Consider the following 167416-nt stretch of genomic DNA (forward strand, 5'->3'; position numbering starts at 1 on the left):
GGGGTACCCCTCCCAAGTACATCTAAATAAAAAAACATAAATGAATTAACTGAAATACACTTGACTAATCGTAAGAAATAGACGGAGAGATTCCGCCTATTGACTAGAAAAATGCCAAAAATGGGGGATTTTTCTTTGAATAAGCGGAAAGACTCCGCTTATTTACCCCGAAATGATCTCCCTTTTTGATTTAACCGGAAACTCTCCGCTTATTTTACTTTCGCTGGTTACTTAATAAAAGATAGGAATTCAATTTAAATGGAAGTGACGTTTTTTAAGTTAGCGGGTCCCAATTTTCACCGCCAAAGTCAAAAAAGCCCACGAGAACCGTCCCCACGGTTCTTCCAATTAACCCTCAGCCCATGGCTGCCTAACAGTCTTTACAACTTCCCCAGTACAGATAGCCTTTTCCATCATAAAAGATAGATACTGATCCTGAGAGGCCTCAGCAAGGCTATAAAAACTCGGACCACCCGCTATATAGGCTTTCATTTTCTGTAAGCAGGAAGCGATCGCGATTTCATCATCATAGAGTCTTCCTGGAATAAAAGGATTCCGATACACCCAGTGTTCTCCTGCCATGATTCCTTCAAGGTAGTGCCCTTCTTGGTTTTCCTCTTCTCCTTTGTTTATCCGCTTTAAATCTAAATAAACAGGTGTTGAATAATCCCCCAATACGGTCAATCGGTTATCGAAGATTTCTCCTTTGTCACCACGAACGATGCTGGTCTTTTGTAAAATCATAGATTCCTAACCTACCGTCAAAATCCAACCATGCCAAGTCCCGTTCAGCCAAAATGGTTTTTTCCTCTTTTGGAGGGCCGCTGCGATCTGGGCCAGCCACTATCGGTGCTTCAAATCTCATTCCTCTAATGCTGGCATCCTCGAAACCAATTCCGAGCATTTTCCTCATTAAGCTTACACCATGGTAAAAATGGGAAATCGAAACCATGGCTTGTGTGACATTTCCTAATCTTCCGGAATCTATCAATGATAGTCTTGCTTGCTGGATGGGATGTAGATGATATTGTTCGGCAACTTGTACTTTGGCTCCTCTACACGTAAGTTTCTCATGAAGGGTTACCAAGTCTGCTAGTGATTGAGCGGGAGGAGTTTCTGCTAGTACGGGTATACCGAGTTCGCCCAATTGAAGTAAATAGTCAGGGATGGCGGATCCGCTGACGGAAACTACCACAAAGTCAGGGTTTTCATTTTCCAAGAGTTGAGCCATATTCCGGTATGTAGACACATTCCACTTTTTTTCTAAAAGGTTCCCCTTGTCTTCATCCCTGACCACCATTCCGCATACACGGAATTGTTCGGGAAGAGCCTGGGCAATTCTTAGATAATATTGCGCTCGAAAACTGGCGCCGCCAATAATACTGAATGAAATCATCGTAAATTTCCTCCAAACCTTTTTTGTCAGCCAAATAGTATTGCTTGAAAATTGAAAACGTTTTACCTATACTTAGTTTATATAATGCACAAACAAAGTTCAATGCAAAATGCTCTTTTAGGAATGTATTGTTCTATCATGAGTAGATGGAGGATTGGAAATGAAGAAGAAGGTCGTTGTAACAGGTGGAAGTGGCCTGCTTGGTCGAGAGGTCATCAAAGAGTTTTTGGAACATGGATATGATGTCGTAAATGCGGATATTAAGCATCCGAAAGAAGCACTTTGCAGAACGGTCATCACCGACTTAACGAATCTGGGTGAGGTATATGGGTTATTAGCAGGTGCAGATGCTGTTGTCCATCTAGCAGCGATACCGGTTGCATACTCCCATCCAAACGAAGTGACCTTTGAAAATAATGTTATGTCTACTTATAACATTTTAGAAGCTGCAGGGAATTTAGGGATTAAAAAGGCTGTCATCTCTTCAAGTGAGTCGTCATATGGTATTTGTTTTTCAAAAAAAAATTTAAAACCACAATATGTTCCAATAGATGAGGACCACCCGCAATTACCGGAAGAAAGCTATGGTTTATCCAAGATTGTCAATGAAAAAACAGCTGATATGATCCACCGCAGAACGGGAATGCAGGTCGTATCATTCAGATTAGGAAATGTCATTTCTCCTGAAATGTATCAAAATTTCCCTGGATTCATCCATAATCCTGAACAGCGAAAGACCATTTTGTGGAGTTATATTGATACACGGGATGCGGCGACTGCATATCGATTAGCCATTGAGACAGACGGACTTGGGTATGTTGCCCTTAATATTGGCGCAGATGAAACAAGTATGGATATTGAGAGCAAACAGCTGATGAAAATTTGCTACCCAGACGTAAAAGACTTTAGAAAAGATCTATCAGGCTTTGCGCCGCTGTTAAACAATGAAAAGGCTAAGAAACTTCTAAATTGGAAGCCTATTCATATGTGGCGAAATTATGTAAACCTATAATTCTATCTATTAAATTTTTATATAAGGAGTGACAAAACAATGTTGAATAGTATACAAAGTACAACCACCTTACATAACGGTGTAAAAATGCCATGGCTGGGCTTAGGTGTCTTTAAAGTCGAAGACGGAGCGGAAGTTGTGAATTCAGTAAAAACTGCTCTTGAAGTTGGTTACAGAAGCATTGATACTGCCGCTATTTACGGAAATGAAGAAGGAGTCGGCAAAGCGATTGCTGAATCAACTGTACCTAGAGAAGAACTATTTATAACTACAAAAGTTTGGAACTCCAATCATGGCTATGAAGCTGCGCTTGCAGCTTTTGATGTGAGTTTGGAGAAACTGGGATTAGACTATTTAGACCTTTATTTAATTCACTGGCCACTTCCTTCTCAAGGCAAATTTGTAGAAACATGGAAAGCGCTCGAGAAGCTTTATAAGGATGGACGTGTTCGTGCTATTGGTGTAAGTAACTTTAAAGTTCATCACCTTGAAGAGATCATCGCAAGCTGTGAAATTATACCGATGGTCAATCAGGTAGAATATCATCCAAGATTCAATCAACGAGAATTACACGATTTTTGTAAACGGCACGGCATCCAGCTTGAAGCATGGTCTCCATTAATGCAAGGAGGTCTGCTTGAGGAACCAGCTTTGGTGGAAATGGCAAAAAAATATAATAAATCAACAGCTCAAATCATTATCCGCTGGGATTTACAAACGGGAGTAGTGACAATTCCAAAGTCAGTAAAGCCTCACCGTATTGCTGAAAATGCTGATGTCTTTGATTTTGAACTCTCACAAGAGGATATGGATAAAATCAATGCCCTTAACCAGGACCAACGCATGTTTGCTGATCCTGATGATTTTAATCGAGTATAAAACATGGCGACCGAGGGCGTGACCGTGGGGACGGTTCTCGAGGTCTTTTAGACTTTTGCGGAAAAGATTGGTTCGATTACCGTTCGATTGTCTTTAACATAATAATCCCGAAAGAGATTGGAGTTATCTAGTAAATCGAGAAGTCAGATTTTGACTTCTTTTTCTTATTATATGGGTCAGGAATCTTATATTAAAAGGAATTAAGCGATATTTAATCAATCGATTGTGTAAAAGGGGAAATTGAAGGTATTTGACAAAGAATGCAAAATTAAGGGGAAATGGCTCACTTTTAGGAATTTGGCATATTTTTAAAAAATTAGTCTATCTCCCCTTTCAAAATCACGAAAGAAGGATTCGGAGGAGAGAATCGTATAAAAAAAGAAAAATGGGGATAAAACCTTCCCATTTTTTCATCCCTTATTTAGTAAAGGGCGTTCCTGCAAGTATAGAGCTAAGTCTGGGCAGCCCCTTCAACAATCTCCTTTACAATAATCTTCGATAGCATTTGGCTGTAAACCGTCCCATTATCACCAAAGGCAAAGAGGAAATAGCTATTAGGATATTCTTCGTATCTGCCGATAATTGGAATCCCATCTACCGCCACGGAGCTCCCACCCCCAATGATTAATACATCACAAGATAGGTCTTCTTTCAATGCTGGATATGTTGGAGTATCAGGAAAAGTAGTTGGCCAGTAATAGGTTCCAGACTGTAGATTCATTTATATCGCCCAGTTAATAGTATAATGTTAATATATCGTAAGTGCGAAAAAAAACCTATTGGTTTTCCTAATGGATTTCTATTTTATACCCCTATAATAGTTTAGGTCCTTCCGTATTCTATTAATATGATGATAAAAAACACGAGGGGAATTATATGAATACAATGACCAAGGGAGCCATTGCGATGGTATTAGCGGGTTCTATTACGTTTTCTGTCGCCCACACCTTGTTAGGCGATCAGTCTTCTATCCGATTAGCAGAAGAAAATGCTGGAACTATATCTGGAGACCCAAAAAAAGCGGATATAATTAACCATGCAGAAAAAGAGGTGAAAAATCAAACGCCAGCATCGAAGGGGAAAGACCAAGAAAGGGCTGCTCTAAACGTGGCTTCAAATAATAGTGAAATCAATGTAGCGACCATTCAACAGAATTCGAGCAGCAAGAATAATACAACAACTCCTTCTGATAGGAATATGATAATAACTGCAACTTCTGCTGAGACAACTATAACTTCGACAAGTGTAAAAGGACCGACAACTACAACGACTACACCTACGACGTCGGGATCGGATGCAACAAGTGTATCCACAAAGCCTGAAACAACAAAACCTGCTTCAACACCAACGACAACGGCTCCACCCACAAAGACGGAAACGAACGCAACAAGTACTTCCTCAACGGATACCAACCGTGGCCAACAGGTTTCTCAAGTTGCTAAAGAAAAGGCTGAGAACCGCAGCGATTTAAAAGAAAACAACGGAAAGAATATGTAATTCTTTCAAAAAGGGTCACCAGAAGATGATGATCCTTTTTCTCATAGAAAAGGTCTTCCCCAAATGGGAAGACCTATGTGAGATTCTATTATGCGGATTCTTTAACCTTCGCAATGGAGGTTTCTTGAGCTACATTTCCATTTCGTTTTAGTTTATTCCAACCCACGGTTACCCCCTTTATGGCTGAGAGGATGGATTTTATCACCACATATGTCATTAGCTGTTTGTACAAAATACGTTGCAGAAACAATGAACTTAGTGGTTTTGGACTTTCTTTTTCTAAGCGAAACGCATATAGAGCAGTAAAGAAGTCCAATAAGTAAAAAAGAATAAATCCAATCGCTGCTTTTTCAGGATTTGGACTAAAAAGGGCGATAATGAACAATATATCTGCAATAGGCGAGATGGTTTGATAAAAATATTGGAAAAGCCACATGTTTGGAAGGCCAATAAAGCCTAATGTTTTGTGTTTTTTATTGAATAGAGCCCTACGATGCTTCCATAAGCATTGTAACGTACCATAAACCCACCGGTAGCGCTGCTTTGCCAGACTATTAATATCCTCCGGTGCTTCCGTATAGGCATAGGCCTTTTCTTCAAATTCAATCTTTTTCCCATTACGTAAAAGGGTAAGGGTGATATCGGTATCCTCTGCCAGTGTATCCTCTTGAAAGTATCCTGCTTCTTCTACCGCTGTCTTTTTCCATGCACCGATTGCTCCAGGTACAACCGTGATACAATTGAGTGTGGCAAAGGCCCTTCTCTCTAGATTAAAGCCTGTCACATATTCAATATGCTGCCAGTTCGTAAGGAGATTCCCCTTATTGCCGACCTTTACATTACCTGAAACAGCCGCAACATTTTCATCTTTAAAGTGGCTAACGAGCAATGAGATGGCATTTTCAGCGATGAGTGTATCAGCATCAAGAGCCACCACGATTTCCCCGTTTGCCTCTTTAAAACCAAGGTTAACAGCGGATGATTTACCCCCGTTAGGTTTTTTTATTAATCTGATGAGAGGCTGGTTTTCATACGTTTCTTGAACCACAATAGCCGTATCATCCTTTGATCCATCGTCAATAATCAGTATCTCAAAAGCTGGGTAATCGCTCGATAAAATTGAATCAATTGTTTTGCAAATGACTTTTTCCTCGTTATAAGCCGCAATCACAACACTGACAAAAGGGGTAAATCCAGGATCTACCTTGGTTTCTTTATACCTTTTTACCTGCTTTCTTGAAAGGCATATTAAGATAACCAGCCGCAAGATTCCGATAAGGATAGCGGAGTAGAACAGGAAGCTTAATCCTTCGCGCCAGCCCTGCATGACCATGAACACAGCCTTGTCATAGACCAAATAAGGGTTGTCCTGATCAGTTGCGGGCATGATTTGACTATTACTTTTTCCAATGAGCTCAGCAACGGTGGTAAAAGTATAGCCACGTTTTTTCAGTTCTTTGATAAGAAAAGGAAGGGCTTTTACAGTATTTGAGCGGTCACCGCCGGAATCATGCAGCAAAATGACATTTCCTTCCGGCAGTTGGTCAAGTACCTGATTCACAATCTCCTGACTAGAATGACCTTGCCAGTCCTCAGAATCTATTAATTCTCCGACCATGGTATAACCTAATTTCTGAGCTTGTAACATAGGCAGCAGTTCGCCGCTCGATTTCGGTTCGGCATTGGCCGTATATGGCGGACGGAACAGGGTCGTCGAATGGCCTGTAATACCTTGAAATAAACGCTGATTAGCATTTAGTTCCAAAGTCGTTTGGAATGGTGTGATGGATTCAATATCTGGATGGGTAAAGGTATGGTTGCCAATTTCATGGCCTTCTTTATGCATCCTTTTAACAAGTTCTGGATGCAGCACTGCATTCTCTCCAACGATAAAAAAGGTCCCTTTTATGTGATTCTTGTTCAAAATGTCCAATATTTGTGGTGTATAGGCTGGGTCCGGACCATCATCAAAGGTAAGGACGACTTCCTTATGTTTCGATTTACCATACCGAGCAACCACAAAAGGTTTTGGTAATTTGCTATAGGTTTCGTTTTGAATCAATTCATGTGCATCTAATTGAATGGTCCGTTTTCCATTTTCTGATTGAGAAACTATTTTTAAAATCTCTCCAGCCCCTGTATAATGCACAGTCTCAGGACTGACGATGGTTTTAAGGGCATCGGATGGGTTGTCCATTTCCTTTGGTTTACTAATGAATTTCCAGATAGAAGGGTCTTCGGAACCGAGACGCCAAACTGCAATTCCGCTTGAACCCCTCTCTTTTCCTAACTGCATTTGATTGTAAAATGTCGCAGCATCTAAAAACCATACAGTATGGTTTTTATCGTTTCGTTTGTAGCGTATATAAGGGTTGCCTGCTTGTTTATTCCAATAGATTTGGAGGTTCGTCCCATTTCCCAATTCCATGATATCTTCGAACGGCATTGAATTTGCAGGCTGATTGGAGTCGTCCTCCCAGTCGTAACCGTAGTTTCCCAAACCTAGTATCAATTTTTCGGAAGGAATATGGATCTGGTTTAAACTTTCTATTACCCAATCAGTAGCTGCTACAGGTCCAGGTTTACTCATGGAGTTGTGCTGGTCATATAGCATGACAATCATACGATCTACATTCGTTGCCAGAGAAGCATAGTCATAACTATTGTCATTTGGCGGGACATCCATTGTCACTATGAGACCTTGTTGATGAAATGCTTCATACACCTTATCCATAAAATCAGTGAAATTCGCTGTATCGTTTGGATGAATTTCTTCAAAGTCTATGTTGATACCGTCAAAGTCATTGGTTTTCACATAATCCAACATATTTTGAATAAAAAGATCTTCTGCGCCTTGAGTAGTAAATAACCGGTGTAGAGTCTCGCCATCCCATTTATTATTAATATAGTTATTCACTAATGGAAGAATCTTTATATCATTTGCTTTTGCCTCTGAAATGATAGACTTTTCCGTGCTGGCTTTAAGGGTAAGGTCAGTTGTTAACTGCAGCCACTCCGGAACTAATGTTGTAATAGAATCGCTATTTGTTTTGAAAGAAGTTTTGCTGTTTTCATCCCAATTGACGTAAAAACCATAGACTTCTTGTTTGTTCGCCTTTTGTGTTTTTACTGCATCCGCATTTTCCTGTATAACAGGCGAAGGATTCGTTTTTTGAATCTGGGAAGCAAGCTCTTCTTCAGTGAAACTTGTATTAATCGGCTCGATTGCGCTTTCTGCTGTGCTCTCGTTCAATTGCAACTCAGGAAATACTGGTTTTGTATTTAGGCTTTCAATAAATATGGTCGATACCAACACAATTAAAATCGTAAAGCCTGCGCTCATTCGTTTAATGATGGACCAGCGTCTATTGGCAGGATCAAGAAAAACATGTTCCTGATTCCGTTCCCTTTTTTTTAGACCTAAATTGTAGAACCAGTGGAAGAAAAAATAGCAGACAAGACCAATTAAGCCTCCAAATGCCCCTGATGCAATGACTTGTGAAGATTGTATTTTACTTTTTAAGGTAGAAAATAACCAATAATCTTCTAAAATACTTAAATCCAGGATCGGTAAATGACGAAGGTTGGGAATAAATATCGTCATCAACGTGCCAAGGAATAAGGCGATGATATTAAGTCGAAAGACAAGTGAAAAAGCTAGCAATAATGGAATTCTTAGACTTTCTAAAGGTAAAAAGGCCAGAAAAAAACCAAGTGTACTTGCAACTGCTCCAGCCGTCCCCGTAACAGGTGCAAACAATGATTTAACAATCCACCTAAAAATTCGATCCATTTTAAACGCCCCCCTCTAGATGTAATGGTGAAGAATATTTTAATAGATAAATTAAAAACTATAGGAACGTTAACTGGAAGTTATCCTAGGTGTAGTACATTTTTCGACAAAAAGTGACTAACATAAAAAACTTAGGTAATTGTTTTAAGGTTTTGGGGGTGGATTAAAAAAATTTTAAAATTTTTTTTTGGAAATTTAGGTAAATGGGAGGGAAAATAAAATCCTCATTTATATACTGTACGGTAAACCGTATCATACGTAACACAAATTTACTTTTAGTGAAAGTTTTAAAGAACAATTCACTGTTCTTGACACTTCTTTCAATTGAACAAAACCTTGTATATTTTCGACTTGATGCTAAAGTACCTGTTTATCATTCACATCTGTACTTGAACTTAGGCTCTGTCTGAATATAAAAAGCATTTTTTACTTGAGCACTCCAATTTGCAAAGGCTGATCTCCATTCAGAAGTGTTAATGGGGATGCCATTTATGCCTCTTCGCTTAACTTGCCATACAATCAGAGCAATTCGGATATACCTCGTATGACGACGGAACAGGTTGATGCTTGGCTTGAGTAAAGTGCGAATTATAAAAAGATTATTGCTGAATGGATGGACCAGTACGATGTCGATGCCGTGGTTTATCCAGGCTTTATCAGTGATATGTACAACAATGGAGGTTCTGCAGCTCAATCAAGCTCTGACCGAGGAACCGGGGTATTAACTTCTAATGTCGGTCTACCTACCGTTGTTGTACCAGTTGGGACCAATCCGAATGGATATTCCATTTCTATGCAGCTTGTGGGCCGTGCGTGGACGGATGCTGAGATTCTTGGAATGGGGTACGCGCTTGAGCAGCAGGCAAAAGGGCAACAGTTTACTGCCTTTGCACCTGTACTAAAGTACAGCCCAATCCAACGCCCAAGCCACTCCTATGAAAAAGGACGTCCAAGTCACTCCTACCAAAACGGCAGTTCGAGCAACAGTGTGAAAACTGAGCGCCGTTCTGCGGAGCAGCTGGATCAGTAGGATAATAGGTAATAAAGTCGCTTCCTTTTGGAGGCGGTTTTTACCTGTCTAAGTGGATGTTTTCCGCTTTTAAGTCATCCAGCAATACAATTAGGTTTTGAGGTAGTGAACCGGGTGCCAGGCACCATCCAGAGAATTTCTAGTCGGTTTAAAGGGAATTTATTATCGACAAGATACTTACTAGAAAACTGGTAAAGGTTCTTTTTTTAGATGGGTTTTAGGTACTTTTAATCAAACGTCTAGGTGGTATTTAAAATAGTAGAATTTTATCTGTTTGGGTATTTTACTAGTTTCTATTGTCAGTTCGAAGGAGCAATCAAAAATATTATCACTTTTTTTTCGACAAATTCCACTCCTGAAAACAAGCAAAAACTCTTATAACAAAGGGTTCATTCGCTATTTAATCAAGCGTTTGATTAGTAGAATTCGAGTTAACTAATCGTTTGATTGATTTTCATTACGTGCTGTTAATACTGCGTTTGCATCTTTTTAGCAGGAAGAAAATTGTCGAGAAGATGATTTAGTAGAAACAGGTCATTTTGACTACTATATAGATACAATTGAATGTTTAAAGAACTAAATAACCATGGTAACCATGGGGACGGTTCTGATGGATTTTTTGAATGTATTACCAATTATGAAACTGAGAAAACCGTCCCCGTTGCACAAAAACCCGACTAGTTCCTATCCGCTAGTCGGGCTATTTTCATGCGCAAAACTTCCGATTGTCCCCTTAAGAACCTCCCCGTGATTACTGTTTAGACCGAGAGAACCGTCCCCGTGGAAAGGTTCACGATTTCTTCACATTATACCTAGTTTTTTTGCAAAGAAAGCGTTATAATAAAAATATGAAACATAGTTCCACAATACGGAACGAATTAACAGCCACATAAAAGGAGATGTACACTTTGGATATCAGGTATTCGACACACCCAGATCATGCCAAAACATTTACGACGGAAGACATTCGGAAACATTATTTAATAGAAGAGCTATTTGTACCAGGAGAAACGAAGCTGGTTTATACGATGGAAGAACGTGCGATTGTTGGTGGTATCACTCCGATTGAAGAAAGCATTTCTTTAAAGGGTAATGATCAGATGAAGGCTGAATATTTCCTTGAGAGACGAGAAGTTGGGATTTTCAATGTTGGCGGTGCTGGAAGTATCACGGTTGATGGCGAAACGTATGCGATGGAAAATAAAGATTGTTTGTATATCGGCTTAGGTAAAAGAGAGTTGCTTTTCTCAAGTGAATCAGCAGCAAGCCCTGCGAAATTTTACTTGTACTCTGCTCCAGCTCACAAAGAATATCCGACCCAACACGTGGCATTTAAAGATATTGAAGGTGATCGATTAGGCGCATTAGAAACGGCAAATGATCGTGTAATTCGCAGAATGATTCACAAAGAAGGAATTCAGAGCTGTCAGGTTGTTATGGGGATGACTCAATTAAGTACGGGAAGTGTGTGGAATTCAATGCCAACACATACACATGACCGTAGAAGTGAAGTTTACCTTTACATTGACTTAGATGAAAATGCAAGAATGTTCCATATGATGGGCGAGCCAACACAAACGCGTCATATTGTCATGAAAAATGAGGAAGCGGTGATTTCTCCTCCATGGTCCATTCATTGTGGAGCTGCTACTAGTAATTATACGTTTATCTGGGCGATGGCAGGCGATAATAAAACCTACAACGACATGGATCAAGTAACAATGGACGAATTGAGATAATTTGCATTAACCAGACTACTAAAATAGAAAAATAGAGGTGCTAGATAATGAGTTTACGAGATTTTTCATTAGACTTTTTTAATTTAACAGGTAAGGTTGCAATCGTGACAGGAGGAAATACTGGTCTTGGCCAAGGGTATGCTGTTGCATTAGCAAAAGCAGGTGCAGATCTATTTGTTGTTTCTTACGACACGAACTGGGATGAAACAAGAGAGCTTATCGAAGAAACAGGAAGAAAAGTATATTTCCATCAAGCAGATTTAACAGCTAGAGAAACTTTACAGCAAGTTGTTGATACTTGCCTAAGTGTATATGGAAGAATTGATGTTCTTGTCAATAATGCAGGGACAATCAGACGTAGTCCGTTACTTGAATACAAAGAAGAAGATTGGGATGCGGTTATGGAAATTAACCTAAACTCTGTTTATCTTTTAAGCCAAGCGGTTGCGAAAGTAATGGTCGAGCAAAGAAGCGGAAAAATCATTAATATTTGTTCGATGCTTTCATTCCAAGGTGGTAAATTTGTTCCGCCATATACAGCTAGTAAACATGCGGTTGCGGGTATTACCAAGTCATTTGCGAATGAGTTAGCACAATACAATGTTCAAATCAATGCGATTGCACCGGGCTACGTGGCAACAGCGAATACAGCTCCAATTCGTGCAGATGAAGAGCGTAGTGCAGATATTCTTTCTCGTATTCCAGCTGGCCGTTGGGCTACTCCGGCAGACTACATGGGAGTCGTTGTATTCCTAGCTAGTCAAGCATCTGATTATATGAACGGACATGTTCTTGCAGTTGACGGCGGTTGGTTAGTCCGCTAACACTCAGGTACCACATCGGAAGGGCTGATAACGTTGCTAAAAGGTAAATTAAATGATTTAGTAGAAAGCCAGATTCTTTCTGAAAAAATACAATCTACTTTACTTCTATTAAAAGAACATGACTTTTCAGCATATCCTGCTGGACGTCATGAGCTGGGTGAGGATTTGTTCTTCTTTTTGAACGAATATGAAACGAAAGAAGTAGAAGCTTGCTTTTGGGAAGCTCACCAAGTTTATCTAGACTTTCATTACATTCTAGAAGGTAATGAGAACATCGCAGTCGATCATATCGAACGTCAGCTTGTAAAAGAAGACTACAATGAAGAGAAGGATGCCACCTTTTTTGAAGGGGATGTCCATTCAATTATTACCATGAATCCGGGAGACGTTATGATCTGTCTCCCAGAGGATTCCCATATGGCGGGAATTATCGCTGGCGAGAAACAAAGGGTAAGAAAAGTAGTTCTTAAAGTGAAATTGTAAGCGACAACATACCGAATAATAGATAAAATGAAAACGGTTTTAAGCAAAACATTGTTGTATTCCAGTAAATTAAATATCCTTATGTAGACTTGAGAGGTAGGTATTCAACATGAATATTCTAAAGACAATTAAAAAAATCCCAGGTGGATTAATGTTAGTCCCATTAATTTTAGGAGCACTTGTCCATACGTTTACTCCTGGAGCAGGAGAGTATTTTGGAGGATTTACGAATGGATTGATATCAGGTACAGTTCCAATTTTAGCAGTTTGGTTCTTCTGTATGGGTGCAAGTATCAATATTAAAGCATCAGGTAAGGTTTTACTTAAATCAGGAACACTTGTCGTAACAAAGATAGCGGTTGCATGGGTTGTTGCTGTTATTGTCATGCAATTCCTGCCAGTCGATGGAATACAAACAGGTATATTTGCTGGGTTCTCCGTTCTAGCGCTAGTAGCTGCAATGGATATGACAAATGGTGGTCTTTATGCTTCTATTATGCAACAATATGGTTCAAAAGAAGATGCAGGTGCATTCGTGCTAATGTCGCTTGAATCAGGTCCGTTAGTAACGATGTTGATTTTAGGTAGTACAGGTGTAGCAGTTTTTGAACCACAAGCATTCGTTGGTGCAGTATTACCGTTCCTAATTGGTTTCACTCTTGGTAACCTTGATAAAGATTTACGTGAATTCTTCAGCAGAGCAACAGAAACAATGATTCCATTCTTTGGTTTTGCTTTAGGTAACACAATTGACTTAGCGGTAATTGGAAAGACAGGTCTTAGTGGAATTTTACTAGGTGTTTTGGTTATCATCATTACAGGTGTTCCATTGATGCTAGCTGATAAATTTATTGGAAAAGGTAATGGTACAGCAGGACTTGCTGCTTCTAGTACAGCTGGAGCTGCAGTAGCTAACCCAATGCTTATTGCTGAAATGAAACCGGAATTTCTGACTGCAGCACAATCTGCTACTGCAATGGTGGCAACGGCAGTTATTGTTACTTCCATCGTAGTACCGATTTTGACAGCTTATTATTCTAAATATATGAAAAAGAAAAACGGTGAGTTAGGTAGTACAAAGGGGAAAAAGCTTACGGCTTAACAAACTAGGGGAGACATATCTATGTCTCTCTTTAAATTCAGGGAGGAATTCACATGAGTCGAATTATTACTGTAGGGGAACCGATGGCACTTTTTGTTGCAGAGCAAGAGGGTCCATTAGAAAATGTTAATCGTTTTGATCGTTATGTTGCAGGTGCGGAGGTCAACTTCTCTATCGGGATGTCTCGTTTAGGACATCGGGTTACGTATATTACCAAATTGGGAAGCGATCCATTTGGGAGAAACATTGAAAAATTTCTTCAAAGTAACGAAATTGATACGAGTTATGTAACCTATGATTCTAGTTATTTAACGGGGATGCAGTGGAAGCAAAAGGTGTCAAGCGGTGACCCGGAAGTGTTCTCCGCGCGTAAGAATTCCGCGGCGTCACATATGGATCTTGACACAATCAAAAACCTAAACTGGGATGGCTTCGACCATATTCATTTAACAGGTATCCCACCAGCATTGTCCGCTGGGTGTCGAGAGATGGTCTACGAATTGATGAAAGAGGCACGCGCAAAGGGTGTGCAAATTTCGTATGATCCTAACCTGCGTCCGGGTCTCTGGTCTGATAAACAAGAAATGGCCCGAGTTATTAATGACCTAGCTTGTCATGCCGACATCGTTCTTCCTGGTATTGAAGAAGGGAAGCTGTTAACAGGCAGCGAAGATGTTCATGAGATTGCGGCTCACTATCATGCTGCAGGTGTAAAAACCGTTGTCATTAAGCTTGGGGCAAAAGGTGCATTTACCAGCTCTGAAGGAGAACAATTTTATACGGAGGGTTTCCCTGTAGAGAAGGTTGTCGACACGGTAGGAGCAGGTGATGGCTTCGCTGTTGGTGTAGTTAGCGCCATACTGGAAGGTCTTCCTATCCAGGAGGCTGTTAAACGCGGTGCCGCCATTGGAGCTCTTGCTGTCATGTCACCTGGAGATAATGACGGATTACCTGATCGAGAGAGTTTAGAAGGTTATATGAAAGACTCGAAAGTAGAGCTTTAGTTTCATTGCAAAAGTAAAGGAAACCATTTTTTGTTTTCTTTGCTTTTAGTGTTCTTGTATAAAGGCGTTATTATTTATTGTTGATTTTCGTGTAGGTATGATAGGCGGAGAATTTCCGGCTAATGTATATAGAGGGAGCTAAAGAAGCAGATATAGGCGGAGATATTCCGGTTAACTGCTCTAAATAAGACAAAATCCAAGGATATGGACAATATAAGCGGAAAAACTCCCCTTATTATTAGGGAAATATGGGTATTTCCCGATTTAACCGGAATTTTTCCGTTTATTTTTCAAATCAACATTCAGTTATAGTAGAGCCTTTATAAAAAAAGGTATTCTCGGAAGGGAGAATACCACTTGTCATTAGGAACCAGAGTACCCTAGGTTCCTTGAAATTGCTAGACTATACTGTTTCATTTTTTCAATTAATGAAGTGTTGATCAATTCCATCGTTACACGATTACTTGGGCCTGAAATACTAAAGCTTGCAATGATTTTTCCTTTATGATCATAGATTGGTGCAGCAATACACCTTAAAACTTCTTCATTCTCGGAATTATCTAATGCATAACCTTGTTGCTTAACCAATTCAATTTCTTTTAAAAAGGCTTCTTTTGAGGTGATCGTGTACGGGGTCTTTGGAATAAACTCCGTTTTTGAAATCACTTGATCAACATGCTCTGGAGTAGCGCCTGAAAGTAATACTTTTCCAACACCTGTACAATACATGGGAGCTCTGCTTCCAATGCGGGAATACATTCGGATGGTCTGATTGCTTTCAATTTTATCAATATAAATCACTTCTCCGTGATCTTCTATGCATAAGTGAACGGTTTCGTTGACTTCTTGTGATAGTTTCTCGAGATAAGGTTTTGCTATCGTCACAATACTTGAGTTATTTAATAGATTCCTTGAAAGAAAGAGGACCTGTAATCCGAGTTTATATTTGTCTGTTTCTTCATCTTTTACAACATAATTCATACTTACTAACGTAGCTAACAGACGATGAATTGTACTTTTTGTTAGACTAACCTGCTCTGTCAGACGTGCAATTTGAATGCCATCTGGGTACTCAGAAAGCTTGTTTAATATGGTTAGGGCACGTTCAATTGATTGGACATTAGACATGACAATCTACCTCTTTTATTGGGGATAATTAAATGATATTCTTTTAATATGTTCTTTATTATGGAACATCATTCTACTATATGATACGTTAATTATAGGCTATTTGTAAAATTGATAATTTATTAATGTAAATTTTTTTTGAGGAAAAGAAGGGGTGGACATGATGAAAAAATTAACTAATTTATCGAAACTGACAGAATGTGGAGTTGTCGCTGTTGTAAGGGCAGATTCAAAGGAAGAGGCCGTTAAGATTTCTGAAGCCTGCGTAGAAGGCGGTATTAAAGGAATTGAGGTTACCTTTACTGTGCAGGGAGCTGATGAAGTAATTAAAGAATTAGCTTCTGTATATAAGGATAATGGGGATGTTGTAATTGGGGCAGGAACAGTTCTTGATGCCACAACAGCCAGAATTGCGATTCTAGCAGGAGCGGAGTTCGTTGTTAGTCCTGCCTTTGATGAGGAAACCGCAAAGCTATGTAACCTCTATCAAGTGCCATATATGCCAGGCTGCATGACAATTACGGAAATCAAACAAGCACTAGAAGCTGGAGTTGATATCGTTAAATTGTTCCCTGGCAATGCATTTGGTCCAGACTTTGTAAAATCCCTTAAAGCACCACTTCCACAAGTGAACATCATGCCAACCGGTGGAGTAGACTTAAACAACGTAGAACAATGGATCAAAAACGGATGTGTCGCAGTAGGAGTAGGCGGCAACCTAATAGCACCAGCCAAAACAGGAGAATACAACAAAATCACCGAATATGCAAAACAGTATATTGCTAAGGTCCAGGCTGCTAGAGAGGCTTAAAGAAAAGGGGGACGGTTCTCGCGGTCCACTTTTGGTGGTCAGTGGGGACGTTCTCGTGGATTAAATTTAGTAATAAGTAACGAGGAGGAACTAATATGATGCCAACGAGTTTAAAGGACACTGTTACCTTACATAATGGAGTGAAAATGCCGTGGATGGGATTAGGCGTTTTTAAAGTAACCGACGGGGAAGAGGTTATCGAGTCTGTAAAGGCTGCAATAAGAAATGGATACATTAGTATCGACACCGCCTCTTTTTATAAGAACGAAGAAGGTGTTGGACAAGCCATTAGAGAATCTGGTGTTCCCCGTGAAGAATTGTTTATTACTACAAAGGTTTGGAATGCCGATCAAGGTTATGAATCAACCTTACAAGCCTTCGAAACAAGTCTCGATAAACTTGGGCTTGATTACTTGGATCTTTATTTAATTCACTGGCCAGGGAAAGATAAGTACAAAGAGACATGGAAGGCCTTTGAAGAGCTTTATAAACAGGGGCGTGTGCGTGCCATTGGCGTCTGCAACTTCCAGGTTCACCACTTAGAGGATTTAATCGCTTCTGCCGAAATTAAACCGATGGTCAACCAGGTAGAGTTCCACCCGCATTTAACACAAAAAGAGCTTCTAACCTATTGTAAAGCTGAAGGGATTCAACTTGAAGCATGGTCACCATTGAAACAAGGTCAACTTCTAAATCATCCTGTTCTTGAAGATATTGCTCAAAAATACAATAAATCTGTTGCACAAGTTATCTTGCGCTGGGATCTTCAACATGGGGTTGTTACGATTCCAAAGTCTGTTAAAGAACAACGAATTATTGATAACGCAAATGTTTTTGATTTTGAATTATCCGCAGAAGATATGGAAAAAATTGATGGACTAAATGAAGACAGTCGTGCTGGATCACATCCGGATACAATGAGCGTTGGTTTTTAATGAAAAGAAGCACGGGGACCGTTGTAGCGGTTCTCGTGCTTCTTTTTTTATGTACTAGAATTGATTGGCCCTGTTGTCTTATTGATTCAGAATAAACTGTTCCAAAGCATAGGAGACCCCATTTTCAGAATTGGAAAGTGTTACTGCTTTGCAAAGTTGTTTCACTGCTGGGTCTGCATTCCCCATGGCGATTGATAGTCCAGCTGCTTGAAGCATGGGGATGTCATTAAAGCTGTCTCCCATTGCCACGGTATCTTCCATAGCAATACCGTAATATTCTGCCATGATTTTCAGTGCGTTTCCTTTATTTCCATCCTTGTCCATCACTTCGATGTTCATTGCACCTGAAGAAGTGGCGGCAGCTCCGGAAACATTGCTAAGGTAAGCAGCCAACTCTGACTTTTTCTGTTGATTTAAAGTAAGGATAAAGAATTTTTGAACTTTCAAGTCTTCTCTGCCAAACAATTCGTTATAATCATGAAAATACTTAATTAAATCAGACTGCTGTGGCTGTTCTGTAATCCTTCTAAAGATTTCATCTGAGAGGCCTTCCACTTTTATGGTATCCCCTTGTAGGTCAGTGTGCACTCGCTCCGACCAGTCATCAGGTACAAAGATTCCCTGATTGGTATAGATACGATAGGGAGCCCTCACGTCATCTAATTTTTTTGCGATTTGCATGATATTATTCCGACTCATAGAAACGCTACCTAATAATTTTCCTTCAGCTTGAACAACCGTTCCGTTGCTTCCTGCCAAGGGGCAAGAAAGCTGATATTTGTTAAGGATTTCTTGAATATCTTCAGGGGCACGTCCAGAGCATATCATTACGATATGTCCCTGACTTTGTGCCTTTCGTATAGCCTGCACATTTTCCTGAGTAATGTAAGTATGTTGGGATAGTAGAGTACCGTCCAAATCAATCGCAATTAGTTTCATATCTGTCACTCCTCATTGAAAAGTCCTTCACGACCACTACTTGGAATGGTCTTGATTCACTATGTATCGTACCCGAGGTATACAGTAGTATATTGTTTTTATTGGTTCTCGGTAAAGAAGTAATGCTTGACCACTTAAAAGCAGTCAAGCATTACTATAGCATATAATCGACTTGTTTATTTGTATTGATAATGAATATGATTGCAGTTGGATAACATCTATTGGTTGCAACTCTTAAATAGTAGCTCCAATAATTAGCTGATTTTCTTTAAAGCACTTACATTTTGTGATTCGCTAGTTCCTGTTTTTTTTACAAGAATATACGTAATGGCGAACGAAGTACCGATTGCAATCGCAATTCCAATTAATGCATATGGGAAGTATGGTCCAACATAAGCCACTAAACTCACAATACTTGAAAGGATATAACCATAAATTCTAACTCCCATTGTAGCAAAGAATGTGGAAGCTACTGCACTACCAATTGTACATGCGATAAACGCTTTCTTATTTTTAATTAGTACACCGAATAAAGCTGGTTCTGTAATCCCTAGAAGAGCAGAAACACTTGCTGAAAGAGCAATCGTTTTTTCTGTTTTGCTTTTCGCTTTGAAAAACATCGCAAAGGTTGCACCTGCAATGGCCATGTTTGTCATAAACATCATAGGCATTAGCATATCAAAGCCTTTATCGGCGAAGTTTTGAAGCGCAATTGGAGTGATCGCGTGGTGCACACCGAATACAATTTCAATTGGTCTTGTTGCACCCATCACAACTCCCGCTAAGATAGGAGAAATATTAAACAATCCTTCAACCATAGCCGCGATTCCTTTTCCTACATAACTTCCTAGTGGTCCAGAAACGATTAACGCAAAAGGAATAGCAATAAATAAAGTTAATGTAGGGGTAAATACAGTTCTCAACACGTTAGGCATATATTTATCTACCCATTTGTGAATATAGCTTAATGCCCAAACAGACAAAATGACAGGAATAACATTACCGGCATAATTTATGACTGGTACCGGTAAACCAAGAAAATGAAATTGACTAATTTCGCCCAATTTTGCCGCATCATTTAAGGTTGGATACATAAAGCCGGCTGCAATCGCAATGGCAAGATATTGATTGGTTTTAAAAATTTTCCCTGCGGAAGCCGCTAGGAAGAATGGTAAGAAATAAAAGACGCTGCTGGCTACCAAGTCTAAGATTTTTACAGTTTCAGTGTCCGCTGATAATACTTTTAATGCAATCAGACCAGCGATAAGCCCTTTAAGCATCCCGGCACCAGCAATCGCAGGAACGATTGGTCCGAATGTACCTGACACAACATCAAATAGTCTTCCGAAGAATCCTTTTTTCTTATCACTTTCTTGCTCGTTTTCTTGCTCTCCGTCGATCCCTAGTTCATCGGTTAAAACGGTATAATACTTTTGTACATTTGTACCAACGATGATTTGATATTGATCGCTTTGAAGTTGCTCTCCGATAACTCCCTGCAATTGTTTCACTTTATCGTGTTCGATTAAAGATTGATCATATAAATCAAAACGCAGCCTGGTCATACAATGCCAAGCTTTTTTAATGTTGTCTCTACCACCGACATAATCGATGATTTTTAGTACCGTATCTTTTTCTTTCACGTTCATTCATCCCCTTATATACATTATTTATAAACTTCCCTAAATAATCGATACTAAATTGCAATTCGAATTGACACGCCAATAATAGCATAATAAAAAACACTTTGAAAACGGTTTAAAAAAACCAAAAAATAAGAAAAACCTTGTCATACCAAGGTTTCTCCGCTATGATTTTTAAAAATTGGTACGGAAAATTGCTTGAATAAAACGACTTGCCATACCAAATTGACGCTGGTGTTTTTACTGTGTTTTAATTTAGATAATAAATTGCTTCGATTTGACATAGTGCAATTTACAAAGAGAGGAAGAATCACAGTTGGAACCGACAATTATAACAGATATAAAATCATTTGTGACTAATCCGCATAGACATAATCTTATTGTAGTTAAAATAGAAACGAATAAAGGTATTTATGGATATGGTTGTGCAACTTTTCAGCAACGTCCTTTAGCTGTACAAACCATTATAGATGAATATTTAAAACCTCTATTACTTAATCGTGATGCGAACAATATTGAAGACATATGGCAAGTCATGATGGTTAATTCTTATTGGAGAAATGGCCCGGTGTTGAATAACGCTATTGCTGGTGTGGACATGGCTTTATGGGATATCAAAGCCAAATTGGCAGATATGCCTCTTTATCAATTACTTGGAGGAAAGTCCAAAAACGCAATCGCAGCTTATACGCATGCCGATGGATTAACACTCGAAGAACTTTTTGCTAATGTGGATAAGTTGATCAAGAGGGGATTCCGCCATATTCGATGTCAATTAGGTTTGTATGGCGGCAAAAATCACAATATGCACTTAACAAAAGGTTTAAGTGAGGGAGAATACTTTGACCAAGACATCTATATGAGAGATGTCGTGGCGATGTTTAAGGCATTACGTGAAAGATACGGCTATGAAATTCATTTTCTTCATGATGTTCATGAAAGACTGTTTCCTAACCAAGCACTTCAATTGGCCAAAGATCTTGAACCCTATAAGCTTTTCTTTTTAGAAGATATTTTACCTCCTGATCAGAATGAGTGGTTATCTCAATTACGAGCACAATGTACGACACCTATCGCGACAGGGGAATTATTTAATAATCCAACTGAGTGGAGAAATCTGATTGTCAATCGTCAAATCGATTTCATTCGGTGCCATGTTTCACAAATCGGAGGAATTACACCTGCACTTAAACTAGCTGCACTTTGTGAGAATTTTGGTGTTCGAATTGCTTGGCATGGTCCATCTGATATGACTCCAATAGGGGTCGCTGTCAATACGCACTTAAATATTCATCTTCATAATGCAGCCATTCAAGAGATTCAAGAACCAGATGAAAATACGAAGAAAATGTTCCCTAGCTCTGTTGAGGTAGTGGATGGATATATTTATCCTATTGAAAGAGTGGGTATCGGCGTGGAATTTAATGAAGACATGGCCAAAGAATATCCGGTTATTTATCGTAAACATGAATGGACCCAATCACGTATTCCAAATGGCACTATCCACACACCCTAAGATATAGATTTTATCAAATACCTCTAGAGCATATACGCTTTAGGGGTATTTTAATTGTAATGTGATAAAATAAATTAATTCTTTTATTTGAGGTAACTATTATGAACAAACGTGATTTCATTGCTGATGATATCCTAAGCAAGATTTATCAAAATAAATACAAAACTGGTGAAAAAATGCCTACAGAAAGGGATCTAGCTACACAATACGAGGTATCGCGTTATACCATTCGAGAGGCATTAAAAAAACTTGTTAATATTGGATGTATCAAAATTGTTCAAGGATCAGGAATTTTCGTAAATGAAACAAGATATAAAAGTCCATTAATTTATAATTCATTAACCGAAAATAAATTTAAAGATATTCAATCTGAAATTATCTATTTAAAAAAGATTGTACCCGATAAAAACTTAGAAAAGATTTTTGATATAAACGGACATCACGCAAAATTATGGGAATATAAACGGGTTCGGATTGTTAACTACCACAAAATGCAAATTGAAACCACAAGATTACCTTATTCTTATTTTCCAGATCTAAATGAAGAAGAAATAAAAAAATCTGTGCATGATTATGTGCAGCAATGTGATTATCAAATCTCTCACTTCATCACAACCTATACTCCTGTAAATGTTACGAAAGAGGATGCGGCACTTCTTAACTGTAAAAAAGGGGTGGCTGCAATGAAAATAATAAATAGAGGAATTCTTCAAAACGGTAAAGTGTTCGAATATAGCGAAATGATCAATTTGGATTATTCGGTTTCTTACTTTACACCTTTTAACCCTTATAGTCATAAATATAGAAAAAAATAAAAAACCGATGCCTGTAATCGACAAGATTTTTTCTGGAAAACAGGTAAAGGTTCTTTTTTATCGGTATTAAGGCGTTTTTAATCAAACGTTTGATTAGTAGAATTCGAGTTAATTAATCGTTTGATTAGAATTACATTACGTGCTTGATAATACTGCGTTTGCTTATCTTTTGCAGGAAGAAAATTGTTGAGAAGACGATGTAGTGAAAACAGTCATTTTATATAAAGGAAGGGGTATCTTGCACCATGGTGTAAGATACCCCTTTTTTAAGAAAGATGTTTCCTATCCAATATAAAAAATGATTCACCGTATACAAAAAGATGGCTGAAATCCTCCATATTTCCTTTTGTTTACTTTAGTATTCTCCTTTAATAACAAAAAACGAGCCCCGAATGGTTCCAGCTAGTTTAGACTTCTGCCTAGCAAACTTAAACTTCCCTTCTAACTCCTTTGGTACATCCATCCCCTCAGAAAGCTTAAAACCAACGGCCCGTTTCGGCTTAGGGCCATCAAGTGTATACAGGACGTTGACTGCAAGACCATCTTCATAAAAAACGAAAGCCCAATTGATATTTTCCACTTGAAAACGCGACGTTTCTAAAGGTTTAGCCGCAAACTCAATATCACGTTCTTTTTTCAAAATTTGGTTCACATAATCAAGGGTCTCCTGGCTTTCGCTAGCTGGTACAACCGTAAATTCATGCTTGTATTTGTTCATAAAGTAACGAGCTTCATTCGCGCGTAAACCAGCGAGCGCATCTGCTACAGGTGAAGACTCTAAACCGACCGTAGATACATTTTTAAAATCAACGATATAGGACATTTCCAACTCTCCTTATATCTTACTATTTCCTAACAACCGGAATCCACATTTCACCAAAAACTAAACCATTACGCTGCCCCATCTCAACCGATGCATTAGGCCCGCCAACATAGGCGACATCCTTTACTTCTGGCAGGACTTGACCGAAGGCAATACCAGTTAGCATATTACTTAACTCTTCAGACGTTTCCGCTTCCCCTTTTACAACGATGTATTCCCCTTTTGGAAATTGGATTATTCTTGTTGCCTCTGGTAGTGATTTCTCTGTCATGACGCCAGCATAATGCATCATCTTGTTATTCACCGCTTCGTTCACGACAAAAATGTAGTCATTAGTGGCTACGGCTTTTAAGGTTTCAAGCGTTCCATCTTGTTTGACAGCCGTCCAAAAGTCTGACTTTTCCTTCATAATGCCAGCATAATCTGTATAATCGCTCTTAAGCTCGGTTCCAAAACCTAATACGGTAAAGCTATCTTTTTCTTCTAAAGTATAATTTGTCATATTCAAAACCTTCCTTTTTTTTTTAAAATGAATCAAATGATTTGTGTTTCCACTTGATGAGTTTATAATAGCTTTAAATCATGTCAAAAAGTGATACTATTTAGGAGGTGCGTAGCAGAATGAAAAAAGTTGAACGAATTAATATCATTATGCGGTATATCAACAATCGCGCCCACTTTACGATTTCTGAAATCATGCGGGAATTTGACATCTCTCGTTCGACAGCTATTAGAGATATCAAAGAAATTGAAGCAATGGGTATGCCGCTTGTCGCTGAAGTTGGAAGGGATGGGGGTTATTTTGTCATGAACAACTCTGTCCTGCCCACTGTACGCTTTACCGATAATGAAATTAAAGCTCTTTTTATTGCCTTCATGGCCACAAGAAATCAACAACTCCCCTATCTAAAGAGTCGTCAGTCGTTAGCTGAAAAATTACTTGGACTCATCTCAGAAAATCAGCAGGATGACCTTGTCCTTTTAAATCAAATCTTGCTTTTTGAGGGAACTAACCCGAATAATCCCGACCTACTCGAGCTTTCAGACCTTCCCCATCCCATTTTAGAAAAACTCATTCAGTTCCTTCTTATGGATCGGTATTTATTGATTACTATGACAGAAGAGAATGGAATAAAGCCTTACCCCATTTATCTCTTGAACCTTTTTCGTGAAAAAAGCATGTGGCTAATTGAAGCTTTTGACTTAAAGGAAGAAAAGAAGCAGATTTTTAATGTCGACAATCTCACCAATGTTGAGCCCTACCCAACGAAAAAAAGATTAAGTAAGAAAAAGATAGTAGAAAAACTAAGTAAGCAGGAAGAAGTGATTAATCTTGTTCTTGAACTAGGACCAAAAGCGATAGCTCAGTTTAAAAAATACCATCCTTTAAAAGTATCACTTTCCTATACGAATCCCTATCAAGCCACAGCTATTCTAAAGACATTCATCAACGTTACTAATCCCGAAGAATTGTACGAAATGACAAGTTGGCTGCTTTTCTTAGGTGAGGATGTCAAGGTAAGGGAAGTGCCGGAAGAAGTCTTAGAAGGTTTACAAGAGAGATTATGTTTATTTTGCTCATAAGCAGTGCTAATTAAACCTTATTTAGATACAGTACGTTGACCTTATCATTATATTTTAAATGTATATATTATGGTAAAATATACCTGAACTGAAAATCTGGGAGGTTCTATATGGATGTTATTGAATATCTTCAGATCAGACATGAACGATATACCGACCAAAGACCGATAAATGAAAAGCCGGCTGGACAATACTATAACCGATTAATAAATTTACAGAAGAAGATTTATAACGGGAAAAAGTAATAGATGAATAAATGATTAAAAGGATAAAAAGTCATTATAAAGATACAACGAATCATTATCCTAGGACAATCAATTATTATATTGAATATTTGAATTACCTAGAACAAGTTATATCGAAAAGGACTGATAATGGAGATGGATAAACGAGATCTTGTTCAATATTTTGTTGTAAATCAAGACTTAAAAATGTCGACAGGTAAAACAGCTGCACAAGTGGCTCATGCTGCAACTGTAAGTACGATTAACCTAATGTCCTCGCAATCTCCATTTCATGAAAAGCATGATGATTTCGTGGAATGGGTACAGAGTGGAATGAAGAAAATTATATTAAAGGGTAAACAAACCGAGCTTGAAAAGTTAGAAAAAAGAGGATTTTTCAGTATTCGTGATAGTGGCTTAACCGAGGTTAAATCGGGTTCTTTAACTGTTATTGCACTTCCACCGATGGTAAAGTCAGAAGCGAAGGAAATCATCGGGCACTTAACTCTACTTAAAAACTAGAACATTGGGGACGGTTCTTGCGGCATTTTTTTAATATTTCCAATGAACCATGAGAACCGTCCCTGTGGTATATGTGTGAGATTATTACAAAAGGGGTTTGTATGAAGGAGATTACGAATAGTTTAAATAAAAAAATATATTATATTGTGGCGTGGACTGTAATCGCTATTATGATATCTGGTTTGTTGATTGATAACCCGCGTTTTGGTGAATTTGGGGTTGTTTACATATCCCACAGTATACTGGTGGTTATTTTGTCTGTGTGTTTACTGCTTTATCCTACTAATGGTAGTGCTATTCTAAGATTGACCATCATAATCGTTGCATCGATTTATTTTTACATACTTTTTCTTTTTTACCCAGAAACTTCTTCTACCTTTGTTTTTCTATGTTTTATTCCAGCACTTTCTATATTATATTTTGATTCAAAGCTATTTTATTTTTCCTTGTTATTAAACTTTATATCAATAATGATTATATATGGATATATCCTGTTGGTTGATGGACTGCAATATCCCTTTATTGAAGAGGATCCAATTGGAAATTTCTTAAACTTTGTTGCGAGTCAGATTATTGTCTATTTTATTTTTTATTTAACGAATGGAAGAATTAAAAAACAACAACTATATTATGAACAAATCCAACATTCTGAGCGTTTGAAGACAACGGGTCAGCTTGCAGCTGCTGTTGCACATGAAATTAGAAATCCATTGACGGTTGTGAAAGGTTTTTTGCAACTATTTGAGAATGATTCTTCCTATTGCGTTGACCGGCAAGAGCAGTTTACTTTAATGATTGATGAGTTAAATACGGCTGAACAAGTTATTTCACAATTTTTATCGGTTGCTAAACCAGATAAAGAGAATGTAACTGAAAAGGTTAATGTAAAAGTGGTTCTCCAGAGTGTAACGGATTTGCTTCATTCCTATGGACTTTTACATGATAATCGGATTGAACTAAAAGTAACGGAAGATTGTACCATCTCAGCTAACACTATTGAATTTAAACAATTACTCATAAATATTATTAAAAACGCAATCGAGGCTTCCAATATTGGTGATCAAGTTCTTGTGACAGCTGGAAGGGAAAAAGACTTCGTTGTCATTCAAGTAATTGATCAAGGACAAGGAATGTCAGAAGAGCAAGTTGCATCATTAGGTACTCCTTTTTATTCATTAAAAAGTAAAGGAACTGGATTAGGGATGATGATTTGCTTTAACATTGTGGAAAAATTTAATGGCACGATTAACTTTCAATCCTCAATAGGTCATGGAACTGCAGTCACGATACGTTTTCCCACTTCCAAACCTTCCTAGTAATCTTTGTTACTAGTTATCACAGGAGAACCGAGGTCGTTTTTTTGTATATAAATATCCGAAATGTTATTCATGTATTAAGTTAAAATAGAATTATACATAATATTATAATTATGAGGCTAATGGAGCAGAAAAAAGGGGTTATAGTTTGGATAAGATTGCTGTTATTGCAGATATTCATGGTAATATTCCTGCATTATAATCAGTCCTTCAAGATATTAGAACCAGAGGAATTAAGAGGATTATTTGTCTAGGGGATTTAGTTGGGAAGGGACCACAATCGAGTCAAGCAGTGGATATGATAAAACAGTATTGCGAAATCACGGTCAAAGGTAATTGGGATGATTTCATCACAAGGCCAAATGTATCAGAGACAATCCAATGGCATCAAAGTAATTGACGTCTGAGCAAAACCATTATTTAGAATCACTTCCATTTTCATATGAATTTATTATGAGTGGAAGATTGATCAGAATGTTTCACGCTTCGCCAAGAAGCTTAAATGAAAGGATTCATCCTTGGGACCCATTAGAGTCCAGATTAAGATTATTTGAGAACACGCTACATACCCAGAATATAATAGGGATTAGGGAACCAGATGTTATTTGATATGGAGATATACACAATGCATATATTCAGAATTTGGAAGGGAGAACTTTATGTAATGTAGGGAATCCCCTTAAGATTCCACAAGCTTCCTATGCTATTTTGGAAGGGAACTATGGGGAGGAATAATTGAGGATTTTCTCAATCCAACTTGTTCGAGTTCCTTATAATATTGAATTGGCTATTAACCTTGCAAAAGAAGTAAGGATGCCGGAACTTGAACCCTATATCAAGGAACTAACGACTGCTAAATATCGTGGCTTATAACACCATGGGGACGGTTCTTGGTGTCACTTCTTGAGTTTTTCCACGATAAAGATTGATTTAGAGGGAAAATATTCGATTTAATTAATCATTTAATTAAATTTATTACTGGAAACTAGATAGCAGGAAAGCAAAATCGCTATATGGTTTAAACCACTAGTGATTTGTTTTTTTTATAAAATAGGATATTTTGACGAATTATTTCCCTGAAAATGATGAATATTGGAGTATCCTGTAGTGAGATCAATTGAATTCACTTATAATATAATAAGAAATGAACCAAGTGAAGATATACTCATGATACAGTTTAGTGATTTACAAGATAAGCACCAAATATAGAAGATAAACAAAGACAAGCCAGTGATCGTTTCGATCGCTGGCTTATCTTTGTTCCATGATAATAACGGTAAAAACGCTTGCTTTTCTTCAGAAATTTTGAAGAATTATTCCTTCGATTAGAGGGTTCACGTAATGGAGCAAATAAGGTACTATCTTTGTGAGTAGGTGAAGAGATTGAAGGTTTGGCTTTAAAGAATGATTTTGAGGGGAACTGACCATTTATCGTTTAAACCAACATTCTTGAATTTATGCCCATATAGCTACCAAAACATCAGCTTTACAGGAAAATTTCACTATAAAACTGATTATTGCTGCTGGAGATATTTTAACCATACAGAATGCTTCAGTATCAGGTATGGGGTATCTAAGGCCATAAAAAGTACCTATTCAAATTTTTATCTATTTGTTATAACAACTTAAAAGGCCGAGGGGGTTACGTATTGAAGAGAGTTGAAATGGAAGAGCTGGGAATAGAAAATGTTCGAGTTTTAAGAAGCTCTGGTTTTGACGGATTTGAAATAGAGTTTTCGGTCAGCGGGCAGACCTTTGTTTTTATGGTAGGAAATTCTAGGAATCCCTATCCACTGAGTGTTAAGCACCAATTTAGTAAGCAAGAAAATTGCAGTTTATGTGGAAAAATTATTTATCCAGCACCCATTGGGCACCAATTGTGTATGTATTTCCAAAATAATAGACAGCAGCTGCTCGAGTATTTTAGTCGGTATATTCCAACTGAGCGGTAAAAAGGAAAAGGTATAATTCCACGAACATTTGGGGAATTATACCTTTTTTAGCGAAATATTTACTTATTCGTAATTTCTTTCGATTACAAAATGGGCCAAATCACCACGAAAGATTGTTTTCGAATATTCTATGATTGTCCCGTCATTCAAATAGGCAAGGGTATCGAGAGAAAAACAGGGATCACCTATATGGATATGGAGCTTTTCTACTGATGCTTCATCAGCGATAAAAAGCTCCAAGGTTTCAACGGTCTTACTGATTTTTAAATTAAATTGGGAAGCCAAAAGCTGATAGAGTGAATTTTGACAAGCTTGTTTATTTAAACCTGGTGTTTTATACCAGGGCAAATAGGCGGTTTCATATTGAATAGGCTCTTCATTTACAAATCGAACCCTTTCAAGCATATTAACAGGTTGACCTACCTCTATTTTTAGAAGGTCGCTAAGATATTCGTCCGCTGGAATAACTTCCAGTTCGAGAACTTTTATAGACGGGGTTTTACCCTGCATCGTTATTTGTTCAGCGAATTTTTCAACCGTTGTTGTTAATTTTTGTTTAACTTTATTTGCTGAAACAAAGGTCCCGCTTCCCCGTTTACGGTATACATACCCTTCCGCACTAAGCTGCTGTAATGCAGTGCGTACTGTTGTCCTGCTTACTCCATACTTGTCACAAAATTCAGCTTCAGTTGGCAGCTGGGTATGAGGTTTATATTCTCCACTGTTGATTAATTGAATGATTGCATCCTTCACCTGCTGATGAAGAGCACCACTATCCTTTAATTCTTCCATCATATCGATCCTCCCTAGTAACTATAGATTATCAGAAAAGCCGTAAGAATTGTATCTATAAGTTCAATTTAAAATAATTTGTCATAACATTTAAAAAAATGTATTGAATTTATTCTTAATTGTTATTACAATGAGATTACAGTAATTTATGGTAAGCGTTTACATCTAGGGAGGTGGGGCAACCTTCAGCTCTAATCAGGTTGTGTACTAGTGATGAATTGGATTACTATTTAATGCCATTATCTTATTTTGAAACCATTTTCTATTTTAGGGGGTATTTTAAATGAAAATCTTATTGTGTTGTTCTGCTGGAATGTCTACAAGTCTTTTAGTTTCTAAAATGGAAAAAAGTGCGCAAGCGGAAGGGCTGGATTGTACCATCTGGGCTGTTGGTTCGACAGAGGTTCAGGAGCAAATCGAAAAAGCGGAAGCGGATGTATTGCTGCTAGGTCCACAAGTTCGTTTTATGCTATCACAACTTAAAGCGGCTGGAGAAAAGAAGGGTATTCCAGTTGATTCCATTAACCCTATGCACTATGGCCTTTGCAATGGAGAAGAGGTATTGAAGCAAGCTATTAAGCTTATAAAAGGGGAATAGGGATATGATGAATTTTATAGATAAATATATTATGCCGTTGGCTAATAAACTAGGTAACAATAGGCATCTGCTTGCCATTCGTGACGCATTAGTGGGAATGATTGCGATCACGATGATTGGGTCATTAGCCGTTTTATTAAATAACCTAGGTTCAGTACCTGGTATCGGGAAACCCTATCAAAATTTAATGATTAGCATTTTTGGAGAAACATGGACGACACTTGGAGGAGATATTTGGTGGGGAACACTAGCATTTATGACAATCTTTGCTGTGTTCGGAATCTCTCATAAACTTGCTAAATCCTACGGGGATGATGGTTTTGAAGCAATGCTTGTTGCTGCCGCATCTTTCTTTGTGTTAATACCTCAGGTTGGAAATGTAACCATTACTCCGGAGGGTGGTGAAGCCGTTACAGGTGGAGCATGGGGCTTTATCAGCTGGAACTATTTCAGTGCAACGGCATTATTCACAGGGATTGTTGTGGCAATCGTAGCAACTGAAATTTTTGTTCGTTTAGCAAGAGTAAAGAAACTCGAAATTAAATTGCCTGATGGAGTACCGCCGGCAGTTGCCCGCTCGTTTGCAAAGCTTCTTCCGGGAATGGCTACCATCTTCATCATCGGATTGTTTGGTTTAATTTTGCGTAAGTTCATCAGCAACGGTGCTTACTTAAATGATTGGTTAAATACCGTTCTAGTAACCCCGCTAACGGGTGCAGTTGATTCCCTGCCGTTTGCTATTTTAATTGTAGGGCTTGTGCACGGCTTCTGGATGATTGGTCTTCATGGTCCGAATATTCTTGGCGGAATTACCACTCCTTTAATGACAAAGCTTGGCCAAGAAAACTTGAACTTGTATGCACAAGGAGTTAAAGATCTAAGTGAATATAATATACTTTCAGGTGCCTTTTTAGATGCATTCGTTTATCTAGGCGGATCAGGTGCAACGTTGGGTTTAATCGTTGCTATGTTTATTGCTGGCAGAAAACGCAATAAGCAATTATTGGCTCTAGGCACGCCTCCTGGAATATTCCAAATTAACGAACCAATCCTTTTCGGTTTGCCAATTGTTTTAAACCCAATCTGGTTTATTCCGTTTATTCTTGGTCCAATTTTAATGACAGTGACATCCTATTTATCTATTAGTCTTGGACTTGTACACCCAGTAGTTGCTGATATACCTTGGGTAACGCCAGCGATTATTGGAGGCTTACTTGCAACAGGAGGACATATTTCAGGTGCCGTATTAGCAGCGGTTAACTTAGCGATTTCATTCGTTGTTTATCTTCCGTTTGTCATTGCTCAAGGAAAAATGGATGCGAAAAAAATAAAGGCTGCAGAGAATAAATCTGATACGTTAAACATGTAATCGATTAAAACTATATTTCTAAAAAACTGCTGCCCTGACATTTTGACTTTATAAGTGCTCAGGGCTTTATTTTTAAAGGTTTCAAAAATTCAGGGAAACAATTCCATAATTAGAGGTGTGCAGACTTATGACAACAGGATTGAAAATTGTAACAATCGGTGGTGGTTCTAGTTATACACCAGAATTGATTGAAGGATTCATTAAGTACCATAGTGACCTTCCAGTTCGTGAAATTTGGCTAGTAGATGTGGAAACAGGGAAGGAAAAACTTGAGATTGTCGGAAACCTTGCAAAAAGAATGGTAAAAGAGGCACGGGTTCCGATTGAGATTCACTTAACATTAGACCGAAAAGAAGCATTAAAAAATGCAGACTTTGTTACCACTCAATTTCGAGTAGGTATGCTTGCGGCACGTGGAAAAGATGAGAGTATTCCTTTAAAGCATGGGGTTCTTGGCCAGGAGACAAACGGGCCCGGAGGATTGTTAAAAGCTCTCCGTACAATCCCTGTAATCCTCGATATTTGCCGTGAAATGGAAGAGTTATGTCCTGATGCCTGGCTTATTAACTTTACAAATCCGGCAGGAATGGTTACAGAAGCCGTACTTCGTTACAGCAATATTAAAAAAGTAGTTGGATTGTGCAACGTGCCTATTGGAATGGAAATGGGCGTTGCAAAATTATTAAATGTTGACCATAGCCGTGTCAGAATTGATTTTGCAGGATTGAACCATATGGTATACGGCTTAGATGTTTATGTCGATGGAGTATCCGTTAAGGATGAAGTTATTTCTTTAATAACAGACCCGGAGAAAAGTATTACAATGCAAAATATTCATTCTATGGGCTGGGAGCCTGAATTCTTGCAGGCGTTGAACGTTTTCCCATGTCCATACCATAACTATTATTATAAGTCTGGCGACATGCTTGAAAAAGAGTTGAAGAATTTTAAAGAGGGCGGCACACGTGCCGAGGTCGTTAAAAAGCTTGAAGACGAACTGTTTGAATTATATAAAGATCCTAATTTAGCTATCAAGCCGCCGCAGTTAGAACAACGCGGAGGAGCTTATTATAGTGATGCAGCCGTAAGACTCATTCATTCCATGTATACGGATAAACGAGATATCCAGCCAGTAAATACAATTAACAGAGGGGCAATCGCAGGTTTGCCTTATGAGTCGGCAGTAGAAGTAAGCTGCGTTATTACGAAGGATGGTCCAAAACCAATCACGATGGGTGAACTTCCTGTTGCAATCAGAGGTCTTGTCCAATCAATCAAGTCATTTGAGCAAGTTGCGATTGAGGCAGCTGTTACGGGTGATTATGGGACGGCTTTGCTTGCCATGACGATTAATCCCCTTGTACCTAGTGACCGTGTAGCGAAAATCATTTTAGATGAAATGCTTGAAGCACACAAAGCATATCTGCCGCAGTTTAGTTATTCTATGGTTTGATTATTTAGCTTGCAGGCAGTTCCTTAATTGGAACTCCTGTAAGCCAAATTTATCTTAAAGAAATGGAAGTTTATTTTGGGAGGAAAGAATAGTGGAGAACTTAGAAACGGTTATTTTTCAGATCATCTTACATGGCGGTAATGGAAAGAGTTCAGCTATGGAGGCGATTCAGGAAGCAAAAAAGGGCAATTTTGCAGGAGCGGAAGAAAAATTAAAGGAGTCATCTGCAGCATTAAACGAGGCTCATCACATCCAGACCTCTCTCATTCAGGGAGAAATTAGGGGAGAAAAGACGGAGATTTCTCTGTTAATGGTTCATGCCCAGGACCACTTAATGAATGCCATCACAATGAGGGATTTGGCTTCGGAAATGGTTGATTTATATCGTGCTATTCATTTACCTGGAACATTAAACTAAAAGGGGTTTATTATGATTACTTTAATCGTTAATGCAGATGATTTCGGGCTTAGCCGCGGAGTAAACAACGGAATCGTCGACAGCTATTTATACGGAATTGTAAACTCCGCAACGATGATGATGAATATGCCGGGGACAGAACATGCGATTGAATTGGTAAAAAAACACCCAGGTTTGCGCGTCGGGATTCACCTTGTTCTGACGTGTGGAAAACCATTATTAAGGGATGCACCTTCATTAGTGGATGAAAATGGGGACTTTAAGAAATTATCCTACTTAACGAGGACAAAGGACCTTTCGCTGGAGGAACTGGAAAGAGAATGGACAGCCCAAATAGAAAGATTTTTAGCTGCGGGTCTCAAGCCGACGCATTTTGACAGTCATCATCATGTACATACGATGGAAGAATTGCAGCCAGTGGTACAACGATTAGCAAAAAAATATAACTTAGCTGTAAGAACAAATGGAAGCACGAAGATTGCAGAGGTAGAAGCATTCTCAGACCTATGTCTTTTTGATTTTTATGGAGAAGGTGTAACAGCGGAATATTTTCTAAGTCTGGCGGATCGCCTAGAAGATGGAAAAATGGTTGAAATTATGTGCCATCCCGCATACTTGGACAATACCCTTTTAAACGTTTCATCCTACACCCATACCCGATTAATGGAGCTTGATATATTGACGACTGTCAAATTGTCTGACAACCTAGCCCTATTGTAACATTGGATTAACCATTTGATCGCGTAAAACAGCAGTTGTTCACAGTTTCCAATAAAAATCAAAGATCCTTTTTCTTTCATTAATAAAGAGGAAATTCTATCTTTAATGCGGGAAATACGGAAATACACCACATATTGTTTTTAAACAAATTCAACAAAAATTATAGATAAGCTATAAAAGATATTGTATTAGGTTGCGAAGAATAAAACTATCAAAAAAACCGCCAATTAAGGCGGTTTCAGACTGTCCACAAATCTGAATATAATGGATAAAAGTTAATTAAAGTTATTTAATTCAAATTGCGGTATTACAATTTGAAACTGAGTTCCTGAGGGTGTACTATCAATAATTTGGATATCGCCTTTATGTTCAAGAATAATTTTTTTTACAAAAGGTAAACCAAGCCCCATTCCTCCAGTTTTTGAAGAAATAAAAGGATCAAAAATACTTTCCCAATTTTGAGGAGGAATCCCTTTTCCGTTATCATACATATTAATTATGATATTACCGCCAACCAAATCAGTTTCTAGTTCTATTATTCTAGACTCGAGGTTATCAGGGAACGCTTCTGTACTATTGATAATTAAATTAATAAACACTTGTTGAAGATAAGTTTTATTAACAAATGCCCTCAATGTCCTGTATTTTTTATGAAATTTCACTTCCACTCCATTTTTCTTTAATATTTCATTTGATAACGAAATAGAGGATAAAATAATGGCATTAATATCCTCCATCTTAAGTTCCATTTTTGAGTATTTCATATAGTCTTGATAATTATTAGTCAAATTTTCCAATTGATCGGTGGCATTTTGGATCATTGCTAATGAATTAACTGCATAATCGCTACCAGAAAAATTTTGGTTGAGGAGCGCTGCAAATCCTTTTATTACTTGTGTTGAATTTTTAATCTCATGAATTAGGCTACCTGCTAAATTTCCAGTGTAGTCTAACTTTTTTTGCCTTTCTAGTAGGTTATTATAATCCATTATGATTAAAGTGTTGAGTTTTATAAATGATAACATAATGATTACTGAAAAAATTATGACGCCGATACTGCTTACTATAACCCCGGTACTAGGAAGAAAATTGATAAAGCCTGTAAAGAACAATGAAAGTGAACAAATTGAAAAAGTCTTTAAAAAGTTCTTCATATATTGATTTAATATTTTTTGAGACACAATAAAAATAAATAATAAAAATACGATAAAACTACTCATATGGAGTACAAATATCCACGATAAATTTCCATACTCCGGAAAATAAAATGTAATAGAGGAATGGAAGGTTTGTCTGACTACTAATTTCTTTATGCCAAATGAAGTCCAATTAACTACATAGACGACCGTACTCCAAATTAATAGAACTACAAACGCTTTTCTTGAAAAGATCACTCTTAAAATAAAATTAAAAAAGTTTCTATCCTTAAAGGTTGTAGTGTGTTTATTGATAATAATATATGTGATATAAAAAACGACTGGAATTGAAAAGATAGTGGAGATTCTTAGTAGCCGGAAAATAAATAATATAGTATCTTCACTTAGTACATCTTTAAAATAAAGAATGCTAACATCTAGTTGCCAGACGCTAACTATTCCCATATATATTAAAAGCCAATAGGATAATTCAGAGCCTTTATATAGATTTCTTATACCGATTGCTAGAACAATTGGTATCATTGCGATAGCACAAATTAATAATCCTATTATCATATAGGTTCTCCTTGTTGTAACTTTCTATTTTAACAAAAAATACTATTTTATTAATACTATTTTACTGGGTTTGTCCCGAAAAAAAAATGTACTTAGCTTGATTAATGCATAAAGTTCGTTTTTTTTTTTTTAAGATTTTTCGGCAAGTGGATAGTGTGCTACGGCTTTCTCAAAGTCTGGTTTAATCATTGTCCTTCTTGTAGTATAGTAATAGGCATAACTCACAACCAAGTTTTAGGAGGACAAGCTTTGTATAAATTAGTTGCAATAGACATCGATGGAACGCTGATGAATGATCGAAAAGAAATAACAAAAGAAGTAAATGATGCCATCCAAGCTGCGAAAGCAAAAGGAGTGAAGGTGGTAATATGTACTGGTAGGCCAATCGTCGGTGTCCAATCGATTATTGAGGAATTGAAATTAAATGATGAGGATGACTATGTAATTACCTTTAATGGTGCCCTTGTGCAAAATACTCACTCCAAAGAGGTAGAATCCCAAATCACTTTAACCTATGAAAACTTAAAAGAAATATACGAATTAAGTCAAAAGATCGATTCACCACTCCATTTTTTTGATACAGAAAATCTTTATACACCGAATCGAGACATAAGCCCTTATACGATTCATGAAGCCCATATCAATGGAATTTCTCTCCATTACCGGACAATTGAAGAAGTACCAAAGGATATGCTTATACCCAAAGTGATGTTTATCGATGAACCGGACCGTTTGAATCAAAACATGGCAAACATACCTGAATCATTCTGGGAAAAATATACCTTCGTGAAAAGCACTCCGTTCTTTTTAGAAATCCTTGACCCACGAGTCAGCAAGGGAAATGCAGTCAAACAACTGGCTGAAAAACTTTCAATTAAACAGGAAGAGGTCATCTGCATTGGGGATGGCGAGAATGATCTAAGTATGATTGAGTATGCTGGCTGTGGAGTGGCAATGGCTAATGCAGTATCAGTCGTAAAAGAAGTAGCTCAGTTCCATACATTATCTAACAATGAACATGGAGTTGCCTATGCAATTGAAAAATTAATATTGGAAACGAAATAGTAATAACATAATAAACCCATTTTTTTTATCTAGACGGGCTCCATTTTTCCCTTCCTTGTATATGATATCGTGTATTGGCATCTAGGTCTCAGTGCAAATGAAAGGAAGTGTTACAATGGATAATATGATTCCGTCACATACTATGGGGGCGAATGTACTTCCCCAGCCTCAAATGCATTACGGCTATGCGGCTCCTTGTTTTCAAACACGTGGATGCGACAGTTTTATCATTATAATCGTGTTGTTTATTTTATTAATCATTATTGGTGCTTTTGTTTTCTGCGATTAATGCGGAACCATTTACGGTTTTTCTTAAATAAGCTTATTCAGGATACGAATGAAGGGGAGACGAATGCAATCGTCTCCCTTCAATTATTTTGTCTGATATTGAATTACATACTTAAATTAATGGACCACTATGTGGTCCGTTGCTGCTTATTAATGAACAGCCACAAATCGTTTTCGATTCTTAAATTGATAGAAAATAGCAACTGCCCATAATCCGATAATGAGAGAGTAAGCCAGCGTCGCTAAAGAAACTGGTAATCCAACTGTTTTAATAATGGTCATTGAATTGGTAAGGATAATAAATCCGCCCACTAACACTCCTAACAGATACGAAGGAACGATTCTTACAAGCCAAGCGGCTATAGGTGCCGCAATCACTCCGCCGATCATAAAAGCGATGACCCATTGCCATTGGTACTGATCCACCCCTAGGAACAAGATGAAGCCTAGTGTTGCTGATACGGCAATGGCAAATTCACTTGTATCTACTGTGCCAATGACTTTTTTAGGGGAAATCCCATTTTTTGCAATCAAAACGGGAGCAGTGATAGGTCCCCATCCTCCGCCTCCAACGGCATCAAAGAAGCCGCCAACCATACCAAGTGGTGTTAAAAATTTACTTGAAAAGGGTGAACCTTGACTTTTAGAAGAATGATTGAAAAATAGAAATCGGATGAGAATGTACAATCCTAAAACGATTAAAAATACGGAGATAAACGGTTTGAGCTTATCCCCAGGCAGACTGCTTAGAAAAGCTGCCCCTATAAATGCACTAATTGCACCAGGGATGGTTAGTCTCCATAGAATTCTTTTATCAACATTTTTAAACCATAAATGTGATGCCCCTGATGCCGCAGTGGTGGCGATTTCAGCCATATGAATGGAAGCGGAGGCAGCAGCTGGTGCGATTCCGAACATTAATAGTAATGAGGAGGATGTTGCCCCAAATCCCATTCCCAAAGACCCATCAACTAGTTGGGCCAAAAACCCAATTACAGAAAAAATAATTAATTTATTCATCCTCAACCTCCTCAAAACCAAGTAATCTTATATGGATTATAAGTTATGGTTGAAATTTTGTAAATATTTATTTTTTGAACATTTTTATAAGTTATATTATGTAGATTTGAAAGGAGAAACAGACGGGAAAAGCTACTGTTTCAACTTTTGAATACAGTGGCCTCTTTTTGTAATTAGAATCTATTAAAATGTAATGGATTACATTTTAATAGATTCTAAATGATTCGAGTGAATCAGCCGGCTTATTTTATTGAAAATTATGTATTGACAGATTATTTGGAAAACATTACTATAAAAATGTAATCGATTTCATTATAAAACCTTTCATGAAATCAAAGAAAGAAGGACAGGAAGATGGCAAACATCCAGCAGGTAGCGAAACAAGCAGGAGTTTCTGTTGCAACCGTATCGAGAGTACTAAACGGGCAAAATACCGTATCTGCAAAAACAAAAATGAGAGTCGAAGAGGCTATTAAAAAATTAAACTATGAACCAAGTCTTCTTGGGAGAAACTTAAGAACTTCAGAAAGCCGGCTTCTCTTAATCTTAATTCCGACCATCTCTAATCCATTTTATTTAGAAATTATTAAAGGAATTGAACAGGTTGCCATTAGTCAAAATTATAACATTCTCCTTTGTGAAACCGATTCTAACCCTCAAAAGGAGAATATATACTTCGACCTAGTCCGAAAGAAGATGGCAGATGGAATTATTACGATGGATCCGGCAGTTAATGTTGAAACACTGAAAAAGTTAGCAGAAAATTATGCAGTTATACAATGCAGCGAATATGAAGAATGCACGGGTATCCCGTATGTAACCATTGATAACGAGGAAGCTTCTTACCGGGCAGTCAAGCATCTAATTCAAATCGGACACCACAAAATTGCGCTTATGAATGCCGATGAAAAATATTTATTTGCCCGCCTGCGAAAAATGGGTTACAAACGTGCATTAGAAGAGAATGGAATCACCTTGAAAAACGAATATATCATCTCTACCTCAAATTTAGGATTTGAAAATGGACAGTATGCTATGAAAAAAATCTTGAATTTACAAGACCGGCCAACAGCTGTGTTCGCCGTCTCCGATTTATTAGCCATTGGGGCGCTCAAAGAAATCAATATTGCTGGTTTGCATGTACCCAATGATATTGCCGTCGTAGGCTTTGATAAGATTGATTTTTCAAATATGACAAACCCGACTCTTACCACCATCGCTCAACCGATGCGCAAAATGGGAAACGTTGCAGCGAGAATGTTGATTGAAAAAATAAAAGGCGAAGAAGTGGAAAGTATCATATTGGATCACGAATTAGTCATACGAGAGTCTACATCAAGATAAATGCGCTAAGATTAGCGCTCTGCTATTAATACTTTAATAGTAGACCGCTGACCTTAGATGTGAATGTAATCGGTTACAGTACATATCGGGAGAGCCTTTTAAAAAAACAAAGGGGTGAAGGGTTTGAAGAAATTATTAGTATTCATGTTGTCTTTGGTAACAATGTTTGGTTTGGTAGCATGTAACAGCGAAACAGGAGGTTCCGAGGGTGGTAAAGAGGATGACACACTAAAAATCGGAATTTCTTTACCATCTGCCACACATGGTTGGATGGGAGCATTAATTGATAGTGCTGAAAAGCAAGCAAAGGCACTGAAAGAAAGTGACGGCATTGAGTATGTGATGACAAATGCGGCGGATCCAAATAAACAAGCAAATGACGTGGATGATTTAATCGCTCAAGATGTAGATGTTATCGTCATGCTTCCAATTGAGTCTGCAGCACTTTCTCCAGTAGGGCAAAAAATTAAAGATGCAGGGATTCCTTTAGTCATTGTAGACCGTGAGCTTGAAAATGACGCAGCTACTGTGGTTGTAAAAGGGGACAACGAAGGAATCGGTGTAAATGCTGGTAAATACTTTGTTGAAAAGCTAAATGGAAAAGGAAAAGTAGTTGAAATCACTGGTCCGCCAAGTTCCGTTACTGAACAACGTGGAGCGGGCTTTAAAGAAGCAATGGAAAACTCCGATATTGAGATTATCGCTTCACAAAGTGGTGATTTTTCAACGGAAAAATCATTAGAAGTTATGCAAAATATCCTGCAAGCGCACCCTGAAATCGACGCGGTGTTCACACAGGATGATGGAATGGCTCTTGGTGTACTCCAAGCGATTAAAGAAGCTGGACGTAAGGATATTCAATTCGTTACAGGTGCTGGCGGAGGTAAGGCTGTATTTGAAGACATGAAAAAGGACGGCTTAATTACAGCAACTTTCTTATACTCACCAACAATGGTTGAGGACGCGGTTAAAATCGCAGCAGACATTGCGAAAGGTAATAAACCAGCAGAATCAATGGTCGTGAAAGAAGCAACTCAGGTGACGAAAGATAACGTCGATGAGTTCTATGATCCAGAGTCAAAATTCTAAATAAGTGGTGGAGATACAGGCAGTGTATCTCCACTTTTCCTAAAAAGGTGGGATGAAGAGCATGACTACAAGTCCTTTTTTGATAATGAATAACATTGAAAAAGCGTTTAACGGTGTACCTGTATTGAAAAAAGTATCGCTTACCGTCGTGGAGGGTGAGATTCATGCTTTGTTAGGCGAAAATGGTGCCGGAAAATCTACGCTGATGAACATTTTAGGTGGTGTTCATCAACCCGATCATGGATCCATTCAGATTAATGGTCTGGATGTAAGAATGTCTAATCCAAGAGTATCTCAGGATCAGGGAATCAGCTTCATCCATCAAGAACTTAATGTGGTAGCTGACCTCAGAGTCTATGAAAATATGTTTTTAGGTTCAGAGCTTCGGAGTAAACTTGGTTTTTTAAAAGTAGAAGAGATGTGCCGGCAAACGAGTGAAATTTTAGCCAAGCTTGGTGTGGATATCAATCCGAAGGAATATGTTAGAAATCTAGAAACCTCTTATAAACAATTAATCGAAATTTCAAAGGCGCTGCTACATAAATCGAAACTGATCATAATGGACGAACCGACAACCTCGTTAGCGGAACATGAAGTCAAACGTTTATTCGAGTTAATGAGGAACCTAAAGAAATCAGGCGTGTCCATCATTTATATTTCTCATAAGTTAAAGGAAATCAAGGAAATTTGCGACACGTATACGGTGTTACGTGACGGAGAACTAGTGGGGACTGGCAGTATTGAAAATGAAAATTTAGATACGATTACAAAACTTATGGTGGGTAAATCGATTTCTCAAGAGCGTTTAGTTCAAAAGCATTCGTTTGGACCTGTCGTTTTAGAAGTGAATGACTTAAGTAGTCAAGGATTATATAAAAATATTACCTTCACCCTCAGAAAAGGTGAAATATTAGGCTTTACTGGCTTAGCTGGTGATGGCCGAACAGAGCTTTTTGAAAGCTTATTTGGATACCGGAAAAAATACACTGGTCAAATTAAGATTAATAACCAGCTGGTAAAAATAGATCACCCACGAAAAGCGTTAGAAGCAGGACTGGCACTTGTTCCGAAGGACCGGAAAGAAAATGCAATTATAAAGGATTTAAGCGTTATTCATAATATGAGTTTATCGTCTATCGGGCATTTTGAAAAAGCTGGTTTTATCCAAGAGAAGAAAGAGAAGGACAGATTCCACTACTATAAGGAAAGGCTTAACATTAAAGTTCATAATCCCCGGATTACCATCGATAAGTTAAGCGGTGGTAACCAACAAAAAGTCATTATTGCTAAATGGCTAGAGGTAGATACAGATATTATTATTTTCGATAATCCAACACAAGGGATTGACGTTGGGGCGAAGCACGAGATATATCAGCAAATTGTGTCACTTGCCGAACAAGGAAAAGCCGTGATTATCTTATCCTCAGAGGCACCGGAAGTACAAAAGGTTTGTCATCACATCTATGTCATGTACCAAGGGGAAATCACAGCACGGCTTAAGGGAGAACAAGCAACAGAAGATGAAATTATGAGTTATGCAACAGGTTCTAAAAGGGAGGCCGAAAAAATTGGCTAATGTTAATACAATCAAACAACCAAATCCGCAAACCTCATCAACAAAAAGTCGCCTCACTTGGCTATGGTCCGAGTATAGCGTCATTATTGCCTTCTTAGTTATTTTTATGGCAGCAGCGGTAATGAATCCTAGATTCCTAGATATTAATAATCAATTGAATATCTTAATGCAAGTTTCCATCATTGGCATTGTGGCTTTAGGTATGACGGTTGTAATGCTTTCTGGCGGGATTGACTTATCGGTGGGATCGGTGCTGGTATTCGTCGGTGTCATTTCCGTTTTAGCAATGAATGCTACAGGTAGTATTTTCGTTGCTATCTTAACGGCTTTAGTAGTAGGTTCCTTCGCAGGATTTTTAAATGGATTAATGGTGGCTAAAGGTAGAATTGCTTCGTTTATAGCGACATTAGGGATGATGGCTGCAGCAAGATCGATCGCCTTATATATTGCAGAAGGTGGCAGTATTTCAGGAGAGGTTTCAGGTTTCACAGTCATTGCGAATAGTAACCTCTGGATTTTTGATTTTCCAGTTATTATTTTCTTTGTTATGACAGCACTTGTTTATGTATTAATGCATAAAACTCGATTCGGGCGATATGTCTATGCCCTTGGCAGTAATGAGAAAGCGGCACTTCTTTCAGGTATCCGAGTTGATCGGGTGAAAATTGGTATCTATAGCTTGGTAGGATTACTTGTGAGTGTAGCGGCTATCATTGAAACGTCTCGATTAAACTCGATTTCTTCTTCAAGTTCAGGCGTTCAATATGAACTTGATGCGATTGCTGCCGTTATCATTGGCGGTACAAGAATGACAGGTGGTCGTGGTAAGATCATGGGTACCTTTTTTGGGGTACTAATCTTAGGTATTCTGAACAACATGATGAACTTAATGAACGTTTCTCCACACCTCCAAGGATTTGTTAAGGGATTAATCATCATCATTGCCGTAGTATTCCAAAAGAGAGAGTAGGAGGGAATTCATTGGGTATTAAAGTAGGAATTATTGGTTGTGGTACGATTACTAAAGTACGCCATGCCCCCGAATACAAAGCAAATCCCTATGTGGATGAAATCATTTTTTTTGATCGGAATTTAGAACGTGCAACTGCACTTGCGAACGAGTTCGGTGGACGTGTAGCTCAAACAGTTGAAGAATTACTGACCGATCCAACGGTAGAAGTCATCAGTGATTGCTCTTCTAACGAATTTCATCATGTTTTTTCAACCAAGGCATTACTCAGTGGAAAGCATGTTTTATGTGAAAAACCTATTTCTTTAACGGTTGAGCATGCAAATGAAATTGTCGAAGCTCAAATGAAATCTGGGAAAAAATTAATGGTGGATCATAATCAGCGATTTACGCGTACCCATCAAAAGGCGAAAGAAATCATTAAAAATGAAGAGCTCGGGAAAGTCCTTACCTTTCGAACCACATTTGGACACTCTGGACCAGAACAATGGAGTGTCAATAAATCAAACTCTACCTGGTTTTTTAAAAAGGAACGTTCCAGTCTTGGTGTGGCGGGAGATTTAGGAGTTCATAAGGTTGATCTGCTGCATTATTTATTAGATGATGAAATCGAGAAAGTTAGTGCCTTTCAAGGTGCTCTCGATAAAATTAATGAACATGGTGAACCCATTGAAGTATGCGACAACATCGTATGTAGTTTAAAGACGAAAAAAGGTCGTCTTGGTACTGCTTCCTTTTCTTGGACCTATTATGGAGAAGAGGATAATAGTACCATCATTTATTGTGAAGAAGGTATTTTAAAAATTTATCATAGTAATCAATACCAATTAGAAGTCATCCAAAAAAATGGCGAGAGGGTTTATTACAAACTAGAAAGCATCCAAACGAACGATAATCAAACCAATAGTGGTGTTATCGATGCTTTTATTGATTGTATTCGTCTTGAGCAGGAACCCATTGTGACCGGAAATGATGCCCTTTCCTCACTAAAAGTGATTCTAGGGATTATGGAAGCAGCTGAAAAAGGTAGTGTTATTACGATTTAACTAAATAACTGACGAGAAAAAGCCACTGTTTCAGCATCTGAACACAGTGGCTTTTTTGCGAGCAAGAGAGCAATGGGACGGTTTTTGTTGCCGCCTGAGAACCGTCCGTCTGGTTTCAGAACGAGCCCCAGTGATTTCTTAGTTGAAAATAATTCTCAATTAGCTATTGACATAATTTATCTGAAAATATAACATATTTTTGTGATAATGATAATCATTTTCAGTTAAACAACACTAAGGGGAGCTGATAATAAGAGTTAACTGGCGATGTTTCAAATATGCTAGACGTTCCACTGTACATATTTTTTATAAAAGGAGACAAAAAGGATGCAAAAGTTACGTTTAATTTCTATTATGTTCACATTGATTTTCTTATTAGCTGCGTGTGGAAGCGCGGAGGAAACGAGCAAATCTTCAGGCACTGAAGGAGAAAAAACAGAAGAAGTAGCAAAAGAAGTTAAAATCAAACACGAATATGGAGAAGTTACGATTGAAAAGAACCCTGAGAAAGTAGTTGTATTCGATTTTGGTGTGCTTGATGCATTAGATACATTAGGTGTAGACATAACGGGTCTTCCACAAGCAATCGTTCCTAAGACGTTAGAGAGAAATATGCAGGTTCTGAATATACCAACGTTGGAAGCTTAAAAGAACCTGACTTTGAAGCGCTGCATGAATTACAGCCAGATGTTATTTTTATTTCAGCAAGACAAGCGGAGTTATATGATCAATTTGCAGAAATAGCTCCAACAGTTTTTGTAGAAGTAGATTATGCTAACTACATGGCCTCGCTCGAAGAGAATTTCAAACTCTTAGCTGAAATCTTTGAAAAAGAAGACGTACTTGATGCAAAAATGAAAGAGCTAAAAGCAAGCATTGATGAATTAAACAAAGAAGCCTCCGCCTCTGACAGCAAAGCATTAATTTTATTAGCGAACGAAGGAAAAGTAAGTGCATTTGGTCCTGCATCACGTTACGGATTTGTACATGATGTATTTGGTTTCAAAGCAGTAGACGAAAACCTTGAAGTTTCACAGCACGGTCAAAGTGTCTCGTTTGAATATATTTTAGAAAAAAATCCTGATGTTTTATTTGTTATCGACCGTTCAGCCGCTATTGGTGGAGAAGTAGGAGCGAAAGATACCATTGAAAATGAATTAGTACAGAAAACAAATGCATATAAAAATGGAAAGATTGTCTACCTAGACGCAGTAAACTGGTACATTGCAGGGAATGGGATTGCTTCAACACAATCCATGGTCGAAGAAGTGAATGCGGCTTTAGAATAGGTAGAACTTACCGGTTGGGGGATCAGGTCAAGCAACAGAGATGATGAATAGACGGAGAAATTCCGCTTAATTTGAAAATATTATCAAAAAAAGCTCAAATAGACGGAGAGATTCCGCCTATTGACTTGAAAAATTCAAAAAGGGGAGATTTTGCTTTGAATAAGCGGAAAAACTCCCCTTATATACCCCGAAACGATCTCCATTCTGTATTTAACCGGAAAATCTCCGCTTATACTACTTTTGCTGGTTACTCGATTAAGGACAAGACATCTTATTTAAAAAGGAGTGAGTTTAATCTTTTTATCATTGATATAACATCCAACGGCCAGGCACCATCTAGGTAATGTCCAAAACGATTTAGCACGTAAAAAGGAAACTCGGCACTTAAAATTAAAATTTGGAACGTAAGTCCTGATACCGTATTGAGTATTAGGACTTCTTCATTAATTTCATTCCAAATGTTAAGATTTCAAAATTATTTTTAAGAATAAATCCATAATTTTTTTTATGGTCAATGATAATATCTTCCGCTAAATGGCTAATCACCAATGGGTCGATTAGGATTGTAATGGCTCCGGCTTTAAAAATTTCCTCATTATTTACCTGCTCAACCTGAGCAAGTTCGTACATGTACGTGGCACCTCAACCAGTTGTTCGGATTTCATTAATCTTAATGGTAGGCTCTTCACCCAGTACATTTATCAGCTGTTGCTTTGCGTCGATCGTAATAGTAACTTCCATTTTTTCACCTCAAAGTAATTTTACCCTATCCTTAGCAAGTTAAACTAGAAATATTTATCCTAATTTTTCGAAGATTGATAGTTTCTATATATGTAGAGGAAGGATTCGATGTTGTTATTAGTGAAAGTTCATAAAAATGAAATAATATGAAAATTACTGGAAATAACGAGTAAATTTCAATTTTATTTACAAAAAATCGACGTTTAATAGTATTATAAATAAAATATTTTGAAAGAAACTGAAAAAATATGAAAAAAATCATTGAATATTTGGAATCGTGCTGTTAAAGTATTAATCAGAAAGCGTTTTCTAAATTCAATTTTTGGAGTGGTTATCAATGAAGTTAGCAACAAGGATAAATTCGGTTCTCCCAACTGTTAATAATGATATTTTACAGGCAATTGATTTGGTTTCGAAAGTTGATGGTATCACTTCTGTTGACCTTAATTTTCCGGAACACTTTGAACAGTATACGGTCACTGAAGTTTCTAGAAAGTTGCAAGATACTGGGTTAGAAGTTAATGGACTAGCTTTAAGATTTCGCAAACATTTTATAAATGGAGAATTGGGAAATAGCAATATCGAAATTGCAGAGGACGCATTAAAGTTATGTTATCAAGCAGTAGATGCTTGTCGAGACCTTAATGGTAAGGTCATCACACTTTGGTTAGGATTTGATGGGTTTGATTATCCATTTCAAATGGACTACCCAAAAGTATGGAGTCAAGTGAAAGAGTATATAAGAAAAGTTGCAGATTATGCTCCTGATTTACAGATTAGTATCGAATACAAGCCTTATCAAGAAAGATCTTATGCATTCATTGATAGTATCGGTCTTACCATGTTAATGGTTAATGAGATTGATAGAGAAAATGTTGGTGTAACGGTTGATTATTGTCACATGTTGATGAAAAGAGAAAATCCGGCATATGGTTTAAGCATTGCGACAGAGAGAAATAAGTTATTTGGCGTACATATTAATGATGGATATGGTCAGCATGATGATGGCCTAATGGTTGGAACGGTTTCATTCATGCAAACATTAGAATTTATGTATTACCTTAAGAAGGCTAATTATGATAGCGCTATTTATTTCGATACCTTTCCGGTAAGAGAAGAACCTTTAGCAGAGATTCAACAAAATGTACAAATGATTCAAGAAATTAATAGATTGATAGATTCAGTGGGGATGAGTTATATAGAGAATGTAATTAGTAAGAATAGCGCGATTGAAGCAAGACAGCTATTTTTTCAATTTTTACAAAGTACGAACCCAACTGTAACAGCAAAATAATAATAGAAGGTAAATAGGAGGGTTAATCTATTATGAATAAAAAGATGATTCTTGCATTATTGACATCAGCCACTTTAATTTTGGGTGCGTGCAGTGCTAACAGCAGCAGTAATGGAGCAAATGGGGATGGGGCAAAAGAAAACACAGGTTTTAACCCTGATAAAGAAGATGGGACACTCTATTCGGAAATAAACGGTGAGCTAGGTGCAGTACCAAAAATTACGGATGAAGTGAACCTTGGAGCTGTAGCTAAAGCTTTTGAAAATGAATACTGGAGAACACTAAAGGAAGGCATGGAAATCGGTGCTGATAAATTCAATAGCAACGGTTACAATATCGTGGCTGATGTTAAATCTCCACAAGGGGAAGCAGACGAAGAAGGGCAATTGTCTATCGTTAGGGATATGATTAATAAAAAATATTCAGGATTATTGTTATCACCAATATCTGATAGTAATCTCGTTCCTGGGGTAGAAGAGGCAGTAGAAGATGATATTCCGGTTATTAATGTAAATGATGGAATTATTGCTGAAGCACCTCATTTTGTTGGGCCGAAAGCTGTAGAAAATGGTGAAAAAGTGGCAGAATGGGTTTCCGAAAAATTGAATGGAAAAGGAAAGGTTGCCATTGTTGTAGGTATGCCTAAAGCCTTTGCTGCACGACAACGTACGCTAGGTTTTGAATCTTGGATTAAAGACAACGCACCAGGAATTGAAATTGTTGAAAAACAAAATGCCGACTGGGATCGCGAAAAGGCAAAAAATACAGCAGAAACTTGGATCAAAAAACATCCTGATTTAAAAGCTATTTTTGCTAACAATGACACCATGGCATTAGGGGTACAAGAAGCTGTTAATGCCTCTGGAAAAGATATTCTTGTTATGGGTGTAGATGGAATTGGTGAAGCCTATGATTCTATTCGTAAGGGTGAGCTTGACGCGACAATCGATTCTTTCCCTAAATTTAAAGGACAAATTGCAGTAGAAATGATGATTAGAAAGATCGGTGGTCAAGAATTACCTAGAGTTATTTGGACACCACAAGCGTTAATAGATTCGACGAATGTCGATACACCAGCCGAAGAAATTATTGGCTGGACTGAACCGGAACTAGCTCAATAAATTTGATTAAAAAGCTATAGTCGAATCTACTAAAGATTCGACTATAGTAATAAAAAGGGGAATTTTATAGTGAAAGACCAAGTGGAAAAAATCATAAAATTTCATAATGTTTCTAAGGTTTTCCCAGGTGTAAAGGCATTAAACAGTGTGAGGTTTGATATAGAAAAAGGAGAAATTCATGCGCTTTTAGGAGAAAATGGGGCTGGTAAATCAACCTTGTTAAATATCCTTCATGGTGTATATACAGAATATGATGGGGAAGTACATTTAAATAATCAGGCTGTGAAATTTAAAAATGCAAATGACGCAATACATCACGGAATTTCTAAAGTACATCAAGAAGTAAGTTTAATACCAGAACTTACGGTTGGTCAAAATATCGTATTGGGGTACGAACCCAAAAAAGGTATGTTAATAGACAATAAACTGATTCATGAACAGGCAAATGAAATTCTATCTAAACTAAGATGTAATTTTAAAAGCGAAGATAAGGCAGGTTCATTAAGTACAGGGGAAATGCAAATGGTTGCGATTGCAAAGGCGCTCTACCACAAGGCTGAGGTAATCTCTTTTGATGAACCTACTGCTTCTTTGTCAAAATCTGAAACGGACTCCTTGTTTGAAATCATAAATGAATTAAAACAAAATGGGATTACGATTTTATATGTCAGTCATCGATTAGAAGAGATTTTTGAAATTTGTGATCGAGCAACTGTACTTCGTGATGGGACATTTATTGAATCCTTTTATGTAAAAGATGTAAGTAAAGAGCAATTAATCAGGAAAATGGTCGGCCGGGACGTTTCCTCCTTTGCTGTAAGAAATAAAAAAGGAATGATCGGCGAAGAGACGGTGTTAGAGGTTAAAGGTTTAACGATTAATAACGTGTATGAAGACATTTCTTTTCATTTGAAAAAAGGAGAGATACTAGGCTTTTTTGGACTAGTAGGCTCGAAAAGAACCGATGTTATTCGCACTATTTTTGGTGCAGAAAAGAAAACAAATGGTGCCATCCTGCTGAATGGCAAAGAGGTTGATATCAAGTCTTCAGAGCAGGCTGTAAAGTTAGGTCTCGGCCTTGTTCCAGAAAATCGAAAAACACAAGGATTTCTTAAATTCTTCAACAATGCTGATAATATTGCTTTAACGAAACTTGAGAAATTCACCAAATTTGGTTTGGTTAGCCATAAGAAAAAAACAGAAAATTGCGAGACCTATATAAATGAAATCAATTTACGGCCTGCAAATCCTCACTATTTAACACATGAACTAAGTGGAGGTAATCAGCAAAAAGTAGTTATTTCTAAATGGTTATCTTCTGATGCAAGCATTTTATTTTTAGATGAGCCAACTAAGGGTGTCGATGTAGGAGCGAAAGCGGAAATCTATCGTGTAATGGAAGGGCTATTGGAAAAAGGTAAATCGATTATCATCGTTTCTTCTGAATTACCTGAAGTACTTGGCATGTCGGACCGAATTATTGTTATGAGGGAAGGACATAAAGTAATAGAGTTAAAGAATAATGGACTAAAAGAAGAAGATGTACTTCAATATGCAATGGGGGTAACTAAAAATGAAAGCCAAGTTATTTAGTCGTGAAGCTAGTCTAATTTTTGCCATTATCATGATGGTCATTATTTTCTCAGCCATAGAACCTATTTATTTAAGTGGTGGTAATTTACTTGATATATTTGATCAAACCGTCATTAATGGTTTATTAGCTATAGGTATTACGTATGCGATTATTACTGGAGGAATTGATTTATCGATTGGTTCGATTTTTGCAGTGGTCATTGTTATTACTGGGGACTTATTGGTAAGAGGAATGAATCCTGTGTTGGCGATTACAATAGGTATGGCTCTAGGGTTTGTACTAGGTGTAGTAAATGGACTTTTAATCACTAAGTTGAAATTACAGCCATTCATTGCCACATTAGGTACCATGAGTGCCTATAGAGGTATTGCTTATATCTATACTGGTGGTTGGCCAGTATTGGACATTCCTGATAATTTTAGATCCATGCTAGCAGGAGATGTTGTGAAAGATGTCCCAGTTTCTGTAATTATTTTGATTGCGTTTACAATAGTAAGTCACATTGTTTTAAAGTATACTAAATTAGGTACGTATATCTTTGCTATTGGTGGAAATGAAGAGGCAACAAAACTTTCAGGTGTTAATGTTGACCGAACAAAGATTTTAACTTATGCATTATGTGGTGTTGGAGCTGCTTTAGCTGGGATGATCTTGTTAGCACGTCTAGGTTCTGGTGAACCTGCTACTGGACAAGGTTATGAATTAAATGCGATTGCCGCTGCAGCAATTGGCGGGGCTAGTTTGGCAGGTGGTAAAGGAAACATGATTGCCACCTTACTTGGTGCTATTCTATTGTCAGCATTAAAAGTTGGTTTAGTCGTAGTAGGAGTTGACTCATTCTGGCAGTATATTGCAACCGGTGCCATTATAGTCGTTGCAGCTTATTCTGAAGTCATCCAAGATAAATTCAAAAAACTTCGTTTAGTTAAAAATAAAAATAATAATAAAAATACAAACTATCCAAAAAGTGTAGGGATGTAGGCTCTATGGAAAATAACAAAGTAGCTGTAATTGGCAGCCTTAATTATGACATCGTATTAAAACAGGAAAGATTAGCGGAAATTGGTGAAACGATTACGGTGGATGGGGTTTCATTTTGTGGCGGCGGAAAAGGGGCAAACCAAGCAGTTCAATGTGCAAAATTGGGCCTTGAGACATACATGGTAGGTAGAGTAGGTAATGATCATTTTGGGACTATATTAATTGATTCATTGAAGAAATATAATGTGAAAACGGATTATATCGGTTTAGCTGATACGCATACTGGGCTTGGAATTGTAAACTCTTTTCCTGATGGGAGACTCCTTTCTACGATCTCAACCGGTGCCAATTATTCTCTAACCGTTGAGGATATTGACCGGGCAGAGTCGATTATAAAGAAAAGTCAAATTGTTATTTTACAATTGGAAATTCCAAGGGATGTAGTCGAGTATTCAATAAAATTAGCAAAGAAGCATAATTGCTATGTGATCGTAAATGCAGCACCAAGTTATAATCTCTCAGAAGATGTCATGGAGTTAATTGATTGTTTGGTTGTAAATGAGTCCGAAGCAAGTTTCTATGCGGGGCGAGAGATTTGTACCGTTGAGGACGCATTACAATGCTGTGATTCATTATTTAAACAGATTGGAGAACTCCTAATTATCACATTAGGTGAAAAAGGCAGTCTCTTATATGAAGGAACCAATACTTTTTGCATTTCACCAGAAAAGGTAAATGTAGTTGAAACCACTGGGGCTGGAGATTCGTATATAGGTGCAATCACATATGGTTTAATTAATGGTTTAAGTAAAGAGGAAATGGGAAAATTTGCATCGAAAGTTAGCTCAAAAACCGTTACGAAAATTGGCGGCCAGGACGCTATGCCTCATTTAGAGGAAGTTTTAGCTAGTTTTGATGTATAGATTGATGTTAGTTAGGTAGGTATTGAATATGATTCCTTATGTAAGACGAGAAAAAATAATGGAAGAACTAGAAAAAAAGGATTTAATGTATATTGAAGATTTTGTAAGTATCTTTGAAGATGTATCAGAATCAACGATTCGAAGAGATTTAAAAAATCTTGAAGAAGAAAATCAGATTACAGTCCTTAGAGGAGGAGCTGTTAAACGCAAGGTTAATACATTTGAATTGCCAGTTGGCACAAAAAAATTCCTGAATATGGATGAAAAAGAACGAATTGCCAAATTTGCGGCTTCTTTAGTTAAGGATGAAGAGGTCATTTATATTGACTCAGGGACAACCTGTGCGGCAATTGTAAAATATATAAAAGCTAGAGATGTTCGTATTGTTACTTCAAACATTTTAGTTTTAAATGAGTTAGATAACCCTAATATTTCAAGCTGCATCATAATTGGTGGAGACGTTAATAAGGATTTAGATTCTATAAGTGGTCCTTTATCCGACAATACTTTAAAAAATCTTTATTTCGATCGTTCTTTTCTAGGCGCAAATGGATTTGGTAATGAAATGGGGGTTAATACACCTGACATCAGAGAAGCGAGTAAAAAAACAATCGTCAATACCAATTCCAAGAAGTGCTATGTATTGGCAGATAGCTCTAAGTATAATAAAAGTACCTTATGTAAGGCATTTGAATTAAATCAATGCATTTTAGTAACGGATAAAAAAATTAATGGGCTGGAAGGAAAAATACAGTATTACATTGCGGATTAGAAGTCGTTAATCGATCGGACTACTAAGAATACCCCCTTATCTCGAGTAGATAAGGGGGTATTTGTGATTCTAAGATAAACTTATGAAACTTGAAAAATGCTCAAAATATGGTTTTTTTCCATAATCGAGTTAAAAATTCAGTCAAATAGGACTAACCAGAACTTGGTACAAGTCCCGGTTGGCAAGGTGAGTGAAAAACTTGGAATATTGTAGTTTCATTTTATGTAAATGTGGGTAATTAAGAATTAATAAGGAACTTCTTTATCACTTGCATCTTAAATTCTAGTATTTAAAAAGTAGTCGTTTTGGAGTGGGTTGATTTCCTAAGATTGTAACCAATGAACTATTTGTTAGAAAATATGGAACATTTCCAATTCTAAAACGTTTTAATAAGTATAATAAGAATAGGAAAACTTTGGGAGGTAATGAAAAAATGAAGCAGGGTTTAATTTTGATACCTTTTTTGATGTTAATGACTGCATGTTCTTCTGAGGATGTTACCCAGAGGAAGGTATATACTACCAGTGAATTATCTCCGCAAACGATCACCTTGGAACAAACCGAAACGATAACGGAAGACGAAATGGTTGCGAGCAATCAAGCTAATCAACTGGTAAATATCGAAAATAATGATAGCGTTGACACACAGAGTTCCCTTATCATTCCTTCTCAGACAGGAGAGGAAAATAAAAATGAAATTACTACCCTAGCACAGGAAACGACAGACCTCTTAGTAGATAAAGTGGAAGAAATACCTGCCGAGGATTCTATTATAATCGGAGATTCGGAATATATTAATTTGATGCATGAAGCAAAATTTCAGGATTGGATAAATGTTGCTGTGAAATACGGTGCTGCTCTTTATGCCATCCCGTATTCTGATGTTTTTGCGATTGTGAAAGATGGAGAGGTGCTCGTCGGTATGAGTACGGGGGTTGCGAGTGCTGCGCCCAACCATACAGATATCCTATGTGATTTGATGGCAGATAAAGGAGAGTCATCAGAAGAAATTATCGAAGGAGTCAACCAAGTGGCAGAAACGGGAGAGAGCGTTCAATTGGTAGGTCCACAGGAATTTGATGATGATTTTTCCATTGAAAAGCAGGATGAGTGGATTGTTGTTTCGTGGTAATCATGGGAACGGTTCTTGTGGCCTATACTATCATATTAAAACCACAAGAACCGTCCCTATTCAGTTTTATGGATTCGTTGACCATAACCCGGCTGTTTTTAGGACAACTCTTGGATGAAGCTTTAAACCTGATACGATCAGGTCTGCTAGATCTTCCGGCTGCATTACATTTTCGGGATTTCCAGTAATTAGATTGGTATCAAAGGCTAAGTCCGTTGCGACTGTGCTTGGTGTTAATGCTGTTACACGGATATTATGCTTTCTTACTTCTAGCATAAGCGATTCTGTCAGCCCGAGGACAGCGAATTTAGAGGCACTATAGGCACTTGTAGCGGGGGCTCCTTTTTGTCCTGCAGAAGAAGATATGTTGACGATATCTCCGGATTTCCGTTCGATCATTCCAGGCAAGACCGCTCTTGTAACATTGTAGACACCCATCACGTTTACGCGGATAATGTTCTCCCACTCTTCAGGGGTTAAATCTAAAAAGCCGCCAAATTTAGCAGTACCTGCGTTGTTGATTAAAATATCAATAGACGTTAGATCTGATTGTATATGCTCTACCGCTTGTTGAACGGAGGTTATATCTGCAACATCCGCTGCAGCAGCAGAAACGTTGACATCATAAGAAGCTAACTCAGCTGCTACTTTTTCCAGATTAGACATGTTTAAGCCGATTAATCCAAGATTCACACCTTCTTTGGCTAAGGCAATGGCTGTTGCTCGGCCAATTCCTCTTCCTGCTCCTGTTATAATTGCATTTTTTCCTTTTAAAGAGATCATATGTACACTCCTATTTTTATATTGATAAAGTCATTCAATCTAACACATGTATTCTCTCCAAATTAGTTAAAAATCATTTAACGATTAAGAGATGATGAATAGAAATCCTAGAAATAGCACATAAATTAACAGGTATGATAATCTATGAGGGTAAATACATATCGATAGTAAAAGGAGAATGTAGCATGAATTTTGTAACGTTAAATAACGGTTTAAAAATGCCGCAGCTGGGCTTTGGTGTTTGGCAAGTTCCAGACGACCAAGCGACTGAGGCAGTTGAAATTGCACTAAAAGTTGGATATACATCGATAGATACGGCAATGATCTATAAAAACGAAAAGGGCGTGGGAAGGGCGATTGCTGAATCTTCCGTTCCTCGTGAAGAGTTATTTATTACAACCAAGGTTTGGAATTCTGACCAAGGCTATGAAAAAACCTTACGTGCATTTGATGAAAGCCTGGATAGATTAGGACTTGATTATATTGATTTATATTTGATTCATTGGCCAACACCTAACTTTGACCAGTATGTTGATACTTATAAGGCTTTAGAAAAGCTTTATCATGATGGCCGAGTGAAGGCAATCGGGGTTTGTAACTTTGAAATTGAGCACTTAGAGCGCATTTTAAAAGAATGTGAAGTCGTGCCGGTATTGAATCAAGTTGAGTGTCACCCATACCTTGCTCAAAATGAGTTAAAAGAGTTTTGCGCAAAACACAATATCTTTGTAGAAGCTTGGAGCCCTCTTGAACAGGGCGGTGAGGTGCTGCAGGACGAAGTGGTTCAAAAGATTGCTGCTTCACACAGTAAATCTCCAGCTCAAGTGGTGCTGCGCTGGCATTTACAAAACAACACCATCGTCATTCCAAAATCAGTGACACCATCAAGAATCGAAGAAAACTTTAATGTATTTGATTTCGAACTTAGCACAGATGAAATGAACGAAATTAATAAACTTAACCGAAATCGACGCAAAGGTCCTAATCCAAACGATATGCATGTACGGTAACGGACAATGCAACAATGGGGACGGTTCTCTTGGCTTAATTTTGAATTTTTATAAGTCATTTGCTTTTTACTAGGGGCATTGCCGGAATACGCAATGCCTTTTTGTGCTGTGGTGAAGGTTCATCTGGTGCACGCTTTATTCTGATTTTTATAAACATGTATTTACTATAGGAGTATTCCGGAAGCAATTGTAATGCCTAATAGGTATAAGCACACCATATTTAGCTGTTTGCATAAATTAATTTGTAGCTAAATATATAGATGAAGGTAGGAAATTATTATGGTTACGAACTTGGATTATTCCTCATCCTCAGCACAATTCACCTTTGATGTAAACACGAGTCCAGTAATGAAAAAGGATAATCAAAACTACATTAATGTTCTTGGGATAAACCAACTAAATACACTCGAAAATGTGTCATTACTTGATATTTTTCTAAGTACCAATAACGTGATAGAACCACATTATCACCAGAATGCTGCAGAACTCGTTTACTGCATTTCTGGCGCTGCTGTTGTGTCTATCTTGAATCCATATACCAAGCAAATTCAAAACTATCCGATTACACCTGGTCAAGTAGCAAACGTTCCACATGGTTGGTGGCATTATGAAGTGGCGACAGTTGATCACACACACCTTTTAGCTATCTTTAATGCACCAACTCCGGAAGTTATTCTTGGATCAGACATCTTAAAGCTGACACCTTCACATATCATGGCCCACACCTATTGCCTTGATGAAAATCAGTGGAAAGAAGTTATTAAACCCGTTCAACCTTCCACCTTTATTGGTCCACCTAAATCTTGCGAAAGAAGCAATGGAAGGGTAGAGGAATATTATTTAAACCACTACCATAACACAGGGTATTCTGCTCCAACGCATTATCAACCCTTTTATCAAAATTCCTCTTGGGGAACATATTATTATTAAGGGAAAATAAAGGCTGTTCTGGTCTTAAAAACTAGTAAATTTGAGTTTGCGGGAGTCCGCGCAACTTAGTCAAAGAACATAGAAACGACTAATCCTTCTTAGATTAGTCGTTCATTGATTCACATTGCTTCATTGTAAAAGGCGTATTCTCTAAAAAAAACCGGTAAGTCAAGAAGTGATGTTAATTCAGCAAATGTACCCTTTTGCTCGATTTCTAAATCCACAATATTATAGCTCCATTCCATTTCTGATGGAATATGAATCGCATTTAGACCTAATTCTATTGCGGGCATTATATCTGTTTTGAGTGAATTGCCAATCATCCAAATCGAGTTCTTGTTAGCAGGGATCTTATTGATTACCTTTTGTAAGGCTTTACTATTTTTATGCTGAGAAATATACACTCTTTCTTGAAAATAGGGTTCTAGTGCTAATTGTCTAATTTTTCGAGTTTGATTTTTTACATCCCCGCCAGTGAATAAATAGAGTTGATGACCGTCCTGTTGTAATTGATTCAGAACATCATACATATAAGGAAGAGGCTCCACTTCTGTTTCAAAAACTCTCCGGCCAATCGTTCGAACTTGTTCTACTTCATTTGCCTTTATGCCCTTACGATATTTCTGACAAAAATAAAAATAGGTTGCAATAAGTGTTTCTGGAAATTTTTCTGAAAGTAAGCCGTGTATCTCAACGCTTTTTAAATCGATTTCTAATTGCTTTTGCTTGATCTCTTCATCGGATGGTGTTTTAATCCATTCTTTTATTTTCTTAACAAATTCGTTTTTAGCCTGCTCAAAGTATTTATTACAGTGGATTAAAGTATCATCCAGGTCCAATATTAAGGTTTGTTGATTCATAACCAATTCCCCCTTAAATAGTGGTGTAAACTAATTATATGGGTAAACATTATGGCAATGATAAAAACAGCATTTCCCACTTTAAAAATAGTTATTATGTATGAACGAAACGGTATTACAACGTTTTTTTGGATTAATTCATTTCGGGTATTATATCCTAGTAGCTACGACAATTATGCTTGAGGAACAATAACATTTACAGAGATGAAGCCCCTTCAAAGATTGAGAAGGGGCAGTTTATTTTAGTAATCCAATCCTAATTTCTTTTTTAGTCATACAGTAAATTCTAAGATTGTTGAACTAAACGGACAAGCATATGGGCCAGTTTATGCTGTTCTTCCTCAGTGCCCACGTTCCATAGTTCCTGCAGTAATCGCTCTTCAGAATTCTTAGGTGGCTCCTTATGAGCGAGGTAATCGGCTACTTTCTGAGCCGAGTTGGCTAACTGCTCTTCATCCATACCTAATTTTTTTCCTAAATTAACTTTTCCCCTAAGATATTCCCTAAAATCATCAAAACTTGTTAACGCGTCACCATTTTTGTAAACCTGGTTTTCTATTCGATTCTCATCTAACTGTTCCATACCTATCACTCCTTTAGTTGTCGATCATTGTTTCATGTGCTGGTTCTGTATATTCCCTGTGCCTATCTAAATCAAACCTTATTATGTTGAAAGTAAAGAGTCGCAATCGAAAAAGACCAACCCCGAAGAATTGGTATCTTATCTTTTCTTTTTTATTCAGTAATGACTTTTTCCTAAAAAATGTTATTAGTAAAGTCTAGTAAATTTGTATTTTCTCAAAGAAATAAATAGGAAAATCCCAAGAGAAACAGTGGTCCAGATCAGTGAGATTGCCGGATCCATATTTTTGACCACAAATAAGGATGGGATGTCACCAAAGGCAGATTCATCCATCGTGATGAACCACCCCAACAACATATTATTTGCTGCGTGGGCTCCAATTGACAATTCGGCACTGTTCGTTTTTACCGTGATATAAGACCAAATGAACCCAGTTAACAAATAATTTGCTCCCATCAAAATGGGAGAATACCCCATCTCAGGATTGGTGAAATGAAGTGCGCCAAAAATGGTGCCTGCTATAAGCGATAATAGAAAAGGAATACGAATCCATTTTCCGAAGAATTGTAGGAGATATCCTCTAAAAAATAATTCCTCACAGGTTGTTTGAATGGGAGTTAATACCAGTACGAGAACGAATAAAAACAAAAAATCAGCAACAGTGACATCGTTCAATACGTAATCCCCAGGGTTTAAAAGGGAATCAATGATCGAAGTCAGACCCAGAATGACAAAGAAGGTACTAAAACCAAAGCCTAATCGCTTCCAATCTATTTTTCTATTAGGCGTAATGAGCGATGTAAATTTGCGTTTATGAATGAAACGAATCGTGACCAAAAGGCCCAAAAGCCAAAATATAAATTGTGAATTTAACAAGACAAAATAAAGCAACGGGTTAATTCCCACATAATCCTCTTTTTCAAAATCAAAATAGGTATTGGGGTTATCGTCCGTATTAACAATCCATTCACTAATGATGAGATAAGGCAGCGACCCAACAAAGATAAACAGTAGAATAACAATAAAGGAAGATAAATACCGCTTCCAGCTATTCTTGCCTTCTTTAACTTTAATAAAATCCAATTTTAGGAACACCAACATTCTAATAGTTTTTTGAAAAATACACGTTGACTTTTATCGCTTAATGGAGAAGATTAATTCATCTTCAACAGCTTTTATTACTTTGCCGGTATCTTTAAAACCTACTGATAGGTATAGTTGTTTTGCAATTTCATTTTCGGGCACAAAGGTTATAAATATTTCTTCAGATTTAAATTGGTTTACCATTTCTTTTATGACTAGTAGTAATGCTTTTTTACCAAACCCATTTCCTTGAAACTTGTAATCAATCATTATTCTACAAATCTCATAGCCAGCGAGTTCGTCTGAATAGCCATACATAGTAAAGCCTATGGGCATATCATTTTGATAAATGGCTTTCACTGTCCAATTCTCTTCTATACTGGCTTGTGCTAAGGATAAACAGTTTGAGGCAATTGTTTTTTCAAATACTTTGTTTTTTTGGTCTTCTGCACTACAAAGTCTTATAATGTCGAACCAGTTTTGTTTCGTCACGTCTTTTAATGTAATCATGTCATTTCCCTCTAATCAAATTTTAATCTCGATTAATAAATTCTCTGTTTGGCGAATATAACCTTTTTTAGGGTGGTAAAAATTCAATTTTATGTGGTGACCATCCAAATGTTATCAGTGAAAAATCGTATATCCCTAAAAATACTATTGGCCCCTCTCAAAACGAATAATGAAGATAAAGCAGTAACGCTCTGATGAATGAGAGTATACATAAAATAACTTTATTTCATTGTTTTGGAGTGATATAGTCTTAAGTGAATTCGCCAAATATGGGGTCAAGGTACCAAAGTCTCTAACGAATATAAAGCGAAGAGTAATGGATGTTTTGCGGAAAAGTAAAGTAGAACTCTTAATGGAGACTTGTGAGTCTATTTTAATTTATGAGGAGGTTTAACATGAAAAGTTTTGAAGACAAATTGGAGCATTATGCTGAACTCGTGGTTAAGGTAGGTCTAAACGTTCAAAAAGGACAAAGATTACTAATCAATTCTCCTATTGAAGCGGCTGATTTCACACGGAGAATCACAAAATATGCTTATGAGCACGGATGTAGTCGTGTATTTGTAGACTGGGTTGATACAGGTTTGAATCGAATCCATTATTTAAACGCGTCGGATGACGTTTTAAAGAATTTCATCGAACAGTGGGAAGTTGATAAATTCAATAGCCTGGCAGAGCATAAGGACTGTATGCTATTTATTGCAGGAACGGATCCGAGTGCATACGCAAATATTCCACCTGAACGTATTATGTACGTTCAAAAAAACGGGGCTGAAAAACTGCAATCAATTGCTCAAAAAAGACTACGGGGTGACGTGCCTTGGGCCATCATCGGTGTACCAACTGAAGCTTGGGCAGAGAGCATTTATCCAGAGTTGAAAAAAGATGAAGCCGTAGCAGCTTTATGGGAAGCGATTTTTAAAACAGTTAGAGTTGATCAACCAGATCCAATCGCTGCGTGGCAGGAACATTCAGCAACCCTTACAAAAAAAGTGGATTATCTAAACGAACAAAAGTTTAAGACTCTCCATTATAAATCCGAAGGAACAAATCTATCCATCGATCTACATCCAGATCACAAATGGGTAGGTGGCGGTCATCCATCTACATTTGGAACGACTTATATTCCAAACCTTCCAACAGAAGAAGTGTTTACGACGCCTCATAAATATGGAGTAAACGGAACCGTCGCTAGTAAAAAACCTTTATCAGCCTTAGGAAACTTAATCGAGAACTTTACACTCACGTTCAAAGAAGGAAAAGTGGTCGATTTTACAGCAGAAAAAGGATACGAGACTCTAAAACAGCTTCTTAGTATGGATGAAGGGATGTTATACCTTGGTGAGGTAGCGTTAGTACCACATGATTCACCAATCTCGAACTCAGGAATTATCTTTAATAATACCCTGTTTGATGAGAATGCTTCTTGCCACCTGGCATTAGGAAACGCAATTTCCATGGCACTTCATGACGCAAAGAACATTAACATCGAGGATTATGAGAAAAAAGGCATTAATCATAGCACTGGACACACGGACTTTATGATTGGTTCAGCCGATCTTGAGATTGTAGCTGAATATTATGATGGGAGAAAAGTTCCGCTGTTTAAAAATGGAAATTGGGCTTAAATGACAGGGGGACGGTTCTGGCGGCTTTTTTGAGCCACCAGAACCGTCCCCGCGGTGTTCATCTTACTTTTCTGCTGAGATTATTAAGAACATAGGTCTACGGAGTTCATCTTTCATTTCAGCAATGCTCTTTAACATTTCTTCAGAGGGAATTGGTTCCTTGACTGTCCTTACAATAAAACCAGCATTAATTAAGTCATTGATATAAGTTGAAAATGTACGATGATATTTTATTACGTTTTCAGTTAGGAATGTTGTTTCACGCAACCCTTCCGATTGGTAATTGTCAACTGCCCAATGTAGACGATTCCCTTTGTCATCATAATACCAATCTTGCTCGTTCCGTGAAGTGAAAATAGGATGTTCAACTGAAAAAACAAAAGAACCTCCAGGCTTCAGACAATCATAAACCTTTTTACAGATTGCTTCAAAGGACTTAATATAGTGAAAAGCTAATGAACTAATGACAACATCAAATTGAGAGTCTGAAAAATTAATGTCTTCAATTGGCATGTTAACGTAAGAAATTAAAGAATCATTCGTCATTTCACGAGCTTTTTGAAGCATTTTTTCAGATATATCTACTCCAATAACAGACCTTGCTTGCTGTTCACGAGCATAACGGCAATGCCAGCCAAAACCACATCCCAAGTCAAGTACACTTTTATATCGAAGTTCTGGTAAAAGTTCTTTTAATACGTGCCATTCTCCCGCACCTTCAAGTCCTTTGACTGAACGTGGCATTTTTTCATATGCCAAAAAGAAATTTACATCATCATACTTGTTTTGCTTCATAATTTATACAACTCCTAAATATTAAGTTAGCCTCCTAAAACAACATCAATTCTTTCATAAAGTCGGCGGATAAAAATGCTTCAACGAAAAATCGATATAATCTTACTTTGGTAACTCATTACTTATTCTATAAATTGTTAAATAACCCCTTCTTCCATTAAACTCTCCCCTTAAGCGAAGAAAATAGAACCAGTCCATTAAATTCTTTGTAATGATTGTAGTGAAAACTTAAAACAAAGAGTACAAGCATTGGAGCATAGATATAAATCAACTTTTAATTGAAGGAGGATTTTATGATGGGTATTTTAGCGAAAATCAGCTGTAAATTAAAAGGTCACGTTTATGAAGAAACAAATCAGAAACCCGATGGATGGGGATATATTGCAACTTGGTTTTTATGTAACCGATGTGGTCATGAAAAATTAGTCACGAAGCGTGAGGATGAAGCTTAATGTTGGGCATCAAGTAACGGTGCCTGTGTATTGCCCGTATTTTAGATAACAAATGCTCTCTCCTAACAATCAGACATAACAACATTATTTCACAGCGCTTTAGTAAAAATGAGTGTCAAATTCTTATCAATTTGGCACTCTTTTTATGCTCACAGCAACACGAAATATGGCCGAGTTAATCCCGGCGCTACATATTTACAGTGTTTTATACATAATTGGTTATTATAACTGGATTCGAAATTCTCCAGTTCAAATCGATGGCGATTCACAGCAATTATTTAATTGACGGTAAAATAAACTATATAGTCTATTTTAGCAACCAAGAATTTATTTGAAAGGGTGAAATTATCGGGGGGAGTATTTATGATGAAAAGGGTAAGGGGTTAATCATGAATTCCATCCAGCACATAACAGACCAACATGTCGATATTCATTAGTTTTAATGAAAAAAACCCGGATTAATCTTTCCGAGTTTCATTTTGTTGGACACTTTCTATTAGTTCTATTTCGCCCCAGTCCATAAGATTGTTTCTTTTCACTTCTTCATAAATTTTTGAATGAAGTACCTGATCCTTTTGTTCTTCATTAGCTGTTCCTTTTTCCATTCTATATCACCTCAAGATATAGTATGTTTTATAAACGATAAATTACACATTATCAGCCTTCATGCTATACGCGCATGAAGGCTGATTTTTTGCAACATTAATCTGAATGCTTCATTTTATAAATAACATATCCGGTATAGAGTTGAAATAAATCTGTGAACTTTTTCGGATTTTTGCTTGTTAATATTTCAATTCTTTGTAAGCGATAGGCCAAACTGTTCCGATGGATATGAAGTTCCTTCGAAATCGCATTCATATCACCACTGTTTTTTATATAGCAAAGAAGTGTTTCAATGAGCTCTTGTCCTTTAGGTGTAGCCTCAAACTCCTGAAAAAAATGGCCGATTTCACTAAATGGTAAATCTTTATTTGTTAAATAATCAATAAACTTTAGCTCTTGATAATAACAAAAAGTGGAAGGCAGTGTTAGTTTTTCAGCGATATCAATTGCCCGTTCTGCTTCATGCACTGATTTTGATACAAGTGTAGTGCTGCCGCCAATTCCAATTTTCGTACGAGGATGGGTATTCATCTGTTCCAATCTTTTTAAGATATCACTATCCGTCGGCACAATGAAAAGTAACGCAGAATGATTTAGTTTGAATGAAAATTCTTGGTCTTTTAAATAGGCTTCTTTAATGGTTTCACCCTTAACGATAATGGCCATTCTTTCCATCGTAACATTAATCCCCATTGCTTCGCCGTTATTCTTAAACACAGCATCATATTGATCTTGACGAAAAACCCATTGATATAAAAACTCCTCCTTCATTTGCTCCTGTATTCTACGTTCTTTAAATAGATATTCCTGGTTAATTAATAATTCTGCAGTTACGCGGACTAATTCAGCAAAAGGTTCAACAATGGCTGGTTCTCCGCTTATTCCAATCACGCCGATAATTTTATTTCTGAAATGGATCGGGATATTTACACCTGGCATGGAGGGACCTTCTGAATCATAGATGCAAACAATGGTATTTTGTTCGACTGCTGCTATCGCCCCTTGATGCATTTTACCTTTTCTATTTGCGTCCCCACTTCCAATAATCATCCCTGTTTCATCCATAATATTTACATTGTAGGGTATAACGGTCATTACTTTATCGGCAATCTCTTGGGCTAGTACTTTATTAATTTTCATCTGCCAATCCCCTTGAATTATACAATTATTTGAAAAATTTGTTTATTTGCCTAAAAAATTAAACAGTTTCTTAGTAATTTGAACGATTGTTTTATTTGTAAGACAATTATACAATAAAACATGTAAGCGGTTACTGAGAATTGCGAAAAAAACTAAAATATGTTCGATTTATTGTAATAAAACGAACATATGAAAAATTTTCGCCATATTAGATTCTAATAAAGTCATAAACCACTTGTTCATTTGCCTAAAATACACATTCTACGAATCTGACAAAATTTTTGGAGTTTCAGTAATTTAACTAATGAGAGAACGAGAGGAGTTAAAACAATGTTTAAACCAAATGGGGTCATTCCTGCATTAGTCACACCTTTAGATAGAAATGGAAACTTGATGGAAGAGGCTTTACGAAAGGTAATCGATTACACAATCGCAGGTGGGGTTCATGGATTATTTGTTTTAGGAAGCAGCGGTGAAATTTACGGGCTAACGCCAGAGCAGAAGCGCCGGGTTGTGGAGGTAACAGTTGATCACACCGCTGGAAGAGTTCCCATTTATTGCGGGGCTAGTGAAATCACTACGAAAGACTGTATTCAAACCGCACAAATGGTAGAAGAGATTGGCGGTGTTGCAGCGATATCTGTCTTAACTCCGTATTTTATGTCACCAACGCAAACAGAGTTGGCCGAGCACTTTAAGACAATCGCCAAGTCTACAAAACTGCCAATTATTCTTTATGGGAATGAAGCTCGTACACAGGTGAAAATTGATGTGAAGACTTGCGAAGAGCTTAGTAAGGTTGATAACATTATCGGAATTAAAGATAGCAGCGGAGATATGACGAAAACGGCTGAGTACTTACGAGTCACCCCTCGCGAATCATTTTCCGTTTTACTTGGACGCGACACACTCATTTATGCAGGTTTATGTCATGGTGCCACTGGAGCGATCGCGAGCACAGGTAATATTGCACCTAAATTGGTCGCAGATATTTACAATACGTTCGTTGCAGGCGACTATCAAAAATCACTAGAATTGCAGTTTAAACTTGCTCCACTACGTTTAGCCGTGGATAAAGCAACATTCCCTGTTGTGTTAAAAGAAGGTTTACGAATGGTAGGAATTGATGTGGGTTATGCATTCGCTCCTGCAGCAGAAATGAATCCTGAAAGCAAGCAAATATTAGCCAATGTATTAAAGGACTTAGAGCTTTACCAAACCAACTAATTTCTCGACAGAGAGGAAGAATGACTATGCCATTAGTTTATGTTGCATTAGCTGTTACTCTTATTTTGGTTTTGATGATCCCGTTAAAAATAAATGGTTTTATTGCTTTAATTATTGCTGCTTTATTTGTGGGCTTTCTTCAAGGGATGCCAGGCGATTCATTACTCGAGTCTATTTACGGAGGTATCGGGGGGCAGCTTGATGAATTGATTTTGATTTTAGGATTTGGAGCCATGATCGGAACGGTTATGGCTGATGCTGGAGCAGCTCAACGGATTGCCACCACCCTAATCGACAAAATGGGAATTAAACGGGTTCAATTCGCGATGTTGATTGCCGCTTATATCCTTGGGATTACGATGTTCTTCGAAGTTGCCTTTGTCTTATTAATTCCATTAGTTTTCACGATTGCACGTCAAACAAAGTTAAATTTACTTTGGGTAGCAATCCCGACATCGGTTGGATTATCGACTACACATAGCTTCCTGCCTCCGCACCCAGGACCAGCAGCGGTTGTAGACGCATTCGGTGCAAGCATGGGTTTAACATTGGTGTATGGCTTGATTATTGCCATTCCTGTAGGTGTTTTCATCGCTTTAACGTGGCCAAGACTGCCATTTGTAAAAAAAATCAATCCTTCTATTCCTGCTGGGATTGGCAGTACGAAAATTTTTAAAGAGGAAGAAATGCCTAGCTTCTTATCCAGTATCACAGTTGCACTTGTCCCCGTGGTGCTCATTGGAATATCTGCCGCTTGTGAAGTTGCTTTACCAGAAACGAATAGCTTTAGACATGCTATGGAATTCTTTGGTTCCGCTACGATTGCCTTAATGCTTACTCTATTGCTCTCCTTCTATTTGCTTGGAACAAGGGTTGGCCGTTCCTTAAAGGACGTAATGTCATCGTGTTCTAGCAGTGTAAAGCCGATGGCCATGATCATCCTGGTAATTGGTGCCGGTGGGGCATTCAAACAGGTATTAGTAGACAGTGGTATTGCTGATTATATCAAGGAGTTAACAAACGGGTGGGATATTTCTCCCATTGTCCTTGCTTGGTTAATTGCAGCTATCTTGCGTATTGCTCTTGGGTCTGCCACTGTTGCGGTTATGACAGCAGCTGGTGTGGTTCTTCCAATCGCTCAAGCTTCTGGTATTAGCTTGGAATTAATGACTCTGGCTGTAACTTGTGGAAGTATTGCTTTCTCCCACGTAACAGACCCTGGCTTCTGGATGTTCAAAGAATATCTCAACCTATCAGTTGGCCAAGCGATTAAGATTAGAACTACTTATACAACGGCACTTGGTATCCTTGGATTGTGCGGTGTACTAATTCTCAATATGTTTATTGGATAAATGAATTTTAGGAGTGAAGGAATAATGAAGAAAATTGGATTTATTGGACTAGGAATTATGGGTAAGCCTATGAGCAAAAACTTGCTCAAAGCGGGATATCAAGTGATTGTTAGTGATTTTAATAAAGAGGCAAGTAAAGAACTGGAACAATTAGGAGCGGAAGTAGAATCAACACCAAAGGCTATCGCTGAAAAATCAGATATCGTCATCACCATGTTACCAAACTCTCCAAACGTAAAGGATGTTGCTTTAGGAGAAAACGGAATTATTGAAGGTACCCATGAAGGATTAATTTATGTGGACATGAGCTCTATAGCACCAGCTGCTTCTCAAGAAGTATATCGAGCATTAATCGAAAAGGGCGTTGAAATGTTAGATGCTCCTGTCAGCGGCGGGGAGCCAAAAGCAATTGATGGCACCATTTCTGTTATGGTGGGCGGCAAAAAGGAAGTATTTGAAGAAGTGAAGGATGTATTAGCAGCCATGGCTGGATCGGTTGTGCACGTGGGCGAAATTGGTGCAGGTAACGTGACGAAGCTTGCAAACCAAATCATTGTGGCATTAAACATTGCAGCGGTATCGGAAGCATTTGTCTTAGCGCAAAAAGCTGGTGTGAACCCAGAAGCTGTGTACCAAGCCATCCGCGGCGGTTTAGCAGGAAGCACGGTATTAGATGCAAAAGCACCGATGATGTTAGACCGTAACTTCAACCCTGGTTTCCGTATAAACCTGCACATGAAAGATTTAACAAATGCGCTAGAAACCAGCCATGAGTTCGGTGCTCCAGCTCCATTAACGGCAGCTGTTCTAGAAATGATGTATGCCTTGAAAGTAGATGGTTATGAATTTGAGGACCATAGCAGTCTAGTAAAATACTATGAAAAATTAGCGAATACAGAGGTTTCCCGTTAAGTTATTGAAAAAACTTCATAGAGAACGTGGCCATGCGTTCTCTCTATTATAAAATGGATTGGAGAAATTGCCATGAATACAGTTGAGAAAGTGATTAACGCTACTCCAGTTGTTACGGAAATGGAAGTATATCCGGTTGCCGGCTGTGACAGTATGTTATTAAATCTTAGCGGTGCACACGGTGCCTATTTTACTAGAAACATTGTGATCTTAAAGGACAGCAATGGTAATGTGGGTGTAGGTGAAGTACCCGGCGGCGAAGGAATCCGTAAAACACTTGAAGATGCTAGAGGGATCGTAGTTGGTTCATCCATTGGTCATTATAACAATATCTTAAATAAGGTTCGAAAAGAATTTGCCGGCCGTGATTCAGCAGGCCGCGGTTTACAAACATTTGATTTACGGATTACCATTCATGCGGTTACTGCCCTTGAAGCAGCATTACTAGATCTATTAGGGAAGCACTTAAATGTTCCGGTTGCAGCTCTTCTTGGTGAAGGCCAGCTGAGGGATAAAGTTAAGACTCTTGGTTACCTGTTCTATATTGGTGACCGTAATCGGACAGAACTTCCGTATTATAGTAATCGTGATTCTGATGTGGAATGGTATCGTGTCCGCCATGAAGAGGCGTTAACACCGGAAGCAATTGTACGTCTCGCTGAAGCATCACAAGAACTTTACGGCTTTAAAGACTTTAAGCTAAAAGGCGGCGTTTTAGAGGGGAAAGAAGAAATCAAAGCCATTAAGGCATTAAAAGAAAGGTTCCCTGATGCAAGAATTACCCTTGATCCAAACGGTGCTTGGTCATTAGCGGAAGCGGTTGAGCTTTGCAAAGATATGCACGGAATTCTAACCTATGCAGAGGATCCATGTGGTGCAGAAAATGGGTACTCCGGCCGTGAAGTGATGGCTGAGTTCAGGAGACAAACAGGTCTTCCAACGGCAACGAATATGATTGCTACGGACTGGCGTCAAATGGGTCATACCATTTCGCTGCAATCAGTGGATATCCCGCTTGCCGACCCACATTTTTGGACGATGCAAGGTTCTGTCCGTGTAGCGCAAATGTGTAATGAATGGGGACTAACGTGGGGATCTCACTCGAATAACCACTTTGATATTTCACTTGCCATGTTTACCCATGTTGCCGCGGCTGCTCCGGGTGAAATTACGGCGATTGATACACACTGGATTTGGCAGGAAGGTATTGAACGTTTAACGAAGGATCCATTCCAAATTGTTGGTGGACACTTGCCGATCCCAGATAAGCCAGGTTTAGGTGTAGAAGTAGATATGGAGCAAATCCTAAAGGCACATGAAGTATATAAAAATTTGGGACTTAACTCTCGTGACGACTCAGTCGGTATGCAGTTCTACATCCCTGGCTGGAAATTTGATAACAAGAAACCATGTCTTGTTCGCTAAACAATATTGGGGTGGCTGTGAGGGTCACTCTTCTTTTAAAACTGAATGTTGTGTTTGGAAAATAAGCGGAGAATTTCCGTCTAAATTGGGAAATACCTATATTTCCTTAAAAATAAGCGGAGTTTTTCCGCTTATTGTATCCAAATCCTTGGATTTTGTCTTATTTAAAGCAGTTAACCGGAATATCTCCGCTTATATCTGCTTCATAAGCCTCCTCTATATACAATAGCCGGAAATTCTCCGCCTATGAAATCTCAACCTGCACGAAAATCAACAATGAATTAACCATTAAACTTATTAAATGTAAAGGACAGATTATGATGAAGTTTGTACTAGCACCCGATTCATTTAAGGAAAGTATGACGGCGAAGAAGGCTGCCCTTGCAATGGAAAAAGGTGTAAAAGCCGTTTTTCCTGATGCAGAATGTGTCATTGTCCCCATGGCGGACGGCGGGGAAGGCACCGTTGAATCTCTCGTCAGCATGACAAATGGCGAGATGATTAAGACAGAGGTGCTCGGACCACTAGGAGAAAGTGTCAATGCAGAATACGGTCTCTTGGGGGAGGGGCAAACCGCAGTTATTGAGATGGCAAGTGCAAGTGGATTAGAATTAATTAAGCCTGAAGACCGCAATCCCTTATTGACCACTTCTTATGGAACCGGACAATTAATTAAACATGCATTAGACAAAGGGGTGAGCCGGTTTTTAATCGGAATTGGCGGCAGTGCAACAAATGATGGAGGGGCAGGGATGCTCCAAGCACTTGGTGTTTCTTTTAAAGATGAAAATGGCAACGAGCTCTCGTTTGGCGGCGGCGCATTGGGTCGTTTGCATACGATTGATGTAAGCGGGTTGGATGAAAGAATTAAACATGCAAAGTTTGATGTAGCTTGTGATGTCACCAATCCACTAATCGGTGAAAATGGAGCGTCAGCTATTTTTGGCCCCCAAAAAGGAGCAACAGCTGAAATGGTACACGTTCTGGACCAAAACTTATCTTATTTTGCTGATGTTATGAAAGAGCAAATAGGCCAGGATATTGCCCATCTAGATGGTGCTGGCGCTGCGGGCGGTCTTGGTGCGGGGTTAATGGCCTTCTTAAATGCCGAGTTAAAAAAAGGAATTGACTTTGTTATTGAGTATACTCGGCTGGAGGAACAAGTCAAGGGAGCAGACTATGTTTTTACGGGAGAAGGCAGCATTGATGCCCAGACATTGTTCGGCAAAACTCCTTACGGGGTGGCGAGTGTAGCTAAAAAACACTCTGTCCCTGTAATTGCTTTTGCTGGCAGAGTTGGCACTGGAGTGGAATCGTTATACGATAACGGATTTAATGCCATTATTGGAATTTTAAAAGGTGTGACAACATTAGAGGAAGCATTTAATTCCGGAGAAGAGAATTTAGCATTTGCGGCCGAAAATATTTGCCGAGTATTGAAGATATAGTGATAGTAGAACGCTGCTGGCATTTCGCAGCGTTTTTTCCGCTGGTGAAGTAGGACAGAAATATAATATAATGGGCTTACAAAAATGTGAAAACAAGGAGCCCAAAAATGGACGAAACTCCAAGAAAAATCATAGTTGAGTCAGTAAATCGTACTACTTTATCCAAGCAGGTGGTCGAAAGTATTATTCAACTATTGATTAGTGGTCAGATGAAACCTGGAGATAAACTGCCTACGGAAATGGAACTAATGGAAATACTTAACGTCAGCCGTCCCGTGTTACGTGAAGCACTCAGCTCTCTTGAATCGTTGGGGGTTATTAACCGAAAAACACGAGAAGGTACTTTTTTTAATAATAAAATTAGCAGCCATCCCTTTTCTATTATGTTATCCCTTGCACATGATAATCTGCAAGCAATGGTTGAAGCGAGAATGGCATTGGAATTAGGTTTAATTACCATTGCGGCTGAGAAAATTAGTGACGAAGATCTCAAAAGATTAAAACAAACGATTGAAATCATTGAAAACAGTAAAGATCAAAACTATGGCGAAGCCGATATTGAATTTCATCGGATCATCGCCTTAAGTGCCAATAACCAGATTGTAGAGGGAATGGTAGATTCATTAATTGTCACTCTTGTCAAAATCAACAGTGAAATAAAAGTTCGAGAACCAGAACGAACCATCGAGCATCATATGGCGATTTATAAAGCATTGGAAAAAAGGGATCCGTTTGAGGCGTTTCATCAAATGTATTTACACCTTGATTACGTCCGACACAAAGTTTTAAAAAATCTTCACGGGAAAAAAGATTAATTTTTTGCTCAAACAAAGGTGGAATTAACAGGGTTAGTCTTGCGACTAGCCTTTTTGTTTGTGCATGTAGAGGCTTGGCACGTAAACAGGGTTTTATAAGATTAATCAGGAATGCAAACACCACTTAAAAATTGTTTTTTTCTTGGCTTTCTTTAATGCTAAGAAAATCTTAAGATTTACATAAAGTGTTTGTTAAGATTTCATGGGTATCATGATCCTAGAAGCAAAAAAAGGGCGATATGATATCAAATACATAGATAGGGGCGGGTTTCATGAACATATTGGTCTGTGATGATGATAAGGCAATTGTGGATGCGATAGGAATTTACTTAGAAAATGAAGGCTATCAAATATTCAAGGCTTTTGACGGGATAGAAGCTATCGAAATCATCGATCATCAGGAGATCCATCTCATTATCATGGATATTATGATGCCTAGGATGGATGGGATAAGAGCTACCATGAAGATTAGAGAAGATAATAAAATACCATTGATCATGCTTTCGGCCAAATCTGAGGATTACGACAAAATATTGGGATTGAATATAGGAGCGGATGACTATATCACCAAACCTTTTAATCCATTAGAGCTCATCGCAAGAGTGAAATCACAACTGAGAAGATATACATCTTTTGGAGGACTTGAAACCAAAAGTAATGTCTATCGAACCGGCGGACTAATTGTCGATGATGAAAGTAAGACAATCACCGTCGATGGAGAGAGCGTCCACCTTACACCGGTACAATATAAGATTGTAAAGCTTCTGACTGCAAACGCCGGAAGGGTTTTCTCCATTGAGGAGATCTATGAGAAGGTATGGAATGAAGCGGCCTTTAGTCCGGAGAACACGGTTACCGTTCATATAAGAAAAATCAGAGAGAAAATAGAAATCAATCCGAAAGAGCCAAAATATTTGAAGGTGGTGTGGGGAGTTGGATATAAAGTTGAAAAAATATAGCCATTTACTTACGACAAAAATTGTTATTTTTATCGTGATGATTCTCTTTTTTACAGATATCATCAAAGCATTTGTAGATGTAGAATTCGTCAATGATGGAGATTTTGGGATCGTTTTTGAAGAAGACTACTTTCACAGCAGTGATTACGTGCGGGAAAGCGACGCGATTATCGGTCAGCTAACCAGACTGTTAACGGAATTTAAGAGTGAGGAACATATCGTAAACGGCAGGTCAATTAGTGAGGATGAAGTAAGAAGTGAAGAAGAAACCTTGTATTCGGATTTCCAGGTTAATTCCAAAAATTTTAATCCTAATTTAAGTGAAAAGGAAAACTACGATAAATTTAAAGAAGAGTACGCCGATAAGATCTCTCTGGCAAGGGATAGGCTGATCAAGAACGATTTAAGAGAATTCCATTCCATTGTGCAAAATCTAGAAGAGATTGAACACCCTTTGTATTATGGCAGTGACGGTGTAAATGTCTATACCAACCGTACTCAGGTTGAAAAAGAACAGTATAAAACCTATCCTTCTTATCTCGTGTTTGATGGTTATAAAAGAGAGATTTATCCAAAGGAAATAGAAGAGAATGAGCACTTCTATCAAATTAACGAAAGAATAGAAGAATTGGATCCAGAAAACCAAGTTGTCTATGTTGCTTTTACGAAGGAATTTTTAACCTCTAAAATGGATAAATGGAAAGATCAAAAAGAAGTTATCACAACAAGTTTTTATCAATTTTTAGCCTTTTTAACAGGATTTATCCTTACCTTTTTATATTTAGTCCTCGTGATTGGGAGAAAGTCTTTTACAGACAAAGAAGTAAAACTTAATCCAATCGATAAATTATATATTGATGTAAATCTGGTACTACTCATGTGCCTAATGGCTCTTTGGGTTGGCTTAGTAGACAGCGTTAATATCAAAAATATGGATGTGTTGGTCTTTCCGATTACAATCCCGATTGCAGCCGCTGGGTTCGCGCTTGTTCTATCACTGGTAAGGCATATCAAGAATAAAACGTTCTTTACACATACCTTAATCTATAGGCTGATCTATCTGATGGTTTCATTTGTGAGAAATGTCTATGATAGTGGAAATGTTGGGGTAAAGACGGTATTACTGGTCATCGGATATCCACTATTGGTTGCGGCAACGTTTTTCATGTTTCCGGTAACCCTGGGAATTGCAGCCTGGTTTGCCTATAAGCGTGTTAAGTCGTTCACGGCGATACAAGAAGGGGTAGCACGAATAAAGGATGGAGATATCCAGCATAGCATCGATGTGGGGGGGAAGGGAGAGTTTGCAAAACTTGCCTCCAATATAAACAGCATCACGGATGGTTTGCAAAAAGCAGTTAGCAGTGAACTCAAAAGTGAGCGCTTAAAAACCGAACTGATCACCAATGTGTCTCATGACATTCGAACACCTTTGACTTCTATTATTACCTATGTAGATCTATTGAAAAAAGAAAACGACCCATCGAAGATTGAACAATATATTGAGGTACTGGATCAAAAGTCGAAACGGTTAAAAGTGCTTACAGATGATTTATTTGACGCAGCAAAAGCCTCCAGCGGCAATATCCCCGTTCAGTTTGAGCGAATTGATATTATCTCTTTAATCACCCAGGGGCTTGGGGAAGTGAATGATAAAATTGAAGATTTAGATTTAGCATTTAAGTTCAGTCATCCTAAGGATAAGGTGTATATACAAGCTGATGGAAAATTACTATGGAGGTCCATCGAGAACGTATTATCCAATATATTTAAATATACGCTTAAGGGGTCAAGAGTCTACATCGATATCGAAGATGCAGGAAACGAAGTTCTTCTCACCTTCAAGAACATTTCTGCCTATGAGTTAAATATTTCAGCAGACGAATTAATGGAGCGTTTTAAAAGAGGAGATGAATCCAGATCGAGTAATGGAAGCGGGTTAGGGCTATCCATTGCGAAAAGCCTAATTGAAATCCAAAAAGGTAAATTTACGATCCAAGTAGATGGAGATTTGTTTAAGTCGATGATCTATTTACCTAAATATAAAAATAGCAATGATTGATACTGCATGGGAATAGGATATCGTTGAGATGTTCTATTCCTTTTTGTTGTCATGATAGATTTAACTCCTTTGGAAACTTGGCTTTCATGGGGGATTGGTCACAATATGCATATAGGTTGAATTAATAAGTCTTTCATTCTAAAATGTATTATCTCCATCTTTTCCAATTCATTAGGTGAATGAAAAAACCTTATAGAAAGGACAGAAATAGTGAATAAATTAACAGGTACCAAACGATTACAACTTGCTTTACTTTTAGGGTCTCTTTCATTATTAGGTCCTTTTACCATTGATACGTATTTACCTTCCTTTCCTACTATAGTAAAGGAATACAACACTACTGCTTCTCTAGTACAGATTAGTTTGACCACCTGCTTATTAGGATTGGGATTAGGTCAATTGATTATTGGACCCATGAGTGATGTTCAAGGTCGGAAGAAGCCGCTGCGATTTTTCCTCATTATGTATTTACTCACTTCGGTGGTATGTGCATTTGCCCCTTCTATTTATATCTTTATCGGGGCGCGTTTCTTGCAAGGCTTTGCAGCTGCAGGCGGACTCGTTATTTCGCGAGCCATTGTTCGCGATGTCTATAGTGGAAGGGAACTTACCAAGTTCTTCGCGTTATTGATGTTAGTGGGGAACCTCGGGCCGATTGTAGCACCGATTGCAGGTGGGATTATACTGGCATTTACCGATTGGTCAGGTGTTTTTCTTGTTTTAGCCTGTATAGGGATTGTATTGTTCTTAATCGTTTTATGGAAACTGGAAGAAACATTACCACAAGAAAACCGTGTCCCTAGTGATATCTCACAAATTGTGAAGAATTTTGGCTCCTTGTTAAAAGATCGCCAGTTCACTGGTTATGCTCTTACGCAAGGCTTCATGGTTGCTGGAATTTTCGCATATGTTTCGGGAATTTCTTTTGTCTATCAGAATATTTATGGTGTGACTCCCCAAGTGTTCAGTCTATTGTTCGGAGTCAATGGAATTGCGCTCATTATTGGAACTCAGATGGTTGGCCGCTATGCAGGTGTTTTCTCGGAGAGGACTTTTTTAAAGATTGGGTTATTGATTGCGAACTTAGCAGGTTTGGCTTTATTGGTCGCTCTTCTAGTTAAGGCACCCCTGATTGCCGTTGCGATTCCAATTTTCTTTTTTGTCTCATCAATTGGAATCACTGGTACCACTTCGTTTGCATTAGCAATGGAGACACAAGGGCATATTGCGGGGAGTGCTTCTGCGTTATTAGGACTCCTTCCATTTGTACTCGGATCATTAACCGCGCCCCTCGTAGGAATTGCAGGGGAATATACGGCGATTCCAATGGCGGTTATTATGTTTTCAGCCAGCTTACTGGCATTCTTATCTTATTATGGATTAGTTGGAAAGGGTTCTTTACGGGTTCAGGCTATAAAATAATGAACTGCGTTACTCTTTAATGTTCGATAAAAATGTCCTTTAACGATGGATTCTTACCCATTCTAGCTTTCAACTGGAATGGGTTTTTTTTGATACATAATAATAAATGATTGTACCAAAATAATAGGGTTAGGATTAGGGGGTGGCTTATGGAATACAGCGAGTTTTGGGAGCAAATATTTAAGAAGAATACAGAGGTAAATGGTTTCTATTCTGATTACTGGAAAGACTATTCAGATTTTGGAAATTGGCAATTTTGGGTCGTTTTAGCGTTATTGATTATTCCTCTGTTTGTTTTGTGTTTTACAATTGACCGAAAAAGGATTTTTGAGTTGTTTTTCTTTGGTTATACCGTACATATTCTTTGGACGTATATTGATATCGCACTTGGAAGAAACGGTTACTTTGTTCACAAATATTTTTTAACACCCATACTGCCAAACGCAGCCAATATGACAGCTTCTGTGTTACCGGTAGGTTTCTTGCTTGTGTATCAATACTGTACTAATAAACAAAAAAACTTCTATTTATATACAATAATCTTAAGTGCCTGCTTTGCTTTCGTTTTCGCTTCTATTGAGCAATTTATGGGATTTGTGGAATTTAGAAAAGGAATGAATCAATTTTACCTTTTCCTTATAGATTTAGGGATCGTGTTTATTTCTTATTGGTTTACGAAATTTATCCTAAAAATTAAAAAAGGGGCAAAATCCTAATCGCACAAAATAGATCACTGGTTAAGCAAAGGGAGAGGAAATATTATACCTCTCCCTTTGTGAAAAACCAAACACAAAATTCACGTGCTATATATAATGCAACACCTATTGTAATTAAAGAGGTATACCAATCCCAATGTATGTAATTGATGAGGCTGGTGTATTTTTCGATAATTACTTCAGCAATGGTCAAAACAGAACTAAATCCAACATAATATCCTACTTGAATTAGGTTACTTCGATGATTAGGATACCAAACATTAAAGGCGGCACATATGACTGGAAAGGCATAATACTCAAACGTGAAGCTCGTCCGATTAACAGTAGGAAATAATCGAACAGGATATTCAAGCAGTCCAAACTCTACGACCACTAATCCTATAAGAAAAGTAATAATCTGCTGGAACAAAAATGCGACAACCGCAAGACGAATTTTATTTTTAGGTATGAAAAAAAGAATTCCTGTTGCCACTACCCACACGGATAATAAGAGCCACCATTCAATTCTCATTCATTTCCCACCGCTCCGCCTGAAACAAGGCCTTGTCCTTAAAGAACCAATTACAGCAGACTTGACTCACATAAAAGAGAAATACAATGTACATCCACATCCCATACCACTTTAAAAATTCATATTCTAATAAATCTGTATATCTCTCAATGACAATATCAAACAAGGAGATCACTGAGACCCATACAAAAAAGTATGTAATCCTTGACCATAGATTACCCTTTGATCTCCTATGGACGTAATAGATGGCAAACAATACGGGATAAAAAAAATAATCGATTGTAAGGGGAAGATCAGTGGCTTTTGGCAGCTCTCTTACAGGCGCTCTTAATAGATCATATTTAAAAGCAGGTATATCGCAAAGCCATATGACGGCTTGGAACATTAAGAAAGCCAAAAATCCCTTGCGCCGATCTTTTCGTGGAATAAACAGAAACAAGCCAACAAAGCCGAACAGCCACATTGCTACCAAAATCAAACGCTCCATCAGCATGTTTAGAAACTCCCTCCGGTTGAGTGGGTTTTTACTATTTATTTGCATTTTTCCTTTGGTAAATTCATGTTATACAATAAAAAACGCATAAAAGTTTAAATAATGCCTTTCATTAACCTATTTTTTTATCGTGCCTTCCATTTCGTCAATCCTCGCACTCATTTTTCGATGAAAACCTGTTATGATAAAAGGTTTCGCTCCAAACTAATCAAACGTTTGATACACTTTTTAATGTCATATCCAGTATGCAATTGTATGAATTTGGCCATTTATCAATGATTCTGTAACGCAACCAATCCTAACTAATCTAATCCTCGACAAAATATTTTCTCGGAAATAACTAATAGTTCGTTTTTTTAAAGGGATAAATCCACATTTAATCAAACGATTGATTGGAAATTTCACTAGCTAACTTTGTCAATTCTCGTAAGTTTCACAGCCATATATTACAGATAACAGAGATGAAGCCCCTTCAAGATTGAGAAGGGGCAATTTACTTCAGTTCGCTCTGCTAAATGATATTTTTTTATCTAAACTTTAAATTCTAGTAAGTCTAAGATTGTTGCACTAAACGGACAAGCATATGAGCCAGTTTATGCTGCTCTTCCTCGGTCCCCACGTTCCAAAGTTCCTGTAATAAACGCTCCTCGGAATTCTTAGGCGGCTCCTTATGCGCGAGGTAATCGGCTACTTTCTCAGCCGAGTTGGCTAACTGCTCTTCGTCCATACCAAGTTTTTTTCCTAAACTAACTTTTCCACTAAGATATTCCCTGAAATCATCAAAACTTGTTAACGCATCTCCGTTTTTGTATACCTGGTTTTCTATCTCTTTCTCATCTAACTGTTTGTCCATGAATGTCACTCCTTTAGTTGTACATCATTGTTTCATGTGCTAGTCCTATACATTCCCTGAATCATAGCTCAGAACTTCTCCACCTGGAAGCACTATTCGAAAGACCATGCTGTCAGATCGATTTTCAGCAAGCTTCTCTAAATAGAATTCTTTCAGTTTATTGGTTAAGATTCCGTAAAAAAAAGCAATTGGTTTAGCTACCTGTTTTGTCGATTTTAGTTTACGAATCAACTGCTTGAACGACTTAATGGCGATAGCAAGTACGTCTTCTGTACGTTGGTCACATTCCAAACGGAAGGCAGCGATTTGGACCATATGCCAGTATTCTTCAATCATTTTTGCATCGGAGAAAAAGTATTTTACGAGCTGGACAAATGCATGTGGAACTTTATCACTAACAAAAGTGTGATCAAGTTCAATCGGCGCTTCGGTACGTTTACTATTCTTTTGTTTATCAGTTTTTAAAGGAATACTAGTTTCTTTAGGACGGTTCAATTTTTTCGCTTTGGGTGGTTTACTTTGAGGGAAACGATTAAAGCTATAAAAATTGCTAGACTGCAAACCGACAAGTTCCCCCTTCGAGAACTCCTGCTTCTTCACCGCTAACCACATCTCTATATAAGTATTAAATTCCTTCACATTATTAAACTAGAATACCCTTCAAACCCAAGCTATAAATGTAAAAAAGTAATCGAGGGGTGGAAAAGTTGAAGTTTCAGGAATCGCTTAAACGCCCTGTAAAGCTTGTACAAGAGTACTAGATTGATCATCTAATATATCTAATAGATTTTTATTAATAACATCCTGAATATCCATAGATTCTATTTGCGTCATTTTATTAATGTAGAAAATCGTCTTACCCTGACAATTAAAAAATGTTTTTATTAATGCAAAATTATTTTGCGTTATTTTAAGAGACAGCTTCGGAGCGTTTTCCCAACGATTTAAATACACAATTACAAATAAAGAACTACTCAAATTAGATTGTGATATTCTTGTTCCAGACATTCTTGCAAGCGCAGGTGGTGTAACCGTTTCGTATTTTGAATGGGTACAGAATAATCCAGGTTATTATTAGAAAAGCTTAAGAAGAAAATGATTAGTGCGTTTCCAAAATATTTATAAATTCGCTCATACACATCAAAGGGTTAATTCTAAACCTGCATTTGTAGCCATCCTAGATGATCGAAAAAAAAATTGTATCCAAAATAAAGACTCTTTCTATTTTATTAGAATGATTTTTTTGCATGTTAAGTGCAAAAAAATTAAGGGTAGTGCAAAGATATTTTGCATATTAGTTTCACGAAAAGTTCACAAATAGTGGTTTTTACTTTTGGCACGGTAATTGCATGTTAATAAGTTAAAATAGTGATAATTTCGAATTATTTGGCTGTTGTAAATTTTTCTATTTAGCCTAATGATTAAAATTTGTCAGGAATTTGATGAGTTATTTTTTGCAAATTTTATCGCTATTATTGAAAGCGCATGCATTTTTAAGGGGATGAAAGGGGGAATTTTATGCATTTGCAAGAAAACCAAACAAATGAATTGAAAAGAACGATGAAAACTCGGCATTTATTTATGATCTCTCTCGGAGGGGTTATCGGATCAGGTCTATTCCTTGGTTCAGGGTATACGATTCAACAAGCAGGACCATCAGGTGCAATTCTCTCATATATTGTTGGCGGTTTGATTATGTTTATGACAATGCTTTGCCTAGGTGAATTGTCTGTAGCAATGCCAGTTTCTGGGTCCTTCCAAACATATACCACGAAATTTATTGGTCCAGGAACAGGGTTTGCACTTGGATGGCTATATTGGTTAGGCTGGTCGGTTACTGTTGCATTAGAGTTCCTTGCAGCTGGGCAGCTGATGCAAAGATGGTTTCCTGATACTCCGATTTGGATTTGGAGTGCGATTTTTGCAGTGATTCTATTTTTACTGAATTCTCTTTCCGCAAAAGCGTTTGGTGAAGCTGAATTTTGGTTTTCAAGTATAAAAATAGTAGCTATTATTCTTTTCATTGTATTGGGCGGCGCTGCTATGTTTGGGTTCATCGATATGAACAGTGGACAAGAGGCACCATTCCTATCTAATTTTACTGGACATGGTCTTTTACCAAATGGATTTTCTGCATTAATTATTACGATGATTGCAGTCAATTTCTCTTTCCAAGGGACGGAATTGATTGGGATTGCTGCAGGGGAAAGTGAAGAACCTGAAAAAACGATTCCAAAATCGATTAAACAAACCGTCTGGCGTACATTATTCTTCTTTGTATTAGCCATCTTTGTCTTATCAAGTTTAATTCCGATGGAAAAAGCAGGTGTTGTTGAAAGTCCATTTGTAGTCGTATTTGATAGTCTCGGAATTCCTTATGCAGCAGATATTATGAATTTTGTTATTCTTACCGCATTGCTTTCAGTTGGAAACTCAGGTCTTTATGCAGCAACACGGATGTTGTATGCGATGTCAAAGGAAAAAATGGCTAGTCCGGTTCTTGCTAAAGTAAATAAACGAGGGGTTCCTTTTAATGCTCTTCTTCTAACTATGGGAATTTCATTATTATCACTACTATCCGGATTTTTCGCTGCTGAAACGGTCTTTGTTTGGCTGCTGTCAGTGGCTGGATTAGGTGCTCAGGTAGGTTGGATTTCAATCACAGCTTCGCAAATTGCCTTCCGGAGAAAATTTATTCGTGAAGGTGGAAGAGTAGAGGATCTTAAATTTAAAACACCTCTATACCCTGCTCTGCCGATCATCGCACTAACGTTAAACTGCGTTGTACTTGCAAGTTTAGCATTTGACTCAGAACAACGTCTCGCCCTGTATCTTGGAGCTCCTTTCGTAATAGCTTGTTACTTAATCTATCATTTCAGAATTAAAAAGAATCGGGAACAGGACGGTAGAGGCGAACAAGAACTACAGCTGCAGAAAGATAAAAAAATGATTATATAAGATCTTTAAAAAGGCTTAGAAGCAAGCGTTTTAGTTTTAAAATAATTCCTATTGAATTAGATGTGATTTCCTTATAAAAGGTATAGATACTTTCATAAAATTATCAAAGGGGGCTTAACATGAAAACAGGTACGGATCGTGTAAAAAGAGGTATGGCTGAAATGCAAAAGGGCGGCGTCATTATGGACGTTGTGAATGCTGAGCAGGCAAAAATAGCAGAGGAAGCAGGAGCGGTAGCTGTAATGGCATTAGAGCGCGTTCCTTCTGATATCCGTGCAGCTGGCGGAGTAGCAAGAATGGCAGATCCGCGAATTACCGAAGAAGTCATGAATGCGGTTTCCATTCCAGTTATGGCAAAAGCGCGTATCGGGCACATCGTAGAAGCCCGAGTTCTTGAAGCAATGGGCGTTGATTATATTGATGAGAGTGAAGTTTTAACACCAGCAGATGAAGAATATCATCTAAATAAAAAAGCTTACACGGTTCCATTTGTTTGTGGCTGCCGTGATCTTGGCGAAGCAGCGCGCCGTATTGGTGAAGGTGCATCCATGCTTCGTACAAAAGGAGAGCCGGGAACTGGTAATATCGTAGAAGCTGTGCGTCATATCCGAAAGGTCAATGCACAAGTACGTAAAGTCGTTTCGATGAGTGAAGATGAATTGATGACAGAGGCTAAGCTGCTTGGGGCTCCATATGAACTTCTTCTTGAGATTAAACATCTTGGACGCCTGCCTGTAGTCAACTTTGCAGCTGGTGGAGTAGCAACGCCTGCAGATGCTGCACTTATGATGCAGTTAGGTGCTGATGGAGTATTTGTTGGTTCTGGAATCTTTAAATCTGATAATCCAGCAAAATTCGCTAGAGCGATCGTGGAAGCAACAACCCACTACCAGGACTATAAACTAATTGCAGAGATTTCAAAAAATCTTGGGATTGCAATGAAAGGTATTGAAATATCAAGTCTTTCTCCTGAAGCACGTATGCAGGATCGTGGATGGTAAAGTGTTTTTCCAATGCCTTAAGGTTGGAGTACAGTGTGCTTAATTGTTGTTAGACTATTTGGATATTTCGAAAAATTAAAAATACCCAGTTGACATTGTATTTTCTGGCACATATACTCGAGTTAGAAAATAATAATGAATAGTTGGTTTTGAAAGGAGTTTTGGGGCATGCAAACATTGGATACAGTGATTGCTACAGGATATGCTAAAGCTCCACAGGGAACTTCGATGTATGAAATGTATAAGCATGCGGGAATTGTCCTCGAAGTGGATCTGAAAGAGCATATCATTATCGGCGCCGAATTCACATTTGTAGCTGAACTAACAAAAAATTATTTTCAAAAACTGCTGATAGGCTACTGTCTTCAAGACGGGGTTGAGCCGCTGATTAAACGAATTCAAAGCTTTTATTTTGCTCCATCCCAGCAAGCGATCATTGTGGCTCTCCAAGCTGCAGTTCAACGTTACTGGGATAACGTGAAGCAAATGAATACATAACGTTTGGTTATAATAAAGTGGGAAGATGACCTCTTCCCATGGTCTTATTAAAACCGGGCAGACATGGACACTGTGTAAGGAATGTTCGTTAGAACAACATTCTTTATAGAGGATTCATGTTTTGCTCGGTTTTTTATATTTCCGAACTGTTAAAAACAACAATAGCCGATGGAGAGGAAGGGAAAAAAGATGAGCAAGCTGATTACATGCGAAGACGCGGTAAAAAAGGTTAAAAGCGGCTCACGGATTATGGTGGGGGGGTTTGGACTTGTAGGAAGTCCGCTGAGTTTAATAGACGCTTTGGCTCAGACGGAAGTGAAAGACTTAGAGATTATTAGTAATAACCTTGGAGAACCAGGGAGAGGTCTTGGAGTTTTAGTACGGCAAAAACAAGTAAAAAAAGCGATAGGTTCATATTTTACATCCAACCCAGAGGTAGTTAAAGCCTTTCTGAATAAAGAATTGGAAGTTGAGCTGCTCCCGCAAGGAACGATGTCGGAAGCGATTCGAGCGGGCGGTGCGGGACTGGGAGGGTTTTATACGCCGGTCGCCGTAGGAACGAAAATTGCCGAAGCCAAAGAAGAGCGTACTCTTAACGGTAAAAAATATGTGTTCCAAGAACCTCTTAAAGCTAATGTTGCTTTAATTAAAGCGAAAAAAGCAGATCAATTAGGAAATCTCATATACAACAAATCGGCTAGAAACTTCAATCCGATGATGGCGACAGCTGCGGATGTGGTTATTGCAGAGGTAGACGAGATTGTGGAGGCAGGCCAAATTTCTCCTGAAGAAATTGTGACCCCGCATTTATATGTTGATTATATCGTTTTGAAGGGCGGGAACTAGCTTGAATATGAAACAATACATTGCTGCAAGAGCGGCGAAGGAATTAAAGCATGGTGATATCGTCAATTTGGGGATCGGGATTCCAACGCTTGTCGCTGATTATATACCATCCGATGTTAAAGTTTTCTTACACTCGGAAAACGGAATTCTTGGAGTAGGACCTACCCCTGACTTAGAGAACATTGACCAAAATCTTGTCAATGCAGGGAAACTGCCCGTCACAGTATTGGAAGGTTCATCCTTTTTTGATAGTGCCTCCTCTTTTGCGATGATTCGTGGAGGACATGTAAGTGTTTCAATTCTTGGGGTGCTGCAAATTGACGCGATTGGGCAGATCGCCAACTGGGCCGTACCAGGAAAAAGTGTTCTTGGTGTAGGCGGGGCAATGGATTTATTGGAAGGCTCCAATAAGGTGATCGTAACAACGCTGCATACGAATAACCAAGGGGAGTCAAAAATCGTCAAGGAATTAACCTATCCAATCACCTCTGAACGCAAAGTCGATTTAGTTATTACTGATTTGGCGGTTTTCACTGTAAAGGAGGATGGACTTTATCTTATTGAGCTGTCCCCTGGAGTTTCTCTTGAGGAAGTTCAACAGAAAACGGACGCTCCTTTCCACATTGCAGAAGCTTTTTATATAGGCAAAGAGGTGAGGGCGTAATGGTAGTAATCGTAAATGCATTTCGGACTGCTATCGGAACCTTCGGCGGGTCACTGGCGGATACATCTCCAGAAGAGCTGGTATCCCTTGTTATGAAAAATAATCTTTCGGCTTCCGGTTATGGTGCCAATATTGTCGATGAAGTCATCGTGGGACAAACAAAGCAAAGTGCGCATGCTCCAAATATTGCTAGGGTAGCTGCCTTGCATGCCCAATTTCCTGAATCGATTCCTGCTTATACTGTTCATCGTCAGTGTGGTTCGGGGATGCAGGCCGTCATTAACGGAGCGATGTCCATTTTGACTGGTCAGGCAGAGGTTATTTTAGCAGGAGGTGTAGAAAGTATGTCTCAAGCTCCCCATTATACGGTCGGTTCGCGATTCGGCCTTAAGATGGGAGATTTGACACTGTTTGATTCAAATACGGAAAGTCAGCCAAAATCCCAGCCTGAAGAGATATATGGTCGATTTACGATGGGGCAAACAGCCGAATGGCTTGCTGAAAAATATAACATAAGCCGCCGTGAACAAGATGAATTTGCCTTCACGAGTCAGCAGAAAACGAAACGTGCGATTGAAATGGGCCGGTTTGAAGAAGAAATCATTCCTGTTCCGGTAAAGGAAGGAAAAAGGGGAATTAGACACTTTGCGACAGATGAGCACCCAAGATTGACGAACATCGAAAAGTTAGGAACTCTACTTCCTGTGTTTCAAAAGGATGGTACGGTAACTGCAGGAAACTCATCAGGCAGAAATGATGGAGCCTCCATGCTGCTGTTAATGTCGGAAGAAAAAGCAGAACAGCTTGGAGTAGTTCCTATGGCAAGGATCCGTTCCTTTGCTGCAACAGGTGTATCACCAAAAGAAATGGGAATCGGTCCGATTCCTGCCTCCCAAATCGCGTTGAAAAAAGCGGGTCTTTGTTTGGAAGATATCGATTTGATTGAATTAAATGAAGCGTTCGCAGCCCAAAGTCTTGCTTGTTTAAGAGAATGGGGCATTAAAGGTGACAACGTAAATGTAAATGGAGGCGCGATTGCACTAGGCCATCCACTGGGGTGTTCCGGTGCAAGAATCGTCACTACATTATGCCATGAGCTTGAAAAGCAAAAACGGCAATATGGCCTTGCAACGATTTGTGTAGCAGGGGGATTAGGAATGGCAATGGTGGTGGAAAGATGGATGGAATAAAAAAAGACTATGTGTTTCATCGAGATTTAAAAAAGGAGTACCCAATTATTACCCACGGTGAAGGGGTCTATCTCATAGATGAAAACGGGAAAAAATATTTGGATGCTTGCTCGGGGGCGGTTGCAGCCAACTTGGGTCATGGGATTTCTTCTATTGGAGAGGCGATGGCAGAACAAGCAAAAAAAGCGGCTTTTGTCCATACAATGCGTTTTGAGACAAAAGCGTTGCATGCACTAGCTGAAACAATCGGAAAAATGGCACCAAACCATTTAAATAAAGTGTATTTTACAACCGGAGGCTCAGAAGCAAATGAAAGCGCTTTGAAGCTGGCGAGGCAATTTCATAAGGATGCCGGCAGACCCCAAAAACACATTGTGATCGGGCGCTGGCAATCATATCACGGTAACACCATCGGTTCTTTATCAGCAGGAGGAGACGTTAAAAGAAGACATGCATACACTCCTAATCTTTTAAACTATGCCCATGTCTATTCTCCGTACTGCCACCGATGTCCATACGATCGTCAAAAAGATGATTGTCTCTCCAAACAAAACTGGACGTGTGTAACGGATATTGAAAGAACCATTTTAGAGCTTGGTCCTGAGAACGTGTCGGTATTTATCGCCGAACCGATTGTCGGAAGCCAGCAAGGTGCTGTTCCACCGCCGCCGGGGTATTTTGAGAAAGTTAGAGAGTTGTGTGACCGTTACGAAATCGTCTTAATTATCGATGAAGTGATGACTGGATTCGGCCGTACTGGTACCAACTTTGCGACAGAACAGATTGGAATCGAACCTGATATTATCACGTTTGGAAAAGGGGTTTCGGCAGGATATGCTCCGCTGGCCGGGATGATTGTTCATGAACGGTTGATAGATGGGCTTATTCAAAACAGCGATGGAAAATTTATTCACGGCTATACCTATAGCGGGCATCCTGTGGCAGTGGCAGCCGGCCTTGCTGCCCTAGATGTATATAAGCGTGACAGGGTGCTGGAAAATGTGAAAGAGCAGAGTTCTTACCTTTTCGATAGGCTTTTAGAACTTAAGCAAAAACATACCTGTATATCCGATGTCCGGGGCAGGGGGCTTTTAATTGGAATGGAGCTTATCAAGGATTGTGAGCGTGATTTACTGTTCAATCCATCTGAAAAGGCAGCTGAAACATTGAATAGTATTGCGATGGAACTTGGTGCGGTTTTTTATCCGGGTACCGGTTCAATTGACGGTACAAATGGGGAACATCTAATTATCAGCCCCCCTTTAAATGTCATGAAAAAAGAGATTGATGAGATTGTGAGAATATTAGATGAATCATTATCAATATTCGAAGGTCAATTAAGAAAGGATGAGGCATATGAAATTGCAAAGTAAAACAAAAGAAATTCAAGAGAAAGCACGAAAGCATCTATCTCCTGTCATGACAAGGGTCACCGAACTAGTCATTGAAAAAGCGCATGGCGCAAAATTTTGGACGACAGACGGAAAAGAATATATCGATTTCGTCTCAGGAGTGGCCGTCAATGCAGTGGGACATACGAACAAAAAAATGGTGGAAGCCATTCAGAAGCAAGCTGAAGCCTTGATACATCTTGGGTTGAACTATGGTTATTATGAAACGGCGGCAAATTTGGCAGAAAAGCTTGCTCATATCACTCCCGGAAATTTAGACACTGTTTTTTTCTCCAATTCGGGAGCTGAAGCCATTGACGGTGCGCTTAAACTGGCAAAAGCGGCAACAGGCAGACCGGCCATTATTGCTTTTGAAGGATCGTTTCATGGCCGTACATTAGGAGCAACAGCCATTACGGCATCAAGCTCTAAATACCGTCGTTATTATGAACCAATTTTAGGTGAGGTGTACCACGTTCCATATCCGTACCCAGCCCAGCTGAGAAACATTAAAGAAGAAGACGCAGAAGAGTACTGCTTGAATCAGCTTCAAAAATTGTTCGATTTACGTGTGGATCCTTCACGTGTAGCGGCCATCGTCATTGAACCGGTAATGGGTGAGGGCGGCTATTATCCGGCACCGCCAAGCTTTTTGCAGGAATTAAGAAAGATTACAGATGAACACGGCATTTTGCTTATTTTTGACGAAGTACAAACAGGATTTGGCCGTACAGGTAAAATGTTCGCGGCGGAGCATGCGAATGTGACTCCTGATATTTTGGTTCTGGCAAAAGCCCTATCTGGCGGCATGCCTCTTGGTGCCATTGTAGCAAGTCGTGAGCTTCATGAAAAATGGCCGACGGCTGGTCATGGTTCGACATTTGGAGGAAATCCAGTTTCTTGTGCTGCGGCATTGGCAAACATTGAGGTCATTGAGGAAGAGAAGTTAGTAGAACGCAGTGCTACACTCGGTGCCAAGATTGTCGGCCGACTTCATAACTCGGTAGGACATTTACCTGGCATCGTTGAAGTCCGAGGAGTCGGCATGATGATCGGTATTGAATTCGATTCGCATTCTGCTGCTTTATTTGTACCGAAAATTAAATCGAAAGCACTGGAAAGTGGCTTGCTCATTATGAACTGCGGTGTAAGCGGGCAAACGATCCGATTAATGCTTCCTCTTAATATTCAAGAAGATGTGCTTGATAAAGGATTAACCATTTTAGAAGATGTGATAACAGAAACAATTTCATGAAACTAATTTTCGATTCTTCGGGAATACCACGAAAAAGGAGGTCAAGTTTATGTTTAGTCAAATCAAAACAGATATCCTTCAGGGAGATCTTTATATAAATGGAAAATGGGTTAGTGCCCCCGATCAGTCCTATTTTGAAAGCGTAAATCCGGCAACGGGGGAACTTGTCGGTATATGTGCAGCCGCGACAACGGAGCAAGTGAATGAGGCCGTCGCAACTGCGAATGAAGCTTATTCACAATGGAAGAACATCCCCATTCCAGAACGAGCGGCTTATTTAACGAAAGCAGCCCAATTGTTTGAAATACGAAAAGAGGAACTTGCTCGTGTCATGACAATGGAAATGGGCAAAGTGCTGCCTGAGTCTTTAGGCGAAGTTGGAGTGGTCATCGCGACTGCTCAATATATGGCAGGCGAGGGACGACGCCTCTTTGGAGAAACGGTCCCTGCAGGGTTCCCAGATCGAAACGTAAGAATGGTTCGTGAACCTCTTGGAGTTGTGGCGTGCATTACCCCCTGGAACTTCCCTGTTGCACTTGGTTCCTACAAAATCTTTTCAGCTCTGATTGCTGGTAATACCGTCGTATGGAAACCGGCTTCAGAGGTAGCGCTATCAGCAAAGATTTTCGTAGAAGTGTTAGATGAAGCAGGATTCCCAGCAGGGGTTGTCAATTTAATTACAGGTTCAGGTAGAACAGTCGGGCAAACACTCACAGAGCATTTGGATGTTAAAGTCATTTCGTTTACGGGCTCAACTGAAGTCGGACAAAAGCTGGCGGAAATGAGCAGTAAAACGTTAAAACGTATTTCATTGGAACTGGGTGGAAAAAATGCAGTGATCGTCTTGAAGGATGCGGACTTGGACAAGGCGGCAGACGGAATCGTAAAATCGGCGTTTACGACAACTGGACAACGCTGTACAGCGGCAAGCCGAGTAATCGTCGAGCGACCAGTAAAGGATTTACTTGTCCAAAAAGTAGTTGACTTAACAAAGTCTATGAAAATAGGAAATGGACTTGAAGAAGGGAAACAATTGGGCCCTCTCGTAAATGAAGACCAGCTTCATACAGTCGAAAAATATGTAAAAAAAGCGATTGAAGAAGGTGGAAAAACTGTAACAGGCGGCCAGCGTGTCAAAGAATTGGGCGGCTATTATTATGAGCCGACAATCATTGAGAATGTGAAACCGAATGATACCATTGCACAGGAAGAAATATTTGGTCCTGTTCTTGCCATCATTGAAGTAGATTCATATGAGGCAGCAATGGAGGTAAATAACGGGACAATTTATGGGTTATCGACTTCCATTTATACAGAGAGCCTTCATTATGCGAACCGGGCGGCAAAGGAAGCGGTAAGCGGACTTGTCTATATTAATAACGGAACGTCTAATGCCGAAATGGGTGTGGCATTTGGAGGCATGAAAATGTCCGGAAATGGACACCGTGAAGTTTCCCATCATGCATTCGATGTCATGACAGAGTGGAAGTCGATTTATACAAACTATTAATAAACGGGCCATATCTAGTAGAAGGTGGGAGAATATGAGAAAACACCGTATTGGAATTGCATTCTTTTACCATGAATCCCACAGTTTTAGTCCGATGAAAACCGAAATCGAACAGTTTCGAAATGAAGGCTACTATATCGGCGAGGAAATTTATGATGCCTATTCAGGAACGAAAACTGAGGTGGGCGGGTTTCTGGATGTATTGATACAGGAGGATGTAGAAATTGTGCCGCTGCTTTGTGCGGCAGCGGTCCCATCAGGCGTAGTGTCAACTGAAGCATATTCAATCATCGAAGAGCAAATGCTCCAGTCAATCCGGGAGGCTGGAAGGCTCGATGGTTTATTGCTGGCACTGCATGGAGCAATGGTCGTGGAGGACCTCTTCGATCCGGAAGAGCATTTACTGGGAAAAATTCGTGAGCTGATCGGCCCGATTGTCCCGATCGCGACAACACTGGATATGCACGCCAATTTAAGTGAAAAAATGATTGATTACACACCGCTTCATTTTGGATTTAAAACATATCCACATGTTGATATGTATGAACAAGGCGTGCATGCTTCAATTGCTTTATTGAAGCAATTAAAGGAAGGTGTGCATTATTATGCTTCTTTTGAAAAATTGCCAATGATGCCTCCCTCTATCAATATGAGAACTGCAGAAGGACCAATGTACAAAATGATAGAGTGGGCGAAACAAGCCGAAGAGGAAGAAGGAATTTATAATGTGTCCGTATTTGGCGGCTTTCCTTACTCGGATATTCCGATGGTCGGTGCAAGTGTACTTGTTGTTTCGTTCGATCCGCAAAAAGGAAAAGAGACTGCCCAAAAGATGGCCTCCTTGTTCTGGAGTGTAAGAGAAGAATTTATCATGGATTTGCCCGGTGTAAAAGAAGGACTCAATTTGGCGATGTCGATTGAAGATGACAAACCGGTCGTGCTGGCGGACATCTCGGATAATCCTCTAAGCTGCGGGAGCGGGGATACAACAGAGCTGCTTCGGGAGATGTTGAAGATGAACATTCCTGACACGCTGTTTGGAGGACTCTACGATCCAGAATCCATTGAGGCCTGTCGCAAGAAGGGAACCGGAAATAAGGTATTGTTGTCCCTTGGAGGGAAAGTATCGCCTGAATTTGGGGAGTCCGTACAAGTGGAAGCAACGGTAGTAGCCTTATCAGATGGTGTATTTCACAATTCTGGACCGTTCAATCAGCATTTAAGAGTCGATTTAAAGGGTGCGGCCCACATACGTGTGGGCAATATGGATATCCTCCTCATTGGAAGGCCGATGTCAGCAAATGATCCAGAAATGTTTCGTCATATTGGTCTTGAGCCGCAGGCAAAGAGAATTCTTGGGTTAAAGGCAAAGAATCATTTTCGGGCAGCGTTTGAGCCGATTGTGGGCCGTATCATTTATGTGGATGCACCTGGTGTTGCATCCAATCGTTTAACAACTTTTATGTATCGTTACATTCCTAAGCCAATATGGCCGCTGGATGATATCGAATATGAAGTAGAACGAAGGAGGACAGAAAAATGGAAACATTGAACAAAACCTATTATGTCGAAGTACCAGCTTCATTGAATCCTGAACAGCAAAAAATGATGATGGAGCTTGAGCAAGATGCGTTTCCGGGAATAGGAGCAGTAGATGAACAAACCCTTGTCCCACTTACACGCTACGGGAAACTCATTCAATACCGGCAGCAAAATGATCCAAGGCCGATTGCAATTTGCGAAGTGATGAGAGCTTACAATGATATTCATAAAGCCTACATTTTTGGGTTTTATGTCCGCTCCGACCAGCAAGGGAAAGGAATCGGGAAATTATTTTTACAGGAAATTTATCCGATTCTAAAGCAAGATGGTTTTCGTAAGGTTTGCTTAACGGTCAGTACTAAAAACAAGACAGCCGTCAAGTTATATGAAAAATTAGGGTTTGTCATAAAAGAGACAAGATTAGATGAATTTGGTGAAGGGGAAAATCGCTATTATATGGAATACCTCATTTCTTAATATCGTAATGATCGAAGGAGAAATCATTAAAAATGATCGATAAAAAATAGGCTAATTATAGGAGGAGTTTATGATGAGAAACACTTTATTCAAACCAAAAAGACATTGGAAAGAAATCGAGCTTTGGAAGGATGTTACAGAGGAGCAATGGAACGATTGGGTTTGGCAATTAACGAATACGATCAAAAATTTAGAAGACTTAAAGAAAGTAGTTAACTTAACACCAGAAGAAGAGGAAGGGGTTTTAATCTCAACAAAAACAATCCCATTAAACATCACGCCATATTATGCATCGCTTATGGACCCAGATGATTCAAGATGTCCGGTGCGAATGCAGTCTGTTCCAATTTCTGCGGAATTGCATAAAACAAGATATGATTTAGAAGATCCCCTTCACGAAGATGAAGATTCACCAGTACCTGGGTTAACACATCGTTATCCGGATCGCGTATTGTTCCTAGTAACAAACCAATGCTCCATGTACTGCCGTTACTGCACAAGAAGACGCTTCTCCGGACAAATCGGAATGGGTGTACCAAAGAAACAGTTAGACACAGCCATTAATTATATCGCATCTAACTCACAGATTCGAGATGTGTTAATTTCCGGAGGAGACGGGCTTCTTATTAATGACAATATTTTAGAATATATTTTAAAGAATTTACGTGAGATTCCGCATGTAGAAATTATTCGTATCGGTACAAGAGCACCTGTCGTATTCCCACAGCGTATTACCGAAAATCTTTGTAATATCTTGAAAAAGTATCATCCAGTTTGGTTGAATACACATTTCAATACATCTATTGAAATTACGGAAGAATCGAAGCGTGCATGTGAAATGCTTTCAAATGTTGGTGTACCTGTTGGGAATCAGTCTGTTATTTTGGCAGGTATTAACGACAGTGTACCGATCATGAAACAGCTTATGCATGACCTTGTTAAAATCCGCGTTCGTCCATATTATATTTACCAATGTGATTTATCAGAAGGGATTGGCCATTTCCGTGCACCAATTAGCAAAGGATTGGAAATTATGGAAGGACTTCGTGGTCATACATCGGGTTATGCCGTTCCGACATTCATTGTTGATGCCCCGGGTGGAGGAGGCAAAATTCCATTGCAGCCGAACTATATCATTTCTCAAAGTTCTAATAAGGTCGTATTACGTAACTTTGAAGGTGTCATTACATCTTATCCGGAACCAACAAATTATCAGTCAGGCAGTGCAGAGGATTACTACAAAAAGGTATATCCTGAAGTGTTTGAAAAGTTTGAAAGTAATGGTGTTCTATCCATTATTGATGATACGAAATTTAACCTCACACCTGAAGGCTTAAAACGGTTAGATCGCCGCAAAACGTATAAGGAAAATACTGAGCATAGTTCATTAAAAGATAAACGTGACAAACGTGACGAGTTAAAAGAGAAAAAATTCCAATCACAAATGAAGAAATATGAAACAGTGGGAGCAAAGGAGGAATAATTTTGATTTGTCAATGGTGCGAATCTGACACAGCGCGTGAAACGAGCAACACAGTGTATTGGGAACTTCCAGATGGAACAAATGCGATCGAAATTAAGGACACACCATCCATTCATTGCTTGGAATGCGGTATGACCTATCAAACAGATAATACGGTGAAAGAAATTGAGGATCATCTATTTTTAATCGATTGCTCAAAGCTAGAAAAAAGTATGAAGTATGATACACTTATGGCCGCTCCACGTTTATTGAAGCGAAACTACTTTGATTTTTCCAAATAATTAGCAAGCCGTCTCTCGTTTTTTCGATATTAAGCGAGAGATGAATTTTATTCTTATGGACAATTTATCCCCATCATCCTGGAAGAAGGGATAAATTGCCCATTAGAAATAGAAAGTTTAGCAAACAATCAGTAGGGATAACATAATTCAACTGATTGAGGTTTATTTATTATGATTATTTGCATGCGTTTTCTTGTCAGCTAAGTACCTACATCGAAAAAGCAGATGGATAATGCTCTCTAAAAAGTTAGATAGATGCTTATCGTACCAAAATGAAGGAGGACAAGAATGGAAGCACTCAAAAGCGATAAAAACGACCAAAATAGTCAGAAGGTTCAGAATAGCGGAGGGAACAAAGGGCATGTTAAACGCAATCTAAAGGCACGTCACATGACGATGATTGCTATTGGAGGGTCAATCGGGACAGGGTTATTTTTAGCGACAGGGTCGTCCATTCAAACTGCAGGACCTGGTGGAGCGCTAATAGCTTATGGCGTTATCGGCATCATGGTCTACTTTTTGATGACAAGTCTCGGAGAAATGGCTACCTTAATGCCGGTTTCGGGATCCTTTTCAACATATGGCAGCCGTTTTGTCGATCCGGCATTTGGTTTTGCACTCGGTTGGAACTATTGGTTCAACTGGGCTGTTACACTTGCGGTTGAAATAGTTGCATCAGCTATTATTATGAAGTTCTGGTTTCCGGATGTACCGAGCATCGTGTGGAGTACACTGTTTTTAGGTCTAATCTTTTTATTGAATGCATTATCGGTTAAAAGCTACGGAGAATCCGAGTATTGGTTCTCCTTAATAAAAGTAGTGACAATCATCGTTTTTATTGGAGTCGGTTTGCTCACCATTTTCGGCATACTGGGAGGACCGTTTATCGGGTTTAAAAACTTCACAGTAGGACATGCTCCTGTGAATGGCGGCCTTTTGTCCGTTTTAAGTATTTTTTTAATCGCAGGTTTTTCATTTCAAGGAACGGAGCTCGTGGGGATTGCTGCAGGTGAAAGTGAAGAACCGGAGAAAAACGTACCAAAGGCGATTCGACAAGTATTTTGGCGAATTCTACTATTTTATATCGTCGCCATTGCTGTCATTGGTCTAATTATTCCTTATACAAGTCCTGACCTGTTAGGCAGGGATGTCGACAACATCGCTGTCAGCCCTTTTACTCTTGTATTTGAGAAAGTGGGCATTGCATTTGCGGCATCTGTGATGAATGCGGTCATTTTGACTTCGGTTCTATCGGCAGGTACTTCTGGTTTATATGCATCGACACGCATGCTTTGGTCCATGGCAAAGGATGGTCAGGCACCTAAATTTTTACAAAATGTAAATGATCGCGGGATTCCGATGAATGCCCTTGTCGTCACAACGATTATTGGAGGATTAGCCTTTTTAACGTCCATTTTTGGTGATCAAGTATATACATGGTTATTAAATGCGTCAGGCTTAACTGGATTTATTGCATGGCTTGGAATTGCAGTCAGCCACTACCGTTTTAGAAAAGCTTATATGGCCCAGGGCAGGGACATGAATGATTTGAAATTTAAAGCGAAATGGTTCCCGCTCGGTCCGATTCTCGCTTTTGCGATGTGTATCTTTGTCATTTTCGGCCAAAATTATCAAGCTTTTTTAACTAGTGAGATTGATTGGTATGGAGTAGCCGTGTCCTATATTGGTTTACCAATCTTTTTGGGATTATGGCTCGGGTATAAACTTGTTCATAAAACGAAGGTCGTTCCACTAATGGAATGTTCTTTTGATGAGATGTCATCTAAATAGAGATACCGTGATTCGTTTTGCTCCGCCACTCATGATTGCCAAGTGAGATTTTTATACAAATTCACAAATTATGGCGAAATCTTGCATGTATAATGCAAGGTTTTTTTGTGATTTTTCTAGTCCATGGGGACGGTTCTTGTGGCCGATACTAACTATATAAAACCATACAGAAATGGTTACGAAATTGTGTACATGAAAAGTTAACAAACTATTATAACCGGATGTGCCTCGATGTTAATGAATACTTTCAACCCATGAATAATAAAGCTACTCGTATTGACGAGTGGCAAGGGCTTATGGAGGCAAGATAAAACAAATAACAACCAAAAGGCCTTTGTCTTAGCCTACTAACGAAGCAGGTTACAAAATACACATCTAAATGTACTTTAACTTATAAGTTTATCTACTTGTAATTCCAAGGTAGACAAATATATTATCTTCTAGGTCTAAAGTACTATTTGTGGCAAGGATATCCAATTATTGAAGTTATTAAAGGTGGTAAACAAACTAACAAATACGCAAGTAGTAAACTAGGTCGGTTGATTTAAACCACATACCAAATAGATACAAAAAAGTGGGAGTAATGAAACTGTTAGACAAAAAAAGGGAAATCCTACTTAATTTGAGGATTTCCCTTGATTATTTTTCATTCTCGAGCAGTAATCATGATAAGCCTGTATTAACCGATCAATGATCGGATTCCATAACCATCCTGTCATCTTTACTACTATGCTGGTTACACTTCCTAGTAACGAACTACCTAAAATATCCAAAGGGTAATGTTGTCCCATCCAAATCCGAGAGAGTCCTGTTAGGATAGCGGAAAGGTACATTATACTGCCTAAGAAACGCTTATAAAACATGACAGAAGTTGCTGCTGCAAATGCTAGAGCGGTATGTTTACTTGGAAATGAAGAGTTCTTTTTTGATGGAAATGGGGATAATAAATGGATCCCGAGATTCAAGAAAGGGCGAGGTTTAAAATAAAACAGTTTAATGATTTTATTTAAAACCATCGATACCCCAGCCGAAATGATTGCATATAAAGTGATTTTCTTATGTGAGATATCTCGAAACCACATGAAGATTAAAATAAATAGAAATAAATAACGAACTTTTTGAGAAAAGATAATCACCATCATATCCAAAAGCCGATAACGACCAGCAAATTGGTTAATCGCTCTAAATATCCTGTAGTCCATATACATATCTCCTTTGTCCCTAGTCTACTAACAAGTCTAGTTTTCCGGTTTAAAAAGTTAATATGTATTGAATAGAATCTCTAAAGCCCAACAAAAAGGATTCGGCCGATTGCCGAATCCAAAAACTATATAAAAAAGGGGGGTATGAAAAAGTTTGAAAAAGGCTTACCTCTTCATGTATCTATCATAACCGGTACAGATGAATAAATTATGAACAAAGGTTTAAAGATCTATTAATACTAGCATTCTATCATTTGAGATTGTATTTTGAATTGCCTCTGGAGGAAGGATTTTGGATTTATTTTGTAGAAAGTTAGTATAGTAATTCTCCTTTTTGTTGATCTTCAACAACAAACTACAATCCACTTTTGCAGACATTATTCAATTCCCTTTGACGAGCAGCTGTAAGTAGCCAATCACTTTTATAGCTGTGCATTTCCTTAATGTAGTTTTAAACATTTTGTGAAATCCACTGCTGCTAAGATGAATGTAGGCAACAGCGATAAAAAAAATCCAACCCTTTCGCCGAGTAGAAACAGGGGTGGATTTTTTTAAAGAATTGAGAAACGTTTAAACTTAACAGATATCTAGAATACCTAGTTTAAAAAAACGGTGAAAAGTTCTGGATTGAAAAGGTGGCCGATTTCCACTGAAAATGGTAAGAGCTGTATAAGCAAACAAAAACTTAAACAGCCTTGGATTTCTTATTTAATTTCCTTTGATTACGTACTTCCTCATTTCTTGTACGGTACGTGGCTACTTTTTCTTTGATCATTTCAGCGTCTTGTTTTTTTGACAGCATCTTAATGAATAAATCTTCTACTTTATAACTAATGGTTCGGTAAATGCCCATTTCTATTCTCCTCTGTTAACCTATCATTTTTTTCGCAATATAAAGTCTTCTGCCTAACCAAACTAATGCTAATCCTCCGACACCACCAACAGCCGCTTTTTGATTAGTGCTTTGTTGCTCTTCGTATTCCTTCAATCCTAGTTCATAATTATGTTTAAAGATGACTTCGCCGTTTTTGTATTTTGAAGGTAGGTTGTAGGAGTCTCCTGCTTGTCCTAAAGCAAGTCCTGCCGCACTTATTTGTTTAACTTCTGTATTGGATTCAAAACCTTCCTTGTACCAACCAATGAATTTTTCGTTATCTAAATTAGGCTTCGTATATTTCAATATGGTAAACGCAGCTTCATATCCTTGTTTTAGATACTCGTCCTTTAGTGCATCTTGGGCTGTATTGTATCCTTCTAGATATGCATTTACATACACTTCTTCGATGTCTTTAGGAACATTGTTGACATCCTTTTTTCCGTCAGTGTAACCCAAATCCTTATATTCTTTTTTCTTAGCTTCTACTCGCTCCGTTACTGCTTTATTAAAACCGCCCTCAAAGGATTGCTTTAATCCTGCATGGTTTATGTAAAGTGCTGGAATTTGGATGGTATCTTGTTTTTGTCCAAGAGTATACCCATCACTGGCAGCTTTTGTTTTTTCACCGGTTATCTTCGTTTTCCCTTCATCGTACCCTTTAGTATAACCAGTTGCATATCCTGCTTTATATGCCTCTGAACCTGTAGAAGCAACATTATTGCTTGTGACTTCTTGATATCCATCGTTCACCCCATTGGGATATCCTGCTTTTTCTCCACTTGCTAGGTCTTGTTCCTCTTGGTTATGCTGAATTTGTTCGGCACTATTATTTATCTTTGTCTTATCGTAGCCACTAGGGACTTCGCACGGTATGCCATCATCAACAACACCATTTCCCCAACCGTCCAAATTTTCTGGGTCATTCGTTGCTGAATACCCCTTTTTATTCCAGTACTCAACGACTTCATCATAACTAGCAAAATCTGTACAATCTTTCTCACTATTAACGATGGTAGCACCACTGCTTGTTGACTCTCCACCTCCGTTATGATTGTGATAGCCTGTGCAAAGACCTTTGGCTTTAGATTTCTCGCTGCAATTGTGTCCACCGCTAGAATCTGTTCTCCCAGAATGTGCTGAAGCGAACGTTCCGAACAACAACACAAATAATAACGTAAATAAAAATACTTTCTTCTCCATTTTCTCCCCCTGTATATCTATTATTCTTGTAAAAACATTTGCAAAAACCGATGCTTAAAACTACTTAGGTTTATAGTAAATTAGGTACATTTACATATTAACTAACTTAATAATAACAGTTTCCTTTACATTTCCAATAAAAATAAAAAAGAAATAGACTAACGTACCCGAAGACTCGAAAACAATTATGCATGGATTATGACCACAATAGTAGAAAAGGAGGATTATATTATAAGGTTTGCTCCCTTATCCCCGACAATTTCATACCCATACCAAGGGGACGGTTCTTGTGGCGGTAATCGCTTTTAGCAGCGTCCCAATCTTTGCATTACAAACCCCAGGAACTTTTGCGGATGGAGGATGGAAATGCCCCATCTTATCGTGATTTTAACCAGAAGTTAATCATAACTTTACATTCTAGTTTTACAATTTAATAGAGTAATGAATAGGAGGAGAGAGTATGAATAAAATGAGAAAGAATTTATTGACGGGCTGCTTTTCACTGGCGATGGCTGCTGCTTTTGTCGCAATACCCGTTACGGCAAATGCCGAGGAAAAACTCAAGGAGGGAGAGAAGTTTGAACTCACCATTCTCCAGACGAATGACTTTCATGGTCATGTGGATGATATCGTCACATTGGATGATGGAACCGTTCATCACAATTCAATTGCGAAGTATAACACAATCATTGAAGATGTCCGCAATGTAGAGGAGAATGTGCTGCTCGTCGATGGCGGAGATGTCTTCCTGCGCGGCGAGTTTCAGGCGGGTCAAGGAGAGTTGGAGACGTCTCTTTTGAAAGCCATGGACTATGATGCGATGGTTCTTGGAAACAACGACTTCCGCGTTTACCCTGCTGGAGAGGGTACACCGTACAGCCTTTATGAACAGTTAAAGAATTACCACCGCAACGTGAACTTCCCAATCCTTACTGGTAATGTCATTAACAAGGAAACAGGAAAGTACATACAGAATGTCAAGCCTTGGAAAGGTTTTACTTTCAACGGTGTTCAAGTCGGGTTGATCGGCCTTACCTCGATGAAGCCGGAAATTCGCGGTTGGAATGACGTTGCAGACCTCGATTTTATTGAACCGGTTGAAGCTTTGAACGCATTGCTTCCTGAAGTAAGTGAAAAGTCGGACATTAACATTGTCCTTTCTCATGCCGGAAACCCTGAAGACCACAACTTGGCTCAGGTTCCTGGAGTTTCTGCGGTACTCGGCGCTGATACACACAAAGTCATCGAAACGCCTGAATACGAATTCAATGGAGAGGTGATGGTGCCAATTACTCAAGCCGGCGGAGAACAAGAGAATTATTTGGGTCGCCTGGATTTAACTTTTGAAGTCGTTGACGGTCAAATGAAGTTGGTAGAATCTGATGGATTCCTCTACGACGTCACCAATGTTTCTGCAGATCCGGAGATACAAGCGATTATAGACCAATATCGTGCAGAGATGAATGCACAATAAAATAACTAAAGATTACACTTTACGAGGTTTTCCCTTTTCAGACATTGTGTAAAATAAATGTAAGGCCCAACTAACGAAGAATTCGCTAGTTGGGCCTTTTACTGCACAAAATTTCCCGTTATTTTCCAAAAGAACACTCCCCTAACCTTTATTTACAAACAATTTACTCACAATTAACACTTTATAACTTGGCACCAAGTTATTCTTAAAGCAAAGATAAAGGAGGGACCAGCGTGAAAATTGAGTTGCATTGTCATACGAATATTTCAGATTGTCCATTGTCGATTGGGGAAGTTTTGGAATTAGCTCTTGCACAAGGTGTTACACACTTAGCGGTTACGAACCATGACACCACGAAAGGTCTTGTAGAGGCAGTTGAAACTGGAAAGAGATATGGAATTGAAGTCATTCCAGGCATTGAAATGTCAGGATTTGATTTTGTAAGAGGTCGTCGTGTTCACATTCTCGGTTATTTTATTGAACCTGGTCATGAGGGGATTGAGGCTTATTGTGAACCACTCGTTAACAATAGACACAGGGCTTCGGAGGAAATGGTTGAAAGATTAATAGCTGCAGGGTATCAGATCACATGGGAGCGTTGTATGGAAATTGCTCATGGAGGAACAGGCGTTTATAAGCAGCATATCATGCATGCATTGATTGAAGGAGGGTATACCGATTCTATTTATGGTCCACTTTATAAAAAACTATTTAATCGCGGACAAAATGGTGAGAAGCCGGGGATTGCTTTTATCCCCATGGAATATATCGATGCCAAGACAGCTGTTCAGGTGATTTCTCTAGCTGGGGGAGTGCCGGTGCTTGCTCATCCGGGTCAGTATGGCAATTTCGAAATGGTGCCCGAATTAGTGGAAGCTGGATTGCAGGGAATCGAGGTTTGGCATCCTTTGCATGATGAGAAACATGAAGAACAAGCAAAACAGCTGGCGAGAAAATATGACCTAATCATGACAGGTGGATCGGATTTTCACGGTGAGTATGGAGAAAAACCTGTGCTAATTGGAAGTAAAAGCCCAGGAATAGAGACGTTTGAAGCATTAATAGCGAGGACCCGAAAAAACGAATTCTTTTAAATAGGGAGCTGAACCTTTTATATGCCATTTATTTATCAGCCCAAAAAGGAAAAAAAGCTATCGATTACTCCAAGCTTTGCTGATTCAAGTCATATTATCAATAGTTCTGCGGGGGAATGGACTTCTATTGGAGAAAATAATCATATCATTGAGTCCACCTTTGGTGATTATACCTACACGATGGATGATGTAACGGTTAACTATGCGGAAATAGGTAAGTTTTGTTCGATTGCGTCCCACGTATGTATTAATCCGGTTCAGCATCCAATGGACCGAGTCAGCCAGCACCATATGACGTATCGAAAGGTGGCATATGACTTTGCCAATGAAGATGATGAAGCCCTTTTTAATTGGCGGAGGACTCAAACCGTGAAAATTGGTCATGATGTATGGGTCGGCCATGGTGCAATCATCATGAAAGGCGTAGAGATTGGTACAGGAGCAGTCGTTGGGTCGGGGGCGGTTGTGACGAAAAACGTCGAGCCTTATACGATTGTCGTTGGTGTTCCTGGCAAGCCCATTAAAAGAAGGTTTTCAAAAGAAGTGGCTGATCGATTACTTGAAATTTCCTGGTGGGATTGGCCAAGGAAAAAACTTGAAGCTCATTTTGATGAATTTAACGATTTAGACGCCTTCCTAAGAAAGCATGGGTAAGTCCTAGTCCTGGATTAGGGCTTTTTCTACTAATTATTTGATATATATAATTTACATAGACTTAACCTTTACTAAATATTCAGACGATATACTAAACATAGAGTTGATGTCGAAAGGGGCAAGCCTTGATGTCTGAAAAAACTATGTTGGTAGATACGTTGATTTCTGAAATACGGGAAGGGAAATATAAACCGAATGACAAATTACCATCTGAGAATGAATTAGCCGACCTGTATAAAGTACCAAGAATGGTAATTCGAAAGGTATATGAGCGCTTGCAGGAACTCGGTTATATTTTTTCGAAGCAAGGAAAAGGCAGCTATGTTCAAAATCAAAAACTTCAAATACCGCTTATTTTAACCGGAGATGTGAGTTTTACGGAAAAAATGAAGGAATTACAGTATGATTCTAGGACTATCAATCTATCCTGTGAGAAAATTCCATACGATTCTTCCATTTATCATACGTTACAAGTCAAACGTGAAGACGCGGTGTATAAGATTAGCCGATTACGCATTGTTGATGACTGTCCGATTGCTGTTCATACATCGTATTTATCTCAATCCCTTTTTGAAAATATTGAGAAGGATGGGAAGGAAATTCACTCTATTTTTCACTATTATCGACAACAAGGCTACAGAGATTTTCAATCGACTCGCAGCCAATTAAGTGTTGTTTTTCCTAGTAAAGTAGAACGAGATCTATTGAAATGTCCCAGTCTTGTACCCCTTTTACTTTTAGAATCAGGATGTGTAGATCAGAAAACCGGGACAGTGCTTGAATACTCGAAGATTATGTATCGCAGCGATTGTTTTACTTATGTGATCTAAAGGCGTTGTTAAACTACATAAAGTTCTGTTTTTTAAAAAATCGGCCATTAAGAAGCCGATTTTTTTATTTTCAGAAACAAAGTCATTTACAAAACCAAAACAAACTTAACCATTCTTTTACGTTTGCTCACTTGGCAACAAGATAGAGTAATACCTGTAGAACAAAGACATTAGGAGGCCTTAGATGAGAAGAAGACGAAGAACGGAGATATTAATCAATGGTTCTCAAAAACTAGTAGAGGACACGGCCCATTGTATAAAAGATAACTACCAGGTGAAGGTCATTCAAGAGCCAGAAAGTGGCTTAGTAATGATGAAAGTCCGAGAGACTTCCCAAAAAAGCCTGTTTTATCCTGGTGAAGTGCTGGTAACAGAATGTAAGGTTCAAATCGTAGGGAAAATTGGAATTGGCATTGTGACGGGAGATCAGCCCGAGCTTTCGTATAACCTTGCTGTGATTGACGCAGCGTATGAAGCGATGCTGCCTGAAACGATTGGGTGGAAGATGCTGCTTGAAAACGAGGAGAAAGTCATTCAGGAGCAGCGAGCTGCTGCCAACCAATCTATATTAAAAACAAAAGTAAACTTTGAAACGATGGATGTTTAATGAGGAGGAAAAGATTTTGACACTAGATATCGTTCACGATCTTCAATCTGTTTATCGAAAATTGGTGGATTCGACTTCAAGACCTGGGCTCATTTCCGATTTGAGCAAGCAGGCATCTCTAGTAGAAGAGGAGGATCAAAAAGGCTGCAGTGCCTCTCTTTTATTGATAGCTCTAACCTTATTTGATCAGGAAGTTTCTTTTAAGGTTTTTTCACCTCAAGCAGATTATGTTTCCCAAACAATTAATCAATTAACCTATGCTAAGCCTACAGATTTAAAGAAGGCTGATTTTCTATTAATCCTTCAAGATGCTGAAAAAGGATCGCTTGAAGAGGCCATTATCAATGCGAAGGCTGGGACGTTAAAAAATCCACATACATCCGCCTTCATTATCGTTGAAGTGGATTCTGTTACAAGCGGGGAAGCCCTATTGTTAAAAGGACCAGGAATTCACACAACGGAGCTTGTTCATTTGGATATAAATGAAAACTGGGTGGAAAGCCGCCAGGAAAAAAACAAGGAATACCCATTAGGGATTGATTTGATTTTTATCGATCAAAATCATCAGCTTTTAGCATTGCCTAGAACTACACAAATTACCAGAAATCGGGTGATTGAATGGGATATGTAGCCGTTAAAGGTGGAACGCATGCAATTGAAGAGTCAATCAAGCGTTTGAAATATGAAAGAGTTCATCATGGACAAACCATCGAAGTAGAAAAAATTAAAGCCGGTATGCGCGGATTAGTTGATCAGGTGATGTCCGAAAGCAGTTTATACAATGAGACGTTGGCTGCCCTTGCGATTAAACAAGCAGAAGGCAACCCGGAAGAGGCTGTATTTCTATTAAGAGCTTATCGCTCGACGGTCCCCCGAAAGCATTATTCAAGAGTGATTGAAACACAACAAATGAATGTAGAGCGTCGTATCTCGGCAAGCTTTAAAGATATCCCGGGTGGTCAAATCCTTGGGGCAACAACCGATTATACCCATCGATTGCTTGATTTTAACTTAATGGATGAAAGTGACGAAGATGTCCAGGAATGGCTTCATCATTATCTAAACGGAAGCTTTCAAGGTGATGAAGAGCAGCTGACTTTACCAAAGGTACTGGATTATTTGCGTAAAGAAGGCTTAATCCCCCCTTGCGAAAATAACAATCTTGAACCAGATGATGTAACGAGAGAAAGTTTGGAGTTTCCATCAAGCAGAAGTCAAAGATTACAAATTTTAACAAGAGGGGAAACGGGTGCAGTTACTTCCCTTGCCTATGCAGTCATAAGGGGTTATGGAGCCTTGCATCCGACTGTTGGCGAGCTTCGCGTTGGCACGTTGCCCATTACGATTGATCATCCAACCGATGCGGGTAACGATGAGGATGCCTTTTATATTGGAGAAGTAAAGGTCACCGAAACCGAAATGCTCATGCCGGTTACCGTTGAAAAAGAATACGGAAAAAAAGAACTGGAGTTTGAAATCGGCTACGGCCTTGTATTTGGCCAAAATGAAACAAAGGCGATTGCAATGGGAATTCTAGATAATTGTCTTGAACATCCAACGACTGAATTTCCTAGTCATAATGAAGAATTTGTTCTTTATCATATTGATTCAGTGGAATCGACGGGCTTTATTTCGCATTTGAAAATGCCTCATTACGTAACCTTCCAATCCAAGCTTGATAGTGTACGGAAAACGAAAAAAGAAGGGATATCAAAAGAACAAGAGGTGAAAAGGTGATGAATACAGCCTATAACTTTGCTTTTTTTGACGAAGGTTCAAAAAGAGAGATTAGAAGAGCAACTCTAAAGGCGATTGCGATTCCTGGTTACCAGGTTCCATTTGCCTCAAGAGAAATGCCGATTGGCAGAGGATGGGGAACCGGCGGTTTACAGTTAACTCTATCGTTAATTGGCAAAAATGATGTTCTAAAAGTCATTGATCAAGGATCAGATGAATCCGTGAATGCGGTCAATATTAAAAAGCTCGTTTCTGATACAACTGGGGTAGCAACAACTGATCATACCGCGGAAGCATCCCTTATTCAATCGAGACATAGAATTCCCGAGGTACCGCTAAAGAAGGATCAGATTCTCATCTTGCAGGTGCCGCTTCCTGAACCGCTCCGCTATTATGAGCCGAGCGAGAATGAAACGAAAAAGCTTCACGGTGAGAAAGAATATAGTGGTGCTTGGTTAATGCTGTTTGAACAGATTATGAAATATGGAAGTATGACAACAGGGGCGGATCATCCTGTGATGGTTCATGATCGTTATGTAATGGCACCGAGCCCGATTCCGCGTTTTGATAATCCGAAAATGAATGAAAGTGAAGCACTCATTCTGTTAGGGGCGGGTCGTGAAAAGAAAGTGTATGCAGTCCCGCCATATACAAAGGTTGTATCGCTTGATTTTGAAGATTATCCGTTTGAGCCAGAGTCGTTTGAAGACAAGCATTGCCGGTTATGCGGCTCAACTGGGGTCTTTTTAGATGAGCTTGTAGATGAAGCAACGGATGAAACGTTCTATCAATGTAATGATACAAGCTATTGTATTGAAACATTAAATGAAGTCGAACCATTTGGAGTGAAATAAATGGCTGAATTTGAAGTTCCAGTTTTATCGATTAAAAACTTAAATAAACAGTTTGGTAAAGGATGTCCGTATTGCCAGGACGAAGAATCTCTCGTAAAAAATTATTGTCCCGTTTGTGGAACGGTCTATGCCTGTAGAGATGTATCCTTTGATGTTTTTCCAGGAGAGGTCCTTGGCATCGTCGGAGAAAGTGGCAGTGGAAAATCAACATTGATGCAATGCCTTTACTTTGACCAGGAAGTAACCAATGGTGAGGCTTATCTAGCAGACTACCATAATGGCGAGAAAAATCTCTTTCAAGAGTCTTCTCAGCAACAGCGCTATATTCGTAACAATATTATGGGGAAAGTCTATCAAAATCCTTTATTGGGTTTGAAAATGAACTTTTCATCGATTGGTAATATTGCCGAGAAGCTCATTGCAGCTGGCAACCAACATGTTGGCATGATGGAAAACAGAGGGACAGAACTTCTAAATAAAGTAAACATCCCTGTGCATCGCCGAAAAGAGGCGCCGAAAAACTTTTCGGGTGGAATGCAGCAGCGGGTTCAAATTGCTAAAGCTCTTTCTAATCGTCCTCCCCTTCTTCTACTAGATGAAGTGACGACTGGATTGGATCTTTCTGTACAAGCGAGTGTCCTCGACTTAATTAAAAGTCTGCAGCGCGAATTAAATATTAGTATTGTTCTCGTTTCGCATGATCTAGGAGTCATCCGTATGCTCGCAGACCGAACGCTCGTGATGTTGGAGGGAAGGGTCATTGAGCAAGGATTAACGGACCAAATCCTTGAAGACCCGCAGCATCGATATACACAGCAGCTTGTTCATTCATTGCTGTAAGATTTCCATACTTAAATTAGGGGGAAGTACTTTGTTTGTGATTACAAATGGAAGATTAATCACCGAAGAAGCAGTTTTGTATGGCTATGATCTACTAATTGAAGAGGACAGAATTACGAAAATTGCTCCTAAAGGTGAGATTAAATTTGAGGAACACATCGAGGTAATTGATGCAGCAGGAGGATATGTTTCTCCGGGTTTTATCGATATCCATTCCGACTATATCGAACATATGGCTGCACCTAGACCGACCTCACTGATGAATTTTGACTTGGCTTTACGGGAAACAGAGAAACAACTTATCTCACATGGCATTACGACGATGTTCCATTCTCTTTCTTTATTCAAAGGAAGTGATTATGAGTATAAGCCGATTCGTGAGCCTGAAAATGTTCGGAAATTTATCGATTTAATTGACCGGACCCGTAGTATGAAGCACCTTGTCCGCCATCGATTTCATGCAAGATTTGAGATTGATAATGTGGAAGAAATGGAAAATCTCAAAAGCTATATTACCGAGAACAAGGTTCATTTAGTTTCATTTATGGATCATACTCCTGGACAGGGGCAGTATCGTCACCTAGAAGTTTACCGTAATACCGTTAAAAGCTATAACAATATCAGTGATTCTTCGATTGATGTTCTCATTCATAAACACCAAACGAAGGAAAAGCTGTCGATTGAAGACATAAAGGAAATCACTCAGCTTGCGCATGAGCAAGGTATTGCCGTTGCTTCCCATGATGACGATAGTCTTGAAAAGCTTGAACTTATTCATAGTTTTGGGACGACCATTAGTGAATTTCCCATCACTTTAGAGGTAGCGCGCAGAGCGAAGGAGCTAGGTATGTATACGATTGCCGGTGCTCCAAATGTCCTCCTTGGAGGTTCTCATAGTGGAAACTTGGGGGCAGCGGAAGCGATTCAATACCAATCGATTGATATCTTGTGCAGTGATTACTATCCGGCAGCGATGCTTCATTCCATCTTTGAGTTGGTTGAAAAATATGGCATGGATTTAGTTGACATGATGAAGCTTGTCACGATTAACCCAGCAAAAGCAGTCAAAATGGATGGAGAAATCGGCTCAATCCGCGAAGGGAAAAAGGCGGATTTGCTTATCATTGAAAAAATTAGTGATGATTTTCCAGTTATCACGGGAGTATTTGTGGACGGAAAGCTGATTCAAAGGACCAATTATCGAATCTAAGCAGACCGCGATGTGAATTGAAATATTATTTTCAGAAAGTAGGTGAATGGGTGGAAACTCTTCTAGAGATTAAGAACTTATCCAAATCGTTTGACCTTCATAATTTGGGCAAACATATCCGAGCCGTAAGCAGTGTAGATATACAGATAAAAGAAGGAGAATTTGTCGGGATTACCGGGAAAAGCGGAAGCGGCAAGTCGACGATTCTTAAATGTATTTATGGAACGTATCGTATCCAGCAAGGGAGTATTTTGTACCATTCAAAAAAATTTGGGCGAATTAATTTAGCAGAGGCAACCGAACGAGAACTGCTTTATTTAAGGAAGCATGAAATCGGCTATGTGTCCCAATTTTTAAATGTCATGCCGCGAACGACAGCTAGGCAGCTTGTGAAACAAGCAATCCTTGAAATGGGGGATGATCATGACTTGGCGGAAAAAGAAACAGAAAAGATTCTTGCGCATTTTGAATTGGATGAAGAATTATGGGACAGCTACCCAACCACTTTTTCCGGAGGTGAAAAGCTGAGACTTAACATTGCCCGAGCGATGGTGAAAAAACCGAGACTATTGCTATTAGATGAACCTACAGCAAGTTTAGATCATGACTCTAAAATAAAGGTGAAGCTTCTCATTGAACAGCTCATGAAAGAAGGAACAACAATGCTTGGAATTTTTCATGACCTTGAGTTTATGAATCATTTATGTAATCAAGAGTATAACATCCAAAATGGAGTTTTCTCTCATTCTACTAGTTTTACCAACTCTTAACAAATCTTTATATAAGATTAATAGTAGCTTGACAATTCGTTGTTACAGTATGGAAGTGGCCAAAAAAATGTTGAGGAGCTTGATGATGAAAAAGACGTTATTATTTTTACTTTCTATCGTTATGTTAGTCGTATTTGCAGGTTGTTCAGCTTCATCGGGGGGAGCAGCTGGTGATAAAGATACACTTACCATCGCTTGGCTTCCAAATGAATCTGGGGCAGATCTTACGGAAGCTCGTGATGAAATTGGAAAAATAATCGAAGAGAAAACAGGTAAAAAGGTCGAGCATCAAACAACGACAGACTATATTGTTGCCATTGAAGCAGTGACGAATGGAAACGCGGATATGGCTTTCTTGGGAGCACAAGGCTACATTGAAGCACACAACAAAAATGAAAAAGTTCTTCCGTTGGTGGTTCCTTCAGGTGCGTCTGGTACCTTGGAAGATGCGGTTTATTATAGCTGGTTAGCCGTAAATAAAGACAATGTCGATCAATATAAGGATGGCGATGAGTTTGCGATTGAAAATATTCAAGGCAAGAAATTCTCATTTGTGTCCAATAGTTCCACATCGGGTTTTAAAGTTCCATCAACAGGAATCGTTGATTACTTCAGTAAAATGGGAGAGTTCAAAGACTTAACGGCAGAAGATTTGCTTGAAGGCGGCGAGGGTCAATTCTTTAGTGAGGTTTTATACGGAGGTTCTCACCAAGGTTCAGCGGTCAATCTATTATCAGGGAAAGCGGATGTAGCGGCTTTCTGTGATACATGTGTGAACAATTATGTGGAACTGGCTGATGGTGACGTGAACCGACCTGGTGCGGTTTATCAAGTAAAAGATGATGCAGCAGAACCATTTAACACTGTAGTTGGAAAAGAATTTTCACTGATTTCTGTTACACCAGTCCTAAATGCACCATTTGTCATCAACACAGAGACTGTGAATGAAGATCTTCAAGCGCAGCTTCTTGAAGTGATGACATCGGATGAGATTACGAACAACGAAAAAGTCTTCGTTCCAGAGGATTCCGAGTTTTCAGGATTGTTTAAGAAAACAGCAGACGAGCGTTTAGTAGAAGTAGAGGATGCTTGGTTCAACCCAATTCGTGAGCTTTCGAAATAAGTAACCAAATAGTAAGGAGAGTTAACCTATGACAGTCTTATTAGAAGTAAATCATGTTTCCAAACAATTTGGTAGTGATACGAAGGCGTTATCAGATGTTAACTTCTCCGTTAGTGAAGGAGAGTTTGTTTCCATCATCGGTCCATCGGGAGCGGGGAAATCCACTCTCCTTCGTTGTATTAATCGGATGATTGATGCAACGAGCGGAGAAATTACGTTTGATAACATGAATGTGATGAATCTGAAGAAGAAGGACTTAAAAAAAATCCGTACGAAAATCGGAATGATATTTCAGCATTATAATCTGGTCAATCGCTTAAGCGTAATTGAAAATACACTTCATGGAAATTTAGGGAAAAAATCAACATTGGCTGGAGTGCTCGGTCTTTATAGTCAAGAAGAAAAAGAGCAGGCCGTTAAGATTCTACATGTTCTAGGTTTAGACGAACACATTTATAAGCGTGCCGATCAATTGAGTGGCGGTCAAAAGCAGCGAGTTGGAATCGCCCGTGCTCTTATTCAAAATCCACGGATGCTATTGTGTGATGAGCCAATTGCTTCACTTGATCCGAATTCTGCCAAGATCATTATGGATCACTTAAGAAACATTTCAAGGACCATGGGCATTACGGTTCTCGTGAATCTGCATCAAGTGGATGTGGCGTTGAAGTACTCAGATAAAATCATCGGGGTTAACCATGGTCAAGTCGTTTATAATGGGTCGCCTAAAAACATAACAAAAGAAGATATTCAGCGTATTTACGGATCCGAAGCTGAAGATCTTATTTTTGATGTAGGAGGCATCCATGCAAGCTGATTACTTTTTCAAAAAGAAACGAAATACGCTCTCGTTCCTATCCATCCTAGGCGCTGTCACGATACTAGCCATTATCATCACCGAGTACAATGTCATCAAAGGTTTTTCTTCCCTTCCAAAAGCGGTGGAGTGGGGCTTAATGAACTTTTATCCAACACAAGAATCCTTAACGAAGCTTCCTGCTATTCTCGATAAGCTAATTGAAACCCTATTGGTTTCGATTGCAGCAACCACTACGGGAGCTGTTGTTGCATTACTATTTGCGATTCTAGGCTCGAATACAACGAGAGTGAATGCCTTTTTTGGCAGCATTAGTAGAGGAATTGCGACTATTTTTCGAAATATCGATGTGGCAGCCTGGGCCATGATTCTATTATTCTCATTTGGTCAAAGTTCATTAACAGGTTATTTTGCCTTGTTTTTTGGTTCGTTTGGCTTTTTGACAAGAGCTTTTGTTGAAACGATTGATGAGGTCAGTGGCGGCTCCGTTGAAGCGCTGCAAGCAACTGGTGCGGGTTACTTTTCGATTATCTTTCAGTCGGTGATTCCTTCTAGCCTTCCACAAATGATCAGCTGGATCTTATTTATGATTGAAACAAATATTAGAAGTGCCACCCTGATCGGGCTGCTAACTGGCTCAGGAATTGGGTTTACTTTTAACTTGTATTATAAAAGTCTAAATTACGATGTTGCTTCTTTGGTTGTCGTCGTCATTATCGCAGCTATCCTATTCATTGAATCTGTATCTAATTATGTCAGAAGGGCGGTTCTGTAATGGAAGCAAACGAACAATTAACCTCAGCAAAACAATTACTGGACCCACACCTGCAAAAAAAAATAAGAATTAAAACCTTGACTAAATCGTCAGTGGTTATAAGAAGCACACTTATCATCCTAGCACTTCTAACGGTTTATGCATTTTTTAGTTTCGACTACAAACAGCTTGATGTTGGAGAAGCGGCTTTATCCACTTTTGCGAATCTAAAAGCAATGTTTCTAGAGCCGCATCTTGAACATTTTACCTTTACACATGCGCTTTATCAGGTTTTTGTTACGCTGGGTCTAGCTTTTTTAACCACTTTGTTTGGAGCCATCATCGCTGTGTTTTTGGGATTACTGGCTGCGGAAAATTTGACGAATAAGCGAGTTTCTACCGTGATTAAGGGATTTGTTGCTTTTATAAGGGCGGTTCCAACTGTTTTGTGGGTGTTAATCTTTGCGGTGGCAGCAGGCCTTGGGAGCGTAGCGGCCGTCATTGGGATGACGTTCCATTCGGTCAGCTATTTAGTGAAGGCTTATTCTGAGTCCTTTGAAGAATTAGACAAAGGCGTCATCGAAGCCCTTCAAGCAAGTGGAGCTAACTGGTGGCAGATTATCTTTCACGCTGTTATTCCATCTTCTCTGACTTATCTAATTTCATGGACGTTTCTTCGATTTGAAATTAACTTCGCAGTTGCCATCGCAATGGGAGCAGCAGCAGGTGCTGGTGGAATCGGATTTGACATGTTTATGGCCAGCAGTTTCTACTTAGATATTAGGGAAATCGGGGCAATCACCTATTTTGTCTTAGCCATTGCCATCCTACTTGAAATGGCAGCGATCCGATTTAAAAAGAAGCTTAAGGTCAATGGGCAATAGAGAGGTAAAATGTTTTTCCATAAGAAACCCGATGGCCGATGTTGGCTTGCATATTAAGTGAATTCTTTGGACTTCCAGAAAGAAGAAGGGTAAGCTTTTACAAAGAGATTCTCTAGTAGATTTTTTGAAGATTACTATTAGTAGTTAGCGAAGCCTCCTTGGTAACTTCGAAGGGGGCTTTTTTGCCGGAATAGCCAAGGGTAGCCATGGGGACGGTTCTTTTGGACAGGAATAATCAAAAAACCGCGAGAACCGTCCCTGTGACTTCTGACTTTTATGCTATCAAAATTCCAGGATTATACTTTATAATATTCATGTTCAACTATTTTAAAATAGAATTTGGGGGCACATTAAATGGGGAAATGTATTGGAATGCTTTTGTCTTTTGTTTTACTTTTTGGCATTAGTCTGCCTGCTGTATTTGCGGAAGGTCCAGGTGGGCAAGAAGAAAATAGCGGATTTGGTGAGCAAGAACCTAACGATGCTATGGCTACAGCAAATGTAATTTTGAAGGAAGGGAATGTATCGGGTTCACTTAATAATACTGATACTGATTCTTTCAAAGTTTCGATTCCGAACAAAGGCTTATTTTCTTTATACGGAACAACTTTTTCCTATGAAGTAGGAGCAGAAATTAATATGTATGATGATCAAGGTGAAAAATTAGAATCCGCCTGTGAGTCGTTCACTGAATATGGGAGTTTCTATTGTGAGCAGACATTAGATCCTGGAACCTACTATATTAAGCTTAATTCGGTTAATGATACACAAAATTACGGAATAGATTACGAGTTTATTACCTTTGTAACTGAACCAGGAGTACAAAGAATTAGCGGTGAAACAAGATATGACACTGCAACGAATATTGCAAATGACGGCTGGTCTGGGGGTGCCTCTGAAATTGTTCTAGCCACTGGACAGAATTTTCCGGACGCACTAGCAGCCGGGCCGCTTGCTTATAGTTTAAGTGCTCCTATTCTTTTGACAACCAAGGACGTCTTGCCGAAATCTGTTATTCAATTTATTCAAGATAAAGGTGTCAATAAAGTAACCATTATTGGTGGAAATGAGGCAGTATCATTACAAGTTGAGAGCTATCTGCGCAATTCGCTTAAATTGGAAATTTATCGTATTTCCGGCAATGACCGTTTTGAGACAGCTGCTAAAATAGCTGATGAACTGCCTGAAAGCTATGAAGCAAGGGCTATCGTAGTTAATGGCAGAAACTATCCTGATGCACTTTCAGCTTCTTCATATGCTGCACAGAACGGTTTTCCAATCCTTTTAACAGAAAGTGATAGGCTGCCTGCAGTAACAGCTGAAATGCTTTCAGGTGTGGAAATGACTACGGTAGTCGGAGGAACTCAAGTAATTTCAGATACAGTCTTTAATCAGCTTCCAGACCCGGAAAGAATAAGCGGAAAAGACCGTTACGAAACTTCTGCCAAAATGGCAGAATTAGTACCAAGTCCTTCTAGTTTTGTTGCGACCGGAACTAACTTTGCTGACGCATTATCAGGGTCAGTCTTAGCTGCTATGTATGGGGAGCCCATTATCCTTACACGTCCAACAGGGCTTTCAGAAGAGGCTAAAGCATTCTTCAATTATTATGGTGTCATGAATTATACTATACTAGGCGGTACATCAGCTGTAGGCAGCGAGGTAGAACAAGAACTTTGGAATATCGCTAACTCACAACTATAAACAAAACAGAAGCAGGGGATATATGTCTCCTGTTTTTTGTTATGGAAAACCAAGGGGACGGTTCTTATGGCGGGGTTTAGAAATAATAGTATCTAGTTTTGATTCCTAATGATTAACCGATAATATGGGTTCAATATTCTTGCTATTCCTCCAATGCATTAATAGCGTCAAGCATTTCAATGGAAGAATCAAAATAATCCTGTTCAACAGCTACAAAACGTGCGTTTGGATCTTGGTGCAGGGCTTCAAAGTACTCCTCATTTTCAAATGATATGAACGCATCTCTTAAAGCTTCTTTGAAATCTTCTGGTAAATCCCCGCGAACCATATAGGAAGCACCGGGAAAATCTTGTGTACGACCAATTTCCTTGATGTCACCTTCCTTTATGGTTCCGGATGCAATCATACCGTCGACCACACTTGCCGCAACTGCGGCTGCCTCAAAGTCTCTCATTTTTACGCCCATGAGACTATTTTGATGTGATTTAGAAAAGGTAACATTTTCGAAAAAGTAGCCTGACTGCTCAACCAAATCTGGATTAAGGTCAAATTTTTGAACCAACGTTCCCTTTGGGTAAAAATAGCCTGATGAAGAATCGGAATTTACAAACGCAAAGTGCGTTCCTTTTAAATCTCCTATACTGTTAATTTCTGTATTATGGCTTTGAGTGATAAACGCCGTATAATTGTTCTGTTTGTCTGTTGGTTTTTGAGGAGAGACCAACAATTCCGCTTCCGCACGTTTATTCGCTTGATAATAACTCAAAGGACTACCAAGCATTATATCTAATTTCCCACTGGCCATCGCTTCACTTCCAACAAAGTAGCTGCCCTTAAGCTCGTTCACTTCAATTCCTAATTCTTTAGATAGATGTTCTCTCAACAGTGTGTGTAAAGAATCCGCGTTCGGATTGTTTTCATTTGGTTTTTGAACCAACGTAATTTCTTCGGGCCACTCTTTTTCAGACCAAGATGCTGAACTTCCATCAGTCCCACACACAGCCAAAGTGGATACAAGTCCTACTGTTAGAAAGAATTTTGATAATCTTTTTTTTATCATTTTGTCTCTCTCCTTTTAGTCGTATTTCACTTTTATACAACTAACACAAGAGTAATATAACAAGAGATTGTAAAGTTGGTATTTTCCTAGTGTAAAGATTCCGAAAATTAAATGGGAACTAGCCATAGGACGGTCCTTGTGGCCGGGATTAACAAAAAAAACCGCGAGAACCGTCCCCATGTATCTATCCCCACCAGATGAAAATAATTCTCAATTACCTATTGACATAATTTGTCTGAAAATATAATATAGTTAATGTGATAATGATAATCATTTTCAGTTAAACAAAAATCAGAAGGGCTGATAACCAGTTATAACCGGTATCAGAAATGCTCTATAGGACCTACACAAACAGTTTTACATATTTATTTGGTTAAAATTATTTGATAAAAGGGGACAAATAGGATGATAAAGTTACGTTTTATTTCTTTAATTTTCACATTGATTTTCTTATTAGCAGCGTGCGGGAGCACAGAGGAAGCAAGTAAATCTTCTGGTTCTGAAGGAGAGAAAACAGAAGAAAAAGCAAAAGAAGTTACAATTACTCATAAATATGGAGAAGTTACGATTGAAAAGAACCCTGATAAAGTAGTTGTATTTGATTTTGGAGTACTTGATGCATTAGATACATTGGGTGTCGAAATAGCCGCTCTTCCACAAGCGATCGTACCTAAGACGTTAGAGAAGTATGCAGGTTCCGAATATACAAATGTTGGGAGCTTAAAAGAACCTGACTTTGAAGCGCTTCACGAACTACAGCCAGATGTTATTTTCATTTCATCTAGACAAGCAGAGCTCTATGATCAATTTGCAGAAATTGCTCCAACGGTATTTGTAGAAGTTGATTATGCAAACTATATGGACTCACTTGAAAAGAATTTCAAACTCTTAGCTGAAGTTTTTGAAAAGGAAGAGGCACTTGATGAAAAAATGAATGAGCTAAAAGCAAGTATTGAAGCGTTAAATAAAGAAGCAACTGCCTCTGACAGCAAAGCATTAATTTTATTGGCGAATGAAGGAAAAGTAAGTGCCTTTGGTCCAGCATCACGCTATGGATTTGTACATGACGTGTTTGGTTTCAAAGCAGTAGACGAAAATCTTGAAATTTCACAGCACGGCCAAAGTATCACGTTTGAATATATTTTAGAAAAAAATCCAGATGTTCTATTTGTTATTGACCGCTCTGCCGCAGTTGGTGGGGAAGTAGCAGCAAAAGATACCCTTGAAAATGACTTAGTAAAGAAAACAAATGCGTATAAAAATGGTAAGATTGTCTACTTAGACGCAGTGAACTGGTATATTGCAGGAAATGGTATTACTTCTACACAATCCATGGTAGAAGAAGTGAAAGCAGCATTAGAATAGAAGGACCGCAGGTAGTATGGTCCGGCGCTAAATCTTCATTTTTTTTGAAGATTAATAGTCTTGATAGTTGTAAGCAAAGCCCCTTTTGTAACATTCGAAGGGGGCTTTTTTCTTGGACTATACATTATAAAAAATTGTTGAAGAGTAAAAGGAATTTTGTTTTTTTTGTTAAACTTTATAAATTTGTTTTCAGACCGATGCAGGGTGGTGCTCAGGGTAGTGCCTGTCACCTCTTTTTTAGAATTTTTTGGTAACTACTTGATTGTTGGCCCTGCTACATTGTTTGTTTTGCCCTTAACACTTATCAGTTATAGTTTTCTCTATTTCTATCAAAGAAATTTTGTATTCAAACGTTTACACCTTAAAATTCGTAAAAATCTAGTAGGCTTTATATTTTACTTTCTTTGCTACCAAATGATTATGTCTCCCGTATCTGTTTATGGTTATCTTCAAGAGTTTTTTAAATTTAAAAGAAAATGGAAGTAAAGTGCCTGTCACCCCCGTAATAGAACAAAAGACCCCACCTGCTAGGTGGGGATTTCTTTTGGTAGTTTTACTGTGCAGCAGGCTTGATTTGTCTGTTGCCCTGCTGTTCTAACTTTCTAACGACTTCTTCACTTGTATCCACGCGTTTAACGAATAGGGCTAAAACAAGAGCCACGATGTTAATCGCTAATGTCACATAGAATGAATATTGAATCCCCGCTAATAATGCCTGCTGCGTTAATAAGGCAGTTGAGGCTTCTGTTAGAGTTGTTGGATCAATACCAGCCATAAGGCTTTTAGCTTCTGTTTTTGTAACGGAGTTCATGATCGTTACGAGAACTGCTGTCCCGATGGAACCAGATACTTGTTGAGCTGTATTGTTAACCGCTGTACCATGCGGATTTAACATAGTTGGTAATTGGTTTAAACCATTTGTCATAATCGGCATCATGACCATGGACATCCCTAACATACGTAATGTGTAGACAAGAATAATATAGGTGTAGCTAGAATCGAATTGTAAATGCGCCAGCATATAAGTAGAAACGCCGGTAACGGTCAGTCCGATTACTCCTAATATACGTGGACCAAATTTATCGAAAAGTTTACCTGTGATTGGCGACATGATCCCCATTACAATCGCACCTGGAAGCATCATTAACCCTGAATTAAGTGGTGAAATCTCGCGAACATTTTGTACATATGCAGGTGTTAAAATCATACCTGAGAACATAGCTATTGCGTTGACAATCGCAATGACAGATCCAAGTGCAAACATTGGATATTTATAAACACGTAAATCTAATAATGGCTGATCCATCTTTAATTGACGAATAATAAAAGCGATTAAGGCAATACCACCAACGATAATTGTGGTTAAGACGATGGTATCGTCCCAGCCGTCTGAGCTTGCTGAACTAACACCGTAGAGTAATCCGCCAAAACCGATGGACGATAATACCACTGAAAGGTAATCAAGTGTGGCATTTTTGTTTTGTTCCATTACATTTTCAAGCTTCCAAACAGCCAATAATAAACTAATGATGGCTAATGGTAAAATCATTTCAAACAGTAGGCGCCAGTCGTAGTATTCTACGATGTAACCGGAAAGAGTCGGTCCGATGGCTGGTGCTGTAATCATAACCAAACCGAAGATTCCCATTGCTGTACCACGTTTATCACGTGGGAAGCTAACTAACATAATGTTCATTAATAAAGGTCCCATAACCGAAGAACCGGCTGCCTGAATCATGCGTCCAGAGAGTAAAAGACCAAAGTTTGGTGCAAAAGCTGCTAGTGCTGTACCTAGCGTGAAGAGCACCATGGATGATATGAATAAACTGCGATTCGAAAAGCGTGTGATTAAAAAGGCTGATGCTGGAATTAAGATCCCGCTGACAAGCATATAGCCTGTAGCTAACCACTGAACGGTGGAATAATCTTTGATTTCTAAATCGACCATAATCGATGGAAGTGCCACGTTTAAGAGCGAGTTATTTAAAAAAGAAACAAATGCTCCAACGAATAATATTGCAATCATTAAATATGGTGGTTTCTTTTGTAAGGATGTATCCATATATTTTTTTCTCCCATTTCTAATTTTTTTGCAAGCCTCTTTTTAGAAGGTCTATCTGTACGAGATAATTTTTAAGCGCTTCTTCATCGCTATATTCTTTAACGAACAGTTGAACAAGGTTTTGAAAGGTGACGCCCATCAGAATTTTTAATACATGATGTAGTTCCTGTTCATCATGAACATTCAATTTGCTTGTATCAATTAATTTGATGGTATTAAAATATTGCGTTTTCTGAGTTTCCTCATAAACATCATTTGCTAAGGTTTTTTCATGTTTATAGTTCATATTTAAATAAACATTTTTGAAGAAGTTTTTGTGTTCTTGATCTCGATGAACCTCGAGCATAAATTGAAAGGTAGCAATAAACGTCTCAAATAAATCTCCATTTTTGTCCATAAGAACGGAAATAAATCGTCGATTACTTTTTTCCGCTAATTGATTTAGCAAGTAATAAAATAAATCCTCTTTGTCTTCGAAATATTGATAAAAGCTGCCCCTAGGGATTCCAGCACTTTTGATAATATTAGCAACGGATGCTTCATGTAACGGAACTCTAGAAAATTCCTTTTTAGCAGCCACAATTAAAGTTTCCTGTTTATCCTTCGATAAGTGAAAATACGTTTGTTTTGGCATATTCATTCTCCTATCTGCAATGTGACACCGTGTCACAACTGAGTACTAACAGATTATAGGTGACACCATGTCATAAGTCGACAAAAAAGTGACATCATGTCATTTTTGGTGCCTGTCACCTTTTTGAAAAAGCCATAGGGACGGTTCTTTTGGCCTAATCTCATTTAGCAACTTGGTGCCAGGCACCATCAAGAAAGTGAGAGTATGACCTATTCTAAAAAGTGACGCTTTTTCTATGAACCTTCACTATGAATTCCTGCACTAATAAGGAAATCGAAGGAACTAATCAAACGATTAGTTAAAATCATAAATTGTTGAAGCATGATAGAAAAAGTAGACTCGTAGTTTTTATTGGGGTTTTGCTGAAAAATAACAAAAAGCTGACCTTTTCCTTCGACAGATATTTTTCGTGAGAACTGGCTAAAGTTCGTTTTTAAAAAGGGATAAAACCATATTTAATCAAACGATTAGCTAAGAAAAAATGGCTCGTATATTGCAGTAGAATATCGGTTTTTGGCTAATAGAAATCATCCCTTATTGTACAGCTAGTCTTATAGGTTCAGTGACGCTAAATTTTACTAAATAGTTGAAATATTCAATTTAAACATTTGACAAATTTGTAACGATGATAATAGAATGTATTTGTATATAAAATACTGTTTTGTATATAAAACAAATAATCTTTTTTCAGGGGGGATTTACTTTGTTAAAGAAAAAAATTTTAACAGCTATTTTACTATGTTTTGTGTTGGTGGTTTCTGCTTGTAGTCAAGGGAAAGAAACAACTACAGATACTAAAGGGGAATCAGGGGATAAAATGACTACGCTTACTTTTTCAGAGCCTGCTCGAATTTTATCTGTGGCCCCATTATATGTAGCGATTGAACAAGGATACTTCAAAGAAGAAGGAATTGAAGCGAAGATTGCCTCAGGCGGCGGCGGCGCACAAGTCATTGCATCGATTTTGTCTGGTGAAGCACAGTTTGCCGTTTCTGGCCCTAGAAGTATGTTCACTCCGCTTGATAAAGGCGAAGATTTGGTAGCGATTCAATCTTTAAATTCTGCCCTGACCTATCAAATAACACTATCAAAACAATACCAAGATAAGAGGAAGATTTCTAAAGATTCATCACTCAAGGAGAGAATTTCGGCATTGGATGGCGCAACGATAGGGACAAACTTAGTTGGTGATTCTGGAGACGTTTATACACGCTATTTAATGAAATTGCATGGTGTCGATCCTAATTCTCTTGAAACCGTTAAACTAGCAGGAGATGGACCGAAAATTGGCGGCATGCAAGAGGGAATAGTTGACGGTGGTATTGCCTCACCTCCAATGGGGCTGCAAGCAGCTAGTAAAGATGTGGGAGATGTAGTCATCAATACAATGGAAGAGCCAATGTATGCAAACATGGTTTGGGAAGTGGTGTTTGCAGATCGAAAGTTTTTAGAGAAAAATCATGAAATATCTTTAAAGGTAGTTAGGGCCATTGGTAAAGGCATGGAATTCACACGGGATAACCCGAGAGAAGCAGCAGAGTCGATTACCTCCTATTTTGAAGGTATTGATGTAGATATCCTTGAACAATCTCTCATTGGTTTAAAAGACACTTTTAAAGGTTATGGAGAAATGACTCAGGAAGCTTGGGATAATGCTCAGGACCCACTGATTGAATATGGCGACATATCAGGTGTGAAGACGAAACAAGACACAACGGAAGATGTTATTTGGACAAATAGCTATATTGAAGAAGCCTTTAAAAAATAATGATAGCTTGAAGGAGTGATTGATAACGTTATGGGGACGGCAGCAACACTACAAAATTTGAAATTATCCACTCGCTTTTTAGATGTCACCTACGTCAACAATAAAACAGGTGCAGAAGTGATGGCCCTGGAGAATATAAACTTAGACATTAAAGATGGTGAATTTATTTGTATTGTCGGACCAAGCGGCTGTGGAAAAACTACGTTTTTAAATACGGTAGTAGGATTATTGAAGCCTAGCAGAGGAGAAATCCTGCTAGATCAAAAGAAAATTGAGGGACCTGGTAACGATCGAGCGATGGTTTTTCAAAATCCAAGCCTTTTACCATGGAGAACCGTTCTGGATAATGTTCTATATGGGGTTGAGCTTCAAAAACAATTATCCGCAGATAAAAAGCAGGAAGCCAAAGAATTTATTGAGATGGTTGGCTTAAAAGGATATGAAAATCATTATCCCCATGAATTATCAGGGGGAATGCAGCAGAGGGTAAACTTAGCTCGGGCCTTAACCGTTAATCCATCATTACTGCTGCTAGATGAACCATTTTCTGCCTTAGATGCCCAAACCAGAGAATTTATGCAAGGTGAGCTGCTCAGGATATGGAGTGAGACAAAAAAGACAAGTCTTTTTATTACACACCAAATTGATGAAGCGGTATTTTTAGCAGATCGGGTCTTCGTCTTTGGGGCAAGACCCGGACGTGTCGTAGAGGTTATTGATGTGAATATTCCTAGACCAAGAGATCTGCATGTTAAACGAAGTCCTGAGTTTGTTCATTTAGTAGATCATATTTGGTCGATTATTGAAAAGGAATCATCAAAACAAGGGTTTGATAACAAAGGGAAGTAGTAATGGGAAAGGGGGAGTTTTATGACTCAGAGTAATCTCCAAGCTGTACAATCAGAGCCTAAAATAAAAAAGAAATGGAAATTAAAAAAAGAAAGCAAGACTTACATGATTAGTTCTGTTTCCGTTCTACTGTTTCTTCTTTTTTGGGAGATTGCCTCTCAAAATGAATGGATCAATCCTTTATTTATAAGTTCTCCAATTGAAATTGTAAAAGCAGCCGTCGTAATGGTCCAGGAAGTCTCCTTTTGGGAAAATATGAAAGTAAGTGGGTATGAATTTATAGCGGGATTTGCCTTGGCTATATTTATTGGAATCCCTATAGGTGTATTCTCAGGCTGGAACCCCTACTTTTCTGCCGTTGTGAATCCGTTCATTTCAGGATTATATGTAACGCCTAAAGTGGCCCTTTTGCCAGTGATTGTTATTGCATTTGGAATTGGACCTGCATCAAAAATTGTTATCGTTTTTTTGATGGCTTTCTTTCCAATCGTCATGAGTGCACAAAAGGCGATGTTAACTTTGGACCAAAACTTAATCAAGGCAGCCAGAACGTTTAATGCAAGTGAGTTTCAAATTTTCAAAACCATTGCCTTACCATCTACCGTACCATTCCTTTTAAATGGTATAAGACTAGGAATTGGTCAAGGCCTCATAGCTGTAGTAGTGGGGGAGTTATTCGCTTCAACAGCTGGTATTGGATATCAATTAACAAGCAACGGGCAGAATTTACAAACGGATCGTATGTTTGTTGGTGTGTTAGTCATTACCATAACAGGGTTAATCCTTACTACATTATTAGGTGTTATTGAAAGACGATTTTCATCCTGGAGACCGGACCATAGGTAATTGGGTCAGAACACCGTTCAGTTGTGGTTTTAAAGTAATGGTGGAGAGTTGAGCTCTCCGCTTTTTTTGGTCAAAAGGTAGGGTTATAAATGGGTTTGCTTTTCGCATTGCAGCTGAAAATCATAGGAATAATCTCATATTGATATACTTTTTAAAAATGAAGTCTATAAAGTCGGAATGTTGTTAATTATATGATTTAATAGAGTAATACGGTAAAGTAGTGAAAAGGAGTGGAAGATAGTTGTTAACGAACCATTTAGACTTTAGACTTGAACCGCAATTAAAGGAACTCTATGAGGAACATAAGAGAAGGGCTGCAAAAATAGATTGGGGCTATCATGATTTCTTGCCTTGGGATAAAGCGCAGGATTTTAAGAGAGTACCCTGGAATCCTGAACAGGTAACACTGCCGCCAGGCGTGGTAACGGCTGTAGAGACGGCTCTTTTGACTGAGGTTAATCTACCTTGGTTCACATCCCATCTCGATCAAACTTTTAAAGGATCGCTTTCTGTCATCAAGGATTTTGTCCATACCTGGACAGCAGAAGAAGACCAACATTCCAATCTGTTGGAGACCTATCTATTGATTACAAGAAATGCAGACCCCAAGCGAATCCGTCAATTGCATAAGCAGACAGTAGAAGGTGGTTGGGAGCCGGATTTTCATACCCCTTTTGAGACAATGGTTTATACGTCACTCCAGGAACTTGCAACTATGGTGTTTTATTATAATGTTGCAAAGGTAGCGGGATCGCATGATAAAGAATTAGCTACGCTCCTCAGACGTCTCGCCAAGGATGAAACGCTACATTATGCTTTTTATCGCGATGTTATCAAATTACATTTGCAGTTGGAACCGAATTATTGTTACTACCTAGGTTATGTGATTAAAAATTTCCAAATGCCAGGTACAGTCATGCCTGATTTTGAAGACCGCATGTCAATTATTGCAAAGGAAGCCAATTACGGGCCGCTTGAATATTTTGATCAAGTGCTGGATGTCATTGTTGACTATTGGGACATTGAGAATCTTAGACCGATTGCTCCGGAAGCTGAAAAGGCTCGTTTGGATATTCTTAATTACCATGCAAGGCTTAAACGTGTAAGAGATCGATTTTACGCTGCTGCAAACCGCAATTAAAGGTGCGGTTGTGGGATCTCTCTGCGAAATTTTTATGCAGGTAGGCTGTTTAATCAGGCAGGTAAACAAATGAATAATGCAGGTAGGGAAGAGATTTTGGCAGGTAAGAGTTTTTTTATGAAAAATATTATAATAAAATACGTTTACTTCCTTGAATTTCGTCTATTTCTATCCTCAATTACCAGAGTCAGGTGGTCGCCTGACTTTTTTCAGTTAATTGGACATGCCTTTGAAGTGAATCTACAGGTAAATGAGAGTTTAGTTTTTAGCAGGTAAGCAGAACCGGGTGCCAGGCACCATGTCACAATGGCTTATTAAGATAACTGATCAACTCCACCTTGGCTAACGTTTCCGTTTCCGCTCATTAGACTTTTTTATTTTCATTAGTTTTGTGGAAGGTTGTTTCCGTATCCATTTTAGATATCGTGAAAGTTGGGGATCTTTCTTTAATTCTGGGATGGTTGTTAAACGTGCTGCAATTTCTGCATTTGTATAAATGGCATGGATTTGTTTATGGCAAGGAATACATAAATTGGCCGTCGGACCAAATGTACCGCCCATTTCCTTAGGCAGCAAATGATGGACAGTTGTCTCAACCTCCTCTCGCTCACAAAGTTCACATGTACTCATTCGTATTCCTCCTTAACGATTCCTATCCATTTCTAGGGCTCTGTAATTAAAAAATTTGCACCAGACGACAAGTTGATTTAACAAGATGTATATATTTATTTGCATTTATTCTTTTGTACATTCATTGCACTCAAATATGTATGTGTAAATTACCAGGGCCACTCTGTGACCAGGTAGTACTTTTATAAAAAGACTTATGATGGATGTTCGTCCAAGCCATTTTCAATATTCTTAATAAACTAGCTATATAAATAGGTTTGTTAAGAAGGGAGAAAGGAAAATGCCAGGTAAGAAAAAACACCATAAGCATCATCGTGGTAAAGGCCAGAAAGACAAAAAGGAAAAACACGATCATAACGATAAGCATGATGGTGGCAATAAGCAAGATCAAAATGACAAGCACGGTGGCAATAAGCAAGATCAAAATGACAAGCACGGTGGCAATAAACAGGATAAAAATGACAAGCATGGTGGCGGCAATAAGCAGGACAAAAACGATAAGCATGGAGGTGGGAATAAGCACGACAATAACGACAAGCACTGTGGCGACAATAAGCAGGACAAGAACGATAACAAGCATGATGATTGTATGAAGCAGGATGATAAAGACAAACATGATTGTGGCTGTAAAAAGCAGGACAATAACAACAAGCATGATGATTGCAACAAAAAGGACAAGAATGACAAACACCATGATTGTGGCTGTAAAAAGCAGGACAATAACAACAAGCATGATGATTGCCAAAAGCAGGACAAGAATGACAAACATGATTGTGGCTGTAAAAAGCAGGACAATAACGACAAGCATGATGATTGCAACAAAAAGGACAAGAATGACAAACACCATGATTGTGGCTGTAAAAAGCAAAACAAAAACAACCACCACAATGATGGCGGCAAGTGGGACAATAACAACGGGCATGATGATTACGACAAACAGGACATGAAAAACAAACACCATGATTGTGGCTGTAAAAAGCAAAACAAAAACAACCACCACAATGATGGCGGCAAGTGGGACAATAACAACAGGCATGATGATTGCAACAAAAAGGACAAGAATGACAAACACCATGATTGTGGCTGTAAAAAGCAAAACAAAAACAACCACCACAATGATGGCGGCAAGTGGGACAATAACAACGGGCATGATGATTACGACAAACAGGACATGAAAAACAAACACCATGATTGTGGCTGTAACAAACAAGACGACAGATGGGGTCAAATGAATGATAATGATTATAATCATTACCAAAAGCAAAACAATGATTATAATGAACGCAGACCGTGCAGGAATATTGGTTGTATATTTAGATGTAGATGTTGGTAATTTTGAAAGGGAGCGTTGCTATTTACTTAGCAAGCACCCTTTTAGATGTATGCAGGTAACAACAGGGGTTAATCTAGAGACTTGTTCTACCACTATAAAAGTGTCTATGTGGACGGACTCCTTCGACGGTGGTGACACCATTAAATTCATGATAATGTCCACCGTTTGGAAGCGGAATGGCCGGACCTGTTATTCCCTGTATTTGGTGTCTATGTCTGTCATCAACAGAAGTAAAAGTAAAATATCGATGGGTATGCGGGACCCCAGTAGGCGCTGGTTCGGTGGTTCCAGCGTATTGATGGCTGTGCCCATCTTCAAAAGAGGTAATCCCGCTAAAGCTGTGAACATGAACAGGCCTTCCATCCCAAGATGTAATATACATTCGATGGGAATGCATCGGGTCTGAACCATCTGAAGCATACATAAAGCCAGAAACTGGGATATCCATAAAAATCACTCCTAAAAAGCTTTTTAACACAGTATTCAACCTCTACCCAAATAGTGCTATTGCCCCATAGAGAAATTCTAAGACACATTATTGCAATGCTACATTTCTATAAATCTCTTAAGTAAGAGACAATTATTTTACCTGAAACAAGATGGAAACCTTTATATGATGGGATTTATCCCGTTTTTACACAATCGTTTAATTACCATTTCCGGCTGGGAGAATTGGTCGATAAATGTTGAAAGCTATCTTTTTTGGCGGGATTTGAAGAACTAGATTTGAAAACAACCCTCCTCCTCGACAAGAAACTCTCTTGAAATGTTACTAGAGTTCGTTTTTCAAAAGGGTTTGGGATGGTTGTAATCAAACGTTTGATTGATAGGGAAGTTTGCAGAGAAGTGTCGAAGTCTGTGTGGAGATATAGTAAAATGAAAGCATCGGGTTTCTGGGAGTGAATGGATGTTGAGTCTATATAATATTTTGAATAAACAGTTGCTAAAAGAAGGTTATGAAGCATGATCGCCGATTTGCTTACTACGTTAGAAGATGAAAAGGACCAATGGATTTTTCAAGCGATTGACCGTTTTAATGAGCGGTTTCTGATCTTTGGGGATCAAAAGGATGGAACTGCTGAGAGTCAAGTTACCGAGATGAAAAACAGCGAGCAAAGCATGTTCAAGGAGAGGAGTCTTGATCTCGAACGGATGGAGATAGAGCTGAAAACGCTGGTAGAAGGCTTGGCGGCGGATGAGCGAACAATCGAGAACCTAGAGTTAACATGTGATGTTTTGCAAAAGGAACTTGCGATTTACGAAGATGAAGAAAAGACCTTGGATCAGATTCAGTTGGAAATGTTCGAGTGTATGTTGGACGACAAGTTTACTTTTGATAGAAAGGATCAGGTTGTCTTTAAGGAGCGGAAGGTATCTAGGTTGTTGGAAAGCTACAACCTAGTCGAGATGGAAATGGTAGATTTTTATCAAAGGCAGCTCTCCCGTATTTGGGTGTTGATGTCACGTAGTATGCAAAACATTGATTCGACAGCAAAGGTTGATTTTAAAACGGATCCGCCGCTGATTGAGCTTTCTTTGAAGCACGGAAGGGGTCTTGACCACTATTTAAAAGCAGGGAATTTTGAAGAGGATTATCGGAAAGTACTTGATACGTTGGTGCGAAATAACGAAAGTGTATACGACTATTATGTCAGCCAAGTGGAACAGTTTAAGGACAATGGGAAAGCGGAAATCTTGGGGCTCTGGGAACGTAAGAACGACCACAAAAAATTAGCAGCAGAAACCCTGAGTGATCTTAAGGAAAAAAAGGCGCAAAAGGAAGCTCGTATTTTAGAACTGCAGGATCAGTTAGGTAGAGCGAAGTCGGAGTGGGAACAGAATAGGCTGCGCCCCAAAGTGCTGGAGGATATGTTAAAAGAAGAGTTTGTGAAACTTGTGTCAAACTGGCAGGAGAAGTTATTCGCGGAGATTGCTTCTGATGAGGAACGGTGGGTCTATCACCAGTACTGCCAAATTATCTTAAAGCAAGCGGAGAGGATCATTGGAAATGAATATGTCTAATACTGTTGATGAGAAATATACCGAGGCCATTCAATCACTGAAGAAAATCAATGACGAACTTTTTTATGATGACTTGAAAAAGCTGATGAAAGACCGTGAAGAAACGATTGCGGCCTTGAATGAGGAAGTTTATGAATCTATTGAAAATATGCGGACGTCCATGCATGGCTTCCCTACGCAGGTGAGTGAGAGGTTAAGGGAAGAGGTAATTGACCCTCAGAACGAGTTATTTGAGCGCGGGATGGAAAGGTTTAATGAGAATATTTTGGTGCTAGAAAAGAAGATTGCCTTCTGGCACCAGCAGTATCAGGAAAATCTAGAGAAGACGGAAAAGCTGTTAGCGGAAGTAAAAGGGTTCCAGCAGGAGGACCAAGCGTTTATTATTGGGGAAACAGATCGGGCTCGGAAGGATATTAGGCGGCTGCAGGAAGCGTTGAGTGAGCAGTCTTCCGCATTGAATGTGAAATTTGAAGTGGTGAGTGATCGATTAGGGTTGATTTTACAAGAGATTATCGCCATTGAAGATAGGTATAAAGCGGAAATAGCGGAGTTGACACAGCAGGTGGTGCAAGTCCAAAAAGAGGCTCAGGAGAAGTGGGAGGAAAAGTGGAAGCAGAGTGCTAAACGTACTGAAATGAGGGAAGGTCTGTTTAAAAAATGGCTGATTGGGCTGGCTGTTGGACAGGGTGTTTCGGTAGTAATGATGGTTTTGTATTTTATTAAGTAATGCGAAGACCTGCTCTTGAAGTAAGGGTGGGTCTTATTTTTATTGAAGCTTATAAGGAGCCGCTGCATGGCTTTTTAAGCTAATAGTTTTAGTGTGGTATTAGTTAGGCAGATAAACAAAGGGAATAGGCAGATAAAAAGGATAATTGGCAGATAGGAGAAGGAAATCTGCAGGTAAAGGAAACGATTCCGCAGGTAAGCAATTAAGCGCACCACAATGACTACCAAAGTAAAAGCTTGAGGACTGTCCTCAAGCTTTTACTAGTTTTATAGGGGAGATAGCAAAATAATGGAAAAAGAAAAGCGCTTGCAAAATTAAAAATCTAGTTTTATAATACTTGTATACAAGTATCCTTGTATTACATTAAGAGGGTGAAATGATGATAGAAACAAAGGAACTTCTATATCCCGAAAAGAGTCTTTCAAAAGCTTCTGCTGGTGAACGTGTAGCTTGCGAGCTTAGAATGCGTATTATTTCAGGTGCAATTGAAAGCGGCACCATCTTATCTGAAAATAAATTGGCTGCTGATTTTGCGGTGAGCAGGTCACCCATCCGGGAAGCGTTAAAAATACTAGCATCCGAAAATATTATCCGATTGGAAAGAATGGGTGCAGTTGTCATTGGTTTAACAGAAAAGGAAATACAAGAGATTTATGATGTTCGGCTGCTTATTGAAACGTTTGTATTTGAGCGTCTTATAAAAATGGAAACAAAACAACTATCAAGAGAACTTAGTAAAATACTAGAAATGATGAAGGTTGCGATAAAGTATCGTGATGCTGACGATTTTGCCCTACAGGACGTCTTATTTCATGAAACGATTATTCGCTCGATTAATCATTCGCACATGTTGATGATTTGGGATAACTTAAAGCCTGTTATGGAATGCTTAATTCTTTTATCGATGCGTATGCGGATTAAAGAAGAGTACGAAGACTTTACCAGGGTTATACGAAATCATGAGATTTATATAGAAGCGATTGAGTCTAAGAATCGAGAGCTCATGCTTGAATCTTTACATTTAAACTTTGATGATGTTCAAGTTCAGGGAACAGTAGATGACCTCTGGATGTCACAACAAATGCTGGCTAAAGGAGCTGTGCAAAAAAATGACTAACTATATGTTAGGCGTCGATATCGGAACAACAAGTACCAAAGCAGTATTATTTACGGAAGAAGGCGAAGTCATCCAGGTGGAGAATCATGGGTATCCACTTTATACACCGGATATGTCGACTGCTGAACAAGATCCGAATGAAATTTATCAAGCTGTATTGCAAGCGATTACGAATATAACGAAACTTCATCCTGATAAAAAGCCGGCTTTCCTATCATTTAGCAGCGCCATGCATAGTGTCATTGCAATAGATGAAAACGACCAGCCGCTGACACATTGTATCACTTGGGCGGATAATCGCAGTGAAGCTTGGGCACATAAAATAAAGGATGAGTTGAACGGACATGAAGTCTACAGACGGACTGGAACACCGATTCACCCGATGTCGCCATTAAGCAAAATAGCATGGATGGTCAATGACCGTCCTGAAATCGCTGTAAAAGTAAAAAAGTATATCGGAATTAAAGAATTTATTTTTAAGAAGTTGTTTGATCAATATGTTGTCGATCATTCCCTCGCTTCTTGCATGGGTATGATGAATCTCCAAAACCTTGATTGGGATGAAGAAGCATTACATATTGCGGGTGTAACGCGTGATCAATTATCTGAACTCGTTCCAACAACGCAAGTTTTCCGCAATTGTGATCCTGAAATAGCCAAACAAATTGGTATTGATCCAGAAACTCCTTTTGTGATTGGTGCCAGTGATGGCGTCCTTTCCAATCTTGGTGTTAATGCGATTGGAAAAGGCGAGATTGCTGTTACCATTGGGACAAGCGGTGCAATTCGTACGATTATTGACAAGCCCCAAACGGATGAAAAGGGAAGAATTTTCTGCTATGCGTTAACGGAAAAGCATTGGGTCATTGGCGGCCCAGTCAACAATGGTGGAATGGTTCTTCGTTGGATTCGTGATGAATTTGCTTCTTCAGAAGTTGAAACTGCAAAAAGATTAGGAATTGATCCATACGAAGTATTAACCAAAATTGCTGAACGTGTAAGACCAGGGTCAGATGGTTTGTTATTTCATCCATACCTCGCAGGGGAACGTGCACCACTTTGGAACCCAGATGTACGCGGCTCATTTTTCGGTTTAACTTTGTCACATAAGAAAGAACATATGATTCGAGCAGCGCTAGAAGGTGTCATTTACAATTTATACACCGTATTCCTAGCATTAACGGAATGCATGGATGGCCCTGTCACCCGAATCCAAGCAACGGGAGGCTTCGCAAGGTCGGAGGTTTGGCGACAAATGATGTCCGATATTTTCGAATCGGAAGTAGTCGTTCCCGAAAGCTATGAAAGTTCATGCCTGGGGGCTTGTCTTTTAGGACTCTATGCAACAGGAAAAATTGAATCATTTGACGTTGTTTCAGAAATGGTTGGCAGCACCTTTACACATACACCTGAAGAAGCAGCTGCAAAAGAATACAGGCAATTGCTGCCGATCTTTATTCACTTATCAAGAGTATTAGAAGAAGATTATACTCGAATAGCTAATTATCAAAGAAAGCTTACACCACACAACTAGAAAAAACGGAGGAATTAAAATGCCATTAGTAATTGTAGCGTTAGGAATTATTGCCTTACTTATATTGATCATGGGCTTTAAATTAAACACCTTTATTTCTTTAATCATTGTATCGTTTGGTGTTGCGTTAGCCCTAGGAATGCCATTAGAAGAAGTGGTTAAAACTATCGAAGCCGGATTAGGCGGAACACTTGGACATATTGGTTTAATTTTTGGACTTGGAGCCATGCTCGGTAAATTAATCGCTGATTCAGGCGGTGCGCAGCGAATTGCGATGACTCTTGTGAACAAATTCGGTGAAAAAAATACTCAATGGGCAGTAGTCGTTGCCTCATTCATTATCGGTATCGCGTTATTTTTTGAAGTAGGTTTAGTATTATTGATTCCAATTGTCTTTGCGATTTCAAGAGAATTAAAAGTTTCGATCTTGTCACTTGGTATTTCCATGACAGCAGCTTTATCAGTCACACACGGTTTCTTGCCGCCTCATCCAGGACCAACTACAATTGCTGGTGAACTTGGTGCAGACATTGGTGAAGTATTACTTTATGGTTTCATTGTTGCTGTCCCTACCGTTATCTTAGCTGGGCCAGTTTTTACAAAGATTGCGAAAAAACTTGTACCTGAATCTTTTACAAAAATGGGCAGCATTGCATCATTAGGTGAACTAAAAACATTTAAACTTCAAGATACACCTGGATTTGGTATCAGTGTTTTTACCGCTTTACTTCCTGTTATTTTAATGTCCATTGCGACCATTATTACCTTGCTGCAAAAAACACTGGGCTTTGAAGATAATACTGTACTAGCAGTCATTCGATTTATCGGTGAAGCAGGTACGGCGATGTTGATCTCGCTATTATTTGCTGTTTATTCAATGGGTATCGCAAGAAAGATTCCAATGAAGGATGTCATGGAGTCTTGTACACAAGCGATTCTTCACATTGGTATGATGCTCTTAATCATCGGTGGCGGCGGAGCCTTTAAGCAAGTATTAATCAACGGCGGTGTTGGTGACTATGTAGCAGAATTATTCAAAGGGACTGCTATATCACCGATTATCCTTGCATGGATGATTGCTGCCATTTTACGTATCGCATTAGGATCCGCTACTGTTGCAGCATTAACAACAGCTGGTTTAGTGATTCCAATGTTAGGACAATCTGATGTTAACCTTGCTTTAGTCGTTCTTGCAACAGGTGCGGGAAGTGTCATTCTTTCCCATGTAAATGATGCTGGTTTCTGGATGTTTAAGGAATACTTTGGTTTAAGTATGAAAGAAACATTTGCAACATGGACCTTGCTTGAGACGATTATTTCCGTAGCGGGATTAGGATTTGTTTTATTATTAAGCTTGTTTGTATAGGTACTTTCAGGCAGTAAACCTTAGGGTTTTACTGCCTATTCAACTTAGAAAAAGGAGAATGAAAATATGTTGAATACAATAGGTGTTATTGGTTTAGGAGTCATGGGCAGTAATATCGCTTTAAACATGGCGAATAAAGGAGAGCATGTGGCTGTTTATAATTACACGAGAGATTTAACGGACCAGCTTGTGGAAAAACTTGATGGGCAGTCAATTACCCCTTACTATGAAGTTCAAGATTTCGTACAGTCTTTGGAGACTCCGAGAAAAGTTTTTGTGATGGTGACAGCGGGCAAGGCGATTGATTCAGTAATCGGCTCATTGCTGCCACATCTTGAAGCAGGCGACGTCATTATGGATGGAGGTAACTCTCATTACGAAGATACGGAACGTAGATACGATGAATTAAAGTCTAAAGGAATTGGTTATTTAGGAATCGGGATTTCTGGTGGTGAAGTCGGAGCGTTGGAAGGACCATCGATCATGCCAGGCGGGGATAAGGAAGTCTATGAAAAAGCAGCACCGATTCTTACAAAAATAGCAGCTCAAGTGGACAATACGCCTTGCTGTGCTTATATGGGTCCAAAAGGTGCCGGTCATTTTGTAAAAATGGTACATAACGGGATCGAGTATGCCGATATGCAATTAATTGCAGAAGCCTATACGTTTTTAAGAGAAAGGTTACATTTATCGGTAAATGAAATAGCAGACATCTTTGAAACCTGGAATCAAGGTGAACTGAAAAGTTATTTAATCGAGATTACGGCAGAGATTCTTCGTAAAAAGGATGAGGTAACAGGCTTACCACTGATTGATGTGATTCTTGATAAAACAGGACAAAAAGGAACCGGTAAATGGACGAGCATGCAAGCCATCGATAACGGGATTCCGGCATCGATTATTACACAGTCATTGTTTGCGCGTTATTTATCCTCTCTAAAAGAAGAACGGGTTCATGCTCAAGATATTTTAGCAGGTCCAGCGTTCGAAGATCAGAATTTCGATCGTGATGTGTGGATTGAGTACATTAGACAAGCATTATATGTAGGAAAGGTTTGTGCCTATGCCCAAGGATTTACTCAATATAAAACGACTTCTGAACTGTATGGCTGGGATTTACCTTTAAAAGACATTGCTCTTATATTCCGTGGCGGCTGCATCATTCGTGCAGAATTTTTAAACGTTATTAGCGAAGCCTATGATGAGCAGCCAGCTTTGGCGAATTTGCTGATCGCCCCTTATTTTGCTGAAAAAGTGAAAGAGTATCAAATCGGATTACGTAAAGTTGTCTGTGATGGCATTACTGCTGGTATCTCGTTACCATGCTTAAGCGCGTCTCTTTCCTACTATGATGGTTACCGGACAGCTGTCTCAAACGCCAGCCTCTTACAAGCACAACGTGACTACTTCGGCGCCCACACTTACGAGCGCAGGGATATGCCGGGAATTTATCATACAAACTGGCAATAAACGTCAATCCTACTCCTTATGTTGGAGTAGGATTGTTTTTTTTTTGGATACTGAACTGTTGTAGTTTGGGCGCGGAATTAATTAGGCAGATAAACAAAGGAAAAAGGCAGATAAAACAGAGAACATGCAGGTAGAGCTAAGAAATCAGCAGGTGAAGAATACAATTTGGCAGGTAAGAAGTTTTAACATAAGGTGAAGAGCTATATATCAAAAAAAAGATTCAGCATAATTGCCGAATCATAAAAAAGGGGGAAACTATGAAAAAGATAAAGATCAATAGGAGGTCTTTCTCATGTCTTTATCTTAACCAGTTTTCATGAACAAACTATGAATAAAAGTTTAAAGTATTATTAATTTAGCTATATGAAAGAAAAAGAGACAGGATTCACCTGAATCCAATCTCCTACTCTATTAAACAATCTCATATTCGGTTACATTGCGGTCAATCACTCGTGCTCCTTTTACGGAAGCAAAATTACCATTTGTAGATGTAAAGACTCCGGACGCGATCATTTCCTCCATCGCAGCCTTTACGACAGATCCGTCAATAGGTTCCTTTGGATTTTCTACAGACAGACGGGCCGTTTTACCAAACTCCGTACCAAACTCTAATTCTAGTGTTTTAGCCATTTTATTCACCTCCTATCATTATTTATTTTTCAATTATGCTAGTAAATCAGCATTCTCGACTCTCTCAATATTGCTAAGAGTGTCATTGGATAAACCAATAAGGGCCTGTGCTGCTTGTAAAAGTTGATCGGGAGTGGCGGATTTTTGGATATTATTGAATGTCTTTGATTTAAGAACTGGTTTACCGTCATCATCCATACCCACCTGGAACACCAAACGTAACTTTGAAGCAGTTACAACTGCTTGTGCCATCGTTATCACCTCCTTTCACCCTTTATATATAGAAAAATAGGCAAAAAGGACATGGTGATTGAAAATATTTTTATTATGTGGTGTTATAGTTTAATAAACTAGCGAAGAAGTGAGGAGAGGAAATGAATTTAAAGAAAATACACCATATCGCGGTGATTTGTTCGAACTACGAAGTTTCGAAAGATTTTTATGTGCGTGTTTTAGGCCTAACACCAATAAGGGAAGTGTACCGTGAGGAAAGGGACTCTTATAAATTGGACCTTGAGGTAAATGGACAATACCAAATCGAGTTGTTTTCCTTTCCAAACCCGCCGGCACGGGTCAATAATCCGGAGGGTGCTGGTTTAAGGCATTTGGCATTTGAAGTGGACAATATTGAAGTGGAAGTTCAGCATTTAAGAGGGGTGCAGGTAGAAGTAGAGGACATACGGATAGACCCATGGACACAAAAGAAATTTACCTTCTTTAAGGATCCGGATGGGCTGCCGATTGAACTATATGAATGTTAATCTCAGAACTGAGTGTTAATCGTCAGCAAACATCTCACCCAGATAATCAGCATGGTCGAGGTATTGTAAAACAAATTCATCTAAGCTCATGGGGATATTGGTATCTTCTATCCAATAATCATAACTTACTGCAATCGTCTTTTTGATGAGATCATTGCCTAGCCACTTTTGGGCTAATGGATGGTGAAAACCGGAAAGCACTTCATTCACGTCTTGGATACTAGTTATCCTGAACACCCCCTGAGATTGCCTTTTTTTAGTATATGCAAAAGTATTCCGTTAAGAGTTGAAAACAAAAATTTCTTCGTAAAGTTGTTATATTTCGTCTAAATGATTGATATCAGGATATAGTAATATATGTAGATTTGTGATAGCATTTAAAGCACTGTAGAAAGAGGAAGTGAGCTTGCATGATTAATATAACCGTTCCAAAGCCAGATGTTACCATTACGAAACAAGATAATCCAGAAATGAGCAACATTTATGGGTTTACTGATTTTCATCTTATCCCGCGTGATAAGGGTGGAATTTTCATGTTTTATAACAAGGATAAAGAGCTGCTGTTTGTAGGGAAAGCAAGAAAGCTGCGACCTAGAATCAAGAAGCATTTTGAGGATAGTGTCTCTCCAGTTAAGAACCACCGTGATGAAATTACCAGAATTGAAGTTTGTGTCATTGAAGACCCAACACATAGAGAAATTTATGAAACGTTTATCATTAATGAATCGAAGTCGAAGTACAATATCGACAAGGTGTTTTTTAGATAACAATAAAGGCAATAGGTACCGTCACTAAATGACCATGCCTATTGCTTTTTTTTATAAAGGATGAGGATGAAATGGTAAGTACCTATATCTATACGTACTCCGGTTATGAGGATGAACGCTCCTTACGTGCGTTAGAGATGCGTTCTTTGTTTGGGACGGAATCACAAACGAATATCTTGGAAAGCACTGTAAAAATTGATCCCAGTCGTAGTCCGTTTATCAAGGAGAGAATTGATGTCATTTTAGAGGGAGAGAGTTTGGAAGAACTTCTCGAAACATTAGCCTCCTTTCAAGTAACTGGAGAAACGTTTAAGGTGATTTGTGTGAAAAATGGCGAGGAACCATTTGAGAAGCGGCGAACGATTGAGCGAGAAGTAGGTCAAAGGATTAAAGGTGTAGTGGATATTCGGAATCCACAGCGTTTTTTTGCCGTCATGCACGTAAACCGTAGATGGGTTTTTGGTGACTATATGAAAAGTGAGTCGGTTTGGTTTCGCCATCAGCAGAAGCCCCACAATTATTCCACCGCGCTCAGTACACGCGTGGCAAGAGCAGTGGTGAATATCGCGATCCCGAACCCAGTTGGGATAAAAGCGATTGACCCTTGTTGTGGAATTGGGACCGTCCTGATTGGAGCACTATCGATGGGCATTGATATCGAGGGAAGCGATAATAACCCTGTTATTCTTGCTGGTACAAGAGAAAATATCGCACACTTTGGGTTTACTGGTGAAGTCACGTTTAAAGACATGCGTACGATCACCAATCATTACGATGTCGCGATTATCGATTTACCCTATAACTTGTGTTCTGTGATCTCTCCACAAGAGCAGCTGGAGATGCTTCAAAGTGCTCGAAGGTTTGCGGATAAGGTAGTAGTCGTAACTGTAGAACACATCGATCCAATTCTAATTGAAGCGGGATTTGAGATTTTGGATCGGGCAGTTGCAAAAAAAGGCGTATTTACCCGTGAAGTGATTGTGTGCAGGTAAAGCAAATTGCCTCTTCTAATTAATAACGTAAAAAAGTGTAGAGTTTTACAGGCTCTACACTTCTGATTTATAGATTTTAATCTTTTTCCTAACCATAATCCCAACATTTTCGACAGATAGGATCTTAAATAGCAATCCTTGTATGAATATCGCAAATAGAAAAAAATAAATGGTCAGCTCTTGAGCCACCAGGTAAAGCAAAATAAACGTGGTGATTGATAGTAGTCTGCCAATGTTAAGCATGATTTCCCTCATGACCATTGATTCTGTCCGCAGCCCTGATTTGGGCAAATCCTTTATTGACCTGAACATGAAACTGAAATAGGTTACTCCTATTAATGCTTTACTGATTTCATTGACAATCAGGAAGATAAAGACTGTCCATATGTTCATAGTGAGAATCATCGGGATGCAAGCAAGGAAGTACATCAACCAGACAATCAGCAAGGTATAGGGTTCTCGGTCTCTATTGTTGTACCTGCTATGCCATAGACTTGAAAGGATAGCAACGGTTCCAAACAGGATGGAGCTGATTCCAACGAGAAATTCATTCTTCACGGTCATAAATAAGATAACTGTTGGGTAGAAAGCAAGTATTCCTTCGCAAGTCCCCCAAATTAACCATCCAAACCACATGGGTTTTAACGCTGTTTTCCGCTTGTTAAACCTCCATAATAATCGTAAATATAAAGGTTTTTTAGGCGAGGTATCTTTCGGAAGCCGAAGACTTAGGATAAGTCCGGTAAAAAATAATAATAAAGATAGAGAAAACACAAGGTTGTACCCAGTAAAATTTAGGCTGGAAATGACATATCCAGCAAAGGCCGGACCCAATGTATTGACTAATCCAAATACGGCCATTTGTTTTCCCATAAATTGTGAGCGTGATTGATTGTCCACAAGGTCATATATCAACACTAGGTAGCCCAGCCAGTAGAAACCAGTGGCTGTTCCATTCAAAATGCCGATTACCATCGGATACGAAGCGGTCTTCTCCTGCAGTAGGATCACAAGTAAATAAAATAACGCTGTTAAACCAATCCCGATTTGAAAACTAAAGATTCTATCCGTCTTTTTTGACAGCAGTGCACCGACAGCAAAAGAGACGGTACCAAAAAAGAATGTTACAAGGATAAAGGAAGCGTTTACTGTCAAATCATTTGAAAGTCTCCATAAATAGAGATTTAAGAACAAGCCTGACATTGTAGTGGCCAAGCCGAAACAAGCGTGAATACTGAGTAATAATTTTTGCGATGGACTCAAATTGTTCCCCTCTATCCTTTCTAAACTATTTTCAAATCAAAAGTATACCTATTAAAGGAGATTCATGTCCACATGTTTATTATGGAATATTCACTTGAATTTAAATAAAAAGTAGCGTAAAATTTAGTAAATAAGTTTACTAAATAATACACATCTTGAGAATTGCACATAATGAATATATGGAGGTTTCACAATGGCGACGATAAAAGATATAGCCGAAAAGTCGGGTTACTCGGCTTCTACCGTTTCAAGGGTTCTTAATAATGACCAAAGTCTGTCTGTTTCAGATGAGACACGTGAAAAGATTTATGAGGTGGCAGAGGAGCTCAATTACCGCAAGAAAACGGTGAGGCTGTTAGTAAAGAATATCGCTTTTTTATATTGGCTAACGGATATAGAAGAATTAGAGGATGTTTATTTTAAAACAATGCGCATCGAGATTGAAAAAATGGCTCGGCTATTCAATATTGAGATGATTACTTACAAAATTTCCGATGGCATTCATCAGATTCCTGATACGATTGAGGGATTCATTGCTGTAGGGACTTTTTCAGACAAAGAACTTGCGCATTTGAGAAGCATAACGACAAATGGGGTCTTTCTAGATACATCACCTGATCCGAATCATTTTGACTCTGTAAGACCTGATCTCCCACAAATTACAAGAAAAACGGTAGATTTCTTAATAGAAAAAGGTCATACAGAGATTGGTTTTATAGGAGGGACCTACCACAATCCAAACACCGGTGAGGACGAAATGGATCTGCGGGAGCGAGTGTTCCGGAGATATATGGAGCAAAAGGGTTTATTGAAGGATTCCTATATTTTTCACCGCAGAGGATTTTCTGTTGAGAGTGGTTATCTTCTAATGAAAAATGCCATTCAACAGCTCGGGGACCAGCTGCCAACGGCTTTCTACATTGCAGCTGATCCAATAGCAGTAGGCTGCCTTCAGGCGTTGAATGAATATGGAGTTGCCATCCCCAATCGTGTAAGTATCGTCAGTGTGAATAATATTAGTGTCACAAAATATGTCTCTCCGCCGCTTACCACCTTTCATATTGATTTAAGGGAAATCTGTAAAAATGCCGTTCAGCTATTGCTTGAACAAGTGATGGAGAAGAGAAAACTAGTAAAAACATTATATATTGGATCTGAGTTAGTGATTCGAAAAAGTACCAACTAAAGTTAGAGTAAAATAATTTACTATTTTGAGTAAAAAAGTTGTTTACACGTTTTCTAGGTGATGGTATATTATATTTACTGAAACGCTTTCAAAAGTGTTTAGTAAAGAAACTAATTTTGAAAGGATGTACATCCATGAAAAAGTATAAAAAATATTTTAGCCTTATGAGTGGTGTTGCTTTAAGTTTATCCTTAGTGGCATGTGGGCCACAGGACGACGCTAAAGGCAGCGACACAAAAGAAGCAGATAAATCAAAAGAGTTACTCGTTTGGGAAGACGTTATGAAGGGTGAAGGTATTAAAGACGCCATTGCCAAGTTTGAAAAAGAAAATGATGTAAAAGTAAAAATGGTAGAAAAACAATATACTAAACAAATAGAAGATTTACGTCTTGACGGACCAGCAGGTACAGGCCCAGACGTTCTTACTATGCCAAGTGACCAGATTGGTACTGCGGTTACTGAAGGGTTAATCAAAGAATTAGATGTGGATGATGCAACTCAAGGAATTTATACAGAAGCGGCAATGGATGCACAAAAGGTTGAAGGTAAGGTTTATGGATTACCGAAAGCAGTAGAAACAACAATGCTTTACTACAATAAAGACCTCATCTCTGAGGACCAGCTGCCAACTACTCTTGAAGGATGGTATGACTATTCTAAAGGTGTTGCAAATGGTGAAAAGTTTGGTTTCCTAGCACTATTTGATCAAATCTACTATGCAAACAGTGTATTAAGCGGATATGGCGGTTACATCTTCGGTCAAGATGACAACGGCAGTTACGATCCAACTGATATCGGACTAAATAATGCTGGTGCCGTTGAAGGTGCACAATACATTCAAAAGTTCTATAAAGAAGGCTTATTCCCAGCAGGTATTGTTGGTGAACAAGGTATTAATGTAATCGAATCATTATTTACTGAAGGCAAAGCTACGGCCATTATTTCTGGTCCATGGAATATCGAGCCATTTACAAAAGCAGGCGTAAACTTTGGTGTACAAAAATTACCTGAGCTTGGAAATGGTAAGAACATGCAAGCATTTATTGGTGTAAAAAGCTACAACGTAAGCTCTTATTCTAAAAACCCTGAGCTTGCAGAAAAGTTTGTTGAATTCATTTCAAACGAAGAAAACTCTAAAACAAGATATGAAATTACAAAAGAAGTTCCAGCTGTAGCATCTTTGGCTAATGATCCTGTTGTTACTGAAAGCCCTGCTGCAAAAGCTGTTGCTGAACAATCTAAATTCTCAGTATTAATGCCTAATATTCCTCAAATGAACGAAGTTTGGGCACCTGCTGATTCTGCGTTACAAACAATTGCAACTGGTAAAGCTCAACCAAAAGAAGCATTAAATCAAGCAGTTGAAACCATCAAAGGTCAAATTGAAGCAAAACACGGTAAAAAATAAGTAGTAAATCAAATAATGGTGTCAAACGCTACTTATGTTTGACACCATTTGTTATATCAATTTGAATATTAGAGCCGATAAAAAGTTACATTTTTAACGGTCATCTATATAGAGAGGTGAAGAAAGTGCAACATCGTACGATAGCCCCGCTTTTATCTATCATACCTGGACTAGGCCAATTTTATAATAAGCAATGGGTAAAGGGTCTTGTGTTCCTTATTCTTGGTGCTTCGTTTGTGGTCGCATTTGGAGATCTATTGAATATGGGGTTTTGGGGACTTTTTACCTTAGGAACTGAAGTGCCTCGAGATAACTCCATCTTTCTTTTAGCAGAAGGGATTATTGCTTTAATTGTTTCTGCCTTTGGACTAGGTATTTATTATTGGAATCTTAAAGATGCTTATAAAAATGGAAAGCTGCGAGATGAAAATTTCCCTGTCACTTCACTGAAGAGTGAATATCAAAATTTAATTGGACAAGGATATCCTTACTTAATTAGTGGTCCATCATTGTTTCTATTAATTTTTGCAGTAATCTTTCCGATTTTGTTTAGTTTCGCATTAGCGTTTACCAATTATGATTTGTACCATTCGCCACCTGCAAACTTAGCCGATTGGGTGGGACTAGAAACGTTTGCGGAAATCTTTACGGTTGATATTTGGCGTTCCACGTTCTTTGATGTTTTAGCATGGACGGTTATTTGGACGCTTGTGGCATCATCTTTACAAGTAAGTCTTGGTGTTTTCTTGGCTATTGTTGTGAATCAAAAGGAAGTACGCTTCAAGAAATTCTTCCGAACTATTTTGGTGTTACCATGGGCGGTGCCTGGGTTTGTCACAATCCTCATTTTTGCCGGACTATTTAATGATAGTTTTGGTGCAATCAACAATGATATTTTAGCGTTTTTTGGGATGGATCCTATCCCGTGGATGACAGACGAGAAGTGGGCGAGGGTCGCACTAATCCTTATGCAGGGATGGCTTGGATTCCCTTATATCTTCATCGTAACAACAGGTGTCCTTCAGTCGATTCCTGAGGATTTATATGAAGCGGCAACCATTGATGGTGCCTCCATTTTTGCTAAATTTAAGAATATTACAATGCCAATGATTTTAATTGCGATGGCACCGATTATCATTACGCAGTTTACCTTTAACTTTAATAACTTTAATATTATTTATCTTTTCAATGGCGGTGGTCCTGCGGTGGCTGGATCAACAGCTGGCGGAACCGACATCTTAGTGTCATGGATCTATAAACTGACCATGCAATCAAGTCAATACTCGCTTGCCGCGGCCTTAACGATTTTATTATCAATCTTCGTTATCGGTATCGCCTTATGGCAATTTAGACGTACAAATTCATTCAAGGAGGGGGCATAAAATATGCAGACAACTATGAAAACCAACCGATTCGTTCGTCTATTTTTTACCTATGCCCTTCTGCTTTTTATGACTGTGCTGATTATTTATCCTTTACTTTGGACCGTAGGGGCAAGCTTTAACCCAGGTAACAGTTTAATCAGTACCTCGATTATCCCGAAAAATCCAACTCTTGAGCATTATAAAGAATTATTTGCGGGAAAAGAAAGTCTTCAATATGGTAAATGGTATTTAAACTCTTTGAAAATCAGCATTTTTACCATGCTGGGGTCAATGATCACGGTATCGTTTACAGCTTATGCTTTTTCACGTTTTCGCTTTAAAGGAAGAAAAAATGCACTAATGTTGTTTCTGTTATTACAAATGATTCCTCAATTTGCTGCGTTAATTGCTCTGTTTGTATTAGCGCAAATTCTTGGGATGATGAATAGTCATTGGTTATTAATCCTTCTCTATATTGGCGGACAAATACCGATGAATACCTATCTGATGAAGGGGTATATGGATTCGATTCCAATGGATTTAGATGAAAGCGCAAAGATTGACGGCGCCAGCAACACTCGAATCTTCTGGCAAATTATCCTGCCATTATCAAGACCGATGTTAGCAGTTGTAGCAATGAATGGATTCACAGGTCCGCTTGGGGATTTCGTTTTATCATCGGTTATTTTGAGAACACCTGATTCTTTCACATTACCAATTGGATTATACAAATTAGTGAACGATGTAATGGGTGCGAGTTATACAACATTCGCAGCGGGTGCGATTTTAATTAGTATTCCGATTGCGATTACCTTCTTGCTGCTGCAAAAGCAATTCGTTTCTGGCTTAACTGCAGGTGGTACGAAAGGGTAATGGTGAAGTAAGTAACAAATGTAAAGGGAGATTACTATGTCTAAACATGAAAAAACTTACGTGACGAAGGCTGACTTTATGCTGCACGGCGGAGACTATAATCCGGACCAATGGTTAGATCGTCCAGATATACTAGACGATGATATCAAATTAATGCAGAAGAGCCATACGAATACATTCTCGGTCGGAATTTTTGCGTGGGCGGCACTTGAGCCGGAAGAAGGTGTCTACAACTTTGAGTGGCTTGATAAAGTGATCGATGACATCTATAGCATTAATGGCCGAGTGATTTTGGCGACACCAAGCGGGGCTCGACCTGCTTGGATGTCACAAAAATACCCTGAGGTACTGCGTGTGAATGGTGCAAGAGTTAAAATGCTGCATGGCGGCAGGCACAATCACTGTTTTACTTCGCCAGTTTATCGTGAAAAAACGCAGAAGATTAATCGTTTGCTGGCAGAACGTTATGGGAATCATCCAGCTTTACTTATGTGGCATATTTCAAATGAGTATGGCGGTGAATGTCATTGCGATCTTTGCCAGGACGCTTTTAGAGGATGGCTTAAAAAGAAATATAATAACGATTTAAAGTCTTTGAACGACGCATGGTGGGGTCCTTTCTGGAGCCACACTTTCACGGATTGGTCGCAAATTGAATCTCCTTCTTCAATCGGAGAAAGCATGGTTCACGGCTTAAATCTAGATTGGCGCCGTTTTGTTACCGACCAAACCATTGATTTCTTTGAAAATGAAATTGTTCCAATTAAAGAATTAACACCAGAGGTTCCCATTACAACAAACTTTATGGCGGACACACATGAGTTAATCCCATTCCAAGCGCTGGATTATAGCAAATTTGCAAAGCATTTGGATGTTATCAGCTGGGATGCTTATCCTGCTTGGCATAATGATTGGGAGAGCACAGCGGATTTAGCAATGAGAGTAGGCTTTATTGATGATTTATATCGTTCTCTAAAGCAGCAGCCATTTTTACTAATGGAATCCACTCCAAGCATGGTTAACTGGCACCCAGTCAACAAAGCGAAACGACCTGGTATGCACATGCTTGCTTCGATGCAAATGGTGGCACATGGATCTGATAGTGTTCTTTACTTCCAATGGCGGAAATCACGCGGCTCTTCGGAAAAATTCCATGGTGCCGTCGTTGATCATGACAATAGTTCAGAAAACCGAGTATTCCAAGAAGTTGCAGAGGTTGGAAAAACGCTTGAGAAATTGAGTGATGTAGTTGGGACAAATCGTCCGGCTGATGTTGCCATTCTTTATGATTGGGAAAGCAATTGGGCGCTTAATGATGCACAAGGATACGGGTTGGAAACAAAACGTTATCCGCAAACCTTGGTTCAGCATTATCGGGCTTTCTGGGAGAAGGATATTCCCGTTGATGTCATTACGAAGGAACAGGATTTTGCAAACTATAAATTATTGATTATTCCAATGCTTTATTTAGTCAGTGAAGAAACAATTACACGTCTTAAGGCTTTTGTGGCCGGTGGCGGTACGTTAGTAACGACTTATATTAGCGGCATTGTTAATGAACATGATTTAACCTATACCGGCGGGTGGCACAAGGATCTGCAAGATATTTTTGGAATCAATCCCGTGGAAACAGATACGTACTACCCAAGTGATCGAAATGCTGTGACCTATCGCAATCAATCTTACGAATTAAAAGATTATGCAACGATTATTAAGGTTGGTAAAGCAACAGTGGAAGCCACCTATGAGGACGACTTCTATGCAGGGACACCAGCAGTAACAAGCAATAAGTATCAAGGTGGAAAAGCCTACTACATTGGCGGCCGACTAGAAGACCAGTTCCAACGTGACTTCTACCAAGAATTGATGAATGATCTGTCCCTTGAGCCAGCCTTTAAAGTAAACCACGGGCTAGGCGTTTCCGTTCAAGTTCGACAATCAGTACAAAGTGACTACGTATTTGTCATGAACTTTACAGAGGAAAAACAGCCGATCACCATCGAAACACCAGTAACAGACCATCTTACCGGTGAAGAGCTATCAGGTGAAATCACCTTAGAAAAATACGAAGTAAGAATCCTTGAGAAGAAGAAATAGTTCGGGTAGCAATTTGGGTGCCTGTCACCGTCGGTGGACACTGTCCACCTCAGGCGGACAGTTGACTCTTTTTATAATACTGTAACGACAGTCAATAATGTTTTCGGTCACTAAGAGGCTCCTATAGTGACCGAAATTAGTATTCTAAAAGGAAATTAGTCCTTAATAAGGTCTGTTGAGGACAAAACTAAGAATGCCAGCGAGAGATTTGTCCTCAATAAAGGGACTTGAGGACAAAACTAAGAATGCAAGAGAGAGATTTGTCCTCAACCAAGGGTCTTGAGGACAAAACTAAGAGTGCAAGAGAGAGATTTGTCCTCAACCAAGGGTCTTGAGGACAAAACAAAGAATGCAAGAGAGAGATTTGTCCTCAACCAAGTGTCTTGAAGACAAAACTAAGAGTGCAAGAGAGAGATTTGTCCTCAACCAAGGGTCTTGAGGACAAAACTAAGAATGCCAGCGAGAGATTTGTCCTCAATAGAGGGTCTTGAGGACAAAACAAAGAGTGCAAGAGAGAGATTTGTCCTCAACCAAGGGTCTTGAGGACAAAAATAAGAATGCAAGAGAGAGATTTGTCCTCAACCAAGGGTCTTGAAGACAAAACTAAGAATGCAAGAGAGAGATTTGTCCTCAACAGAGGATCTTGAAGACAAAACTAAGAATGCAAGAGAGAGATTTGTCCTCAACCAATGGTCTTGAAGACAAAACTAAGAATGCAAGAGAGAGATTTGTCCTCAACCAAGGGTCTTGAGGACGCAAGACGATGATTATGGAACCATTCATTCTATTTCTAGGGTGGGTGGTTTCTATTCATATTACTAGTTTGCTAGATTGATTGGAACCGCTTACTACGAGATTGACATCATTCGTATAGCAGACCATACAAAATATTGTAAAGGTGATGGAAGTATGGGAAATAGAATTAGCAGGGTTTTAGCAATGTTTTTAGCGTTTTTAATGGTGTTTAGTTCATTATTGGTCAACATCAAACCCGCAAATGCAGCAGCTTTATCGTCTTTGGTAAATGGAGGGTTTGAATCGGATTTTTGGGGTGATGGTTCTTGGAAGGTTGACGCTGCAGTTTGGGACCATCTTGATTTACAGTACTTTTCTTATTCCGGAGATTCATGGATAAAGAAGGATGAGGGAGAACATGCATTTAAGTATTGGATTAAAGATACTGCAGGCGAAAATCAGTCATTTACCGTCAAACAAACGATCGATACACTTCCAGCTGGAAGCTACGAACTATCAATCCATTCTATGGGTGGTACAGGTGCGGAAGCGGGATCTGTAAAACTATTCGCTGGAAATGAAATGACCGATGCAGCAGCAACTACAGGCTATAATAACTGGGGAACAATTACGCTGAATTTTGAGGTAAGTGAAGAAGTTTCAAATTTTGAGGTGGGTGCCATTGTGAGTGGTGCACCAAAGGCCTGGGGCTATTTAGATAGCGTCACTTTAAAGTCGCTGAATGCTAGCGTCCCTGATCCAGTGGATGCTGATATTTTTGTTGAAAAAGTAGACGGAATCAGTAAGGACTTTATTAAAGGTGTAGACGTTTCGAGTATAGTTTCATTAGAAAACAGTGGCGTGACATTTAAAAACGAAGCAGGCGCAGAACAAGATATTTTTAAGACATTAGCCGACTCTGGCGTTAATTATGTACGCGTTCGTGTTTGGAACGATCCATTTGATGCTGCTGGAAACGGGTATGGCGGCGGAAACAACGATTTAGCAACTGCGATTGAAATTGGAAAAAGAGCGACAGCTAATGGAATGAAGTTATTAGTTGACTTCCATTACTCTGATTTCTGGGCGGACCCTGCTAAACAGCAAGCACCAAAGGCTTGGGCAAACTTAAGTTTTGAAGATAAGAAAACAGCTTTATACAACTATACAAAAGAAAGCCTAGAAGCAATGAAGGCTGCAGGAATTAACATTGGTATGGTTCAGGTTGGGAATGAAACAAATGGTGGCGTTGCAGGAGAGAAGGATTGGACAAAGGTTAGTGCACTCTTCAATGAGGGTAGTAAAGCGATTAGAGCCGTAGATTCTACTATTTTAGTAGCGGTTCATTTTACAACTCCGGAAACTGCGGGAAGATATGCTTCTATAGCAAAAACACTAGATGACAACGGAGTAGACTATGATGTGTTTGCCAGCTCCTATTATCCTTTCTGGCATGGTACCTTAAGTAACTTAACGGCAGTTCTTAAAAATGTAGCCGATACCTATGGTAAAAAGGTAATGGTCGCGGAGACTTCTTATGTGTACACAGCAGAAGATGGAGATGGCCACGGAAACACAGCACCAAAGAATTCTGGTCAGACATTAAATTATCCGATTACTGTTCAGGGTCAAGCCAATTCCGTTAGGGACGTCATTGAAGCTGTTGTGAATGTTGGTGAAGCGGGAATTGGTGTGTTTTACTGGGAACCGGCATGGCTTCCAGTTGGCCCGGCAAGTCAGTTAGAGCAAAATAAAGCCATTTGGGAACAGTATGGTTCCGGTTGGGCAACAAGCTATGCTGGAGAATATGATGCTCATGATGCAGGTGTGTGGTATGGCGGAAGTGCAGTAGATAACCAAGCTTTGTTTGATTTCACTGGTAAACCATTACCTTCATTAAATGTGTTTAACTATGTCAATACGGGAGCAGTGGCACCGTTAAAAATCGATGAAATTAAAGCTATCACTATGAGTACCATCCTGGGTGAAGCTATTCAACTGCCTCAAACCGTTACGATTACGTATAATAACGGGACAATGGGTGCAGCTTCTGTCACTTGGGATGACACAGCACTACAACAAGCGATTGCTAGTGGTGTTGGGACATATGTGATTCCTGGAGTTGTCGAAGGCGGGGCATCTGCGAAAGCATATCTAACTATTAACCCTGTAAATTATGTGGTAAACCCTGGTTTTGAGGGAAGTGACACTTCCATGTGGAGCATTACTCATCCAGAAGGAGTAACATCACATGCTTCGGTTAAACAAAATGCTTCTGATGCTCATTCAGGAGAATATTTGGTGCATTATTACTCAAGTGAAGGTGTTGAATTTAAAGTCGAACAAACGATTACTGGCTTAGAACCCGGTTATTATAACCTTTCTATGTTCCTGCAAGGCGGGGATGCAAAAGAGTCAGAGATGTACATGTATGCGAAAACCAGTAATGGTGAATTAAAAGCAGACACCTCCGTAAATGGCTGGATGAATTGGAGCAATCCTCAAATTGATGAGATTCTCGTTACAGATGGTACGATTACCATTGGGGCAAGTATCAAAGCTAATGCAGGTGCATGGGGAACTTTAGATGATTTCTATCTATATAAAGTGAAGGATTTTCAAGAAGATCCAGCTCCTGGAGATGATGGAACCCCTGGACAAACACCTGATGAAGGTACTCCAGTGAACGATGATTCAGGACAAACACCAGTAGTAAATAAACCAGGGAACACAGACGCGGGTCAAACTCCTAGTGGCGATTTGCAAGAGGGTAATCAACTGCCTGACACTGCAACAAATATGTACAATACGCTGCTAGTTGGCCTCCTATTATTAGTTGCCGGCGGTTTTGGTTTCATTTGGATGAGGAGATACAAACGCAATTTACAGTAGAAAGAGTTGATCAGCCTGACCTAATAGGGTCAGGCTTTTTTTGTTTTCATTTTTTTATAGAGGTTCTTTTAACCAATGAATTCTGGTAATGAAGCATTGATTAATCGAAATTCAATATTAAAGGTCATCTCCATTGGTATCAATAATCTGCTTATACCAATCAAAGCTTTTCTTCTTAATTCTTTTATTCGAGCCTTGCCCTTGGCTGTCACGGTCGACATAAATGAAGCCATAGCGTTTTTTCAGCTCTGCAGTCGAGGCACTCACAAGATCGATTGGTCCCCATGAGGTATAACCCATAATTTCGACCCCGTCGCCAATAGCGTTTTTCATTTCCTTGATATGCTCGCGTAGGTATTCAATGCGATAATCGTCATTAATACTACCATCTACTTCCACTTTGTCGACTGCGCCAAGTCCATTCTCTACAATAAATAACGGTTTTTGATAGCGGTCATATAACTGGTTACATACCGTTCTTAAGCCTTTCGGGTCGATTTGCAAGCCCCACTCAGATGCTGGTAGATAAGGGTTTTTCACCCCTTCGAACAGATTTCCGGCTGTTCTTGCAGCTTCGTGTTCTGGTGCGGTACTCGCCACAAATGACATATAATAGCTAAAGCCAATGTAATCCACCGTATTTTCCTGTAGAAGTTCTAGATCGCCATCCTCCATTTTGATATCGATATTATTTTCGAGGAAGTAATTCGACATATAGGTTGGATAATAGCCTCTTGATTGTATATCGGAAAAAAATAAGGTTTTTCGGTCCTGTGTTAAGGCTGCAAACATATCGTCTGGTCTTGAGCTATATGGGTAGGTGATCATCGACGCAATCATACAGCCGATCTGGGATACCGGAATAATTTCATGCCCGGCTTTTACCGCGAGAGCACTTGCGACAAATTGATGATGGGCTGCTTGGTAAATGTCCTGTTCGTTCTTTTGACCATCTTCAAAAAGCAGTCCGCCTCCTGTAAACGGTGCATGAAGGAGAACGTTAATTTCATTAAAGGTCATCCAAAATCTTACCTTATCTTTATAACGAGTAAAAATGGTACGAGCAAATTTTTCATAAAAATGAACGACTTGACGATTTTTCCAACCGCCGTAATTTTTAACAAGCCCAAGCGGCATTTCATAATGTGAAATCGTCACAACTGGCTCGATATTATAGCGGCGTAACTCATCTATCATATCGTCGTAAAATTGGAGGCCCTTTTCGTTTGGCTCTTGGTCATCGCCATTAGGAAAAATGCGTGTCCAAGCAATCGAGAAACGGAACGCTTTAAATCCCATCTCGGCAAATAGCGCAATATCTTCTTTATATTTATGGTAAAAATCGATACCTTCATGATACAAATTAAATTGAGTCATTGAAAAATCAGGAGGACTCATAATCCCATTCGGTGACACATCTGCCGTGGAGAGCCCTTTTCCATCTTCTTGATAGGCACCCTCCAATTGGTTAGCCGCTACAGCGCCGCCCCATAAAAATCCATCTGGAAATTTTCTTGTTTGTGAACTCATGCCATTCACCCCTTCAGTTAATCTGCGTTAAAAAACATTAGAACCTTTATGATTCTCAGAACATTCGTGTTTCCTAGCTACTTGGTCTTTAACTCAAATAATCGATCACCAGCTTTTATTTGCTTTTGGTCAGTTATAATTGGGGTTTGATAGTGGTCGGTGTTTGTCACAATCACAGGAGTAGTGACAATATATCCTGCCCCTTGTATACCTGGAATATCAAATTCAATTAGTAACTGTCCTTTTTCAACTCGCGCACCTTGCGAGACATGAGCGGTGAAAAACTTTCCTTCTAACTGAACGGTATCCATTCCGATATGAATTAATATTTCTGCTCCTTGGTCTGAGGTAATTCCAATCGCATGGTTCGTTGGAAAAAGTGCTGTTACTGTACCAGAAATAGGGGAGTATAACTTCCCTTCGGAAGGTTCTATTGCCACCCCTTGTCCTAATGCCCCAGAAGCAAATGCAGCATCGTTAATTTCAGAAAGAGCTCTTACATCACCATTGAATGGGCTGAAAATTACTTGATCCCCATGGTTCGGATTGGATTGAGCTTTGCCAGTAGGTCTGGACTCTACCGTTTTCGTATTTTCATTCGCTGTATTATTTTTCCCCATTCCAAACAACCAAGTTAGGATGAAAGCGACGATGAACCCGACAATCATCGCGACGATAGATCCCCAGAAACCTGCATCTAGTCCCCCTTTAGGACTGATATAGGTAGGGATTCCAAAGATACCAAGCCCTCCAACCATATAGATTTGCGATCCCATAAAGCCTAAAATTGCCCCACCGACAGCACCGCCAATACAGCTGATAATAAACGGTCTTTTTAGAGGTAGTGTAATCCCATAAATGGCCGGCTCCGTGACACCAAAAATACCAGAAATAAAAGCGGGAATACTCAGTGTTTTGATTTTCTGATCCTTGGTCCTTAACCAAACTGCCAGTACCGCACCAATCTGAGCAAAGGAAGCTGCAAACATTGTTCCAAGAACAGGGTCTGCGCCGTGCACGGTAAGATTGTTAATCGCAATAGGGACAAGTCCCCAATGTAAGCCAAAAATAACAAATACCTGCCATAATCCTCCGACAAAAAGACCTGCGATCATCGGGCTGAGATTATATAACCAAAGAGTGGCTTGGCCTAAAAGGACACCGGCCCATGTGGCCACTGGCCCTATGACAAGGAACGTGAGCGGAACCACAATTAATAGAGTTAAGAACGGTACAATGAATGCCTTAACAACATCCGGTATAACCTTTTTGAAAAATTTCTCAACCTTTGCCCCAAAATAAGCGGCTAAGATAATCGGGATTACCGAAGAGGCATAGCTCATTAAAATAACCGGTATCCCTAGGAAAGTAATATAAATGGGGGACTGAAAAACACTCCCAGAAAATAAAGTGGTAATCGGGTCACCCGTTGTTAATGTCGTTAACGTTGGATAAACGAGTGATGCCCCAATCGCCATCCCGATAAAGTGGGATCCTCCGAATTTTTTTATGGCGGTATAGCCTAAGAAAATCGGGAAGAAATAAAACAGGGAGTCACCGATTGCGTTTAAAATATGATAAGTTCCTGTGGTGTTTTTTAACCAGCCTAGTGCCACGAACAGGGCGACTAACCCTTTGATCATCCCGGTCGCGGCTAGCACGCCAAGGACTGGTGTGAAAATACTAGAGATAATATCAATGAAACTAGATTTTTGGTTGTCGCCGCCGTCCGCATCAACAGGTGATTGTGATTGGAAACCGCCGACGTCTACCACTGCTTTGTATACATCTGGTACATGGTTTCCGATTACTACTTGATATTGACCACCGCTTTTCATCACGGTGACAACGCCTTCCATGTTCTTTATAACATCTGTGTTCGCTTTTCCTTCATCCTTTAATTTAAAACGTAAACGAGTAATACAATGGACAACGCTGTTGACATTTTCTTTTCCACCGACATTTTGTATAATGTCTTTTGCTAATTGTTCATACTTCAACTTAACACCTTCTTTCCTTATTTTTTGCAATAAAAAAACCTGTATTTCTATGAGCACACAGGTTTAATGTGTTTCAAAGAAATACAGGTTATTCAGAAAGAGTTTTTAATAAACAACCACTGGCTGATAGACACTGAGGTTATCATAAACGGTTTTCATCATACTAGGAGATACGTTGACACAGCCGCCGGATCCTTGTGTAAGATAGGCGTTGTTGTTCCAGTTTGTCCTCCAGCTGGCGTCGTGAAATCCTTGACCGCTGTTGGTAAAGGGTGCCCAGTAATCGACTTCGACGGCATAATCAGCTTTGCCGACGGCGCTTCCCTTTAGTGTGTATGGGGTGCGTTTAAAGAGTATATACCATACACCAGGTGAAGTATCTTCACCCGTACTGTGTTTACCGGTAACAACATTTGTCGTTAATACCAAATTTCCATCTCTGTAAAGCCAAATACGCTGTTCGGCAATGGATACTTCGGCATAGGTGCCACCAATGCCATTATTGGCAATAGTTTCGTACCCATAGCCCTCATTGTTCCAGCCGTTTCCGTGTATGTTGGAAGCAGAAATGGATTTCTCTCCTTTTTCAAAAGCAGCTTGAACAAGTGCTGCCTCTTTTTCGACATCAAGTGCCCAGCCATAGCCTTCACCTTTAACCGAAATGACTGAACCTGAGTGGGTCGTAAAGTTGAAATTTTTTCGTAATGTGGATTGGGTGTTATTAATTTCAGCAATTTTATCCTTAATGGTGCTTGGGTCAATCGAAACTGTCATATCTGTTGAGACAGAGGCATTTTGAATCACTTCACTGCCCTTTAACGTATAGACTTTATCCTGTACCTTATAGTCAACCGTATTTTCAAGGAGCTCTTGCAGCTTCTTCTCTTGGTCTTTTACCAGCTGACTGTCTTCCATGAACGGTTGAATTAAGATAGGATTCAGATGAATTTCACTCGTAAATGGATGTTTTTCATACTCCTTTAATATGCTAGCCACGTCATACTGCGTACCATCTACACCATTTATGATTGTTATTTTTCCTTCTTGTAAGGTTACCTGCGCGTCTTTGGGAGCTTGTAAATTCTCATTCATCGCGCCCAGTTTTTGTTCCAGTTCGGTTTTCAGACTTACACTACGATATTCGTCCTGTTTGCCTGGTGTTAACGAAAAATCCTTTGCTTTAAAGGAAGGAAAAAATGTCCACTGGTTTTTTAATAATTTTTTAACTGCCGGTAGGTCCTCCTCGGTGAACCCCATCTTTGTATCATTTCCGTCTACTATTAATTCTTTTCCAATATAGACCTTGTTTGTTAGTACAGTAGATTGTAACCTTTTGAGAGCATCATGAGTCGTTAGGCCACTAACTTCAATGCTATTAATTGATGTATTTGCATTGAAATGATTTGCCTGATAAAAACTAATCCCCGACACTATCAGAACAATCATAATGCCGATGATTGCTGACATGAGCTTCCAATTTTTGTACCACTGCGTTTTATTGCTCCGTGAATGGTTAATCTCCTCAACACTTTGTTCTACTGCGTTTTCCACAAATGTTCCCTCCACATACCTTTGCTCTAAATCCCATTCTACCATTAATTTCCTATTATTTTACATATTTATTAAACTTTCATTACAATACTACATGATAGTATAACGTAAACTTTGTCGTTATTTGTATAAATTTTAACTATATATTTTTTGTAAAAAATGGTAGTAAACCAATCGATAAATTCGATACATGTCTAGCGCGAAGAATATGGATAGAAATTAGGGAAATAATAGGAAATAACTAGGTTTTTAAGGAGTTTTCCGACATGAGTTTCTCGAATAAAACGGGACAGCTTTCCAATAATATTGAGAGAAATATAAAAATGTTAGAAGAGCATTTTTGTCATACAGACGATTTAATGAAAAAAGAACTCGCCATGGCAAAACAGAAGTGTGTCATTCTTTATCTTGATCCATTAGTAAAAAAAGAACTTCTTCAGACCTCTATTATTGAGCCCATTTTAGAAAGCGAATTCGATGATATTGAACAAATTGTCCATGCAGCAGAAGTAAAAAAGACCACGCTGATTTCTGAAGTGGGGAAACAATTATTAGGTGGATTCTGTGTGATTTTTCTAGAAGAGTGTTCCGAAGCATATACCGCTTCTGTCGGAGGAATAGAGGGCAGGTCCATTGAGGAACCGAATAATGAGCGGAATATTAAAAGTTCTCATGATGGTTTTGTCGAAGAGTTTAGCTCCAATCTGCAGCTTTTACGAAAGAGAATAAAAAGCCCATATATGAAAGTGAAATATTTTACAATTGGAAACCTTACCCAAACGAAAGTGGGTATAGTGTATCTAGAAAATCTAGCGAATAAAGAACTGGTTGTCGAGGTGGAGCGGAGATTATCTTCGATTGAAATTGATCAGCTTTATTCCACTGGAGATTTAGAGGAGCTGATTGAAGACCATCCTTTTTCGCCTTTTCCGCAAAATTTAGCAACAGAAAGACCGGATAGAGCAGTTTCCTATTTAGCCGATGGAAAGGTTACCATCATTGTGGATGGAAGTCCCCGCGTGTTAGTGGTTCCAATTACTTTTTTTGCCTTTTATCAGGCGCCGGATGACTATAATAGCCGCTGGCTGGTTGGTTCCTTCTTTCGAGTTATTCGTATTTTTAGCTTCATTGTCGCGATTAGTTTGCCTGCTATCTATATAGCGATTGTAACTTTTCATTCAGAGGTCCTTCCGATTGGAATCCTATACTCCATTCGGACTTCCTTAGAATATGTTCCCTTTCCACCTTTTGTGGAGGCCTTAACGATGCAAATCATTTTGGAACTATTAAAAGAGGCATCGATTCGTTTGCCGTCACCAATCGCTCAAACCATCGGGATTGTCGGGGGATTAGTCATTGGGACAGCTGTGGTAGACGCCCATATCGTATCGAATATGATGATTGTTGTAATCGGTTTTACCGCCATTGCCTCCTTTGTGGCGCCGATCAATGAAATGGGGACGAGTGCAAGGCTGTTAGGATTTCCGACGATGATTGCTGCAACATTGTTTGGGTTTTTTGGAATTGTTTTTGTGTTGATGTTAATTTTTATACATTTATGTAAACTAGATTCTTTTGGAACGCCTTATTTTTCACCGTTAGCGCCATTTAAAAAAGAGGAGCTAAAGGATTCGTTCATCCGGCTGCCTTTATGGAAATTAAATACTCGACCAACTGACGCAAAGCCAGCTTATGCGAATCAACAAGGGAGAGCAAGGGCATGGAAAAGGAAATGACGACAAATCAGATCACTAAATTTCAGTTGTTTTTTCTATTAATCCAAAGTCAAATTGGTGTGGCCCTTTTATCCTTGCCGCATGCTGTGCAGGAAAGTGCGAAAGGAGATGGGTGGATCTCTACCATCCTTGCAGGGGTGGCTGTTCAAGTAATGCTAGTCGTTTATTGGCAATTGTTAAAACGATTTCCGACCCTTATGTATACAGAAATAACTAAGAAGGTAGTCGGGAGTTTTTTAGGAAAATTACTTAATGTCTTTATTTATATGAATTTCATGCTTGTCGGAGGTTTAGCGACGATTCTTTTTATAAAAGTCATTAATTTATGGTTATTGCCTTTAACACCTGGATGGATGATCTCGCTACTAATCTTGACCGCATGTATTTATTTAGCGATTAGTGATTTAAAAATCATCGCAAGGTTTTTTGTCCTGGCTACCTCCTTAATACTAATTTTATGGTTTACATCTGTATTAAGCTGGTTTACTCCGAAAGAATTTCAATATGTCCTTCCGATTGGCAGTTCAGGAATTAAAAATATTTTAATGGGAAGTAATAACTCGCTTCTCGCGATGTTAGGATTCGAAGCGCTGCTTTTTTTCTTCCCATTCATTATTGAAAATAAAAAGGGAGTATTGAAAACAGTATCAATTGCCAACCTTTTTATCACTCTCTTTTACACGTACTTTATTTTTATTACACTCATCAGTTTTAGTACTGATCAGCTGACTCAAATGAGGGAACCGATATTAAATCTACTTAGAGGAATATCCTATAAAATGATTGATCGGGTCGATCTTATTTTTCTGTCCGTATGGATGGTGCCGATGGCCACTTCGATTATTACCTATTTATTTGCTGCAAGTAAAAGCTTGAATCTAGAAAAAAAGAATCATTACCGGAAGGCTGTCGTACTAAATGGAGGCATTCTTTTTTTGATTACCTTGATTCCTAACGAAGACACCATCATTACCTTGTTTAACCAATATGTTTCTTATCTAAGTTATGTGGTCGTATTTTTGATTCCATCCTTGCTCTTAGTTCTTTCGATTCTGATGAAAAAGCATGAAATGAGTGAATCACGATGAGAAAAATCTTTCTTGTGATTTTGTTGATATTCCCCATTGTGTTGACTGGCTGTTGGGACCAGCGGCTTCTTGTGAACCGAACACTGGTGAACGGAATTAGTTTCGATCTAACAGAAGAGGGTCACATAACCGTTGCAGTGAGAGCATTAAACATACAAAGTAAGGGCGGAGGTTTATTTGAAATTTCTGATGAATTAGTCGAAGCTGAAAGGCCGACGATTGTTGGTTTGGGATTAGATGTCGACAGTAAAATTTCAGGAGAAATTGATGCGAGTAAAGCACACGTTTTAATCATAGGCGAAGAACTTGCTAAAAAGGGTATACATCCTTTAGTTGAGTTTTTTTATCGGAATAGGGAGTCTTATTTATCTTCCAAGATTGTCATTAGTAAAGGAAAAGGGAAAGAGATTCTCTCTGTGGAAAAAGAAAAAAGCCCCATAGCATTCGTCATCTTGCAATTACTTGAGGGGGCGGAAGCGGATACGGTCATTCCAAAAAAAAATACCTTTACGGTTTGGAACAATATATTAGACCCCGGTAAGGATATGATTTTGCCTTATCTTGAAAGAGTAAAGCCAGATAAGGTTACAGTGGCAGGAGTAGCCTTATTTAACGGTGATCGATATACAGGCAGCACCATACCGAAGGAAAAAAGCGGTGTACTATTGTCCTTAATGAATCAACTAGACAAAACGAATAGAATGGCATTGATCCTCGGTTCAAAAAAAGATGGCCGATCGATTTCTTTTGCAACTAGAGATTTATCACGAAACTTAGAAGTCCAAGTGGATCATGATGAAAAAATTACTTGTAACATTAATCTCAAAATAGATATTGAAGTGATTAGCTATCCTCAGGATATTAAAAATGAATTAAATATCCAAAAACTAAATCACGATCTTTCTAATGAATTAACCAAACAGGCTAAGGAAATCACCAATACGTTAGTAAAAGCCAACTGTGACGCGTTTGGGATCGGCCGGCAAATCTCCAGCTTCCATCCTGAACTATGGAAGAAAATGAATTGGGACCAGGAATATAAAAATGTTCAAATTGAGCCTGTGGTAAAGGTAAACATCATAAAAACCGGGAATGTGTTTTAAGTTACTTTTTTTAGGGTTTTTTGGCTGATTTATCTCTGCAATACCGAGAGTTTATATTAGTAAATAGGGAACCTGGCTTTTAAGCTTTGGTTCCCTTTTACTTACAATTTTCTTTATGTATATTTAGGTTAGCGAAATATGTAAAAATTTAGTAAATAATTGTATCGAATTTCCTGCAAAACATTATATAATAATTTTGTTAGTAAAACTTTTATACTAAGGAGGGCGCATTTTGCATAATCGAAAATGGACGAATCTCTCAATCGTTCTAGTACTAGTATTTTCTTTGTTTAGCCCGTTTACTAGTTTAAAAACTTATGCTGCGGCAGGGTTGCAATTACTAGACGTGACAGAGAAAAAAGAGTCCACGGTTCTTGTCTGGGAAGTGGTGAATGAGGGAGAGGATTTTACAGACTACCAATTAATAAAAAATGGTGAAGTGCTGGATATAGAGCCGGTACCATTAGATGAAACTTCAGAGGAAAATGTAAAAAGGTATTCCTATGAAGACCAAAATGTTGAAAAGAACACCCAATACACATACGAAATCGCTGGAACCCTTTCCACCGGTGAAAAGGTAATAAGTGCGCCAGTAGAACATACTTTTGTTGGACAAGCAGAAGAACTGCAAGGTAATGTACTAGTAACCCTTGAGTCAGATGTAGATGTTGTTACGACAAATATCAAGGTGGTTACGGATCAAGGTACGATTCCATGGGGATTTGATTTTTCAATAATCGGTGAAGAAGGTTCCGAAATCTCTTATTATGGTTATTTAGATGATGAAGGATTTTTTGTAGAATACGAGGCTGAATCCCGTGATATTGAACTTCCTATCGGAGCATACAGCTTAAATACCTACAACTACTCCACAGAAGAAGATATTACGGCTGCATTTACGATTGAGAGTGGGAAAGATTATGTAACAAGTCCAGTTGAAATCGTGTTCCCTGACGAACAACTAGTTATAAAAAAGGTTCTACAGATTGAAGGAACAACGGAGCAGTCGATTTCAATCGGATGGGGAGAGTTTGTCGATCCCGAAATAGTAGAAAAATACCTTGTCTATTTAAATGACGAACTGGCTGAAGAAATCACTGACCCATACTCTACATCTTTTACGTATTCAGAATTGGAACCTGAAACGGCGTATCAGGTAAAAGTAGAGTACGTCTATAAGGATGGATCAAGCGAGACCGTTACTGCAGAAATTATGACGTCAGCACCTCCTGCAGGTGAGGTTGTTGTTTTTGCAGATGAAAATCTAAAAAATGCAATTGCTAATCAATTGAAAATCCAGCACCGTGACATTTATACGGATGATATGGAAAAATTGACTGATTTAGATGCCAGCTATTCAGACATTAGTGATTTAACAGGCATGGAGTATGCTGTTAATCTTACAAGTCTTATGTTATATGGTAATCAAATTGAAAATCTATCACCGCTTGCGAACCTTACGAATCTAGTGTCTCTGGATTTGGATGAGAATTTGATTACGAGTCTTGATGACTTGAAAAACTTGCAAAACCTTGAATCTTTGTTTTTATCTTTTAACCAAATTGAAGATATTCGTGTCCTGAACGCATTACCGAATCTCTCTTATGTTACGTTAATCGGTAATGAAGGTCTTGAATTTACAAAAGGTTCCGAAGATGCTGAAGTGTTAAAAAAATTAATTACAGCTGGGGTTTCAGTTGAGTGGCTGTTAGAAAACTTCGAAATTTCGATTCAGGATGTAACGGAATCCTTGATTCAATTTGAATTTAATTTTCCTGGCGTTACTGATTTCATCAGCGGGTATAACGTTTATCTAAATGGTAAGTTAGTGGGAGAATTACCAGTCGAAGAGAATGGTTATGAGCTAAGTGATCTTGAGCCCCTGACAGAATATGAGATTAGTGTAGAAGCTGTTGATAAAGTTGGTAATGTTTGGGCTAGTGCCTATAATTATTTGACAACACCCCCTATACCAGAGGGAGAAGTGGTTCAATTTAAGGATCCAGCTCTGAAAGAGGCAGTACGTGATGCTTTGCATATTTACTCCCGTGACCTTTACGAGAGTGATATGACCATTCTGATAAGCTTAGATGCGAGCGATCGGGGAATTGAAGAGCTTGAAGGATTAGAGTTAGCTGCGAATCTGCAGGAATTGTTATTGGACTCCAACGCCATTCGCAATTATGAGCCAATAGCTGGATTATCGAATTTAGTTTATTTATCGCTAAGCAATAATAAAATGTCAGACATTTCTGGGCTGGCGGCATTAACAAATTTAGAATCGTTAATCCTCGATGGCAATGAAATAATAGATATTAGTATTCTATCTCAATTTTCAAAGCTTTCTTTTTTGTCTTTACAAGAAAATAAGGTAAAAGATATTGGTCCATTAGCGAACTTAAATATTGAATTTCTTAACATTGGCTATAACGATATTGACGATATTTCAAGTCTGCTAGAATTAGAGAATTTACAATACGTCTTAATCATGAACAATCCACTCGATTTAACGGAAGGCTCTGAGACACGATCTGTCATTCAAACGTTAGAAGACAATGGGGTCATCGTTATGTATGAATATCTGGACATTTCCGTCGATGAAGTAACGGAAAGTACGATTAAGATTAGCTGGGGACCTGTTCCGCAAAACGATGTACAGGATTACCTCTATTATGTCCTAGTAGATGGGGAAGAAGTGGCTATTGATTTAACTGATTCTTCTTATACCTTCACTGATCTTGAAGCGGAAACAGAGTATAAGATTGAAGTCTTAGGAATAAGTGAGAACTCGGAAAGTTTTATTTATGGAACTACTGTTGTTACTACATCTGCTGTCCAGGATACTCCTGAACCTAATCCTGGGGATTCTGAAGATGATAAAGGAACCGTTGGAGATGTTGATAAATCTCCAACTAATCCAGGTAAAGAAACTGAAAATCATTCAAATCCGGTTGATAAAGGTACAAAAAAACCTGGACTGAATCTGCCAAACACAGCAACAAACAGCTTTAATTTGTTCGTGTTCGGACTTGGTTTAGTTGCAGTAGGATTCACGTTCCTTGTAGTTAAACGCAGGAAAGTAATAAACAAATAAGTTAAGAATAGGACAAGGGGTCTTAGCCCTTTGTCCTTTATATTTTTTGATGACTACTACGTTTTCGGTTCTTTATAAAGGCAATCCCTAAGAGTAACATGGGAATTATAACAAGAAAGAACGGGTGCACATAGCGTGTACCAAATTCTAACCCTTCCTTTAAATGCTCAGCATAGCTGCTTGCAATTGTGACGGACATGAACAAAACCACCATCCCCATAGGATAGGTTAACTTGGAAGGTTTCTTTATCTTGAATATCACTGCAGCAATTGCAACGGCCGCATAAAAATAAATGCTTACCTTAAAAAATATACAGATGACCATAGATATCATGAAAAAAACATCAAGACGTTCAAGAAATTCTGCCACTTGTATACTTTGAATGGTACTTAAAAGCGGAAATTGCGAGCGTGATGCAAGGTCAACACCTAATACACCAATGTTTATTGCCATCGTTATGGCAAGATTAATTCCGCTCAAGCCTATTGCAAATAACCCTACTTTTTTCACACTTTTTCTTTTGGTTATATAGGGGAAAATCATTGAAAAAACAATGGATTCACCGAATGGAAAATATAAGGTCTGTGTGAAAGCTACTTTGGCTATTGGAAAAATGCCTTCCTCTAGCATTGGTTTTAAATTATTCAAATCAATAAGCCCAGAAAAGACAATGAGAATAAAACCAGTAATAGCAAGAAAATAGATAGAAACAAAAAATAATTCTCCGGTTCTTGCCACGACCTCAATACCTTTGCTAACAGCATAAATAATAACCAGCATTAATAGGGCATTTACAATAAATAAGGGAGTTTCGAGATAGGCAAAGGTCAGGAGCATTTCCCCAAAATCGCGAAGTACCCTGGCTGCCGTATACATAAAAAAAATAATATACCAAAAGGCAAGGAATGTACCCGCTATTTTTCCAAGCAGCTTTTGCATATATTCCGGGGGGGCTAACTCTGGATAATAAAGAAATAAACGGTAATTTATCCAGAATAAGAATAGCCCCCCTATCAAACCACTCAGAATGGCCAGCCAGGCATCTTGTTTGGCGTCAATTGCAAGAGGTACCAAAATCGCACTGCCGAGTTCAAATAACAAGATTAGGACAAAAAGCTGGTATAAGCTTATTTTTGCCTTTTCCACGCTTTTGTCACATCCTTTTCATCCTTTTTAATTATTACTTATTCACTTGGTGGGGGTTGTTACGCAATCCTGTACGACGAATAAAGGCATCCACTACTATATCAATTTTAACTTCTGGAAAATAAATATCATTCCATTTAGCGGCTATTTTTTTCCATTCTTTAGGGTTTGTTCGATGAAGTGCTTCTCCAAAACCAAAAATATCAGATCTATTTTTTTGGGCCTGCTTCACAGCCATAGTAATCTCTTTTTTAATTTCCTTTTCAATTACTTTTTCTACCTTTAAGAGAACATCAGGGTTAGTAAGGTCTATGGGTACTCTTGCCTCACCTATATTACCTTCCGCTTGAACCTTAATTGAAACGATGGGCTTACCTTTTTCCATTTTTGCCATTACCTTTGTTTTTTGTCTGATTAATTCATATACCATAGCCTCGTCTTTTCTTTCCCACTTTACAGCAATTGCAGATGCATTTAACTTGTCGAGGAGGAATACAGATCCTCTTGCAGTCTCCCCATCAATCCATGCGATTAACTTCCCCTTTTTAAATATTGCAAGACTCCCTGTGTAAAGTAGGGAGGAGGGTTCTGTTTGCTGTGTATTCTCCATTTTCTTCCCTTTATCAACGTCTCCGCTTATACGAAATCCCGAAACCGCCAGTTCCTTACCGGGCGAGACAAGTGTCTTTATCGCTTCTTGCATGCTAACAGAGATATTTTCTCCCCATGTCCTTTCAGTAAATTTTAACGTTTTAATTACTTTATTTGCTGGGATTTTATCTATTAATGTCAATATTTTAACAATATCAGAAGCTTTCTCTCCCTGGGCGATCACAATGATTGCTGTACTCCGGAATTCCGCATCCCGTTCCAGTGGATCAAGAATACTGCTGATGGATTCCTCTTTTGCAAGCTCTTCACTAATGACAACTAAATTTGTATGCGCATAATAAAGTCTTCTTGACAATTTACGGGACGTCCTTCTACTTAACTCCACAATACTATCTCCTGTTCCCGTTATGACGGAAACGGGAGGTCCTTGAGTTCCGCCGCCGCCTTGCATGCCGCCTGCAACGTTACCTGGATTAATAATTTGCAAGGTGCCAACATATCTGCCTTCTTCATTCTTGTCTATTCCAAGTGCAGCCACAATCGCCAAATCAGTTAATTCCTTTTTGCTCCAACAACCTGATAAAAGGAGGGCAGTGCCTATTATGACTAAGGAACACATCAGGCGGTTAATTTTGTTCATCTTGGTCACCTTTTTCTAATGCGGAGTTGACCATCCCCCTGCTTTGAGATGGTTGTGGTTTCTGGTTATCGCCTACCCGGTTTTCCTTATTATCGCTAAAAAGCCTTGGTCGTTTTTTTTGTGCCCACATTGGCAGACGGACGATTGTATCTCCGAGGTTAGCCGGGATAAGTGGTGCCATTGGGGTTAAATAAGGTACCCCAAAAGAGCGAAGACTACATAAATGTACGGCTAAAATAATGACACCCAAAATGATTCCGTAAAAACCAAAGGTTGCAGCTGCAAACATAAATCCGAAGCGAATTAATCGTGCTGAGATCGCTACGGCAAATGCAGGAGTTGCAAAATTAGCTATTGCAGTAATGGCAACAATAATGACCATAGCAGGGGAAACAATACCAGCTTGTACGGCTGCCTGCCCAATAACCAACGCGCCAACGATTGAGATAGCTGAACCTACAGCTCTGGGCATCCTTACTCCTGCTTCACGGAGGATTTCAAAAGATACTTCCATGATCAATGCTTCGACCAACGCAGGAAAAGGTACAGTTTCCCTCTGAGCCGCAATTGCAACTAACAGCTGTGTGGGGATCATCTCCTGATGAAAGGTTGTCACCGCAATATAAGCAGCTGGCGCAATAATTGAGATAAAGAATATTAATATCCGTAAGAATCTTAGTGCTGTCGCTATATCAGCCCGGCCATAATAGTCTTCTACTGACTGGAAGAACTGGATAAAAACAGCCGGTGCGATCAGGACAAATGGCGTTCCATTCACAATGATCGCCACTCTGCCTTCAAGAAGATTTCCGGCGACCATATCTGGCCGTTCCGTATGATAAAGGGTTGGAAATGTCGTAAATGGCTGGTCTTCGATCAGCTGTTCGATATAACCTGATTCAAGAATACTGTCAATTTCAATTCTTTTTAATCGATTCCGTACTTCCTCGACAATTTCATCCTTTGCAATACCTTTAATATACATCATGGAAACATCTGTTTTCGTGACGCTGCCAATCTTCATATTTTCCAGCCATAAATCGGGGTTTTGAATTCGTCTGCGAATTAAAGCTGTATTGGTACGAATGGATTCGGTAAACCCATCCCTCGGCCCACGAACCGTTACTTGGCTGCCAGGTTCTTGGATGGAACGATGCTCTCCACCTCTAGTACTTGCACTAAGTGCTTTTTGGGCTCCATCCACTAGGATAATGCTCTCACCAGACATTAAGGACAGGTACAAGTTGTCCCAATCCGTAATTTCTTTCACATCACCGAGTGCTACTACCTCTTTAAGAAGGATTTCAAAAATAGGCTGGCTGTTGTGAACCGGATGTTTATTCATAATCGATTCAATCAAAAAGTCATTGATTGCTTTGCTATCTGCAATTCCTTCTACAAACACAACCGCTGCACTCTTGCCATCCCCAAGCTGTAATTTTCGGATGACAACATCAATGCTATTTCCTGTTTTTTCTTTAATGTAATCTATTTGCTCTTGTAAAGAACTTTGAAGGGCTTTAGCTGGCAGATCATGCTGTTGAGCCGGTTTCTTTTGTATTTTTAATTTTTTCATTTTTTTGGATAGGGAAAATAGAGACATTGTCACTAAACCTTTCCTGCTTTTTATTTTATTTTTCACCAATATAGAAAAGGTATTCCTGATTTTCTAAAAAGTACCAAAAGGAATTTGTGGAGAAAGTGGAATCATACATAAAAAAGGTGATACGAGAATGAAGATTATTTTTATTACGATTATGATATTAACCGTATTAATCAGTTGTTCCTTTGGAATAGACCTCTTGTTGGGATTTGAAATGAAGACCGCTTGGCGTAATGCCGTAAGCCCTTTTCGTGTCATGGAAGTTCCTGAATACTTTGTATTTGTTTTTTTGATTGCAATTTATTTACTAAAGAAGCTATATACATTGACGAATAAATGGATAAGCAGGAAGCTGGCGAAGATTTTGGAGTAGGTAGGTATAAGAGGTAATATAGGAAAACAGGAGCAGGTTATCTTTTGACAGGTGAAGGTGAAGGTGAAGGATTGGGGAGCAGTCGGAATGCGGTACTTCTTCTGACAGGTATTATGAACGTTCTGTTAAGGTTTGACTCCCCAATAAAGCCGCCTCCAATTAATAATAGCGAAGCGGCCTTTGACAAAAAGGAATCGTGTAGTACTTCAGAAGTGTAGTGGTGACCAAAGGACCTGAGTTCTACCTAACCAAAACAATCAATACTGGTAACACGAAAAAGGACAATAAGGTAGTCCAGAGAATCGTTTTGGTTAACACTCTTGGTGAGGCATCAAATTTTTCTGCTAATATACCGGCATTGATCGCAACGGGCATACATGATAATACCAATAGGGTGGAGAACATAATGCCTTTAATTTCTAATAGATGTAAACATAATAATGCAATCAACGGTGCGATCAACAACCTCATGCCCATGCCGCTCCAAAAGGTGATTCGTGTATTCCTAGTGATACTTTCTGTTTTCACGTTGGCCATTTGTGCACCTAAGACAGCTAGCACGATGGGGGGATAGGCTTCCGCGATCATGGATACTCCTGTGGAGAGTCCTCCTGGCAGGTTTAAATTAAGTGCGCGTAGCACCATAGCTAGCAAGACGGCATAAATAGCTGGCAGAGAAAACACTGATTTAATCGCATTTTTTATGGTGAAATGAGAGCGCGCTGCAAAGAAGATTCCTAACGTATGCATCATAACCATTTGCATTACAATATAAATGGAGGCTTTTTCGAGCCCTAGTTGACCGAAAGCAAGCAACATGAGTGGAATTCCATAGTTAACCGCATTGGTAAATGAGGAAATTAAGGTCAACCCAGCTACATCATTGGCTGGCAGTTTGAGTAATTTGCCTAAGACATTAGCAACAACGGCAAGCAGAATTAGATTTAACAGGGAATATGAAAGTGTCAAATAAATATCCTCAGGCGAAAGGCGCGCCTCCATTAAAGTATCAAATATTAAGAAAGGCGTTATGTAATATAAGGCAAAATTTAAAAGCGGCTTGATTTCCAGTTTCCCAAACCGACTAAGCAAGGCCCCTGCTATTACGGGTATCGAGAGTGGTACAATCACATCAAAAAGCGTGTCAAAAATTTCAGCTAACATAAATAACTTCCTCTCAAATTAACATTCTATCATCTACTGTGAAGCCTACTTAAAGGTGTTTCTTCAAATTGTATTCTAATTATATAATAATAGATTTTCTTATTAAAATAAGATTACTATTTACTATAATATGAATAGATATGGTTATCTTAAAGGAAGATGAGGAAATGCTATTTTAAAAAAAGAAAACTTTTTGTTGCATAATTGATTTGAAGGTGCTACTATTAGGAAGTTGCTTTTAACGCCAGTTTTACTAGCTTGAAAGTAAGAACGAAAAAAAGTTAAATTATTATATTGAAATAATCATAGAGATGTGATAAGATAATATCACTGTCGCTTAAGACATGTTAGATTGCTCTTTGAAAACTAAACAAACAAGAACGTCAACAAACAAATTTTTTAGCTTTTATTAAAAAGCTAAGCCAACGTAACAAATGAGCTAATCAACTTTCTTGGAGAGTTTGATCCTGGCTCAGGACGAACGCTGGCGGCGTGCCTAATACATGCAAGTCGAG

At 38.9% G+C, this 167416-nt stretch carries 151 protein-coding genes, 1 rRNA gene and 6 pseudogenes; 112 read left to right on the plus strand and 46 right to left on the minus strand.

The features are described from left to right. Positions 1–348: 348 nt before the first annotated feature. Complete coding sequence (locus F4694_RS32780; protein ID WP_306458533.1) at positions 349–744, minus strand: hypothetical protein; 396 nt, start codon at positions 742–744, stop codon at positions 349–351. Continuing rightward, positions 710–1396, minus strand: coding sequence for a Gfo/Idh/MocA family protein (locus F4694_RS25280; protein WP_306458534.1), 687 nt, complete (start codon positions 1394–1396; stop codon positions 710–712). Before F4694_RS25280 ends, F4694_RS32780 begins: the two co-directional genes overlap by 35 nt. Positions 1397–1556: 160 nt before the next feature. Between F4694_RS25280 and F4694_RS25285 the strand changes: the two genes are divergently transcribed. Beyond that, complete coding sequence (locus tag F4694_RS25285) at positions 1557–2408, plus strand: NAD-dependent epimerase/dehydratase family protein (RefSeq protein WP_179602691.1); 852 nt, start codon at positions 1557–1559, stop codon at positions 2406–2408. A 39-nt stretch (positions 2409–2447) separates the two neighbouring features. Continuing rightward, a complete protein-coding gene (locus tag F4694_RS25290; protein ID WP_179602692.1) occupies positions 2448–3287 on the plus strand; it encodes an aldo/keto reductase in 840 nt (279 codons plus the stop codon). A gap of 598 nt (positions 3288–3885) precedes the next feature. Here F4694_RS25290 and F4694_RS33030 read toward each other — a convergent pair. Beyond that, positions 3886–4008 (minus strand): annotated as a pseudogene (locus F4694_RS33030) (NAD(P)/FAD-dependent oxidoreductase); the annotation flags it as partial. Positions 4009–4163: 155 nt separating this feature from the next. On the opposite strand from F4694_RS33030, the gene F4694_RS25300 reads away from it, so the two are divergent. Next, positions 4164–4784 carry a hypothetical protein gene (locus tag F4694_RS25300; RefSeq protein WP_179602693.1) on the plus strand — a complete coding sequence of 207 codons (621 nt, stop codon included), beginning with the start codon at positions 4164–4166 and terminating at the stop codon, positions 4782–4784. An 88-nt stretch (positions 4785–4872) separates the two neighbouring features. Here the strand turns inward: F4694_RS25300 and F4694_RS25305 are convergent, their stop codons facing one another. Next, positions 4873–8577 carry a polysaccharide deacetylase family protein gene (locus F4694_RS25305; protein WP_218895837.1) on the minus strand — a complete coding sequence of 1235 codons (3705 nt, stop codon included), beginning with the start codon at positions 8575–8577 and terminating at the stop codon, positions 4873–4875. A gap of 613 nt (positions 8578–9190) precedes the next feature. Here F4694_RS25305 and F4694_RS25310 point away from each other — a divergent pair. From F4694_RS25310 to F4694_RS25335, 6 genes are all read left to right on the plus strand, one after another. Further along, positions 9191–9607 (plus strand): amidase family protein, encoded by a 417-nt coding sequence (locus F4694_RS25310; protein WP_218895838.1) that lies wholly within the window; start codon positions 9191–9193, stop codon positions 9605–9607. A 908-nt stretch (positions 9608–10515) separates the two neighbouring features. Beyond that, positions 10516–11346 (plus strand): 5-dehydro-4-deoxy-D-glucuronate isomerase, encoded by an 831-nt coding sequence (kduI, locus tag F4694_RS25315; RefSeq protein ID WP_179602694.1) that lies wholly within the window; start codon positions 10516–10518, stop codon positions 11344–11346. A gap of 47 nt (positions 11347–11393) precedes the next feature. Further along, the gene (gene kduD, locus F4694_RS25320; protein ID WP_179602695.1) at positions 11394–12170 is read left to right on the plus strand and encodes a 2-dehydro-3-deoxy-D-gluconate 5-dehydrogenase KduD; all 777 of its coding nucleotides are present in this window, start codon (positions 11394–11396) and stop codon (positions 12168–12170) included. Between the two features lie 33 nt (positions 12171–12203). After that, positions 12204–12653 carry a YhcH/YjgK/YiaL family protein gene (locus F4694_RS25325; RefSeq protein WP_179602696.1) on the plus strand — a complete coding sequence of 150 codons (450 nt, stop codon included), beginning with the start codon at positions 12204–12206 and terminating at the stop codon, positions 12651–12653. Positions 12654–12762: 109 nt separating this feature from the next. Next, positions 12763–13755: a 2-keto-3-deoxygluconate transporter gene (kdgT, locus tag F4694_RS25330; protein WP_179602697.1), complete on the plus strand. Its 993-nt coding sequence runs from the start codon at positions 12763–12765 to the stop codon at positions 13753–13755. 53 nt (positions 13756–13808) lie between these two features. Beyond that, complete coding sequence (locus F4694_RS25335; RefSeq protein ID WP_179602698.1) at positions 13809–14759, plus strand: sugar kinase; 951 nt, start codon at positions 13809–13811, stop codon at positions 14757–14759. A 363-nt stretch (positions 14760–15122) separates the two neighbouring features. Here F4694_RS25335 and F4694_RS25340 read toward each other — a convergent pair whose 3' ends face one another. Next, entirely contained in the window at positions 15123–15887 is a 765-nt protein-coding gene (locus tag F4694_RS25340) for an IclR family transcriptional regulator (RefSeq protein ID WP_179602699.1), read from the minus strand. A 163-nt stretch (positions 15888–16050) separates the two neighbouring features. On the opposite strand from F4694_RS25340, the gene F4694_RS25345 reads away from it, so the two are divergent. Then, positions 16051–16698 carry a bifunctional 4-hydroxy-2-oxoglutarate aldolase/2-dehydro-3-deoxy-phosphogluconate aldolase gene (locus F4694_RS25345; protein ID WP_179602700.1) on the plus strand — a complete coding sequence of 216 codons (648 nt, stop codon included), beginning with the start codon at positions 16051–16053 and terminating at the stop codon, positions 16696–16698. 98 nt (positions 16699–16796) lie between these two features. Continuing rightward, positions 16797–17633 (plus strand): aldo/keto reductase, encoded by an 837-nt coding sequence (locus F4694_RS25350; protein WP_179602827.1) that lies wholly within the window; start codon positions 16797–16799, stop codon positions 17631–17633. Between the two features lie 78 nt (positions 17634–17711). Here F4694_RS25350 and F4694_RS25355 read toward each other — a convergent pair whose 3' ends face one another. Beyond that, entirely contained in the window at positions 17712–18572 is an 861-nt protein-coding gene (locus F4694_RS25355; RefSeq protein ID WP_179602701.1) for a Cof-type HAD-IIB family hydrolase, read from the minus strand. Between the two features lie 254 nt (positions 18573–18826). Continuing rightward, entirely contained in the window at positions 18827–20215 is a 1389-nt protein-coding gene (locus F4694_RS25360) for a PTS transporter subunit EIIC (protein ID WP_307307263.1), read from the minus strand. Between the two features lie 316 nt (positions 20216–20531). Between F4694_RS25360 and F4694_RS25365 the strand changes: the two genes are divergently transcribed. Together F4694_RS25365 and F4694_RS25370 are read left to right on the plus strand one after the other, a co-directional pair. After that, a complete protein-coding gene (locus F4694_RS25365) occupies positions 20532–21731 on the plus strand; it encodes an enolase C-terminal domain-like protein (RefSeq protein WP_179602703.1) in 1200 nt (399 codons plus the stop codon). A gap of 101 nt (positions 21732–21832) precedes the next feature. Next, positions 21833–22546: a GntR family transcriptional regulator gene (locus F4694_RS25370; RefSeq protein ID WP_179602704.1), complete on the plus strand. Its 714-nt coding sequence runs from the start codon at positions 21833–21835 to the stop codon at positions 22544–22546. A gap of 355 nt (positions 22547–22901) precedes the next feature. Here the strand turns inward: F4694_RS25370 and F4694_RS25375 are convergent, their stop codons facing one another. Together F4694_RS25375 and F4694_RS25380 are read right to left on the minus strand one after the other, a co-directional pair. Continuing rightward, complete coding sequence (locus F4694_RS25375) at positions 22902–23369, minus strand: phage tail protein (RefSeq protein WP_179602705.1); 468 nt, start codon at positions 23367–23369, stop codon at positions 22902–22904. A 22-nt stretch (positions 23370–23391) separates the two neighbouring features. Further along, positions 23392–23871, minus strand: a complete 480-nt coding sequence (locus tag F4694_RS25380; RefSeq protein ID WP_179602706.1) for a GyrI-like domain-containing protein — start codon at positions 23869–23871, stop codon at positions 23392–23394. Between the two features lie 119 nt (positions 23872–23990). On the opposite strand from F4694_RS25380, the gene F4694_RS25385 reads away from it, so the two are divergent. The 6 genes and pseudogenes from F4694_RS25385 to F4694_RS25405 all read left to right on the plus strand — a co-directional run bounded on the left by F4694_RS25385 (position 23991) and on the right by F4694_RS25405 (position 28967). Continuing rightward, positions 23991–24953 (plus strand): helix-turn-helix transcriptional regulator, encoded by a 963-nt coding sequence (locus F4694_RS25385; RefSeq protein ID WP_179602707.1) that lies wholly within the window; start codon positions 23991–23993, stop codon positions 24951–24953. A gap of 110 nt (positions 24954–25063) precedes the next feature. Beyond that, positions 25064–25198: a hypothetical protein gene (locus tag F4694_RS32455; protein WP_257029392.1), complete on the plus strand. Its 135-nt coding sequence runs from the start codon at positions 25064–25066 to the stop codon at positions 25196–25198. Positions 25199–25333: 135 nt separating this feature from the next. Further along, positions 25334–25699 (plus strand): aminoacyl-tRNA hydrolase, encoded by a 366-nt coding sequence (locus tag F4694_RS25390; protein ID WP_179602828.1) that lies wholly within the window; start codon positions 25334–25336, stop codon positions 25697–25699. Positions 25700–25800: 101 nt separating this feature from the next. Beyond that, positions 25801–27015 carry a sensor histidine kinase gene (locus F4694_RS25395; RefSeq protein WP_179602708.1) on the plus strand — a complete coding sequence of 405 codons (1215 nt, stop codon included), beginning with the start codon at positions 25801–25803 and terminating at the stop codon, positions 27013–27015. A gap of 148 nt (positions 27016–27163) precedes the next feature. Continuing rightward, positions 27164–27888 (plus strand): annotated as a pseudogene (locus F4694_RS25400) (metallophosphoesterase family protein). Positions 27889–28664: 776 nt separating this feature from the next. Next, positions 28665–28967 (plus strand): hypothetical protein, encoded by a 303-nt coding sequence (locus tag F4694_RS25405; protein ID WP_179602709.1) that lies wholly within the window; start codon positions 28665–28667, stop codon positions 28965–28967. A 63-nt stretch (positions 28968–29030) separates the two neighbouring features. Here the strand turns inward: F4694_RS25405 and F4694_RS25410 are convergent, their stop codons facing one another. Continuing rightward, complete coding sequence (locus F4694_RS25410; protein WP_257029393.1) at positions 29031–29762, minus strand: GntR family transcriptional regulator; 732 nt, start codon at positions 29760–29762, stop codon at positions 29031–29033. A gap of 280 nt (positions 29763–30042) precedes the next feature. Between F4694_RS25410 and F4694_RS25415 the strand changes: the two genes are divergently transcribed. From F4694_RS25415 to chbG, 5 genes are all read left to right on the plus strand, one after another. After that, a complete protein-coding gene (locus F4694_RS25415) occupies positions 30043–30357 on the plus strand; it encodes a PTS sugar transporter subunit IIB (protein ID WP_179602710.1) in 315 nt (104 codons plus the stop codon). A gap of 4 nt (positions 30358–30361) precedes the next feature. Continuing rightward, positions 30362–31726: a PTS sugar transporter subunit IIC gene (locus F4694_RS25420; RefSeq protein WP_179602711.1), complete on the plus strand. Its 1365-nt coding sequence runs from the start codon at positions 30362–30364 to the stop codon at positions 31724–31726. A 127-nt stretch (positions 31727–31853) separates the two neighbouring features. Beyond that, positions 31854–33179: a 6-phospho-beta-glucosidase gene (locus tag F4694_RS25425; RefSeq protein ID WP_179602712.1), complete on the plus strand. Its 1326-nt coding sequence runs from the start codon at positions 31854–31856 to the stop codon at positions 33177–33179. A gap of 88 nt (positions 33180–33267) precedes the next feature. Continuing rightward, positions 33268–33597 (plus strand): PTS lactose/cellobiose transporter subunit IIA, encoded by a 330-nt coding sequence (locus tag F4694_RS25430; protein ID WP_179602830.1) that lies wholly within the window; start codon positions 33268–33270, stop codon positions 33595–33597. Positions 33598–33609: 12 nt separating this feature from the next. Beyond that, positions 33610–34317, plus strand: a complete 708-nt coding sequence (gene chbG, locus F4694_RS25435) for a chitin disaccharide deacetylase (RefSeq protein ID WP_179602713.1) — start codon at positions 33610–33612, stop codon at positions 34315–34317. A gap of 275 nt (positions 34318–34592) precedes the next feature. Here chbG and F4694_RS25440 read toward each other — a convergent pair whose 3' ends face one another. Continuing rightward, complete coding sequence (locus F4694_RS25440; protein WP_179602714.1) at positions 34593–36029, minus strand: sensor histidine kinase; 1437 nt, start codon at positions 36027–36029, stop codon at positions 34593–34595. 249 nt (positions 36030–36278) lie between these two features. Here F4694_RS25440 and yidA point away from each other — a divergent pair, with 249 nt between their 5' ends. After that, positions 36279–37094: a sugar-phosphatase gene (gene yidA, locus F4694_RS25445; protein WP_179602715.1), complete on the plus strand. Its 816-nt coding sequence runs from the start codon at positions 36279–36281 to the stop codon at positions 37092–37094. Positions 37095–37266: 172 nt separating this feature from the next. Beyond that, positions 37267–37383, plus strand: a complete 117-nt coding sequence (locus tag F4694_RS25450) for a YjcZ family sporulation protein (RefSeq protein WP_179602831.1) — start codon at positions 37267–37269, stop codon at positions 37381–37383. Between the two features lie 149 nt (positions 37384–37532). On the opposite strand, the gene F4694_RS25455 is transcribed toward F4694_RS25450, so the two are convergent. After that, positions 37533–38402 (minus strand): sulfite exporter TauE/SafE family protein, encoded by an 870-nt coding sequence (locus F4694_RS25455; RefSeq protein WP_179602716.1) that lies wholly within the window; start codon positions 38400–38402, stop codon positions 37533–37535. Between the two features lie 351 nt (positions 38403–38753). On the opposite strand from F4694_RS25455, the pseudogene F4694_RS25460 reads away from it, so the two are divergent. The 6 genes and pseudogenes from F4694_RS25460 to F4694_RS25485 all read left to right on the plus strand — a co-directional run. After that, positions 38754–39746: pseudogene (locus F4694_RS25460) on the plus strand (LacI family DNA-binding transcriptional regulator); the annotation flags it as partial. Positions 39747–39860: 114 nt separating this feature from the next. Next, on the plus strand, positions 39861–40835 hold the full coding sequence (locus F4694_RS25465; protein WP_307307411.1) for a substrate-binding domain-containing protein: 975 nt from the start codon (positions 39861–39863) through the stop codon (positions 40833–40835). Between the two features lie 85 nt (positions 40836–40920). After that, positions 40921–42411, plus strand: coding sequence for a sugar ABC transporter ATP-binding protein (locus F4694_RS25470; protein ID WP_257029394.1), 1491 nt, complete (start codon positions 40921–40923; stop codon positions 42409–42411). Further along, positions 42404–43381: an ABC transporter permease gene (locus F4694_RS25475; RefSeq protein ID WP_179602720.1), complete on the plus strand. Its 978-nt coding sequence runs from the start codon at positions 42404–42406 to the stop codon at positions 43379–43381. Before F4694_RS25470 ends, F4694_RS25475 begins: the two co-directional genes overlap by 8 nt. An 11-nt stretch (positions 43382–43392) precedes the next feature. Continuing rightward, a complete protein-coding gene (locus F4694_RS25480) occupies positions 43393–44427 on the plus strand; it encodes a Gfo/Idh/MocA family protein (protein WP_179602721.1) in 1035 nt (344 codons plus the stop codon). 327 nt (positions 44428–44754) lie between these two features. Next, positions 44755–45716: pseudogene (locus F4694_RS25485) on the plus strand (siderophore ABC transporter substrate-binding protein). 429 nt (positions 45717–46145) lie between these two features. Here the strand turns inward: F4694_RS25485 and F4694_RS25490 are convergent. Beyond that, positions 46146–46346 (minus strand): hypothetical protein, encoded by a 201-nt coding sequence (locus F4694_RS25490; RefSeq protein ID WP_179602722.1) that lies wholly within the window; start codon positions 46344–46346, stop codon positions 46146–46148. Positions 46347–46794: 448 nt separating this feature from the next. Between F4694_RS25490 and F4694_RS25495 the strand changes: the two genes are divergently transcribed. From F4694_RS25495 to F4694_RS25525, 7 genes are all read left to right on the plus strand, one after another. Further along, the gene (locus F4694_RS25495; protein WP_179602723.1) at positions 46795–47751 is read left to right on the plus strand and encodes a sugar phosphate isomerase/epimerase family protein; all 957 of its coding nucleotides are present in this window, start codon (positions 46795–46797) and stop codon (positions 47749–47751) included. A 32-nt stretch (positions 47752–47783) separates the two neighbouring features. Next, entirely contained in the window at positions 47784–48872 is a 1089-nt protein-coding gene (locus F4694_RS25500) for a sugar ABC transporter substrate-binding protein (RefSeq protein WP_179602724.1), read from the plus strand. A gap of 69 nt (positions 48873–48941) precedes the next feature. Next, entirely contained in the window at positions 48942–50465 is a 1524-nt protein-coding gene (locus tag F4694_RS32860) for a sugar ABC transporter ATP-binding protein (RefSeq protein WP_308806688.1), read from the plus strand. Beyond that, positions 50446–51447: an ABC transporter permease gene (locus F4694_RS25510; RefSeq protein WP_179602725.1), complete on the plus strand. Its 1002-nt coding sequence runs from the start codon at positions 50446–50448 to the stop codon at positions 51445–51447. The genes F4694_RS32860 and F4694_RS25510 overlap by 20 nt, the downstream gene beginning before the upstream one ends. Positions 51448–51452: 5 nt before the next feature. Continuing rightward, positions 51453–52370, plus strand: coding sequence for a ribokinase (locus tag F4694_RS25515; RefSeq protein WP_179602726.1), 918 nt, complete (start codon positions 51453–51455; stop codon positions 52368–52370). Between the two features lie 28 nt (positions 52371–52398). Further along, positions 52399–53142, plus strand: a complete 744-nt coding sequence (locus tag F4694_RS25520) for a DeoR/GlpR family DNA-binding transcription regulator (protein ID WP_179602727.1) — start codon at positions 52399–52401, stop codon at positions 53140–53142. 433 nt (positions 53143–53575) lie between these two features. Beyond that, positions 53576–54274 (plus strand): putative periplasmic lipoprotein, encoded by a 699-nt coding sequence (locus tag F4694_RS25525; protein ID WP_179602728.1) that lies wholly within the window; start codon positions 53576–53578, stop codon positions 54272–54274. Positions 54275–54340: 66 nt separating this feature from the next. On the opposite strand, the gene F4694_RS25530 is transcribed toward F4694_RS25525, so the two are convergent. Further along, positions 54341–55057, minus strand: coding sequence for a 3-ketoacyl-ACP reductase (locus F4694_RS25530; protein WP_179602729.1), 717 nt, complete (start codon positions 55055–55057; stop codon positions 54341–54343). Between the two features lie 185 nt (positions 55058–55242). On the opposite strand from F4694_RS25530, the gene F4694_RS25535 reads away from it, so the two are divergent. Together F4694_RS25535 and F4694_RS25540 are read left to right on the plus strand one after the other, a co-directional pair. Then, positions 55243–56067 (plus strand): aldo/keto reductase, encoded by an 825-nt coding sequence (locus F4694_RS25535; protein WP_179602730.1) that lies wholly within the window; start codon positions 55243–55245, stop codon positions 56065–56067. Positions 56068–56346: 279 nt separating this feature from the next. Continuing rightward, positions 56347–56997, plus strand: coding sequence for a cupin domain-containing protein (locus tag F4694_RS25540; protein WP_179602731.1), 651 nt, complete (start codon positions 56347–56349; stop codon positions 56995–56997). Between the two features lie 119 nt (positions 56998–57116). On the opposite strand, the gene F4694_RS25545 is transcribed toward F4694_RS25540, so the two are convergent. From F4694_RS25545 to F4694_RS25560, 4 genes are all read right to left on the minus strand, one after another. Next, a complete protein-coding gene (locus F4694_RS25545; RefSeq protein ID WP_179602732.1) occupies positions 57117–57857 on the minus strand; it encodes an HAD family hydrolase in 741 nt (246 codons plus the stop codon). A gap of 286 nt (positions 57858–58143) precedes the next feature. Continuing rightward, entirely contained in the window at positions 58144–58440 is a 297-nt protein-coding gene (locus F4694_RS25550) for a DUF3243 domain-containing protein (RefSeq protein ID WP_179602733.1), read from the minus strand. A gap of 186 nt (positions 58441–58626) precedes the next feature. Next, on the minus strand, positions 58627–59523 hold the full coding sequence (locus tag F4694_RS25555) for a CPBP family intramembrane glutamic endopeptidase (RefSeq protein WP_179602734.1): 897 nt from the start codon (positions 59521–59523) through the stop codon (positions 58627–58629). A gap of 51 nt (positions 59524–59574) precedes the next feature. After that, positions 59575–60033 carry a GNAT family N-acetyltransferase gene (locus F4694_RS25560; protein WP_179602735.1) on the minus strand — a complete coding sequence of 153 codons (459 nt, stop codon included), beginning with the start codon at positions 60031–60033 and terminating at the stop codon, positions 59575–59577. A gap of 395 nt (positions 60034–60428) precedes the next feature. On the opposite strand from F4694_RS25560, the gene F4694_RS25565 reads away from it, so the two are divergent. After that, a complete protein-coding gene (locus F4694_RS25565; protein WP_179602736.1) occupies positions 60429–61661 on the plus strand; it encodes an aminopeptidase in 1233 nt (410 codons plus the stop codon). Positions 61662–61724: 63 nt separating this feature from the next. On the opposite strand, the gene F4694_RS25570 is transcribed toward F4694_RS25565, so the two are convergent. After that, complete coding sequence (locus F4694_RS25570; RefSeq protein WP_179602737.1) at positions 61725–62456, minus strand: class I SAM-dependent methyltransferase; 732 nt, start codon at positions 62454–62456, stop codon at positions 61725–61727. Between the two features lie 293 nt (positions 62457–62749). Here F4694_RS25570 and F4694_RS25575 point away from each other — a divergent pair, with 293 nt between their 5' ends. Then, a complete protein-coding gene (locus tag F4694_RS25575; protein WP_179602738.1) occupies positions 62750–62908 on the plus strand; it encodes a hypothetical protein in 159 nt (52 codons plus the stop codon). Between the two features lie 458 nt (positions 62909–63366). On the opposite strand, the gene F4694_RS25580 is transcribed toward F4694_RS25575, so the two are convergent. Further along, positions 63367–63513 (minus strand): hypothetical protein, encoded by a 147-nt coding sequence (locus F4694_RS25580; protein WP_179602739.1) that lies wholly within the window; start codon positions 63511–63513, stop codon positions 63367–63369. Between the two features lie 97 nt (positions 63514–63610). Then, positions 63611–64654 carry a CdaR family transcriptional regulator gene (locus tag F4694_RS25585; protein ID WP_179602740.1) on the minus strand — a complete coding sequence of 348 codons (1044 nt, stop codon included), beginning with the start codon at positions 64652–64654 and terminating at the stop codon, positions 63611–63613. 330 nt (positions 64655–64984) lie between these two features. On the opposite strand from F4694_RS25585, the gene dapA reads away from it, so the two are divergent. The 10 genes from dapA to F4694_RS25635 all read left to right on the plus strand — a co-directional run bounded on the left by dapA (position 64985) and on the right by F4694_RS25635 (position 76992). After that, complete coding sequence (gene dapA / locus F4694_RS25590) at positions 64985–65881, plus strand: 4-hydroxy-tetrahydrodipicolinate synthase (RefSeq protein WP_179602741.1); 897 nt, start codon at positions 64985–64987, stop codon at positions 65879–65881. A gap of 26 nt (positions 65882–65907) precedes the next feature. Beyond that, positions 65908–67233, plus strand: a complete 1326-nt coding sequence (locus tag F4694_RS25595; protein WP_179602742.1) for a gluconate:H+ symporter — start codon at positions 65908–65910, stop codon at positions 67231–67233. Between the two features lie 24 nt (positions 67234–67257). Beyond that, on the plus strand, positions 67258–68145 hold the full coding sequence (gene garR, locus F4694_RS25600) for a 2-hydroxy-3-oxopropionate reductase (protein WP_179602743.1): 888 nt from the start codon (positions 67258–67260) through the stop codon (positions 68143–68145). A 72-nt stretch (positions 68146–68217) separates the two neighbouring features. After that, positions 68218–69570, plus strand: coding sequence for a glucarate dehydratase (gudD, locus tag F4694_RS25605; RefSeq protein WP_179602744.1), 1353 nt, complete (start codon positions 68218–68220; stop codon positions 69568–69570). 320 nt (positions 69571–69890) lie between these two features. Beyond that, positions 69891–71018: a glycerate kinase gene (locus F4694_RS25610; RefSeq protein ID WP_179602745.1), complete on the plus strand. Its 1128-nt coding sequence runs from the start codon at positions 69891–69893 to the stop codon at positions 71016–71018. A 107-nt stretch (positions 71019–71125) separates the two neighbouring features. After that, positions 71126–71833, plus strand: a complete 708-nt coding sequence (locus tag F4694_RS25615; protein WP_179602746.1) for a FadR/GntR family transcriptional regulator — start codon at positions 71126–71128, stop codon at positions 71831–71833. 272 nt (positions 71834–72105) lie between these two features. After that, entirely contained in the window at positions 72106–72792 is a 687-nt protein-coding gene (locus tag F4694_RS25620; RefSeq protein ID WP_179602747.1) for a response regulator transcription factor, read from the plus strand. Next, positions 72767–74854 (plus strand): HAMP domain-containing sensor histidine kinase, encoded by a 2088-nt coding sequence (locus tag F4694_RS25625; protein WP_179602748.1) that lies wholly within the window; start codon positions 72767–72769, stop codon positions 74852–74854. Before F4694_RS25620 ends, F4694_RS25625 begins: the two co-directional genes overlap by 26 nt. 210 nt (positions 74855–75064) lie before the next feature. Continuing rightward, positions 75065–76276, plus strand: a complete 1212-nt coding sequence (locus F4694_RS25630) for a multidrug effflux MFS transporter (RefSeq protein WP_179602749.1) — start codon at positions 75065–75067, stop codon at positions 76274–76276. A 149-nt stretch (positions 76277–76425) separates the two neighbouring features. Then, complete coding sequence (locus F4694_RS25635; RefSeq protein ID WP_179602750.1) at positions 76426–76992, plus strand: hypothetical protein; 567 nt, start codon at positions 76426–76428, stop codon at positions 76990–76992. A 43-nt stretch (positions 76993–77035) separates the two neighbouring features. Here F4694_RS25635 and F4694_RS25640 read toward each other — a convergent pair whose 3' ends face one another. The 5 genes from F4694_RS25640 to F4694_RS33035 all read right to left on the minus strand — a co-directional run bounded on the left by F4694_RS25640 (position 77036) and on the right by F4694_RS33035 (position 79857). After that, the gene (locus F4694_RS25640) at positions 77036–77503 is read right to left on the minus strand and encodes a CBO0543 family protein (RefSeq protein ID WP_179602751.1); all 468 of its coding nucleotides are present in this window, start codon (positions 77501–77503) and stop codon (positions 77036–77038) included. Then, positions 77493–77996: a CBO0543 family protein gene (locus tag F4694_RS25645; RefSeq protein WP_179602752.1), complete on the minus strand. Its 504-nt coding sequence runs from the start codon at positions 77994–77996 to the stop codon at positions 77493–77495. The genes F4694_RS25640 and F4694_RS25645 overlap by 11 nt, the downstream gene beginning before the upstream one ends. A gap of 553 nt (positions 77997–78549) precedes the next feature. Then, complete coding sequence (locus tag F4694_RS25650) at positions 78550–78849, minus strand: DUF3243 domain-containing protein (RefSeq protein ID WP_179602753.1); 300 nt, start codon at positions 78847–78849, stop codon at positions 78550–78552. Between the two features lie 45 nt (positions 78850–78894). Further along, complete coding sequence (locus F4694_RS25655) at positions 78895–79488, minus strand: hypothetical protein (protein WP_179602754.1); 594 nt, start codon at positions 79486–79488, stop codon at positions 78895–78897. Positions 79489–79575: 87 nt separating this feature from the next. Next, the gene (locus tag F4694_RS33035) at positions 79576–79857 is read right to left on the minus strand and encodes a hypothetical protein (RefSeq protein WP_218895839.1); all 282 of its coding nucleotides are present in this window, start codon (positions 79855–79857) and stop codon (positions 79576–79578) included. Here F4694_RS33035 and F4694_RS31880 point away from each other — a divergent pair. From F4694_RS31880 to F4694_RS25730, 15 genes and pseudogenes are all read left to right on the plus strand, one after another. Further along, positions 79844–79924, plus strand: a pseudogene (locus tag F4694_RS31880) (hypothetical protein); the annotation flags it as partial. The gene F4694_RS33035 and the pseudogene F4694_RS31880 sit on opposite strands and share 14 nt — an antisense overlap. A 443-nt stretch (positions 79925–80367) precedes the next feature. After that, positions 80368–81807, plus strand: coding sequence for an amino acid permease (locus tag F4694_RS25665; protein WP_179602755.1), 1440 nt, complete (start codon positions 80368–80370; stop codon positions 81805–81807). Between the two features lie 119 nt (positions 81808–81926). Further along, positions 81927–82808, plus strand: a complete 882-nt coding sequence (pdxS, locus tag F4694_RS25670; protein WP_179602756.1) for a pyridoxal 5'-phosphate synthase lyase subunit PdxS — start codon at positions 81927–81929, stop codon at positions 82806–82808. Between the two features lie 168 nt (positions 82809–82976). Continuing rightward, positions 82977–83306, plus strand: coding sequence for a DUF3870 domain-containing protein (locus tag F4694_RS25675; protein ID WP_179602757.1), 330 nt, complete (start codon positions 82977–82979; stop codon positions 83304–83306). Positions 83307–83495: 189 nt separating this feature from the next. After that, entirely contained in the window at positions 83496–84152 is a 657-nt protein-coding gene (locus F4694_RS25680) for a CoA transferase subunit A (protein ID WP_179602758.1), read from the plus strand. Between the two features lies 1 nt (position 84153). Then, positions 84154–84816, plus strand: a complete 663-nt coding sequence (locus F4694_RS25685; RefSeq protein ID WP_306458535.1) for a 3-oxoacid CoA-transferase subunit B — start codon at positions 84154–84156, stop codon at positions 84814–84816. Beyond that, positions 84816–86006, plus strand: coding sequence for a thiolase family protein (locus tag F4694_RS25690; RefSeq protein WP_179602759.1), 1191 nt, complete (start codon positions 84816–84818; stop codon positions 86004–86006). The genes F4694_RS25685 and F4694_RS25690 overlap by 1 nt, the downstream gene beginning before the upstream one ends. Continuing rightward, positions 85994–87379 (plus strand): aminotransferase family protein, encoded by a 1386-nt coding sequence (locus F4694_RS25695; protein ID WP_179602760.1) that lies wholly within the window; start codon positions 85994–85996, stop codon positions 87377–87379. The genes F4694_RS25690 and F4694_RS25695 overlap by 13 nt, the downstream gene beginning before the upstream one ends. Further along, on the plus strand, positions 87363–88652 hold the full coding sequence (locus tag F4694_RS25700; protein ID WP_179602761.1) for an aspartate aminotransferase family protein: 1290 nt from the start codon (positions 87363–87365) through the stop codon (positions 88650–88652). Before F4694_RS25695 ends, F4694_RS25700 begins: the two co-directional genes overlap by 17 nt. A gap of 49 nt (positions 88653–88701) precedes the next feature. Further along, positions 88702–90162: an aldehyde dehydrogenase family protein gene (locus tag F4694_RS25705; protein WP_179602762.1), complete on the plus strand. Its 1461-nt coding sequence runs from the start codon at positions 88702–88704 to the stop codon at positions 90160–90162. A 34-nt stretch (positions 90163–90196) separates the two neighbouring features. Next, positions 90197–91714 (plus strand): M81 family metallopeptidase, encoded by a 1518-nt coding sequence (locus F4694_RS25710; RefSeq protein ID WP_179602763.1) that lies wholly within the window; start codon positions 90197–90199, stop codon positions 91712–91714. After that, positions 91702–92181, plus strand: coding sequence for a GNAT family N-acetyltransferase (locus tag F4694_RS25715; protein ID WP_179602764.1), 480 nt, complete (start codon positions 91702–91704; stop codon positions 92179–92181). Before F4694_RS25710 ends, F4694_RS25715 begins: the two co-directional genes overlap by 13 nt. A 73-nt stretch (positions 92182–92254) precedes the next feature. Next, the gene (gene kamA, locus F4694_RS25720) at positions 92255–93664 is read left to right on the plus strand and encodes a lysine 2,3-aminomutase (RefSeq protein WP_179602765.1); all 1410 of its coding nucleotides are present in this window, start codon (positions 92255–92257) and stop codon (positions 93662–93664) included. 2 nt (positions 93665–93666) lie between these two features. Continuing rightward, on the plus strand, positions 93667–93945 hold the full coding sequence (locus F4694_RS25725) for a YokU family protein (protein WP_133370988.1): 279 nt from the start codon (positions 93667–93669) through the stop codon (positions 93943–93945). 288 nt (positions 93946–94233) lie between these two features. After that, entirely contained in the window at positions 94234–95736 is a 1503-nt protein-coding gene (locus F4694_RS25730; RefSeq protein WP_179602766.1) for an amino acid permease, read from the plus strand. 617 nt (positions 95737–96353) lie between these two features. On the opposite strand, the gene F4694_RS25735 is transcribed toward F4694_RS25730, so the two are convergent. The 3 genes from F4694_RS25735 to F4694_RS25745 form a co-directional block, all read right to left on the minus strand. Beyond that, complete coding sequence (locus F4694_RS25735; protein WP_179602767.1) at positions 96354–96938, minus strand: undecaprenyl-diphosphatase; 585 nt, start codon at positions 96936–96938, stop codon at positions 96354–96356. Between the two features lie 685 nt (positions 96939–97623). After that, entirely contained in the window at positions 97624–97791 is a 168-nt protein-coding gene (locus tag F4694_RS25740; protein ID WP_179602768.1) for a hypothetical protein, read from the minus strand. Between the two features lie 15 nt (positions 97792–97806). Further along, positions 97807–99015, minus strand: a complete 1209-nt coding sequence (locus tag F4694_RS25745) for a YHYH domain-containing protein (RefSeq protein ID WP_179602769.1) — start codon at positions 99013–99015, stop codon at positions 97807–97809. A gap of 460 nt (positions 99016–99475) precedes the next feature. On the opposite strand from F4694_RS25745, the gene F4694_RS25750 reads away from it, so the two are divergent. The 16 genes from F4694_RS25750 to F4694_RS25825 all read left to right on the plus strand — a co-directional run bounded on the left by F4694_RS25750 (position 99476) and on the right by F4694_RS25825 (position 114367). Continuing rightward, complete coding sequence (locus F4694_RS25750; protein WP_179602770.1) at positions 99476–100489, plus strand: bifunctional metallophosphatase/5'-nucleotidase; 1014 nt, start codon at positions 99476–99478, stop codon at positions 100487–100489. Positions 100490–100722: 233 nt separating this feature from the next. Further along, positions 100723–101583 carry a PHP domain-containing protein gene (locus F4694_RS25755; RefSeq protein ID WP_179602771.1) on the plus strand — a complete coding sequence of 287 codons (861 nt, stop codon included), beginning with the start codon at positions 100723–100725 and terminating at the stop codon, positions 101581–101583. Positions 101584–101604: 21 nt separating this feature from the next. Continuing rightward, entirely contained in the window at positions 101605–102237 is a 633-nt protein-coding gene (locus F4694_RS25760) for a DapH/DapD/GlmU-related protein (RefSeq protein WP_179602772.1), read from the plus strand. Positions 102238–102365: 128 nt separating this feature from the next. After that, on the plus strand, positions 102366–103067 hold the full coding sequence (locus F4694_RS25765; RefSeq protein ID WP_179602773.1) for a GntR family transcriptional regulator: 702 nt from the start codon (positions 102366–102368) through the stop codon (positions 103065–103067). Positions 103068–103251: 184 nt separating this feature from the next. Then, positions 103252–103674, plus strand: coding sequence for a phosphonate C-P lyase system protein PhnG (phnG, locus tag F4694_RS25770; RefSeq protein ID WP_179602774.1), 423 nt, complete (start codon positions 103252–103254; stop codon positions 103672–103674). 16 nt (positions 103675–103690) lie between these two features. Beyond that, the gene (gene phnH / locus F4694_RS25775; RefSeq protein WP_179602775.1) at positions 103691–104305 is read left to right on the plus strand and encodes a phosphonate C-P lyase system protein PhnH; all 615 of its coding nucleotides are present in this window, start codon (positions 103691–103693) and stop codon (positions 104303–104305) included. Next, on the plus strand, positions 104293–105411 hold the full coding sequence (locus F4694_RS25780) for a carbon-phosphorus lyase complex subunit PhnI (protein WP_179602776.1): 1119 nt from the start codon (positions 104293–104295) through the stop codon (positions 105409–105411). The genes phnH and F4694_RS25780 overlap by 13 nt, the downstream gene beginning before the upstream one ends. Beyond that, a complete protein-coding gene (locus F4694_RS25785; RefSeq protein WP_179602777.1) occupies positions 105411–106265 on the plus strand; it encodes an alpha-D-ribose 1-methylphosphonate 5-phosphate C-P-lyase PhnJ in 855 nt (284 codons plus the stop codon). The genes F4694_RS25780 and F4694_RS25785 overlap by 1 nt, the downstream gene beginning before the upstream one ends. Further along, complete coding sequence (locus F4694_RS25790; RefSeq protein ID WP_179602778.1) at positions 106266–107105, plus strand: ATP-binding cassette domain-containing protein; 840 nt, start codon at positions 106266–106268, stop codon at positions 107103–107105. Positions 107106–107136: 31 nt separating this feature from the next. Next, positions 107137–108315, plus strand: a complete 1179-nt coding sequence (gene phnM, locus F4694_RS25795) for a phosphonate metabolism protein PhnM (RefSeq protein ID WP_179602779.1) — start codon at positions 107137–107139, stop codon at positions 108313–108315. A gap of 50 nt (positions 108316–108365) precedes the next feature. Continuing rightward, positions 108366–109085, plus strand: a complete 720-nt coding sequence (locus F4694_RS25800) for a phosphonate C-P lyase system protein PhnL (RefSeq protein ID WP_179602780.1) — start codon at positions 108366–108368, stop codon at positions 109083–109085. A gap of 85 nt (positions 109086–109170) precedes the next feature. Beyond that, positions 109171–110208 carry a phosphate/phosphite/phosphonate ABC transporter substrate-binding protein gene (gene phnD, locus F4694_RS25805; RefSeq protein WP_179602781.1) on the plus strand — a complete coding sequence of 346 codons (1038 nt, stop codon included), beginning with the start codon at positions 109171–109173 and terminating at the stop codon, positions 110206–110208. A gap of 28 nt (positions 110209–110236) precedes the next feature. After that, entirely contained in the window at positions 110237–111025 is a 789-nt protein-coding gene (gene phnC, locus F4694_RS25810; protein WP_179602782.1) for a phosphonate ABC transporter ATP-binding protein, read from the plus strand. After that, the gene (locus F4694_RS25815) at positions 111015–111800 is read left to right on the plus strand and encodes a PhnE/PtxC family ABC transporter permease (protein WP_179602783.1); all 786 of its coding nucleotides are present in this window, start codon (positions 111015–111017) and stop codon (positions 111798–111800) included. The genes phnC and F4694_RS25815 overlap by 11 nt, the downstream gene beginning before the upstream one ends. Then, positions 111800–112663, plus strand: coding sequence for a PhnE/PtxC family ABC transporter permease (locus F4694_RS25820; protein WP_179602784.1), 864 nt, complete (start codon positions 111800–111802; stop codon positions 112661–112663). The genes F4694_RS25815 and F4694_RS25820 overlap by 1 nt, the downstream gene beginning before the upstream one ends. Positions 112664–113017: 354 nt before the next feature. Beyond that, entirely contained in the window at positions 113018–114367 is a 1350-nt protein-coding gene (locus F4694_RS25825) for a cell wall-binding repeat-containing protein (protein WP_179602785.1), read from the plus strand. A 142-nt stretch (positions 114368–114509) separates the two neighbouring features. On the opposite strand, the gene phnD (F4694_RS25830) is transcribed toward F4694_RS25825, so the two are convergent. After that, positions 114510–115427, minus strand: coding sequence for a phosphate/phosphite/phosphonate ABC transporter substrate-binding protein (gene phnD / locus F4694_RS25830; protein WP_179602786.1), 918 nt, complete (start codon positions 115425–115427; stop codon positions 114510–114512). A gap of 405 nt (positions 115428–115832) precedes the next feature. On the opposite strand from phnD (F4694_RS25830), the gene F4694_RS25835 reads away from it, so the two are divergent. Then, positions 115833–116792, plus strand: coding sequence for a siderophore ABC transporter substrate-binding protein (locus F4694_RS25835; RefSeq protein ID WP_179602787.1), 960 nt, complete (start codon positions 115833–115835; stop codon positions 116790–116792). Positions 116793–117029: 237 nt separating this feature from the next. After that, positions 117030–117278, plus strand: a pseudogene (locus F4694_RS32475) (glycosyltransferase family 2 protein); the annotation flags it as partial. Positions 117279–117345: 67 nt separating this feature from the next. Here the strand turns inward: F4694_RS32475 and F4694_RS25840 are convergent. Next, positions 117346–118854 carry a DHA2 family efflux MFS transporter permease subunit gene (locus F4694_RS25840; RefSeq protein ID WP_179602788.1) on the minus strand — a complete coding sequence of 503 codons (1509 nt, stop codon included), beginning with the start codon at positions 118852–118854 and terminating at the stop codon, positions 117346–117348. Positions 118855–118873: 19 nt separating this feature from the next. Beyond that, on the minus strand, positions 118874–119488 hold the full coding sequence (locus F4694_RS25845) for a TetR/AcrR family transcriptional regulator (protein ID WP_179602789.1): 615 nt from the start codon (positions 119486–119488) through the stop codon (positions 118874–118876). 703 nt (positions 119489–120191) lie between these two features. Between F4694_RS25845 and F4694_RS25850 the strand changes: the two genes are divergently transcribed. The 4 genes from F4694_RS25850 to F4694_RS25865 all read left to right on the plus strand — a co-directional run bounded on the left by F4694_RS25850 (position 120192) and on the right by F4694_RS25865 (position 124092). Then, the gene (locus F4694_RS25850; protein ID WP_179602790.1) at positions 120192–121256 is read left to right on the plus strand and encodes an ABC transporter substrate-binding protein; all 1065 of its coding nucleotides are present in this window, start codon (positions 120192–120194) and stop codon (positions 121254–121256) included. Positions 121257–121271: 15 nt separating this feature from the next. Next, positions 121272–122105, plus strand: a complete 834-nt coding sequence (locus tag F4694_RS25855; protein ID WP_308806706.1) for an ABC transporter ATP-binding protein — start codon at positions 121272–121274, stop codon at positions 122103–122105. A gap of 21 nt (positions 122106–122126) precedes the next feature. Continuing rightward, positions 122127–122951 (plus strand): ABC transporter permease, encoded by an 825-nt coding sequence (locus tag F4694_RS25860; protein ID WP_179602792.1) that lies wholly within the window; start codon positions 122127–122129, stop codon positions 122949–122951. Between the two features lie 241 nt (positions 122952–123192). Continuing rightward, positions 123193–124092, plus strand: a complete 900-nt coding sequence (locus F4694_RS25865; RefSeq protein WP_179602793.1) for an acyl-ACP desaturase — start codon at positions 123193–123195, stop codon at positions 124090–124092. A 342-nt stretch (positions 124093–124434) separates the two neighbouring features. On the opposite strand, the gene F4694_RS25870 is transcribed toward F4694_RS25865, so the two are convergent. From F4694_RS25870 to F4694_RS25880, 3 genes are all read right to left on the minus strand, one after another. Then, entirely contained in the window at positions 124435–124722 is a 288-nt protein-coding gene (locus F4694_RS25870; RefSeq protein WP_179602794.1) for an HNH endonuclease, read from the minus strand. Between the two features lie 130 nt (positions 124723–124852). Further along, on the minus strand, positions 124853–125980 hold the full coding sequence (locus F4694_RS25875) for a hypothetical protein (RefSeq protein WP_218895841.1): 1128 nt from the start codon (positions 125978–125980) through the stop codon (positions 124853–124855). A gap of 148 nt (positions 125981–126128) precedes the next feature. Continuing rightward, on the minus strand, positions 126129–126503 hold the full coding sequence (locus F4694_RS25880; protein ID WP_179602796.1) for a YmaF family protein: 375 nt from the start codon (positions 126501–126503) through the stop codon (positions 126129–126131). 515 nt (positions 126504–127018) lie between these two features. Between F4694_RS25880 and F4694_RS25885 the strand changes: the two genes are divergently transcribed. The 6 genes from F4694_RS25885 (at position 127019) to gnd (ending at position 134291) form a co-directional block, all read left to right on the plus strand. Further along, on the plus strand, positions 127019–128077 hold the full coding sequence (locus F4694_RS25885) for a hypothetical protein (protein WP_179602797.1): 1059 nt from the start codon (positions 127019–127021) through the stop codon (positions 128075–128077). Continuing rightward, positions 128064–128804: a hypothetical protein gene (locus F4694_RS25890; RefSeq protein ID WP_179602798.1), complete on the plus strand. Its 741-nt coding sequence runs from the start codon at positions 128064–128066 to the stop codon at positions 128802–128804. Before F4694_RS25885 ends, F4694_RS25890 begins: the two co-directional genes overlap by 14 nt. Positions 128805–129183: 379 nt before the next feature. Beyond that, positions 129184–129921: a GntR family transcriptional regulator gene (locus F4694_RS25895; RefSeq protein ID WP_179602799.1), complete on the plus strand. Its 738-nt coding sequence runs from the start codon at positions 129184–129186 to the stop codon at positions 129919–129921. Further along, positions 129914–131455, plus strand: a complete 1542-nt coding sequence (gntK, locus tag F4694_RS25900; protein ID WP_179602800.1) for a gluconokinase — start codon at positions 129914–129916, stop codon at positions 131453–131455. The genes F4694_RS25895 and gntK overlap by 8 nt, the downstream gene beginning before the upstream one ends. A gap of 19 nt (positions 131456–131474) precedes the next feature. Continuing rightward, positions 131475–132821: a GntP family permease gene (locus tag F4694_RS25905; RefSeq protein ID WP_179602801.1), complete on the plus strand. Its 1347-nt coding sequence runs from the start codon at positions 131475–131477 to the stop codon at positions 132819–132821. Positions 132822–132887: 66 nt separating this feature from the next. Continuing rightward, positions 132888–134291, plus strand: coding sequence for a decarboxylating NADP(+)-dependent phosphogluconate dehydrogenase (gnd, locus tag F4694_RS25910; RefSeq protein ID WP_179602802.1), 1404 nt, complete (start codon positions 132888–132890; stop codon positions 134289–134291). A 411-nt stretch (positions 134292–134702) separates the two neighbouring features. Here the strand turns inward: gnd and F4694_RS25915 are convergent, their stop codons facing one another. Then, complete coding sequence (locus tag F4694_RS25915; protein WP_179602803.1) at positions 134703–134921, minus strand: DUF2922 domain-containing protein; 219 nt, start codon at positions 134919–134921, stop codon at positions 134703–134705. 33 nt (positions 134922–134954) lie between these two features. Further along, positions 134955–135173 (minus strand): DUF1659 domain-containing protein, encoded by a 219-nt coding sequence (locus tag F4694_RS25920; RefSeq protein ID WP_179602804.1) that lies wholly within the window; start codon positions 135171–135173, stop codon positions 134955–134957. A gap of 122 nt (positions 135174–135295) precedes the next feature. On the opposite strand from F4694_RS25920, the gene gloA2 reads away from it, so the two are divergent. Then, positions 135296–135682 (plus strand): SMU1112c/YaeR family gloxylase I-like metalloprotein, encoded by a 387-nt coding sequence (gene gloA2, locus F4694_RS25925; protein WP_179602805.1) that lies wholly within the window; start codon positions 135296–135298, stop codon positions 135680–135682. 15 nt (positions 135683–135697) lie between these two features. Here gloA2 and F4694_RS25930 read toward each other — a convergent pair whose 3' ends face one another. Then, entirely contained in the window at positions 135698–135919 is a 222-nt protein-coding gene (locus tag F4694_RS25930) for a hypothetical protein (RefSeq protein WP_179602806.1), read from the minus strand. 173 nt (positions 135920–136092) lie between these two features. Here F4694_RS25930 and F4694_RS25935 point away from each other — a divergent pair, with 173 nt between their 5' ends. Together F4694_RS25935 and F4694_RS25940 are read left to right on the plus strand one after the other, a co-directional pair. Beyond that, positions 136093–136449, plus strand: coding sequence for a nucleotide excision repair endonuclease (locus F4694_RS25935; protein WP_179602807.1), 357 nt, complete (start codon positions 136093–136095; stop codon positions 136447–136449). Between the two features lie 71 nt (positions 136450–136520). Next, positions 136521–137441 carry a TRM11 family SAM-dependent methyltransferase gene (locus F4694_RS25940; protein WP_179602808.1) on the plus strand — a complete coding sequence of 307 codons (921 nt, stop codon included), beginning with the start codon at positions 136521–136523 and terminating at the stop codon, positions 137439–137441. 54 nt (positions 137442–137495) lie between these two features. Here F4694_RS25940 and F4694_RS25945 read toward each other — a convergent pair whose 3' ends face one another. Continuing rightward, entirely contained in the window at positions 137496–138704 is a 1209-nt protein-coding gene (locus tag F4694_RS25945) for an MFS transporter (RefSeq protein ID WP_179602809.1), read from the minus strand. Between the two features lie 193 nt (positions 138705–138897). Between F4694_RS25945 and F4694_RS25950 the strand changes: the two genes are divergently transcribed. From F4694_RS25950 to F4694_RS25975, 6 genes are all read left to right on the plus strand, one after another. Beyond that, positions 138898–139890, plus strand: coding sequence for a LacI family DNA-binding transcriptional regulator (locus tag F4694_RS25950; RefSeq protein WP_179602810.1), 993 nt, complete (start codon positions 138898–138900; stop codon positions 139888–139890). A 134-nt stretch (positions 139891–140024) separates the two neighbouring features. After that, the gene (locus F4694_RS25955; RefSeq protein WP_179602811.1) at positions 140025–141299 is read left to right on the plus strand and encodes a sugar ABC transporter substrate-binding protein; all 1275 of its coding nucleotides are present in this window, start codon (positions 140025–140027) and stop codon (positions 141297–141299) included. Positions 141300–141424: 125 nt separating this feature from the next. Then, the gene (locus F4694_RS25960) at positions 141425–142681 is read left to right on the plus strand and encodes a carbohydrate ABC transporter permease (RefSeq protein ID WP_179602812.1); all 1257 of its coding nucleotides are present in this window, start codon (positions 141425–141427) and stop codon (positions 142679–142681) included. 3 nt (positions 142682–142684) lie between these two features. Then, the gene (locus tag F4694_RS25965; RefSeq protein ID WP_179602813.1) at positions 142685–143536 is read left to right on the plus strand and encodes a sugar ABC transporter permease; all 852 of its coding nucleotides are present in this window, start codon (positions 142685–142687) and stop codon (positions 143534–143536) included. A 36-nt stretch (positions 143537–143572) separates the two neighbouring features. Then, positions 143573–145633, plus strand: a complete 2061-nt coding sequence (locus tag F4694_RS25970) for a beta-galactosidase (protein ID WP_257029396.1) — start codon at positions 143573–143575, stop codon at positions 145631–145633. A 909-nt stretch (positions 145634–146542) separates the two neighbouring features. Next, positions 146543–149260 (plus strand): glycosyl hydrolase 53 family protein, encoded by a 2718-nt coding sequence (locus F4694_RS25975; RefSeq protein ID WP_257029397.1) that lies wholly within the window; start codon positions 146543–146545, stop codon positions 149258–149260. 117 nt (positions 149261–149377) lie between these two features. Here the strand turns inward: F4694_RS25975 and F4694_RS25980 are convergent, their stop codons facing one another. The 3 genes from F4694_RS25980 to F4694_RS25990 form a co-directional block, all read right to left on the minus strand. Then, positions 149378–150790, minus strand: a complete 1413-nt coding sequence (locus F4694_RS25980; protein WP_179602814.1) for a 6-phospho-beta-glucosidase — start codon at positions 150788–150790, stop codon at positions 149378–149380. Between the two features lie 77 nt (positions 150791–150867). Beyond that, entirely contained in the window at positions 150868–152790 is a 1923-nt protein-coding gene (locus F4694_RS25985; protein WP_179602815.1) for a beta-glucoside-specific PTS transporter subunit IIABC, read from the minus strand. 105 nt (positions 152791–152895) lie between these two features. Then, positions 152896–154341, minus strand: coding sequence for a L,D-transpeptidase family protein (locus F4694_RS25990; protein WP_308806715.1), 1446 nt, complete (start codon positions 154339–154341; stop codon positions 152896–152898). Between the two features lie 266 nt (positions 154342–154607). Here F4694_RS25990 and F4694_RS25995 point away from each other — a divergent pair, with 266 nt between their 5' ends. From F4694_RS25995 to F4694_RS26010, 4 genes are all read left to right on the plus strand, one after another. Then, a complete protein-coding gene (locus F4694_RS25995; RefSeq protein ID WP_179602817.1) occupies positions 154608–156077 on the plus strand; it encodes a spore germination protein in 1470 nt (489 codons plus the stop codon). Then, positions 156062–157165: a GerAB/ArcD/ProY family transporter gene (locus F4694_RS26000; RefSeq protein WP_179602818.1), complete on the plus strand. Its 1104-nt coding sequence runs from the start codon at positions 156062–156064 to the stop codon at positions 157163–157165. Before F4694_RS25995 ends, F4694_RS26000 begins: the two co-directional genes overlap by 16 nt. Further along, a complete protein-coding gene (locus tag F4694_RS26005) occupies positions 157162–158268 on the plus strand; it encodes a Ger(x)C family spore germination protein (protein WP_179602819.1) in 1107 nt (368 codons plus the stop codon). The genes F4694_RS26000 and F4694_RS26005 overlap by 4 nt, the downstream gene beginning before the upstream one ends. Before the next feature lie 232 nt (positions 158269–158500). Then, positions 158501–161362: a leucine-rich repeat domain-containing protein gene (locus F4694_RS26010; protein ID WP_179602820.1), complete on the plus strand. Its 2862-nt coding sequence runs from the start codon at positions 158501–158503 to the stop codon at positions 161360–161362. Positions 161363–161399: 37 nt separating this feature from the next. On the opposite strand, the gene F4694_RS26015 is transcribed toward F4694_RS26010, so the two are convergent. Genes F4694_RS26015 through F4694_RS26025 form a run of 3 tightly spaced genes read right to left on the minus strand, consistent with a single transcriptional unit; the run spans position 161400 to position 165337 of the window. After that, a complete protein-coding gene (locus F4694_RS26015; protein ID WP_179602821.1) occupies positions 161400–162509 on the minus strand; it encodes a GerAB/ArcD/ProY family transporter in 1110 nt (369 codons plus the stop codon). Between the two features lie 34 nt (positions 162510–162543). Continuing rightward, complete coding sequence (locus F4694_RS26020) at positions 162544–163761, minus strand: Ger(x)C family spore germination protein (RefSeq protein WP_179602822.1); 1218 nt, start codon at positions 163759–163761, stop codon at positions 162544–162546. Continuing rightward, positions 163748–165337 carry a spore germination protein gene (locus tag F4694_RS26025; RefSeq protein ID WP_257029399.1) on the minus strand — a complete coding sequence of 530 codons (1590 nt, stop codon included), beginning with the start codon at positions 165335–165337 and terminating at the stop codon, positions 163748–163750. Before F4694_RS26025 ends, F4694_RS26020 begins: the two co-directional genes overlap by 14 nt. A gap of 157 nt (positions 165338–165494) precedes the next feature. Between F4694_RS26025 and F4694_RS26030 the strand changes: the two genes are divergently transcribed. Both F4694_RS26030 and F4694_RS26035 read left to right on the plus strand, forming a co-directional pair. Continuing rightward, positions 165495–165737, plus strand: a complete 243-nt coding sequence (locus F4694_RS26030) for a hypothetical protein (protein ID WP_179602823.1) — start codon at positions 165495–165497, stop codon at positions 165735–165737. Between the two features lie 44 nt (positions 165738–165781). Next, positions 165782–165955 (plus strand): hypothetical protein, encoded by a 174-nt coding sequence (locus F4694_RS26035; protein WP_179602824.1) that lies wholly within the window; start codon positions 165782–165784, stop codon positions 165953–165955. Positions 165956–165977: 22 nt separating this feature from the next. Here F4694_RS26035 and F4694_RS26040 read toward each other — a convergent pair whose 3' ends face one another. Next, on the minus strand, positions 165978–166901 hold the full coding sequence (locus F4694_RS26040) for an AEC family transporter (protein ID WP_179602825.1): 924 nt from the start codon (positions 166899–166901) through the stop codon (positions 165978–165980). Between the two features lie 449 nt (positions 166902–167350). Here F4694_RS26040 and F4694_RS26045 point away from each other — a divergent pair. Further along, positions 167351–167416: ribosomal RNA gene (locus F4694_RS26045) — 16S ribosomal RNA — on the plus strand; the annotation flags it as partial.

It is taken from the genome of Neobacillus driksii, from assembly GCF_013409995.1.
Classification (GTDB): Bacteria; Bacillota; Bacilli; order Bacillales; family Cytobacillaceae; genus Neobacillus; species Neobacillus driksii.

What these genes read in the sequence shown, in the direction of transcription:
- F4694_RS32780 (WP_306458533.1), bottom strand. Translation starts at nt 744, where the DNA reads ATGATTTTACAAAAGACCAGCATCGTTCGTGGTGACAAAGGAGAAATC.
- F4694_RS25280 (WP_306458534.1), bottom strand. Translation starts at nt 1,396, where the DNA reads ATGATTTCATTCAGTATTATTGGCGGCGCCAGTTTTCGAGCGCAATAT.
- F4694_RS25285 (WP_179602691.1), top strand. Translation starts at nt 1,557, where the DNA reads ATGAAGAAGAAGGTCGTTGTAACAGGTGGAAGTGGCCTGCTTGGTCGA.
- F4694_RS25290 (WP_179602692.1), top strand. Translation starts at nt 2,448, where the DNA reads ATGTTGAATAGTATACAAAGTACAACCACCTTACATAACGGTGTAAAA.
- F4694_RS25300 (WP_179602693.1), top strand. Translation starts at nt 4,164, where the DNA reads ATGAATACAATGACCAAGGGAGCCATTGCGATGGTATTAGCGGGTTCT.
- F4694_RS25305 (WP_218895837.1), bottom strand. Translation starts at nt 8,577, where the DNA reads ATGGATCGAATTTTTAGGTGGATTGTTAAATCATTGTTTGCACCTGTT.
- F4694_RS25310 (WP_218895838.1), top strand. Translation starts at nt 9,191, where the DNA reads ATGGACCAGTACGATGTCGATGCCGTGGTTTATCCAGGCTTTATCAGT.
- kduD (WP_179602695.1), top strand. Translation starts at nt 11,394, where the DNA reads ATGAGTTTACGAGATTTTTCATTAGACTTTTTTAATTTAACAGGTAAG.
- kdgT (WP_179602697.1), top strand. Translation starts at nt 12,763, where the DNA reads ATGAATATTCTAAAGACAATTAAAAAAATCCCAGGTGGATTAATGTTA.
- F4694_RS25335 (WP_179602698.1), top strand. Translation starts at nt 13,809, where the DNA reads ATGAGTCGAATTATTACTGTAGGGGAACCGATGGCACTTTTTGTTGCA.
- F4694_RS25340 (WP_179602699.1), bottom strand. Translation starts at nt 15,887, where the DNA reads ATGTCTAATGTCCAATCAATTGAACGTGCCCTAACCATATTAAACAAG.
- F4694_RS25345 (WP_179602700.1), top strand. Translation starts at nt 16,051, where the DNA reads ATGAAAAAATTAACTAATTTATCGAAACTGACAGAATGTGGAGTTGTC.
- F4694_RS25350 (WP_179602827.1), top strand. Translation starts at nt 16,797, where the DNA reads ATGCCAACGAGTTTAAAGGACACTGTTACCTTACATAATGGAGTGAAA.
- F4694_RS25355 (WP_179602701.1), bottom strand. Translation starts at nt 18,572, where the DNA reads ATGAAACTAATTGCGATTGATTTGGACGGTACTCTACTATCCCAACAT.
- F4694_RS25370 (WP_179602704.1), top strand. Translation starts at nt 21,833, where the DNA reads ATGAACAAACGTGATTTCATTGCTGATGATATCCTAAGCAAGATTTAT.
- F4694_RS25375 (WP_179602705.1), bottom strand. Translation starts at nt 23,369, where the DNA reads ATGTCCTATATCGTTGATTTTAAAAATGTATCTACGGTCGGTTTAGAG.
- F4694_RS25380 (WP_179602706.1), bottom strand. Translation starts at nt 23,871, where the DNA reads ATGACAAATTATACTTTAGAAGAAAAAGATAGCTTTACCGTATTAGGT.
- F4694_RS25385 (WP_179602707.1), top strand. Translation starts at nt 23,991, where the DNA reads ATGAAAAAAGTTGAACGAATTAATATCATTATGCGGTATATCAACAAT.
- F4694_RS32455 (WP_257029392.1), top strand. Translation starts at nt 25,064, where the DNA reads ATGGATGTTATTGAATATCTTCAGATCAGACATGAACGATATACCGAC.
- F4694_RS25390 (WP_179602828.1), top strand. Translation starts at nt 25,334, where the DNA reads ATGGATAAACGAGATCTTGTTCAATATTTTGTTGTAAATCAAGACTTA.
- F4694_RS25395 (WP_179602708.1), top strand. Translation starts at nt 25,801, where the DNA reads ATGAAGGAGATTACGAATAGTTTAAATAAAAAAATATATTATATTGTG.
- F4694_RS25410 (WP_257029393.1), bottom strand. Translation starts at nt 29,762, where the DNA reads ATGATGGAAGAATTAAAGGATAGTGGTGCTCTTCATCAGCAGGTGAAG.
- F4694_RS25415 (WP_179602710.1), top strand. Translation starts at nt 30,043, where the DNA reads ATGAAAATCTTATTGTGTTGTTCTGCTGGAATGTCTACAAGTCTTTTA.
- F4694_RS25420 (WP_179602711.1), top strand. Translation starts at nt 30,362, where the DNA reads ATGATGAATTTTATAGATAAATATATTATGCCGTTGGCTAATAAACTA.
- F4694_RS25425 (WP_179602712.1), top strand. Translation starts at nt 31,854, where the DNA reads ATGACAACAGGATTGAAAATTGTAACAATCGGTGGTGGTTCTAGTTAT.
- chbG (WP_179602713.1), top strand. Translation starts at nt 33,610, where the DNA reads ATGATTACTTTAATCGTTAATGCAGATGATTTCGGGCTTAGCCGCGGA.
- F4694_RS25440 (WP_179602714.1), bottom strand. Translation starts at nt 36,029, where the DNA reads ATGATAATAGGATTATTAATTTGTGCTATCGCAATGATACCAATTGTT.
- F4694_RS25450 (WP_179602831.1), top strand. Translation starts at nt 37,267, where the DNA reads ATGCATTACGGCTATGCGGCTCCTTGTTTTCAAACACGTGGATGCGAC.
- F4694_RS25455 (WP_179602716.1), bottom strand. Translation starts at nt 38,402, where the DNA reads ATGAATAAATTAATTATTTTTTCTGTAATTGGGTTTTTGGCCCAACTA.
- F4694_RS25470 (WP_257029394.1), top strand. Translation starts at nt 40,921, where the DNA reads ATGAATAACATTGAAAAAGCGTTTAACGGTGTACCTGTATTGAAAAAA.
- F4694_RS25490 (WP_179602722.1), bottom strand. Translation starts at nt 46,346, where the DNA reads ATGTACGAACTTGCTCAGGTTGAGCAGGTAAATAATGAGGAAATTTTT.
- F4694_RS25495 (WP_179602723.1), top strand. Translation starts at nt 46,795, where the DNA reads ATGAAGTTAGCAACAAGGATAAATTCGGTTCTCCCAACTGTTAATAAT.
- F4694_RS25500 (WP_179602724.1), top strand. Translation starts at nt 47,784, where the DNA reads ATGAATAAAAAGATGATTCTTGCATTATTGACATCAGCCACTTTAATT.
- F4694_RS25510 (WP_179602725.1), top strand. Translation starts at nt 50,446, where the DNA reads ATGAAAGCCAAGTTATTTAGTCGTGAAGCTAGTCTAATTTTTGCCATT.
- F4694_RS25515 (WP_179602726.1), top strand. Translation starts at nt 51,453, where the DNA reads ATGGAAAATAACAAAGTAGCTGTAATTGGCAGCCTTAATTATGACATC.
- F4694_RS25520 (WP_179602727.1), top strand. Translation starts at nt 52,399, where the DNA reads ATGATTCCTTATGTAAGACGAGAAAAAATAATGGAAGAACTAGAAAAA.
- F4694_RS25525 (WP_179602728.1), top strand. Translation starts at nt 53,576, where the DNA reads ATGAAGCAGGGTTTAATTTTGATACCTTTTTTGATGTTAATGACTGCA.
- F4694_RS25530 (WP_179602729.1), bottom strand. Translation starts at nt 55,057, where the DNA reads ATGATCTCTTTAAAAGGAAAAAATGCAATTATAACAGGAGCAGGAAGA.
- F4694_RS25535 (WP_179602730.1), top strand. Translation starts at nt 55,243, where the DNA reads ATGAATTTTGTAACGTTAAATAACGGTTTAAAAATGCCGCAGCTGGGC.
- F4694_RS25540 (WP_179602731.1), top strand. Translation starts at nt 56,347, where the DNA reads ATGGTTACGAACTTGGATTATTCCTCATCCTCAGCACAATTCACCTTT.
- F4694_RS25545 (WP_179602732.1), bottom strand. Translation starts at nt 57,857, where the DNA reads ATGAATCAACAAACCTTAATATTGGACCTGGATGATACTTTAATCCAC.
- F4694_RS25550 (WP_179602733.1), bottom strand. Translation starts at nt 58,440, where the DNA reads ATGGAACAGTTAGATGAGAATCGAATAGAAAACCAGGTTTACAAAAAT.
- F4694_RS25560 (WP_179602735.1), bottom strand. Translation starts at nt 60,033, where the DNA reads ATGATTACATTAAAAGACGTGACGAAACAAAACTGGTTCGACATTATA.
- F4694_RS25565 (WP_179602736.1), top strand. Translation starts at nt 60,429, where the DNA reads ATGAAAAGTTTTGAAGACAAATTGGAGCATTATGCTGAACTCGTGGTT.
- F4694_RS25570 (WP_179602737.1), bottom strand. Translation starts at nt 62,456, where the DNA reads ATGAAGCAAAACAAGTATGATGATGTAAATTTCTTTTTGGCATATGAA.
- F4694_RS25575 (WP_179602738.1), top strand. Translation starts at nt 62,750, where the DNA reads ATGATGGGTATTTTAGCGAAAATCAGCTGTAAATTAAAAGGTCACGTT.
- F4694_RS25580 (WP_179602739.1), bottom strand. Translation starts at nt 63,513, where the DNA reads ATGGAAAAAGGAACAGCTAATGAAGAACAAAAGGATCAGGTACTTCAT.
- F4694_RS25585 (WP_179602740.1), bottom strand. Translation starts at nt 64,654, where the DNA reads ATGAAAATTAATAAAGTACTAGCCCAAGAGATTGCCGATAAAGTAATG.
- dapA (WP_179602741.1), top strand. Translation starts at nt 64,985, where the DNA reads ATGTTTAAACCAAATGGGGTCATTCCTGCATTAGTCACACCTTTAGAT.
- F4694_RS25595 (WP_179602742.1), top strand. Translation starts at nt 65,908, where the DNA reads ATGCCATTAGTTTATGTTGCATTAGCTGTTACTCTTATTTTGGTTTTG.
- garR (WP_179602743.1), top strand. Translation starts at nt 67,258, where the DNA reads ATGAAGAAAATTGGATTTATTGGACTAGGAATTATGGGTAAGCCTATG.
- gudD (WP_179602744.1), top strand. Translation starts at nt 68,218, where the DNA reads ATGAATACAGTTGAGAAAGTGATTAACGCTACTCCAGTTGTTACGGAA.
- F4694_RS25610 (WP_179602745.1), top strand. Translation starts at nt 69,891, where the DNA reads ATGAAGTTTGTACTAGCACCCGATTCATTTAAGGAAAGTATGACGGCG.
- F4694_RS25615 (WP_179602746.1), top strand. Translation starts at nt 71,126, where the DNA reads ATGGACGAAACTCCAAGAAAAATCATAGTTGAGTCAGTAAATCGTACT.
- F4694_RS25620 (WP_179602747.1), top strand. Translation starts at nt 72,106, where the DNA reads ATGAACATATTGGTCTGTGATGATGATAAGGCAATTGTGGATGCGATA.
- F4694_RS25635 (WP_179602750.1), top strand. Translation starts at nt 76,426, where the DNA reads ATGGAATACAGCGAGTTTTGGGAGCAAATATTTAAGAAGAATACAGAG.
- F4694_RS25640 (WP_179602751.1), bottom strand. Translation starts at nt 77,503, where the DNA reads ATGAGAATTGAATGGTGGCTCTTATTATCCGTGTGGGTAGTGGCAACA.
- F4694_RS25645 (WP_179602752.1), bottom strand. Translation starts at nt 77,996, where the DNA reads ATGCTGATGGAGCGTTTGATTTTGGTAGCAATGTGGCTGTTCGGCTTT.
- F4694_RS25650 (WP_179602753.1), bottom strand. Translation starts at nt 78,849, where the DNA reads ATGGACAAACAGTTAGATGAGAAAGAGATAGAAAACCAGGTATACAAA.
- F4694_RS33035 (WP_218895839.1), bottom strand. Translation starts at nt 79,857, where the DNA reads ATGTCTGGAACAAGAATATCACAATCTAATTTGAGTAGTTCTTTATTT.
- F4694_RS25665 (WP_179602755.1), top strand. Translation starts at nt 80,368, where the DNA reads ATGCATTTGCAAGAAAACCAAACAAATGAATTGAAAAGAACGATGAAA.
- pdxS (WP_179602756.1), top strand. Translation starts at nt 81,927, where the DNA reads ATGAAAACAGGTACGGATCGTGTAAAAAGAGGTATGGCTGAAATGCAA.
- F4694_RS25675 (WP_179602757.1), top strand. Translation starts at nt 82,977, where the DNA reads ATGCAAACATTGGATACAGTGATTGCTACAGGATATGCTAAAGCTCCA.
- F4694_RS25680 (WP_179602758.1), top strand. Translation starts at nt 83,496, where the DNA reads ATGAGCAAGCTGATTACATGCGAAGACGCGGTAAAAAAGGTTAAAAGC.
- F4694_RS25690 (WP_179602759.1), top strand. Translation starts at nt 84,816, where the DNA reads ATGGTAGTAATCGTAAATGCATTTCGGACTGCTATCGGAACCTTCGGC.
- F4694_RS25695 (WP_179602760.1), top strand. Translation starts at nt 85,994, where the DNA reads ATGGATGGAATAAAAAAAGACTATGTGTTTCATCGAGATTTAAAAAAG.
- F4694_RS25700 (WP_179602761.1), top strand. Translation starts at nt 87,363, where the DNA reads ATGAAATTGCAAAGTAAAACAAAAGAAATTCAAGAGAAAGCACGAAAG.
- F4694_RS25705 (WP_179602762.1), top strand. Translation starts at nt 88,702, where the DNA reads ATGTTTAGTCAAATCAAAACAGATATCCTTCAGGGAGATCTTTATATA.
- F4694_RS25710 (WP_179602763.1), top strand. Translation starts at nt 90,197, where the DNA reads ATGAGAAAACACCGTATTGGAATTGCATTCTTTTACCATGAATCCCAC.
- F4694_RS25715 (WP_179602764.1), top strand. Translation starts at nt 91,702, where the DNA reads ATGGAAACATTGAACAAAACCTATTATGTCGAAGTACCAGCTTCATTG.
- kamA (WP_179602765.1), top strand. Translation starts at nt 92,255, where the DNA reads ATGAGAAACACTTTATTCAAACCAAAAAGACATTGGAAAGAAATCGAG.
- F4694_RS25730 (WP_179602766.1), top strand. Translation starts at nt 94,234, where the DNA reads ATGGAAGCACTCAAAAGCGATAAAAACGACCAAAATAGTCAGAAGGTT.
- F4694_RS25735 (WP_179602767.1), bottom strand. Translation starts at nt 96,938, where the DNA reads ATGGACTACAGGATATTTAGAGCGATTAACCAATTTGCTGGTCGTTAT.
- F4694_RS25740 (WP_179602768.1), bottom strand. Translation starts at nt 97,791, where the DNA reads ATGGGCATTTACCGAACCATTAGTTATAAAGTAGAAGATTTATTCATT.
- F4694_RS25745 (WP_179602769.1), bottom strand. Translation starts at nt 99,015, where the DNA reads ATGGAGAAGAAAGTATTTTTATTTACGTTATTATTTGTGTTGTTGTTC.
- F4694_RS25750 (WP_179602770.1), top strand. Translation starts at nt 99,476, where the DNA reads ATGAATAAAATGAGAAAGAATTTATTGACGGGCTGCTTTTCACTGGCG.
- F4694_RS25760 (WP_179602772.1), top strand. Translation starts at nt 101,605, where the DNA reads ATGCCATTTATTTATCAGCCCAAAAAGGAAAAAAAGCTATCGATTACT.
- F4694_RS25765 (WP_179602773.1), top strand. Translation starts at nt 102,366, where the DNA reads ATGTCTGAAAAAACTATGTTGGTAGATACGTTGATTTCTGAAATACGG.
- phnG (WP_179602774.1), top strand. Translation starts at nt 103,252, where the DNA reads ATGAGAAGAAGACGAAGAACGGAGATATTAATCAATGGTTCTCAAAAA.
- F4694_RS25780 (WP_179602776.1), top strand. Translation starts at nt 104,293, where the DNA reads ATGGGATATGTAGCCGTTAAAGGTGGAACGCATGCAATTGAAGAGTCA.
- F4694_RS25785 (WP_179602777.1), top strand. Translation starts at nt 105,411, where the DNA reads ATGAATACAGCCTATAACTTTGCTTTTTTTGACGAAGGTTCAAAAAGA.
- F4694_RS25790 (WP_179602778.1), top strand. Translation starts at nt 106,266, where the DNA reads ATGGCTGAATTTGAAGTTCCAGTTTTATCGATTAAAAACTTAAATAAA.
- phnD (WP_179602781.1), top strand. Translation starts at nt 109,171, where the DNA reads ATGAAAAAGACGTTATTATTTTTACTTTCTATCGTTATGTTAGTCGTA.
- phnC (WP_179602782.1), top strand. Translation starts at nt 110,237, where the DNA reads ATGACAGTCTTATTAGAAGTAAATCATGTTTCCAAACAATTTGGTAGT.
- F4694_RS25815 (WP_179602783.1), top strand. Translation starts at nt 111,015, where the DNA reads ATGCAAGCTGATTACTTTTTCAAAAAGAAACGAAATACGCTCTCGTTC.
- F4694_RS25820 (WP_179602784.1), top strand. Translation starts at nt 111,800, where the DNA reads ATGGAAGCAAACGAACAATTAACCTCAGCAAAACAATTACTGGACCCA.
- F4694_RS25825 (WP_179602785.1), top strand. Translation starts at nt 113,018, where the DNA reads ATGGGGAAATGTATTGGAATGCTTTTGTCTTTTGTTTTACTTTTTGGC.
- phnD (WP_179602786.1), bottom strand. Translation starts at nt 115,427, where the DNA reads ATGATAAAAAAAAGATTATCAAAATTCTTTCTAACAGTAGGACTTGTA.
- F4694_RS25835 (WP_179602787.1), top strand. Translation starts at nt 115,833, where the DNA reads ATGATAAAGTTACGTTTTATTTCTTTAATTTTCACATTGATTTTCTTA.
- F4694_RS25840 (WP_179602788.1), bottom strand. Translation starts at nt 118,854, where the DNA reads ATGGATACATCCTTACAAAAGAAACCACCATATTTAATGATTGCAATA.
- F4694_RS25845 (WP_179602789.1), bottom strand. Translation starts at nt 119,488, where the DNA reads ATGCCAAAACAAACGTATTTTCACTTATCGAAGGATAAACAGGAAACT.
- F4694_RS25860 (WP_179602792.1), top strand. Translation starts at nt 122,127, where the DNA reads ATGACTCAGAGTAATCTCCAAGCTGTACAATCAGAGCCTAAAATAAAA.
- F4694_RS25870 (WP_179602794.1), bottom strand. Translation starts at nt 124,722, where the DNA reads ATGAGTACATGTGAACTTTGTGAGCGAGAGGAGGTTGAGACAACTGTC.
- F4694_RS25880 (WP_179602796.1), bottom strand. Translation starts at nt 126,503, where the DNA reads ATGGATATCCCAGTTTCTGGCTTTATGTATGCTTCAGATGGTTCAGAC.
- F4694_RS25885 (WP_179602797.1), top strand. Translation starts at nt 127,019, where the DNA reads ATGATCGCCGATTTGCTTACTACGTTAGAAGATGAAAAGGACCAATGG.
- F4694_RS25890 (WP_179602798.1), top strand. Translation starts at nt 128,064, where the DNA reads ATGAATATGTCTAATACTGTTGATGAGAAATATACCGAGGCCATTCAA.
- F4694_RS25895 (WP_179602799.1), top strand. Translation starts at nt 129,184, where the DNA reads ATGATAGAAACAAAGGAACTTCTATATCCCGAAAAGAGTCTTTCAAAA.
- gntK (WP_179602800.1), top strand. Translation starts at nt 129,914, where the DNA reads ATGACTAACTATATGTTAGGCGTCGATATCGGAACAACAAGTACCAAA.
- F4694_RS25905 (WP_179602801.1), top strand. Translation starts at nt 131,475, where the DNA reads ATGCCATTAGTAATTGTAGCGTTAGGAATTATTGCCTTACTTATATTG.
- gnd (WP_179602802.1), top strand. Translation starts at nt 132,888, where the DNA reads ATGTTGAATACAATAGGTGTTATTGGTTTAGGAGTCATGGGCAGTAAT.
- F4694_RS25915 (WP_179602803.1), bottom strand. Translation starts at nt 134,921, where the DNA reads ATGGCTAAAACACTAGAATTAGAGTTTGGTACGGAGTTTGGTAAAACG.
- F4694_RS25920 (WP_179602804.1), bottom strand. Translation starts at nt 135,173, where the DNA reads ATGGCACAAGCAGTTGTAACTGCTTCAAAGTTACGTTTGGTGTTCCAG.
- gloA2 (WP_179602805.1), top strand. Translation starts at nt 135,296, where the DNA reads ATGAATTTAAAGAAAATACACCATATCGCGGTGATTTGTTCGAACTAC.
- F4694_RS25935 (WP_179602807.1), top strand. Translation starts at nt 136,093, where the DNA reads ATGATTAATATAACCGTTCCAAAGCCAGATGTTACCATTACGAAACAA.
- F4694_RS25940 (WP_179602808.1), top strand. Translation starts at nt 136,521, where the DNA reads ATGGTAAGTACCTATATCTATACGTACTCCGGTTATGAGGATGAACGC.
- F4694_RS25950 (WP_179602810.1), top strand. Translation starts at nt 138,898, where the DNA reads ATGGCGACGATAAAAGATATAGCCGAAAAGTCGGGTTACTCGGCTTCT.
- F4694_RS25955 (WP_179602811.1), top strand. Translation starts at nt 140,025, where the DNA reads ATGAAAAAGTATAAAAAATATTTTAGCCTTATGAGTGGTGTTGCTTTA.
- F4694_RS25965 (WP_179602813.1), top strand. Translation starts at nt 142,685, where the DNA reads ATGCAGACAACTATGAAAACCAACCGATTCGTTCGTCTATTTTTTACC.
- F4694_RS25970 (WP_257029396.1), top strand. Translation starts at nt 143,573, where the DNA reads ATGTCTAAACATGAAAAAACTTACGTGACGAAGGCTGACTTTATGCTG.
- F4694_RS25975 (WP_257029397.1), top strand. Translation starts at nt 146,543, where the DNA reads ATGGGAAATAGAATTAGCAGGGTTTTAGCAATGTTTTTAGCGTTTTTA.
- F4694_RS25980 (WP_179602814.1), bottom strand. Translation starts at nt 150,790, where the DNA reads ATGAGTTCACAAACAAGAAAATTTCCAGATGGATTTTTATGGGGCGGC.
- F4694_RS25995 (WP_179602817.1), top strand. Translation starts at nt 154,608, where the DNA reads ATGAGTTTCTCGAATAAAACGGGACAGCTTTCCAATAATATTGAGAGA.
- F4694_RS26000 (WP_179602818.1), top strand. Translation starts at nt 156,062, where the DNA reads ATGGAAAAGGAAATGACGACAAATCAGATCACTAAATTTCAGTTGTTT.
- F4694_RS26005 (WP_179602819.1), top strand. Translation starts at nt 157,162, where the DNA reads ATGAGAAAAATCTTTCTTGTGATTTTGTTGATATTCCCCATTGTGTTG.
- F4694_RS26020 (WP_179602822.1), bottom strand. Translation starts at nt 163,761, where the DNA reads ATGAACAAAATTAACCGCCTGATGTGTTCCTTAGTCATAATAGGCACT.
- F4694_RS26025 (WP_257029399.1), bottom strand. Translation starts at nt 165,337, where the DNA reads ATGAAAAAATTAAAAATACAAAAGAAACCGGCTCAACAGCATGATCTG.
- F4694_RS26030 (WP_179602823.1), top strand. Translation starts at nt 165,495, where the DNA reads ATGAAGATTATTTTTATTACGATTATGATATTAACCGTATTAATCAGT.
- F4694_RS26040 (WP_179602825.1), bottom strand. Translation starts at nt 166,901, where the DNA reads ATGTTAGCTGAAATTTTTGACACGCTTTTTGATGTGATTGTACCACTC.